At 67.6% G+C, this 197,923-nt stretch carries 142 protein-coding genes, 2 tRNA genes and 1 pseudogene (1 of these 145 cut by a window edge); 78 read left to right on the top strand and 67 right to left on the bottom strand.

Annotated elements, in window-relative coordinates:
* Nucleotides 1–148 precede the first annotated feature (148 nt).
* Nucleotides 149–856 (top strand): hypothetical protein, encoded by a 708-nt coding sequence (locus tag AAFU51_05875; protein ID MEO1570778.1) that lies wholly within the window; start codon nucleotides 149–151, stop codon nucleotides 854–856.
* A gap of 22 nt (nucleotides 857–878) precedes the next feature.
* Here AAFU51_05875 and AAFU51_05870 read toward each other — a convergent pair whose 3' ends face one another.
* The 18 genes from AAFU51_05870 to AAFU51_05785 form a co-directional block, all read right to left on the bottom strand.
* Entirely contained in the window at nucleotides 879–5,810 is a 4,932-nt protein-coding gene (locus tag AAFU51_05870) for a tetratricopeptide repeat protein (protein MEO1570777.1), read from the bottom strand.
* Nucleotides 5,811–5,847: 37 nt separating this feature from the next.
* Nucleotides 5,848–8,199, bottom strand: a complete 2,352-nt coding sequence (locus tag AAFU51_05865) for a CHASE2 domain-containing protein (protein MEO1570776.1) — start codon at nucleotides 8,197–8,199, stop codon at nucleotides 5,848–5,850.
* 3 nt (nucleotides 8,200–8,202) lie between these two features.
* Complete coding sequence (locus AAFU51_05860; GenBank protein MEO1570775.1) at nucleotides 8,203–9,246, bottom strand: hypothetical protein; 1,044 nt, start codon at nucleotides 9,244–9,246, stop codon at nucleotides 8,203–8,205.
* Between the two features lie 89 nt (nucleotides 9,247–9,335).
* The gene (locus tag AAFU51_05855) at nucleotides 9,336–10,010 is read right to left on the bottom strand and encodes a PhoU domain-containing protein (protein MEO1570774.1); all 675 of its coding nucleotides are present in this window, start codon (nucleotides 10,008–10,010) and stop codon (nucleotides 9,336–9,338) included.
* Between the two features lie 187 nt (nucleotides 10,011–10,197).
* The gene (locus AAFU51_05850) at nucleotides 10,198–10,521 is read right to left on the bottom strand and encodes a hypothetical protein (protein MEO1570773.1); all 324 of its coding nucleotides are present in this window, start codon (nucleotides 10,519–10,521) and stop codon (nucleotides 10,198–10,200) included.
* 183 nt (nucleotides 10,522–10,704) lie between these two features.
* Nucleotides 10,705–11,175: a cytochrome C oxidase subunit IV family protein gene (locus AAFU51_05845; protein ID MEO1570772.1), complete on the bottom strand. Its 471-nt coding sequence runs from the start codon at nucleotides 11,173–11,175 to the stop codon at nucleotides 10,705–10,707.
* 96 nt (nucleotides 11,176–11,271) lie between these two features.
* Nucleotides 11,272–12,000: a cytochrome c oxidase subunit 3 family protein gene (locus AAFU51_05840; protein MEO1570771.1), complete on the bottom strand. Its 729-nt coding sequence runs from the start codon at nucleotides 11,998–12,000 to the stop codon at nucleotides 11,272–11,274.
* A gap of 83 nt (nucleotides 12,001–12,083) precedes the next feature.
* On the bottom strand, nucleotides 12,084–13,760 hold the full coding sequence (ctaD, locus tag AAFU51_05835) for a cytochrome c oxidase subunit I (protein MEO1570770.1): 1,677 nt from the start codon (nucleotides 13,758–13,760) through the stop codon (nucleotides 12,084–12,086).
* A gap of 245 nt (nucleotides 13,761–14,005) precedes the next feature.
* Nucleotides 14,006–15,073 carry a cytochrome c oxidase subunit II gene (coxB, locus tag AAFU51_05830; GenBank protein ID MEO1570769.1) on the bottom strand — a complete coding sequence of 356 codons (1,068 nt, stop codon included), beginning with the start codon at nucleotides 15,071–15,073 and terminating at the stop codon, nucleotides 14,006–14,008.
* A gap of 30 nt (nucleotides 15,074–15,103) precedes the next feature.
* Nucleotides 15,104–16,066 (bottom strand): SCO family protein, encoded by a 963-nt coding sequence (locus tag AAFU51_05825; GenBank protein MEO1570768.1) that lies wholly within the window; start codon nucleotides 16,064–16,066, stop codon nucleotides 15,104–15,106.
* Nucleotides 16,067–16,080: 14 nt separating this feature from the next.
* Entirely contained in the window at nucleotides 16,081–16,683 is a 603-nt protein-coding gene (locus AAFU51_05820) for a hypothetical protein (protein ID MEO1570767.1), read from the bottom strand.
* A 143-nt stretch (nucleotides 16,684–16,826) separates the two neighbouring features.
* Nucleotides 16,827–18,227 (bottom strand): hypothetical protein, encoded by a 1,401-nt coding sequence (locus AAFU51_05815; GenBank protein ID MEO1570766.1) that lies wholly within the window; start codon nucleotides 18,225–18,227, stop codon nucleotides 16,827–16,829.
* A 73-nt stretch (nucleotides 18,228–18,300) separates the two neighbouring features.
* Complete coding sequence (locus tag AAFU51_05810) at nucleotides 18,301–18,972, bottom strand: cytochrome c (GenBank protein ID MEO1570765.1); 672 nt, start codon at nucleotides 18,970–18,972, stop codon at nucleotides 18,301–18,303.
* A gap of 59 nt (nucleotides 18,973–19,031) precedes the next feature.
* Nucleotides 19,032–19,655 carry a DUF3341 domain-containing protein gene (locus AAFU51_05805; protein ID MEO1570764.1) on the bottom strand — a complete coding sequence of 208 codons (624 nt, stop codon included), beginning with the start codon at nucleotides 19,653–19,655 and terminating at the stop codon, nucleotides 19,032–19,034.
* A 60-nt stretch (nucleotides 19,656–19,715) separates the two neighbouring features.
* Nucleotides 19,716–21,224, bottom strand: a complete 1,509-nt coding sequence (nrfD, locus tag AAFU51_05800) for an NrfD/PsrC family molybdoenzyme membrane anchor subunit (GenBank protein MEO1570763.1) — start codon at nucleotides 21,222–21,224, stop codon at nucleotides 19,716–19,718.
* Between the two features lie 73 nt (nucleotides 21,225–21,297).
* Nucleotides 21,298–24,597: a TAT-variant-translocated molybdopterin oxidoreductase gene (locus AAFU51_05795; GenBank protein ID MEO1570762.1), complete on the bottom strand. Its 3,300-nt coding sequence runs from the start codon at nucleotides 24,595–24,597 to the stop codon at nucleotides 21,298–21,300.
* A gap of 83 nt (nucleotides 24,598–24,680) precedes the next feature.
* The gene (locus AAFU51_05790) at nucleotides 24,681–25,352 is read right to left on the bottom strand and encodes a cytochrome c3 family protein (protein ID MEO1570761.1); all 672 of its coding nucleotides are present in this window, start codon (nucleotides 25,350–25,352) and stop codon (nucleotides 24,681–24,683) included.
* A 365-nt stretch (nucleotides 25,353–25,717) separates the two neighbouring features.
* Complete coding sequence (locus AAFU51_05785) at nucleotides 25,718–27,166, bottom strand: MATE family efflux transporter (GenBank protein ID MEO1570760.1); 1,449 nt, start codon at nucleotides 27,164–27,166, stop codon at nucleotides 25,718–25,720.
* Between the two features lie 190 nt (nucleotides 27,167–27,356).
* Between AAFU51_05785 and AAFU51_05780 the strand changes: the two genes are divergently transcribed.
* Nucleotides 27,357–29,489 carry a glycosyltransferase gene (locus AAFU51_05780; GenBank protein MEO1570759.1) on the top strand — a complete coding sequence of 711 codons (2,133 nt, stop codon included), beginning with the start codon at nucleotides 27,357–27,359 and terminating at the stop codon, nucleotides 29,487–29,489.
* Nucleotides 29,490–29,676: 187 nt separating this feature from the next.
* Nucleotides 29,677–30,654 carry an acetyl-CoA carboxylase carboxyltransferase subunit alpha gene (locus AAFU51_05775; protein MEO1570758.1) on the top strand — a complete coding sequence of 326 codons (978 nt, stop codon included), beginning with the start codon at nucleotides 29,677–29,679 and terminating at the stop codon, nucleotides 30,652–30,654.
* Nucleotides 30,655–30,919: 265 nt separating this feature from the next.
* Here AAFU51_05775 and AAFU51_05770 read toward each other — a convergent pair.
* From AAFU51_05770 to carA, 6 genes and pseudogenes are all read right to left on the bottom strand, one after another.
* A pseudogene (locus AAFU51_05770) lies at nucleotides 30,920–31,782 on the bottom strand (IS5 family transposase).
* Between the two features lie 31 nt (nucleotides 31,783–31,813).
* Nucleotides 31,814–32,056: a DUF5615 family PIN-like protein gene (locus AAFU51_05765; protein ID MEO1570757.1), complete on the bottom strand. Its 243-nt coding sequence runs from the start codon at nucleotides 32,054–32,056 to the stop codon at nucleotides 31,814–31,816.
* Between the two features lie 96 nt (nucleotides 32,057–32,152).
* On the bottom strand, nucleotides 32,153–32,377 hold the full coding sequence (locus AAFU51_05760) for a DUF433 domain-containing protein (GenBank protein MEO1570756.1): 225 nt from the start codon (nucleotides 32,375–32,377) through the stop codon (nucleotides 32,153–32,155).
* 29 nt (nucleotides 32,378–32,406) lie between these two features.
* Entirely contained in the window at nucleotides 32,407–35,253 is a 2,847-nt protein-coding gene (carB, locus tag AAFU51_05755) for a carbamoyl-phosphate synthase large subunit (protein ID MEO1570755.1), read from the bottom strand.
* Between the two features lie 182 nt (nucleotides 35,254–35,435).
* Nucleotides 35,436–35,660, bottom strand: coding sequence for a hypothetical protein (locus AAFU51_05750; GenBank protein ID MEO1570754.1), 225 nt, complete (start codon nucleotides 35,658–35,660; stop codon nucleotides 35,436–35,438).
* Nucleotides 35,661–35,753: 93 nt separating this feature from the next.
* Nucleotides 35,754–36,902 carry a glutamine-hydrolyzing carbamoyl-phosphate synthase small subunit gene (gene carA / locus AAFU51_05745; GenBank protein ID MEO1570753.1) on the bottom strand — a complete coding sequence of 383 codons (1,149 nt, stop codon included), beginning with the start codon at nucleotides 36,900–36,902 and terminating at the stop codon, nucleotides 35,754–35,756.
* A gap of 430 nt (nucleotides 36,903–37,332) precedes the next feature.
* On the opposite strand from carA, the gene AAFU51_05740 reads away from it, so the two are divergent.
* Complete coding sequence (locus AAFU51_05740; protein MEO1570752.1) at nucleotides 37,333–38,022, top strand: energy transducer TonB; 690 nt, start codon at nucleotides 37,333–37,335, stop codon at nucleotides 38,020–38,022.
* Between the two features lie 23 nt (nucleotides 38,023–38,045).
* Here the strand turns inward: AAFU51_05740 and AAFU51_05735 are convergent, their stop codons facing one another.
* Both AAFU51_05735 and AAFU51_05730 read right to left on the bottom strand, forming a co-directional pair.
* Nucleotides 38,046–39,299, bottom strand: a complete 1,254-nt coding sequence (locus AAFU51_05735; GenBank protein MEO1570751.1) for a class II D-tagatose-bisphosphate aldolase, non-catalytic subunit — start codon at nucleotides 39,297–39,299, stop codon at nucleotides 38,046–38,048.
* Between the two features lie 86 nt (nucleotides 39,300–39,385).
* Nucleotides 39,386–39,967, bottom strand: coding sequence for a biotin transporter BioY (locus AAFU51_05730; protein MEO1570750.1), 582 nt, complete (start codon nucleotides 39,965–39,967; stop codon nucleotides 39,386–39,388).
* Nucleotides 39,968–40,128: 161 nt separating this feature from the next.
* On the opposite strand from AAFU51_05730, the gene AAFU51_05725 reads away from it, so the two are divergent.
* Entirely contained in the window at nucleotides 40,129–40,377 is a 249-nt protein-coding gene (locus tag AAFU51_05725) for a hypothetical protein (protein ID MEO1570749.1), read from the top strand.
* Between the two features lie 15 nt (nucleotides 40,378–40,392).
* On the opposite strand, the gene AAFU51_05720 is transcribed toward AAFU51_05725, so the two are convergent.
* Nucleotides 40,393–41,184 carry a glucose 1-dehydrogenase gene (locus AAFU51_05720; protein ID MEO1570748.1) on the bottom strand — a complete coding sequence of 264 codons (792 nt, stop codon included), beginning with the start codon at nucleotides 41,182–41,184 and terminating at the stop codon, nucleotides 40,393–40,395.
* 180 nt (nucleotides 41,185–41,364) lie between these two features.
* Here AAFU51_05720 and AAFU51_05715 point away from each other — a divergent pair, with 180 nt between their 5' ends.
* Both AAFU51_05715 and AAFU51_05710 read left to right on the top strand, forming a co-directional pair.
* Nucleotides 41,365–42,474, top strand: a complete 1,110-nt coding sequence (locus AAFU51_05715; GenBank protein MEO1570747.1) for an efflux RND transporter periplasmic adaptor subunit — start codon at nucleotides 41,365–41,367, stop codon at nucleotides 42,472–42,474.
* A gap of 151 nt (nucleotides 42,475–42,625) precedes the next feature.
* Nucleotides 42,626–45,775: an efflux RND transporter permease subunit gene (locus AAFU51_05710; GenBank protein MEO1570746.1), complete on the top strand. Its 3,150-nt coding sequence runs from the start codon at nucleotides 42,626–42,628 to the stop codon at nucleotides 45,773–45,775.
* Between the two features lie 8 nt (nucleotides 45,776–45,783).
* Here AAFU51_05710 and AAFU51_05705 read toward each other — a convergent pair whose 3' ends face one another.
* Nucleotides 45,784–46,479, bottom strand: a complete 696-nt coding sequence (locus AAFU51_05705) for an outer membrane beta-barrel protein (GenBank protein MEO1570745.1) — start codon at nucleotides 46,477–46,479, stop codon at nucleotides 45,784–45,786.
* Nucleotides 46,480–46,930: 451 nt separating this feature from the next.
* Between AAFU51_05705 and AAFU51_05700 the strand changes: the two genes are divergently transcribed.
* Nucleotides 46,931–48,352, top strand: coding sequence for a sigma-54 dependent transcriptional regulator (locus tag AAFU51_05700; GenBank protein ID MEO1570744.1), 1,422 nt, complete (start codon nucleotides 46,931–46,933; stop codon nucleotides 48,350–48,352).
* A 51-nt stretch (nucleotides 48,353–48,403) separates the two neighbouring features.
* On the opposite strand, the gene AAFU51_05695 is transcribed toward AAFU51_05700, so the two are convergent.
* A complete protein-coding gene (locus AAFU51_05695; GenBank protein ID MEO1570743.1) occupies nucleotides 48,404–48,733 on the bottom strand; it encodes a DUF971 domain-containing protein in 330 nt (109 codons plus the stop codon).
* 326 nt (nucleotides 48,734–49,059) lie between these two features.
* Here AAFU51_05695 and AAFU51_05690 point away from each other — a divergent pair, with 326 nt between their 5' ends.
* Nucleotides 49,060–49,920 carry a glycerophosphodiester phosphodiesterase family protein gene (locus tag AAFU51_05690; protein MEO1570742.1) on the top strand — a complete coding sequence of 287 codons (861 nt, stop codon included), beginning with the start codon at nucleotides 49,060–49,062 and terminating at the stop codon, nucleotides 49,918–49,920.
* 141 nt (nucleotides 49,921–50,061) lie between these two features.
* Here the strand turns inward: AAFU51_05690 and AAFU51_05685 are convergent, their stop codons facing one another.
* Both AAFU51_05685 and AAFU51_05680 read right to left on the bottom strand, forming a co-directional pair.
* Nucleotides 50,062–52,599: a cation:proton antiporter gene (locus AAFU51_05685; GenBank protein ID MEO1570741.1), complete on the bottom strand. Its 2,538-nt coding sequence runs from the start codon at nucleotides 52,597–52,599 to the stop codon at nucleotides 50,062–50,064.
* Nucleotides 52,600–52,753: 154 nt separating this feature from the next.
* Entirely contained in the window at nucleotides 52,754–54,676 is a 1,923-nt protein-coding gene (locus AAFU51_05680) for a putative nucleotidyltransferase substrate binding domain-containing protein (protein ID MEO1570740.1), read from the bottom strand.
* Nucleotides 54,677–54,998: 322 nt separating this feature from the next.
* On the opposite strand from AAFU51_05680, the gene AAFU51_05675 reads away from it, so the two are divergent.
* From AAFU51_05675 to AAFU51_05655, 5 genes are all read left to right on the top strand, one after another.
* Nucleotides 54,999–55,763 carry an RDD family protein gene (locus AAFU51_05675; GenBank protein MEO1570739.1) on the top strand — a complete coding sequence of 255 codons (765 nt, stop codon included), beginning with the start codon at nucleotides 54,999–55,001 and terminating at the stop codon, nucleotides 55,761–55,763.
* Between the two features lie 295 nt (nucleotides 55,764–56,058).
* Nucleotides 56,059–57,201: a PorV/PorQ family protein gene (locus AAFU51_05670; GenBank protein ID MEO1570738.1), complete on the top strand. Its 1,143-nt coding sequence runs from the start codon at nucleotides 56,059–56,061 to the stop codon at nucleotides 57,199–57,201.
* A 35-nt stretch (nucleotides 57,202–57,236) separates the two neighbouring features.
* Nucleotides 57,237–57,617 (top strand): energy transducer TonB, encoded by a 381-nt coding sequence (locus tag AAFU51_05665; GenBank protein MEO1570737.1) that lies wholly within the window; start codon nucleotides 57,237–57,239, stop codon nucleotides 57,615–57,617.
* A 75-nt stretch (nucleotides 57,618–57,692) separates the two neighbouring features.
* The gene (locus tag AAFU51_05660) at nucleotides 57,693–58,415 is read left to right on the top strand and encodes a TonB family protein (GenBank protein MEO1570736.1); all 723 of its coding nucleotides are present in this window, start codon (nucleotides 57,693–57,695) and stop codon (nucleotides 58,413–58,415) included.
* A gap of 126 nt (nucleotides 58,416–58,541) precedes the next feature.
* Nucleotides 58,542–59,402 (top strand): phosphatase PAP2 family protein, encoded by an 861-nt coding sequence (locus AAFU51_05655; protein MEO1570735.1) that lies wholly within the window; start codon nucleotides 58,542–58,544, stop codon nucleotides 59,400–59,402.
* A gap of 21 nt (nucleotides 59,403–59,423) precedes the next feature.
* Here AAFU51_05655 and AAFU51_05650 read toward each other — a convergent pair whose 3' ends face one another.
* The 3 genes from AAFU51_05650 to AAFU51_05640 form a co-directional block, all read right to left on the bottom strand.
* A complete protein-coding gene (locus tag AAFU51_05650) occupies nucleotides 59,424–62,315 on the bottom strand; it encodes a serine/threonine-protein kinase (protein MEO1570734.1) in 2,892 nt (963 codons plus the stop codon).
* A 126-nt stretch (nucleotides 62,316–62,441) separates the two neighbouring features.
* Complete coding sequence (locus tag AAFU51_05645) at nucleotides 62,442–63,221, bottom strand: gamma-glutamyl-gamma-aminobutyrate hydrolase family protein (protein ID MEO1570733.1); 780 nt, start codon at nucleotides 63,219–63,221, stop codon at nucleotides 62,442–62,444.
* Between the two features lie 224 nt (nucleotides 63,222–63,445).
* On the bottom strand, nucleotides 63,446–64,513 hold the full coding sequence (locus tag AAFU51_05640; GenBank protein ID MEO1570732.1) for an ATP-binding protein: 1,068 nt from the start codon (nucleotides 64,511–64,513) through the stop codon (nucleotides 63,446–63,448).
* A gap of 174 nt (nucleotides 64,514–64,687) precedes the next feature.
* Here AAFU51_05640 and AAFU51_05635 point away from each other — a divergent pair, with 174 nt between their 5' ends.
* Nucleotides 64,688–66,463: a sodium:solute symporter family protein gene (locus AAFU51_05635; GenBank protein MEO1570731.1), complete on the top strand. Its 1,776-nt coding sequence runs from the start codon at nucleotides 64,688–64,690 to the stop codon at nucleotides 66,461–66,463.
* A gap of 133 nt (nucleotides 66,464–66,596) precedes the next feature.
* Here AAFU51_05635 and AAFU51_05630 read toward each other — a convergent pair whose 3' ends face one another.
* Complete coding sequence (locus AAFU51_05630; protein ID MEO1570730.1) at nucleotides 66,597–67,151, bottom strand: phosphoribosyl-AMP cyclohydrolase; 555 nt, start codon at nucleotides 67,149–67,151, stop codon at nucleotides 66,597–66,599.
* A 564-nt stretch (nucleotides 67,152–67,715) separates the two neighbouring features.
* Here AAFU51_05630 and AAFU51_05625 point away from each other — a divergent pair.
* Nucleotides 67,716–68,462, top strand: coding sequence for a carbonic anhydrase family protein (locus AAFU51_05625; protein ID MEO1570729.1), 747 nt, complete (start codon nucleotides 67,716–67,718; stop codon nucleotides 68,460–68,462).
* A 118-nt stretch (nucleotides 68,463–68,580) separates the two neighbouring features.
* Here the strand turns inward: AAFU51_05625 and AAFU51_05620 are convergent, their stop codons facing one another.
* On the bottom strand, nucleotides 68,581–68,886 hold the full coding sequence (locus AAFU51_05620; GenBank protein ID MEO1570728.1) for a DUF3240 family protein: 306 nt from the start codon (nucleotides 68,884–68,886) through the stop codon (nucleotides 68,581–68,583).
* 110 nt (nucleotides 68,887–68,996) lie between these two features.
* Entirely contained in the window at nucleotides 68,997–69,962 is a 966-nt protein-coding gene (locus AAFU51_05615; protein MEO1570727.1) for a sodium-dependent bicarbonate transport family permease, read from the bottom strand.
* Between the two features lie 137 nt (nucleotides 69,963–70,099).
* On the opposite strand from AAFU51_05615, the gene AAFU51_05610 reads away from it, so the two are divergent.
* Nucleotides 70,100–70,759: a DsbA family protein gene (locus AAFU51_05610; GenBank protein ID MEO1570726.1), complete on the top strand. Its 660-nt coding sequence runs from the start codon at nucleotides 70,100–70,102 to the stop codon at nucleotides 70,757–70,759.
* Between the two features lie 272 nt (nucleotides 70,760–71,031).
* On the opposite strand, the gene atpC is transcribed toward AAFU51_05610, so the two are convergent.
* From atpC to AAFU51_05585, 5 genes are all read right to left on the bottom strand, one after another.
* Nucleotides 71,032–71,436 carry an ATP synthase F1 subunit epsilon gene (gene atpC / locus AAFU51_05605; protein MEO1570725.1) on the bottom strand — a complete coding sequence of 135 codons (405 nt, stop codon included), beginning with the start codon at nucleotides 71,434–71,436 and terminating at the stop codon, nucleotides 71,032–71,034.
* 89 nt (nucleotides 71,437–71,525) lie between these two features.
* Nucleotides 71,526–73,013: a F0F1 ATP synthase subunit beta gene (gene atpD, locus AAFU51_05600; GenBank protein ID MEO1570724.1), complete on the bottom strand. Its 1,488-nt coding sequence runs from the start codon at nucleotides 73,011–73,013 to the stop codon at nucleotides 71,526–71,528.
* Nucleotides 73,014–73,265: 252 nt separating this feature from the next.
* On the bottom strand, nucleotides 73,266–75,191 hold the full coding sequence (locus AAFU51_05595; GenBank protein MEO1570723.1) for a TonB-dependent receptor: 1,926 nt from the start codon (nucleotides 75,189–75,191) through the stop codon (nucleotides 73,266–73,268).
* A 92-nt stretch (nucleotides 75,192–75,283) separates the two neighbouring features.
* Complete coding sequence (locus AAFU51_05590) at nucleotides 75,284–76,024, bottom strand: hypothetical protein (GenBank protein ID MEO1570722.1); 741 nt, start codon at nucleotides 76,022–76,024, stop codon at nucleotides 75,284–75,286.
* A gap of 37 nt (nucleotides 76,025–76,061) precedes the next feature.
* Nucleotides 76,062–77,372 (bottom strand): M48 family metalloprotease, encoded by a 1,311-nt coding sequence (locus AAFU51_05585; protein ID MEO1570721.1) that lies wholly within the window; start codon nucleotides 77,370–77,372, stop codon nucleotides 76,062–76,064.
* A 197-nt stretch (nucleotides 77,373–77,569) separates the two neighbouring features.
* Here AAFU51_05585 and udk point away from each other — a divergent pair, with 197 nt between their 5' ends.
* On the top strand, nucleotides 77,570–78,196 hold the full coding sequence (gene udk / locus AAFU51_05580) for a uridine kinase (protein MEO1570720.1): 627 nt from the start codon (nucleotides 77,570–77,572) through the stop codon (nucleotides 78,194–78,196).
* 7 nt (nucleotides 78,197–78,203) lie between these two features.
* Here udk and AAFU51_05575 read toward each other — a convergent pair whose 3' ends face one another.
* The 4 genes from AAFU51_05575 to AAFU51_05560 all read right to left on the bottom strand — a co-directional run bounded on the left by AAFU51_05575 (nucleotide 78,204) and on the right by AAFU51_05560 (nucleotide 84,987).
* Nucleotides 78,204–79,169, bottom strand: coding sequence for a hypothetical protein (locus AAFU51_05575; GenBank protein MEO1570719.1), 966 nt, complete (start codon nucleotides 79,167–79,169; stop codon nucleotides 78,204–78,206).
* 94 nt (nucleotides 79,170–79,263) lie between these two features.
* Complete coding sequence (locus tag AAFU51_05570; GenBank protein ID MEO1570718.1) at nucleotides 79,264–80,172, bottom strand: type III pantothenate kinase; 909 nt, start codon at nucleotides 80,170–80,172, stop codon at nucleotides 79,264–79,266.
* Between the two features lie 80 nt (nucleotides 80,173–80,252).
* Nucleotides 80,253–81,038 (bottom strand): biotin--[acetyl-CoA-carboxylase] ligase, encoded by a 786-nt coding sequence (locus tag AAFU51_05565; GenBank protein ID MEO1570717.1) that lies wholly within the window; start codon nucleotides 81,036–81,038, stop codon nucleotides 80,253–80,255.
* A gap of 70 nt (nucleotides 81,039–81,108) precedes the next feature.
* A complete protein-coding gene (locus AAFU51_05560) occupies nucleotides 81,109–84,987 on the bottom strand; it encodes a BamA/TamA family outer membrane protein (GenBank protein ID MEO1570716.1) in 3,879 nt (1,292 codons plus the stop codon).
* A 245-nt stretch (nucleotides 84,988–85,232) separates the two neighbouring features.
* Between AAFU51_05560 and AAFU51_05555 the strand changes: the two genes are divergently transcribed.
* From AAFU51_05555 to AAFU51_05515, 9 genes are all read left to right on the top strand, one after another.
* Nucleotides 85,233–86,618, top strand: coding sequence for an alpha-amylase family glycosyl hydrolase (locus AAFU51_05555; GenBank protein MEO1570715.1), 1,386 nt, complete (start codon nucleotides 85,233–85,235; stop codon nucleotides 86,616–86,618).
* A 135-nt stretch (nucleotides 86,619–86,753) separates the two neighbouring features.
* Complete coding sequence (locus AAFU51_05550; GenBank protein MEO1570714.1) at nucleotides 86,754–87,644, top strand: sugar phosphate isomerase/epimerase; 891 nt, start codon at nucleotides 86,754–86,756, stop codon at nucleotides 87,642–87,644.
* Between the two features lie 93 nt (nucleotides 87,645–87,737).
* Complete coding sequence (locus AAFU51_05545; GenBank protein ID MEO1570713.1) at nucleotides 87,738–88,913, top strand: Gfo/Idh/MocA family oxidoreductase; 1,176 nt, start codon at nucleotides 87,738–87,740, stop codon at nucleotides 88,911–88,913.
* A gap of 166 nt (nucleotides 88,914–89,079) precedes the next feature.
* Entirely contained in the window at nucleotides 89,080–91,146 is a 2,067-nt protein-coding gene (locus tag AAFU51_05540) for a glycoside hydrolase family 97 protein (protein MEO1570712.1), read from the top strand.
* Between the two features lie 181 nt (nucleotides 91,147–91,327).
* Nucleotides 91,328–92,341, top strand: a complete 1,014-nt coding sequence (locus AAFU51_05535; protein ID MEO1570711.1) for a sugar phosphate isomerase/epimerase — start codon at nucleotides 91,328–91,330, stop codon at nucleotides 92,339–92,341.
* Between the two features lie 569 nt (nucleotides 92,342–92,910).
* Complete coding sequence (locus tag AAFU51_05530; protein ID MEO1570710.1) at nucleotides 92,911–93,657, top strand: hypothetical protein; 747 nt, start codon at nucleotides 92,911–92,913, stop codon at nucleotides 93,655–93,657.
* 72 nt (nucleotides 93,658–93,729) lie between these two features.
* On the top strand, nucleotides 93,730–94,416 hold the full coding sequence (locus AAFU51_05525; protein ID MEO1570709.1) for a hypothetical protein: 687 nt from the start codon (nucleotides 93,730–93,732) through the stop codon (nucleotides 94,414–94,416).
* A 44-nt stretch (nucleotides 94,417–94,460) separates the two neighbouring features.
* Nucleotides 94,461–95,930: a hypothetical protein gene (locus tag AAFU51_05520; protein MEO1570708.1), complete on the top strand. Its 1,470-nt coding sequence runs from the start codon at nucleotides 94,461–94,463 to the stop codon at nucleotides 95,928–95,930.
* A 94-nt stretch (nucleotides 95,931–96,024) separates the two neighbouring features.
* A complete protein-coding gene (locus tag AAFU51_05515; GenBank protein MEO1570707.1) occupies nucleotides 96,025–96,675 on the top strand; it encodes an HAD-IA family hydrolase in 651 nt (216 codons plus the stop codon).
* An 80-nt stretch (nucleotides 96,676–96,755) separates the two neighbouring features.
* Here AAFU51_05515 and AAFU51_05510 read toward each other — a convergent pair.
* A tRNA-Ser gene (locus AAFU51_05510) sits at nucleotides 96,756–96,834 on the bottom strand.
* A gap of 313 nt (nucleotides 96,835–97,147) precedes the next feature.
* On the opposite strand from AAFU51_05510, the gene AAFU51_05505 reads away from it, so the two are divergent.
* From AAFU51_05505 to AAFU51_05460, 10 genes are all read left to right on the top strand, one after another.
* Nucleotides 97,148–97,537, top strand: coding sequence for a DUF2442 domain-containing protein (locus AAFU51_05505; GenBank protein ID MEO1570706.1), 390 nt, complete (start codon nucleotides 97,148–97,150; stop codon nucleotides 97,535–97,537).
* An 802-nt stretch (nucleotides 97,538–98,339) separates the two neighbouring features.
* Nucleotides 98,340–99,452: a site-specific DNA-methyltransferase gene (locus AAFU51_05500; protein MEO1570705.1), complete on the top strand. Its 1,113-nt coding sequence runs from the start codon at nucleotides 98,340–98,342 to the stop codon at nucleotides 99,450–99,452.
* Between the two features lie 110 nt (nucleotides 99,453–99,562).
* Entirely contained in the window at nucleotides 99,563–103,351 is a 3,789-nt protein-coding gene (locus AAFU51_05495) for an AAA domain-containing protein (protein ID MEO1570704.1), read from the top strand.
* A 30-nt stretch (nucleotides 103,352–103,381) separates the two neighbouring features.
* Complete coding sequence (locus AAFU51_05490) at nucleotides 103,382–103,975, top strand: C-terminal helicase domain-containing protein (GenBank protein MEO1570703.1); 594 nt, start codon at nucleotides 103,382–103,384, stop codon at nucleotides 103,973–103,975.
* Nucleotides 103,972–105,114 (top strand): DUF4062 domain-containing protein, encoded by a 1,143-nt coding sequence (locus AAFU51_05485; GenBank protein MEO1570702.1) that lies wholly within the window; start codon nucleotides 103,972–103,974, stop codon nucleotides 105,112–105,114. Before AAFU51_05490 ends, AAFU51_05485 begins: the two co-directional genes overlap by 4 nt.
* Before the next feature lie 110 nt (nucleotides 105,115–105,224).
* Nucleotides 105,225–105,452, top strand: a complete 228-nt coding sequence (locus AAFU51_05480) for a hypothetical protein (GenBank protein MEO1570701.1) — start codon at nucleotides 105,225–105,227, stop codon at nucleotides 105,450–105,452.
* Nucleotides 105,453–105,679: 227 nt separating this feature from the next.
* Complete coding sequence (locus AAFU51_05475) at nucleotides 105,680–106,315, top strand: type II toxin-antitoxin system antitoxin SocA domain-containing protein (GenBank protein ID MEO1570700.1); 636 nt, start codon at nucleotides 105,680–105,682, stop codon at nucleotides 106,313–106,315.
* A 4-nt stretch (nucleotides 106,316–106,319) separates the two neighbouring features.
* On the top strand, nucleotides 106,320–107,072 hold the full coding sequence (locus AAFU51_05470; GenBank protein MEO1570699.1) for a Fic family protein: 753 nt from the start codon (nucleotides 106,320–106,322) through the stop codon (nucleotides 107,070–107,072).
* 285 nt (nucleotides 107,073–107,357) lie between these two features.
* Nucleotides 107,358–110,564 (top strand): site-specific DNA-methyltransferase, encoded by a 3,207-nt coding sequence (locus tag AAFU51_05465; GenBank protein ID MEO1570698.1) that lies wholly within the window; start codon nucleotides 107,358–107,360, stop codon nucleotides 110,562–110,564.
* A gap of 4 nt (nucleotides 110,565–110,568) precedes the next feature.
* Nucleotides 110,569–113,763, top strand: a complete 3,195-nt coding sequence (locus AAFU51_05460) for a DEAD/DEAH box helicase family protein (protein ID MEO1570697.1) — start codon at nucleotides 110,569–110,571, stop codon at nucleotides 113,761–113,763.
* A gap of 1,206 nt (nucleotides 113,764–114,969) precedes the next feature.
* Here AAFU51_05460 and AAFU51_05455 read toward each other — a convergent pair.
* The 5 genes from AAFU51_05455 to AAFU51_05435 form a co-directional block, all read right to left on the bottom strand.
* A complete protein-coding gene (locus AAFU51_05455; protein MEO1570696.1) occupies nucleotides 114,970–116,241 on the bottom strand; it encodes a DUF3987 domain-containing protein in 1,272 nt (423 codons plus the stop codon).
* 705 nt (nucleotides 116,242–116,946) lie between these two features.
* Nucleotides 116,947–117,216, bottom strand: a complete 270-nt coding sequence (locus AAFU51_05450) for a hypothetical protein (protein ID MEO1570695.1) — start codon at nucleotides 117,214–117,216, stop codon at nucleotides 116,947–116,949.
* 205 nt (nucleotides 117,217–117,421) lie between these two features.
* On the bottom strand, nucleotides 117,422–118,303 hold the full coding sequence (locus tag AAFU51_05445) for a hypothetical protein (GenBank protein MEO1570694.1): 882 nt from the start codon (nucleotides 118,301–118,303) through the stop codon (nucleotides 117,422–117,424).
* Nucleotides 118,300–119,424, bottom strand: coding sequence for a tyrosine-type recombinase/integrase (locus tag AAFU51_05440; protein ID MEO1570693.1), 1,125 nt, complete (start codon nucleotides 119,422–119,424; stop codon nucleotides 118,300–118,302). Before AAFU51_05440 ends, AAFU51_05445 begins: the two co-directional genes overlap by 4 nt.
* A gap of 188 nt (nucleotides 119,425–119,612) precedes the next feature.
* A tRNA-Lys gene (locus AAFU51_05435) sits at nucleotides 119,613–119,689 on the bottom strand.
* Between the two features lie 164 nt (nucleotides 119,690–119,853).
* Here AAFU51_05435 and AAFU51_05430 point away from each other — a divergent pair.
* From AAFU51_05430 to AAFU51_05420, 3 genes are all read left to right on the top strand, one after another.
* Complete coding sequence (locus AAFU51_05430) at nucleotides 119,854–120,327, top strand: hypothetical protein (GenBank protein MEO1570692.1); 474 nt, start codon at nucleotides 119,854–119,856, stop codon at nucleotides 120,325–120,327.
* Nucleotides 120,328–120,406: 79 nt separating this feature from the next.
* Nucleotides 120,407–122,488: a S46 family peptidase gene (locus AAFU51_05425; protein MEO1570691.1), complete on the top strand. Its 2,082-nt coding sequence runs from the start codon at nucleotides 120,407–120,409 to the stop codon at nucleotides 122,486–122,488.
* A gap of 114 nt (nucleotides 122,489–122,602) precedes the next feature.
* Entirely contained in the window at nucleotides 122,603–123,985 is a 1,383-nt protein-coding gene (locus AAFU51_05420; protein ID MEO1570690.1) for an alkaline phosphatase D family protein, read from the top strand.
* Between the two features lie 2 nt (nucleotides 123,986–123,987).
* Here the strand turns inward: AAFU51_05420 and AAFU51_05415 are convergent, their stop codons facing one another.
* Nucleotides 123,988–126,255 (bottom strand): tetratricopeptide repeat protein, encoded by a 2,268-nt coding sequence (locus AAFU51_05415; GenBank protein MEO1570689.1) that lies wholly within the window; start codon nucleotides 126,253–126,255, stop codon nucleotides 123,988–123,990.
* Nucleotides 126,256–126,414: 159 nt separating this feature from the next.
* On the opposite strand from AAFU51_05415, the gene AAFU51_05410 reads away from it, so the two are divergent.
* From AAFU51_05410 to AAFU51_05355, 12 genes are all read left to right on the top strand, one after another.
* Nucleotides 126,415–127,167, top strand: a complete 753-nt coding sequence (locus AAFU51_05410) for a DUF1080 domain-containing protein (GenBank protein ID MEO1570688.1) — start codon at nucleotides 126,415–126,417, stop codon at nucleotides 127,165–127,167.
* A 224-nt stretch (nucleotides 127,168–127,391) separates the two neighbouring features.
* On the top strand, nucleotides 127,392–128,672 hold the full coding sequence (locus AAFU51_05405; GenBank protein MEO1570687.1) for an MFS transporter: 1,281 nt from the start codon (nucleotides 127,392–127,394) through the stop codon (nucleotides 128,670–128,672).
* A gap of 95 nt (nucleotides 128,673–128,767) precedes the next feature.
* The gene (locus AAFU51_05400; GenBank protein MEO1570686.1) at nucleotides 128,768–129,514 is read left to right on the top strand and encodes a gluconate 2-dehydrogenase subunit 3 family protein; all 747 of its coding nucleotides are present in this window, start codon (nucleotides 128,768–128,770) and stop codon (nucleotides 129,512–129,514) included.
* A gap of 99 nt (nucleotides 129,515–129,613) precedes the next feature.
* Nucleotides 129,614–131,383 (top strand): GMC family oxidoreductase, encoded by a 1,770-nt coding sequence (locus AAFU51_05395; protein MEO1570685.1) that lies wholly within the window; start codon nucleotides 129,614–129,616, stop codon nucleotides 131,381–131,383.
* 116 nt (nucleotides 131,384–131,499) lie between these two features.
* Nucleotides 131,500–132,963 carry a Gfo/Idh/MocA family oxidoreductase gene (locus AAFU51_05390; GenBank protein ID MEO1570684.1) on the top strand — a complete coding sequence of 488 codons (1,464 nt, stop codon included), beginning with the start codon at nucleotides 131,500–131,502 and terminating at the stop codon, nucleotides 132,961–132,963.
* Nucleotides 132,964–133,106: 143 nt separating this feature from the next.
* Nucleotides 133,107–134,003, top strand: coding sequence for a TIM barrel protein (locus AAFU51_05385; protein ID MEO1570683.1), 897 nt, complete (start codon nucleotides 133,107–133,109; stop codon nucleotides 134,001–134,003).
* A gap of 131 nt (nucleotides 134,004–134,134) precedes the next feature.
* Nucleotides 134,135–135,124, top strand: coding sequence for an AraC family transcriptional regulator ligand-binding domain-containing protein (locus AAFU51_05380; GenBank protein MEO1570682.1), 990 nt, complete (start codon nucleotides 134,135–134,137; stop codon nucleotides 135,122–135,124).
* Between the two features lie 144 nt (nucleotides 135,125–135,268).
* Nucleotides 135,269–135,955 carry an NAD(P)H-binding protein gene (locus AAFU51_05375; GenBank protein MEO1570681.1) on the top strand — a complete coding sequence of 229 codons (687 nt, stop codon included), beginning with the start codon at nucleotides 135,269–135,271 and terminating at the stop codon, nucleotides 135,953–135,955.
* A 264-nt stretch (nucleotides 135,956–136,219) separates the two neighbouring features.
* Nucleotides 136,220–137,053, top strand: a complete 834-nt coding sequence (locus AAFU51_05370; protein MEO1570680.1) for an oxidoreductase — start codon at nucleotides 136,220–136,222, stop codon at nucleotides 137,051–137,053.
* 112 nt (nucleotides 137,054–137,165) lie between these two features.
* Nucleotides 137,166–137,636 carry a YqhA family protein gene (locus AAFU51_05365; GenBank protein MEO1570679.1) on the top strand — a complete coding sequence of 157 codons (471 nt, stop codon included), beginning with the start codon at nucleotides 137,166–137,168 and terminating at the stop codon, nucleotides 137,634–137,636.
* A gap of 63 nt (nucleotides 137,637–137,699) precedes the next feature.
* On the top strand, nucleotides 137,700–138,935 hold the full coding sequence (locus AAFU51_05360; GenBank protein ID MEO1570678.1) for an MBL fold metallo-hydrolase: 1,236 nt from the start codon (nucleotides 137,700–137,702) through the stop codon (nucleotides 138,933–138,935).
* A 292-nt stretch (nucleotides 138,936–139,227) separates the two neighbouring features.
* Nucleotides 139,228–140,895, top strand: a complete 1,668-nt coding sequence (locus tag AAFU51_05355; GenBank protein MEO1570677.1) for a T9SS type A sorting domain-containing protein — start codon at nucleotides 139,228–139,230, stop codon at nucleotides 140,893–140,895.
* A 129-nt stretch (nucleotides 140,896–141,024) separates the two neighbouring features.
* Here the strand turns inward: AAFU51_05355 and AAFU51_05350 are convergent, their stop codons facing one another.
* Nucleotides 141,025–141,999, bottom strand: a complete 975-nt coding sequence (locus tag AAFU51_05350; protein MEO1570676.1) for an integron integrase — start codon at nucleotides 141,997–141,999, stop codon at nucleotides 141,025–141,027.
* A gap of 195 nt (nucleotides 142,000–142,194) precedes the next feature.
* Between AAFU51_05350 and AAFU51_05345 the strand changes: the two genes are divergently transcribed.
* The 4 genes from AAFU51_05345 to AAFU51_05330 all read left to right on the top strand — a co-directional run bounded on the left by AAFU51_05345 (nucleotide 142,195) and on the right by AAFU51_05330 (nucleotide 145,475).
* Entirely contained in the window at nucleotides 142,195–142,926 is a 732-nt protein-coding gene (locus AAFU51_05345; GenBank protein MEO1570675.1) for a hypothetical protein, read from the top strand.
* 153 nt (nucleotides 142,927–143,079) lie between these two features.
* Nucleotides 143,080–143,433: an elongation factor Tu gene (locus AAFU51_05340; protein MEO1570674.1), complete on the top strand. Its 354-nt coding sequence runs from the start codon at nucleotides 143,080–143,082 to the stop codon at nucleotides 143,431–143,433.
* 796 nt (nucleotides 143,434–144,229) lie between these two features.
* On the top strand, nucleotides 144,230–144,700 hold the full coding sequence (locus tag AAFU51_05335; protein MEO1570673.1) for a hypothetical protein: 471 nt from the start codon (nucleotides 144,230–144,232) through the stop codon (nucleotides 144,698–144,700).
* A 160-nt stretch (nucleotides 144,701–144,860) separates the two neighbouring features.
* Nucleotides 144,861–145,475 (top strand): DUF6624 domain-containing protein, encoded by a 615-nt coding sequence (locus AAFU51_05330; protein ID MEO1570672.1) that lies wholly within the window; start codon nucleotides 144,861–144,863, stop codon nucleotides 145,473–145,475.
* Nucleotides 145,476–145,735: 260 nt separating this feature from the next.
* Here AAFU51_05330 and AAFU51_05325 read toward each other — a convergent pair whose 3' ends face one another.
* Complete coding sequence (locus tag AAFU51_05325; GenBank protein MEO1570671.1) at nucleotides 145,736–146,125, bottom strand: hypothetical protein; 390 nt, start codon at nucleotides 146,123–146,125, stop codon at nucleotides 145,736–145,738.
* Between the two features lie 84 nt (nucleotides 146,126–146,209).
* On the opposite strand from AAFU51_05325, the gene AAFU51_05320 reads away from it, so the two are divergent.
* From AAFU51_05320 to AAFU51_05310, 3 genes are all read left to right on the top strand, one after another.
* On the top strand, nucleotides 146,210–146,992 hold the full coding sequence (locus AAFU51_05320; GenBank protein MEO1570670.1) for a helix-turn-helix domain-containing protein: 783 nt from the start codon (nucleotides 146,210–146,212) through the stop codon (nucleotides 146,990–146,992).
* A gap of 190 nt (nucleotides 146,993–147,182) precedes the next feature.
* Nucleotides 147,183–147,740, top strand: a complete 558-nt coding sequence (locus AAFU51_05315; protein ID MEO1570669.1) for a DUF4442 domain-containing protein — start codon at nucleotides 147,183–147,185, stop codon at nucleotides 147,738–147,740.
* 115 nt (nucleotides 147,741–147,855) lie between these two features.
* On the top strand, nucleotides 147,856–148,230 hold the full coding sequence (locus AAFU51_05310; GenBank protein ID MEO1570668.1) for a nuclear transport factor 2 family protein: 375 nt from the start codon (nucleotides 147,856–147,858) through the stop codon (nucleotides 148,228–148,230).
* A 92-nt stretch (nucleotides 148,231–148,322) separates the two neighbouring features.
* On the opposite strand, the gene AAFU51_05305 is transcribed toward AAFU51_05310, so the two are convergent.
* Entirely contained in the window at nucleotides 148,323–149,501 is a 1,179-nt protein-coding gene (locus AAFU51_05305) for a serine hydrolase domain-containing protein (GenBank protein ID MEO1570667.1), read from the bottom strand.
* A 221-nt stretch (nucleotides 149,502–149,722) separates the two neighbouring features.
* Here AAFU51_05305 and AAFU51_05300 point away from each other — a divergent pair, with 221 nt between their 5' ends.
* Nucleotides 149,723–150,100, top strand: a complete 378-nt coding sequence (locus AAFU51_05300) for a hypothetical protein (protein MEO1570666.1) — start codon at nucleotides 149,723–149,725, stop codon at nucleotides 150,098–150,100.
* A gap of 161 nt (nucleotides 150,101–150,261) precedes the next feature.
* Nucleotides 150,262–150,906, top strand: coding sequence for a hypothetical protein (locus AAFU51_05295; GenBank protein ID MEO1570665.1), 645 nt, complete (start codon nucleotides 150,262–150,264; stop codon nucleotides 150,904–150,906).
* Nucleotides 150,907–150,909: 3 nt separating this feature from the next.
* Here AAFU51_05295 and AAFU51_05290 read toward each other — a convergent pair whose 3' ends face one another.
* A complete protein-coding gene (locus AAFU51_05290) occupies nucleotides 150,910–151,644 on the bottom strand; it encodes a hypothetical protein (GenBank protein ID MEO1570664.1) in 735 nt (244 codons plus the stop codon).
* A gap of 247 nt (nucleotides 151,645–151,891) precedes the next feature.
* On the opposite strand from AAFU51_05290, the gene AAFU51_05285 reads away from it, so the two are divergent.
* From AAFU51_05285 to AAFU51_05270, 4 genes are all read left to right on the top strand, one after another.
* Nucleotides 151,892–152,395, top strand: a complete 504-nt coding sequence (locus AAFU51_05285) for a nuclear transport factor 2 family protein (GenBank protein ID MEO1570663.1) — start codon at nucleotides 151,892–151,894, stop codon at nucleotides 152,393–152,395.
* A 92-nt stretch (nucleotides 152,396–152,487) separates the two neighbouring features.
* Nucleotides 152,488–153,255, top strand: coding sequence for a VOC family protein (locus AAFU51_05280; GenBank protein ID MEO1570662.1), 768 nt, complete (start codon nucleotides 152,488–152,490; stop codon nucleotides 153,253–153,255).
* 214 nt (nucleotides 153,256–153,469) lie between these two features.
* Nucleotides 153,470–154,582: a glycosyl hydrolase gene (locus AAFU51_05275; GenBank protein MEO1570661.1), complete on the top strand. Its 1,113-nt coding sequence runs from the start codon at nucleotides 153,470–153,472 to the stop codon at nucleotides 154,580–154,582.
* Nucleotides 154,583–154,646: 64 nt separating this feature from the next.
* Complete coding sequence (locus AAFU51_05270; protein MEO1570660.1) at nucleotides 154,647–155,228, top strand: hypothetical protein; 582 nt, start codon at nucleotides 154,647–154,649, stop codon at nucleotides 155,226–155,228.
* A gap of 10 nt (nucleotides 155,229–155,238) precedes the next feature.
* Here the strand turns inward: AAFU51_05270 and AAFU51_05265 are convergent, their stop codons facing one another.
* A complete protein-coding gene (locus AAFU51_05265) occupies nucleotides 155,239–155,559 on the bottom strand; it encodes a DUF2834 domain-containing protein (GenBank protein ID MEO1570659.1) in 321 nt (106 codons plus the stop codon).
* A gap of 121 nt (nucleotides 155,560–155,680) precedes the next feature.
* Between AAFU51_05265 and AAFU51_05260 the strand changes: the two genes are divergently transcribed.
* Nucleotides 155,681–156,535: a helix-turn-helix domain-containing protein gene (locus AAFU51_05260; GenBank protein MEO1570658.1), complete on the top strand. Its 855-nt coding sequence runs from the start codon at nucleotides 155,681–155,683 to the stop codon at nucleotides 156,533–156,535.
* On the opposite strand, the gene AAFU51_05255 is transcribed toward AAFU51_05260, so the two are convergent.
* The 4 genes from AAFU51_05255 to AAFU51_05240 form a co-directional block, all read right to left on the bottom strand.
* Nucleotides 156,513–156,995, bottom strand: a complete 483-nt coding sequence (locus AAFU51_05255; GenBank protein ID MEO1570657.1) for a peptidylprolyl isomerase — start codon at nucleotides 156,993–156,995, stop codon at nucleotides 156,513–156,515. The genes AAFU51_05260 and AAFU51_05255 overlap by 23 nt on opposite strands.
* Before the next feature lie 119 nt (nucleotides 156,996–157,114).
* Nucleotides 157,115–159,025 (bottom strand): 1,4-alpha-glucan branching protein GlgB, encoded by a 1,911-nt coding sequence (gene glgB / locus AAFU51_05250; protein MEO1570656.1) that lies wholly within the window; start codon nucleotides 159,023–159,025, stop codon nucleotides 157,115–157,117.
* A gap of 536 nt (nucleotides 159,026–159,561) precedes the next feature.
* On the bottom strand, nucleotides 159,562–162,240 hold the full coding sequence (locus tag AAFU51_05245; protein ID MEO1570655.1) for a serine/threonine-protein kinase: 2,679 nt from the start codon (nucleotides 162,238–162,240) through the stop codon (nucleotides 159,562–159,564).
* Nucleotides 162,241–162,449: 209 nt separating this feature from the next.
* Nucleotides 162,450–163,013: an ECF-type sigma factor gene (locus AAFU51_05240; GenBank protein MEO1570654.1), complete on the bottom strand. Its 564-nt coding sequence runs from the start codon at nucleotides 163,011–163,013 to the stop codon at nucleotides 162,450–162,452.
* 352 nt (nucleotides 163,014–163,365) lie between these two features.
* Here AAFU51_05240 and AAFU51_05235 point away from each other — a divergent pair, with 352 nt between their 5' ends.
* The 10 genes from AAFU51_05235 to AAFU51_05190 all read left to right on the top strand — a co-directional run bounded on the left by AAFU51_05235 (nucleotide 163,366) and on the right by AAFU51_05190 (nucleotide 188,971).
* Nucleotides 163,366–166,971: a T9SS type A sorting domain-containing protein gene (locus tag AAFU51_05235; GenBank protein ID MEO1570653.1), complete on the top strand. Its 3,606-nt coding sequence runs from the start codon at nucleotides 163,366–163,368 to the stop codon at nucleotides 166,969–166,971.
* Nucleotides 166,972–167,179: 208 nt separating this feature from the next.
* Nucleotides 167,180–169,084 carry a S8 family serine peptidase gene (locus AAFU51_05230; GenBank protein ID MEO1570652.1) on the top strand — a complete coding sequence of 635 codons (1,905 nt, stop codon included), beginning with the start codon at nucleotides 167,180–167,182 and terminating at the stop codon, nucleotides 169,082–169,084.
* 120 nt (nucleotides 169,085–169,204) lie between these two features.
* Complete coding sequence (locus AAFU51_05225) at nucleotides 169,205–173,872, top strand: T9SS type A sorting domain-containing protein (protein MEO1570651.1); 4,668 nt, start codon at nucleotides 169,205–169,207, stop codon at nucleotides 173,870–173,872.
* A gap of 126 nt (nucleotides 173,873–173,998) precedes the next feature.
* Complete coding sequence (locus AAFU51_05220) at nucleotides 173,999–178,798, top strand: hypothetical protein (GenBank protein ID MEO1570650.1); 4,800 nt, start codon at nucleotides 173,999–174,001, stop codon at nucleotides 178,796–178,798.
* Nucleotides 178,799–178,963: 165 nt separating this feature from the next.
* Entirely contained in the window at nucleotides 178,964–181,132 is a 2,169-nt protein-coding gene (locus AAFU51_05215; GenBank protein MEO1570649.1) for a T9SS type A sorting domain-containing protein, read from the top strand.
* A 317-nt stretch (nucleotides 181,133–181,449) separates the two neighbouring features.
* Nucleotides 181,450–182,379, top strand: a complete 930-nt coding sequence (gene mdh / locus AAFU51_05210; protein ID MEO1570648.1) for a malate dehydrogenase — start codon at nucleotides 181,450–181,452, stop codon at nucleotides 182,377–182,379.
* A gap of 254 nt (nucleotides 182,380–182,633) precedes the next feature.
* Nucleotides 182,634–182,885: a hypothetical protein gene (locus tag AAFU51_05205; protein ID MEO1570647.1), complete on the top strand. Its 252-nt coding sequence runs from the start codon at nucleotides 182,634–182,636 to the stop codon at nucleotides 182,883–182,885.
* 44 nt (nucleotides 182,886–182,929) lie between these two features.
* Entirely contained in the window at nucleotides 182,930–184,984 is a 2,055-nt protein-coding gene (locus AAFU51_05200) for a lamin tail domain-containing protein (GenBank protein ID MEO1570646.1), read from the top strand.
* A 333-nt stretch (nucleotides 184,985–185,317) separates the two neighbouring features.
* Nucleotides 185,318–186,388: a recombinase RecA gene (gene recA / locus AAFU51_05195; GenBank protein MEO1570645.1), complete on the top strand. Its 1,071-nt coding sequence runs from the start codon at nucleotides 185,318–185,320 to the stop codon at nucleotides 186,386–186,388.
* 222 nt (nucleotides 186,389–186,610) lie between these two features.
* On the top strand, nucleotides 186,611–188,971 hold the full coding sequence (locus tag AAFU51_05190; protein ID MEO1570644.1) for an ATP-binding protein: 2,361 nt from the start codon (nucleotides 186,611–186,613) through the stop codon (nucleotides 188,969–188,971).
* On the opposite strand, the gene AAFU51_05185 is transcribed toward AAFU51_05190, so the two are convergent.
* From AAFU51_05185 to AAFU51_05165, 5 genes are all read right to left on the bottom strand, one after another.
* Nucleotides 188,936–189,421: a cyclic nucleotide-binding domain-containing protein gene (locus tag AAFU51_05185; protein MEO1570643.1), complete on the bottom strand. Its 486-nt coding sequence runs from the start codon at nucleotides 189,419–189,421 to the stop codon at nucleotides 188,936–188,938. The two genes, AAFU51_05190 and AAFU51_05185, sit on opposite strands and share 36 nt — an antisense overlap.
* The gene (locus tag AAFU51_05180; GenBank protein MEO1570642.1) at nucleotides 189,418–192,030 is read right to left on the bottom strand and encodes an ATP-binding protein; all 2,613 of its coding nucleotides are present in this window, start codon (nucleotides 192,028–192,030) and stop codon (nucleotides 189,418–189,420) included. Before AAFU51_05180 ends, AAFU51_05185 begins: the two co-directional genes overlap by 4 nt.
* Nucleotides 192,031–192,224: 194 nt before the next feature.
* Nucleotides 192,225–193,166, bottom strand: coding sequence for a right-handed parallel beta-helix repeat-containing protein (locus tag AAFU51_05175; protein ID MEO1570641.1), 942 nt, complete (start codon nucleotides 193,164–193,166; stop codon nucleotides 192,225–192,227).
* A 246-nt stretch (nucleotides 193,167–193,412) separates the two neighbouring features.
* On the bottom strand, nucleotides 193,413–194,018 hold the full coding sequence (locus tag AAFU51_05170) for a YceI family protein (protein ID MEO1570640.1): 606 nt from the start codon (nucleotides 194,016–194,018) through the stop codon (nucleotides 193,413–193,415).
* A 171-nt stretch (nucleotides 194,019–194,189) separates the two neighbouring features.
* Entirely contained in the window at nucleotides 194,190–195,125 is a 936-nt protein-coding gene (locus AAFU51_05165) for a histone deacetylase (GenBank protein MEO1570639.1), read from the bottom strand.
* Nucleotides 195,126–195,294: 169 nt separating this feature from the next.
* Between AAFU51_05165 and AAFU51_05160 the strand changes: the two genes are divergently transcribed.
* On the top strand, nucleotides 195,295–196,824 hold the full coding sequence (locus tag AAFU51_05160) for a transglycosylase SLT domain-containing protein (GenBank protein ID MEO1570638.1): 1,530 nt from the start codon (nucleotides 195,295–195,297) through the stop codon (nucleotides 196,822–196,824).
* Nucleotides 196,825–197,227: 403 nt separating this feature from the next.
* Nucleotides 197,228–197,923, top strand: partial view of a T9SS type A sorting domain-containing protein gene (locus AAFU51_05155; protein ID MEO1570637.1) — the 5' end (the start) only. It continues 1,734 nt past the right edge of the window; the window shows 696 of its 2,430 coding nt (coding positions 1–696); it begins with the start codon at nucleotides 197,228–197,230; its stop codon lies beyond the right edge, outside the window.

The raw sequence follows: 197,923 nt of genomic DNA, 5'->3' as shown, positions 1-197,923 counted from the left end.
CCGAGCATCTCTGCACCGAGCATCTCTGCACCGAGCATCTCTGCACCGAGCATCTCTGCACCGAGCATCTCTGCACCGAGCATCTCTGCACCGGGGCCGCTACTTTTCGTCTCACTCGTGCCCCTGCTCTCTTCTGCATGCCTGCCCCATGCGTGCTGCCGTCCTTCTCCCCCTACTCGTTGCTCTCGCCGCCTGCACGAACGGCGACACCCCCGCCGATCCCACCGTCGCCGATTCGGTCGCGGCCTCGCCGAACGCCCCGCTGCCACCGCTCCGCCTCGCCGACCTCGCTGCCGCGTGTGAGGGCCACGCCGTCCCACGCGCCGCAACCTACTCGGCCACGCCCTCCGAGCCGCCGCGCCTCTTCGTCCTCGTCCGCGACTCGCTCGGCGCCCCGTACCGTTCCTCTACCAGCGAGGTCTTCTTTCGCTCGTGGGGCGTCTACAACTCCAGCGACTACCCCGCCACCGAGGTCGCAGCCTGCCTCACCGGCTTCGCGGGCGAGTTCCTGCGCACCTGCGCGTTCGAGAGTAGCCTCTCCGACAGCACCTACACCCTCGACCTCTACACGGCGTCCTACAACGTCCGCCTCCGCGCAGCCCAGACCGGCGCGCTGCTCGGCGAGTTCGGCCTCGACGCGACCTCCGACTCGTGCCCGCTCTTCCACACGTTCGCAGACAACGGCGAGCAAGAGCGTAGCCTCGTCACCCCGCCCATGCAGGACCTGAAAGACGCCGTGCTCGCCCGCCTTGCGCCCGACTACGACGTCCGCCGTGAGTTCATGGACGACGACGAGATCCGCACGCTCGACAGCATGGACGCCGTCGTCGACTCGCTGCGGCGCCTCAACTCGTAGGCTATCCGGCTCGTGGAACCCGCTACTCGGTGGCGCCGGCGAGCACGAACGCGGCCCACCAGTAGGGGTGCGCCCACCGCTCCTCGGCCCGCACGACCGCGGCGGCCTCGCGGAGCGCCTCGGCCTTGGTGCGCCCGTCGTTGAGCGCGCCGTAGAACGCCGCCATGAGCGCGGCCGTCGCGGCGTCGGGCACCTTCCAGAGGCTCATCACCACCGTCTCGGCTCCGGCCACCTCGAACGCGCGCCGCAGCCCCAGCACGCCCTCGCCCGCCTCGATCTCGCCCAGCCCCGTCTCACAGGCGGAGAGCACAACGAGGTCCGTACCGCGGAGGTCCAGGCTAGCGAGTTCGTAGGCCGTCGCGATGCCGTCGGTCGTCGCGTCCGGGTCATCGGCGACACGGTCCGTACCGATGCGGTTGGCGCCGGCGAGGGCGAGGCCAGACCGGAGCAACGGATCGGCGAACTGTTCCTCGTCCACCGGGCTGCCCTCCCCTGCTCCGCCGCTGCCCAGGCTGCCACTCAGCGTCCCGCTACGCGCACCCGTGATCGTTTCCAGCGCCGCCGCGTCGTTCAGGAAGAAGCCGTGGGTGGCAATGTGCAGCCGCCCAGGCGTATCGAGGGCGAGGAGGCGTTCCTCTGTCGCCTCGGCGCCGAGGAACGACCGCACCGGCAGTCCGAGCGTGGCGAGCATCGTGGCTTCCGCCTCGGTGCCCAGCAGCGCCGCGAAGCCGCCGCCTCGTTGCGCCGGAGACTGTCCCCCTGCATCGGCGAGGCCGCTCGGGTTAGCAGCGTCGTCTGCCCCTGTCCTGATTCCCGTAGCAGGCGCGTCGTAGTCCACCGCCGCGAAAACGACGAGAGAGTCGTTTGGCATCGAAGCCGCATGCGGGCGCGCGAGCGTGCGGCTGCTGGTGAGGTAGCTCACCCGGCGCGTATCGGTCACGAACGCCCCGTCGCCATCGCGCAGCGCCTCGAACGGAAGCGTGTGGAGCGCTCCGTCAGGGGCGATGCGGAGCGCCGCCGCCGCGTCCAGGCCGAGCGGGGCGAGGAGGCGCGCGTAGAGGGCGTTGGCCGTCGCGTCGAACGCGCGGCGGGCGCGGCGCTGCCGTGCCAGCCCCATCCGCTGCGGCGCGACGACCTGCATCCGGAACTGCGCGACGAGGCTGTCGATCTCGGTCGCCACGCCGAGGTCCACGAGGCGCACGGGCGCCGCTCTACCCGTCACGAACGCGACGTAGCGAGCGTCCTGCCAGCGCGGGTCTTCGCTCGCAGCCCCGAATTCGTACGGGCGCAAGCGGACGTACTCCACCAGGTGTTCGCCTTCGGGCACCGCAGCAGCGACCGCATCGGCGTCCGCCAGACCGGGACGTGCGAGGACATCGGCGCTGGCCCGCGCGAACTGGTTTTCGAGCACCACCCGGCGGGCGCGTAGCGTGTCGAGGCGTGCACGGTACGCTTCGGGGCCTTCCGCTCCCGGTCCGGCGAACGTCTCCTGCGCGAGCCGCTGTCCGACGGCTTGCAACTTGCCGAGCAGTTGGACCGCAGTGGTGTCCGCTCCCTGCGCGGCGCGGATGGTACGCAGCCGGGCGGTCTGCACGTCGAGGCGGAGACTCTTACGCTGCAGGAGGTGCGCAAACGCCGTCGCGGTGCGTGCTTCCTGCGTCTCGCCGTCCGCAATCAGCGCTGCCCCGGTGACGAGCCCGATGGGCAGGCGCGTCCTCAGGAATGCCTGCTGCTCGCGCTCCGTGGCGTGGGGCAGCAGGTCGTCGATCACGGCCTGCTCGACGGCGAGTGCCTCCCGAAACCGCGCGTCGGCGTCGGCCAGCCGCCCCTCCGCCATGTCCAGATCAATGAGCGTGGTGAGCGTGAGCGCGACGACGGGATGGGTCGATCCGAGCACACGTCGCCGCACGTCCAGGGCCGCCTCGGCAAGCGAGCGTGCCTCGTCCGAACGCCCCTGCTCGCGGAGTTCGTCGGCGAGGTTGTGCTGCGCGAGCGCAACGTCGGGGTGCTCGCTCCCAAAGGTCGCCGTAGCGATGGCGAGGGAACGGCGGAGCAGCGCCTCGGCCTCCGCCGCGTCCTCAACGTACACAGCGAGGTTGTTCAAACTCGTCGCCACGTTGGGGTGGTCGTCGCCGAGCGTTGCCTCACGGAGGGCCAGCGCCTGCCGTTCGCGTTCCTCCGCCGAAGCGAGGTCGCCGCGGCGCGCGTCGAGCGTGGCGAGGTTACTCAGGCTCAGCGCCACGTCGGGATGCTCCGCGCCGAACGCGGCTGTCCTGATGGCGAGAGCCTCCTCAACCAGCGGCACGGCCTCGGCGAGCCGCCCGGCTTCGGCGTACAGCGCCGCCAGGTTGCCTGCCCCCGTCGCCGTGTCGGGGTGATCGGGCCCGAGCGTCGCCTCGTACACCGCCCGCGCGCGTTCGAGCCGGATCTCGGCCTCGGCATAGCGGCCCTGCGCCTGGTAAAACGCGCCTAGGTTGCCGAGCGCCACGGCCACGTCGGGGTACGCCTCACCACGCGACGCTTCGAATGCGGCGAGCGCAGCCAGGAGCAGCGGCTCGGCCTCAGCATAGCGCCCGGCAGCGGCGTAGAGCGTACCGAGATTGCCTTGCCCCTGCGCTACAGCGGGATGTGACGTCCCGAAGGTCGCCTCGCGCAAGGCGAGCGCCCGTGTGTAGCGTTCCTCCGCCTCAGCGAAACGCCCTGTCTGCTCGTAGAGGCCTGCTAGGTTGTTCAGGCCCACCGCCACGTCGGGGTGATCGGGGCCGAGCGCCGCCTCGTAGGTGGCTTGCGCTGCCACGAAGAGCGACTCGGCCTCGGCGTAGCGCCCCGTCGCCTGCAGCAGCGCGGCCAGGTTGCCCTGCGCCGTGGCTACGTTCGGGTGCGGCCGGTCGTAGGCTCGCTCGAAGCGGGCGAGCGCGTCCCGATAGCGCGTCTCCGCGTCGGCGAAGTTGGCGCGTCCGCGCTGGAAGGCCGCCAGGTTGTTGAGCGCGATGAGCGTGTTGGGGTGGTCCGGGCCGAGGGTCCGCTCGGCGATGGCTAGCGCCTGCGCATAGAGCGGAGCCGCCTCGGCAGTCTGCCCCGTGGCGTCCAGCACCCCCGCGAGGTTGCCCAGGCTCATCGCCACATCCGGGTGGTCGTCGCCGAACGCCGTGCGGTGCAGCGCCAGCGCTCGCTGGTGCGTGGCCTCAGCACGACCATAGTCCGCGAGGTCGGCATAGATCGAGGCGAGAGTATTGAGGCTCGTTCCAAGTTCGGGAGCCTCCGGGCCGAAGGCTGCTTCCAGGACCGCGACGGCTTGCTCCGCGTAAGCCTGAGCCTCCTCGAAGCGTGCCTGCGCCCCCCGCAGCGCGGCGAGGTTGCTGAGCGTACTCGCCAGCCGCTGCTGCGCGCCCGTATCGTCGGGAGCCCCTTCGGCGAGCGATTCCCGGAGCGCCAACGCCCGCAGGTGCAGCGGCTCGGCCTCGTCCAGCCGCCCCACCGCCACGAGAGCGACGGCCGTGTTGTTCAGGGCGAGCGCTAGATCGAACGCCGCGTCAGGTCCAGGCTCGGCGGGTGTGTTCGCCTCCTGGATCGCGAGAGCACGCTGCATATGCGAGGCCGCCTCCCTGTAGCGTCCGCGCTCCTGCAGTAGGATCGCGTGGTTGCCCAGCGTCACCGCCACGTCAGGGTGCTCCGGGCCAAGCTCTGCCTCCGACATCGCGAGCGCACGGCGGTAGAGCGCATCCGCCTGGTCGTGCTGACCGAGTTCGGCATGGCGCAGGGCGAGGTTGTTGAGGTGCGTCGCCAAGAGAGGATGCGACGCTCCGAGCGCAGCCTCCCGCGCCGCGACCGCCTCGGTGTCGAGGGCGAGGGCGACCTCGGGGCGACCGAGCCCGTCCTGCGCCTGAGCTGCCAGCACGAGCGAGTCCGCCCGCGCCGCTGCCACCGCTCGGGCCTGCAGTGCACGCGCCACGTCCGGCGCGAGCGTGCGATGACCAACGTCAAACGTACCCGTCTCGCCGGACGCGTAGCTCCACACCGTGAACTGCCACGTCCCGACCTCGCTCTGGTCCACCATCACGCGGGCCGTGTCGCGCTGGCCCAGCCAGTCGTCGTTCGTGTAGACCGCCTGCGACGGCGCCACCGCGAGCAGCAGCGGGTCGAAGTCCTGCGCGGACACCGCGACCGTGAACGGGACAGGAGCGTCGACGTCGAGCGTGAACGTGGCATAGTGGGACCCCGCTTCGTTGCGCGGGTGGTTGGCCGTGAGCGCGGCCGACTGCGTCGCATCGGGCTCCAGTGCGACGGGCAGGTACGCCTGCGCAGCGTCGGCATCGGCTCCCGCGCTGTTCAGCGCCGCCATGACGAACACCTGACCAGACTGGATCGCCATCGCGAGCGGCGGCGCGGTGTTGGGCGCAGCGGCGTCCGGTGAGGCCCCGGCGTCGAGCAGTACCCCGACCAGGCCGATCTGCCCCGCCACTACTGCCCATTGCAGCGGCGTCCACCCGCGCAGCGCGGCCTGGTGTGGGTCCCAGCTGAGCGCGTCTACGTCGGCGCCGCCCTCCGTGATGAGATACTGCGCCGCGGCCTCGTGCCCACCCATCGCCGCGGCATGGAGCGGGCCGCTGAGGTAGAAGCCCGTGGCCTCGTCGAGCCAGAGAAACCCGCGCGGCTCGTCGACCGGTGCCCCGGCCTCTACGAGTGCTCGCACGATCCCCAGGTGCCCGCCGTAGGCTGCGCGGAGGAGGGCCGAGCCGTCGTTGGCGTCCGCCGCCACAGCCGTCCCGCCTGCGTCGAGCGCCGCCGTGAGCGCCGTGAGGTCGCCCCGCTGCGCGGCATCCAGGACGGCCGCGTCCGCACTGTCCACGGAGGCCTGCGCGCCTTTCGGGCTCGACGCCGGCTTTTGAGCAGCGCCCGGGAGGCTGCCGCCCACCACAACCAGCAGCACGGCGAGCAAACGAAGCGACGGCATCAGCATGGCAGCATTGAACGAGGTTCTCGGGGCGAGATCACCGGGGCGAGGTTGGGAGCACGCAGCACGCGAGCGCGAGGGTCGGTTCGCGCTCCATGAGCGGGCACCGCGCCTGCTCAAAGGCCGCCGCAACCTCGTGCGACTGGACAGCGCGACGCGTCTGGACGGCCGTGTAGAAGCGGCGCCAGAAGGCCCCGCGGGCAGTGTCGGCGATGGAGGCTGGCAGCACCACGACGGGCACACCGAGTGCGGCGGTGAGTTCTGCGGCGAGGCACCGCGCGGCGGTGTCAGTGGGGTCGGCACCGGGTTGCACGCTGTCGAGCGCGAGCACACCGAGCACGCCGCGCTCCCGCAGCCGATTAGCGACCACTTGGACGGATGCGAGCCGGTCGGGGCTGAGCATCCACGCGGGCTGACCGTCTCTCTCTGCGCTATGGCCGAGCAGGTGAACGGCGTGGGCCCTACCAGGCTCTGCCTCTTCGAACGGGCGCACGAGGAGCCCCGGCACGGCTCGCAACGCGGCATCGAGCCGGGCACGGTCGTAGTCGGCACGGGCAACCGGTTGCCATTGGTGCAGCGTCTCGAAGGGGCTCGTCGTCGTCGCGTCTGTGTCCGGCGTTGCCTCGATATGCAACACGACGCGCACACCCGGCAGAGCCGCAAGGGTGGCGCCGGCCTCGGTGTCGAATGCCGCCGCCCAGGGCACGGCCGCCAGGGCAGGGTCGGCGATGTTGAGATCGAGGTGCAGCGGACGCCGGACGCCCAGCCGCCGTGTCGCCTGCCTATGCGCCGCGCGGTAGACTTGCGCCACTGCCTCGGGAAGGAGCGCGCCGAAGAGTATGGCACCGACCGCGTGCCGAGCCCCGTTGTCTGTTGCACCGCGCTGTACAAGGCACAGCCCGTCGCGGAGCGCCATCGTCTCCGTAGCTGGCTTCGCCTCGGCGCCCTGGCTGCGCTCGATCCGCACCGCCTGATCAGGATCGAGGCGCGAGAGCGTAGTAGGTTGCTTCGGGCCGGGCGCGTCGTGCACGCTCACGCGGAACCCGGCTCCCAGTGCCCAAGGCCCAGCCTCCACGGGCGTGAGCCGCAGCGCAAGCCGGACGGGGTCGCCCTCGCGGCACACCCGCTTGACGACCCAGTTGCGATGGGCGAGGTGGAGGCCTGCGACGCCGCCGACGAGCGGCCAGGCAAGCGGGAGCAGCCGATCCATGACGACGAACAGGCCGAAGTGTAGGAGCAGGTAGGCTGCGGCCGTGCCCACCGCCACGCCGACGGCGGCCCTCGGCGGCAACATCCACACCAGCCCCATGGCCCCGAGCGCCGCGAGAAGCGCCGCCGCCACGCCCAGCCCCCACCCGCTCTGGCGAACCGGTCGCTCGGCCAGCACGCTGTGCAGCGTTGCCGCGTGGACGAGCACCCCGCGCCTCGCGCCAAACGGCGTCGTAAACGTGTCCGTTTCGAGCGGGTAGGTCGAGCCGATGACGACGAGGCGGTCGTGCAGCAGGCCGCGCAGCACTGGCGGCGGCAGGGTGCCACGCAGCAGGTCCTCGGAGCCGAGCACGCCGTCGCTGCCCGCTTTGAAATGGTCGCGGTGGTTGATGCCGTATTCGCCGCTCACGTCCAACCCGTGTGCCGCGAGCGCAGCCTCCCAGCCACCCGCTCCGTCGGAGGCGCGATCCTCGGCCAGCAGTTCGCCCACGGCCTGCCACGTCTCCAGGGGCAACGCGGCAGCACCGCTGTCCGCGCTCGCAGTCACGAAAGCCTGCGCCTCGCCGACGACCTCCGGGAAGGTCCACGCCGCGAGCGCCGACAGCGCCAGCGAGGGCGCGACTTCGCCGCTACCCAGTCGCGTCCCGAGTCGCTGTTCGAGTACGGGGTCACCCTGGAGGTCCGCATAGCCGGTGAGCACGTGACGCCGGAGCGGTGCTGGCGGCACGTCGAGGAGCAACGGTCCGCCAGTGCGCGGCAGCAGACGCGTTGGAAAGACGAACTGGACGGTAGCGGGCGCCTCGGCGACAGCCCGCACCAGGGCGTCGAAACCGGGCGCGGCGCGGTCGGCGTCGGTGAACCAGTAGTCGAGCACGACCACGCGCGGCTCCTGCGCCGCGACGGTGCCGATCACGTCGGCGAGGTAGGCCTTGGGCGTCTCCTCGGGATAGTCGTAGTGCTCGGCGAAGACCTCGTCGAGGGCCACCACGGCCAGTTCGGAGGCAGGCGCGGCCTCGATGACCCCAGCCGCCGTAAGTTGCTGACGCGCTTCGAACCACAGCGACAGCAGCGATGTCCCGGCGATCCAAGCGACGGCCAGCCACACGGGCAGCAGCAGCGCAAAGACGGCGTCGTACTTCTTCCGCAGACCACCAACGAGGTCGAAGAACGTGCCAGCCATGCGCTATTCGTGGTCGTTCGAGGCAGCGCGAGCCTCGTCCAGCAACGCATCGACGAGTGCGGGCGGCCCGGCGTCCTCGTAGATGTAGGTCCGCAGCCGCCGCACGGACGCCAGCCCCGGCTGTGCGGCCTCAACGGCGTCGAGCACGGCGAGCGCGTCGGCGTAGAACGCCTGGTCGAAGAGCACGGCCGCGTAGAGCAGGTGGGCCGTCACGTCGGGCGCCGGTGCGTCTGGGGTCGCGCCCTCCCTGCCCTCAGCGTCGACCGGCGGGTACTGCTCCCCGAGGCTGCGGCGTAGTGCGGTGAGCGTCGTCCGCGTCGAGTCAGTGGCGACGGTGAAGCAGTCCCACACGTCGTCGCTGGGCGCCTGACCCTCAGCATCGAGCGCGTGCACCTCCACGTAGTAGTCGCCCCCCGGTGCCAGCGGCGGGAGGCTGGACGGATAGACCAGCACCGTGTCGGCCGTCGTGTGCGTCCAGACGACGTCATCCGTCGCGGGGCCGTCGAAGCAGGGTTCGGTGCCGCGGTCATGCGTCACACGCACGCGGTAGGCGACGGGCTGCCCCGCTATCGAACTGGGCTGAGCGGTCAGCCATTGGATGGTAGGCGTTGGGTCGAGGACGTAGCCGAAGCGAGGCCGTTCGAGTACGGGCGGCACGGTGCCCGTAGGTGGCCGCGCCGCGCCGGTGGCCGAGGCCGAAGAGCGGCCCACAGCGCGGTTCCACGCTCCTCGTGCGAGCGACGCCACGGTGCTGCCCACCTCGCCCGACGGAGCATCGTCCAGGGCGCCCACCTCGTAGGTGTCGCCGCTGCTCAGCGTGACGCGCTCGGCGTTAGCAAGGACCACCGTCGCTCGGGAGAGACGGCCCGTGCGCACCACGTCGCCGGCGAACAGCGCCACGGCATCAGCAGGGGCCCACGTGTCGGTGCCAGCGCGCTGCATGGTCACATCGCCCGTCGTCTGTGTGATCCAGGCAACGGGGTCCTGGGCTGCAACCGCAGAAGCGCTGCCGAGCAGCAGGACAAGCAGACCCAGTCGAGTTCGCATGGCGCCGAGAGAGCAGTCGGGGGGAAACAGCCGCACGTGCGTGTGATGACTGCATGGTAGCGCACGGCGCAGTCTCCGGCAAGACGCGCCTATGCTCCGGTGTCGTCCCACGTCGGCGCGTTGCGGACCTGGTCGAAGGGCAGCACGACGCTCGACGCGATGTTGGAGAGGTGCGAGCTTACCCGCCCGATCATGCGCGCGGCGATGGCGAGCACGACCGCGCGATTTGTGTCGGCAATCTCGCCCTCAGCGATGAGCGCCAGGAAGTCGGCGACCTCCACCTTGACGGAGGTATGCGCCTCCATGACCCGCCTTGCGGCGCGGGCGTCCGCCTGAATGAAGCCCAGACGCACATCGGGGAATAGTCCCTGCACGCGGTCTCGGACGCGGCGTAGTGGGTGGACCGACTGCCCCACGCGCGGCGCTGTGGCCAGTTCTGCCGCCTTCGCTAGTGACTTCGAGAGGTCGCCGATCCGTTCGGCCTCCTGCACGATGATGAGCAATGTCAGGCTCAGCAGCAGGTCGCGCTGCGGGTCGATGGTAACGTGGTGCAGCATCGCCCGGCGGATCGACTGCTCGCGGTCGTTGACGGTCTCGTCGAGGGCGCGGAGGTCGAGGTCGAGGGGTTCGTTGTCGAGCAGCGTGGCAGTGGCCGCGCGAAACATGCGCTCGGTGGTGTCCACCATGCCGCGCATCTCGTCGAGGCATTGCCGCACGAGCGGGGACGACGGAGCGTCGGAACCAAAGCTGTCCAGGAGAGCCATAGGGCACGCGGTGGGAGGACGCGCAACATACGGCCCCCGACTCTCCGCTGTCAGCCCTCAGTGCCCCGTTGCCCTACGTTCCGCTGCTGGCGTGCGCGAGGCACGTTCTATTCTGGTGCCTGTGTGCTCAGTTTCGCCGTGCTCAGTTTCGCCGTGCCCAGTTTCGCCGTGCCCAGTTTCGCCGTGCTCAGTTTCGCCGTGCCCAGAGGTCGTCGAGCCAGGGCTCGGGGAGCCCGTCTGAGCCATGATCATGGGCGAAGTCGTAGGGCAGCGCGAGGGTATTCGCTTGACGACGTAGGTCCTCGCGGATCTCGCGGACGCCTACCTTGGTGGCCTCGCCACGCGCACGGGCTGCCTGTCGCTCCGTGTAGGGATCCACCATAAACGGCAGGGGCCGCTCCGGATAGCAGATACGGAACGCCATCACCATCGCCCACACCATCATCAGCACGATCGCGGGGACGGCAACGAGGACGAAGGCGCTGAAGAGTGCGCCGGGCACCGGAGACATGGCGGGTAGGCGGAGGCCGCTAGGACGTAAAGGAAGGGTGGGGCCGACGAGAGGATGTTAAGATATGGAGAACGCTGTCATGCGTTCCACTCTCACAAAAAAACCGGGGCATTTCCCACTGGCTCTTCGCAGCAGGCTCTGCCCCGGTCCTGTCGGATCGGTCGGAACGAGGATCTCAGGATCCTACTGCCCCAAGACCAGCGAATCGGTTGGGATGAGAACAGGCTGTGCCTCGAACTGGGTGCGGATGGCGTCCTGCTGCATGCGCGCGCGCTGCTCCTCGGCCTCAATGAGGTCAATGGGCACGGCGATGCGGTCTTCGAGCGTGCCACGGAAGCCCGTGTCGAGGTAGGTGAACGTGATGAACACCACCAGGAACACGATGCTGAGCACGAACGCGATGGCGTTGGTGCCGCCGTCGTGCTTGAGCCCCATGAAGAAGAGCGCGACCAGCGTGGCCTTGGCTCCGGCGATGGCGAGCGCGACGGGCACGCTCAGCGGGCCGAGCGGGAGGATGTGCGAGCGCTCCATAAACGCCAGCACAACGGTGACGATGGTCAGGAAGACGAGGCCGCCGAAGACGCTGAAGAGCATCTTCTTGCCCAGCACGTGGTGCGAGTGGTCGCCGTGACCGTTGTGGGAATCGTGAGCCATAGTTGGGTCGTGTGTCGAGGGTCTAGTGTCCTGGGTCTGTGCAGGCCAAGAGCGTGCCCCCGTGGGACCCACGACCCTTGACCCATCGACCCTCGACTAGATCAGATACATCAGAGGGAAAAGGAAAATCCAGATGATGTCGACCACGTGCCAGTAGAGGCCGACGTTCTCGACGGGGGTGTACCACGCGCTGGTGTACTTGCCCTGCCGCGCCTTCCAGGCGAGGATCGAGATGGCCACCATGCCGATGAGTACGTGGAAGCCGTGGATGCCCGTCATCACGTAGTAGATCGAGAAGAACACGCCCGCGCGCGGGTGCGCGAAGATGCCCTCGGTCGGGTTGACGACGTCCGAGGTCGGGTTGAAGGCCGCGCCTGGAAAGATGCCTAGGTCGAACTTGTGGGTGTACTCGAAGTACTTGATCACCATGAACACGCCGGCGAGCGCAACGGTCGCAACGAGGTTCCAGAAGAGCACCTTCTGGTTGTCGGTCTGCGCGCCGCGGATGGCGAAGGCCACGGTGAACGAGCTGAGCAGCAGCACGAGCGTGTTGGTCGCGCCCATCACCGTGTCGAGCTGCGTGCTCGCCTCGGCGAAAAGCTCGGGGTACCACGCGCGGAAGATGCCGTAGGCCACGAACATGCCGCCGAAGAGCAGGATCTCCGTGACGAGGAAGAGCCACATCCCAAGTTTCGCCGCCTCGAACTGCTGCTCGGAGGTGACGAAGTAGTGCTTCAGGTGGGGCGGGTGGTCGTGCCCGTGGTGGTCGTCGTGCCCGTGCGCGTCGTGCGCGGGGGCTGCGACCGTGGCAGTGGAGGAAGCCATAGTGTGAAAGTGACTCAGTGTCTCAGTGGTTCAGGGCCTAGAGTAGGCACCCGGAATCACTGAGACCCTGAAATACGGAAGAACTACGCCTGTCTTGTGCCGAGGTCGATCTGCTTGTCGAACTCCTGCGGGGCGCCTTCGGTGATGACGGGAACGGGAGCGGGCCGGTTGGCGCCGTCGCCCATGCCATCACCCATGGCCCCATCGCCGGCGCCGTTGAAGACCGTGTAGTAATCGTACGGGCCGTGGGTCACGAGCGGGGTGCGCGAGAAGTTGTGCGGGTCCGGCGGGCTGGTGGTGTGGGTCCACTCCAGCGACGCGCCGCCCCATGGGTTGCCCGGAGCGGGCTTGCCCTTGAACAGCGACCAGATGCCGTTGAAGAGTACGAGCAGCAGCCCAAGGCCCAGCACGTACGAGCCGATGGTCGAGAACTGGTGCAGCGGCTCCAGCCACGGGAGGTCTGGGTAGTCGGCGTAGCGACGCGGCATACCCTGGCTGCCCATCACGAACTGGATGAAGAACGTCATGTTGAAGCCGATGAAGACCAGCACGGCCGAGGCGACGCCCATGCCCTCGTGGTAGAGCTTGCCCGTGAACTTGGGCCACCAGTAGAAGAGGCCGCCTAGCATCGCGATCACCGTGCCGCCCATCATCACGTAGTGGAAGTGCGCCACGACGAAGTAGGTGTCGTGCAGGTGGATGTCCACCGCGAGCGCGCCGACCATGATGCCGGTCAGGCCGCCAATCGTGAAGAGGAACAGGAAGCTGATGGCGTAGAGCATCGGCGTGACGAGCCACACCGAGCCGCGGTACATCGTCGCGATCCAGTTGAAGATCTTGATGCCCGACGGGATGCCGATCAGGAACGTGATCATCGAGAAGACGATCGAGGAGACGATCGACTGGCCGCTCGTGAACATGTGGTGGCCCCACACGAGGAAGCCGAGTAGCGCGATCGCCACCGACGAGAGCGCGATCGCAGTATAGCCGTAGACCTTCTGGCGGCTGAACGTAGTCACGAGTTCCGAGATCACGCCGAACGCCGGGAGGATCATGATGTAGACCGCCGGGTGGCTGTAGAACCAGAAGAAGTGCTGGAAGAGCACCGGGTCCCCACCGAGGGCCGGGTCGAAGATGCCGATGCCGAGCGTGCGCTCCAGCACCAAGAGCAGCATCGTGATGCCGATGACCGGCGTGGCGAGCACCTGCACGATCGACGTCGCGTAGAGGCCCCAGCAGAAGAGTGGCATGCGGTTCCAGGTCAGCCCCGGCGCCCGCATCTTGTGGATCGTGACGATGAAGTTGATGCCGGTCAGGATCGAGGCAAAGCCCGCGACAAAGACGCCCATGCCCATCGCTATGACTGCGGTGCCCGTCTCCGCCGAATACGGCGTGTAGAACGTCCAGCCCGTGTCCACGCCACCTGTGCGGAGGGAGAGGATCGCCAGGAAGGCACCCGCGACGTAGAGATAGAAGCTCATCAGGTTGAGCTTCGGGAAGGCCACGTCCTTCGCGCCGAGTTGGATCGGCATGATGATGTTGCCGAGCGACGCTGGGATGGACGGCACGATGAACAAGAACACCATCACGACGCCGTGCATCGTGAACACCCGGTTGTAGGTGTCGGCGTCCATGATCGTGTCGCCGAGCATGGCTAGCTCCGTTCGGACGAGCAGCGCTAGGATGCCGCCCAGCGCGAAGAACGTGCTGATGGCAACGAGATACATGATCCCGATGCGCTTGTGGTCCACCGACGTCATCCACTCCCAGACGTGCCGGCCGAAGCTCTTCGGCTTGCCGTAGTTGTGGTGGTCGTCCTTCGAGTCCTCGATGAGGTAGTGGAAGCGCGGCTCGTGGCCGGGCGGGAAGGCTGCACGGTCGGCGTGCTCCGCCGTCTGGTGCGTCTGGGGCCGTAGAGACGGCGGGGTCTTGACTGCCGTTGCCATTTGTGGTGCTAGGCTAGGTGGTCGGGGTGCTTACAGTCTGGGAATCGGGTTGGGCGCGCTTATTCAGCAGCAGGCGCGTCGGCCGCAGCATCGTCGGCCGCATCGGCGCCACCCGCGTCGCCGTCGCCTCCGAAGCCGCCTTCGGCGAACGTGGCGGGGACATCGGCGCCGTTGATGCTCTTGATGTACTGGATGAGCGCGTACACCTCGCCATCGGAGAGCTGCCCCTGGTAGCTCGGCATCACAGGCTGGTAGTCCTCGACGATGTGCGCGGCCGGATACAGGATGGACTCGCGTGTGTAGTCCTCGTCCATCACGGCGCTGCCGCCGTCGACGAAGTTGCGCGTCTCACCCCAGTGGCCGAGGAAGCTCGGGCCCACCTTCGACGAACCGTCGATGGAGTGGCAGGTGTTGCAGACGTTTTTGGTGTAGAGGGCCTCGCCCAGTTCGACGGGGCTGTCGCCAGGCTGGATGCCCTTGCCGCCGCCGCTCGCGACCCACTCGTTCCACTCTTGCGCGCCGAGCGCGATCACCTTCGCGCCCATGACCGAGTGACCCGTGCCGCAGTATTCGGTGCAGAGGATCTGGAAGGTGTCCGCGCGGACCGCCTCGAACCAGACGGTCGAGTAGCGGTTGGGCAGCACATCATGCTTGATGCGGAATTCGGGGACGTAGAAGCTGTGCAGCACGTCCACCGAGTTCATGATGAGCTTCACCGGGCGGTTGGCTGGGACGACGAGTTCGTTGGTCGTCGTGATGCCCTCGTTGTAGTTGAACTGCCAGAGCCACTTCTTGCCCTGCACGTTCACCTCGTAGGCATCGGCGGGTGCGACGACCGTGTCGACGTGCGCTTTGAAGCCCCAGAAGAACACGATGAAGACGAGGATCGTCGGAATCACGATCCAGGACATCTCCAGGAGGTGGTTCTCCTTCACCGGGTAGGGCACGTCGGCCGAGCTACGGCGGCGGTACTTCCACGGGAGGTAGAACAGGTAGAACGTCACCCCGATGAGCATGATGGTGCTTGCAATCAGGATGAACATGAACGGCGCGTCGATGACGTGGGCCGTCGTCGATGCCTGTTCGGGGAGCCAGAAGCTCCGGATGGCCTCGTAAATCTGCGACATAATGCAGCGTTTGCGTGAGGGTGGGATTCGCTAAGAGGTCGGGGCGGGCGAGCCTTGCGAGGCGTGGCCCTGGTGCAGGGCTTCTGCCCAGCGGTCATCGGTAGTGCCGCGGCGCTCGCGCAACCAGTAGAAAGCAAGCAATGTGCCGAGCAGTCCCAAGGTTAGCAAGCCACCAATTTTCATGACGTTGAGCGCATGGAGCACGTACGAATTGGCGGCCGGATCGTACACAAAGCAGTAGAGCAGGATCCGGTCGAGCGTGCTCCCCACGGTACCTTCACTCGCCTCCAAAACGGCCTTGCGAAAGTCAGGCGGCGGGTACTCGATGCCGTAGAGGTAGCGGGTGATCGTGCCGTCGGGACTCACGAAAATCAGCGCGGCGTTGTGGACATATTCCTGCTGGCGCTGGTCCCACTTGAAGCCGAAGCCCGTCGCGCGGGTAAGTCGGCCGATGGCCTCCTCACTGGCTGTCAGGAAGTGCCAGCCATCCTCGAGCCCGACTTGGTCGGTCTGGGCGAGGTACTTCGAGCGGGCTGCTGCTGCGTCTGCGGGCGTGTCGCGCTTATCGAACGAGACAGCGATCACCTCGTAGTCGGTGCCGGGCACGAGGTCGGTGCCTTCGATCGACGCGGAGAGGCCGTCCAGCACGAGGCTGCACAGCATCGGGCAGGAGTGATAGACGTAGGCGAGCACCACCGGCTTGCCTGTGCCGAGGTAGTCGCGCAGCACCGTCGTCTCCCCCGCCGCGTTGACGAGCGGGATGTCGAGCGGGACGGCTTCGCCAAGGCGCTCCGTGATGCCAACGTCCTCGAAGGCGTCGGGCATCGTCTCTGCTGAGGCCGGGCGGTTCTGTCCGAGCGGTGCAGCAGCGGCACCTTGAGTGACTTGTGGGATGCGCTGCGCCCGAGCCTCTGTGCTCCCAACACCGAACCCACTCACGACCAGCAGGGTCGCGATCAGCAGCGGAGTCCAATGGGAAAGCGCACGGGTCATGCAGCAACTATGTTCTACGGCGTTCCGTCGGGTCCTGTCAGTGCATCTGGGCCGAGCGGCGTCACACCCGCGTTGATGTCAGGCGTAGCGACGGGCGGCGTGGTGCTGGCAGCAACAGTCTGGGGCGCAGCGGACGCCACTTCTACCTCGTCGATCAGGTCTTGGGTGCTCCAGAACTCAGGCGGCTGCACGAGCCCAGCTACGCCTACCTGACGCTCTTCGTAGCGCACCGTCATCGCGGTCATGGCCTCGGCGATCGGCATCTGATAGATGGCGTCTTCGGCAGAAAGCAGCTTCCAGTCGGTGAGCTTCTCCGCGGCAGCCGACCGGATGTCAGCCAGTTCCGCGTACTCCTCGACGTCTTCGGAGACACCCGAAGCTACGTTGATGCCCTGGGTCGTGACCCAAATGCCCGTGACCACCAAGACGGCAACGACCAGCAGCGTAGCCGTGACGATGGCGCCGATCTGGCTTGCTTCGATGCCTTCGGTCTCGACGCCTTGCTGCCACGCTTGCATGAGCGCGTCCTCGTCGTCGAAGATCTCGGCGTGCACCTCGGCTGCTGCGCCCGCGGCAAGCCCAGCAACGGGGCCGAGGGGCTCGTTCTCGTGCGGCATTTGTGGAGTCTGAGGCTGATCGCTCATAACTGGGTTCCTCGTTGGGAAGGCATGAACAGGGCTCCAATCCGGTTGTTTTCAATTTGGATTGAAACCTAAATGAAAGGCGCGAGGCGTGTCAAGCGCGAGACACAGGAGGCATGCTAGACGTTCTCGAACTTGAGCGAGTCCTGGAAATAGGGGTCGTTGTACGGCGTGACCGCGTGGCGGCTGTTGCGCCAGAGGATCGCGCCGAGCCAAAGCCCGGCCATCCCGATCCACGCGGCGACGTCGGTCAGGGCAAACTTCGCGTGCGGGTTATGGCTACCGATGCCCCCGCCGTGCCCCTCGCCGCCCTCGGCGGCCACAGCACCGAGGCCCGCGATCATGTCGCTCCCGGCCTGGACGGCTGCGTAGGCATCGCCGCCGGAGAGATACTGCGTCGGCAGCGCGAGCCACATGTGGTCGAACCAGTGCATGACGAGCATCCAGACGCACATCGTCGCGAGAATCGGCCAGGTTCGCTTCGAGAAGCGTGGCAGCAGCACGAAGAACGGGACGATGAAGTGGGCGATCAGCAACGCAAAGCTGAAGTACTCCCAGCCGTTCATCAGGCGCTTCTGGTACCAGACGACCTCCTCGGGGATGTTGGCATACCAGATCAGGAAGTACTGGCTGAAGCCGATGTACGTCCAGAAGACCGTGAAGCCGAACATGAGCTTGCCGACGTCCTGGACGTGCTCCTTCGTGACCTCGTGCGTGAGGACGCCATTCTTGTTGTACGCCATCGCCAGGAAGGCGAGCAGCGAGAGGAAGGAGAGCCAGCCGCCTGCGAAGAAGTAGACCCCGAAGATGGTCGAGAACCAGTGCGGGTCGAGGCTCATCAGGTAGTCGAAGCTCGCGAAGGCGGTGAAGACCGCCGAGGCCGGGATGCCCCACGCGCTGTGGAAGACCATCTTGCGGGTGTTCTCGGCGCTCGGCTCCGTGTCGTTCTGGATCGAGAGCGTGTAGAGCTTCCGGCTGAGGAAGATGAACACGCCGAAGTAGACGAAGTAGCGCAGCGCGAAGAAGATGGGCGGCCCCGACGTGGGGTCGACCGGGCCGTAGAAGTAGCCCGCCTTGGTCGCGACCACCTTGTCGAAGTGCGAGTCGGCCGGATCGTAGAGGGTCGGGTCGGCCCAGTGGTAGAGGTCGTAGGAGATGAACGGGCTCAGGATGATCGGGAGGCCCGCCACGAACAGGATCGGGAAGCTCGCCGCCACCGACTCGGCGATGCGCCTCAGCACGATCATCCAACGCGCCTTGACGACGTGGTTGATCATGACGAAGAAGAGCCCGCCAACGGAGATCGAGAGGCACCACGTCCAGCCGATGAGGTAGCTGTACATGAACCGCTGCTGGTCGCCCGTGACGCCGAGCACAAGTGCGATGATGAGCAGCGCCGCGCCGATGCCGAGGGGCGCGAGGTAGGCCCGGCTGTCGCGCGGGAACTGGTACTTGCGGGCGATGCGGTCGCGGTCGTCGTCGACCGGATCGAGTAGCCAGCGCGTGAGGGGGTTCGCCATGGTTGGGGTCTCGGGGTGGTCGGGGTTGGGGCGAGGACGTGCTTAGAGCCTCCGCCCCGCACTCACCAGCACGCTAGTTCGACGGGTTGACGTTCGGGTTGTAGGTCGCGAGGCGCTCGCGGACGGGCACGGGGACGTCCTCGGCGGAGGCGTACTGCGAGAGCTGCAGCGCGCGGATGTACGACACGATGGCCCAGCGGTCGGCGGGGCTGATCTGGTGCGCGTAGCCCGCCATCGAGCGGACGCCGTTGGTGATGACGCTGTAGAGGTAACCGTCCTCGATGCCGCGCAGGCGGGCGTCGTGGTAGGTCGGGGCGGGCGTGTAGCCATAGCCCTGGCCGCCGTTGCCCTTCATGATGATGCCGGCGCCGTCGCCCGCTTGTCCGTGGCAGGGCGTGCAGTAGACGTTGTAGCGCTCTTGCCCCCGCTCCAGCACCTCCGCGTTAATGGCAAGCGGGCTCGTCTCCACGAAGGAGCCGTCCTGGTTGAGGCCGTAGTAGTAGGGCGCGTTATCGCTCGTGCGGAGGTAGCCGCGGGCGATCGTGCCCTCGACGGGCTGGCGCATCGCCGCGCCGTCGGCGAAGAAGGGATTGGCCTCCTGCTCCTCGAAGCGCTGCGTGAAGTCCATGTTCAGGTTAGGGTGGATCGGCGTCTTTTCAGAGCGCCACCCCCGGCAGCCGCTGAGCACGACGCTGCCGAGCAGCACCGCAGCGAGCAAGAGGAAGGTTGTCGGTCGGGTCGTCATGGGACTCTCAGATTCAGGGGGCGCTGATTCAGGGGGCGCAGAAGCGCGCGCGTGCAGGGCTAAGCGTTAACGACGGGCTCGGGGACCTCGATGGACTCGGCCTGGCCGCCGCGGGCGATGTCGCGGGTGCCCTCGTGGCCGACGACCTCGACGCTCATCGCGCCGATTTCGTAGAGGAGCTCCGCCGTGGCCATCTCGTCGTACTTCCCGTCGACGGCCTCGACCTGCAGGAAGAAGGCGTCGTCGGTGACGCGGGCGAAGCGCTTCGAGAAGAAGAGCGGGTTGTAGGGGCGCGGCAGGCCATTGAGCGCCAGCATGCCGCCGACGGCGGTGAGCGCGCTGAAAAGCACCGTCAGTTCAAACGCCACCGGCACACTTGGCTCGAAGGCGAAGAGCGGCTTGTTCGAGATGTTGATTGGGTAGTCGACCGCGTTCATCCACCACTGCATCAGGAACGCGAGCGAGCACCCCGTGATGGCGCCGATGAAGACGAGGTAGCCGAGCTTGGAGTAGCTCAGGCCCATCGCCTTGTCCATGCCGTGGATCGGGAACGGGCTGTAGGCCTCGATGCGGGTGTAGCCGCGCTTGCGGATCTCCTTGACGGCGTCGTAGAGCGTGCCAGGGTTCGAGAACTGCGCGAGCAGGCCTACGTTGGCGTCCGGGCGGCCAGAGAGGAGGCTCATGGGATCAGATTCGGAAAAGTCGGGGGACGCGGTGCGTGCGGGTCGGGAGACGCGAGAGACTTAATGCGCGGCGGGGGGCGGCGTGGCCGTGACGGTGACTCCACCATCGCCGCCGTGGCCGCCAGCGTGACCAGGGCCGCCGTCGCCCTCGTGGTGGTAGAAGTGCGGGTCGGCCTGCGGCATCACCGCCTTCACCTCTGCGATGGCCACCATCGGCGCGTAGCGGAGGAAGAGCAGGAACAGGAACGAGAACCAGCCGAAGGTGCCCACATAGAGCGTCACGTCCCAGATCGTCGGGGAGTAGTAGTCCCACGAGGAGATTAGGAAGTCGCGGTGCAGCGAGGTCACCGTGATCACGAAGCGCTCGAACCACATGCCGATGTTCACTACGATCGAGAGCGCGAACATGATCGGGATCGACCGGCGAAACTTCTTAACCCAGAAGACCTGCGGCGAGATCAGGTTGCACGTCATCATCGCCCAGTAGGCCCAGGCATAGGGGCCAAACATGCGGTTGATGAAGGCATATTGCTCGAATATGACGCCCGAGTACCACGCGATGAAGAACTCCGTGATGTAGGCGAAGCCGACGATCGTGCCCGTCACCAGGATGATGATGTTGCACTTCTCCAGCACCCCCATCGTGATGATGTTCTCCATGTTGTAGACCTTCCTGATGAGCACCATCAGGGTCACCACCATCGCGAAGCCAGAGAAGATGGCCCCCGCGACGAAGTAGGGCGGGAAGATCGTGGTGTGCCAGCCGGGCACGTTGGACACGGCGAAGTCGAAGGAGACGACCGTGTGCACCGAGAGGACGAGCGGCGTGGCGAGGCCGGCCAGGAGCAGGTAGGCGCGCTCGTAGTGGCGCCAGTGGCGGTTCGCGCCGGTCCAGCCGAGCGAGAGGAGGGCGTAGACCTTCTGGCGGATCTTGTCGCGCATGGTCGCCTTGTCGCCCGTCGGAACGCGGTCGCGGATGGTGGCGAGGTCGGGGATGAGGCCGACGTACCAGAAGAGGAGCGACACCGAACCGTAGATCGACACCGCGAACACGTCCCAGAGCAGCGGGCTCTTGAAGTTGGGCCACATCAGCATCGAGTTCGGGATCGGCAGCAGGTAGTAGACCAGCCACACGCGCCCGACGTGGAACGTGGGGAAGATCAACGCACAGGCCACCGCGAAGAGCGTCATCGCCTCCGCCGCGCGGTTGATCGAGGTGCGCCACTTCTGGCGGAAGAGGAAGAGAATCGCCGAGATGAGCGTCCCGGCGTGGCCGATGCCGACCCACCACACGAAGTTGACGATGGCCCAGCCCCAGCCAACGGGGTTGTTGAGGCCCCAGGTCCCGGTGCCGTTCCAGACCTGGAAGGCCAGCGAGAACCACATCATCGAGAGGAGGAGACACGCGCCGGTGAAGGCGAGGTACCACGCCGTCGGGATCCTCTTCTCGACGTGGCCCGCCACGGCCTCGGTGACGTCGTGGAAGTTGAGGCCGCCCTGGACGAGGGCCTCTTCTTCGAGGATGATCCGCTGCGGTTCGTGAGCGGCGGTTGCGGTTGGGGTACTCATCAGTCCCAGGTCAGGGGTCAGGGAAATGCAGGCGGGGAAGCGCTCAGGAGGCTGTCGCTTATGAAGCGGACACCTAGGAAGCAGGGGCGTCGCCGGGGACGGCCCCTTCGGCGTGGTCACTGCTGTGGCCGCCGTCGCCGTCGCCTCCATAGCCATCGCCGCCGTGTTCGTCATAGCCGCCCCGGATCTCGACCGGTCCAGCGAGCGCCGGGTTCGGATTGGTGATGCGCGCCTGGTAGGTCACGCGCGGCTTCACATTGAGGTAGCCGAGGACGGCGTAGTTGCGGTCGCTGCGACGCGCGGCGCTGATGGCGCTATCTGGGTCCTTGATGTCGCCGAACGTGATCGCCTGGGAGGCGCAGACCTGCTGGCAGGCTGTGAGCGGCTCCATCGGGCGGTCTTCGATGTGGGCGATGCCCTGCGCGTAGCGGATGCGCTGAATGCAGAACGAGCACTTCTCCATCACGCCTCGGAAGCGGACAGTGACGTTCGGGTTCTGGGCCATCTGGACTTCGAGCGGGAGCGACTGCGTCCAGTTGTAGAAGTTGTAACGCCGGACCTTGTAGGGGCAGTTGTTGGCGCAGTAGCGCGTGCCGACGCAGCGGTTGTAGATCATCGCGTTAGTTCCATCCGGGGAGTGGACGGTTGCGTTGACCGGGCAGACCTGCTCACACGGGGCGTACTCGCAGTGCTGGCACATCATCGGCATGGACACCATCTCGGGGTTGTCCATGTCGCCCATGTAGTAGCGGTCCATGCGCATCCAGCTCATCTCGCGGCCACGCGAGACCTGGTCTTTACCGACGACCTGGATGTTGTTCTCGCTCTGGCAGGCGATCACGCAGGCGTTGCAGCCGGTGCACGTGTTGAGGTCCACCGAGAGCGCCCACTGATTCTCGGCATACATCGCCTCGCCAATGCGCGGGTCGGACGCCGCGTCGCGCTCCTCGCCCCAGATGGGCGGATAGTCCTGCCACGGCACATCCTCAATGAGCGGGACGGGGTCGTAGGCCGCGTTGTCGCCCTGGGCGTAGGCGGCGAGCGTCGTTTGGCGGATGATGCCGCGGTCTTCGACGGCCGTGGTAGCGTTTTCGACGTTGAGGCCACCGTGGTCCTGCGTCGTGGCGATGAGGTAGTCCTCGTCAACGATGGACGGGCGCTCCTCCAGGACGGCGACGCGGCCACCGAGCGGACGCAGCGGCGCCACGTTGGCGCCGATGCCGTTGGCGAGGGGGCCGTCGTCGTAGATGTCGTTGTCGAAGTACCCGAGCTTGAAGCGCTGGAAGATGGGTTTCGGCGGCGGGATGCGGTCCGAGGCCAGGTCGCGACCATAGCCTGCGACGACGGTGACCGAGTTGTCGGGGTGGCCGGGCTGGACCCATGCAGGGATCTCGATGGTCTCGCCCCCCGCCTTCAAGCTGACGACACTCACGTACTGCTTGCCTTTGCGCAGGACCGAGTTGACGCCGAGTGCCTCAGCCGTGCCATGGCTCATGATCGCCACGTTGTCCCAGGTGATCTTGGTCACCGTCTCGGACGCCTCTTGCATCCACGCGTTGTTGGCGTAGCTGCCGTCGTAGACCTTGCCCGAGAGGCGCACCACGAGTTCCATCGCGTCGGGCGCGAGGACGGGCAAGCCGCTCAGATCAGGCGTGGCTACGTTGGCCGGCTGGACAACTGGGTAGGCCGTGTCGCGCAGCATCCCGTCGTGCAGGACGGTGCGCCAGCCGTCCTCGAACGCGCCCGTGATTTGGCTGCGCCAGGTCGTCCGGACGAGATCGTAGCCACTCGCGTCGCGGCCCGTGGTGAGGACGTTGACGATTTCAAGGTCGGAGTGCGCGTCCTCGTAGAGCGGTGCGATGGTCGGCTGGATGGGCGAGAGCGTACCGTCGTAGGCGCGTCCGTCGCCCCACTGCTCCAGGTAGTGCGCGAGCGGCACGTGCCACGTCGCGCGCTGCGCCGTCTCGTCGATGTGCAACCCGGCATGGATCGTGACGGGTACGTTGGCCATCGCGTCGGCAAAGCCGAGGGCGGCGGGGGCGCTGTAGACGGGATTGGTTCCGAGGCAGACGAGCGCACCAACGGCCCCAGCGTTCATGTCCGTGACAAGTGCCTGGAGCGCCTCGTCTTGCGAGGTGACGGTGCCCTCCCCGGTGTCGTAGTAGCGAACAACCTCCTGGCCGTACTCCGCGTTGAGCGCGGCCACGAGCGCGTGGACCTCGGGGGGCAGCGTGCCGCCTGCCGAGAAGACCACGCGGCCCTGCGCGGCTTGCACGTCTTCGATGAGCGCTTCCAGGATCGGTGCGGCGTGCGCGTCGGCGGTCATGAGAGCCGTACCGGTTGCCGTAGCGCTGCCCACGCCGAGGCGCGCCGCGACGGCGCTGGCAAGGTGCGGGATATCGGCGGCTCGCATCCGGACGCGGTGGTCGGCCATGCCCGCCATTGGCGACATCTGGCTCTCGACCAGGTAGATCCGGCTCATCGTGCTACGACGGCCCTCGGTGATGCGGCGGCTGGCTGCGATCCCACGCTGGTTCGCGATCGTGCCGAGGTGCTCCGCGCCCATCTCGTCGCTGTCGAAGCTTACGATGATGTCGGCGTTGGCGTAGTCGTAGTTGGGACGGAGCGGACGGCCGAGCGCCTGCTGGGTGCCGAGGGCGCCCGTGTCGTCGCCGAGGGCACGGTAGGTGATCCAGCGCAGGCCAGGGTAGGCAGCCTCCATCTCGCCACGCAAACGGGCGAGCGTCGGCGAGTCGTTGGGCTCCGCGAGGACGGCCACATTGCCCTGCACCCCGCCATCGCGCATCTGGCGAGCGAAGGCCACGAAGTCGCGCCAGGACGAAGACGCTTCCCCTGCGCGCCGCACGACGCGGGAGCGATCGGGGTCGTAGAGGTTGAGCACCGACGCCTGGGCAAAAACGTCCGTAGCGCCCTGGTTGTAGGGGTGGGCGGCATTGCCCTCCACCTTCGTAGGGCGCCCCTCGTTGGCACGGATCAGAATGCCTTGGACGGGGCCCCCAAGCGGCATCGAGGTCGCATAGTAGTTCGGGACGCCAGGAATAACCTGTTCAGGCTTGCGAGCGTAGGGCAGGATCTCCTCCGCCGGACGACGGCAGCCGGTCAGGCCGGCAAACGCCATCGACGCCCCCATGATCTTCATGAAGGACCGGCGGGACGTGCCGCTGGCGAAGTCGTCTCCAGCGCGGTCGTCGAGTTTGAAGGCGTCCTCCCCTGTAAAGGCGTCTGGGTGGAATTCGCTTTGCTGGAGCGCGCGAGACTCGGCCGTACGTGCCTTGTCGGCAGGACTGCGCCAGGCGCGAGGCTGCCCGTCGAGGGTCACGTCTGCTTTCGAGAGAATGTCGAGTTCGATCATGGGTGCAGCGGTGCAGCAGTGTTGCGGTGCGGCGGTTCGAGGAGGCGCACGGCCCCACCGCTTCACCGCTTCACCGCAAGACTCTAGTAGTGGCAGGCGGAGCAGTTCTGGGGAGGCTTGATGCCCTCAGCCTCGATGCGTGCGAGGTTGGCCGCGATGTAGGCCTGGTAGGTGTCCTCGTCGGCGCGCACCATCTCGCTGTAGCCCATCGTGGTGACCTCTTCCACAGGCCGGAGGTATTCCTCGGGAGCACGGTGGCACTCCAGACACCAGCCCATCGAGAGCGGCTCGGCCTGGTAGACGACCTCCATCTGATCGATGCGCCCGTGGCAGGTTTCACACCCGACGCCCACGTTGGTGTGGACGGCGTGCGAGAAGTGCGCGTAGTCCGCGAGGTGGTGCACGCGCACCCACTCGACGGGCTCGCCGGTGGCCCAGCTCTCACGCACCGGCAGCAGTTCGAGCGACTGCGCCTTGATGAGCGTGTGGCAGTTCATACACGTCTGCGTGGCCGGCACGTTGGAGTGCTCGCTCGCCATGACGTGGTTGTGGCAGTAGGTGCAATCCATGCCGAACTCGCCCGCGTGGAGGCGGTGGCTGTAGGGCACGGGCTGGTCGGGCATGTAGCCTACTTCGTAGAACTCGGGGGAGAAGTAGTACCACACCGCGCCGATCACGAAGACGGCACCGAAGAGCAGCCCGACGAGGCTGAGGGCCGGAAGCTTGTTGGCACCGCGCTGGAAAATCTGGGGCATAACCGCAGTCGAGGTGAAGGGTCACCGGCCCGCTAGCGAGACGCGGCGTATGTGTGGGCGTCTCTGTCTGAACGTGCCGAAGGGGATCGGACCGAAAGTAGGAGGTACCCTTTCGAGGGGGGTCGAAGAACAATTGAAAAGACCTCGTCGGCCAGGACTCTGCAGACTCTGCGAGGCCTGACGGTGAGGACCGATCAGCGTGCACGTGCCCGGCACGGAAGCGCTTCGTGGACACGGGCACGCAGCTGTCATTCCCGCTTGCGCTGGCCTCGTGCAGAGCACTTGGTTCTGGGCTCAAGGGTAGGAACCCGCGTGCGCCAATGCAAATGCCGAACCCAGCCCTTTCAGCGAAAAATGAAAGTTCGTCAAGGGTCCATATCGACCGCGTCGTCCACCCTGGCCTGTCCATATTCCGTGGCGCGTCCGTGGCGCACGCGCGCCTGGAATCGGATCGCGAGCGCCACGGCGGCGGCAGCGAGGCCTGCCGTCAGCCCCCACCATACGCCGGGAGCGCCCCACGCCTCGATCTCGCCCCACCCGAATCCGAGCACCGCGGCCAGCGTCAGCCCGATGCCCCAGTAGGTCGCCAGCGCGATCCACATGGGCCCTTTTGTATCCTTGAGGCCACGCAGCGCCCCATTCATCGTCACCTGGATGCCGTCGACGAGTTGGAACACGGCGGCGATGCCAAGCAACCCGACGGCTTGCGTGATCACATCGATCATCTCCGGGTCGGCCAAGCTCACGTAGGCGGCGACCACCCAACGAGGGCGCAGCCAGAACAGGATAGCGGCCGCTAGCATGAACCCGGCCCCCAAGAGCGTGGCAGCCCACCCGGCCCGCTTTGCCCCTTCGACGTTGTTGCGCCCGATGGCCTGGCCTACACGCGCGGTGGCCGCCAGCCCTAACCCGAGCGGCACCATGAACGAGATGGAGGCGGCGTTGAGGGCAATCTGGTGGGCGGCGAGCGCCGTCTGGGCCGCCGCGTCGTCCCCCATCCGCCCCACGAGCAGGGTCGAGAGCATGAACAGCCCCGCCTCGATGCCGAGCGTGATGCCGATCGGCCAGCCGATCCGCACGAGGTCGCGGAGCATGGCCGGGTCGGGCCGGCGCACTTCGGCGAGGACACGGTAGCGCTTCGTGAGCGCCCCACGATGCACATAGATCGCTAGGGCGGCAAACATCGACCAAAACACCAGGGTGCTGGACCATCCGCACCCTGCCAGTCCGAGGGCAGGGAAGCCCCAGGCGCCGATCATGAGCGCATAATTCCCCGCGACGTTGAGCGCGACCGCTCCCAGCGTAATCAGCATGATGACGCGTGGTCGACCGAGTCCTTCGAGGAGGCCGCGCAGGGCCGCAAACCACAGGTTGGGCAATGTCCCCCACAGGATCGCTCGGAGATATCCACCCGCCAGTGCCGAGGTCGATTCCGGCTGCCCGGCCAGGAGCAGCAGCGTCTCGGCATTCCCGAGGAGCACCATCAGCGGCACCGCTAGGAGCGTCGCCAGCCAGAGCCCCTGCCGGGCCGCTCGCCCGATGTCGTCTTCGGTCCCCTCTCCGATCTCCGCCGCACCGAACGCCTGCGCCACCGTCGGCCCGACAGCGATCACGAAGCCGATTCCAACCACCGTCGTCGTGAAGAACACGGTGGAGCCCAACACGCCCGCCGCCAGCGCTTCGGGGCCGAGCCACCGCCCGATCATGAGCGTATCCACAAAGCTCGTCGCGATCTGGGCGAGCTGCGCGAGGATGAGCGGCCCTGCCAGTCGCAGCGTCGCGCTAAGTTCGCGGCGGAAGGGATGGGAGAGCACGGATCTGCTGAAGCTTGACGGCACGGGAGCTTGTAGGATCGGTCGTGCTACGTCGCTTGCGCTGCGGAGAATCTAGGGAGACAGCGACGGCCCGGACCCGCGCCGCGGCATCCCACGTGGAGACGCCCTCAGCAAGCGCGTCTGTTTCCCCCTTGTGGCAATGTCCTCAACGCGGGCTATCTTGCGGCTTATGACCTCAACCGCTACGGTCTCCCCCACCGCGCCTCCCCCACCGCAAGCCACCACTGGCTCAGGTGCGGCAGCGGTGCACCCGGCCGACACGCTCGACGTGTCGGTGGTGATCGTCAACTACAACGTGCGGGGTTTTCTGGAGCAGGCCCTCTCGTCGGTCCACCGCGCGGTGCGCAGCCTACGCGCCGAGGTCTTCGTCGTGGACAACAACTCCGTAGACGGCTCCGTGGCGATGGTCCGCGAGCGCTTCCCGGACGTGCGCGCCATCGCCAACCGCGAAAACGTGGGCTTTGCACGGGCCAACAACCAGGCAATCCGCGAGGCGCGTGGGCGCTACCTCTTCATCCTCAACCCGGACACGCTCGTCCAGGAGGACACGCTCGACCGGATGGTCGCGTTCATGGACGCGCACCCGGACGCCGGGGCCGTCGGCTGCCGCATCCTCAACCCCGACGGCACGTTCGCGCCGGAGAGCCGCCGCGCCTTCCCGACGCCGTCGGTGGCGTTCTACCGGATGACAGGCCTCGCCCGCCTCTTCCCGCACAGTCCTACGTTCGGTCGCTACAACCTGACCTACCTCCCGAAGGACGAGGTCTGCGAGGTCGACGCCCTCTCCGGGTCGTGCATGCTCGTCCGCGCCGAGGCCTTGCGCGCGGTGGGTCCTCACGTCGAAGACCCGGACCGGACGGAGGGCGCCGGGCTGTTCGACGAGTCGTTCTTCATGTATGGCGAGGACCTCGACTGGTGCTACCGCATCCAGGAGGCCGGGTGGCGGATCTACTACACGCCCGACACGCAGATCATCCACTACAAGGGCGAGTGCACCAAGAAGGGCGAGCTCCGCTACGTGCGCCTCTTCTATGGGGCGATGATCAGGTTCTCGGAGAAGCACTTCTCTGGCGACGCGGCGCTCAAGCCCCGCGCCCGGCTCTCGGGCGCCGTCCTCCGGTGGGCGATCCGGCTGGCCGTGACGCTGCGGGCGGCCCTAAGCCTGTCCATCCGGGGGTTCCACGCGGTCACCGCACCTGCCTTCGAGTTTGCGCTGGCCTGGGGCGCGATGGCCGCCGTGACTCGCCTATGGAGCGCGGCTCGCGGCGTCCCTTTCGACGCCGCCTTCTACCTGTCCGTGCTCCCGCTCTACGCGCTCGGCGCCACCGCTGCCATCGGGCTCGCCCGCGGCTACGGGCGAGGACGGCACCGGCTGCGGCCCTTGCTCACGGGCATGGGCAGCGCGTTTGTGGCCGTGGCGACCGTGTCGTTCTTCCTGCCAGCGATCCAGTTCTCGCGCGGCGCGGTGCTCTTCGGCTTTGCCGCCGCCGCCGCTATTCTCCTGGCTCAGCGGCTGGCGCTCCACTTCCGCGCCCGCGAGGCCCGCAGCGTGCTCCTCGTAGGCGACGCTGCGGAGGCCACCCGCCTGCACCGCATGCTGACGGGCCGGCCGCGCTCCCGGCTGAAGCTCCTCGGCTTCGTCGCCAATGAAGCGAACAAGCTCCCCACGGCGCCGGAGGTGGTGGCCCACCTCGGTGCGCTGCACCACCTCCGTGACCTCGTGCGCCTGCGCGGCGTCCACGAGGTCGTCTTTGCCGCTGACAGCCTCACCAACACGGGCATCCTGCGGCTGATGCGCGACCTACGCGACCTGCCGGTGCAGTTCAAGATCCTCGTCCACAACCACGACCGCCTCATCGGCAAGGCCTCCGTGGACGACTTCTCGATGCCGCTGCTGGACGCCGAGCGGACCGTGGCGCCGCTCCGGTCGGGCAGCCGCCGCCTACTCCTGGACGTGCCGGTGGCACTCGTGGGCACGGCGATGCACCCGCTTTGCCGCCTCCTCGCCCGCCTCCGCCCCACCGCGCGGATGCGCAGCCTCGCCTGCGCCACGGCGATGATGCCGTCGGTGCTGGCTGGCCGCCGCGCGCTCGTCGGCTACGACACCCGCATCGCGACGCGCCCGCCTGAGGCGTGGGCGCTCCAACCCGGCCTCGTCTCCATCCTCGACACCCTGCCGACCCGGCCCGCAGGCATCGTGGAGGTGCACCGCGCCTACTGGTTCTACGCGCGCCACCAGTCACTCTGGCTCGATCTGGAGATCCTCGCCCGCGCCCTCGTCCGCAACCCGAAGGACTGCTGACGCTCTGGTTTGAGCCCCGGCCCTCGTGCAGCGGTTGCACGGCCGCACCCGGGAAAAGCGGAGGCTAGGAAAGTCTGAGGCCAGGAATCTAGGGCCTCCCCCCAGCGTATCCGGTCGGCGGCGTATCTTTGCGATCCGCCATTCCCTGCGAGTCTCCTCGGTTTCCACCTCTTTGGCGCTGTCCACCATGCAACTCCTCGACTTCGAAAAGCCGGTCGCCGACCTAGAGCAGAAGCTCGACGAACTGCGCCGCTATGACGCCGAGGACGCCGAGGTCGACCTCACCGCGCAGATCGCGGCGCTCGAACGGCGCGTGGAGCAGCTCAAGCAGCAGGTCTACACTGGCCTCACGCGCTGGCAGCGCGTCCAACTCGCCCGCCACCCCGACCGCCCCTACACGCTCGACTACGTGCAGGCGCTCACCCGGGGCTTCGTGGAACTCCACGGCGACCGCCTCTTCGGCGACGACCGGGCGATGATCGCGGGCCTCGGCACCTTCGAAGGCCGCCGCTTCGGCGGACGCGACCAGACCGTCGCCCTCATCGGCCACCAGAAAGGACGCGACACCAACCAGCGGAAGTACCGCAATTTCGGGATGCCCAACCCGGAGGGCTACCGCAAGGCGCTGCGTGTGATGAAGTTCGCCGCTAAGTTCGGCAAGCCCGTCGTGGCGCTCCTCGACACGCCCGGTGCCTTTCCTGGCCTCGAAGCCGAGGAGCGTGGTCAGGCCGAGGCGATCGCGCGCAACATCCTGGAGATGACGCGGCTGCCCGTACCCATCGTGGTCGTCATCGTCGGCGAGGGCGCGTCCGGCGGCGCGCTCGGCATCGGCGTGGGCGACAGGCTGCTGATGCTGGAGAACGCGTGGTACTCCGTGATCTCGCCCGAGAGTTGCTCCTCGATCCTGTGGCGCTCGTGGGACTACAAGGAGGAAGCGGCGCGCGCCCTTCGACTCACCGCACCCGACCTCATCGAGCAGGGCATCGTGGACGAAATCGTGCCGGAGCCGCTCGGCGGCGCCCACCGCGATCCCGAGTCCACCTTCGACGCCGTCGGGCATGCCATCGCCCGGACCCTCGGCTCGCTCACGGCGATGACCCACGACGAGCGCTTCGCCGCCCGCATGGCCAAATTCGACAGCATCGGCGCGTTTGAGGAAGCTTAGGGCTTTCTTCTTCAGGTCTGATTCAACAACCACGTGACTATGTTTCTCACGAGTGAATCAAAGGTGAGAAACGTACGCGGGATTAGCGAGGCTGAGCGTCGACGAATCGAGGACTTCCTTCAGGGAGCTGTCTACTGCTGGTGTAAGAACCGAAAAGATGAGTGGTTCGCGCTGCGAGACCTTATGGGCGGAGACAACTTTGACTGGAGCGGCACCCCTTTGATGACTCTCTACCGGAAACACAAGAACCAAAGCGTAGATCCGATTAGGCTCTGTCTGGATATTCGCGCAGGTAGCGCTCCACGATCGCCAACTGCACCATCGCCCGATAGCTCTCCGCCAACTTCTCGTGCCGCGTCCCGATTCTCCGATGCTCCTTCAGGTGACCCAGCGTCCGCTCGACCACGTTGCGTTCCCGGTAGAGCGCGCGGTCATGGCGACGCGGACGCTTCCGGTTACGCTTCGACGGAATCACCGCCGCGATGCCCTTGCGGCGCAGCCAAGCTCGGATACGGTCCACATCGTACCCCCGGTCGGCCAAGACACACCTGGGGCGACATCGGATCTGCCCGGAGCGCTGGCGCACGCCCACAGCGTTGAGTGCTTGCTCGAACTGAGTCGAGTCATGCCGTTGCCCCGGCGTCAGCACGACCGCCAGCGGCAAACCCCGCCGATCCGTCACGAGGTGAAGCTTGGTCGTAAAGCCGCCACGCGACCGCCCCAGCGCATGATCCTCCGGCTCGCGATCCGACGGCTCGCTCGCGAGGGCGGTGCCCCCCTTTTTCGGGCTCCCGCCGCAGAACGCGAGGCCCGAACGCTTGTCGAGTCGATGCAGAAGGCCGACCAGTCGATGAGGCCGTCTCGGTCGAGGTCGCGCTGGAGGTGGGCCACGACCCGGTCAAGAAGGCCAGCCTGGCGCCAGCGTCGGAAGCGGTCATATGCGCTCTTCCAAGGGCCGAAGCGCTCCGGGAGGTCTCGCCACTGGGCTCCGGTCTTCATGATCCAGAGAGCGGCGTCGAGCATGAGGCGGGCGGGTCGTCCGGGGCGTCCTCGTGCGGAAGTCGGCTCGAAGAGGTGGGCGATGCGGGCCCACTGGGCGTCGGTGAGGGCGTGTCGCTTGGGTGGCATCGGCGTGGTTTGGAAAAGCGCCGAAGTTACCTCACATTTTCCAGACAGAGCCTAGTACAACTGAGGGCTTCGTCTCGCGTCGCTGGGCGAGGAGCGTCCCGAAGTCCGTGTCTGCCGAGACGACGATGCGATCCTCGTCCGCCGCGCGTTGGAAGATCACGAGGTCGTCGGCCGCTTGCAGTCCGTAGGCGCGGACATGAACGGCGTCGAATCCCCCAGCGAGCAGGCCGTCGGCGACGGAAGGTGAGAGCGCGTTGTCGATCAGTAGCTTCATGCGAATACATCAGGTGGCGGGTGTATTCGCGATGATAACGTCACACAGAGAAGGTTCAATCGCCCTCGGATGTGGACAAGTTGTGGGTAAATCTGGCTAGATTACCAGAGGGAGCGACCGCTCGCTCACGGCCTCGGCAGCGAAGCGCAGCGCCTCGCGGAGATCGGCGGCTTCGAGGTCGGGATAGGCCTCCAACACCTCGGCTTCGGTCATGCCATCGGCGAGCATCCCAACGACCGTTGCCACGGGGATGCGCAGGCCGCGGATGCACGGCACGCCGCCCATCTGTGCGGGGTCTACGGTGATGCGGTCGTACTTCATGAGCGTCGCGATTGGCTGCCCCTGCTAACTCATCGCTTGAGGTAGAGATTCCGCATCTCGAAGGGGCGGGTGAAGTGCTCGTCGGTGAGCGCGTCCACGAAGGCGATGGCCTCGCCGGTCGACTTCATCTCGGGGCCGAGCTCCTTCGACACCTCGGGGAATTTCTCCCACGAGAAGACCGGCTCCTTGAGCGCATAGCCGCTCGTGAGTTGGCTCTCCAGTTCGCCGCGGTCGCGGAAGTCCTTCAGCTTCGCGCCGAGCATCACCTTCGCCGCGATGCCCGCGATGGGCACGCCGGTCGCCTTGGCCACGAACGGGACGGTCCGGCTCGCGCGCGGGTTCGCCTCGATCACGTAGACGACCTCGCGCTCGCCATCGCTCTGGACGGCCAACTGCACGTTGATGAGGCCGACGACTTCGAGCCGCCGCGCGATCTCGGTGACGTACTGCCGGATCGTCGCCTGGACTTCTTCTGACAGCGAGTAGGGCGGCAGCACGGCCGTCGAGTCGCCCGAGTGGACGCCCGCGGGCTCGATGTGCTGCATAATGCCGGTGACGTGCACCTCGTCGCCGTCGGCGATGGCGTCGCAGTCGATCTCGGTGGCGTTTTCGAGGAAGCGGTCGAGCAGGATATCGTTGCCCGGAAACATCTGCAGGACGGCCTCGACGTACTCCGCGACCTCCTCCTTGTTGATCGCGATGCGCATGCCCTGGCCGCCGAGGACGTAGCTCGGGCGGATGAGGATGGGGTAGCCGATCTCCTCGGCGACGGTGACGGCCTCGCGGACCGAGCGCGCCATGCCGTAGGGCGGGAACGGGATTTCGAGCTCCTTGAGCACGCCCGAGAACCGGCCTCGATTCTCTGCGAGGTCCATCAACTCGTAGGGCGTCCCGAAGAGCTTGACGCCCGCTGCCTTGAGCCGCCGCGCGAGCTTGAGCGCGGTCTGGCCGCCGAGTTGCACCATCACGCCCTCCGGTTGCTCGTGGTCGAGCACGTCCTTGACGCGTTCCCAGAAGACCGGCTCGAAGTAGAGCTTGTCGGCGATGTCGAAGTCGGTGGAGACCGTCTCGGGGTTGCAGTTGATCATCAGCGCCTCGTAGCCCATCTCGCGCGCGCCGAGGACGCCGTGGACGCACGAGTAGTCGAACTCGATGCCCTGCCCGATGCGGTTGGGGCCGCTGCCGAGGATGACGACCTTCTTGCGGTCGCTGCGGATCGACTCGTTGTCGCCCTGATCGTAGGTCGAGTAGAAGTAGGGCGTCTCCGCCTCGAACTCGCCCGCGCAGGTGTCGACGACGCGGTAGGTCGGCTCCAGGCCCAGCGCGAGGCGGTACTCGCGCACGTCGCTGTCGGTGACCTCGTCCTTGAGCAGGTACGCGATCTGCTGGTCGGAGAAGCCCGCTTGCTTGACGCGGAGGAGGAGGTCGCGCCCGAGGCCGCTCAACGTGAGGTCGCCCAGCGCATCCTCAAGGGCGACGAGGTCCTGGACTTGGTAGAGGAACCACGGGTCCATCTTCGTGATGTCGGCGATCTCGGCGACAGACGCGCCCAGGCGGAACGCGCTGCGGACGTGGAGCAGCCGGTCCCAGTAGGGCCGCCGCAGCCGCTCGCGAACGGTCGTGCGGTCGGGCTCGTCGCGGTCGGCCCCCAGCCCCGCGTAGCCGATCTCCAGCGACTGCCACGCCTTCTGCAGGCTCTCCTGGAACGTGCGCCCAATCGCCATCACCTCGCCGACGGCCTTCATCTGCGTGGTCAGCTCTTCGTCCGAGCCCTCGAACTTGTCGAAGTTGAAGCGCGGCACCTTCGTCACGACGTAGTCGAGCGCGGGCTCGAAGCAGGCCGACGTGGTGCCCGTGATCTCGTTGGGGAGTTCGTCGAGCGTGTAGCCGACCGCGAGGCGGGCGGCAACTTTGGCAATGGGGTAGCCTGTCGCCTTCGAGGCGAGCGCCGAGGAGCGGCTGACGCGCGGGTTGATCTCGATCACGATCATGCGCCCGTCGGCGGGGTTGACCGCGAACTGGATGTTGCAGCCGCCCGCGAACGTCCCGATGGAGCGCATCGCGCGCAGCGCCGCGTCGCGCATGGCCTGGAACTGCTTGTCGGTCAGCGTCTGCTGCGGCGCGACGGTCACGCTGTCGCCGGTGTGGACGCCCATCGGGTCCACGTTCTCGATGGAGCAGATGATCACGACGTTGTCGTTGGCGTCGCGGAGCAGCTCGAGCTCGTACTCCTTCCACCCGAAGAGGCATTCTTCGATGAGCACCTCGTGGATGGGCGAGAGTTCGAGGCCGCGCGCCACCTTGCGGTCGAACTCGTCCGCCTCCCAGACGATGCCGCCGCCCGCGCCGCCCATCGTGTAGGACGGCCGGATCACGATCGGCGTGCCGCCCAATTCCTGCGCGATCTCTTTGGCTTCGAGCAGCGACTTCGCCACGCGGCTGCGCGCCTGGTCGAGCCCGATGCGCTCCATGAGGTCGCGGAACTGCTGGCGGTCCTCCGTGATCTTGATCGCGTCGATGTCGACGCCGATGACGTGGATGCCCTGCTCCTCCCAGTAGCCCTGCTCGTGGAGCTTCTGCGCGAGGTTGAGCGCCGTCTGCCCGCCCATCGTCGGGAGCACCGCGTCGGGCTTTTCCTTCGCGACGATCTCGCGGATGGAAGCCGGCGTGAGTTCCTGGAGGTAGACTGCGTCTGCCATCGACGGGTCGGTCATGATCGTCGCCGGGTTGGGGTTGACCAGGGCGACGGAGTAGCCCTCGGCGCGGAGCGCGCGGCAGGCCTGGGAGCCGGAGTAGTCGAACTCGCACGCCTGCCCGATGACAATCGGCCCGGAGCCGATGAGCAGGATCTTGTGGATGTCGGTGCGCTTGGGCATCGGCGGAAGGTTGAAGTGGGAAGTTCGAAGGGAGACGTGAAGTGCGTGCTCGGCTTGGCTCCCCCCGCCCCGCTCCTCTGCGAGGAGTCGCGGGGCTGTCCCCCTCACGCGTGAGGGGGACAGTTCGAAGAGCGGAGCGTCGCCAGACGCGGAGGCGATGCGAACGGGGGGAGCCGTATCAGCTACCCGCCGAACCCGCTCACGTTGAAGTCTGTCTCGCGCTCCAGGATGACGAGGGCGGCGAAGTGGGGGCCGTCGCCGATCTGGTCATCGCCGCCGCCGCCCATGGCGGTCGTGGCGAGGGGCAGCCAGCCGTCGGCGAGGTGCTGGTTGAGGGTGTCGAGGCTCGCGCCGTCGCCCGAGTGCGGGTCGAAGCGGACGATGAGGGCCTTTCGTTCTTTAGACATAGTTGTCGGTCCTTAGTCAGTGGTTGTTGTCGGATTTGCTATCCCCTAGGCCCTATCCCCTATTTCCTCTGCTAGTCGCCATTCGCTAGTCGCTCACGCCTCGACCTCCCGCCCCTCCTCGATCAACCCGAGAAAGTCATCGAAGAGGTACTGGCTGTCGTGCGGGCCGGGGCTGGCCTCGGGGTGGTACTGCACGCTCATCCCGGCGAAGCGCGCGAAGCGGACGCCCTCGACGGTCTGGTCGTTGAGGTTGCGGTGCGTGAGCGTGGCGACCTCGTCGGTGATCGACTCAGGAGCAACCGCGAAGCCGTGGTTCTGCGTCGTGATCTCGACGCGGCGCGTGCCGAGGTGCTGCACGGGGTGGTTCGCGCCCCGGTGGCCGACCTTCATTTTGTAGACCTCCAGCCCTTCGGCGAGGGCGAGGAGTTGGTGGCCGAGGCAGATGCCAAAGAGCGGCGTGCCCGAGGCGATGGCGGCCTTCGTCGTCGCGATGGCGTCGGGCATGGCGCGCGGGTCGCCGGGGCCGTTCGAAAGGAAGATCCCGTCGGGCTGCCAGGCGAGTACGTCGGCGAGTGGAGCGTCGCCGGGGAAGACGCGGACGGCGCAGCCGCGCGCCATGAAGCTGCGCAGGATGTTGCGCTTGACGCCGAAGTCGTAGACCGCGATACGCTTCCCAGTGACGCCCTTTTCAGTGCGCGCGTCGCAGTAGTCGTAGGCCGTCTGCGTGCCCACGCGGCTCGCGAGTTCGAGGCCCGCCATCGACGGATGTGCCTGGGCCTTGGCGACGAGGCTCGCGTCGTCGAGATCCACGGCGGAGATGACCGCGTTCATCACCCCTTTCGAGCGGATGTGCCGGACGAGCCGCCGCGTGTCCACGCCGGTGATGCCGACCAACTCGTGCCGCTTCATGAAGGCGTCGAGCGTCTCCTCGCTCTCCGAGTTCGACGGCCGCGCGTTGTGCTCGCGCACCACGAAGCCCGCCACCATCGGACGGTCGGCCTCCATCGCCGCGCGCATCGCGCCGTAGTTGCCGATGTGCGGATACGTCATCATCATGAGCTGGCCGACGTAGCTGGGGTCCGTCAGGATCTCCTGGTAGCCGCTCATCGATGTGTTGAAGCACAGCTCGCCGGCCGTCTCGCCGGGGTGTCCGAAGGCGGTGCCAGTGACGATGGTGCCGTCGGCGAGCGCGAGCTTGGCCGGAACGACGAGCGCGGGCGAATCAGGGCGCGTCTGGATCATCGCAGGTGGGAGTGGGAGCGCGGTAGCGGTCGGCGCGGGCAAAAAAAAACCTCCCCGATCAACGGGAAGGTCAACAGCGGACAGCGTCGAGCGACGGCTCGAACAGCGCAGCAGGTCCGTGGTCGAAGGGAAGGCCGGGCATGGCCAGCGAGGAGCGGTGGGATGGCGGTTCGGCAAGCTACGGGAGGAGGTGGCGGCTGTTCCGCATCCGCCCGGAGCCTTTGCGGGATCTTCCCGCTGCCCGCGAACCAGCGCAACCTACCGCCGCGGCTCGGGTTCACGCCCGCTGACTTATCCACACCTGCCGGATACCCGCTCGCAGCAGGCTCCGAACCGCTGACGCCGACGGTGGCGCGGCTCAAGGCGTTGGCGCCAGAAACCGCAGGGGTGCCTTCCTACGTTCTCGTACCTACCTCTGTCCTGCGCGTCCGTGTCCATCAACCACGATCCTGTCGCCTATCGCATCCGGGGCCTCGCGGCGCTCGCGGCGAGCCTGGCGCTGGTGTGCGCGGTGTTCACGCTCTGGCCGCACGACCTGCTCGCCCCCGCCGAGGCCGCGGTGTACGACGCCGCGGCACCCGAGGTGATCGTCCTGGAGGAGATCGCGCAGACAGTGCAGGCCCCGCCGCCTCCGCCCCCGCCGCCGACGCTGCTCCCACCGGTGGAGGTGCCCGACGAGATCGAGATCCCAGACGAGGAGCTCGACTTCGAGGAGCCGACGCTCGACCTGCCCACGGAGATCGCCATTCCCGATGCGCCAGCCCTTGAGGTGACGCCTGTTCCAGCTCCCGCCGCCCCGGCTTTCGTCGAGCGCCCGCAGCGTAGCCCCGTCCACCTCACGCTGAGCACGCCGACCTATCCCGAGGAAGCCCGACGGGCTGGCATCCGCGCCCGCGTGCGCGTGAAGGTGCTCGTGAACGAGAGCGGACAGGTCGCCGAGGCGGAGGTCGTGGAGCGCCTGCTGCTGCGGGGCAGCGAGGAACGCATGGTGGACGCCATCGGCTACGGCGTCGAGGCTGCCGCGCTGGATGCGGCTCGCCGCGAGCGTTTCCGCCCGGCCCGCCACGACGGCTCGCGCGTCCGCGCCTACACGACGACGACATACAGCTTCGGCGTGTAGCCGTCGAGGTTTGCTGGACACGGCTATGTGATCTGCTCGATGCGCTCGCACACGCCACGCAGGTTGAAGGCGTCGGCATAGCGCTCGATGACCGCCTCGATCCGCGCGCCGACGACGGCTTCCGGGTCGAGATCGGCGACGAAGTCGTAGAGGGCACTACGCGCGTCGGCGACCTCGGGCTGCGTCCACACATAGCGCGCGCTGGTCGCAACGAACCACGTTTGTTGATCAGGGTCGAGGTCGGCGAACGCAGCGTCCCGCTGGCCAGGGCCGAGCCACGTGCGCCAGTGCCCATCGGCGACCACGGCCTCGCGGAGGACGCGCTCGATCTCGGGGCGGTGTCCACGCGCGCAAGCCTGGTCGGCGAGGTCGCACAGCGCGGCGTACTCGGCGGCGGTGCACTCCGGGCCGATGTTGGCGCCGCCCATGCCGCTCGCGGGGTAGGCGTCCGGCTGCGCCACGAAGTCGGTGTCATGCCCCTTCACGAGCGCCCCGAAACGCCGCGCCTGGCGGGTCAGTGTCGCGGCTTTCTCCGCGTCGAAGCGGTCCGTGGTGAGCAGCGTTCCGACTTGGCCGACGACGAAGCACGGCGCTGCGTGCAGCAGGTCACGCGCCCACAGTCCGGCGTGGAGGTCATCGAGGAACTGCACGAACGCCGCCTCGTCGGCAAGGCCGCCTGCAATCTCTTCGGTGCCGACCTCGTAGGCTACCGGCGGTAGGCGCTGCGCGGTACGGTGGGCCTCCGCATGCGCGAGCAGGTCGAGCGTCCGCGCAACGACGGTGACGGGCAAGGCAGGTGACCCACCAGGGCCGGTCGTCGCGTCGAGGTGGAGGAGCGCATAGCCCGCGTCGAGGCAGGCGCTGAGCGAGCGCTTGGCCGCCGCCATCGCCCCCGTTTCGTCGAGGCCGTCGTGGACGGCGGTGCGCCAGGGGCCGCCGTGGTCGAGACCGAGACCAATGGGCACCGTGACGCCCAGGCGTTCGGCGTCGTCTGTGACGAATCGGGCAAACGACGCAGGCGTCCAGCCGGTGTAGCCTCCGCCCATGATCGCGTCGACCTGGTTGAGCGTCGCCGCGAACAGCGCCGGCATCCCGGTGCGTTCGGCGACACGCAGCGTGGCGCGCGTGACCGCTTCCGAGTTAGGGCAGACCGCCAGCAGCGTCGTGTCGGGCAGCCGCCCGTCGATCATCGCCCGGACGAGAGCCGCGAGGAACGGCGTGCCGTCGGCTTCGAGACGGTCCACGAGACGGCGAGCCGATGGCGAGGGCGCGAGCATGGGGCAGCAGGGAGGAGGGGCCTCAACCTAGCCTCGTCGCGCCGCGCCCTCTGTAGTCCGATCCCTGAAAGGCTGTGGGAGTTGCCCTACTTGCGCAGGACCCGACGGGTGCCGGAGTAGAGCAGCGCCACAAGCGCGATCTTCGTCAGGTCCCAGACGATGAAGCTCAGCCAGCCCTTCTGGATCGACTCGGCCCAAGTGGCGTGCCCGGCGGCGAAGTGCAGCCATGTGACGCCGCACGTGAAGAGCACCGCCGACCCGGCGAACACGGCGAGGCCGCTACCGGGCAGGCTGTTCCAGCGCCGCGAGAGCGCGCCGATGGTAGCCGCCGCGAGCGGGTAGCCGAGGAGGTAGCCACCTGTCGCGCCCGCGAAGTAGGCCGGGCCGTAGGCGTCGCCTGCGAAGACCGGGAGCACGAGGCCGAGCGCGAGGTAGAGCAGCATCGCGAGGGTGCCGTTGCGGCTGCCGAGCACAAGGCCGCTGCCGTAGACGGCGAGCGTCTGGAGCGTGATCGGCACCTCCCAGAGGTAGATCCGCATCTGCGCGCCCGCTGCCGCCAGCAGCGCGAACGTCACGATGCCCGCGACCTGGATGGCCGCAGAGGCCTGGTCGCTACGAAGCCGGTCGAGGGCCGAGGTGCGGGGCGAGTGGAGCGAGAGCGTAGCCATCGGGGGAGCACTGGGTGGTTAAGACGAGCATCGAAAAGATACGACGCCGCGCCGTAGCCAGAACCTCGCCGGTGGGAAGTCGCAGGACGCGTCTGACTTAAGTGCGGACCCAGGCAGTCGATCCTCTATCTGATCCTAACGTTATTGCCTAGTCAGAGTCCATGCAGGTTCTCACGCGCACCTTCTTCGTCTTCGCGCTGCTAGCCGCCGCCACAATCGTCGTCTCGCAGGGGGCCGTCACGATTCATCTGCATGGCCGGGCCGTGTGCAGCGACGAAGGGGGCGTTGCGACGGTAACCTCTGATGCGCGCCACAACCCCGGCGGTACGCGGGTCACGTGCCAGTCGGGCTCGTCGGTAGGAAATGACGCCACCGCCTTCGACCGCGCGCTCTACCACCTCGTCTTCTAACACCGCAGCACTCCTCTACATCCCCGGCGTGCCGACGAGTTGCCCGCCGTCGATGCGGAGGTGCGCGCCGGTCATGAACCGCGACGCATCGGACGCGAGGTAGATGGCTAGCGGGACGAGCTCCTCGGGCTGCGCCATGCGCCGCTGGGGGATGAGTTGGAGAATCTGCTGGTGCATCGCCTCGTTCTCCCAGAGCACGCGCGAGAAGTCCGTTTTGATGAAGCCCGGCACGAGCGCGTTGACGCGGATGCCGCTCGATGCCAGTTCGGCCGCGAGGACGTCAGTGAGCATGAGGACGGCGGCCTTCGAGACGCAGTAGACGCCCATGCCCGGCTGCGGACGCTCGCCCGCCACGGACGCCACGTTGAGAATGCTCCCGCCACCGCGTGCTTTCATCGAGGGCGCGCAGGCCTGGATGAGCCGGACATAGCCCTTCACGTTCACGTCGTAGGTCTTGTCCCACTGCGACATCTCGCTCGTCAGGAGCGGCCCGAAGTGCGGGTTTGTCGCCGCGTTGTTGACGAGGATGTCGACGCCGCCAAACGCCGCCGTGGCCTGCTGGACGAGCGCGGCTACGGTCTCGTCACTACCGGTGTGTGTGGCGATGGCGAGCGCGGTGCCGCCTGCCTCGGTGATCGCCCGTGCGACCTCGTCCAGCTTCTCCTGCGTGCGGCTCGCGAGCACGACCTGCGCCCCTGCGGCAGCAAATCCCTCGGCGATGGCCCGCCCGATCCCGCGGCTGGCTCCAGTGACGACGGCGACCTTACCATCAAGACGTAGCGCGTGGGTAGCGGTGGAGGCAGACATAGCGTGTGAACGGTCAAACAAACGCAGCGTGAAGGTCCACGATACGCACCACGCAGCACGGACCATGTGCTGGGACGCCGAACGCGCACGTCCGGCACCGCGACCACACCCCCGGGAGCTTTGCGGCGACGGCCTCGTTTCACTGGGCCCTTCTCGTCCCTTGCTCTTCTCCTTTGGGCCATGCCCGCTTGGCAAAAACGCCTCCTCGTCGGCGCGATCGCGCTCGTCGTCCTCGGTCTGCTCGCCTGGCCGAAGGTGCAGCCGCTCCTCGCCAACGACGGCTCTGATTCCGGTGCGGGGCCACCGCGTGGCGGCGGTGCGCCCTCCAACGTCGTCGGCTACGTCGCGGAGCCGCGGCTCATGCGCGACCGCATCCGCGCCACGGGCAGCCTGATCGCCGACGAAGCCGTCGATCTCGCTGCCGAAGTGTCGGGCCGCGTGACGGCGATCCGCTTCCAGGAAGGCCGCGCCGTCCGCGCTGGGCAGGTGCTCATCCAGGTCAACGACGCGGTACTTCAAGCCGAGCGCGAGCAGCTTCGAACGCGCATTGACCTCGCTGAGACGCGGGAGGCGCGCCAGCGCCAACTCCTCGAATCGGGAGCCGTGAGCCAAGACACCTACGACGGGGCGCTCGCCGAACTGAACGTGCTCCAGGCCGAACTCGATCTCGTGGAGGCGCGACTCGCTCAGACGCAGGTCCGCGCGCCGTTCAGCGGCGTGATCGGGCTGCGTTATATCAGCGAGGGCGCCATCGTGACGCCGCAGACGCGCATCGCGACGCTGCAGCGGCTCAGCCCGATGAAGCTGGAGTTCGCCCTACCGGAGCGTTACACCGCGCAGGTCACCCTCGGCGACGCCGTCCGCTTCTCCGTCGCCGGAGCCGCCGACGTAGCAACTGGGACCGTCTATGCCATCGAGCCGCGCGTGGAGCGCGACACGCGGACGCTGCTCGTCCGTGCCCGCGTCCCCAACCCCGACGGCGCGCTTCTGCCGGGCGCGTTCGCCGACATCGAGGTGCTCGTCGACGAGATCGCCGACGCGCTGCCCGTGCCCGCCATCGCGGTGGTGTCGGAATTGGGCGGTAGGCGTGTGTGGACGGTGCAAGACGGGCAGGCACAGCAACGCCGCGTGGAGACGGGCATCCGCACCGAGGCCGCCGTGCAGATCACCAGCGGCCTCGCGCCGGGCGATACGGTGATCACGAGCGGCCTGCAGTCGCTCCGCGCCGGGCAGCCCGTCCGCGTTGCCGACCTGGACGCGTCGCTCGGCGAAAGTGGAGAGGTGGAGTGATGGTGTGGCTCCCCCCGTCCTGCGTCGTCTCCGCGCTCACGCGCTCCGCTCCTCGGACTGTCCCCCTCAGGGATGAGGGGGACAGCTTCGCGACCCTTCAGGGGGAGCGGAGCGGGGGGAGCTGCACCGCCGCCCAGCCGACCGCGACGCCATGACCCTCTACACCCTTTCGATCCGGCGGCCGGTCCTCGCGACGGTCTTCTCGCTCGTCATCGTCCTCTTCGGGACGCTGGCGTATGTCAACCTCGGCGTGCGCGAGTACCCCGCCGTCGATCCGCCGATCATCTCCGTATCCACGAGCTACCGGGGAGCCAACGCCGAGGTCATCGCGGCGCAGATCACCGAGCCGCTGGAGGAGCGCATCAACGGCGTCGAGGGCATCCGCACGCTCACCTCGATCTCGCGCGACGGGCGCTCCACTATCACCGTCGAGTTCGCACTCGGAGCCGACCTCGAACGCGCGGCCAACGACGTGCGCGACCGCGTCAGCCAGGCGGTCGGCGCGCTGCCGCCGGACGCCGACCCGCCGCGCGTCTCGAAGGCCGACGCCGACGGCGACCCCATCGTCTTTCTGAACATCGCCAGCGACGAGCGCGAGTTGCTCGAACTGTCCGCCATTGCCGAGGACCTGTTCAAGGAGCGCCTGCAGACGATTGCGGGCGTGGCGCGGGTGGATATCTGGGGCGACAAGCGCTACGCGATGCGCCTCTGGCTCGACCCCGCCAAGCTGGCCGCCTACCAGCTCACGCCGCTCGACGTGCAGCGTGCGCTCACGACGCAGAACGTGGAACTGCCGACGGGCCGCATCGAGGGCGACAACGTAGAGCTGACCGTGCGGATGATGGGGCAGGTGCAGACGCCCGAGGCGTTTGAGGACCTCATCGTCAAGCGCACCGGCGACCAACTCGTGCGGCTCGGCGACGTTGGGCGTGCGGAGTTGGGCGCGGAGAACGAGCGGACGGTGCTCATGCGCGACGGCACGCCGATGGTCGGCGTGGTGCTGCGCCCGCTGCCCGGCGCGAACTACATCGCCATCGTGGACGAGTTCTACGCCCGCGTGGAGACCATCCGCCCCGACCTCCCGCCCGACCTCCGGCTCGGCATCGGCTTCGACCAGACGACGCAGATCCGCGACTCCGTCGCCGAGGTGCGGCAGACCATCTTCCTCGCGCTCGCGCTCGTCCTGCTCGTCATCTTCCTCTTCCTGCGCGACTGGCGCAGCACCGTCGTTCCCATCGTCGTCATCCCGATTGCGCTCATCGGAGCATTCGGCGTGATGGCGCTCTTCGGCTTCTCGATCAACGTGCTCACGCTGCTCGCGCTCGTGCTCGCCATCGGGCTCGTCGTGGACGACGCGATCGTGGTGCTGGAGAACATCTATGCGAAGATCGAGGAAGGCTACGACCCAATCCAGGCGGGCATTCGCGGCACGAAAGAGATCTTCTTCGCCGTCGTCGCGACGACGCTCGCGCTGGTGTCGGTGCTCTTGCCCATCGTCTTCCTGCCGGGGCTGACGGGCCGCCTCTTCCGCGAGTTCGGCCTCGTGCTGATGGGCGCGGTCGTGATTTCGAGCTTCGTCGCGCTCACGCTCACGCCGATGCTGGCGACGAAGCTGCTCAAGAAGCGCGACGTGCAGCCGTGGTTCTACCGCAAGACGGAGCCGTTCTTCGAGCGGCTGACCGACGGCTACCGGCGGCTCCTCGACGGCTTTGTCGCCCGCCGCTGGGCCGCGCCCGTGACGATGGCGCTTGCGCTGGGCCTGACCGTCCTCTTTTTCCAGACGCTGCCGTCCGAACTCGCTCCGCTCGAAGACCGCAGTAACCTCCGCGCCTTCGCGACCGCACCCGAGGGTGCCACGTTCGAGTACATGGAGCGCTACGTCGGCGACCTGATCGACGTGGTCGAGCGCGAAGTGCCGGAGGTCGACGCGCTGATCACCGTGACCTCGCCCGGTTTCGGCGGCGGGTCGTCGGTCAACTCGGCGTTCGCGCGCATCCGACTCGTCCCGCCCAGCGAGCGCGAGCGCAGCCAACAGGAAATCGCCTCGGCGCTGTCGAGCGCGGTGCGCAGCCTCCCGGCGGCGCGGACGTTCATCTCGCAGGAGCAGACGATCTCCGTCGGGCGCGGCGGCGGGCAGCCGGTGCAGTACGTCCTCCAAGCTCCCAACCTCGCCAAGCTCGAAGCGGTCCTCCCCGCGTTCATGGAGCGGGCGCAGCAGGACCCGGCGTTCGCGTTCGTGAACGTGAACCTCAAGTTCACCAAGCCCGAGTTGCGCGTCGAGATCGACCGGGCGCGGGCGGAGAAGGTCGGCGTGTCGGTGCTCGACGTGGCGCAGACGCTGCAGTATGCGCTGAGCGAGTCGCGGCTGGGCTACTTCGTGGCGAACGGGCAGCAGTATCAGGTGATCGCGCAGGTGGACCGCGCCGACCGCGACGAGACCGTGGACCTGACGAGCCTGTCGGTCCGCGCGTCAAACGGCGACCCCATCCCGCTTGATGGATTGGTGACCGTGAGCGAGGCGAGCACGCCGCCGCAGCTCTTCCGCACCGACCGCTTCCTCTCGGCGACCGTCAGCGCCTCACTCGCGGACGGCGTTCCGCTGGCCGACGGCCTCGCCGCGATGGACGCCATCGCCGCCGACGTGCTCGACGCCTCGTTCTCGACTACGCTCTCGGGGCAGAGCCGCGACCTCGCCGAGAGCTCGGGCGGCATCGCGTTCGTGTTCGTGCTGGCGCTGCTGCTGATCTACCTCGTGCTCGCCGCGCAGTTCGAGAGCTTCCGCGACCCGTTCACGATCCTGCTGACGGTCCCGCTCGCGCTCGCAGGCGCGCTCCTGGCACTGTGGTACTTCAACCAGTCGCTCAACCTGTTCAGTCAGATCGGGCTCGTGATGCTGATCGGGCTCGTGACGAAGAACGCGATCCTGATCGTCGAATTCGCCAACCAGCGCCGCGCGGCCGGGCGCACGATCCACGAGGCCGCGCTGGACGCCGCTGCCGCGCGCTTCCGTCCCATCCTGATGACCGCCGCCTCGACGGTCCTCGGCGTGCTGCCGATCGCGCTGGCGCTCGGGGCCGGGGCGGAGAGCCGTATGCCGATGGGCATCGCGATCATCGGCGGGCTGCTGATCGGCACCGCGCTGACGCTGTTCGTGATCCCGGCGGTCTACCCGGCGCTCACGCGCAAGACGCTCGCGCCCGCCATCGAAGAGGCCGTGCACCTCAACGAACGCGGCGGCCCGGCAGGCGACGGGCTGGATGCCCCCATGCCTGACGTAGCCGCCGCGGAGTCGTCGCGCTGACGGGTGTGCTAGAATCGGAAGATGACGCCGATCTGCGGGATCAGGAGGTCCGTGCGCGAGCGGTCGACTTCGCTGAAGTCGATGGAGCCGTCCGGGTTGAAGTCGTCGTCCTGGAGGTACTCGGCCTCGCCGCCGAGGAGGTAGCGCACGCGTAGGTCGAGGAGCAGCGAGCCCGAAAAGGACTGGTGGAGCCGGATGCCGATGCCGCCCGAGAAGCCGTAGCTGAAGGCGAAGTCGTCGAAGTTCACCGAGTCGAAGACGGGCTCGTCGTCGCCGAAGTCGTCGTCCTCGACGCGGCTCTGGGTCCAGAAGTAGCTGAAGCCGAGGAGCGCATCCGCGTAGGGTGTAATCGGGCCCGGCAGCGGCGGGAGGAGCCGTAGCACGAGGTGGCCCTGGGCGATGTTGTTGTCGGTGACCACGTCCACACGCACGTTGCCGAGCGGCCCGGAGCCGAGCGGGACGTTGAAGCGTTCGCGGCCATAGATCATGAACGTGCCTTCCACGCCGAGCGCGATGGGCGTGAGCGGAAACTGATAGAGCGCCATGCCGGAGGCGCCGAACCCAACGTTGTCCGTCGCATCGCCAAATTCGCCCTGCGGGATGCCGAGGATGAGCCCGCCCCCGACGAGCCCTTGGGCGGTGGCGGCGGTCGGAGCGAACAAGCCGAACGCGATGAGGGTGAGGAAAAGAAGGGTAGCACGCATGGGATGAAGGGGAAGCGAGGCTGCACAAAAATGGGGAGGCGAACGGGCGGGTCTGTCGCAATGAGCGCCGCTCGGCCGCACAGACGAGGGGCTGCGCTGAAGGTTACACGCGCAGAGGGTCAGCGCAGCGTGTCACGAGTCGCAGTGGTAGGGCTACCCAGGAAGCCGCCGCGACCTCGTTGAAAGTAGCACGCACGGGAGCAGGACTACGCGTCTCGCAGGCTGAGCCGCCCTGTGGCGCGTTTCGTTCGTCTACCGCCGCATAGCACTCCGTACTTGTCAAAATCAAACATGAAACGGCCAGGTTGGTCAATTGTGCGACAGGCTAAGCTGCTGAAAGGTGTTTCATTCCTGCATATGTGTACGATAACACGTCATTTATCGTGAGACTTGATTTCGTGGCACAGCCCTTGCTCTTGTCGTCGGTGCTTATTCATGGTTCACTCCTGCTATGCCTCTTCGTATCGCCCTCATTGATGACGATCCCGACTACGCCCGGCTGCTCGCGCACCGGCTCAGCAGCGTGGCAGGCGTCCAGACTCAACACTACGCGTCGGGCGTGACAGCCGTCGCCGCGCTTCGCGAGCGGGGCGCCGCCTTTGCCGACCTCGTCTTCCTCGACCTCGTCATGCCCGACCAGAACGGGCTGGAGACGCTGCAGAAGGTGAACGCGCTCGCGCCGGACCTCCCCGTGGTCATGGTGTCGGCGCAGTCCGAGGTGCGCACCGCCGTTGAGGCGGTGCGGCTGGGTGCCTACGACTACCTCACGAAGGGGCAGGACGACCTCGTGCGCATCACGGGCATCGCGGAGCGCGTGGCCGAGCGTGTCGCCCTCCACCGCGAGGTCGAGACGCTCCGGCAGCGCGTCAGCACCCCGGCGGGCTTCCCCGAACTGCTCGGCGAGAGTGGCGCGATGTCGCACGTCTACCGCATGGTCAAGAAGGCGACGCGCGGCGACATCAACGTGGCGATCCAGGGCGAGAGCGGCACCGGCAAGGAACTCGTCGCCGAGGCCATCCACCACAACTCCGCCCGTGCCGACGAGCCGTTCGTGATCGTCAACTGCGCCGCGATCCCGCGTGAGCTGATGGAGTCGGAGTTCTTCGGCCATGAGAAAGGCTCCTTCACCGGCGCGTTCGAGCGCAAGATCGGGACCTTCGAGCGCGCCGACGGCGGGACGCTCTTCCTCGACGAGATCGGCGAACTCGACCTCGACCTGCAGGCGAAGCTGCTGCGCGTGCTCCAGAACGGCCGCCTCACCCGCGTGGGCGGCAACGAGACGATCGAGGTGGACGTCCGCGTCATCTCGGCGACCAACCGCGACATCCTGGAGATGGTGCGCGAGGGGACGTTCCGCGAGGACCTCTACTACCGCCTCTTCTCGTTCCCCATCCACCTCCCGCCGCTGCGCGACCGCGACCAGGACGCGCTCCTGCTCGCCAACCACTTCCTCGCCCGCTTCCAAGAGCGCCACGAAGCCTTCGACGAGAAGTACCTCACCTCGACGGTCCAACGCGCCATCCTGCGCTATGCCTGGCCGGGCAATGTGCGCGAGCTAAAGAACGCCGTCGAGCGCGCGGCCCTTGTCTCCGACGAGAACGGGATCACGACCGAAGACCTGATGCTCGCCCAACAGCCGCTCTCGGGCGACACCGAGGTGCTCACGGCTGAGCCCGAGACGCCGCGCGGCAAGCTCTTCGCCGCCGAGAACCCCGACGAGATCCTCCCCATCGAAGAGCTGAAGCGCCTCGCCGTGGAGCACGCGCTCCAGGTGTGCGGCGGCAACATCGAGCGGACCGCGCAGAAGCTCGGCGTCACGCGCTCGACGATCTACCGGCTGATGAAGAAGTTCGACATCGAGCAGGTGGCGTAGCCGAGGTCGATCGGGCTGTCCTGATCGTCGCAACGTGGTTCGTTCTGCGTGTCAGGCGTCCCGCAGCGCGGGGTCGACCTCGCGAAGGAAGCTCCACTGATAGATGCCCGTGCTGTGGCCGTCGCCCCAGCGGATCTGGAGGCCGTAGTTGCCCGCCGGGCGCAGTTCCTCGATGGTGTGCGTCTGCAGCGACGGCAGCACGAAGAGCATCGGGTCGATGGGCTCGTGCATCTTGCCGTGACCGCCTCGGCACGACACGCACGGGCACACCCGCCGCAGCCCGTCAAACGAGAGCACAGAGGTGTGGTCGTCGCTCCAGACGATGGTGAGCTCTTGCGCGGTGTGATCGGCGGCGAGGCGTACGGGGTGCGGCGTGGACATGATCAAGGCGATGGAGCACGTGCAATGCAAGTGTGCTAGCAACGTCGCAGGCGCTGTCGCGGTCCGTCCGACATGAAGGACAAATGACCAAGGACGAAGCCCACCGAACTCGGTGACAAATACCAAGTGGCAAGTAGCAAGGAGGTGCCAGGACATCGACCGTACTACGTTTGCTTGCTACTTGATACGTGCCTTTTGCTACTTGCCCGAGCACTGAGGGCGCCGAATAAACACAGCGATAACGTAGGCGTAGTGCTGGCATCATCTGGCGGTCGTACTCACACGTCTGATCCTGGCCGGTCCTCTTCACCCTCGCCCCTGGACTCGTGACCCAACCTCGCTCCTCCATCTCGTCGCCTCCGCGGCGCCCGTCCGGCTTCGACCTGCAAGGTCACCGCGGCGCCCGCGGCCTCCGTCCCGAGAACACGCTGCCCGCGTTCGACCTGGCGCTCGACCTCGGCGTGACCACGCTCGAACTCGACACGGTCATTTCGCAGGACGAGGAGGTCGTGGTGAGCCACGAGCCGTGGATGAACCACGCTACCGCGTCGCACCCGGACGGGCGGCCCGTCGCGCCGGACGAGGCGCGGAGCCTCAATCTGTTCCGGATGCCCTACGCCGAGATCGCGCGCTACGATGTGGGGCAGCGTGGCAACCCGCGCTTCCCGGAGCAGCAGGCGATGGCCGTGGCCAAGCCGCGCTTGCGTGATATGATCGCGCGTGCCGAGGCGAAGGCCGCCGAGGACGGACGCCCAGCCCCGTTCTACAACATCGAGACGAAGTGTACCGAGGCAACGGACGACCTCTTCCACCCGAGCCCCGAGCGCTTCACCGCGCTCCTCTGGCACGTCCTCGACGCCACGGGCATCGCTGCACGCGCCACGCTGCAGTCGTTCGACGTGCGAACGCTGCACGAGGCGCACCACCGCGCGCTGCCGATCCGGCTCGCGCTCCTCGTGGCATACGAGAGCGAGCACAGCGTCACGGGCCACCTCGCCCGCCTCGGCTTCGTCCCGCACATCTACAGCCCCGACCACCGCCTCGTGGACGCCGACTTGATGACGGCTGCAGCGTCCGTCGGCATGGACGTGATTCCGTGGACCGTCAACGACCCCGAAGATGGGCAGCGCCTCCGCGACCTCGGCGTCGCCGGACTGATCACCGACTACCCGGACCGCGTTCGGTGAGAGCGTGCGGCCGTGTTGCGGTGATTCAGCCGTGTTGCGGTGATTCAGCCGTGTTGCGGTGATTCAGCCGTGTTGCGGTGATTCAGTGGGCTGGTGAACAGCGAGTTTCTGAAGTCCCGACCTGCTGAACCGCCGAAGCACTCACCCGACTACCGCTTCGGCAAGGTGTTGTCGGAGCAGGGCGCGCGCCTCGGCGGGCGTATTCACGTCACGGACGGCCTCGACGTGCTCGGGCGTGTGGATGAGGTGCGCCACGACGGAGAGCCGCCGTAGGTAGGTCGTCGAATCGACATCCATCGGGACGAGGAGGACGAGAACGGCATGGACGGGGCTGCCGGTGTGCTCGAATAGGAGGCCATTGTTGTTGAGCCCGAGGAAGAGCTGCATCTGCCGCACCTCGGGCGTGTGGAGGTGGTAGAACACCACGCCGGGGAGCAGTTCGGGCGCGTAGGTGCCGTCGGCCATGGGGTCGGCCTCGCTCGGCAGCATGCCATCGGTTGTGCCTTGGGCTAGGATTCGCGCGAGCCGGAAGGGGAGTTCGGGACGGTCCGCGAACGCCTGGCAGAGCAACTGCTGGAGGGCATATTCGGCGCTGCCCGGTCTCAGCGCTGTGAGAATGTGCTGCGGCGGCAGCGCGTCTAGCACGGCCGTCACGCCCTCGGGGTCGTTTGCGTCGGTGGTGAGCGCGGTGCGGTCGGGCTCGGCGAGGTAGATCGTGAGAAACGAGACGGTGTCGAAGCGCGCCGCGAGCACGCGGGGAAGGCGGTCGAGCGCGGGCCGCCACGCGAGCGTACCCTGCCGGACGCTCACCAGCACGATCATGTCATTGGCGACCACCACGCGGTCGAGCGAGGCCGGGAGGTCGGCCCAGGCGTCGAGCGTGGCGACCTCGAACGGGGCGGCGGGCTTCGTGCGCTCGGCCAGCGACCGCAGCGGTGCCACCGACTCGGACGTCGTCAGAAACAGGAGCGAGGCCCCCTTCTGGTCGGCGAGCACCTTCAGCGCGCGGAGCGCCACGGGGAAGCCGGCCTCGCGCTCGGCCAGCGGCGGCACCGCCACGAGCAGCCGCGCCGTCGTGTTGACCGGCGCCTCCAGCTTGCTCACGACGGTCATCGTGCGTGTCTCTTCGAGCACCTGGTCGAGGATGCTCCCGAAGACGAACGCGGTGGCCGTGCTGCGCCCGTTCCACCCGACGACGACCGTCGAGATGCGCTCCTCGCGGACGGCGCGGATGATGCCCGACGCCGGGTTGAGGTCGATGCGCGTCAGCGGCGTGCACGGCACGTCGGCGGCGGCGGCATGGACGACGGCCGTTTCGAGCAGCTTCTCGCTCGCCGGGACATCGTCCTCGCGGCGGGCGATGGTGAGTGGGTAGATCGGCTGGCGGCTCGTCGGGCTGTGGAGCAGGAGCGCGAGGTCGACCAACTCTTCAGCGGTGTCGGGGTTGGCGAGCGGGACGAGGATGCGTTGCGGGCGCTCCGTCGGCGAGGCCGCCTCGGCTTCGGCGAGGGCCACCGCGCGCCCGAAGCGCTCCACCAGCCACGGCCCCGCGAGGCACGTCATCAGGATCACCACGACGACGGCGTTGACCATCGCTGCCTCGAAGAAGCCCAGGTCGAAGCCGATGAGCGTCACCGCGAGCGTGGCCGCCGCCTGCGGAAACGTCAGCCCCGCGATCGTCGCGATCTCCTCGCGCCGCAGCCGGAAGCCCAGCCCGATGCCCCCTGCCGCAATCGTCTTACCGACGAACACGAGGCTCGCCACCACGAGCGCCTTCGCCCACACGTCGAGCTGCGTGAGCACGCTCACATCGACGAGGAGGCCCACCGAGAGCAGGAAGAACGGGATGAAGACCGCGTTGCCAACGAAGCGGATGCGTGTCATGAGCGGGCTCTGCGGCGGCACGAGCCGGTTGAGCACGAGGCCCGCCGCGAACGCGCCGATGATGGCTGCAAGCCCGGCGAGGTCGGCCAGCCACGCCGTCGCGAAGAAGGCAAACATCAGGAAGACGAACTCGACATCGGGCTGCTTGCGCACGGTGCGGAAGAACCATTGCCCGAGGCGCGGCAGCACCACCAGCACGGCCACCAGCCACAGCGCCACGCGCGCCGCGAAGCCACCCCAGAAGAGCATATTGGCGTCGCCCGTTTGCAGTGCCACCACGACCGCGAGCACGACAAGCGAGAGCACGTCCGTCACCATCGTCCCGCCCGTCGCCATGATGACCGCCGGGTTCTTAGCGATGCCGAGCCGCTGTGCCACAGGGAGCGCCAGCAGCGTGTGTGAGCCGACGATCGAGCCGAGCAGGAACGACGTCGGCAGGTCCAGCCCCAGCAGTGCCGGGCCGACGAGCAGCGACAGTCCCATGGGCGTCCCGAACGACACGAGCCCGAAGACGAGGCTTTGCGTTCGCTGCCGCGCGAACTGGTTCAGGTCGAGCGTCACGCCCGCCACGAACATCAGATAGAGCAGCCCGACCGTCCCGAGCAGCTCGAACGTGGCGTCGCGCTCCAGCAGCCCCAGCACGCTCGGCCCCACCAGCGCCCCCGCCACGATCAGCCCCACGATGCCGGGCAGCCGCAGTCGCCGAAACAGCATCGGCGCGAGCAGGATCAGCCCCATCGCCAGGGCGACGATCAGGACCGGATCGGTGATGGGCAGCGGAAGGATGGGCGGCATAGAGGCGAGGTGCAGGAACTTCCTACGACCGGCTCCCCAGGCAGTTCGGCGATTCGGTGGACGGTGCGTCGCGGCCCGTTTCAGCTACGGGGCGTGCACCAGCGATCTGCCTCGCGCATCATCGTGCCGGGTAGCGTGCCGATGACATACCGGCTCACCGGAGGTTGTACCGCTGCCGGAGCGACTCCTGGACCTCGCCCATCGTGCGGAAGGCCTCCTTGAGCAGGTTCTGCTGCGAGCGCGAGAGCGCCTCGGGGTCCACCCAGTCGGTGGCCTTCTCGCCGACCTCGACGGCGCGCATCTGGGTGCTCACGTGCAGGTCCACGAGGGTCGTGAATGCGTGCGTGAGGCTGCGTGCCTCCGCAGCGATGTCCGACACCTCGTCGGCGACGAAGCGCAGGCGCCCGAAGGTGCTCGTGCGGCGCGTCTGCTGGAGGTCGAGCGCCAGCGCGCGGGCCATGCCCACGATCGGGCGCAGGCCGCGCTCCCGGAGGTTGAGGCCTTCCTCGCCGTTCTCTGCTTTCTCGCGGACGAGGCGGCGGCCGAACATCGTGAACGGCGGCTTCAGGCTGGTTGCCTCGTCCAGGAGGAGCCGGACGATGCCCGGCCGGGGCGCGGCGTCGGTCCCGGCGAGTGCCTGACGGATGGTGTCGCGGAGCGTGTCGGCCAGCGCCGTGTGGCCGTAGAGGGCGCGGAAGTCGAAGCAGGGCGCGGCGCGCCGTGTGGCCGTGGCCTCCGTGCCGCTGGCCCACTGCCGGTAGGCGGCCTGCCAAGCTGAGAGCGGCTGCCGGAACGGCTCGGCGAACGCAACGATGCCCTCCTCGCTGCTGACGAAGCCGCAGGCCTCGAAGGCGTCCTCGATCTTCTGGGCGAGGAGCGCGAACCACGCCGCGGCGCGCTCAGCCTCGGCGGCGTCCGAGGGGTTGTCGTAGACGAGGCCGTTGGACTGCCAGGTCGTGAGGGCACACTCGCGGCGGCCCGGCGTCCCGAAGGCGAGCCACACCCACGGCAGCGCCGAGGCCGCGTCGGGCTCGACCTGGTGGAGGTCGCGCTCCACGAGGAAGAAGAGCCGGGCCTTGAGCTGGTCGTCCAGTTCGGTGATGACGTCGAGCAGGTCCTGCGCGTGGACGCCCTGCTGGTAGAGCCGCAGCAGCCGCCGCGTGGACTCGCTGCGGATGGCGGCCAACTCCTCGACGGATTGGGCTTTCTCGGTGCGCTCGACCGTGGCGACGGGGTCGAGGCCGCGGAAGTGGCTCACGTCCTGGGCCGTGATGACGCCCGCGAGTGCCCGTTCGCCGTCGCGGTTCTCCTGGCTCATCACCATCACGCGACGGATGCGGTGCTGCATCATGACCTGGATGCCCTCGAAGAGACGTGCCTCCGTGTTCAGCGCGACGGGGGGGCGGGTGATGAGGTCGGTCACGGGGTCCTCGGCCGAGCGTCCTGCGGCCACCACGCGCGTGGCGATGTCGCCCTCGGTGACGAGGCCCATCGGCAGGCCCTCCTTCATGATCACGACGGTCTCCGTCTCGTAGTCCCGCATGGCGCGCGCGACCGTGCGGATCGACGCGTTCGGCGGGCAGGTTACGGGGGGCTGGTGGAGCAGCTCGCCCAACGTGGTGTCGAAGAGGAGGTAGGCCCCGGCCGCGTCGCGGTCCGTCTCGCGCGTGCGCACGAAGCGCTTCAGGTTCTCGTCGAAGAACGCCTTGAAGTCTGCGTTTTGCTTGAGCAGCGCCCAGAACCGCTCCGCGTCGACGAGGGCGCACACCGTCGCCTCGACGGCACGCGCCTCGTACGGGAGGATGCCGCCCGCCGTAAGCCCGTAGGCGCCGAAGTGCGTGTTCTCGCCGCACATCTCGATGAGCCGTTGCTGCTGCGCGTCCAGGAGCCGGACAAGGCCGGACTCGACGATGTAGAGCGCCTTGTGCGTGTCGACGCCTTGCTCCAGGATGACCGCGCCCTCTGCGTAGATGCGCGTGGAAACGAACGGCACCGTCGCGGCCCGCTGCTCCTCGGTGAGCAGGTTGAAGGGCTCGGTGGCAGCGAGCAGCGCTTCGATGCGCTCGGTGATGGACATGGAGGGCCAGGATTCGGGTGCGGTCGCACAGCCATGTCGGCCCCGTGCGTGACGGCGAGGGCAACGGCAAGGCGGGGGCGAACGTTGGGTGAGCCTGGAAGAACGGCCTCACACCCGGCGCGGGGCAAGTCTCCTCGTTCGATCGCACAGGTAGGAATAGGCAGACGATCCCAGTCCGCCCATCAAGCAGCGTACACCAGGTCAAGCAGCATACACCAGGGAGCGGAGCGTCTCCAGGCCAGCGGCAGGCTCGGTCGTGACTACCTTGCGCGGTGCCGCCACAGGCCCTTGGTCTCTCGCCCCATCCACGCTGATCCGTCTCGTGCCCGCCATCCCGATCCCGACCGCGCTCAACGTTCCGCTGAGCTACCCGGCGGCCGGCCTCGGTCCGCGCCTGCTTGCGTGGCTCCTCGACTCGGTCATCGCGTTCGGCTACGTCCTGCTGGTCATGCGCGCGCTGGACGCCGTGTCGCTCTGGTCCGTCTTCGGGCGGGGCACCGCGGTCTTCTTGGTGGTCGTCTATCTCCCCGTCGTGCTCTACCACCTCGTCTGCGAGATCGTGCTCAGCGGGCAGAGCATCGGGAAGAAGGCCCTCGGCCTCCGCGTCGTTCGCATCGACGGCACCGCACCCGGGCTGGGGGACTACCTCCTACGCTGGCTGCTGCGCATCGTCGAGATCCTGTTCCTCTCGGGCATCCCCGCCATCGTGTCGATCGCGGTCACGAAGCGCGGCCAGCGCCTCGGGGACCTCGCCGCGGGCACGACGGTCGTGCAGACTCGCCAGCAGACGCACCTCACCGATACGATCTACAGCCGCCTCGGCGAGCAACACGTGCCAACCTACCCGGACGTAGAGTTTCTCACCGACACCGATGTCCAAACCGTCCGCGACGTGCTCAAGCGGCTCCGCACCGAAGGACGGACGCCGCATGCCGAGAAGCTGGCGCGGCGGGCCAAGACCGCCATCGAGCGCAAGTTGGGGCTCGCGCCGGTGCAGGAGCCGCCCGCCGTGTTCCTCCAGCGGATCGTAAAGGACTACAACGCGGTGCTGGACACCTACACGCTGCCGACACGACGCGGGGCGTAGATCCGGCGTAGGTCAGGAGGCCCGTTCGCGGGTAAGCGCCCTGATACTGTGGGGCGGTGTTGCGGCCTGGCTTGACGCCCGGAAATCGGACGCGGCGGCTTTTCCACCTTCGACCCCATCGAACTGCCCTTGTCCTGGGCGGCGGATTGTGCGAGTTTAGCCGCCCGCCTAGCCTGCTGAGTTTGGCCTACTTCTTGACGCCGATCGGACCTCTGGTACGCCCCGTTTTCGTTCCCCGCACCGCCGCTGCTCGCGTGAGCGCGCTTCGCGTGCCTCGAACCTAGCTCGCACCGCCATGCGTCGCCACCTGTCCATCGTCTGCCTCACGCTCGCGCTCGGCCTCGCTGGCCTATCGCCCAACACCGCGCAGGCCCAAACCGTCGTGAAGTACGGAGCCGAGTTCCTCGCTGGTGGCGTCGGCGCTCGGGCGCTCGGCATGGGCGGTGCCTACGTGGGGCTGGCCGACGACGTGACGGCGGGCTATTGGAATCCCGCCGGTCTGGATGCCCTCGCCTACCCCCAGGGGGCCTACATGCACGCGGAGCGGTTCAGCGGCATCGTCTCGTTCGACTATGGCGCGGTGGCGTGGCCCGTCACCAACCGCTCCACGCTGGGGGTCTCCTTCTTCCGCAGCGGCGTGGACGACATCGCCAACACGCTAGAGGCGTTCAACCCCGACACCGGCCTGCCGCTGCCGAACGCGGAGAACAACGTCACCTACTTCTCGGCCGTCGACTACGCCTTCTTCGTCTCCTACGCTCGCCGCCTCTCGGACAACCTCCGGCTCGGCGTCACCGGCAAGGTCATCCGCCGCTCCATCGGCGACTTTGCGAACGCCTGGGGCTACTCCGCCGACATCGCGGCGCAGTACCAGATCGGTCGCTTCGCGCTCGGCCTCAACATCCAGGATGTGACCGGCATGCTTCAGGCATGGACGGTCAACGACACAGCCTTCGAGGATCTGTATCAGGACCCGGACACCGGCGATTTTCTTGGTTTCGCCGACGTGTTTGGCCAGGACGCGCCCGTCGGGCTGACCGAACTCGTGCTGCCGGTGGCCCGGCTGGGCTCGGCCTACGCGCTGCCGCTCACCGAGGACATCGGCCTCAACCTGGGCTTCGACCTCGACCTCGCCTTCGACGGGCAGCAGACCTACGTGCTCAACGCGGGCGACCTCAGCTTCCGGCCCCGCTTCGGTACCGAGGTGACCTACCGCGGCCTCGTCGCCCTCCGCGCCGGTATCGCCGACGTGACGACCTCCGAGCGTTACGGCACGCAGCTCACGCCGACGCTCGGCGCAGGCCTCGCCCTCGACCAGATCAACGTCGACTACGGCTTCGGCGACTTCGGCGGCCTGCAGTCCGAACTCGGCTCGACGCACCGCATCTCGGTAATGCTGACGTTGGAGCAGCCCCGCTTCGCCCGCGCGGACCGGTGAGGGGGTGTGGGTGGTTGAGGGTATGGGGGAGTCTAGTGTGGCTCCTCGCCACACCGTGCGTCCTCGCCCAAGAGCCGGTTCCGGCGGACTCCACGAGGGAGATCATTGATCCGGTTCTTGCTCAGGTCAGATTGATCGGCGACCTCGACTCGCTGATCGCGCTTGGCCAGTACCCGGATGTTGAGGAGGATGTCACCGGGGTTGTGTTCGTTGTGCTTGATCTCGACGCTGATGGGACAATTGTAGACACGGAGATCATGCGCAGTCTCGGCGACCCCTTCGATGCCGAGGCCTTGAGGGTTGCCCGCCTGGCTCGATTCGAGATGCCCCTTGACCTTCCTCGTGCACGGTACAGCATTCCCGTCCGCTTCGATGGCGTCGAGTGCCGACAGGACCGCCCCGCAGTCTGCCGGTAGCGAAACGATGCAGGCACGCCTCCGCGGCTTGTGCACGTTCATACCTTCACACGTCCTCACGTTCCCACCAGACTCATGCGTCCCGAAGACCGGAAGGGCCTGCTCGCCACCGTCGCGTTCCACATGGTGCTGCTCGCGGTGCTGTTTGTCTCGACGTACACCGTGACGATCCCGCAACTCGGCTTCGTGGAGGTCGACTTCGGACCGATCCAGGAGGCGCGGCCCGCCCAGCAGGCGTCGGTGCCGACGCCGGAGCCGCCGCAGCCCGAGCCCCAGGCGGAGACGACGCCCGCCACGGCCACGCAGCCCGTCGATCTACCCGAGACGCCGCCGGAGCCAGACCCCGACGTGATCGCAACGCCGGAGACGGAGCAGCGCGATCCGGAGCCGCAGGGCGAGGCCGCCGCCGACGAGCGCGAGCCCCGTCCCGAAACGCCCGACGCGCCGGAGACGACCGGAGGAAGCCCCGACGCCGACACGGGCCAGACGAGTGATCAGGACGGCACCGGCAGCGCTGACCGCACCACGTCGCCGTTCTCCCTCGAAGGGCTCGACCGCTCGCCCGTCGCGACGCCGCTGCCGCCCAACCCCGGCGCGCGGGGCACCGTGGCGATCCGCGTGACGGTCGATCCGAGCGGCCGCGTGGTGCAGGCGCTCCCCGCCCGACGCGGCGGTGACCCTCGCCTCGACCGTGCTGCCCTCCAGGCACTCCGCTCGTGGCGCTTCGACGCGCTCCCGCCCGACGTGCCGCAGGAGCTTCAGAGCGGCGTCGTCACGTTCGTCTTCCGTCTAGACTAGCGGCCTCGCTGCGTGCACCGTGGGGGAAATCGTTCTGGACTGGTTGTTGCAAGTCTCTGGAGTGTGTATGGTTTGGCCGTCCTCGATCGCCCTGGCCTCCCCCTCGATCACTCGTCACCCGTAGGCATGCCCTCTTCCGTTCTGACGCGCGGCTGCGCGTTGCTGCTGCTCTTCGCGATTGCTGACGCCGGCATGGCTCAGCAGGCGTTCGTCGCCGACGAGTTCGAGGCCGCTCCTGGCCTGGCGCTCACTGCACAGGACGGTCCTGGCGTCGAGCGCTTTCTGCGATGGGCAGGGCAGGACGCGCTCGCCTTCGCCCGCGCAACCGGCGCCACGCTGCCGGTGATCGCCCTGGCGGGCAGTGCACTCGTTCCGACGGCGACGAACCTCGACGCGCCCATCGGAGACGGGCTGCGCGGTGAACCAGAGGGGGCGCTCGGCGTGTTTCTGGAAGTCGGCGACCGGCTCGGCGAGCGCAAGATGGCCGTGCCCGTCGTCGCGCTCTTCGGGGCGTCGCTCCTGACGAGCAACGAGCGCTTCCAGGACGCCGCGTTCACCTCGATGCAGTCGGCGCTCTACGCCTCCGGCGTGACGATGGGGCTGAAGTCGCTCGTCGGGCGCGCACGGCCCTACACCGACGATGGCTCGTTCAACTTTGCCCCGCTCTCGCCCTCGCGCGACTACTACTCGTTTCCGTCGGGGCACACCACACTGTCGTTTGCGGTGGTGACGCCGTGGGTGATGTACTACCCTGGCCCGGTCACCTACAGCCTGCTCGCTGTCAGTGCAGGCACCGCCGTCGCGCGCATCTCCAAGGACGAGCACTGGGCGACGGACGTACTCGCGGGTGCGGCTATCGGCGCGTTCACGGGCGTCTTCCTGGCCCGCCGCCACCTCCGCGAGGCCGAAGCGCGAGCCGCCTTCCAGGTGCAGCCCCTCGTGAGTACGGACCACATCGGCGCCAGCGTCACGATCCCGATTCGCTAGGCGCGCGTCGAAGAGCGAGGGCTACCGCTTCGGTACGGCGACCGCCAGCGCGGCCTCGGCACGCTGGACGAACGAGTGCTGCGATCCGAGCAGCGCGCGGAGCGGCGGTAGATACTCGACCAGAATCGCCTGGCCCTCACGCTGCTTGGCCGCGTCGTCCTGCGCCACGAGCAGCAGCCCGAGCGTCGCGTGTGCGTCGATGACGGCCTGGTGGTCGGGTTCGAGGGAGCGGGTCATGCCGTCGAGAGCAGCGCGGCAGAGGGCTTCGGCCTCGGCGTGTTCGCCGCGCAGGTGCGCCACCGACGCCCGCTTCATGAGCAGGTCCGCGTGGCGAGGGTGGTCTGGGGTGTAGGTCGCCTCGAACACCGGCTCGACGGCATCGAGCAGCGCCTCGGCCTCGTCGGGCTGCTGCTGCGCGATGAGCAAGGTGGCCAGGCGCACACGGTCGCCCGCCACATACGGGTGGTCGTTGCCGAACGCGGCGAGGTCGAGGCGGAGCGCCTCGCGGTAGGCGGCCTCGGCCTCGGCATAGCGCTCCTGCGCGAAATGCAGCGCACCAAGGTTGAGCACGGTCGAGGAGAGATCCGGGTGGCCGTCGCCGAAGAGCGCGCGCTGGATCTGCAGGGCTTCCTCGTAGGCGGCTTCGGACTCGTCGTAGCGGCCTTGATCGACGAGCACGAGGCCAAGTTGGTTGTAGTCAAGTGCGGCGGAGGCGCTCTCGGGACCGAAGAGCTGGATGCTGAGCGCGAGCGACTCACGGAAGAGCGGCTCGGCCTCGTCGAGGCGGCCCGTCGTCCAGTAGAGCTGGGCGAGGTGGTAGAGCGTCGTCGCGGTTTCGGGGTGGTCGGCGCCGAGGTGCTCGCGCTGCAGGGCGAGCGCACGCTGGAGGATCGGCTCGGCCTCGTCGTAGGTGCCAGCGTCGGAGCGCAGCAGGCCGAGGCTACTCAGCGTCGCAGCGAAATCCTGCGGCGGCGCTTGCTCTTCGCGCACGGCCAGCGACGCCTGGAACAGCGAGTCGGCGCGGACGAGGTCGCCCGACTCGTGGACGAGCATGCCCAGGAGGTGTCTTGTTCGGGCGAGGGCGAGCGCGTCCGGCGAGGTCTCGCGGAGCCGCAGGGTGAGCGCGCGCTCCAGGTGGGCCATCGCCTCGTCAAACACACCTTGCTCGTAGCGTAGCAGGCCGAGGCGTTCGAGGTTCTCAGCGAGCGCGTCCCCGGCGAGCGGATCGCCGTTGGCCATGAGCGCCTCGTGCTGGTCGACCGCCGCCGTCAGCAGCGAGTCCGCCTGGTCGTAGAGCCCGAGGTTAGTGTAGACGCGCCCAACGACGCCCTGCACCTCGGCCTGCACGAGCGGCGCGTCGGCCAACTCGGTGCGGAGCCGCTGCGCGCCCTGATCGAGGAGCTCCTGTGCCGTCACGCTCGCGCCGCGCGACTCCGAGGGGTCGGCCACCTGGAAGACGCCGACGAGAAACTCGGTCACGGCCTCGGTCCGGCTCGCCTCGCGCTCCACGCGGTCCCGCTCGGCAGCGAGCAGTTGGTTGTGCCGCACTACCACGCCCGCGAACACCGTCGCCACGAGGGCGAGCCCGGCCACGAGCACCGCCGCGACGGCCCACGCGGGGTTGCGCCGTACCCACTTCACGAGTCGGTAGCGCTTGGTGGCCGGCCGTGCCGCGATGGGCTGCCCGGCTAGGTGCCGCCGCAGGTCGGTCGCGAGTGCCTCCGCCGAGGCGTAGCGCCGCGCCGGGTCCTTGGCGAGCGCCTTCAGCACGATCGTGTCGAGGTCGCCGCGGAGGCGTCGGCGGAGGCGCGTGGTGTCAAGGGGAAGGGGCGGCGAGTCGTCGTCCAGACGTACGACGGCGGTGGAGGGGCGAAGCGGCTCCGTCTCGCAGATCACCCGCTCGATCTCGCCTGCGGAGGTGCGCGCGAAGTGGTAGGCGCGGCGGCCCGTGAGCAGCTCGTAGAGAATCAGGCCGAGTGCGTAGACGTCGGTGGCCGTCGTCACGGCCTCGCCGCGCACCTGCTCGGGGGCGGCATACTGCGGCGTGTAGACGCGGCTCCCCGTCGCGGTCAGTGGAGCGTCGTCGTTCAGGTCGCTGGGGCCGTCGGGCGTGAGGAGCTTGGCGATGCCGAAGTCGAGCAGCTTCGCCCGGCCGCGCCTCGCCCTCGCGGTGTCCGCCCCAGCGGTGGGCGCGACGAGGATATTCGACGGCTTGAGGTCGCGGTGGACGACGAGGTTCTGGTGGGCGTAGGCGACGGCGTCGCAGGCTTGGAGAAAGAGGTCGAGGCGGTCGCGCACGCCGAGCTGGGCCGTGGCGACGTGCTCCGTGATTGGCTCCCCGTCCACGACTTCGAGCGCGAAGAAGGGCGTCCCGACGAGGTCGCCGCTCTCGGGCCCGGCGACGCCGCCGTCGAGCAGCCGCGCGATGCCGGGGTGCTGGAGGCGCGCCAGCGTCTGCCGCTCGGCGAGGAACCGCTGCCGCAGCGTCGGATGGGGCGCCGCGATGAGCTTAAGCGCCACCGACTGCTCGAAGCCGCGTCCGTCCTCCACGATGCGCTCGGCGAGGTAGACCGCGCCCATGCCGCCGCGGCCGAGCTCGCGCACGAGCCGATACGGCCCCACGCGCCGCCCGACGAGCGCCGCAAGCGCATCGGCCCCGTCGCCGCCCATGGTCGTGTCGAGCAGTCCGTCGTCCACCTCGTCGATCGCGCGGCGGGCGAGAAACGTCTCGGCGGCATCGTCGGCGGCTAGCAGTGCCTCCGCCTCGGCACGGAGCGCGGGATCGTCGCCGCAGGCCCCGTCCAGGTATGCCGCGCGGGCCTCGTCGTCGAGGTCGAAGGCCACGTCGAGGAGGGCGTCGAGGCGCGCCCACTGCTCGGGTGTGAGGCGCTCAGGGGGAGAGGGGTCGGACATCGCGTGGTGGCTAGCGTCATCCGGAAAGGTCGCCGCGGGGACGGGCAGCGTCACGTCCGGGCGCTAACATACTGTTTGCACATCCCTAGCGCCAAGCGCCGAACACCTCGCCTACGCCCCTGGACCTCAGGCGGCTACCGAGGTGAGTCGGGGTCGCTGCGCCCAGGCGCGAGCCTCGCCGACGAAGCCCTCGAAGAGCCGCCGCGTTCCGGTGTCGGTGTCCACGAGCATCTCCGGATGCCACTGCGCACCAACCGCGAACCCGTGCAGGCGCTCGATGCCTTCGATCAGGCCATCCGGCGCCCACGCCGTCGCCACGAGGTCGTGCCCCAGTCGGTCGACGCCCTGGTGGTGCATGCTGTTGATGGCGACGGTCTCCGCGCCGAAGGCCGCATGGAGGTGGCTGCCCGGCGCGACGCGCAGGTCGTGGGCGAGGTGGTCGCGCGCGTAGCCCTGCGTGGGGAAGTAGTCGTGCTTGATGGCGTCCGGGAAGAACGCGGTCGTGTCCTGGTGGAGCGTGCCGCCGCAGGCCACGTTGAGGATCTGCATGCCGCGGCAGATGCCGAAGAACGGCATGCCGTCGGCGAGCGCCCAGCGCGTCATGAGTAGCTCGACGGCGTCGCGCGCGAGGTCGGTGCGCCCAGTGAGCGGATCTAGCGCGGCGCCGTAGCTGAACGGGTGGACATCCACGCCGCCCGCCACGAAGAGGCCGTCGAGGCGGTCGTAGATCGAGCGCAGCGTGGCCTCGTCCTGGTCGAGGAGGGGGATCATCACCGGGGCCGCGCCGGTCGAGGCGAGGGCGACGAAGTAGCGGTGGTTCATCACCCACGAGTGCGGGAGCGCCTCGGGGATGCCGTCGATGGCCTGGAGCGTCTGCGCAGGGACGCCGATGAGGGGACGGACCATGAAAAGAAGCGGGTGGGGTGGGAGGGCGGGCTGGGAAGCAACGATCCCGCCAGGGGGCACGAACAATGAGAATAGCGCCGACGATACCAAAAACAGGACCGTCTCCGCCACCCACGTAGGCAAACCTCCTCGGATTTTGAGGCGGGAAGGGCTTTTCTCTGACGAACCTTGCTCTGCCCCGTTCCTCTGCACCAGCGCCGCTCTTGGGAGCAATGACGCCTGTGTCAGGCGGCAGCCTCGGTGACGGATACGGTGTCGGGCAGGGCCTCCACGGTCTCGGCGCGCAGCCGGAAGGAGAACGACGACCCATAGCCCGGCGCGCTCTCCACGGACAGCTGCGTCTGGTGGGCCTCCAGGATGTGCTTCACGATGGCGAGGCCCAGGCCCGTGCCGCCCTGCGCCCGCGAGCGGCTGCGGTCCACCCGGTAGAAGCGCTCCGTCAGGCGCGGGATCTCGTCCTGCGGGATGCCGATGCCGTCGTCCACCACGGCCACGCGGACGCGGCCCGACGGGAGCGCGCGCGCCATCACCTCCACGTTGCCGCCTGGCTGGTTGTACTTGATCGCGTTCTCGACCAGGTTTTCGAGCACCTGGCTGAGCCGCTCGTGGTCGCCGAGCACGCGCGGGAGGCCCGGCGTGCACTCCGCGTACAGCGTTACCTGGGCGTCCACGGCGGCCACTTCGAGGCGTTCCAGAATCTCTGCGACTAGATCCGGAAGCGCTATCGGCTCTAGGGTCATCGTCAGTTCGCCCGTTTCGAGGCGGCTGATCTCCGTGAGGTCTCGGGTAAGCGCGGCCAGCCGGTCAGCGTTGCGGTGGATTTTCTCGATGAACGTGCGGTTGACGCGCTCGTCGTCCAGCGCGCCGTCGAGCAGCGACTCGGCGAAGCCCGAGATGGCGAAGATGGGCGTCTTGAGCTCGTGCGACACGTCGCCGAGGAACTCGCGGCGGTAGTTCTCCAGCTTGGTCAGCCGCTCGATCTCTTGCTGGAGCGCGCGCCCGGCGCGGTAGACCTGCTCGATGAGCGCGTCGAGTTCGTCGCGCTCGTCGCCGTGCTGCAACTGGGCGAGGGCCTCGAAGCGGCGCTTGCGGGCGGCGCGTAGCGTCTTGCGAGCCAACTCCATCCGCTTGGCAACGAGGAGGTAGGCGCTCAGGTATGCCGCGACGCCGCTCGCGAGCACGAGCGCCAGAACGAGCACGCCGCGCGGCACTGCGAGCGGGGCGACCAGCAGCCCGGCTAGCCCGCCGATCCCGGCAGCGATAAGCGCGATCCGAAACGCGAGGCGATTCATAAGACGATGGAAGAAAGACCGACCCCGCAAGCTACGGCGTCGATGGGGCGGCAATAGAACGCCGGTGTTGCGTGGAGGGCCAGCGTCAAAACAGCGCGGCGACGTGGTGCGCCCTACCTTCCTCGGTTCCCTCGTCCTCTGGGTCTCCGTCCCTCCGGCTCCACGCTCCGCCTCATGCAGTTTGCTCCGCTCGACTGGACCATCCTCGTCGCTTTCTTCGCCGTCTCGCTGGGCATCGGCGCCTACGCCTCGCGGCGGGCGAGCCAGGGCTTCGCAGCGTTCTTCCTCGGCGGACGCGCGATGCCGTGGTGGCTCCTCGGCGTCTCGATGGTCGCCACGACCTTCGCCACGGACACGCCCAACCTCGTGGCCGACATCGTGCGCTCGGACGGGGTCGTCGGTAACTGGGTCTGGTGGGCGTTCCTGCTGACGGGCATGCTGACCGTGTTCTTCTACGCGCGGCTCTGGCGGCGCTCGGAGGTGCTCACCGACATCGAGTTCTACGAGCTGCGCTACTCGGGCAAGCCCGCCGCCTTCCTGCGCGGCTTCCGGGCGGTCTACCTCGGCGTGGTGTTCAACGTGATCGTGATGGCGAACGTGACGCTGGCCGCGATCAAGATCGGAGGCGTGATGCTGGGCTGGTCGCCGCTTGAGACAGTGCTGCTGGCCGCTGGCGTGACGATGGTCTACAGCGCGCTCGGCGGCCTCACGGGCGTGTTGCTGACTGATTTTATCCAGTTCGCCCTCGCGCTTCTCGGGGCGATCGGTGCCGCGTGGTATGTGGTCAACCTCCCCGAGGTCGGCGGCCTCGCGGCGCTCACGAGCCACCCCAATGTCACCCCGGCGATGGCCTTCCTACCCGACTTCAGCATGATGGGCTGGGACGTGCTCGTGCCCATCTTCGTGGTGCCGCTGGCCGTGCAGTGGTGGGCGTCGTACTACCCCGGTGCAGAGCCGGGCGGCGGCGGCTACGTCGCCCAGCGCATGCTCGCGGCCAAAGACGAGCGCCACGCGACAGGCGCGGTGCTGCTCTTCAACACGCTGTTCATCGCGTTCCGCCCGTGGCCGTGGATCCTCGTCGCGCTCGCCTCGCTCGTCGTCTTCCCCGACCTCGCCTCAATCCAGGCGCAGTTCCCAGACGTCGAGAAGGTCGCCAACGACCTTGCGTATCCGGCGATGCTGACGTTTCTGCCAGCGGGCCTGCTCGGTGTGGTGGTGACCTCGCTCGCGGCGGCCTACATGTCCACGATGTCGTCGCAGGTCAACTGGGGTGCGTCGGTGCTTGTCAACGACGTCGTCCTGCGCTTCGTCGACGCGGAGGCGTCGGACCGGCGCCAAGTGTGGCTCGGGCGCATGTTCACCGTTGTGCTGATGGCGCTGGCGTGCGTGCTCGCGCTGGCGCTGGAGAGCGCGCTCCAGGGCTTCAACCTGTTGCTGCAGATCGGCGCGGGGACGGGCCTGCTGCTGCTCCTGCGGTGGTACTGGTGGCGCGTCAACGCCGCCGCCGAGATCACGGGCATGGTGGCGTCGTTCGCCATCGCATCGTTGCTGTTCCTCAACGACGGCTTCGGCCTACCCGGCTGGCAGCAGTTCCTGCTCATCGTCGCCGTGACGACGACAGCGTGGGTGCTCGTGATGCTCCTCACGACGCCGACAGACGCGGGCGTGCTGCGCTCGTTCTACGCGAAGGTGCGCCCCATCGGACCCGGCTGGCAGGCGGTGCGCCGTAGGGCCGACGCCGACGGAGTCGCCCTCCCACCACCGCCGAAGTCCGATGCCTCTGCCGCGTTGGCGTGCTTCCTGGCAAGCGTCATCGGCGTCTACACGCTGCTCTTCGCGACGGGCTTTTACCTCTACGGCGACATAGGCAAGGGCGCGGTCTGTGCAGGCCTGGCCGTAGCATCATGGGCCGTCGTGGCGCGCCTGTGGGGGCGCCTCGCGTTGGGCTAGCCAATCCTTCTCGTGTTAGTAGGAGGCTCAGCCAAATACAAAGGGCCGCCGTCTCGGTCGAGACAGCGGCCCTCGTGCTCAGTGCAGGGCGATGCTGGTTTGCTTCAGAGGCAGATCAGCATCGCCCGAGTCCTCACGGGGAGTACGGGAGCGAGCTGTGGTGAAGGACGATCTCCAGATCGCCATTCCGGTCCTTCGCGTAGGCAAACGTGTACTCGACCTTGACTTCGTTGCCTTCCGTGGTCGTGAAGAAGTAGTTGCCCATCGCGACGGCCATGCCGCCGTCCTCGGAGATGACGGTGCCTTCGTTCTCCCAGCGCACGTTGGTGTAGGGCGCGATGGCAAAGCCGCCGTCCTCGCTGCCCTCCGTCCCGACGAAGTAGCTCAGCGCTCCCCCGAAGTCACCGCGAAACTGGTCCTCGGCGGCAAGGGTCGGCTTGAAGAGGATGGTTTGGTTGGCGCCGTAGGCGTAGTGCTGCAGGATGTGATCCATGGCACGGGCCGTGTAGTCACCGCCGTTGGTGTAGACCTGTCCGATGGAGACGATGCCCTCGCCCCATGCCTGCTGGGCGGTCTCGACCTCAGTGGCAGTGATTGGCTCGTCCGGGTTCGAGGTCGCGTTGGCCTCGCTGCTCACGACGAGAGCGAGGAAGAGGAGGGGTAGGAGTAGGGTGTGGTAGATACGCATAGAAGTATGCATAGAAAAATGAGTTGTAGCCCTGGCAAGTTAAGATGGATTTGCGAGACTTTACACGTCGTAGAGTTCGGGGCAGGGCAGGGTCGATATGATAGAACTGTGACCAGCAAGAGGCGCTGGCGTCACAGGGGTTTCCACTCACGGAACGATGTGGGCGTTCCTGAAAATGATGTGCGGCTGCACCGGGTTCATGGTGTCTTCGCATCTTGATACGGGGTACATAAGCCTCATATCAGACGGGACCTTAGCGTAGTGTAAGACTCTTGGGTAAGGTGTGTAAGACAGGAGACTACACCGCAGTGACGAGGGCCTCGGCCCGCACGTTGGACAGGTATTGGGCTGACAACATCCTAGGAGAAGTGCCAGGTGCCATGTAGGGTGCCTGGGCAATAATGTCAGTCTTGGTCGGACGTAAAACAATGCATAAAATGAAATCATCTTCATAGTAGTAAAAATCGTATGACTGAAGGCAACCTATGACTGTTTCGGATGATTGCAAACGAAGCGTAGCCGAAGTACGGCTGCGTATTCGTACTTCTATACCCCCTTACCATCATGACGACGCTATTCACGCGCAGCGGCGCCATCCTGGTCTGCGCCCTGCTCCTCGCCCCGGTCTCCTCTGCGCAGGATGCCCCGATCACGCAGACCGCAGAAACCCAGGCGGCACTCACGCCTGCCGAGGCGCTGCAGATGCTCAAAGACGGCAACGAGCGCTTCCGCACGGGCAATGCCTTCGAGCGCGACTACTCTGCGCAGAAAGCCATCACCTCGGGCGGCCAGTATCCCTACGCCGCAGTCATCACCTGCCTCGACTCCCGCATTCCCGTTGAAGTCGTCTTTGACCAGGGCATCGGCGACATCTTCGTCGACCGTGTGGCTGGCAACTTCGTCGATACCGAGATGCTCGGCAGCCTTGAGTTCGCCACCGCAGCTGCGGGCGCGAAAGTGATCGTGGTCATGGGCCACACCGAGTGCGGGGCCGTCAAGGGTGCCTGCGACAACGTCGAACTCGGCAACCTCACCACCACGCTCAGCCACATCATGCCCGCCGTCTACATGACGACCGACGTCGAGGGCGAGCGTGCCTCCAGCAACCCGGAGTTCGTCCAGAAGGTCGCCGACGACAACGTCGACCTCAACGTCGAGAACATCGTCCAGCGCAGCGAGGTCATCGAAGGCCTCGTTGAGGAAGGCAGGGTCCTCGTGATCGGCGCGATGTACGACATCTCGAACGGCATGGTCACCTTCCACGACGCGAAGATGATCGACGCTGAGGACATGGCCGCTGTGGTGGAGTAAGCCACCCGGCTCTCATCCGCGGCGTCGCCCCCCGGCGATACCGAACACGACGAGACTGAATCCAACGAGGCCGAGGGCGACGTGCTCTCGGCCTCCGTTGTGTTTTGTCTGTGCGCGGCTACACGTACTTGTCGCCGCGCACGACCTCTACGGTCTGCACCCACGCGATGACGGCGTAGTGCTCGAAGTAGTAGGTCACGAGATGCTGGAACACGCGGTTGGCAACCTCCGCGCTGCACACAGCCTCGATGCGCACGTTGCGGCCTTCGTAGACGCCCGCCCGGTTGCCGCGCGGTCCCTGACCTTCCGCGTCCGTGACGGTGAAGCCCGTCACGCCGAGCTTGCCGATCTCTTTGACGAGCTTGTCGCGCAGCAGATACTCCGCGACCACGGTGACGAGCTTGAGCGAGACAGTCTTGGGCATAGGACTATTGATTGATGGTTTTCGATTTGTGATTTTGGACTAGGTAAAGCAAATAGTTGCCCTGCTACGATTAGAGCTAGATCTCAAATCGTATATCTGAAATCAAAAAATCACCCGAGGAAGTACTCAGCGGCGGCGAAGTAGAGCGGAATGCCGAGCGCGAGGTTGAACGGGAAGGTGATGCCGAGGGCCGCCGTGAGGTAGATCGTTGGGCTGGCCTGCGGGAGCGCGATGCGGACGGCCGCCGGGGCGGCGATGTACGACGCGCTCGACACCATCGCGCCGAGGACGGCCGCGCCCCCGATGCTCATCCCGACGAAGCCCGCCAGCCACACGGTCCCCACGCCGTGGATGATCGGCATGACGATGCTGAAGGCGACGAGGAACCACCCGGCCTGCTTGAGGTCGCGCAGCCGCCGCGCCGTCACGAGGCCGAGTTCGAGCAGGAAGAGCACGAGCGCCCCCTTGAAGCCAGCGACGAAGAACGGGGCCACGGGCTCTAGGCCCTCCGGCCCGGTGAGCAGCCCCATCGCGAGGCCGCCGCCCAGGAGCACGATGCTGCGCCCGGTGAGCACCTCGTGCAGCGCCGACTGCCACGTGGCTTCCTCGCCCATCGCGCCGCGCACGTTGGCGATCATCAGCGCCACGACGATGGCCGGAATCTCCAGGATCGCGACGAGTGCGGGCATGTAGCCCTCCGACTCGAAGCCCGTCATCGTCCCGAACGCCTGCGCGGCGATGAACGTCACGGCCGATACCGAGCCGAAGTGCGCCGCGAGCGCCGCCGCGTTCACCCGGTCCATCTTGCCGAGCTTGCGCAGCACGTTGTAGGACGTGATTGGCGTGATCACCCCTAGCGCAAACGTCAGCAGCATCGGGCCGACGACCTCGTCGAGGGGCGTCGCCCGGAGCGCCGCGCCCCCCTTGAGGCCGATGGCAAGCAGGAGGTAGATCGAGAGCGCCTGGTAGAGCGGCGCCGGAATCTCCAGGTCGCTCCGTGCTAGCGAGGCGAGGATACCCAGCGCGAATGCGAGAACGATGGGCGAGAGGAGGTTCGTCAGGAGGACGTCGAGCATCGCAAACGACTAGCGGGGTGGGAGGTGCAATGGAAAGTAGGAAGCAGGAGGTGAGAAGTGAGAAGTGGGCGTCGAGAAACGGGAACGAAGAGGCAGGCGTAGCCTTCCCCGTTTCCTCGTCTCTCCGGCTCGCCCTCATGTCCCGTCCCACACTGCTCTACGTCTACGACGCCCTCTGCGGGTGGTGCTACGGCTTCGGCCCCGTCATGCAGCGCGTCGCCGAGACCTACGCCGACACGTTCGACTTCGAGGTGCTCTCGGGCGGCATGGTGCGCGGCGACCGGATTGGTCCCATCGGCGAGGTGGCGGGCTACATTTCTCACGCCTACAAGCAGGTCGAGGAGCGCAGCGGCGTCACCTTTGGCGACGCATTCTTGAACGGCACCATGGCCGAGGGTACGGCGCTCTTCACCTCGATCCCGCCGAGCCGCGCGCTCACGGCCTTCAAGGCCACGCAGCCCGCCGATGCCGACGGCACCGAGCAGGTCGCCTTCGCTCACGCGCTCCAGCGGGCGGTCTACTACGACGGCCTACCGCCCGCCGAGCCGTCCACCTATGCGCAGGTCGCCACCGACTTCGGCCTCGACGGGGACGACTTCGCAGCCAAGCTCGACGATCCCGAAGTCGCCGCGCAGACCGAGGCTGAGTTCGCGCTTGCCAGCCGCCTCGGTGTGCAGGGCTTCCCGAACGTTTTCGTCACGACCGGCGGCCAACTCTTCCGCGTCGCGCCCGGCTACGTCCCCTTCGAGCAACTCGACGCCACGCTCCAGCGCGTGGTAGCGGATCTGGTGGCGTGAGTTCCCTTTCTGCGGGATGGAGGTCACTGTGCTTGTCTACGCTCCCCCCGCTTGTACGCCTGCGACGGCGCACAAGCTGTCCCCCTCAAACTTGAGGGGGACAGTTCGAAGAGCGGAGCGTCGGCAGACGCGGAGGCGATGAGAACGGGGGGAGCCGGGCAAAGCGCGATCAAAAAACGCCGAGGCACCCACGGTACCTCGGCGTTCGATTCAGGCTGAAAAGCCTGAGCAGTTGCCTACTTCAAACTTCTCCCTTCGTAATTCCGACCTCGCTAGACCTGTCCCATGCCTACCCGGAGGGCGTTGCGGGCCTTGTCCAGCTCGGCCTGGGCGGCTTCGCGCTCTTCGGCCGACGTGCTGGCGGCGAGACGCTCCTGCGCGGCCTGCTCGGCCGAGCGGGCGCGGTCCACGTCGATCTCGGAGGCGGGCTCGGCCGTCTCGGCGAGCATGATCACGTGGTTGTCGAGGACTTCCACGAAGCCGCCGCTGGTGGCGTAGACCACCTTCTCACCGCCCGCGAGGGTGATGTAGACGGGGCCGACGCCCGTGGCGGCCAGCATCGGCGCGTGGCCGGTCAGGATCTCGAACGCGCCCTCGACGCCCGGCGCGCGGAAGCGGTCAGCTTCGCCGCGAAACGCCGCGCCGTCTGGGGACACGATCTCTACGAGCAAACTCATCGGTTGCAGTGTGTCGGTGGTTCAGTACTCCAGTGTCTCAGTGGGTAGCCCTACCGAAACACTGAACCACTGCAAAACTGAAAGACTTCCTAGACTTCCGCGAGCATCTTCTCGCCGGCCTCGATGACCTCTTCGATCGCGCCCTTGTACATGAACGCGCCCTCGGGGTACTTGTCGAGCTCGCCGTCGAGGATCATGCGGAAGCCGCGGATGGTGTCCTCGATTTTGACGTAGATGCCCGGCGTGCCGGTGAACTGCTCGGCGACGAAGAACGGCTGGCTCATGTAGCGCTGCGCCTTGCGGGCGCGGTTCACGACCTGCTTGTCCTCGTCCGAGAGCTCGTCCATGCCGAGGATGGCGATGATGTCCTGGAGCTCCTTGTAGCGCTGGAGCAACTCCTTCACCTCCTGGGCGGTGTTGTAGTGCTCGTCGCCGAGGATGTTGGGGTCGAGGATGCGCGACGTGGAGTCGAGCGGGTCGATGGCCGGGTAGATGCCGAGCGACGAGATCTGGCGGGAGAGCACCGTCGTGGCGTCGAGGTGGGCGAAGGTGGTCGCCGGGGCCGGGTCGGTGAGGTCGTCGGCCGGGACGTAGACGGCCTGGAACGACGTGATCGAGCCCTTCTTGGTGGACGTGATGCGCTCCTGCATCTGGCCCATCTCCGTGGCGAGCGTCGGCTGGTAGCCCACGGCGCTCGGCATGCGGCCGAGCAGGGCCGACACCTCGGAGCCCGCCTGCGTGAAGCGGAAGATGTTGTCGATGAACATGAGCACGTCGCGCCCGCCGAGGTCGCGGAAGTACTCGGCGACCGTCAGGCCGGAGAGCGCCACGCGGGCGCGGGCGCCAGGCGGCTCGTTCATCTGTCCGAAGACCAGGGTCACCTGGCTCTCCTTGAGCTTCTCCATGTCTACCTTGTCGAGGTCCCAGTCGCCCTCCTCCATGGCGTGCATGAAGTCGTCGCCGTACTTGATGACGCCCGACTCTAGCATCTCGCGGAGGAGGTCGTTGCCCTCGCGCGTGCGCTCGCCGACGCCGGCGAACACCGAGAGGCCGTCGTGGGCCTTGGCGATGTTGTTGATGAGCTCCTGGATGAGGACCGTCTTGCCCACACCGGCACCACCGAAGAGGCCGACCTTACCACCACGGGCGATCGGCTGCACGAGGTCGACGACCTTGATGCCCGTCTCCAGCATGTTGATGCCCGTGGAGAGTTCGTCGTAGGCGGGCGGCTCGGCGTGGATGGGGCGGCGGCCGTCCTCGGCCGCGGGCTGCGGGAGGCCGTCGATGGCGGAGCCGACGACGTTGAAGAGGCGGCCGCGGATGCTCTGGCCCACAGGCATAGCGATGGCCTGGCCCGTGCCCACGACCGGGGTGCCCCGCGTGAGACCGTCGGTGGAGTCCATCGAGATGGCGCGCACGCGGCTCTCGCCGAGGTGCTGCTGCACTTCGAGGACGAGCGTGTCCGCGTCGGCGCGGTCCACGGTGAGGGCGTCGAGAATCTCGGGGACGGTGCTGTCCTGGAAGTCCACGTCCACGACGGGACCGATGACCTGGAGAACTTTGCCGGTCGTGCTCATGAGGCTGCGGGATGGAGGCAATCGAGGGGGAAAACGCGCGGCGCTTTTCGCAGGCCAGTACGCTGGAAAACGCCCATACAGTCAATGCTTCACAAAATAGACGCACCCGAAATCGCAGGCGTGCGCGCTCGCCGAAGCCGAGGCGAAGTTTCGGGGAAAAGGCGCCGTCTGTGGCTCCGCAAGCATGCAAGGGCAAGGGGCTACCGAGCGACGCGATCCGGCTCAGGGCCACGTAGCCGTGCTCCGATCGCCTCACATTCCAAGCCCGAGGCGCAGGCCGCCGAGCAGACGTCGGCGAGGCATCGGCGCGCCGAAGACCTCGGCGTAGCGCTCGTCGAACACGTTGTGCAGTTCCGCGAAGACGCCGAGACGCAGGCCCTCCGCCGCGAGCGGGAGCCGCCAGTCGTAGCCGCCCTTCAGGTGCGCCACCGCATACGTCTCCCCGTCGGGCCGCTCCTTCCAGAGCGCCTGCACGCCGAGCGACGCCCCGCCGAGCCGCACCGCGACCTGGCCGCGCACGTGGTGCCGCGCGTTCGTGAGTGCATACTTATACGTCGCGCCTGCCACCTCGCCGTCGAGCGCTGCGTCGATGAGGGTATAGCCGACGGCTCCGGTTACGAAGCCTGCACCGAGGTCGGAGCGTAGCGGACGGCGCACCTCAGCGTCTAGGTCGAGGCCGAGCGTGGTGACGGCGAGTACGTTCTGCGCGAGGAAGAACGTGGCGTCCGGCGTGAGCTTGGCGAAGTCGATGAGGTCGTCGGTGCGGCGCCAGAAGCCGGTCGCGCGGAGCGCCAGGCCGGGCAACGGCGCAAGGTCGACGCCGGCCTCGGCGTTCCAGGCGCGCTCGGCGCGCAGGTCGGGATTGCCGAGGTTGCCGTCGGGCCGCGGGCTGAGCGTGTTGAAGTAGCGCTCGACGTAGCTCGGCGCGCGGACGGCACGGGCCACAGCCCCACGCACGGTCACGAGCGAGGTCGGCGTCCAGGCCGCGCTCAGCGACGGCGTCGGCTCCCACCCGAAGCCTGCGTCGTAGTCGAGGCGCGCGGCGGCAGTGAGCGTGACGCTCGGAGCCGCGAGCCAGAGCGCCTGCGCGAAGACGCCCGCCGCGCCATCCCGGTGGTCGCCCTGGTTGTTGCTCTCGATGCCCCGCAGGTCGGCGTTCGCACCCGCTGTGAGGCGGAGCGCTGGCGTGAGGTCGCGCGCCGCGTAGACCGAGGCGAGGCCGCGATACGTGTCGTGCTCGTTCGGCGCGAGGCTGGGAAAGAAGGTGTAGGTGTCGCCGTGCAGCCGACCGGCGAGATGCGCGGTCCAGGTCGTGCGGCCGGTGCTACGGAGGCGGACGTGCGCCCAGGTTGTGCTCGTCGCCTCGCGGGCGGTGTCGCTGGCGAAGGGCGTGTAGAACTGGGTGGCCCCGAAGTCGCGGCGGTCGCCGCCGAGGCGGGCGTAGAGCGTGGTCGCCTCGCTGAGATCGAGGTGCATCGCGGCTGAGGCGGCGCGGCGGTCGAGGTCGGTGCGCACGGGCCCGTCCGACCCCACGATCGCGGTGCCGTCCGCGGCGAGCACGGCATCGCCGTCGGTGCGGGCGTCGTCCACGGCGAGGCTGAAGGTGGTCCGCTCCGTCGCGGTGCGCGCGCCGAGTTCGAGGAAGCGCGTGGCGTCGTCGCTGAACGAGCCGGAGGCGGCCTGCGCGTCGGCGCGGTCGCCGAGGCCGGTGTGCGTGAGCAGGTGGATCACGCCGCCGAGCGCGTCAGGGCCGTAGACGGCCGCGGCTGGGCCCCGCAGCACCTCCACGCGGGCGATCTCGGCGAGCGGCAGCGGGAGGTCGCTCAGGAAGTGCCCGGTCATCGGGTCGTTGAAGCGGACCCCATCAATCAAGAGCAGCGTGCCGCCGAACGTGGCTCCGCGCAGCGTGAAGTCGCTCTGGGCGCCGAAGCCGCCGCGCGTCTGCGTCTCCACGCCGCCCACGAAGCGCACCAGTTCGTCCACCGAGCGCACCGGCAGCGCTGCGATCTCGGCTGCGGTCACCACCTGCACGACGCGGCCCGTTTGCTGAGCCGAGACCGGCCCACGCGTGGCAGTCACCACGACGGAGTCAGGCAGCGTCGCCTGCAGGGTGGGTTGTGCGAGCGCGGCAGGCGCTCCGAGTAAGGCAACTAGAAGAGCGAGGCGCGCGAGGGGCATAGGACGGCGGGCGGAGTGGGGAAGGCCGCCGAAGCTACGCGATGGTCTCCTTACCCTGCCGGGGCCTCGCACTCTGCCGAGCCGCAAACGCCTTAGCGTCGGCTCGTACGATGGCGCACGCGCCCGTGGACGGGTTCGAGCAGCCGCATGCATAGCCGCTCGACCGACTCCACGTCGAGCGGGTTGTAGCCACTCTCGCTCTCCTTGTTGCGGTTGTAGAAGAGCACCTCCGTCGTGTTGGCGTCGACGATGGCGAGCTCCAGCAGGACGCCCTTGGTCTGCGAGCTGCCGACGGCCCCGAACAGGATTCCCGTCACGGCCGCGACGGCCACGTCACGCGCCACGGCCCCGCCGGACGATCCGTAGCCCGTGGCCCGGGCGAAGAGCAGGTAGTCCGTCTCGTTCTCCGCCATGTCGGCGAACATGCCGACCTCGGGGTTGAGTTGCAGGGTGAGCACCTTCTCCTTCGTGTCGCGGAGGCTGTCAGCGGCGGCCCCGAAGGCCTCGCGGGCGCGTGTCAGGTCGAGAGCCAACTCCTGGTCGGCGACGAGCATGCTGTCCGTCAGCACGACCGGGATGCCGAAGAAGCGCGTCTCTTCGAGGGCGCCGTTTAGCGCTTCGAGAACGACCACCGCAAACTCGGCGTCGAGTTCAGGGGCGGGCTCTGTGACGGTGGCGGTGCGCAGGAAGTAGGTGGCCTCGACGGGCATTGGGGCGACGAGGCGGATGTCTTCGCGCACGCTCTCGTAGCGCTCGCTGGTGCGAACCGTGGTGCCGCAGCCGGTCGAGACAACGACGAGGCTCAGCGCGGCGAGAAGGGTGAGAAAACGCATGGCGTGTGGTGGGTGAATCGGGAGGAGGGGAAAGCGGTCAGTCTTGTTCGTCGCCTGAAGACGAGGGCTCCGCTTCGCCGGGCGATGTCGTTGCGTCTGCAGGCGCAGTGGGGCGTAGCGTGTCGATGCGGTGCTGGATGAAGCGGCGGTCGCGGGGCCGCGAGGCCGTGGCGAGGTACTGCTCGTAGGCGTCGGCCGCGGCGTCGGTGTCGCCGCGCGCCTCGTAGAGCGCCCCCAGGCTCCGGTGCGCGATCGCCAGCGAGGGGTCGAGGTCGAGCGCGTAGCGGTAGTGCTCCTCTAGCTCGGTCGTCACGGAGTCGCTAGGGGCAGCGTCGCCGTAGGGCTGGCGGATGGCCTCGGCGCGCCAGTACCAGAGCGGCGCGTTGGCGTCGTCGAGGTCGAGGAGGCGGTCGGCCTGGTCGATGGCGCGGTCGTACTGCTCCGAGCGGATCCACAGCTCGACCTGGTCGGCGCGCACGCCGCGCATGAGGCGGGCATAGGCGGTGTCAGGGACGGCCGTCGCCGTCGAGTCGTCGGGAAGAGCGCAGGCCGTGCCACGAGCCTCCGCTTCCTCGGTGCTGTAGGCTTGGCGTTCCTTGAGGCGGGGGTGGCTCGCGTAGACAAAGGAAGCCACGGCGTCCGGGTCGTCGTACTCGCGCAGGAGCAGCGTAAACGTCTCGGCGCTGGCACACGGATCGTACCCCTCCGCAGCGATGCGACCAATGGCGCGTACGTCAGCCTCGCGCTCAGCCTCGCGGCTGTACCCACTCACGGCGATGCTGGCGGTCAGTCCAAGACTCAACTGCGAGGCCACGTTGAACAGCCCCGCCGCTGCAGTGCCCATGGAGCCGAATCCGATGGCCGCGGCCAGGCTGAGCACCTGCGTGGTCCCGACAACACTCTGCTGGTTGTCGTACTGCTTGACGGAGTGCCGTGCTTCCACGTGGACAACCTCGTGGGCAAGGACGTGCGCAAGTTGCGCTTCGCTCTCCAGCAGCGACAGGAGCCCGAGATGCACGTAGATCGTCCCGTCCGGGAAGGCGAAGGCGTTGGCCTCCGGGTCGAGCAGCACGTGAAACTCGTACGTGGCCGGACCGGGCTGGGCCGGGACCATCCGCTCGCCGAGGGCCTGCACGTAGGCCGTGACCTCGGGGTCTTGGTAGAGCAAGCCGGTGCGCTGGATAGCCTGCGTCTCGTGGCCGCTCATGCGCCAGAGCTTGGCCTCGGACTCGGTCAGGCCGGGCGGGACGGCGATCTCCGTGGGTTCGGTGAGGCGCTCAGAGCCCCTGCAGCCGAGGGAGAACATAAGGGCAAGGATGCAGCCGAAGCCGACAAGGCGCGCAGGCATACGAGGGGGCGAGGAGGGTGAAGGGAACCGCTCGAACAAGCTGACTGGGGCGCCCGTGTGGTGGAATCCCCTAGTCGTTACCAATAACGACGCCGAGGATAAGGGGCGCCGGCCTGGTTCTCCAAGCAAAGATTCGTGCGCGCGTGCCTCTTCGTCCGGGCTACCTTCCGGCCCCACCTCTGCCTCTAGCCTCGTCTATGTCTGTCGTCATCGGCATCGCGGGGGGCTCGGGGTCGGGCAAGACGACGGTGCAGCGCCGCATCGTGGAGGCCTTCGGGCCGCGCCGCATCGCCCTGCTCGACCACGACGCCTACTACCGCGACCTCAGTCACCTCCCGCCCGACGAGCGCGCCGCGTTCAACTTCGACCACCCCGACGCGCTCGAAACCGACCTCATGGTGCAGCACCTCGACCTGCTGCGCGCAGGCGAGACCATCGCCAAGCCGACCTACGACTTCACCGCACACACGCGCCGCGCCGAGACCGTGGGCGTGGAGCCGCTGCCGGTCATCATCGTCGAGGGCATCCTGGTGCTCGCCGAGCCCGACCTGCGCGCCCGCATGGACATCAAGATTTTCGTAGACGCCGAGGCCGACGTGCGGCTCATCCGCCGCCTCCGCCGCGACATGGCCGAGCGCGGGCGCTCCGTCGAGAGCGTGCTCGCGCAGTACACCCACTACGTCCGCCCGATGCACCGCGAGTTCGTGGAGCCCTCGAAGCGGCACGCCGACGTGATCATCCCGCGCGGCGGTCGGAATCAGGTCGCCATCGACATGATGGTGGCCCGCGTACAGACGCTGCTCGACGAAGACGCAGGTTCGTAGACGCGGGCTAGCGGTCGCGCTCGTCCGCGGTGGCGGGCTCGGCTTCGTCGCTGGAGGCGTCGTCCTCGCTAGGCCCGGCCGACTCTGCGGCCTCAGCGTCGAGCTGCGCATTCATCCGCGCAACGCGGTCGTAGGCGCCCTGGAGCGACACCCCGCGGGCTGCCCGTTCTTCTTCCGTCACACCGTCGTCGTCAAGGGGTTGGATGGTCCAGCGGCCGTCGTCGTCCTTCGTGGTTTGCGTGCCGTAGACCTGCGGCTGGTCGATGCTCCAGAGGTAGCGGTCGGTGGCGGCGGCGATCAGCCAGGAGGCCGTGCTGTGCGTGGGATCGAGTTCGAACGCGCGCTGTGCGAAGTCGCGGGCATTGCGGTAGTCCGTCGAGTCGCGCCCGTGCTGGAAGATCATCGCCGCGTGGAAGTAGTCGGCGGCGGCTACGATCTCGCCCGCCTCCGCCATCTCGTAGACCCGCGCCCGTCGGCGGTCGTCGTTGGGGCCGACCACGTCCCAGGTCAGCTCGCCGCGCATGAGGGCGTGCCGTTCGTTCTGGTCAGCGGCGTGCATCTCCATCAGCTCCCGATTAATCGTCGAGGCATAGGCCGCGAAGTTGGCCTCGGCTGCGGCGACGGCCTCGGTCCAGCGCGGGTCGTCGTGGAGCGTGTCGAGGTCGCTGTCGGCCAGCATTTTTTCGGTGTCGCGCCAGCCCGCATCGAGCGACTGCTGGAGGTAGACGAAGGCCTGCTCGGTGTCGCCCGCGAGCGCGAAGCAGCAGGCGGCATTGTAGGCAACGCCCTCGTTGACCACGCCAAGGTCGATGGCGGCGGCATAGCTCCGCGCACACGCCTCGTAGTTGCCGTCGTTGTAGGTGGCTCGGGCTTGCATCAGCGCGTCGCTCGGGTCCGTCGGGGTCTGGTCGTCGTCCTGTGCGAGGGCGGCGGCGGGAAGTAGGAGGGCCGCGAGGAGGAGTAATCGGTGCATGGCAGCGATGAGGAAGCAGCGATGAGGAAGCAGCGATAGAAAAGCAGCGATAGAAAAGCAGCGATGAGGAAGTGGCGATGGAAAGCGGCTCGAATCAAGACGAGGGGGCCGTCAGCAGGCGAACGCCCTGCAGGACGAGGTGCGGCGCGAGGACATCGATGCGATCGAGGTGGCGCGCGAGCAGCGGTGCGCTGCCGCCCGTGGCTATGACCACAGGAACACCTGTGACCACAGGAACACCTGTGACCACGGGGCTGCCTGCGACCACGGGGCTGCCTGCGACTACGGGGCCGCCCGCGCGTTCGCGGTCCAACTCGTCGGTCGCGCGGGCAAGCAGCCCGTCGAGTGCGCCGATCAGGCCGAGGACGATCCCGGCTTGCAGAGCCGTCGTGGTCGAGGTGCCGATGGCAGAAGGCGGCGCTACGGGGGGCACGGCGGGGAGTTGCGCCGTCCCGCGCGCGAGCGCCGAGCGCTGCAGCCGCAAGCCGGGCAGGATGGCCCCGCCGAGGTACGTCCCGGCGGCATCGACCACCTCCATGGTCACCGCCGTCCCGGCATCAATGACGAGGGTGGGCCGGGCGAGGCCTGCCTCGTCGCGGCCATGCAGGACGTGCGCGGCCGCTGCGGCTGCGATGCGGTCGGCCCCGAGCGTGTGCGGGGTTTCGTAGGCCATGCCGATCGGCAGCGGCGCGTCCGCACGCACGACCACCGGCGTCACGCCGCACACCGCCTCGACGGCCTCCGTGGCGCGCACCGTCTGCTTCGGCACCACCGAGCAGAGCCCCGCAGCACCGATGGCGTCGGGCGACACGTCGACGCGCGACAGGGCCGTTTCGAGCTTAGCTGCCGAGAGGCTCTTGAGCGAGAACGTGCACACCGGCTCTGCCTCGGGCAACGCGCCCGCGTCGAAGAGGCCGACTTTCGCCGACGAGTTGCCGAGGTCGAGCGCGAGGAACACAGGCGGTGAAGCGGTGAAGCGGTGAAGCGGTGAAGCGGTGAGCAAACCCGTCACGATAGGGCACGGCGAGGTTGGGCTCCGCGCGCGGCGGCGAATCCAGGTAAAGGTCGCTCCAGCGGCCCTGCTCAGTTGTTGCCCGCCAACGTAACCTCGCCCGCATGCACCACGACCTCGTCGGTGCCTGTGTCGAGCCGGAGGCCGCCGTCGGGGGCGAGACCGAGAATGTGCCCCGCGTGCAGCGTCGTGCCGTCGGGCGCGCGAACGGTTGCCTCTTCGCCGCGTCCGGTGAGCCGATGCTCGGCGGCGGCCAGCACCGCGTCGCTGTGGGTGTCGAGTGCGTCGAGGCGGGCTTCGAGGTGCCGCAGGAGCGTGGCGAGGAGCGCGCTCCGGTCGATCTCGCCGCCGTCGGTACCGCCAGCGAGGCGCAGCGAGGTCGCGCGCGCGGCGAGCGCGTCAGGAAACGCAGCTTCGTTCACGTTGACGCCGATCCCGAGGAGCGCCGCGTTGCCGCGGGCCTCGACGAGCACGCCAGCGAGCTTCAGACCGTCGAGCAGCACGTCGTTGGGCCACTTCAGCGCGAGGCGATCCGAGGTTTCCAGCAGATGCGCGGCGACGCCATCGAGCACGCCCAAGCCAGCGGCGATGGCGACCAGGCCCCACCGTCGCCGGGGGAGCGTTGGCCGCAGCACGAGCGTGAGGTGGAGGTTCGCTCCCGGCGTGCCGTGCCACCCGCGCCCGTGGCGTCCGCGCCCGGCGGTCTGCGCTTCGGCGGTCACAAGCGCGCCGTGTGGGGCGCCGTCTGCCACCCACGTCGCCGCCGCGTCCATCGTCGATCCGAGCGTCGCAAAGCCCTGCGCTACGTGCCCCAGTCGCCGCGTTCGGAGGTGGTCGCCGAGCCGATCTAAGACCATTGTCGATTTATGATTTTAGATTTCCCATTTGAAAAGCCAATCTAAAATCGAACATCCTAAATCGAACATCCTAGAACTTAAACCCGACGCCGACCTCGACGAGGGTTTCCTCCTCCGAGGCGCCGACGGAGCCGGAGACCACGAACTGGTCGTAGAAGCTCGCCCAGAGGCCGCCGCCGTAGCCCTGGTGGTAGCCCTCGAAGAGCGACTGCGAGATGCGATTCCCATCCGGGTCGGTCTGGGTGTCGTCGGCCTCGGTCCAGACGCGGCCGTTGTCCACGAAGCCGAGCACGCCGAGGTCGATGGCCGTCAGGTAGGTCTGGATGCGGAAGACGCGGGCGCGCAGCTCGGCGTTCTGGTAGAACGAGGTGCGTCCGGCGAAGCGCGTCCGGCGGTAGCCGCGCAGCGTCTCGCGGCTGCCGAGCGTGTTGGCGGCAAAGAACGGGAAGTCGCCGATGTTGTGCGCGCCGCCGACCCGCAGGGCCAGCACCACCCGCTGGGGCGCGAGGGGGAGGTAGAGCGCCAGCGCCGATTCGAGCTGGGCGTAGCTCTCCGTGTCGCCGTTCAGGCCGAGGTTGCCCGTGCCGTCAAGTGTCCACCGGAAGCCGCGCTGCGGGTTGGCGATGTTGTCGCGTGCGTCGAGGTCGGCGCGGGCGGCGAGGCCACCGAACCACTGCGCCTCGAACGTAGACGGCGCGATTCCGGCTTGGGTGACGAAGCGGTCGTCGTCCTCGCGCACATCGACGAAGGCGACGCGGGGCCCGAGCGAGAGCGACGCCCGCGAGGCGAGGCGCCACAGGAGCCGCGCCTCCACGTCGGCCTCGGTGAGTTGTGCCTGGTAGAACTCGCGCTGCTGGTCCGTGTTGGCGGTCTCGTTGCCGAGTCCGAAGAACGTGCGGACGTTGTTGGGCGTGGCGGCCTCGACGTCGAGCATGAGATCGAGCGCGCCGAACGTGTCGGTGAAGTGGCCGCGGTAGCTCGCGAAGAACGCGCCGGTAGCCGCGGCCACGGAGGCCGAGAGCCGGTGCTGGCTGGCGAAGGGAGCCCGGCGGAAGCCGTAGCGCGTGTGCGTCACGCCGCCGCCCACGAAGAGGCCGTCCTCCTCGTTGGCGCGGAACTCCAGGAGCGGCATGCTGCTGTTGAAGGTGTAGCGGCTCTGGTCGTAGTCGAGCACGCGCGGGTCGGCGGAGAGCCGCAGCCCGGTGTCGCGTCCGCGCTCGACGGTGGTGCCCTCGATGCTGTCGTAGACGAGCGTGCGCGCGCCCCAGCCGCCGGCCGTGGAGCCGTTGTCGACGTGGTCCTCGCCGGGCCCGCCGATGAGGCGCACCTTCATCGAGCCGCCGTCGCCGGAGAGGACGAAGCGGTCCTGCCCGCCGAGGCCGTAGAGCCGCACCTCGTCCGTCTCACGGTCGAAGAACGTGCGGCGGTAGACCTCCTCGACGACCTCGCCGTCCTTTTTCGTCTTGAAGACCGCGACCTCCACATCACCGTTCTCCTGGCGCGTGACCTCGAAGCGCTCGTGCTTGTCCGAGCCGACCACGTCCACCACGGCAGCCATGTCGGCATACACGTCGGCGGCGACTTCCGTCAGCAGGTCGCGGCGGGCGCGGAGGCGGTTGCCGATCTCCTCGCCGTGCAGCGCCACGATCTCCGGTGGCCACGACGCCACGATGGCGGCCTCGATGAGCGAATCTGGGACAGCGGCCTGCATCTCGCGGGCGGTGGCGAGCCAGTCCTCGCGGGTGAGGCGGTTGGTGTAGCGCCGGATCAGGCCGAGGCCGTTGCGGAGGCTGCCACGGACGTAGCCGTAGCCGAAGCCGAAGCCCTGATACTGCCGCGCGAAGAACTGCTTGGTGAACCACGGCCCGATGCCGTCCATGCGCATGAAGACGTAGTCGCGGTCGCGGGGGATCGGCTGGTAGACCTTGCCCTCAGTGCGGGCGTCGCCGGTGAGCGTGGAGTCGAGTTCGAACGGCTCGCGTTCGGCCCAGCGCCACTGGTCGTCGTGGCGGTCGTGGTCGCCGAGCCACAGGTCGAGCAGCCGCGCGCGGACGAACATCTGCTGGTCGACCACGTGGTCCACATCGCCCATGACCTCCTCCCACATGTTCGGGGTGGACGTCACCTCCTCGGCGAAGCCCATCGTGGCAACGTCGCTCATGTCCTCGTCCGGGCGCACTTCGAGGAGCGCGGGGCGGTTGGCCATATACGACCGGAAGCGGCCGAGGCGCGGGTCGTCGGGGATGTAGACGAGGCGCGGCTCGGTGTGATAGATGCCGATAGCCTTGGCAAGCGGCGGCACGAGCAGCGCCGCGAACGGGTGGAACGACGAGGTCTGGTCCTGGATAGCTGCCTCCGCGAAGCCGCCGCGCAGCTCGACGGGCCAGCGCCGGGCCGCTTCCTTGTCGATGGAGCGGAGCGCGTAGGTGCGGTCGTCGTCCTGCACCTCCACGAGCCGGAGGCCGAACGTCTGACCGCTTCCGCTGCGTTTAACGGGGGCCACGGCGGTCCCGGCGCGCCCGGCGGTGCCTAGGTCGAGGACGGGCAGCGTGACGGTGGTCGCCCAGGCCTCGCGCCAGTGGTTGCCAGCGAAGGCACGCCCGAAGCCGCCGAGGTTGTCGTAGGCGGCGTTGATGGCGACGCGCACCGTGGTGCCGGGCTCCGGCTCGGCGTCGTCGGGCATCACGTCGAGAGGTACCTCTGGCTCGTCCTCGCTGCCGGGCACGTAGTCGATGTCGGCGATGCGGATCTGGTAGCGCGCGAGCGGCTCGGCGGCGGTGCCCTGGGCGCGCAGCCACACGGCGCGGTCCTTGTAGAAGTCGAGCACCAGGTAGCCAGGCTGGGCGGTCGTGAACGCGGAGCCACCCCCGCCAGCGACGCGCTCGCCGCGCACCGCCGCGCCGCTCACGAGGGCGTGGCGGTTGAACTCGCCCGCGCTCAGCGGGAAGTGCTGGAGGCTGAAGTCGTGCGCGCCTGCGACGAGCACGTTCTCGTGCCCGCGGTAGAGGCGTTCCAGCGCGTCATTGAGCGCGGCATAGCGGGCTTCCGCGAGGTCCTGGTCGGTGCCGATGTAGGCGTGGTAGAGCGGGTAGGCCGAGCCGACGATGGGAAGTGGGAGGAGGTAGCCAAGCGGCCCGACGGCATTGCGCAGCGGGAAGACGTGGTCGGTGAGCGGGTAGGCCCCGCCGTAGCGCCCGTTCGAGCGCAGCGGGTGGTGGCCGACGATCAGGATGTCGTCGTCGTCGCGGTCTTCGAGGCGGTCTTCGAGTTCGGCGAGCATGTCGACCGGCTCCACGAGGTCGTAGTCGCCCGTGTCGCCGAGGGGACGCTCCTCGTCGGTGAGCCACCAGCCGGTGTTGAGCGGGAAGAGGCGGAGGCCATCGGCGAGCTTGATGTCGTCGGGGCCGGGGTAGCCGCCGTTGGGCCGGAACGTATTGTCCACGTCGGGGTCGTCGGCCTCGTCCTCCAGGATCTCGTGCAGGTGCTGCTCCACGAACGCCTCGGTCCGGCGCAGCGCCGAGAGGCCGCCCGTCCAGTCGCGGTCGCCAGCGAGCACCACCACGCGCCCCCGGAAGCCCGCGAGCGGCGCCAGTTGCCGACGCAAGTGCGCCTCCGCCTCGGCCCGCTCCGTCGATGACGAGTCCGGCAGCCCGCCCGGCATCACGTCGCCGAGGTAGACGACCGTGGTGGCCTCCTGGGCGTCTGCCGAGAGCGCCGCGAGTTCGCCGCCGAGTTGGGCCAGTACCGCGTCCGTCTCGGCCGTCGCGCCCGTGTTGCCGATCAGCACGACCCGGTGCGTGTGCGGGGCCGTTGGAGCAGAGGCGTCCGGCTGCGCGCCGGGCTGGGGGTCGAGCTGCGGGCGCGTGTGGGTGCAGGCACTCAGCGCGAGCCCGGCGCACAGGACGAGCCAGACCGTGATGAAGGATGAGGAGGCGAGAAGGCGACGCATCGGAGGCAATAGGTCATTGGGCGGGGTGCCCCACGATACGAAGCCCGCGTCGATGGCGGAGCAGGAGCGGACGCGTGGTATTTTCTGAAAAGCCCGATGCACCCCCTGATCTCGCGTTGCTCGATCTGTCCCCCTCGTGCACGAGGGGGACAGCTTTTCGATCCGGCCTGACGCTTGCGGCAGGCGAGGGAGAGAAGCAGGAGGTGTTCTGCCGACTCGAATCCTACGACTGCTGCCTCGATCCCATGCGCCTTCTTCTCTCACTCCTCGCCCTCCTCCTCATGCTGCCCGGCTGCCAGCCGGCTGACGACTCGGCCTCCGACGGCGAGGATACCGTCCCCGTGGAAGCCGTTACGTTCTCGCACGAGGAGACGGTGCTCTACGAGGTCTTCGTCCGCAATTTCTCCGAAGAGGGCACCTTCACCGCTGTCACGGCCCGCCTCGACTCGCTCCAGGCGCTCGGCGTGAACACGCTCTGGCTCATGCCCATCCACCCGATCAGCGAGGCCAACCGCAAGGGCACGCTCGGCTCGCCCTACGCCATCCAGGACTACAAGGCCGTCAACCCGCTCCTCGGCACCGAAGACGATTTCCGCGCGCTCGTCGACGGTGCGCATGCCCGCGGCATGAAGCTCATCATCGACTGGGTCGCGAACCACACGGGCTGGGACAACGCCTGGATCGAGACGAACCCCGACTACTACACCCAGAACGAGAACGGCGAGATCATCGTCCCGCGGGACAACGCCGGCAACCTCACCGACTGGACTGACACCGCCGACCTCAACTACGACAACCCCGCCACCCGCGCCGCCATGATCGACGCGCTCACCTACTGGGTGCGCGAGTTTGACATCGACGGCTACCGCTGCGACGTGGCTGGCATGGTGCCGAACGACTTCTGGGAAGCCGCCATCGACTCGCTGCAGGCGATCAAGCCGGTGTTCATGCTCGCCGAGTGGAGCACGGGCGAGGTCCACGCTGCCGGGTTCGACGCGAGCTACGGCTGGCCGCGCTACGCCCGCGTCAAGGAAGTCTGGAACGGCGACGCCACCGCGCAGAGCCTCGTCGACCTCGTGGCTGAAGAGGAGGCAACCTACCCCGAGGGCGCGCTGCGGATGAATTTCACCTCCAACCACGACGAGACCGCCTGGGATGCCACGCCGCTCGAACTCTTCGGCGGCGACGAGGGCGCCCGCGCTGCGGCTGCGGCGATGCTGCTCATGCCGGGCTTCCCGCTCGTCTACAACGGCCAGGAGCACGCCGACCCGCAGGAGATCCCGCTCTTCGAGAAGGTGTCCGTCAATCGGAGCGCGGAGGGAGCGGGTGCCATGCGCTCGTTCTACACCGACTTGCTCGCGTTCCGCGCCTCCAGCAATGCGTTCACGCACGGCACCGTCGGGACGGTCGCGCACGACCAGCCGGAGACGGTGATCGCCTACACCATGACGCGCGACGGCGCGACGATGCTCGTCGCCGTGAACACGCGCGCCGAGGCCGCCACGGTGGCGCTCGACGCGCCGCCCGCGGGTACTGAGGTCGTCTTCGGCGAGGCTGCGATGGAGGCTGGGACGCTCACGCTGCCGGGCTACGGCTACGTCGTGCTGCGCGCGGACGCCGTCGAGGCCTAAGCGCACCGTCGAGGCGTAGACGTCAGCGCGTAGCCGCAACGGAACGCCAGGAAGATCCCCGGGCTTTCGTACGTTGTGGAACCGCTTTCGCAAGGCCGTCCCTGCGTCGTCTCTTCCTCGTCACCGCTTCCCGTCATGGACCGTCGCTCCTTCCTCTCGTCGTCGGCTGCTGCGCTCGGTGGCCTCGCGCTCCTCGGACCGGCCGCCGCTGCCCGGGCGCGCCTCGGCATTCCCCCCGACGTGCCCGCCCAGATCGGTGTGCAGCTCTACACCGTCCGCAGCGTCTTCGAGGGCGACTTCGTGGGCGTGCTCGAAGCGATTCGGGGCCTCGGCTACGAGCAGGTCGAATTCGCCGACTATGCGACCGACCATGGCGGCTACGGCGGCTTCTACGACCGCGAGCCCAGCGTCGTCCGCGCCGTCCTCGATGACATCGGCCTGACGACGCCGTCCACGCACGTGGCCATCCAGCGGCTGCGCCAGGACGGCGGCCTCGACACCATCCTGGAGATGGCGCAGCTCGTCGGCTTCGAGTACGTCGTCGTGCCGTGGCTCGACCCGGAGGACCGCCCGACCAGCGTCGACGGCTGGCGCGCGCTCGGCGAGGAGCTCAACGGCTACGGCGCGCGCGCAGCGCAGGCTGGCGTCCGCCTCGGCTACCACAACCACGCCTTCGAGTTCGACACCTTCGGCGGCGACACGCCAGGCTACGACGGCCTCGTGGAAGGCACCGACCCCGCGGTCGTTGACCTGGAGATGGACCTGTATTGGGTCGTCCACGCTGGCTACGACCCGCTCGACTACTTCGCGCGCTACCCGGGTCGCTTCCCGCTCTTCCACGTCAAGGACCGCTCCGCCGACGGCGCGATGCAGCCCGTCGGCGAGGGCGCCATCGACTTCGCGGCCATCTTCGCGCAGGCCGAGCAGGCGGGGCTGCGCTATGCCTTCGTGGAGCACGACAACCCGACGGACGCGCTCGCCAGCATCGAGACGAGCATCGCGCACGTCGAGCGCCTGCGCGGCTAAGGTCGCAGGTCCTGGGTCAAAAGTCTCAGGTCTTTGCAGCCTCCGATCTCGACCCCCACGTCCACCTTCTCACTTCAACCCTCTCCCTTCTTGATGTTTAAGCCGCTTCGTTATGGCATGGTCGGGGGTGGCCCTGGTGCCTTCATCGGCGAGGTCCACCGCCGCGCCGCCCAGCTGGACGGTCTCGCGGTGCTCACCGCCGGGGCGCTTTCCTCGAACGCCGAGAAGTCGCAAAACTTCGGCGCGACGCTCGGCCTCGACCCGGATCGCGTTTATGGCTCCTACGCCGAGATGGCCGAGCGCGAGGCCGCCCTGCCTGCGGACGAACGCATCGACTTCGTGAGCGTGGTCACGCCCAACCACCTCCACCACCCCGTCGCGAAGGCGTTCATCGAGCGCGGCTTCCACGTCGTCTGCGACAAGCCGATGACGACGACGCTGGAGGACGCTGAGGACCTGTGCCGCCTCGTCGCCCAGCACGACGTCATCTTCGCGCTCACGCACAACTACGCGGGCTATCCGCTCGTGAAGCACGCCCGCGCGCTCGTGGCCGACGGCGCGCTCGGGACCGTCCGCAAGGTCGTCGCGGAGTATGCGCAGGGCTGGCTCGCCACGCCGCTGGAGCAGGGCGACGAGGGCGGCAGCAAGCAGGCGTCGTGGCGCACGAACCCGGCGCTCGCCGGCGCGGGAGCCCTCGGCGACATCGGCTCGCACGCCGAGCATCTCGCGCGCTACGTCACCGGCCTGGAGATCGAAGCGCTCTGCGCCGACGTGACCTCGTTCGTGGAGGGCCGCCGCGTGGACGACGACGCAACCCTCCTCCTGCGTTTCGAGGGCGGGGCCAAAGGCCTCCTCCACGCGACGCAGATCGCCGTCGGCGAGGAAAACCGGCTCACGCTGCGCATCTACGGCTCCGAGGCCTCCATCGAGTGGCACCAGGAAACCCCGACGCGCCTCCTCTTTCGCACCGTCGGCGGCGACGAGCGCGTCTACCGCCAGAGCGCTGGCGACCTCGGGCCCGCCGCACAGCATGCCACCCGTCTCCCACCCGGGCACCCCGAGGCCTTCTTCGAGGCGTTTGGCAACATCTACGCCAACGCGTGCCGCCTCATGCTGGCCCGCCGCGACGGCACCGACCCGGACCCACTCGACCTCGACATCACGACCGTGCAGGACGGTGCGCGCGGCGTCCACTTCATCGAGACGGCGCTGGCGAGCGGCCGCGCCGAGGGTTGGGTCGACGCGACGTACACACCGCCTGACGCCTGAGAGCGCTCTCGTGTGCTCAAAACAAGACGCACCCCCCGCTTTCCTCCCCATAAAGGGTCGGAAAGCTGTCCCCCCCGCGAGCGAGGGGGCCAGTTCGAGCACCGCGAGAAGAGGGGGTATCGGTCCGGCACGAACTCCCGTCCAACTTCTCACTTTCCGCCTTCCCATGCGTCTCCTCCTCCTTGCCTTCGTGCTCATGCCCCTCGCTAGCGCCGCCCAGACCTCCGCGACGGTGGCATCGCCCGACGGGCGGCTCGCGGTCACGGTGATGCTCGACGATGCCGGGCCCGTGGCCTACCAGATCGACCGCGACGGGGCGGCGCTGCTGCTGCCACAGCGCCTCGGCGTGGTCCTCGCAGGCGGTGACACGCTCGGCATCGGCATGCGGATCATGGACACCGTTACCAACAGTGTGGACGAGACGTGGACGCAGCCCTGGGGCGAGGTCGCCGAGGTCCGCGACCACCACAACGAACTGACGGTGATGCTCCAGGAAACGGGCGAGTTGGCACGGCGCATGGACATCGTTGTGCGCGTGTTCGACAATGGCGTCGGCCTCCGCTACGTCTGGCCAGAGCAGCCCAACCTCGGCGCGTTCGAGATCATGGAGGAGTTGACCGGCTTCCACCTCGTCGGCAACCCGCAGACGTGGTTCATCCGCGCCTACGAGGAGAATCGCTACGAGTACCTCTACGAGCAGATGCCGCTCCACCGCGCGGGCTACCTCATGCACACGCCCCTCACGATGGCCTACGGCGATGTAGAAGGCGAGGGCGGTGGTGGCCCGTTCGTCGCCATCCACGAGGCGGCGCTTGTGGACTATGCCGCGATGTCGCTCAGGCGCACGGGACCGCAGGCGTTCCAGGCGCATCTCGCCCCGTGGAGCACCGGTGTGGCTGTCTACGCCGAGGCCCCGCACGCCTCGCCCTGGCGTATGGTCCTCGTCGGCGACACCCCCGGCGACCTCGTCACCAACTACACGATGCTCAACCTCAACGAGCCCAACACGCTCGGCGATGTGGGCTGGGCCAAGCCCGGGAAGTACATCGGCATCTGGTGGGCGATGCACATCCAACAGTGGACATGGGGCAGCGGCGACCGTCACGGGGCTACCACCACGCACACCGAGCGCTACCTCGACTTCGCGGGCGAGCACGGCTTCGACGGGGTCCTCGTCGAGGGCTGGAACGTCGGCTGGGACGGCGACTGGACCGCCAACGGCGACGTGTTCAACTTCACCGAGGCCTATCCCGACTACGACCTGGAGTACCTCGCCGCCTACGCCCGCGAGCGCGGGACGCGGCTCATCGGCCACCACGAGACGAGCGGCAGCGCGCCCAACTACGAGCGCCAGATGGACGACGCCTTCGCCCTCATGGATCGCCTCGACATGCGCGCCGTCAAGACCGGCTACGTCGAGTGGGGCATGAACTTCCCCCGCACCGACGGGCCGGGCGTCGCGCCGGGCGACACGACGCGCGAGTGGAACTACGGCCAGTTCATGGTCAACCACTACCAGAAGTCCGTCGAGGTCGCGGCGAAGTACAACGTCGCAGTGAACATCCACGAGTCGGTGAAGGACACCGGGTTGCGGCGCACCTACCCGAACCTGATGACGCGCGAGGCGGCGCGCGGGCAGGAGTACAACTCCGCGTGGGGCGGTGGCAACGGCCCCGACCACATCCCAACGATTGTCTTCACACGGATGCTCGCCAGTCCGATGGACTTCACGCCCGGCATCTTCGCGCTCGACGCCTCGGAGACGGGCGAGGGCGGCAATGCCGTCCCGACGACGCTCGCGGGGCAGCTCGCGCTCTACGTCGTGCTCTACAGCCCGCTCCAGATGGCCGCCGACCTGCCCGAGAACTACGAAGCGCGCCCCGACGCCTTCCAGTTCATCAAAGACGTCCCCGCCGACTGGGCCGCCACGCGCGTCCTCGAAGCCAAGATCGGCGACTACGTGACCTTCGCCCGCAAGGACCGCAACTCCGACGATTGGTACCTCGGCGCGAAGAACGACGCCACCGCCCGCACCGTCGACGTGGCGCTCGACTTCCTCGACCCGGGCACGACCTACACCGCCACGCTCTACCGCGACGCGGACGACGCGGACTACGAGACGAACGCGACCGCCTACGTGATCGAGACGCGCGCCGTCACCGCCGCCGACCGCCTCACCGTCCCGCTCGCCCGTAGCGGTGGCCTCGCCGTACGCTTCGCGCCGGTGGGGTAAGCGGCACGACGGCTCCCCCCGTTCGTGTGGACAGTCGCTCCGCTCCTGCGTCTACACGAACTGTCCCCCTCACCCGTGAGGGGGACAGCTTTCCGACCCTTTAGGGGGAGGGAAGCGGGGGGAGCGTACCACGCTCGACCTCCACGTCCAACGTCCCCCGCCCACCTTCGCCCCTCGACTCATGCCTCGTCCCGTCACGCTCTTCACCGGCCAGTGGGCCGACATGCCCCTCGCCGAACTCGCGCCCAAGGCCGCCTCGTGGGGCTACGACGGCCTCGAACTCGCCACCTGGGGTGACCACTGCGACATCCACCAAGTGCTGGAGTCGGACGCATACCTCCGTGAGCACACGGCCCTACGCGAGGAGCACAGCCTGAGCCTGTTCGCGATCTCGTGTCACCTCGTTGGGCAGGCCGTCGCGGACAAGATCATCGACGGGCGGCACCAGGCCATCGTCCCGCCCCACGTCTGGGGCGACGGTGACCCCGAGGGCGTCCGCCAGCGCGCCGCCGCCGAGGTCGTCAAGACCGCCGAGGCCGCGAAGGCGCTCGGGCTGGAGGTGGTGACGGGCTTCACCGGCTCCCCGATCTGGCACCTCTTCTACTCCTGGCCGCCCAACCTCCCCGAAGACATCGAGGCAGGCTTCCAGGAGGTCGCCGAGCGCTGGACGCCGATCCTCGACCGCTTCCAGGAATTGGGGGTCCGCTTCGCGCTGGAGGTGCACCCGAGCGAGATCGCCTTCGACGGGCCGAGCTGGGAGCGGGCGCTCTCGGCGCTGGGCAATCATCCGGCCTTCGGTATCAACTTCGACCCGAGCCATTTCGGCTACCAGAACGCCGACTACGTCCGCTTCATCCGCGACCACGGCGAGCGCATCTTCCACGTCCACATGAAGGACGTCTGGTGGAGCGACGTGCGCACCGAGGCGGGCACGCTCGGCGGCCACACCGAGTTTGGCGACCCGCGCCGCTCGTGGGACTTCCGCAGCCTCGGACGCGGGCGCATCAACTTCGAGGACATCATCCGCGCGCTCAACGACGTGGGCTACGACGGCCCGCTCTCGGTCGAGTGGGAGGACATGAAGATGGACCGCGAGCACGGCGCCGCCGAGGCGGCCGCGTTCGTCAAGCGCATGGGCTTCCCGCCATCGGACATCATCTTCGACCAGCAATTCTCCAAGGCGAGCGAGGGGTAGCGGCGGTGCCCTGTCTAGGGACGTCGGTACAATATGCCTACCCGCTAGTCTATGGCCCGACGAGCCGCTGGTCATCAAACAGCCGACCGTCGAACAACCTACAGCGGCGGGCCCAGGGCAGCCCTCGTGTCGAGGTGGCTCCAGTCGGCATGGAGGTTCTGGTTGGGGCGTCCAGATTGGCATCATGGTCGCAGAGGTCGTGCAGAGCGTCCGGATTCAACCAGTTTTAGTTGAGGTCCATTCCGTCATGGGGGCTGCCAGGCTAGGACGCGTCTGGGCGGTAGAGGCGGGGGCAGAAGGGGCCGCCCCCGGTCGGCGTCAGCGCTGGATGGATGCGAGAACGGGGGAAAAGGCGACAGTCAGTGAGACTTGGCGATTTAGAAAAGGACGCTACGAGGCACGAGCAGACAGCGAGCGGTTTTATTATATAAACGTTAGGTTAACATAGTTCTCGCAGATGTCACGTTTTCCTTCTGGGTCTCACCAGTGATATCGATGTGAGACGAGTCGGAATGTGGTTGGCAACAGAGGATGGCGACAATGCCCCCTGTTTCCACGATTGGACGACAATGCCACAGACGCTTCTCGGACTGCTCGCACTCGCACTAGCTGGGCTGCTCACGCTCAACAACCAGCAGCACCAGATGGGGACCTACCAGGACCGCGTCGTGGAGGAGTACCGCCTTGCTGGCTCCGGGCTGGCTACCCACATCATGGAGATCATCGCGGCGCGGTCCTTCGACGAGGCGTCGACGCCGCTCGCGATCGAGGGCCGGGACGGGAGCGGGGGCAACCACATTCCCGACAGCTCCGCCTTCACGAGGCAGAACGGCTTCGGCGAACTCGCCGAGGCGTCGGACCGCGAGGTCAACAGCAACCCCGCCGTGCTGGAGCGCATCCTCGCTGGCCGGGGCAGCCACACAGGGTTCTCGCGTCGCTACGAAGGCTACACGGCTCGGTGCGACCTCCTCACGCACAGCCTCGCCTGCGACGATGTGGACGACCTCTCGGGGCTCCGCAACGAGCAGGTGTCGGTCGTCCTCTCCAACGGCGGCACCCTCGACTTCCTCGTGGATGTCGACGTGTTCTATGTACGCCAGGATGGGCCAGAGACCCCAGTGAATGTCCTGACCAGCCACAAGCGGGTCATCCTCAAGATCACCGCGCCCCGCATGCAGGGCTACGGCACGCTGGTCCAGCTCGAGCGCGTCATCGCCTACGACCCGATCAAGGCCGACCGCGACCACGAAAACTACTGTGGCCCGGTCGACGGGGTGCAGGACGTCACAGCCTGCTTGAACGGCTACGCCAGCTAGTCCACCGAGCGACGCACACCCAGCGCTCTAGCCTCGCCCAGGCGAGGTATTTCCACCTAGACGACCCCTCCCATGCAACTCATCCTCGATCACCTCTCGACGGTCATCATCGGGTCGATGGTGGCTCTGTCGCTGACCGCCTCGCAAGTCCGCATGACGCAGGGCCGCGTCGAGCAGGTCAGCGCCTACGTCGTCAAGACGAAGGCCCTGTCGCTCGCCGACTGGCTCGAACGCGACGTGGTCACGCTGGGGAAAAACCTCGGCCAGGACAACTACCGCTTCGAGTACCCGTCCTACAACGCCGAAGGCCAAACCTCCGAGTGGGTGTTCTGGAGCGACTCGACGCTGACCTCGACGGCGACTACGCGCTACTACACCCGCTACGAACTCACCCAGGTCGACTCCCTAGAGCTGGAGCCCGACGCCTTCGGCCAGCAGCGCTACCAGCCGCTCTACGAGGCCCGGCGGTATACCGCCGCCATGCCAGTCGTGGGGGGGACCGTGTCCTTCCCATCGACACGCGATTGGGTGGGGGACGGCCTCACCGTCCGCACGCTCTCCTCGTTCACCGTGCAGCTGCTCATGAACGACGGCACCGTCGCCGCCTCTTCTGAGCGCGACGAGGCGGACTTCATCCGGCTCCAGTTCGCCATGATCCCCGAGCTCGACCCTGAGCAGGCCTACCTGAGCGAGCTCTTCTGGACGACCACCCTCAAGGTGAGGCCCTTCTGGGAGCAGTACAAAACCACCACGATTTAGCGACGGCAAGCAGCCCCGCCCCTCTCCTACAGACAACCCCCAACATGGGACGCCTTTCTATCATTCTCGTCACCGCCATGGGCATTTTCCTCGCCCAAGGCTTCGCCAGTTCGGCAGAGACCTCCTACCAGACTGCCGTGAAGCAGGTGGACCACGAGGAGGGCACGCTCGCCCGCGAGATCGCCCGCACGGGGTTCAACATTGCCATGGGGGTGCTCCGCAGCCACGGAGACGATCTCCAGGCGGGCGTCGAGGCCGTCAATGGCAGCCAAGGGTACATCTCGGGGAGCTACCAGGGGGGCACCTATCGGGCATACGCGCGCTACACGAGCGGGCACTCCGTCGAGGTCGTCTCCACGGGCTACTACGGAGAGGGCTTCACGCGGACAAACAACGCTAGTGCCTACAGCACCACCTACCCCTGCGATTACTACGACGGCGCCTGCCATGTGATGGACGATGTCTACGAGTACACGCTGCCCACGCAGCCGCTCCACGTCAAGCAGCGCTCCGTCCTCGACGTCACCTTCCTCGACTCGATGGCAGGCTACTGCTCCGCGATCTACCTCGAGAAGTTCGACCCCGACGGCAACAGCCTGGGCGATCCGCAGATGGTTTTCCCCGCCGGGAAGAACCGCAACGGTGCCTCGCTCACGTTCTCGGATACGCTCGATGCTGGCACACAGATGAACTTCATGCTGGCCGTGGACAAGAACTGCTCGACCGGCCAGAGCTGGTCCAGCTTCACGCCACAGCCGTTCAACATCCATGACTATGACCACGTCCACTATGCCTTGGCTGGGACGGTGGGCAACCTCCTCGACATGGAGGAAACGGTGTGGTCGCTCATCGAGCAGCATCCGGACGACAACCAGCGCTGGCGCATCGGCTGGGAAGACCAGCACAAGACCAGTTGGGACAACGCCACCTCGACCAACCCCGCGAACAGCTTCCAGGCCCTGAAGGCGTTCGGCTACGACGGAAACGGGTGGCCTACCGTGGATTCCTGGGGCTATCGCACACTCCGGGACTATGGCAGCCGACCGGACTTCAGTGACCAGGTCATCGAGGTGCGGATGACGCCCGTGCCCACGGCTGCCCCCGCGCCCCCGCCTACGCCGCCCAGCACGCCGGCGCCCAGCGGTCCGTCCGCACCAGGTTCGCCCTCACTCCCGAGCCTACCGTCGGCGCCTGGCACGCCAGCGGGCGGCCCGCTTCCGACAAGCACGTCACCGGCGGCAACGCCCACCACGCCGTCGGAGTCGCCAGAGCCGTCAGAGTCGCCAGAGCCATCGGAGTCGCCAGAGCCGTCGGAGCCGGGCACGACGCCCACGCCTTCGACCATCCCCACGGCGTCGTGCCCGTGCACGGAGGGTCGGAAGACGGTCTACATCCGGCACTTCACCAACCGGCAGAACAATCCCTACCGAGACATCTGCATCGGTCCCCGGGCATTGTCGTCGCACCTCAGCAACCACAACGACTTCCTGATCTGCCGGACCGACGGGGGCTGAGCGGTGTGACGCAGGGCCTTGTTGGGTCTGCAGGAGCGTTCGACAGGGGCAGGTCGTAGACTCGACGCCCGTCGAATAGGCAACCGCGCCCACCATGACCCTTCGCTGTCAGGCCATCGTTTTCGACCTCGACGGGGTGCTCTGCGACTCCACCCCCATCGCCGAGCGGCATTGGCGGCGCTGGGCCGAGGCGCGCGGTGTAGACGTGGCTCCCATCCTCGCGGCGCACCACGGGCGACCGACGGTCGAGACGATCAGGCAGTTCGCTCCGCACCTCGACGCGGAGGTGGAGGCCCGGGCCAAGGAACGCGACGAGGCCGGCGACACGGACGGCCTGCGTGCCTTTGACGGGGCCGCGCGGCTCTTGACGACGATTCCGCAGGCACGCTGGGCCATCGCGACGAGTGGGCGGCGCCGTACGGCCACGAACCGGCTTCGGCACACCGGTTTGCCTATCCCGCCGGTCCTCGTCACCGCCGATGATGTGCAGCACGGCAAGCCCGCGCCGGACCCGTATCGCCAGGCCATCGCGGGCCTCGGCTTCGCTCCCGCCGACTGCCTCGTCTTCGAGGACGCGCCGGCCGGGATCGCGTCGGCGCAGGCGGCGGGGGCGGTTGCCGTCGGCATCGCCTCGGCGGGACACCCCGAGTGGTTGGCGGCCGCCGAGACCGTAATCGAGCGCCTCGCCGATGTACAGGTGATCGTCGAGAGCGACGGCCTAGTCGTGACGCTGCAGACGCGCTGAGGGGAGAACGACGTGACGACCACCTCGACGCAAAACAAAACGCGGGCGACACGTTGCTGTGTCGCCCGCGCCTTGCGGTGTGCCCCCACAGGGACTCGAACCTTGGACACCCTGATTAAGAGTCAAGTGTAAAGTTGCTTATTTGGGTCATATGGGAGCTGTTTCAGAAAAAGTGTTACATCTGATGTACCAACGCCTGGGCATGTGCGTGACCGCATAAGCAGCTTCGCCTGAGTCCGGCGAAGTGTAGACAAGCCGTCCAGAATCGACGTGCTGGACATCCCGGGAAGCATGGACCTCGCAGGCCATTTGTAGCTTGAGTCTGATCCACTCCTTCGGGTATTGTTCGGAGGCGAGTGGCGAGCTTTCTGGTTCCTGACTCGAAGTACGACCGGGTTTTCGGCTCGACAAAGCCTTCTCTTGAACGGACACGAAGACCTTCTCGTCGAACTCCAGCATAGCCGAACCCCTGATGAACGAAAAGCGGTCGGTCAAACGCTCCACGCATCCCGAAGCTGTTGAGGCGCAGGTGGGGCGTGATGCCGTCTGCGTTGAACTGTCAGACGGACGCATGCTGTCGTTCCCGCTTGCGTGGAGCCCTCGACTTCTCTACGCAGAGCGTGAAGAACGGGAAATCGTCGAAGTCTACCCAGGCGGTATGCATTGGCCGCTTCTCGACGAGGATCTGAGCGTTGCTGGACTGCTCGCGGGCGTGCCTAGTCAGGAATCAGGCGAAAGTCTGGAGCGGTGGAAGGCCTTGATGGACCGCCGTCGCGCTCAAAGGGCAGCAGATGGGGGCATAGAACCGCATGCTCCTGTCCGGGCGCTCCCTGATTGGTGGCACGACGACACGGCCATTTGAAGCAAATAGCCGGGATTTGCGGCCGGGTGCCCCGCCTCGACATCGGGTGCCCCGCCTCGGCAGGTCACCAACTGACCTTCGCTGTCGGCTTCTCCTCCGATGCGTCGAATCGGAAGTGAACGCTGCCAATCGGCTGGCCGCCGTGGCTGAGCAGTCCGCGATGCAACCGCCCGTCCCGCTGAGCGTCAGCCGCAGCAAAAGGCTGGGTCTCGAACATCAACTCGTTCGCGGACCATTCGTCATGATCATAGACTGAGAGGATGTACACACGCTCTAGATCGGCTACCTGCGCCTCTAGTGTGAACCAAAGCGGCAAACTGCCAGGACCGACATCTGACACAACAGGTTGTGTCGAGCGGGCAATCACGTTGTCCTGCGTGTCTCGAACCACAAGGAGGAGGTCTGGGCCCGTCAAAAGATCCCATGCTGCATCCCCATTGGGCAGTTGAAAGGGAAGCGCGCGAAGCAGCCGAGCCTGGGGTCTGTCTGAGATTCAATTTCTGGGCTGCACCTCGCCCCGAAGAGCGCCTGCTTCGTGCAGCTGTATCGCCGTAGCTCAGCTACAGCTGCTTCGCGGGCCTTGCAGACGCATTCTGGCTCGTCGGCCCGCTTTCATATCTCGAATCTCAGACAAGGCCTATTTCAGCGCGTCCTTTGGCAGATATTCCCGAGAAGGGGAGAAGAGTCTTCAAGAAAGCTGTCAACATGATCTTGGTCTGACACGCATGCGTCGCCCTCCCATTGATCAGGTCGGATTCGTTTCGTTACTTCAGCGCGAGGTGCCTTCTCCTTTTACAAGTCCATGACCTCCGACCGAAATGAGCTGCCCTCGTCCTGCTCTGATGGGGCAGTTGGAGCATTTCCTGATGCCCATCTTCCTGCGCAAGCGCCTGAGCGACACGAAGGTGATGCCCGCGACCTCTCATTTCTAGTTGCCGGAAGTGTAGACCTGATCGTTACGTCCCCACCCTATTGGAAGCGGCGCGACTACGGCCACGACGACCAACTCGGCCAGGAAGCCACCCCGAAAGCCTACGTCGAGGCTCTTGTCGACACTCTAAATGGGTGGGCTCGGTTGCTGAAGCCACACGGGTCAGTCTTCCTCAACATCGGCGACACGTACCGCGGCGGCTTTCTGGCAGGCGTGCCAGCTCGCTTCGAGGTGGCCGCGCGCGATGCCGGGTGGCGCGTCGCCAACCACGTCTCGTGGACAAAGGCGATTGGGATGCCCGAGCCTCGACCATACCGGCTGGCGAGCAGGCACGAGCCGGTCTTTCACCTCACGCGAGCGCGCAAGGCAAGCGACTACTTCTTCGACCTCTACGCACTGGCGAACGACCTGGGCCGGTCGGCGAACCCCGGCGATGCGTGGGACCTCCATCCCGCCCGGAGCCGAAGCGATCACCTCGCGCCTTTTCCGCCAGAGCTAGCGCGGCGGGCTATTCTGTTGGGCTGCCCTGAGCGGGTCTGCTCAAAATGCGGCTGCCCGTACACACGGGTCCTGGCACCAAGCGCCAAGCTCGACGAGCAACGACCCCAGGCACGACGTGCCATGGAGCTCTTCGAGCGGCACAAGCTGACGGACGCACACCTAGCAGCGATTCGTGCCGTTGGCATTTCGGACGCTGGGAAAGGCAAGCGTCTCCAGAACGGGTCGGGGCGCAATGCTCCACATGTGCAGACGTTAGCAGAGGAAGCAAAGCAGGCGCTGGGGGGCTACTTTAGGGAGTTCACCTTCGGGCCTAAACTTCATTTGGGCTGGGACCGCTGCGACTGCGGCGCTCCAACTACGCCAGGCACTGTGCTTGACCCGTTCATGGGAAGCGGGACGACGCTACTTGCTGCGGCAGCATTGGGGCGGAATGCCATCGGCGTGGACCTGGTGGTGCCCGACACTCTCAAGACTACGCACTGACCATGCCCTCCTTCGCTAAGAAGGCACTTTCTCTCTTCCTCCGTACGGGCTGTCGTCGGCAGTTGCTTCTGCAGCTTTACACCTCAAGGGCGGAACGCGCCGTACGAGGGATGCCCCAGCCCCAAACGGCCCGCGCAGGGCTCGGATTGACTGGGCGAGCTGGAATGGAATGGCAGGAGCAGAAGGTGAGCGAAGTTGAAGGCGTATTCGGCTCCCAGCGGGTCATAGCCAAGCGGCTACTTGACGGCAGGATCGGCCAGGTGCAACTCATCGATGTCCTCCACAAGATTAAGCCAGGGACGCTTATCGTAGAGGCGACCTTTGAAGCGCACACTGAGCACTTCCGCCGGGCGATCGGTATCGGCGAACTGAAGGACGCGAGAGAGGAGTCTGTGAGTGTCGGCGACGCACGCCCGGACCTGATCCAGGTGCTCGGTCCGGTGCAGAATCGCGCTGCTTGGGAGCGCCCCCCGGACACTACGGGTACCGACTGGCTAGGCCATGCGGTGCTACCGGACGGCCAGATGAGACGCATAGAGGCGCACGACGAACGCATGCGGCTTCGTGTGATCGATATCAAGCAGGCGGCGGAGCCGGGTGCGCACTATTTCGCTGAGGTGGTCTACTATTCGATGGCGCTCGCGGCGTGGCTAGAGGAGCATGGGCTGGCCGACCGCTTCGTGGTAACGGCAGCACCAGCGGTCTGGCCCGGCACCTACGAGGACTCCGCCGTGGTCAAGGCGAAGAAAGAGGCGGAGCAGCACGCCCGCAGCTTGACGCCTGTCGAGATGGATGCAGCCCTGGCCGAAGACCTCCAGATTGCCCCCGTAGACGCACTAGCGGCGCGGCTGGCGCGGTTCTTCCTGGAGGAGCTTCCCCAGGTGCTTTCCACACCGCTGGACGACCTCCCAGGCCACGTCAACTATCGGTGCCAGGGGTGCGAGTACCTCGGGTATCCGTGGCCCCCAGGAAAGGACGGCAAGCCTACCAACGAGGCACTTCACTGCTGGCCACAAGCCGAGCACAAGGGCCACCCATCACGCGTGGTAGGGCTCTCGCGCGGCGGCGCGCGTCTGCTGAGCGGTGCAGCGCGTACCGTAGGCGAGCTAGCCGCGCTGCCAGCCAGCCACGGCGCGTTCGACGCCAGCCAGACGCTTCGCGCCAAGCGGACGCTCTACCCGAACCGCGCGAAGTCGTTGGAGACGAGCGAGGCTTTCGTGGTGCCCAACTCCGGTGGCGACGCGCTCATGCCGAGCTACGCCGACCTGCGTCTCTACCTGTTCCTCGACTACGACCTCGCCAGCGCCATCACGGCGACCTTCAGCCTGCGGGGCTTCTGGAGCGAGCCGTTGCCGTACGGCTCCGACGAGGAACGCCAGCAGCGACGGTACGACCGGTTCAACGGGTTCCAAGAGACGTACGTTGTCGCGGAGCGGACGCCAGAGGCGGAGCGCAAGCAGCTGCTCGCGTTCCTGCGCGCGCTCAAGGGCGTCCTCGACGACGTACGGGAGGCGGACGAGGCCGACGTGGCTACTGGCCGCCGGAAGCTGGACTACGGCAATGACAAGCACCAAACGAGCACCTACCAGCTTTACCTCTGGGACGAGGCGCAGCGCAAGCAGCTTGCACGCGTCGTATCGCGGCACCTGCCCGCCATCCTGGCCGATCCGAAGCTCAGAGGCACAGCGTGGCTGTTCACGCCGCCAGAGTTACTCCAGCACCCCGAAGAGGCGTCGCACAAGTCGCCGTTTACGCTTGTCTCGAACGTGGTGCAGAACACCGTGGCTGCGCCGGTACCGCACCACTACACGCTCCTGGAGGTAGTCAAGAGCTTCAAGCCCGACGCCTACGTTGGCCCCGGCGAGGAGGCCGAGGAGGGAGCCTGGCGCGTGCCAGCAGTCCACCCGCTTTTCCGCGATCCGCTCTCTGACCTGATCCCGCCTGAGCGCCTGCACGAGATGTGGGAGCGGCGCGGCAACTGGACGCAGACGCTGCGGGTGATCGAGGAGACTACGCAGAAGAAGATGACCGCGCTGCGCCTCGTCGTCGCCCACCTGGAGACGCTACTGAAGCGGCAGCTCCAGACGCGAGCCCCACTGCTTGGCAAGACGCCCAGCCGAATGAAGAACGCTCCCGCTGAAGCCGTTGTCCTACACGAGTTCACGCGACTCGGGGGCGCTCTCGACGAGCTGGAGGCGCAGGCGGTGCGGGCGATGCCGCCGCACGAGCGGGTGACCCGGTTCAAGTCAGCGCTCTTGACTGAGCGGCTGGAAGGCCCGGATCGGGGCGAGGCGCTGGAGCAGCTGCGCGCGGCAACCGGCGAGGCACTTCCAGCAAGCGACGGGCTATGGGTCTATCGGCTATCGGACACGTCGCGGCAGTTCAACGTGCGGCCGCCCGCTCTAGGGTACGCTCTCGCACCCCGCGCGCACCCCGATCTGCTCAACAAATCGGCCTTTCCGCTACTCGATGAGTACGGGATCACCATCGACGGGAACCCACGAGGCAGTGTCTCCGAGGCGGGGCTGACTTCAGTGTCGGTGAAGGCCATCGACCGGGAGGCAGGGCTGATCGCGCTCAAGCCGTGGCACACGAACTGCGTACCGGACCTGGAAGCGTGTGGGGCCTACGACTTCGCGGGCGACGTGATGCTCGACCCGACGAGCAAGGACTACCTGGAGCGCAAGGTCCAGGAGACACTAGCGGGTCTCGGTAGGCCCGCCTCAGCGCGGCTTGATCCGCAGGCGGCGCTAGCGCTTGGCGTCGAGCCCGATTCGGCCCCCACCAACCCTGATCCCGAGACGCCGCTCTCGGAGTATCTGTGGAACGCGCAAGCCCTCTCCGAGCAGGCTGTGCCGCGTGACCTGGACACAGCCCGAGACGCGCTGGAGGCTGCTGGCTATGCGCTCAACGAATCGCAGTGGGCAGCGTGGGAGGCAGCGCTCACGCGCGGGCTGACGCTCGTCTGGGGGCCTCCTGGAACTGGGAAGAGCCGGACACTACGCGGCATCGTCGCTGCCGCTGCTGCCGAAGCACAGGCCTCTGGGCGTGGCCTCCGCGTGCTCATCGCGGCGCACTCGTACCGGGCGATGGACAACGTGCTGCTAGGGCTAGACGAGCTGCTGCCGCAGGTGCTCCCCGAGAAGCCGTACGAGCTGTATCGCGTGCAGAGCGGCTACAACCTGCTTAGCGACAAAAAGCAGAAGAAGCACCCTGGTGTCGTCGCCGTCACGCCGGGTTCGCTCTACGAGAGGGGGACGCCCGACGTGCTCGCGCTCAAGGATCGGTTGGACTCCGACGAGGGCATTGTGATCGTGGGCACAACGCCGCACCAGCTACACAACCTCGCCATGTCGACGAGCTTCAAGAGCTACCCCAGCGGCGGCACGAGAAAGCGCCTGCCGCACAGCCGGTGGTTCGACCTCGTGGTGATCGACGAGGCCTCGCAGCTTGACGTGGCGGCGAGCACGCTGCTGGTGAGCAAGCGCCGCGACGACGGAGCCATCGTGCTCGCTGGCGACGACCTTCAACTCGCCCCGATCCACAAAGCCGACGCACCGGCGGGGTTGGAGCACCTTGTGGGGTCGGTCTACGGGTTCGCGCGGCACCGACACGGCGTCGCACCGCAGGCGCTGCAGGTGAACTACCGCTCGAACGAGACGCTCGTCGCCTTCACGCGGCGCGCGGGCTACGACGCGGGCCTCCACGCCTTCCACCCCGACCTCCGACTCGCGCTCCTGCCGCGCGGACGCGCGGACGTACACGTCGCTCTCGATCTTCGTAATGACAGCCTGGAGGTCACTGGCTACGTGGGCCGTCTCCCCGACGAGCGCCCCGCCGACTGGCCCGACGCGCTCCACTGGACGCCCGGCTGGTCGGCGCTGCTCGACCCAGCCTAGCCTGCCGCGTGCTTCGTCTACGAAGACGAGGTGAGCAGCCAGGTCAACGCATTCGAGGCGCAGGCCGTGGCGTCGATGTTGTGGCTGCTTTACCGGCACGCGAGCGCACAGCTCTCGGGCGAGCTCACGCCGGGTGGCAGCGCCTTAGCGCCGTACACTCCCGAGAGTTTTTGGACGCGAGGCGTAGGCGTTGTAACGCCGCACAAAGCCCAGATGGGTCTGGTCGTGCAGGAGTTGATGCGCGCGTTCCCCGAACACGATCCGAAGCTGATCTGGTCAGCCGTCGACACCGTCGAGCGATTTCAGGGGCAAGAGCGCGACGTGATCGTGGCCTCCTTTGGGCTGGGCGACCCCGACTTGATCGAGGCCGAGGACGAGTTCCTCTACAGCCTCACCCGCTTCAACGTGATGGCCTCTCGGGCGCGCGCCAAGCTGATCGTGCTCACGACGCGGACGCTCGTAGACCACCTCTCCAACGACGCCGACGTGCTGAACGAGTCGCGGTTGCTTAAAGGCTTCGCCGAAGGCTTCTGCCGCGACCCGCGGCCACTCATGCTTGGCTACCTCGACGGCAGCACACTCGTAGAGCGGCCCGGTACCCTTCGAACCCGAGGAGCTGCATGAGCTCACCGAAAATCTTTGTCAGCTCCGTGATGAAAGGGTATGAACCGTTTCGTCAGGCAGCTCGCGCAGGTATCGAAGCGGCGGGCCGGAAGGCGGTGATGGCAGAAGACTGGCCTTCGCTCGGCGACTCATCGCGAACGGCTTGCCTCGACCTCGTGGCAGCGTCGGACGGACTGATCCTGATCGTCGGGGAACGTGGCGGGTGGACGGCCCCATCTGGGTTGCTGGTCGTCGAAGAGGAGCTACGCGAAGCACAGCAGCGGAAGCTGCCCGTGCGCGCATTCGTGCAAGATGGTGTTCGGCGCGACGCCGATGCCGAGCGGCTCGTCACTGCCGTAAGCGACTACACGACTGGCTTCTTCCGCCGCACCTTCACCGACGCAGCTTCGCTCGCCGCCGAGGTTGAGCGGGCCGTTGCCTCTATCGACCCTCTCCCTACCGACGCGATGCTCTTCAACGCCGACGCTCTTCGTGCTCTGGCACTCGACGTAGGTGCCGCCACGCCTCAACAGCAGCAGCGCGTTGAGCGGACGCTTCGCTTCGTGCTCGCGCCGGAACGCGCTGGCGAAGTCATAGACCCGAGGCGGCTCGACGAAGAGGCATTTCACCACGCTGTGATGGTAGCGGCGCAAAATCCCGCGCACCGGCTCGTCGCCTACGGGCAGCCGGTGCGGCCCCATGTCCGGGGCCAAGCGCTCGTCGTGGAGCGCGCAGAGCCGCTCCAAAACTGGCGAGACGAGCAGACAGGACGGATCGAGGTCCACGAAAACGGCTTGGTCGTCGTAGACATCCCGTTGGAGCCCACTTCAAGTCAGCGCGGCATGGGTGCCCTCTCCTATACCCTCGATGAAGCGTACGTCGAGGCCAAGCTGACTGCGGTGTTTCGTTTTGCCGGAGCGATGTATGCGCAGGAGGACCCCCACCTCCGTTATGAGCGCCTTCGATTCGATGTGGCTGTAGCGGGAGTCTCGCAGGGTGGTAGCTCCGTCCTTCCGCAGGCGTGGGGCCACCAGCAGCAATCGCCCACCCCGCTCACGCCGCTCCCTGCTCCGCGCACAGTGAGCCGTAGCGACCTCGGTAACCCCGACGACGAGGTCTCGCGCGTGCTGACCTACTTGCGCCGCAAGCTCGTGTCTTAGCACGCGAGTGGTGTTTATTGACGCCGCCTCCTCCGCAACGCGAGCGACGACCGTGTGATTGTGTGTTGATCCACCCTTAGAGTAGGAAGCCACTCGCAGACCTGACGGATGTGCTGCTGCCGATAGACACGACGCAGGCCGAACTGCGCGTCCCGACCAAGGACAACCCCAATACGAAGCTGCAAGAGTGGATCGACAGCTTCAAGGAGCGATACCGGAAGCTCAAACCGGGCATGTTCTACGTGCGCCTGCTGGCCGACTCTGGCACCGACGACGGCGCGCGTGTGCTGATCTGGAAAGTGTCCGGGCGAGACAACACGGAGGTGCCCAACCTGTAGGTAGATGGGCGAAGCACGCGGATTGCTCCTGCCCATCGCGTGTCCGAGCGGTTCGCTAGCGGTCTGCCAGGGGTCAACAAGGGCTGCGACGTACGCTGGCTGCCCCCGCATCCTATCTTGGCCCTGCCCCCGTGAAACATCGAGGGCGTCCGTGAAACATCGGAGAGCGCCGTATCCAACGGCCCGGCCGCGCGTTTACTCGCCTCTCGGTCACGACGACACCCACCGTGATCCCGCGCGCTATGAAGCACCTCTACCTCGCTCAGTATCTCGTCAACCGGTTCGGCCATGTGCCGGGCGGGGTGACGCCGCTGAAGCTCCAGAAGCTGCTCTACTACGTGAAAGCGTGGAGTCTCGTAGATGGCCGTGACCTCGTCGGCGTGCCGTTCGAGAAGTGGCAGCACGGGCCGGTCAACCGGGACGTCTACCAGTATTTCAAGCGGTTCGGACGCGCCCCGCTTCAGCCCGAAGCGCTGGCCCCGTCGCAGGAGCCGCAGGGAGCCACGCGGGAGTTCATCGACTTCGTAGGACACAGCTATGCCCGTTTCCCGGCGATCACGCTCTCGAAGATGACGCACGAGGAGGATCCGTGGCGGCTCACGCCGGACGACGCCGTGATCGCGGACACGCTCATTGCGCGCTACTACGCTGCTCAGCCGTTCGCGACCAACCTCCCGTTCGATCCGGTCGGCAAGCCCTACGTCCCCGTCCAGAGCCATATGGACCGGGCGGCCACGATGGACATGAGCGCCGCCGATGCCAAGCGGGCTTCGACGTATGCCTCGTACCAGGACTACCTCGCCCGGCTTGAGAGCGCAGGCTTCGTCTCGCGCGACGAGTGGCTGAGCCAGTTGCTCGCCTAAGCCGGTGGCACGGCCCCGCTCCGAACTCGCGACGCTCGCTGACCTCCTGCGCGACTTCGGCGCGGAGGGCTGGACCGAAGACGCCGCCGAGCGCGTTTTCGACCTTATCGCAGATCGCTCGCGGGCGCTCTTCAACTCATACGTCGAGATTGCGGAGGCTGTCGCCAAGGTGATCGAAGGAGGCGTGCTGACGCTTCCTCTCGTGCTGCGCAGACTGCTGCTGGGTGCCCATCTCACCCTCTTCAACGAGGTGTTTGTGAACGCGGGGCAAGTTCGGCAAGCAGGCGACCCCGGCGGGAGCCACGTCTACTTCGGAGGCCACCGCGGGCAGCGGCGCACGATGCGGTTTACCGGGCTGCCCGCCGATCAAATCGACGCGGCTCTCGATGCAGCCTTTGCGCGGCTTGAGGATTGGCGCGACGACACTTCCGGGAGCAGCGTAGGGGAGCGGGCGCGCGATGCGGCCATCCTCTTCTACGCCGACCTCTCGCGAATCCACCCGTTCTACGACGGCAACGGACGGACAGGCCGACTTATCGTCTCGGTCTACCTGCACCTCCACGGGTGGCTCGTGGACTGGGCGCAGATCGATGAGCGCGAGGGACGGTTCATGCGCAAGATCAACGACGTGAACGAGAAGAAGAGCGCCGCGACTGACTACGAGGCATTTTTGCTTCGCTTCTGGGCGAAGTACGTCGAACGGACGGACACCCTGGAGCCGCCCGCCGACCCAGCGCCACCCAACGACGACGCCTAGCCGTGCCGGGCACGCTGTCTGCCGTGCGCGGCTATTCTTGCATAGCGCGTCACCTCGCCAAGCGGAGCGCGGAGATCCCGCAGGGGTTGCGCTGCTCCAATGCCTGAAGGAGCCACCGATAGCGTGCCTCAGACCTGGTTTGAGAGCGGGATGACGTCAGCGGAGTGCGGAGGCGCACGGGGCGTGTCGTTCGGTATCCTAGCCGCCATGGTTCGCCCGGCTGACACGAGGCTGGCACCTGCGTCGCCTACGCTTCCCCCGTTTCTCCCACTGCTCTCCGCCCCCATGCCCGCCGACGCTCAGTCCCGGTTCCTCCGCCTGCTCAAGCAGGACATCCTCAAGCTCGACCTCGCCGACCTCGACTTCGGCGTGTACCGCATCCTCGCGCACCGGCGCGGCGAGATCGAGCGGTTCTTCGATGAGACGCTGCCCGCGGCGATCTCGGAAGCGCTGGCTTCGGGCGGGGCCGACCGGACGAAGCAGATCGACGAGCGGCTGGCGACGCTCCGCGACGAGTTGACCACGCAGGCGCAGGCGCTCGGCCTGGCGAGCGCGTTCGACGACGAGGGCCGCCTCGCTGAGGCGTTGCAGGCGTTCCCGAAAGGCAAGACGTACGTGGAACTGGCGGAGGAGAAGGCGGCAGCCGACGCCGGGGCGGGCTTCGAGGACACCGAGGAGGCGACCATCTTCGCCCACCTCTACGCCTTCTTCAGCCGCTATTACCGCGACGGCGACTTCCTCCCGCAGCCGCGCCGCGGGCGCAAGGCGCAGTTCTCCGTCCCCTACCAGGGCGAAGACGTCCACTTCTCGTGGCGGGGGCGCGGCAACCACTACATCAAGACCGCCGAGGAGCTCGCGCAGTACACCTTCACGGTCGCCGACACGCGCGTCCGCTTCGAACTCGTCCAGGCCGACCAGGAGGAGAACAACGTCAAGGGCACGACGCGCTACTTCCTCCCCCTGCCCGACCAGTGCCGCACCGAAGACCAGCACGCGGAGGCGCAGGACACCGAGGCGCAGCCCACCGAGGATGGGGCGCCGCCGCCGCTCTTCGTGGTCCCGTTCGCGTTCCGGCCGCTCACCGAGGCCGAGAGCAAGCGCTTCACCACGGCGAAGAAGAGCAAGGACGCCGACGCAGACACGCTCCAGCAGGCTGCGCTCGACGAGGCGACGCCCGCGCTCCTCGATGCGGCCCCGGACGCGCTGAAGACGAAGGAGGGGACCGCCGCCCTCCAGCGGCACCTCCGGCGCTACGCCAAGAAGAACCGCACCGACTACTTCGTGCACCCCGACCTCGGTGGCTTCCTCCGCGCCGAGCTGACGTATTTCCTCAAGAACGAAGTGCTGGACGCCGACGCCCTCCTCGCGGGCGACGCCGACGGGCTGGCAGGGCGGCTCGCGCAGGCCCGTGTGGTCCGCGACGTGGCCGAGCGCGTGATCGCGCTCCTGCATCAGGTGGAGGACGTGCAGGCGCGGCTCTTCGAGAAGCGCAAGCTCGTGCTCCAGGCCGACTACCTCGCGCCCGTCTTCGCGCTTCCCGAGGCGCTCCACGCCGACATCATCGCGAGCAACCGCCAGCGGGCAGCGTGGGCGGACCTCTTCGGCGTGGACCTGGGCGCGGACGACGTGGCAGAACTACGGCGGCGGCCTACGCTCGTCGTGGACACGGCGCACTTCGACGCCGACTTCAAGGCGCGGCTGCTGGCGTCGTTCGACGACCTGGACGAGGCGCTGGGCGGCGTGCTCGTGCACAGCGAGAACTACGCAGCGCTGCGGACGCTTGGGCCGGTCTACGAAGGGCGCGTCCAGACCATCTACATCGACCCGCCTTACAACACGGGCTCAGACGGCTTCCTCTACAAGGACGACTTCTCGCAGCACTCGACGTGGCTGACGATGATGGAGGAGCGCCTGCGCCTGGGGCGTGAATGGCTCGCGAACCCGGCACTCGTGTTCGTGTCCATTGACGACAACGAGTCTTTACGCTTAGGAGCCTTGCTCGAAGCAGTCTATGGAGTAGACAGCTTTATGGCTTCGATCATGTGGCAAAAGCGGTACGTATCGAACGCGACTGCCAAGTACATGTCCGATATGCATGACTATGTCTACGCATACGGCAGTGGCCTAGACTCCGTGGACATCGAGCTTTGGGACCGCACAGCCAAGCAGTTGAAGGCCTACGATAATTGGGATAATGACGACCGGGGACCGTGGCGTGCGCAGGACCTGTCCGCAAGTAAGCCGTACTCAGCGGGTCAGTTCGAGATCACGACGCCTACGGGGATGGTTGTTACTCCTCCTCCCGGTCGGTACTGGCGGTGTAGTCGCGAGAAATACGAAGAGTTGTTGGCGGACAACCGGATCACATTCGGAAAGTCTGGTGAGGGGCGGCCGATGTTGAAGGCATTCCTCTCCGAGTCTCAGGGTGGGGTCAAGCCACACACTTGGTGGACGCACAAGTTCGCTGGCCACAACAAGGAGGCGAAGTTGGAAACGAAAGCGTTGTTCGGTCAGGAGACGCCGTTTGGTACTCCGAAGCCTGTTAAGCTCATTAGGCGGCTGATCGAACTCCACACGTCCGGGCGTGAGATGGTGCTTGACTACTTCGCCGGTTCTGGAACGACCGGCCAAGCGGTAATCGCGAAGAACCGCGAGGACGGTGGCTCACGCTGTTTCCTGTTGGTGGAGCAGGGCGAGTATGCCGACACCGTACTTATGCCACGCATTCAGAAGGTGATGCACGCGCCGGACTGGAAGGACGGGGCACCCGGGGAGGCGGCTTGCTTCGATGGCCTCGGCACCGAGGGCGATCTCACGATGCTGCCCGACTGGGTCGGCCGCACGCCGCGGCTCGTGCAGGTCCTCCGCCTGGAGAGCTATGAGGGCAGCCTCAACGCGCTCGAAACCCCCGCCGAGCGCACCGCCCGCCAGCAGAAGCAGGCCGCCCTCTTCGGCGACGATTACCTCCTCCGCTACTTCCTCCCCCTGGAGACCGCCGACTCGGCCCCGCTGCTCAACCTCCAGGCGCTCGCGGACCCGTTCGCCTACCGCCTCCGCGTCCACACGCCCGACGGCGTGGCCGAGCAGCCCGTGGACCTCGTCGAGACGTTCCCGCTCGTGATGGGGCTGCGGCCCGTCCGCCGCTGGACCGAAACGCACGCGGGCGCGATGCCAGGCGGCGCAGACCGCCCGTACACCCTCATGGAGGCGAAGGGGCGCGACGATGGCCTCGTGCTCGTCGTCTGGCGGCCCGTCGCTGGCCTGGACCCGGCGGCGGAGAAGGCGTGGCTGGCCGAGCAACTCAGCGCGAAGGGGCAGACGTGGGACGCCTACGGGACCGTGTGGATGAACGCCCAGGGCGCGCTCCCGAAAGGCCGCGAACTGGACACTGAGTTCCGGCGCGCGCTGCTCGCCCGCGACCCGCACGTCCGCCGTGCGCTGCCTTCGGGCGACGGCCTGCCCACGGGCGAGATCGCCCAGCTGACCGCCTAGCCCAATGCCTAAGCTCCATGACCGCCTCGTCCTCTTCGACTACGTCACGTCGCTCCTCGGCGGCTCGCCTGGAAAGTCGAGGCAGGCCGCCGACGAACTCGGCATCGCCCTCCGCGACACCGACGAGGGCGCAGGTCCCGACGGTACCTCCCACTTCTACGGCGTCCTCGCGGCGCGCAACGGCCGAGTGAAGCTGGGGGGCGGCCAACTCGCGCGCTACGACGCGCACATCCTCACGCACGAGCGGGCGATCCGCCAGCACCGCCCAGGGTTTCGGCTGCGCTACTTCCAGTACCTCGCCGCGCTATACGCCGAGGTCGTGCTCGACCGGCTCGCCCGCGATCCGGGCGCGCTGCTCCGCGAGGCCGAGGCCCACCGCGCCGCGCACTTCCCCGATGTGCCGCCCTTCACGGCGCGCACGCTCCGCACGCTCGCCTTCTGGATGGCGACCGGGGCGGGGAAGACGCTGCTCATGCACGTCAACCTCCTCCAGGTCCGTCACTACTTCCGCGACCACTTCCAGAACACGCTCCTCCTCGTCCCGACCGAGACCCTCCGCGAGCAGCACCTCGAAGAACTTCGCCTCAGCGGCCTCGACGCCGCCTTCGCGCTCGACCCCGAGGCTGCGCGAGCGCGCGTGCAAGTCCTGGAGATCACGAAGCTCTACGTCGAAGGCCTCAGCGACACCAAGCCGCGCGGCAAGACCGCCGTGAGCGTCCCCACGAGCGAGTTCGAAGGCCCGACGCTCCTCCTCGTAGACGAGGGCCACAAGGGCACGCGGACGAGCACCGAGCGCAAGACCGAGCGGGCGTGGCGCGCCATCCGCGACGACCTCGCCGGGGCGGGCGGCCCCGCCGCTCAGGCCGGACTCACGCTCGAATACAGCGCGACGTTCGCCCAGGTGACCGAAGGGACGAGCGACGCCGCCAAAGACCTCCTCGACGACTACAGCCGCCAGACCCTTTACGAATACGCCTACCGCCGCTTCCACAAAGACGAGTTTGGCAAGGACTACCGCGCGATCAACGTCAAGCAGGACGACGACCTCTACGGCGACCGCCTCCTCCTGGGCGCGCTGCTGACGTTCTACGAGAAGCAGCGGTTCTTCGACGCCACGCCCGAGGCCGCGTCCACGTTTAACGAAGCGCCGCCGCTCATGACGTTCGTGAGCGCGCGCGTGACGGGCGGCCCCGAGCTGGTCGGCGTGCTCCAGTTCCTCGACCGCGTGCTCCAGGACGGCACGGGAGCCACGGAGGGCATCGCCGCGCTCCTGCGCGGCGAGAGCGGGCTGCCCGGCCCCGACGGGCGCGACGTGTTCAGCGTGGCGTTTCCCTACCTCCGCGGCCTCGGCCTCGCCGCAGCGGACGTCTACGCCGACCTCTGTGCCCGCCTGTTCTACGGGCACGGCCGCCTCGTTCTCGTTCCCCTCGCCGACGCGCCGGGCGAGATCGGCCTCCGCACGGCCGACGCGGCCAAAGACCGGTTCTTCGGCGTGATCAACGTGGGCGACCCAGGCAAGCTGGCGAAGAAGGTCGCGCAGGAAACCGCGATTTCAGTATCCGCCGAGACGCCGTTCACCGGGTCGCTCTTCGAGAGCGTCGGGGAGGATACTAGCCCGCTCCGCTTCCTGATCGGCTCGAAGAAGTTCACCGAGGGGTGGAGCACGCCGCGTGTGTCGGTGATGGGCCTGATGAGCGTTGGGTCGAGCGCGGGCGCGCAGGTCCTCCAGCTCTTCGGGCGCGGCGTCCGGCTCCGCGGCGTCGGCGGGCTCATGCGCCGGGCTGAACTGAGCGATCATCCCCCGACGCATCTCGACCGTCTGGAGACTCTCGACATCTTCGGCGTCAAGGCCAACTACCTCAAGGCCTTTCTCGACACGCTCCGCCGCGAGGGGGCCGAGGTGCCCGTGCTCCGCCTGCTCCCGCTCTTCGCGGACGCGGGGGCGTTCGAGCGCGCAGGCCTCCAGACGCTCGACGTAGAGGACGGCTATCGGTTCGCCGAGGCCGAAACCATCGACTTCAACCCCGACACGCTGGCGAAGTCCGTCTCGCTCGACCTCACGCCAAAGATGATCGTGGGCGGAAGTGCGGACGAAACCAAAACGGCCTCGACGGGCCAGGCCAAGCTCAAGTTGGGGGCAGACACGCTCGCCTGGCTCGACCTGGACGCTCTCTACTACCACGCGCTAGCCTACAAGCAGACGAAAGGCTGGGCCAACCTCCAGGTGCGGCGCGAAGCCGTAAAGCGCACGCTGACGACGAAAGCCCGCCTCGCCGCTCCGCCGGAAGTACTGGCTCCGACCCAGCCCGCGCACGCTGTGATGCTGGATGCGGCAGCCCGGACGCTCGTCGAGAAGGCGCTGACCGCGTTCTATCGAGCCGAACGCGAACGCGCCGAGAAGGCCAAGATGGTGACGTACCCGTTGACCATCGACGACCCGAACGTGCCAAAGCTCGCTGTCCGCGAGGCTGGAGGGCAGACGTTCCAGCGCGCCTACCAACTCAAGGTCCCAGAGTCGATGCTCGCCGACGTAGACGCGCTGCTCGCCGATGCCGAGGCGCTGCGGGAGGAGGCGCACGGGTTTCCGCTCCCACGGATGCACGTGGCGGCCCACCTCTACGCGCCGCTGCTCGTCGAAACCCCTGTGAGAGACGAGGCTGGCGTGCTGACCGTGCCCAAGATGCCCCCAGGCTCCCCACGCGTGCGCTCGACACCGGCCGGACTGGTTGACAGCGAGGTGCGCTTCCTCCACGACCTCCGCATGTTCTGGGACGACAGAGACGAAGACGAGTGGGGGACGACGCAGCTCTACGTTCTGCGCAACCTCCCACGCGCGGGTGTCGGGTTCTTCGAGACGGCCGGGTTCTACCCCGACTTCCTCGTGTGGTTGAAGGACGGCGACCGTCAAGCGCTTGCGTTCGTAGACCCCAAGGGCCTCGCGCGGTGGAACGAGGAGAAGGTCCGGCTGCTCCAGACGATCCGGTCGTTCTCGGACCGGGCGGGATTCCCGCTGTTTGGGTTCATCGTGTCGCCGACGGAAGCGGGTGCCCTGTCGATTCCCGACGTGGCCCCGGATGAGGTGGCGGCCTTCCTTCGGGAGCGCGACGTGCTGCTCCAGGACGACCCGGCCTATGTCGAGCGTCTGCTTAAGGTGGTCCGCGCAGCGCTTCAAGTCAAAGCCGCTGGGGTGAGCACCTGACAGAGACGGTATGCCCTTCCGAGCTATTCATGCCGAAACTCGCGTTGACCACATTCTCTGGGAGGCGACCTCGGACGAGACGGTAGACGCCTGGCGGAAGCTGGGTCAGCGGCAGCTCTTGCGCTGCCCGACGTGTGGCGGCGCAATGCGAGTCAGGGCTGGCAGTGTGTACACTAAGCACTTCGCTCACTTTCATCGCGTTGACTGCCCGGCAGACAACGATACGCCGGAGCTAAGGGCTGCGAGGATGGCGCTGTACCTGTGGCTTAGGCCCAAGGTGGAAGCACGCGGTGGGACGGCAACCATTGAGGACTGGGTGCCGGAGTCGGGTCTCCCTCGGCCCATCGACGTTCATGTTCGATTCGAAGACGGGAAGCCAGGGATCGCGGTATGGCTCCACGACCGTCAATTGGGACCGGAGAAACGAGAGCAACTAGAGCAGGTGATGAAGAGCTTGCACACGACTCCGCGGTGGGTGTTTACTGAGCGAATGCACCGCCCCGTGGAGAAGAAGAAGGACCGGGTCAACCTCTCGACGTTGGAGCGAGACCGAATGGAGGCGTCGCGCTTTGATGCACTCGGACCCGGCGAGGGCACGCTGCATTACCTCGTGGAAGGGAATGCGAAGATGAGGACCTATCGGGGCCTAAAGCTGATCCATGCTCCAGGAACGTTTAGCGGCTTGGTTCGCGAAGACCCTCTGGAAGATGTGTTGCTCACGCGAAAGGGTGCGCTGCTCCACCCCGGCGAGTTAGAAGCGCTCAAGGCATGGGAGACTGAGCGGGAGGCGCTGCGCATGGAAGCCGAAGCTCGTTCGAAGCGCGAGGCTGCTGAGCGGGCGCGGCGGTGGGAGAAGCTCAACCAGAAGCCCCTTAGTCACCGTGCGAGTGCAGGTCTGCCTCGGGTGAGCACGTTCGGTGCTCAGCAGTCGCCACGCTCGGCCTTCATCACATCCCCACAGCAAAAAGTAGGGCCTCGCCCAGGCGATGAGGCTGAGTGCTCCGTTTGCGGCCGTGTGCGACGGTGGGTAGCCCGCAATGGTGCGACAGGAGAGGTGAAGTGTCCCGACTGTGTAGGGAAGGTGCCACCTCGAAAGCGGGATTCTTAGCGAGCCGCGTTGCTACATCAGCTAAGTGGAAAGTGGAATTTGTGGAATAACGCCGCCTAGTTGGTGTCAATTTCCACATATTCCACTTTCCACTCGGCTCACACGCCCGTTTTCTCCTCAGCCCATGAGGGAAAGAAGGCGTGGTAGTTGACCGTGTGCGAAGCTGGATCGACTAGCCGCGTAAACGCCCCGTGGGTCGCATCCTCGGCCAAGCGCGCTTCGATCAGGCGCTCGATCACCTTGTAGGCAGCCGAGGTGCCAACCTGCCAGACCTCCTTCACGTCGGTGTAACCGAAGCTCTCGGAAAGGCTAAGCGCCAGCCGCTTGTCGCGGCTCATAGCCGCCCGTTCGAAGCCATACTTCTCATAGATGCGGGCTGTCTCGTAGCGCAGCCACGTCGCAAGGCGGCACGCGCGTACCATCGCGGTTAGCGATACCTCCGTGGGGCGCTCGCCAGCCTGCACCGCCTCAGCGACTGCAAAGACGAGCGCTAAGCGCGCTGCCATGGCCTCCAGCTTCATGAGCGCCGAGCGTAGCGGGCCATTGGGAAGATTGAAAGCGAGGCGGCGATTCTCGTCATAGAAGGCGACGAAAAAGTCCCGCGCGTGGGGATGCAGCGTGAGTACGTCTGTCTCGTCGCCGCAAGGGAATGCGTAGAGGCCATGGATAAGCTGCTTATAGCCTTCGGTCACCTCTGGGGCTACCGTTGCTTCTGTCCAGCGCTGGAGACGTGTGGGAGGCTCACAGAACAGCAAGCGCGCAGCAAAGCCGCTTGCAAAGTGCGCCTTGGACATCTGATCGCGGAGCACCTCCGGCTGGATCGTGCCAGAGACATTGACGCTCGGCCGATCAATGCGAATCACCGGGTTTCGACTCGATTTGCGGTCGATCACGGTAGGTTTTCCGCCGTGCATCTCGATCCAAGCTTGCAAATCGCCCGACCCGCTCGCGTAGCGGTCGAAACTCCCAAACCATCCGGCAAGCTCGTCCCGGGCGAGGAGTACCCCCCTGGAGTTGTCGCCGAGGACGGCACCGAGGCTCTCCACAGTCGTGTCGCCGACGCGGTAGCGTGTAAGTAGGGGAGGGGTCGGCTTCGAGGCGCGACGCTGCTCCTTTTTGGGGAGGGTCTGGAAGTCGGCGAGTTCGGCTTCGTAGGCTGTGAGTTCTGCTTCGTACTTCTCAAACGAGGCGCGTTCGAGGTCGAGGATAGGACGGAGTGCTGCATCCATCGACGGCGACTTGCCCGAACCGGAGGGGGCCACCACGACACCCCAAAGCGTGGACGCTTCGGTCCACGTGGGTTTGAGTTGGATGCGGAAGGCATTCCCGACCGCCGCCGCTAGAGCAGCGAGGGTCGGGATGGCAATCATCGCTTCGTCAACGCCGATGGCCGCTGCATGCGCCCGGACATGCTCGGCAGCCGCCGTTGGCAGTGTGTCTGTGGGAAAGGGGACCCACGAGAGCGGGGCACCCCTCTCAGTCGCGAGGTGCCCCGATTCATTAGACGGGTGCCCCGGTGGGTGCCCCGATTCATTAGACGGGTGCCCCGCCTTGGTTGGGGGGGACCCGGCTGTTCGTCGGGTCCCGTTGATACATGAGTGGATTCGTGAGGCGAAATACCGGGGGGCAGTGCTGATGGACTGCCGTCACCTCGGTGCGCATCACGTTTCCCGTCCATATGCGAGGGATCTCTCATGGGCCTCCTCGCCACCGGCAGCAGCGTGCGCACAGATAGGCACAGTCGTCGTGCGGCCCTGGGGCACCCTCGTTGAGGAGAAGGTAGAGGCCGATTCGGAGGATCTTTGAGAGGTGAGTATGGCGCGGAGCGTGAATCTCTCGGCGTACCGGGATCTTGCACGCCCCGCATTCCATGCAATAGATTCGCATGGCGATAAGAAATACGTTTGTGAGCGTAAGTCTGGCCTGCCTGGGCACAGTCGGTTGCAGCCGACTGTGCCCCTCCTTTTTCGCCCCCCGACGAACTGTGCACTCTTCTCAGAGGGCTCAGCGAGGCCGTGGAATCGGGTAAGGCGGGTGCCCCGTAGGGCGAGTGCTGCATAGGCTGAACTGCTTGGTTAGCGGTTGACGCGGAAGAGTCGCTCGACGACGCGGCGGTCGAAGTACTTGCGGCGCTTAGATCCGAAGCTCATGCTCGGGATAAAGCGGGGGTCATCGGGGTCCAGATTGCTCCAGTTCAGGATCGTCCGGGCGTCGAGGCCGACCATGCGGCCCACTTCTTTTGCACTGAGAGCCTTCCGGTCATCCGGGACAGCCTCGATCTTGGTGATGATGGCGTCGAGCTTGCCTTCGAGGCGCTCAATGTGGTCAAGCAGTTCGTCACTCATGGGAGTGGAGGGCTAGTGGGTTTTGAAAGCGGTTCGGTTGTCGCGACGGCTTGACATTACCATCCACTCCCTGGGTGAGGCGTTCTCCCCGTTCCAGATTCGTGGACAGGCGACCGCGCTAGGAAGGCAAAGTGTCCACGCTCTAGCGAAAAGGTGGATATATGGACGGTATGAGCCATTTGAGCGTGGACGAGATCGGAAGGAATTACTTCTCGTTGTCCACGCTACTTTGAGAGCAGCCTTCACGGTCTACGCCGAGTTTCTGCTCGCGGCGGTAGAAAGCGCTGTCGAGCGCCTTCTTGACCCGGCGCTCATCACCTTCACCGTAGCCGACGAAGGTGAACATTGCTAGGGCGATACGGACACGTTTAGCCCTAGGGCGGTGAGAATGATGCTCCATAACAAAGTCGGCTGCCACTGAGATTTCCTGGACACGGATCTGCGGTACTCTGTCCAGGACGTCGTGGTCGGCTAGGTACTTGTCGATGCTGTCTAGCGCGTCGAGGTGTGCCCGCTCACTACCTGCTTCGCGCAGCATTGAGTGCAGCGTAGCTAAGTCATTCACGTCTAGGCGTGGGATTGGAAGAGGTGGAAGGTCCTCAGGGTCCGGTGGAACGTCTGACGATATTTGCGACGTGTTGTGAAGTCCGCGGAATGCCGCCCCAGCGAGGACGGCGGCCTCTCTTTTCGGATACAGCGTTGCGACGAGATCGGGGCGGAAACTTCCCCAACTATCGATTGGCGCTTTATCGGCCCATAGCGACAAGCGTTGACCAAGCTCCGCAAGGATCTCAAAGCGTCGCTTTCGCCTCTTTTCACGGATACCTTCGAAGTAGTCTGCATTCTTGCCCAGATACTTCTCAGCGTGACTGATCAGCTGAGGGACGTAATCCCCATGTAAGGCCAGGTAATCCCTGCCGAGTTCGCTAATAGGAGTGGGATGGGCGAGCTCTCGTATGTCTTTAGAGGCACGGTTTTCGTCGATAAGCGACTCGTTGAATGGGCGATAGCCTTCGAGGTAATGCCCACTGCGCTGCAACCATGCAACTGTGACGATCCGAATGAAGATGCGTTGTTCGTGTGTCATAGTCCTGCCTCGTCCAGGCGATTTTGGATGTCCTGTGCCGAAATGTGGTTGTAGGGCTTCATCGTTTCACTGCTCTTGTGACCGTGGTACTTCATCGTGTACGTATCTCCAAGGCCACTGCGCAGCAGCTCCGTCACGCTGGTGTGCCGCAAGCCGTGTAGTGAGACGGTGTCTCTAACCCCTGCAGCGCGGACGTAGCGCTTGAACGTAGTCGTGACGTGGTTGTCGTTGAGTGGAAACGGTTGGCCGCGCACGCACTTGTAGTAGAAGACGGGACCAGAGGTCGGCCGACCTTGTGCTCGGTGCCATGCTGCAAGGACGGAAAGGAGCGCGGATCGGATCGGGACCGTCCGCTCGTCGCCCGACTTGGTAGCCGTGACGTAGAGCATCCGACCAGCGAAGTCCACATCCTTCCAGTCGAGTTGAATCAGTTCCTTCCGCCGTAACCCCGCGTAATACCCGGTCATTGCAAGCGGCTTGAACCAGCGGTGGAGGCCCCGAACATGGCCTGACTTGATCTTTGCCCGCTGCTCCTGTTTAAAGGCAACGAGGATCGCATGGAACTCCTCAGCGGTCATCACTTTGCCCGAGAGTCGTGTGTCCTTGCGGGGGTAAGCGATGCGCGAAGCAGGATCAGCCGTGGTGTAGCCCTCCTCCTTCATCCACTTGAAGAGCATCTTGCAGAAGCGGAGGTACGTGGTCTGTGTTGCTACCGAGTAGCGCGTCTTAAAAGCGTACCTCCGCAGATCATCTTCGTTGATCTGTCCGACAGGCATCGAGGCCCCGATCTGGTCGGACAGGCGACGGAGGTGATCCGCATAGTCCGTGCGTGTGCGTTCGCGGACGTGCGACCGGCTCTCCATGAAGGCTGCTCCAACGCCTTCGAGCGTGCGTCCAACTGAGCGCTTGCGCTTTGCTTCGAGTTCGGCCTTGGGCGTCCATCCCGCGAAGGGATCCATGTCCCCGAGACGGTAGCGTTCACCATACTCGACCTTGAGCTTGTCCGCCTCGCTCTTCTTCTTCGTGCCAAGGCTGAAGACCTTCTGTTCGAGCTTGCCGCTGGGCAACCGGCGAGAGAAGACGACGGAGTAGAAGCCGTTTCGCTTGCGCAGGCTCGCCATGAACGAGAGTAGGAGGGGTTGGAAGTCACCGTGACGCAGCGTGTGCTACATCATTTGTTACAACCAAGCTACTCTGGACGGTCTCTCAGGGGAAAGGAGGAGGGCGCGGGACCCGCGTTCCTTATCCACAAAAAAGCCCGAAATCGGCACGTAATGGCTGATTTCGGGCGGAAGTCGTGGAAAACTTCTGGTGCCCCCACAAGGACTCGAACCTTGGACACCCTGATTAAGAGTCAGGTGCTCTAACCAACTGAGCTATAGGGGCACCGCGTTAAACGCGCTTGCCTAGGCCGGTTCCGAACCCGGAAGGCTTCGTGTGCTCTTCAACGCGCCGCCCGATCTCTGTCGCCGCACGCCCGTGTGTGGCTTGCATTCCGGCCCGTCCCTTCCGATCCTTCGGCCCCTCGCACGTTCACCGCCTCGCTGTCTATGCGTACTGCTCTGCTGCGCCGCGTCCAAGCGCACCTCCTCGCCCGTCCCGACCGGCTTGACACCGCGCAGTGGGCGTGGTGCCGCAACCTCCGCGCGGTCCTCGACGAGGGCGCGGCTCCGGAAGGCTTCCGGTGCTGCCTCGCCGGGCACGTGCTGCTGCTCGACGGCGTCTACGACGAGCCGACGATGCTGCGCCTCTCCGTCGAGCGCGACTGCGGCTACCTCGGGCGCCAAGCACGCGAAGCGCTCGACGCCACGGAGGCGGAGCAGCGGCTGCTCTTCTATCCGAGCCAGTGGCCCAAGGCCTTCCGCGCGGCCTACTACACCGCGTCCCGCGCCGAGGAGGCCAGCGTCGTGGCGGCGTTCCTCGACCATGTGTTGCCCGCCGAGCTGACCCCGGCGCCCGACCGCCCCGCCATTGAGGCGGAGCGCGTGGCAAGCCCGGCCTGGCAGGGTGCGCGCGCACGCTAGGCCCTGCCGATCCGGCCGGTCGGGGCAACGGGGCGCCGCGTATCTTACGCGCCCTCATCCACACCCGCCCGCTGCCCTTATGCGCCGCCCGAATACCGTCGTCCTCGTTGCCCTTGCGGCACTGCTCGCGTTTGCTCCGTCGCTCTCCGCGCAGCCAGCCGGTGTCCCCGACACGCACCGCGCGGGACCGCTCGACAACGGCAAGATGTGGCTCTTCGAGCAGCCGCCGATCGCCTACCTCGACTCGACCTACGATTTCCGCCCCGACGCGGACTGGTTCGAGCGGGCCCGCCTCGGCGCGCTGCGCATCTCTGGGTGCTCGGCGGCGTTCGTCTCGCCGAACGGGCTTGTGGCGACCAACCACCACTGCGTGCGCAGCCAGATTGTGGAGGTGGCCGAGGAGGGCGAGTCGCTGTTGGACGACGGGTTCGTGGCGATGACGCTGGACGAGGAGCGCCCGGTGCCCGGCTTCTACGCTGACCAACTCATCGCCATCGCCGATGTGACGGCGGAGATCGAGGCCGAACTGGGCGACGGTGCGGGGGCGGTGACGCCCGAGCAGATCGAGGCGGCCACGGACGCCCTCGCCGAGCAGCTTGCGAACGCGCGCGGCGGCGAGGACGCGGGCATCCGCGTGGAGGTGGTCGCGCTCTACGAGGGCGGACGCTTCTCCGCCTACACCTTCCAGCGCTACGAGCACTTCCAACTCGTCATGGCGCCCGAGTACGCGCTCGGCAGCTTCGGCGGCGACGCGGACAACTTCACCTTCCCGCGCTACAGCCTCGACTTCGCCTTCCTCCGCGCCACTGACGCCGACGGCGGGCTCCTCACCGTCGAGCACTACTTCCCCCTCGCCCAGGACGGGGCCAGCGCAGGCGACCTCGTCTTCGTGATCGGCAACCCGGGCTCGACCTCGCGCCAGGCGACCGTCGCCCAGCTCCAGTTCCGCCGCGACCTCGCCGTGCCGACCGACCTCGCGTGGGTGACGAGCCGCACCGACGCGCTCGCCGCCTACCTCGCGCAGAACCCGAACGACGACACGCAGCGCGTGACGCTCTCCAGCCTGCTCAACTTCCAGAAGTCGCTGCTCGGCCAGCAGGACGCGCTCCGCAACGAGGTCGTGATGGCCCGGCGCGCCGACTCCGAGCGGCAGTTCCGTGAGGCGGGCGCAGGCGACCTCATCGACCAGATGGCGGCGGTGCAGTCAGACCGTCGGGCGCTCGGCGACGCGTTCCAGGCATTCTCGCGCTTCGGTAGCCAGCGCTTCTCGTCCGGCTTGATGCTGCGCGCGCTCATCGGGGCGCAGGGTGATGCGGAGCGGCTCGCCACCATCGAGAACCGGCCCGACCCGCTTGAACGGCTCTACTTCGAGGCCGACATCGCCACGCTGCGGCGCTACTATGCCAAGGCCGGCCTGCCCATGCCCGAGGTGCTGCGCGGCGCCTCCGACGCGGCCGTGGCCGCGAAGCTCCGCAGCAACACGGCCCTCACCGACGCCGCAAGCACGCAGACCGCGCTCGACAACGGCGGCCTCCCCACTGCTGACGTCCTCGTCCAGCTCGGCGGCGAGGTGCTTGGCGAACTCCGCCGGTTCTACCAGGCCAGCGGCGAACTCACGGAACGCGAGCAGGCCGTGGCCCGCGCCATCGGGCAGAAGCGCTTCGCCGTCTACGGCACCGCCGTCCCGCCCGACGCGACGTTCTCGCCGCGCATCACCGACGGCCTCGTGCGCGGCTACGAGTACAACGGCACCGTCGCCGCGCCCTTCACGACGTTCTTCGGCCTCTACGACCACTACAACTCCTACTGCGATCAGGACGACCCGTCGGACGACGCCGGGGCCGGAGCCGGAGCGTGCATGTGGGCGCTGCCGGAGCGCTGGCTCCCCGTCCCCGACGCGCTCGCGCTCGGCACGCCGGTCAACTTCTCGTCCACCGCCGACACCATCGGCGGCAACTCGGGCTCGCCGGTCGTGAACCGCGACCTCGAACTCGTCGGCATCAACTTCGACCGGACGATCGAAGGGCTGGCGCGCAACTACCTCTACTTCGCCGAGATCGGACGCAACGTGTCCGTGGACGCGCGCGGCATCCTGGAGTCGCTGCGGTCGGTCTACCAGCACGACCGCCTCGTCACTGAGCTGACGACGGGTGAACTCTAGGCCCGCACGAACGTGAGGACGCCTGAACGCGTGACCATGAAAGAGCGGCAGGCCCTCGAGCGAAATCACCTCCATACGTTCAAGCCTGCATACGTTCACACGTTGCTTGGTGCGGTGCTGCTCGTCCTCGTGGGGACTGGCTGCACCCGGACGGTCCGCCCGACAGCCTACGAGGGGCCGCTGGTGCGCTGGATGTGGTCGGGCGCGGTGACGCCGACCTCGGCGACGGTGGTGGCGCAGCTGCGGCAGCCGCAGGACTCGGTGCGCGTCGTGTTCAGCCGCACGCCCCGCTTCGAACTGGCCATTGCCTCAGCGTGGGTGCCGGCGCCACGCGGCACGCTGAGCAACGACGCGACGGTACGGCTGCCCGTGCGAGGCCTCGTGCCGGGGATGAGGTACTTCTACGCGGTCGAGACGCCGAGCCTCCGCGATACGGCCTTCGGGCGGCTGCGCACGCCACCGCGCGGGCCGCACTCGTTCACGTTCGCGGCCGGGGCGTGTGCCGCAACAGGGTCGCGCAGCAGCGTCTACGACTCGATCCGCACGCTCAACCCCGACTTCTTCTTCCACCTCGGCGACGCGCACTACGAGGACATTGAGCAGAACGACGTGGCCGTGTTTGGCGAGGCCTACGACGACATCCTGACCTCGCCCACGCAGTCGCTCCTCTACCAGAGCACGCCCATCGCCTACACCTGGGACGACCACGACTTCGGCCCCAACGACTCCGACGCGACCTCGCCGAGCCGGTCCGCCTCGCGCATCGCCTACCAGCGCTTCGTCCCGCACTACCCGCTCGCCGATCCGGACGCCGCGCCCGAAGACCGCGCGATCTACCAGACGTTCGTGCGGGGCCGCGTACGCTTCGTGGTCACCGACCTCCGCTCCGAACGCGACCCACACGACGTCCCGCTCCCGGAGCGCTCGATGCTGGGCGCGCAGCAGAAGGCCTGGTTCAAGCAGACGCTCCGCGACGCCACCGAGCCGCTCGTCATCTGGGTCAGCGGCGTGCCGTGGATCGCCGACCTCGACGAGGACGGCGACAACTGGAGCGGCTATGCCGCCGAGCGCGCGGAGCTGGTGGCCTTCTTCGAGGAGATCGACATCACAGGCCGCATGGTCATCCTCTCGGGCGACGCCCACATGCTCGCCGCCGACGACGGGACGCACAGCCCCGGCGGCATCCCTGTCTTGCAGGCGGCCCCGCTCGACCGGCGCGGCTCGGTCAAGGGCGGGCCGTACACGCACGGGCCTTTTGCGCCGCCGGTCTTCTCAATGACCAACACCTTCGACGGGCAGTTCGGTATCATCACGGTGGAGGACGAGGGCGGCAGCGAGCTCTGCCTCACGTTCAGCGGGCGCCGCCTCGATCGCAGCGACGACGAGGTCGAGGAGCTCCTGCGCCTCACGCGCTGCTTCCAGGTCCCCGACCGCCTCTTCGACGGCCCCATCTTTGAAGGCCCGCCGGTTCCTGACGATGGCGGCCAAGAGGAATAGGCCTACGCTTCTGCCGCGAGCGTCACGCGCACGACGCGCACGGGCTGGCCGGGTGTGCGCACATGGACGAGGTAGGACCCCGGTGGCACCGCCGCGCCGCGCTCCGAGCGAAGGTCCCAGGTCGGCACGCCGAGGCCGTCGCCGCGCACCGTGCGCAGCGGCACGCCACCGGTGGTGAAGACCGAGAGCGTCGAGCCCGGCGTGGTGCCTGCGATGCCGAGGCGGCCACCTCGGGGCGCGATGCTGCGCGCGAGCGGCAGCCCAAACACAGTGGCGTCCGCCCAGCCAGAGCGCAGTGATCCGTTGGGCGCGCGGACCACGAGGTCGGCGAGGAGCGCCGCGTTGGCGGGGTCGAGGCGGACAGCGTCGCGGAAGGCGGAGCGCGCGTCGTCGTCGTTGCCCTGTTCGAGGAGCACGAGGCCCTCGACTAGGGCAGCGGCGTGCCAGGACGGCCGCTCGGCGCGGGCGGCGCGGGCTTCGTCCAGCGCCTCGGTGCGGCGGCCCTGGCTGTGGAGGAATGCGGCCCGGCTCGTGCGCACGGTCGCGAGCGCAGGCTGGAGGTCGAGCGCCTGCACGTAGAGCGCGTCGATTTCGTTAGACGCTCCGGTGCTCTCGGCGAGCACCGCGTCAGTGCGGGCGCGGGCGAGCGCTTCGAGGCGCTGCGGCGTGGCCTCGGCATCCACGGCCGCCTCGAAGGCGGGGAGGGCAAACTCCAGTTTGCCGAGCTGGTGCGCGACTACGCCGAGGAGGAACTGTGCCTCCCCACGCTCTGCGCCATCGCCGACCGCGCGGAGGGCGTTCGTGAGCAGCGCCGCGCCCTCGGCCATCGTCTGCGGGTCGCCGATCTGCGTGCCGAAGATGGACGTCGCCATGCCCTCGTAGACCGCGCCCGACTCGGTGCCTGCGTCGCGCTCGTAGTAGGGCGCGAGCACGCCCGCCTCGCCGAGCGCCAGCGGCTCCGAGGCGACTGGGCGGCCGTCGTCTGGACGGCCGTCGTCTACGACGCGGATCAGGTGGTCCGTGAACGACGAGTGCGGCGCGTCGTCGGCCTCGACCTTGGGCATGTGGCAGCTGAAGCAGTTCGCCCCGTCGGCGTGCTGCGCCTGCAGTTCGGGCGTCGGCATCAGCGCTTGCAGCGCGCGCTGTTGGTCAGGGGTAGCCGCGTGGCACGACTGGCACGTCTGGTTGAAGTAGCCCGGCCCGGCCTCGCGGAAGCCCTCGTGGGGGTTGTGGCACGTCGTGCACTCCATCGGGGCCGCCGTGTTGAAGGTCGCCTGTTCTAGTGAGACAGTGAAGCAGGCACTCTGCCGCATCCGGTCGGCGTGCGAGACGACGGGGATCTGGTCGCCCGACATCTCCTCCGGCAGCGCGAAGAACGAGCGGTGCGCCGCGACGAGGCGGCCGGGGACGTAGCTGAACGCGTCCTCGTCCTCGCGCAGCACCGCCGTTGTGGCGTGGAGGTGGCACTGCTGGCACGTGTCGAGCCGCCGCTCCAGGTCGAGGTGCCCCGTGTTGACGATGGTCGGGTCGACCCAGTCGGGGTCGCCGCCGGAGGGCTCGGGGTCTTCGAGGCGGGCCGCGACGTGCGTCGCGCCGGGGCCGTGGCACGACTCGCAGCCGATGCCCATCGGCATGTCCGGGTACTTCCCCTCGACGAACGGCACCGTCTCAGGGTGTCCGTTGTGGCAGGCCGTGCAGCGGTCGGGGATGAGCCGGTCGAAGCGCCCGTTGGTGACCTCGTAGCCCGGCGAGAAGTCCCAGCGCCCCGCGCCGTCGTCGGCCTGGGTGTACCACGTCAGCGGGAGTTGGTAGAGGCGGTCGTTCTCCTCGAAGAAATACGTCCGCGCCGCCGAGCCGCTGCCCATCACGAAGTCCATCGGGCGGCGCAGCGTGTGGACAACGGCGCCCGACGGGTCGCGCAGCCGCTCCTCCTGAACGAGTCGGCCGTCGACGTCCAGGACGACGTATTCGTAGCCCGCGTTCACGTCGCGGATGGGCCTCGTCAGGACGCGCTCCACCTGCACGTCGGGCGACCACGCGTAGAACGAGTTCGCCATCCCGTGGCTTTGGTAGCTCGCATAGAGGTCCTCGTGGCACGTCGCGCAGGCCGCATCGCCGACGTATTCGACCCCATCGGCGATGGCCAGGAACGGGTGCACCGCGCTGTCGGCGACCTCGTCCGGCGAGGTGCCGCCGCAGCCCACGACGAGCGCGACAGCGAGGAAGAGGCAGCCGACGATGCCGGCCGTGAGGAGGCGGGGTGGAGTCATGAAGGGCGGGGGAGACAGGGCCAAAGTATACCGGGTGGACGCAGCGCGCGCAATGGGTAGGCTGGACGGTCTGGGTTGCACTGAAACCGCTTTCATCGCGCCGCGCTGCTCGATATATTGCCCGCGATTGTGAAGGCCCCGTAAACCGCCCGTTCCCCCGTGCATACCCAGCCCGCGCTCTCCTGCGTGCTCGCCCTGGTTGTCAGCCTCGCTGCCAGCGCGTGCGGCGGCGTGCCTAACACGGACGCGGACGACTCTGGTGGCGCCACGGTCGCGGCGGTCTCCGATACCGGTAGGGCCTGGGTCACGCTCTTCGACGGCACTAGCCTCGACGCCTGGCGCGGCTTCGCCGACGACGCCATCCCGCCCGGCTGGCAGATCGACGACGACAGCCTCCTCTACTTCGACCCGGCGCCTGAGGGAGGCGGCGACCTCGTCACGCGCGAGGCCTACGCCGACTTCGAACTGGAACTCGCCTGGAAGATCTCCGAGTGCGGCAACAGCGGCCTCTTCTACCGCGGCGTGCTCGGCGACACGTACGACTACATCTGGCAGACCGCGCCCGAGATGCAGGTCCTCGACGACGCCTGCCATCCCGACGCGCGCTACCCCTCGCACCGGGCTGGCTCGAACTACGACCTCTACGTGGCGACGCCCGGCGTGGTCAAGCCCGCGGGCGAGTGGAACGATGTCCGCATCGTGGCCCGAGGCGGGGCGGTCGAGCACTGGCTCAACGGCGAGCGCGTCGTGGCCTACGAGCAGGGCAGCGAGGCCTGGGCGGCCCGCGTCGCCGCGAGCAAGTTCCGTCGGATGCCGACCTACGGCGCGTTCATGAGCGGCGTGATCGGCCTGCAAGATCACGGCGACCCCGTGTGGTTCCGCGACATCCGCATCCGCCCCCTCGATGTGTGACTGGGCGACCCCTGCAGATTTCCCCTAGCATTCCGGACACCGAGAACCTTGCTGCTCTCTAGCTCCTCGACCACCAAACCGCCATCCCCGCGCACGCGGGGACCCATACGGTGTCGGCGACTGTAGCGAAGCATCGCATAGATCCTCGATCACGTCGGGGATGACGCAGGAACGGGGTGTCCGAACTGCGTGCTCCTTTTCTCCCCCACCAACTTCCTCCTCCCATGCAGCGAGGCCTGAGCGCGCGCCTAAGCGCGATGATGTTCCTGGAGTTCTTCGTCTGGGGCGCGTGGTACACCACCGTCGCGGTCTACATGGCCGCCGAGGGCCTAGGCGACCTCACGCACTGGCCCTACACGGTCAACCCCGTCGCGGCCATCGTCGCGCCGTTCTTCCTCGGGCTGATCGCCGACCGCTACTTCGCCGCGCAGAACGTCTTCGGCGTGCTCCACATCCTCGGCGGGGTGTTCATCCTCGCCGCGCCGAGCACCATCCAGAACCCGACGCTCTTCATCCTGCTGCTGCTCGCCTACAACCTGTGCTACATGCCCACGCTCGGGCTCTCTAACACCATCGCGTTTGAGCACCTCGACGACCAGGAGCGGCAGTTCCCGATCATCCGCGTCTTCGGAACGATCGGCTGGATCGTGGCGGGTCTGGCGATCTCGTTCGTGATGAGCCCGATCCTCGGGGTGACCGCCGAGGCGACGGCGTGGCCGCTCTACCTCACGGGCATCTTCTCGATCGTGCTCGGCTTCTTCGCCTTCACGCTGCCCAACACGCCTCCGGCGGCAGCGGGCGAGCCCGTCTCGGTGCGCAGCATCGCGGGCGTCGACGCCTTCAAGCAACTCGGCAGCAAGCCGTTCTACATCTTCCTCGCGGCGAGCTTCTTGCTCTGCATCCCGCTGGCGGCCTACTACAACTTCACGCAGCTCTTCCTCTCGGCGACCGGCTTCGAGAATATCGCCGCGACGCAGTCGCTCGGGCAGGTGTCCGAGATCCTGTTCATGCTGCTCATGCCGATGCTCTTCGTCCGCTGGGGTGTCAAGTGGATGCTGGCCGCGGGCATGGCCGCGTGGGTGCTGCGCTACGCCCTCTTTGCCCTCGCCGCGCCGGACGCCGTGATGTGGATGATCGTCGGGGGCGTGTTCTTGCACGGCATCTGCTACGACTTCTTCTTCGTGACGGGCCAGATCTACGTCGAGAAGAAGTCCACCCCGAAGGTGCGCGGCCAGGCGCAGGGGCTGCTCGTGCTCGTGACCTACGGCGTCGGCATGCTCATCGGCGCGCAGGTCGCGGGGCAGCTCTACAACCGCTTCCTCGGCGACCGCGAGGCGCTGCCGCTCGCCGAGTGGCCCGACTTCTGGTGGCTCCCGGCGGGCCTCGCCGCGGTGATCCTCGTCCTCTTCATCGCGCTCTTCAACGACAAGGTGGACAAGGAACCCGTCCCGTCGGACACCGCGTCTACCCCCGCGCCTGAGGCGGGCGTACCCGTCGTTTCCTGATTCAGCCCGTCGTTTCCTGATTCAGCCCGTCGTTTCCTGATTCAGCCCGTCGTTTCCTGATTCAGAACGCTTCCTGACCCCAACCTGACCCCATCATGCACGACCTCGTGAATCCCACGATCGACCGGCGGACGGCGCTGCGGCGGCTCTCGGGCCTCCTCGGCGGCATCGCCACGGCGCCGCTGGTCTCCAGCATGCTCGCTGGGTGCACGGCGCCCTCCGGCGAGGAGGCCGCGCGCTACACCTACGTCGCGCTCGATGAGGGCCAGCAGCGTACCCTCGCGGCGCTCGTCGACCAGATCATCCCCGCCACCGACACGCCCGGCGCGGCCGAGGCGGGCGTGCCGCAGTTCGTGGACAAGGTCCTCGCCGAGTGGTTCGACGCCGACGAGAAGGCCGACTTCCTCGCCGGGCTCACCGAGTTCGAGGCGCGCGCGACGACGCAGCACGGCACCGCCTTCGCCGACCTCGACGACGCCGCACAGCAGGCGATGGTCGAGGCGCTCGACGCCGCCACCTACCTCCCGCCCGGCGCTGCCGCCGAGGCGAGCGCGGCCCCGGACAGCGATGCCACCGCCGACACTGATCCCGACGGCGATACGGCCGAGAACGATGTCGCCGAGATGGGCGGCGGCGGCGGCGGCGACTCCAACGTCCAGACTCCCGGCACCATCCAGGTCAACCCCGACGCCCCGCCGTTCTTCCGCGCCATGAAAGAGCTCACCGTCGTGGGCTACTACACCTCCGAGATCGGCGCCACGCAGGAACTGCGCTGGAACCCCGCCCCCGGCCTCTGGCTGCCCAACGAACCCGTCACCGAAGATTACCGCGCCTGGGCCTAGCCGAGTAGCAAGTGGCAGGCGTCAAGTGGCAAGGTAGCCACGATGAATGCCTCGGCCCACTTGCTACCTGACACTTGCTACCTGACACTCACACTCCCCATGCCCCATCCCCGTGACGCCCACAGCACCTCGCTGATCGAAAAGATCTGCACGGTCAACGTCCAGACCTCCGAGCCCTTCGACGCCATCGTGGTGGGCTCGGGCATGTCGGGCGGCTGGGCCGCCAAAGAGCTGTGCGAGAAGGGCCTCAAGACGCTCGTGCTGGAACGCGGCCGCAGCGTCGAGCACGGCACCGACTACATCACCGAGCACAAGGCGCCCTGGGAGATGCCCTTCCGCGGGCGCGGCGACCGCCAAGCTGTGGAGGCGCGCCAGTTCCGCCAGTCGAAGGCGGGCCCGTTCAACGCCTACACGGCGCACTGGTACGTCGACGACGTGGACCACGCCTACGAGACGGCCCCCGACGGCGACCCCAACGAGGTCCTCTGGGTGCGCGGCTACCACCTCGGCGGGCGCTCGATCATGTGGGGCCGCCAGTCCTACCGCCTCGCGCCGATGGACTTCGAGGCCAACGCCCGCGAGGGCATCGGCACGCCCTGGCCCGTCGCCTACGACGAGATTGAGCCGTGGTACTCCTACGTCGAGCGCTTCGTCGGCATCTCGGGCGAGGCGCTCGGGCTGCGCCAGCTCCCCGACAGTGAGTTCCTCCCTGCGATGGCGCTCACCGGGCCGGAGGAGCACTGCCGCGACGTCATCGCCGAGCGGTTCGGCCGCACGCTCACCATCGGGCGCGCCGCCATCCTGACACAGCCGCACCTGGGCCGCGGCCCGTGCCACTACTGCGGCCCGTGCGACCGTGGCTGTACCGCCGGGGCCTACTTCTCCAGCCTCTCGTCCACGCTCCCGGCCGCCCAGGCCACGGGCAACCTCACCGTCCGCTCCGACTCTATCGTCCACAGCCTCATCTACGACGAGGAGCAGGACCGTGTCACCGGCGTGCGGGTCATCGACCAGGTCACGAAGGAGGCGATCGAGTTCTACGCCAACGTCGTCTTCCTCAACGCGAGCGCCCTGGGCTCGACGTCGATCCTGATGAATACCAAGACGCCGCGCTTCCCCGACGGGCTCGGCAACCAGTCCGGGCTGCTCGGCAAGGGCATCATGGATCACCACTTCAAGTGCGGCGCCGTCGGCGACATCCCCGGCTTCGACGATGTCGCCCCTTACGGCAATCGCCCCAACGGGATCTACATCCCGCGCTTCACCAACCTCCCCTGGGACTCGTCCTCGCGGCGCGACTTCGTACGGGGCTTCGGCTATCAGGGCGGTGCCGGGCGGCGCAACGGCTGGGGGCGCGGCGCGGGCATGCCGGGCGTCGGCGTAGCGCTCAAGGAAAACCTCCAGAAGCCGGGGGCCTGGGAGTTCGTCATGTTCCCCTTCGGCGAGATGCTGGCCTACGACGACAACTACATGGAGCTCACCGACGAGGTCGACCAGTGGGGCATCCCGATCCCGCGCGTCGTCGGCGGGCTGAAGGAGAACGAGCTCAAGATGCGCGAGGCGATGATCGCCGACGGCGTCGAGATGCTCGAAGCGGCGGGTGCGGAGAACATCCGCACCTTCGACCAGCCCTACCGCCTCGCCGAGGGCATCCACGAGATGGGCACTGCGCGCATGAGCGACAGCCCCGAGACAGGCTGCGTCGACCGCTGGAACCGCGTCCATGAGATCCCCAACCTCTACGTCACCGACGGGGCCTTCATGACCTCGGCGGGCTGCCAGAACCCGTCGCTCACCTACATGGCCTTCACCGCCCGCGCCGTCGACCACGCCGTCGAGTCCATGAAGCGCGGCGAACTGCGGGTGTAGACTGTCCATTCTTGTCATCCTGAACTCGTTTCAGGATCTCCACGCGATGTCTGAGATGCTGAACCACGTTCAGCATGACAGAGGTGGTGGTTCTGAGGCGAAGCAAACACCTACCCATGCGCCGTCGCGACTTTGTCCGCACCTCCGCTGCTGCCGCGACGGGCGCGGCGCTCAGCCCGATGATCCTGCCGCGCCACGTGCTCGGCGGCCCCGGCGTCCGCGCGCCGAGCGACCGGCTCCGGCTCGCCGCCATCGGGGCGGGCGGCATGGGCGCGCAGAACATGAGCCGCCTCACCACGGAGCACATCGTCGCGCTGGCCGACATCGACTTTGGCTACGTGGACGGCGGCATCGAGCGGCGGCTCACCAACCGCGACGGCTCGCGCAACGAACGGTGGCACACGCTCCAGGCGGCCTACGCCGAGGCGAACCGCTACGCCGACTTCCGCGAACTGCTCGACGCCGAGGAAGACCTCGACGGTGTCGTGATCTCGACGCCGGACCACGTCCACGCGCTCGCCGCGCTCATGGCGATGGAGCGCGGGTTGCACGTCTACGCCCAGAAGCCGCTCTGCTACTCCGTGGAAGAGTGCCGCCGCCTCGCGCACGCCGCTGAGTCGACGGGCCTCGTGACGCAGATGGGCAACCAGGGCCACTCCGGCGACGACGGGCGGCGCCTCGTCGAACTCGTTCGCAGCGGTCTGCTTGGCGAGATCCGCGAGATCCAGTGCTGGACCGACCGCCCCGCTGGGTGGTGGGGTCAGGGCATCGATCGCCCCGCGCCGCAGGACCCACCTGACGGCGTGGCGTGGGACCTCTTCCTCGGTCCGGCCCCCGAGCAGCCGTTCTACGAGGGCACGCATCCCTTTGGCTGGCGCGGCTGGGTCGACTTCGGCGTCGGCGCGCTCGGCGACATGGGCGCGCACATCCTCGACTTCCCCGTGTGGGCGCTCGGCCTCGGGCAGCCCCGCCAGATCCAGACGCGGCGCTCCCCGTGGGGCGGCGAGCGCGGCCAGCCGCCGGTGACCTACCCCGTCGCCTCGATGACGACCTACGTCTTCGACCGCGCCGATATCGGTCAAGGGGATGGCGGCGACCTCACCTTCACGTGGTACGACGGCGGTCTCCGGCCGCCCACGCCCGCCGGGGCTCCCGACGGTTTTGCGCTCAACCCCGATGGCGGGGGCATCTTCGTCGGCGAGCGGGGCAAGCTGGTCTACGACACCTACGGCCGCAACCCCCGCCTGCTGGCCGCCGACGGCAACTACGGCGCGCTCCAAGCCGAAGCCGAGGCCGTGCCGGTCTCGCTGCCGCGCATCGAGGGCAGCATGGGCGCGCACGAGCAGAACTGGGTGCGCGCGATCCACGGCGAGGAGCCCGTGTCGTGCCCCTTCAGCTACGCCGCGCCGCTCACCGAGACGATGCTGCTCGGCGTCGCCGCGATGTACGAAGAGAAGCCCGTGCTCTACGACGCCGACGCCATGCGCATCACCAACGCGCCCGCCGCCGACGCGCAGCTCCGCCGCACCTACCGCAGCGGCTGGGACCTGCCTGCCGAGAGTGTGTTCTCGCAGGGCTAGGGACCAGAGACTATGGACTGGCGAACAGGGACGAGTGGAGAGCGAGGAGGAAAGAGAAACCCAGCGCGTGCTCCCGCCATCCGAGTCGGTTTGCTTTCTCGACCCTCGACCCTCGACCCTCGACCCTCGACCCTCGACCCCCAATGCAACGACGCGACTTCGTCCGCACGGGCCTCGCAGCGGGGGCAGGCTTTACCCTCAGCCCAGGCGCCGAAGCGGCTTCCACGGCGGCGGCAGTGTCGCCCGAAGCGTCGATGCCGTTCCAGCACTCCGTCTGCCGGTGGTGCTACGGCGACCTCTCCGTCGACGAACTCGCGCGGGCGGCGAAGGCCATGGGTATCGCCTCGGTGGAACTGCTCGATCCCGAGGATTGGCCGACGGTGCAGGCACACGGGTTGACCTGCGCAATGCCGAACCCGCCGCGCCCGCCCGCCGACGTCACAGGCGGGCTGACCTACCTCGAATGGGGCTGGAACCGCCGCGCCCATCACGCCTGGCTCCTGCCCGCCTATGAAGCGCGCCTCGACGCCGTTGCGGCGGCGGGGCTGCCCAACCTGATCTGCTTCTCCGGCAACCGCGTCGGTCTCTCCGACGAGGAAGGCCTTGCTCATTGCGCTATCGGGCTGCGGCAACTCATGCCGACGGCCGAGCGCCTCGGCGTGACGGTGTGCATGGAGCTTTTCAACTCGAAAGTCGACCACCCCGACTACCAGGCCGACTCGACGCGGTGGGGCGCGGCGCTCGTGGACCTCGTCGGCAGCGACCGCTTCCGGCTGCTCTACGACGTCTACCACATGCAGATCATGGAGGGCGACGTGATCCGCACGCTCCGCGACTATGCGCCCTACATCGCGCACGTCCACACCGCAGGCGTGCCGGGGCGGAACGAGATCGACGAGACGCAGGAGCTGTTCTACCCCGCCATTGCCCGCACACTCGCCGAGATCGGCTTCGAGGGCTACCTCGCCCAGGAGTTCATCCCGACCGCCGCCGACCCGCTCGCCTCGCTCCGCGACGCCGTCGCGCGGTGTACCGTCTGAGGTCGGCGCCCGCGAGATGGGCCCGAAGCGATGGCGCGATGGGCGGGCCGATTGGCGCGAACGGCGAGTGAATATGCAGTCGCGCGTCGTATCGTGCGAAGCGATACGCTCCGCCCCTGTCTGCTGCTTCGATGGCCGTCTCCTACCGCCTGCCCACTGTCGTTGGTCTGTTCTTGCGCGAGGTCGGCCTCGTACCCGCGCATGTCCTCCGGCGCGCTGGGCTGGCGGCCGACCTGCTGGGGCGCGAGGCGCCGGCCGTCACCGGCGGGGAATACCATCGCCTGTGGACGGCGATTGGGGAGGAGGGCGGCGAGCGGCTCATCGGGCTCGATCTCGGGCGGCTTGCGGCACAGGAGGTACTGAGTCCTCCGCTGATCGCGGCGCTCGCCAGCCCGGACCTCGCGACGGCAGCGCAGCGGCTCGCGCAGTACAAGGCGCTCATCGGGCCGATCCGGTTGACGACAGACGCCGACGCGGACGGCCTGGCCCTGCGCATGTGCGGCGTCGGCTTCGGCCTGCCCCCGGCGCTAGCGCTCTTCGAGGTCGCCTACTGGGTCTACTTCGCGCGCCGCGCCACCCGCGAGCCCGTCGTGCCTCGGCGTATCGAACTGCTGGCTCGTCCCGCCGATGCCGTCGCCGTTGAGGAGGCGCTCGGCTGCCGGGTGCGGACGGGGCCGGACGTGCGCGTGACGTTCGCCGAGGTCGACGCGTGGCGACCGTTCCTCACCGCCGACGCCGAGGCGTGGCGGTTCTACGAGCCGGTCTTGCAGGAGCGCCTCGCTGACCTCGAACAGGGCGCAAGCCTCACCGAGCGGGTACACGCGACGCTCGTCGAGATGCTGCCGAGCGGGCGCGGCGCCGTCGACGAGGTGGCCCAGGCGCTGGCGCTCAGCCCGCGGAGCCTCCAGCGCCACCTCCGCCGCGAGGGCACGACGTTCCAGAAGACGCTCGCCCGCACCCGCGAGACGCTCGCGCTGCACTACCTCCGCGCGACCGAGATCACGACCACCGAGGTCGCCTTCCTGCTCGGCTACGACGACCCCAACTCGTTCTTCCGCGCCTTCCGCTCGTGGACCGGCACCACGCCCGAGCGCGCACGCCTCGCCTTCGCCACAGCCTGAAAGCGGCTGCGCAGCTACGTCCAGACTACGCTGCTCGCGTCCAGGCGCAACGCCCGCCCGAGCGTCTGAATCGGGAGCCTGTTGCCTGCGCAATACCGCGTCTGCTTCCGCCTTCGTACATCTGGCTTCTCACTTTCCCGCCGCATGACCGTCCTCCTCTTCGGTGCCACCGGCATGATCGGTCACGGCACCCTCAGCGCCGCGCTCGCCGACGACCGCGTGACGCGCGTGCTCTCGGTCGTCCGTCGTCCCTCGGGCCGTCGCCATGCCAAGCTGAACGAACTTGTCCACGCCGACATGATGGACCTCGCGCCCATCGCCGACACGCTTGCCGAGGCCGACGCGTGCCTGTTCTGCCTCGGCATCTCGTCGGCGGGCATGTCCGAGTTGGACTATCGGCAGATCACCTACGACCTCACGCTCGCTGTCGCCGAGACGCTCGCGGCGCGCAACCCGGCGATGACGTTCGTCTACGTCTCCGGGGCGGGCTCGAACGCGGCGAGCCGGACGATGTGGGCGCGCGTCAAGGGCGAGATCGAGCAGGCGTTGCAGGGCCTGCCGTTCGGCGCGGTGTACAACGCCCGCCCTGGCTTCATCCAGCCCGTCGGCGGCGCGACGAGCCGCACCACGCTCTACCGCGTCCTCTACGCCGTGATGGCCCCGCTCACGCCCATCCTGCGCCGCCTCGCGCCGAAGTCGCTGCTCGACTCCGATGAACTCGGCCGCGCGCTCGTGCAGGCCGGGCTCGCCGGGGCCGCCTCGTCGATCCTGGAAGTCCCCGCACTGCAAGACCTCGCCGTGCTGGCTGAGGCGTATGCTTCGGCGGCGTGATGCCCAATGCGCCCACAAGCTGCCGGTATTGTCATGCTGAACTGGTTTACTGCGTGAAGCTTCGCTTTCGGCATCTCAACAGAAATGCTGGAGATCCTGAATCGAGTTCAGGATGACACATAAGCATGTGTGCAAGCGTTCGTGGCGGGATTTGCGAGCAGGATGGCGGGATGGGCAAGTGGCGTGAGGAGAAGCCCGGGGCATCTTGGGAGCACAATCGCAGCATTGGGTCGACACGGCCCGCTCACCAACCATGTTTGCACCATGCCCACTCCGCCTCGTACTCAGGTCGTCCTCATCACCGGCGCGTCGTCCGGCATCGGCAAGGCGACGGCCGAGCGGCTGCTCGCCGACGGCCACATCGTCTACGTGGCTGCCCGCCGCGTTGAGAAGATGCAGGGCCTCACCGACCAGGGCGCGACGGCGCTCGCGATGGATGTCACCAAGACCGAGGACGCCGAGCGCGTCGTCGCGCAGATCATCGCCGAGCAGGGCCGCATCGACGCGCTGTTCAACAACGCGGGCTTCGGCCTCTACGGCGCCGTCGAGGACACCGCCATCGACGACGCGCGCTACCAGTTCGAGGTCAACCTCTTTGGTTTGGCGCGGCTGACGCAGCTCGTGCTGCCGCACATGCGCGCGCAGGGCTTCGGGACGATCCTCAACACGTCGTCCATCGGCGGCAAGATCTACACGCCGCTCGGCGCGTGGTACCACGCCACCAAGCACGCGCTCGAAGGCTGGAGCGACAGCCTCCGCCTGGAACTGGCGCCGCACGGCATCCGCGTGGTGATCGTGGAGCCCGGCATCATCCTCACCGAGTTCGGCGACGTGATGACGAAGCCGATGATGGAGCGCTCGGGCGACGGCCCCTACCGAGACCTAGCGCATGGCTTGGCGAAGGCAGCCGAGGCGAGCTACGCCAAGGGCGAGGGCTCCCCGCCGTCGGTGATCGCCGACGTGGTGGCCAAGGCCATCGGGGCCGCCACGCCGAAGACCCGCTACGCCGCCGGGCACATGGCGAAGCCGATTCTGGCGCTGCGCCGGTTTTTGCCCGACCGCTGGTTCGACCGCCTCATCCTCAGCCAGTCCACCTAGAGCCTGCGCCGACGATTCGGCGTCGTGAGGAACGTGGACGTGCCATCCGGCCGTAAGTGCGGGGGCTGCGTACTGTGCGCGGCCTCACGCACGTCTCACCCCCGCCTCTCTCATGAACACGCTCCTCAAGTATCTCGTCCGCGGCATCGGGTTGCTCGCCTCGCTGGGCCTACTGCTGCTCGCCATCGTCGTCATGGTCTACGCGGCCGTCGAGGGCGGCTTCGTCGTCGCCGAGACGCTGCAGTTCTCCAACTCGGAGTCGCGCGTGATCTACGACACGATGACCGTCGTGGACCTCTTTCTGCTGGGCTTCAGCGTTGTCATCGCGTCCGTCGGCATCTACGAATTGTTCGTCGGCTCGCTGTCGGGGATGCCCGAGTGGTTGCGGATCAACAACTTCGACACGCTCAAAGGCATCCTCATCAAGACTGCGATCGTGGTGATGGCCATCTCATTTATGGGCCGCGCCGTGACCTGGGACGGCGAGGAGAGCCTGCTCGAATATGGCGTGGCCATCGGCGCGGTGATTGCGGCGCTCGCGTTCTTTCTCAGCGTGAAGGAAGAGCAGAAATCGAAGGTATAGCGCGTCCCGTGGTCGTCGAGGCGTATCGCACGAAGACCGACCCTACACGCTGTCGCCCCTTCCATGACGACCTCGCCGACCCCGCCCTCGAAGCCGCGCCGTCGCTGGCGGCGTATCGTCGGGGGCCTGAGCCTCGCCGTTGTTCTCCTCCTCACCCTCCTCATGTTCGACGCCTGGAAAGCCCTTGGGACGAAGCCTGCCGGTGAGCGCCTCGTGCGCCTGGAAGCCTCGCCGCAGTACCGCGACGGCCGCTTCGTGAACGTCCTGCCGCAAGGCAACGCCGCCCCGTCGATGGGGACGATGCGGGAGTTCTTCTTCGGCGGCAGTGACCACCGGACGCCCGCCGCGCCGCCGCCGACCGTCGCGCGCACGGCCGCCGACTTCGCCGCGATGCCGGACGACCTGCGGGTGACCTGGCTCGGCCACTCGACGTTCCTCATCGAGCTCGACGGGGTGCGGCTGCTCATCGACCCGGTGTGGGGGGAGCGCGTCTCGCCGTCGTCGTTCATCGGGAGCCGCCGGTTCCACGCCCCGCCGCTGCCGCTCGACGCGCTGCCGCCCGTCGACGCGGTGCTGATCTCGCACGACCACTACGACCACCTCGACTTCCCGACCATCCGCACGCTCGCAAGTCCGGCGTTCCGTGACCGGGTGCCGCGCTTCCTCGTGCCGCTCGGCATCGGCGCGCACCTGGAGTACTGGGGCGTCGACCCGGCGCGCATCGAGGAGGTGGACTGGTGGGACGAGAAGGAGGTGGGCACCGGGACCAACACGGTGCGGCTCGTGAGCACGCCCGCGCGGCACTTCTCGGGGCGCTTCGTCAACGACCGCGACGCGACGCTCTGGACCGGCTGGGCCTTCCTCGGGGCCGAGCGGCGCGTGTTCTACTCCGGCGACACCGCGCTCACGCCGTCGTTCGCTGAGGTCGGCGAGCGGCTCGGGCCGTTCGACCTGACGCTGATCGAGGTTGGCGCTTACAACGAGGCGTGGAGCGACGTGCACCTCGGGCCGGAGCAGGCCGTGGCCGTCCACCGCATGGTGCGCGGCGAGGTCATGATGCCGGTGCACTGGTGCACGTTCGACCTATCGCTGCACGGCTGGACGGAGCCGGCCGAGCGTGTGCGGACCGCGGCGGACGCGTTGGGTATCCCGGTGGCGTTCCCGCGCCCCGGTGAGTACGTCACGCTGGACGCCGTCCCCACGGCGGCGTGGTGGCCTGCGCTCCCGTGGGACACGGCCGCCGAAGCCCCAGCGGTGTCGACCGGGCTGCCGGACGAGGTGCGCGCGCTGGTGCCGTAAGGCTACGTTCAGGCGGGGAGGGGTAGACGCAGGCCTGCGCAGACAGAGCGCCGAAGGCTGACGCCTGGCCATCCATGCGCTGGACTATCCATGCGCTGGACCTTTCATGCGCTGGACCTCGGCGGCCCAGGCACGGTGTCTTGGCACCGATCACGTCGGAGAGGGCACAGGGGAGCGCTATGAGAAGATCTGCGCCAGAGTCTCGTAGATGATAGGTGACCCCCGGTGCATGCCGTCCTCCGTACTCACTGTTGGCGCGTGCCCCGATGCACAGGAACTCAATCCACTTCCCATGACGCGATTTCTCTTCACCGTGCTGGCGGTGGTCCTCGCAGCCCCTGCCCTCGCCACGGATGATCCGCCCGACTCAACCTCGGAGGATCCACGTACAGCCGCGTTTGTTGCGGAGGCCGAGTCGCAAGGCCTCTCTGCTGCCGCTGCGCGCGCCCTCGGCGCACGTGCGGAGAACCAGATCCTTCGTGCCAGCAATATCCGCCAGGGGGCCGAGTTCGGGATCGCCCTGGCACTCGATGGCAACCGGGCTGTCGTGGGGGCCCCCTTCGATGGCGACGGTGATCTCAAGACATTGTTGAGAGGGTCCGCGTATGTCTTCGAGTTCGTGGGGGGCACCTGGACCGAGACCGCAGTCCTTCGAGGCAGCAACACAGAGGCGTTCGACGAATTCGGGGTGTCCGTCGCGCTCGACGGGGACCGAGCCCTCGTTGGGACCATCCGCGAGTCTGGCCCTGGCAACGCGACTCCCGGCGGGGGGGCCGTGTACGTCTTCGAGCTCTCGGGGGGCGCCTGGGTGGAGACGGCAGTCCTCCGCGCGAGCAATGCCGAATCTTCCGACTCCTTCGGAAGCGCGGTCGCGCTGGACGGCAACCGCGCGGTCATCGGCGCGGGCCTTGAAGATGGCCCCAACAATGCAATCCCCGAGTCTGGTGCTGCGTATGTCTTCGACGTATCGGAGGGCCAATGGGTGGAAACGGCGATTCTTCGGGCGAGCAACGCCGGTGAGGATGACATACTCGGTCAATCCATTGCGCTTGATGGCGACCGCGTTCTCCTCGGTGTGATCAGCGAAGCCGGCCCGTTCGATGCCACGTCTACGTCGGGGGCCGCGTACGTCTTTGAGCGTTCCGGCGAGACCTGGACGGCGACCGCGATTCTTCGCGCCAGCAACGCCCAGGAGCAAGACCGCTTCGGGCAATCCGTCGCGCTCGACGGCGACCGCGCGCTCATCGGCGCCCGTCTCGAAGACGGTCCCGGCAACGCGACCGCTGAGTCGGGCGCGGCCTATGTCTTCGAGTGGTCCGGCGACATGTGGATCGAGACGGCCATCCTCCGAGCCAGAGACGCCGGGGTCGACGACAATCTCGGGATCGCCGTCGCGCTCGACGGCGACCGGGCTCTGATCGGTGCAAGCGGCAAGGCGGGTCCCATAGTTGGCACGCCGGACGCGGGGGCCGCATACCTCTTCGAGTTGTCCGATGGGACGTGGACCGAGACGGTCTTCCTCCGCGCCAGCGCCCCAGCAACCTTCGATCAATTCGGGGCCCGCGTCGCGCTCGACGGTGACCGGGTGCTTGTCGGCGCGCCGTCACAGGATGGGCCCGGCAACGCTATACCCAATGCGGGTGCCGTCTATGCCTTCTCCGCGACGGCGACTACCATCGCTGCCGAGCCCGACGAGGCTACCCTCGCCCTGGGGTTCCCATGGCCCAATCCGGCCTCAGGTGCGGTACGCGTTCCGTATTCCCTCGCCGTCCCCGACGAAGTTCGGCTGACGGCCTACGACCTGCTGGGCCGCGAGGTGGCGCTCCTCGATTCGGGCGTGCGCCGTGCTGGCGAGCACGAAGCCATATTCAACGCGTCGGCACTGCCACCGGGCACGTACGTCGTGCGGTTGGTCGTCGGGACGCAATCCGCAGCGCGGCGCGTGGTTGTGGTGGAGTAGGTCACCAGCCGTCTCGCGCGCATGGCGTGGCGCCCGATGCTCCCACGGGACTCCTCCAGCGAGGCTCTGGCGATATCCTTCGGGCTGCTGGACGAGGTTCTGGAACTGGTACCGTAGCTGGCGGCCGCGTCAGGCGGCGAGCCGGTCGAGCGGGCTGGCCACGCCGAGCGTCCGCGTCGTGGCGACGTGGGTGTAGATCTGCGTGGTGGCGAGCTTCGCGTGGCCGAGCAACTCCTGAAGCGTGCGCAGGTCGAGGCCCTGTTCGAGCAGGTGGGTCGCGAAGGAGTGGCGCAGCGTGTGGCATGTGGCTCTCTTCTCGATGCCCGCCGCCTCGACGGCTCGCTTGAGGGCACGCTGCACGGACGACGGCGAACGATGATGCCGGTGGACCTGGCCCGTGCGGGGGTCCTCGGAACGCCGCGCCGAGGGGAAGGCGAACTGCCAGCCGAACTGGCGCGCGGCACCTGGGTGCTTTGCCGCGTAGGCGTGGGGAAGCTTGGCCTCGCCAAAGCCCTCCGCGAGGTCGCGGTGGTGAAGGGCGCGTACGTGGTCCAGGTGAATCCGCAGAGGGCCTGCTAGGGCGTCGGGGAAGAGCGTCACGCGGTCCTTCCGACCCTTGCCCTGACGCACCACGATCTGCCGCCGCTCGAAGTCGAGGTCTTTGACGCGGAGGCGTAGGCAGCCGCTCAGGCGCAGCCCGGCGCCGTAGAGGAGCCCGCCGATAAGCCGGTGCTCGCCGCGCAGTCGTTCGAGCAGCGCGGTCACCTCCGAGGGAGAGAGCACGACTGGAAGCCGGGCGGGCTTGCGAACGCGCACGAGGTCGAGGGTGTCGAGGGGCAGGGCGAGGACGGCGTCGTAGAGGAAGAGCAGCGCGGAGAGGGCCTGAGCTTGGGTGCTTGCGGCCACGTCACGTTCGTTGGCGAGGTAGTTCAGGAACGCCTCGACCTCAGGCTCGGCCATCGTCTTCGGGTGGCGCGGAACGCCCGCCGCGTCACGGTGGAAGTGGCAGAAGTGGCGGACCCAGCCGACGTAGGTCTGCTCGGTGCGGTAGCTAAGGTGGCGAAGGCGAGCGGCCTCGCGGACGTGCTGGAGGAGTCGGGACATGGAGCGGCGTGCGTCGTGTGCGCCCGATAGACACGCTGTGAACCGAGACGTAACCGACCGAATTGCGGCGTCGGTGGACAAGCCAGGGCCTGTACGTCTATTATCCAGTGCCACGCCGCGATTCGGTCGTCCAGTGTCCGGAAGGCTGCGTGCGTTCAACAGAAGTAGTAGTTATATGGCGCTACCTCCTTCAACATGATGAGAGTCGCTGCCGTCGTTTTCCTATTCGCCTTCGCGGCTGGCTGCGTCACCTCGGTCAGCGAACTCCGACATGAGGAGATCCATCAGTCGTCCGATTGGTGGCACTCCATAGTCACGCCTGAGCAAGCTGTCCAGATTGCCGAGGCGGAGGAAGCCGAGCGGCAACTGCAGGCGCGGGCGGATTCGTTGGGGCGCGACTGGTCGAGCCTGCCGCTGCAGTACGAGTACTTCCTTGACTATGACCAACTACGTGACCCACGGGCAGCGTTCGCCCTGTTGCTGAACACGCGCACCTTCGCGAGTAGTCACGTCGGGTTTGCGGGAATGCCGTCCGAGCAGTACGAGGCATTCAACACCCTCCTCCGCCGTCCCGATGCGCCGGAAGTGTTCCGGGCCCTGCTCCGTCGCGCCTACCCTGCTGGTCAGCTCTACGCGCTGAGTGGTCTCTACCTGACCGACCGGACCGCCTTCGACAGCGTCGTCGGTGACTACGAGGCATCGCAAGATTCCGTGTCTACTCAGATGGGCTGTGTCGGAGACCTCACGCCCGTAGCGGAGATCGTGCGCCATCCTAGGGGGATCAGGCTTGCTGAAGGGCAGTCGCTTGCCGAATGGTATGAGGCGAATCATGGGGACGGTTGGCGCACGATTGAGCCATCTGAGGTTTATGAGTACGACATCATCGGAGGTGCGTGGCCCCAGAGCTTGGACGCTCGGAACTACTAACCACCGCGCCATATAACCCGCGGCTGCACGCCGACGAAACGCTCCACGGTCTTGCCCCGTCCGGTTCTCATCACTGAACTTGCCTCGTGCAACCGGCTAGCCGCGTTTCGCTGGTGAGCCGCCCTCTGTTAGGCATACGAGTTCGGAGCTACCGTGAGAAACGCCTTGCCCCGAGACATCGAAGCACAGATCGTTTTCTTGCCGACCGAGCATGGCGGTCGGAAGTCCGCAGCGTCTAGCGGCTACAGAGCACAGTTCTACTATGAGGGAACGGACTGGGATGCGCGTTATGAGTATCCAGGCGTAGAGCAAGTCGCGCCTGGTGAGAAAGTCAGGGCGTTTTTGGGGTTCTTGTCCCCAGCAGAGCATTGGGGTCGCATCTATGTTGGAATGCCATTCCTGGTCCGCGAGGGAAATCGTGCAGTTGGGTTTGGCGCAGTCACTAAGATTGTTGACCTTGAAAACTCAGCGCGAAGAGCTAACGATGGTGCCACCCACGATGCCTAACTACATGCTGCAGCCGACGTTTGGAGCTGCCGCAGCTGCGGCTTCCGCCTCCGCCGCGTCATCTCCAAACGCACCTGAACTCGGACGTTCTACGGATCTGTGCCTGCTCGCTGCCTCGTCGTTTTCTCACTTCTAGCCCTGGCGTCGTCCGCCAGCGCTCAGTCCGACGTGAGCCAGACCGTTCGGTTGGATTCAGTGGTCTACACCAACCCCGACCCCGCACCGCCATACCCGTATGAAGCTCGACGCGACTCGCTGCGCGCTGCGCTCGTTGCCGGATGCGACTCTGCCCGCGCTGCAACCGACGCGGACTGGGTGCCGGAGTGCCACTTACCAACTCGCTTCTACGAGCCTCGCGTCTACATCAGTCTTGAGGGCGTAGTCGGAGGTTGGGAGGAGGCCCAGGCTGTGCTCGAACAGGAGCTACCCGTAGGCTTCCGCGCTCTTCTACAAGTCGAGGTCGCGTGGGACGGCAGCGTGCAAGAAGCGAGACTTCGGGTCTACCGTGGCGACCTGGGGAAGGCCAACTTGGCACTCCTGGTGCGTCGCCTCCGTTTCGACCTCACAAGCGACTTCGGCTTTCCCACGGTGGATCGGATACCGTATGGCGTAAGGATTGATGGCGCTTATGCTCGCAGGGTAGGAGATCCGTAGAACCCACCGCTGCAGGCCGACGCAACGCACGCGGTCCTCTGTGTCTCGTCCGAGCGCCGCGTATCCTGCGACTCGTTCACACCGCCAGTCGTGCGTTGCGCGGCTGAGCGGTCCACTGTTACACCGCCTCGAACCGCCAGCTATGGATTGGGAGCAGGCCAAGTCGGCGTTCGTGCGAGACGGTAGCCTCCGCGACCTTTACGTGCTCGATACCACGGTCGAGGACTGGCGCTCCCTCTTCGACTTCGTCCGAGGTAGCATGTACGGCCTCCGGTTCCGGCGCGGCGACGACTGGCGGCCCGTGCCGGCAGACCCGGACGGCTTCTTCGCCGGGCAGAGCGAGTGGACGACGCTCCTCTCGATCGACGTGGCCGGGGTCGCCGTCCACGCGCACTTCTTCGAGACCGACCAGATCGAGTTGGACATCGAACCGAGCGAGGTCCAGACTCCGGAGCGGGCGGCGGCGCTGTTTGAGTTCATGCGCGGCCTCGCGCGCTCGGTTGGCAAGCCAGTCCGCCTCACGCCTGAGAACTGTCGAGACTACGTCCTGATCGAATACGACCCCGCCAGCGACGAACTCCGCAAGGAGCACGACCACTGGACGGATCAGTGACCGGGCGGTGTAACCGGAGTCTGCAGGCTGACCCAGGGCTCCAGCGTTCTCAACCGGTCCGAACGCCGCCGCATCCATAGCTTTCGCCAGTCCATCGTGCCCTCAGCCCTGTGGGGCTGAGCCGCCACATGTTACACGGCCTCCCGCCATCTCCTGCCCGATGCGAACCCTCGCTCTTCTTTTCGCGCTCAGCCCTGCCCTCGCGCTGGCGCAGACTTCGTCCGAAGCTGACTCCCTCCTCGCCCGCCAACTCTCGCTCCGTGTTGAGGCAGACCAAGCGGCGCGCGGGCTGATTACGCTCGCGTTGAGGCAAGGCCGCCAGCCCGACGCCGCCGACGGCGCGTTCGCCTTGACCATCGACTCGCTCAACACGGCTTGGCTCAAAGGTGTCGTCGCCGAGCGAGGGTGGCCGAAAGCGAGCGAGGTCGGGGAGCAGGGGGCTAGCGACGCTTGGCTCCTCGCTCAGCACGCGGATCGGGACCGCGCCTTTCAACGGGAGGTTCTCGGCCTCATGGAGGCGGCCGTCGCTGAGGGAGAGGCGTCGGGGTCCGACTTCGCCTACCTCACCGACCGCGTTCGGCTGGCGGCGGGCGAGCCCCAGGTCTACGGCACGCAGTTGAAGGTCGTGGACGGCCAGCCGGTCCCGCGTGAGATCGAGGACGCCGACGGCGTAGACGCTCGGCGTGCGGCGGTCGGGTTGAACTCGCTCGAGGACTACATCGAGTCCTTCCGACGCAGAGTGCAGGGTGCTCCCGCGAATGAAGAGGCGCCGTAGGAAGTAACGGCCGTGTAGCCCGCGGCTGAGCCGCTATCTGTTCTGCCGCGCTCACCTCACAGCAGTCCGTGAGAGAAGCCGAGCCCAGCTCGCAGAGCTGATGAGGGAACCAACGCGAAAGCCCCTCTGTCCGCCCCAAGTTGTCCAGGCTCCGACATACAGGCGAAGGCCGCTGGCCCTGAATGACTGGCGGAGCGTCGACGGCGAGGAGTTCAGCGAGTGAACGAGGGCATGCAGCAAGCGATGCACAGCGACTGTGCCTATAGAACGCTCACGAAAGCGGCCGCCGTGGGAATAGCGGCTACGATGAATAGGATGGTTCGCCGAGGCGTTCCGTCGAGCACGTAGAGCAGGATGTCCAACCCTTGGCGAATGAGCAGGCTGAGCAGCCCCACCTGAAAGAGCACCTGGTCGCCGAGGATGAGCGCTCCCCAGAGACAAACGCCGGTCACGATCTGTCGAGCCCCCCAGCCGCGTACGTTCGGGGCCCGTACGACCTCCTTCGAATTGGTAGAGGTAAAGTCTTCCGTACGCAGCAGCAATGACCAGCCTGTTCTGGTGAAGAGGGCGATCGCGCCGGTGAGTAGGGTCGCGACCGCGAAGAGGCCCGTGATTATCAGCGCGAGGAGTGAGGGAGCAAAGGAATCCATAGGAGGGCAACCGAAGGCGTGGGACAAGGAGGTGCCCTATGGTATATTGAGCAGGGAATCATTACAATTCCCTGTAAAGGAATAATGGCTGGCCATCCTTTTGGCTCCGCGCTCAAGACTATTCGGCGAGACCTCGGCTTGTCGCAGGAGGCTCTCGCCGACGCCATCGGCACGACCCAACGGCATCTGTCATTCCTGGAGACAGGGCGCTCCGCCCCGACTAGGTCGATGATCGGACGAATCGTCACGGCGGTGCGCCTGTCGAGCGCGCACCGTGCGTCGCTGTTCGAGACCGCGGGCTTTCGAAGCCCCTATCCACAGCGTGAACTCGGCAGTCCCGATGTCCAGCACACCCTCGACCTGCTCTCGCGCCAGCTCCTTCGCCATTGGCCCTTCCCCGGATTCGTCGTGGACAACGACTGGAATTTCCTGAGGGCCAATCCTCCTGGGCAGCGCATGATCGAGCTGTTTGACCACGTCGAAAACATGCACGCCCTCTTCCTGTCTCGGAAGTTCCAGCCGCTCGTCACGAACTGGGAGGCCGCAAGCGCTAGCTTCTACACCCGCATCCAGGAAGTCGCCCTGCGCTCCGAGGTGGTTCGGGGTGCCCTAGATGCGGCGGTCGCCGCCGGCCGGTTCGAGCACGTGCCCCGGTTCCTGGCAGGTGCCAGCGACGTTCCGATTTATGTACCCATCGTCGTCCAGATGCCAGGGCAGCCTCCGCTGCGATTTACCTCGCTCCACGGCCGGTTGGTTTCGGTACACGATGCCATGGCCGAGAGCTTCGAGGTAGAGCTGATGGTCCCGCTCGACGAGGGCTCAGAGATGCCGATGCACGCATTGTTCGGGGACCACAGGGAGCGTTGACGCGGCCCTCCGGATGCATGCACGTGTGGCAGAACCTACGGCTGCAGGCGAACCTAAAGTGTCAGCCTTCTCGGCGTATCCTCCCCCACCTCAGCGTATCGCCACGCTGTGGGCGTCGGACGGCAGAGCACTCCCCTGTGTTCATGAGTCGTTCCGGCCTGCCGCGAAGCGACCCACCACGCCCCCCTGCATGTCGCTCTACCAGCAAATCGCGAAGATCGGCCCCCGATTTTTTAGCGACGCCACGCTCTTCAAATACGGGTTCAACCTGTCGCCGATGTACCGGCGCACGACGGCGCGGATCACCGCCGTCTCGGACGACCTGATGCGCGTCGCGATCAGGCTGCCGATCAGCTACAAGAACCGCAACTACGTCGGCAGCATCTTCGGCGGGAGCCTGTTCGCGTCCGTCGATCCGATCCCGATGGTCCAACTCATCAACATCCTCGACAGCGCCTACATCGTGTGGGACAAGGCGGCGGCCGTCCGGTTCAAGGCGCCCGCCCGCGAGGACCTCTACGCGGTGTTCGAGTACACCCCGTCCGAGATCGAGCAACTGATCGCCACCGTCGAGGCGGAGGGGGAGACCGAGATCGTGAAGACGACCCGCCTCACCAACCAGGACGGCTCGCAGGTCTTCTGCGAGGTCGACAAGACGATCTACGTGGCGACAAAGGCGTTCTTCAAGCAGAAGAAGCAGCGCCGGGCGGAGCCGTCGTCTCAAGCGATGGGGCAAGCGACGGGGTGAGGCCTGCCGCCGACGGGCACGTGGCTACTTTCGGGCTGCCGCGTCCAGCTTCCCAACAGACCCGCCCACGTAGGTCCTCGCACGTGGATTCTCATTCTGTGATGCCCTCCGGCACATGACCGACGATGCTGTCCTGGCCTGCGAGGACGCGCTCATCGCAGCGATGGCCTCCAACGATGTCGACGCGCTCGACGCCCTGCTCGACGATCGCCTCCTGTTCACGGGGCTGGGTGGCGTTGTGCTTCGCAAGGAAGATGATCTGAACGCGCACCGCGCCCGGCTGCTTCGATTGACGCGGGCCGAGGTGCGCGAGCGACACGTGGTCCGGTGCGGCGCCACGGCCGTCGTCAATGTCCACATCGAGATGGCGGGGACGTTCGCTGGCGAGCCGTTCGCTGGGACCTTCCGCTACACCCGCGTGTGGTGCAGCCAGGAAGACGGGTGGAGGCTGTTGGCCGGCCATATGAGTCCCGTCGAGAGCGAGCCCTGACGAGACGTGCAAGAACGATCGTCATGCGCTGCTCGGTCCCCCGTCTCCTTCGCGCGGCGATGCTCCCCGGCTCGCAGTCGGAAGCCCAGCGACTACGGCTCGCGCGACGAGCGGCTTGCGTACGCCTCGATAAACCCAGATGCGATGGCCTCGGCATCGATCTCCTTGTGGTCGTACCCATCCGAGTTGGCCAACAGCGCGATCACCACACCCTCGTCCGGGAACAGCATCAGCATCGACCGCGCACCGACGGAGGAGCCTCCGTGGTGCACCGTGTAGCGGCCGTACGGGGGAGACGCGCCCGGATCGTCGAGCCAGACCCGGAAGCCGAGTGCGTAGAACGCGGGCAGCGACTGGTCTCGGGTCGTCCGCGGCGTGAACAGGGTGCGAACGGTCTCCTGGTCTAGCCACAGCTCGCCCTCGGGGGTGCTCCTGCTGAGAAGCGCCGACCCGAAGCGCACCAGGTCGGTCGGGGTGGAGAGGAGGCCTCCAGACGGGGCCTTGTACGAATCGTCCACAAGGGGGGCGGTGCTCAGGCGCAGGAACCCCGGAGAGTAGAAGCGCGACCGTTCTGGAATCTCCACCGTTGGATCGTCGATGCCCGTGGCCTTCATTCCCAGCGGTTCGAGGATCTCCGTGTGGATCGCGTCGCCGTAGCTCATCCCGAGCGCCTGAGCCAGCACGGCGCCCGCCAGATTGAAGCTGTAGCTGGAGTAGCGGATGGCCGTGTGCGGCTCGAACAAGAGCGGGTCGTCTGCGAAGATCTGCAGTCCATCGCGCACGCTCGCGTAGTGGGTCGTATTCCGCGACTCGTCAGCTCGGTAGTGCCGGATGCCCGCTTGCATGGAGAGGAGATCCCGGAGCGTCAGGGTGTATCGTTTTTCCGGGAACGACGGGAGCGTCTCGCGGATGTCCGTGTCCAGCGACACGAGGCCGCGATCGAGGAGGCGACCGGCCAGGGCTGCGGTGATCGACTTGGACGTGCTCCCAATCCGAAAGCGTGTGTCGGTCGTGACAGGCGCACCCGTCGAGCGGTCGGCGACCCCCAGGCCCTCCGCCCACACGACCTCGCCGTCCACGGCGACGGCCACCGAGAATCCGGGCACGCCCTCCTCGATCCGCTGCATGAGCCGCAGGCGCCCTCGGTCGATGGCTTCTTCCCGTGTCTGAGCAGCGGGGCCATCCGCACGAGACGGAAGTTGAGAAGGCCCTCCACAGCCTGAGAGAAGAGCGAGGATGAGGGCCAGTCGAAACACGGGGGAGAAGGGCATGGCGCAAGATCGGGGGTGAAGCCAAAGGCGCGGAGACGCGTGTGCGGCCTCGAAGGTTACAGGCCGAGCGCTCCCCGATGCACGCCGGCTGCCTGCGGTGTGGTTGTCCACGGTGTGGTCGTCCACGGGGAGGCGCGGCGCTCCTCGTGTGCGATTCGCTCGCGCGCGAATGAGCGGGGTGCTGTCTCGGGAGGGTAGCTTGGCGAGGGAACACGGGACGTATGCCAGCGCACGCCATCGAAGTTCGGGACGTAGACACCTTGATCGACCTCGTCGAGCAGGGCCGGGTCGATGTGCGCTGGTCCGTCACGTCGGAGGGCGGGCCCGGGTGGATCGGGAGTGCTCGCGTGGTCTCGTTCCTCGTGGACGGCACGCCGGTCGTCGAGACGGCGCTGGTCCAACGCCTGGCCACGGCGCTCGTCGAGGCGCTCTCGATCCCGGCGTCGAGCCAGGACCACGTGATCTCGGGCGAGGGCACGGTGCGAAAGCGAGACCGCCTCATTGAGGTCGAGTACGAGTGGGATAAAACGAAACCATACGCTTGGCCTTCTGAGGCGGGCGGTGGTACGATTACGCTAGTCGCCCTCGAAGACAGGTAGTATGGCTGTGCATTTAGTATGGCTGTGCATTCTACCCGCTCGCAGACGGAGATTTGCCTGAGTCGGCGCACCCGGGTCGGCCCAGCTGAGGTCTTCCTGCGTTCCCGTTGACCGTTCACCTTCTACAGCCCCTTCTCCCTATGCGCGTCTGTCTATCCTGCTTGCTTCTCGTCCTTGCCGTCAACGTCCAGGCCCAGCCGGTCCCAGGGGCAAGTGCCACGGTGAAGCACGTCTACAACCTCGCCACTCCGACCGAAGACAGCGATACGCCCGTTGGTGCGCTGCAGCGTACCGAGTTCGAGACCTACGGGCCCAACGGGCGGCGGCTCCGCGTCGAGTGGCGCGCGCCCGACGGCTCGGTCTCGCTCGCCTTCATGGAGCTCTACGACGCCTCCGACCAGCCCTTCGGCGCCGTCTACTTCGAGGGGGCGGACCTCGACCCCACGCTGGAACGCTTCGAGTACCGCCCGGAAGAGGGCGGTCGCGTCGTGAGGACGGTAACATACCTCAACGGCGCGGGCGAGGTGACGGGTGTCAACGAGTTCGTGTCCGATGCAGACGGGCGCGAGGTCGAGCGGCGCTACGGCGTCTCTGCAGAGGGCGCTCGTGGGATGGACACGGTCACCTACGACGGTGCGAACGAGACGGGGTATGTGTATGAGAGGACGGACGGCTCGCGGCGCATCGAGAACGTGTTCCGTGTCGAGACGCTCGATGAGCGAGGCAACTGGACAAGCCGGACGGTGGTCCGCAACGGCGCGGCGTGGATCTTCGAGACGCGCGAGATCACGTACCGCGCGCCGTGAGCGCTAGAACCCGATGCCGGCGCCGAACGTGACGAAGGTGGCGCCGAGGTCGTCCGCGCTGTCGTCCGTGCCCAGTGTGTCCGTGACCCGCGCGATCGTGAGCGTCCCGATGCCCATGAAGCGCCCGATCGGGATGTAGGCGTCGGTGCGGAGCTTGATGACCCGCCCGGTCAGCCCGCCCTCGCCGCTGCCGTAGCTGTAGCCTACGCCGTAGGTCGCGAGCGAGAGGAGCGTCACGGGGCCGAGCTGTGCCCCGTAGGCGCCCTGCACGCCGGCCAGGCCGTAGGCGAAGGTGTCGGTGCCGCCCGCTACGCCCGCCGAGCCGAGGGTGACGCCCCCGCCAAGGCTGCCGACAGGCGTCGGGAAGAGCACCCCGCCCTCGGCGAGCGGGATCAGCAGACCTTCGAGATAGACCCAGCCGTCGTTGTCGGACTCGACCCCGTTGATCTCCTCGGTCAGCCCCGAGCAAGAGAGCGCGTAGCAGGCGACAAACGCCGCGCCGCCTGAGATGTCGAAGCGCCGGTAGAGCATGCGCGGGCCACTCCGGTCCAGCCGGTCCACCGAGAAGCCGGGCACGATCGACGACGCGCCGCTGGCTGTCACGTCGGAGCCGTAGTCCACGGACCCCGTCTGAACGACGAGCGGGATGGCAAGCGTGCGGACCTCGTTGGGTGGGGCGATCTGGGCGGTGGCGGAGCTGGCGACGAGAGCAAGTGCCAGGAGGAGGGGGCGTGGCATGAACGAGGAAGGGGACATAGGTGGGGGGACGCGAGCAAGCTAGAGCGACGAGGCGCGTCGCCCCATCCCCGGTTCTGGGGATATCCCGCCGCGCGGAGCAAACGATTAGACACGGCGGCCCTGCAACCCAGCAGGGGTCGCGCCGTCAACGCGGTCGCTTCCCTGCCCTCTTGCTCTCCCGCCTATGTGGTACTTCGACCCGTCCTCGTCTCGTTCAACCAAAACGGCCCGGCTCCTGCCCTGGTGCATGGCACTCGTGCTGCTGTGGGGCATACCTGTCCAGGCGCAGCCGTCGCCCGCCCCGGAGGCCGATGTTGGCACGTCGGGACCGCTCTATGACGAGTTGGCGCGGTTGGATAGCCTCATCTTCGACGCTTCGTTCGTCTCCTGCGACGCCGAGGCGATCATGAGGCTCTTCACGGACGACATCGAGTTCTACCACGACCTGACCGGGGCCTCATACGGGGACGAGGTGCGGGACGATTTCCGCCGGCTCACGTCGTCGTGCCCCCGCGAGAATGGGGTCACGCGCGAACTCATCGCTGGCAGTCTGGAGGTCTACCCGATGCAGGACTACGGGGCCGTCCAGCGAGGCGTCCACCGCTTCACCGAGCGCGGCGCGGCGACGCGCACCGTCGCTAAGTTCGTTCACCTGTGGCAGCGCCAGGACGACGGCACGTGGAAGATCAGCCACGTGCTAAGTTTCGACCACCGCCCCGAACCGATCCCCGCACCCGATGGCGATGGGTGAGCTAGCATCGCGGTCGCCCTCACGGAGCATCGCCCGGCCATGGGGACTGGCGAGGGGAGACCGCAGCGCCGACTGACACGCAAGAGCCTTCCATGATGCAAATCTCCCAGGTCCATGGCGCCGGCGGTGTGCTCAGCGCCGACATCGCGGTGCCCGAGCACGAGCGCGAACGCGCGTTCTACGTCGCCATCCTCACAACGGGAGACGCCCCACTGTGGCGCGACAACCTGACGAATAACCTCGGCACGCCAATTATCGGTCTCGGCGAGCGTACGCCCGAGCTCGCCGCTGTGCCGTTGCAATGGATGCCACACATCCAAGTCGCGGACGTAGCCGTCAGCGTCGCCCACGCACTTGCTTTGGGTGGCACCGAGCTGATGCATGGCAAGACCGAGGAGGGACAGAGCCAGTGGGCCGCGCTGGTCGATCCCGAAGGGGCGGCCTTCGGTGTGGTCCCCGCCGTGCCAGGCGACTCGGATGCTGCCGAACAGCAAGGACGCCAGGGCCGCATCGCCGGGCTTACCCTGGCCGTGTCCGATGTACGGGCGAGTCGGGACTTCTATCGGCAGGTGGTAGGGTGGACGGCAAAAGCCGTGGAGACACAGAACGGTAGCCTTCCCGACGCTCGGTTCGAGATGCAGGCTAGCAACGGGGCCACCGTCGCGCACGTCCGGCAGCGCCACGCTGAAGACGGCAGCGTCTCGGCAGCGTGGCTGCTGCATCTCCCCGTCGACGACCTCACTGAGAGCTTGCGGCGGGTCGTGGCGCACGGGGGCGAGGTCATGCGGGAGCCCGCCGGGGCCAGCGTTGCCCTGGTCCGCGACCCGGTCGGCGTCGTGCTGACGCTGCAGGCTGGCTAGAGGTCGCTGGTTCCAGGGTGCCGTCGGCAAAGTGGATGGTCCGTTCGTTCCATCGTGTGTGGTCGGAACGATCCCCATTCCCAAACGGCGGCCGTGGAAGGCGAGAGCTTGGAACGCCGAGTACGTCGATGCGTGACTGCAGAACGCCGCAGACACGGTCGTCCCGACGGGGTCAGTCCGGCGTGCCATCCTTCGTATCGGTTACCGAAGTTCCATGAGACGAACGCGCTTTGTTGCCCAGATCCTGTTGTTCGCTGTCGCGCTGGCGGCAGGGTGCGACTCGACCACGCCGACGGTCCTCACGTCGGTGCTGCCCGACCCGCAGCCCGAGCCGGATGTCGCCGCTATGGTCGCGCAGATCGACACGACGGCGGACGATCGCTTCGCCTACGCGTTCGAGCAGACGAGATTCGTTCCGCCGCCGGGGCAGACGCTGCTCATCATGGGACAGACGCTCCAGGCTGCGGACGCGTTCACGGCGAGCTTTCCGGACGCGCCGCCACCGGCCGGATGGGCGGCCTACTGGGGCATCCCGAGCGTGGAGGGCCTCGCCGCGCCGATGGTCAACGAGCACGGCGACATCCACCACCACCAGGCCCTCGCGGACCGCTTCCCGGACACGGTGCTCCAGAGCGCGCTCTGGATGGTCGGCACGTGGGACGTCGCCTACCGGACCGCGCAGGGCGAGTTCGACTCCGTGATTCGCGCGTTCAGCGCGTGGGCGAAATCGGTCGGGCGACCCATCTATCTGCGCATTGGCTACGAGTTCGACGGCATCCACAACGAACTCGACCCCGACGAGTACGTCGCCGCCTACCGCCGATTTGTCGACCTCACACGCGCCGAGGGCGTCGACAACGTGGCGTTCGTGTGGCACTCCTACGGGTCGCCGACCTACGAGGGGCATCCCCTCTCGGCGTGGTATCCGGGCGACGAGTACGTGGACTGGGTCGGCATCTCGCTCTTCGGCCACCTCTACGCGAGCCGTCTCAATGCTGAGGCCGACGCCGTGTTCGAGTTCGCGCGGACGCACAAGAAGCCCGTCATGATCGCCGAGACGAGCCCCGTGCACGGCATCCGTAGCGTCGACGCCTGGGACGACTGGTTCGTGCGCTTCTTCTCGCTGACCTACCGGAAGAATGTGAAGGCGATCAGCTTCATCAACGCGGACTGGTCCAACTATCCGATTGCCGCCGATCTAGGCTGGCAGGACGCGCGGCTGCAGAACAACCGCTTCGTGTCCGAGGCTTGGTTCACCGAGACGAGCAAAGAGCGCTATCTCAAGGCATCGCCCGAGCTGTTCGAGACGCTGGGCTACACGCCGTAGCGACTTGGTTGCTTAGGTCGGGTATGGTTGTTGGAAGGCGTGCCGCGAACCAACACCGCGCGCCATGCACGATCCAGAGAACCGGTCTCGAACTCGCATCAAGCGCGCCTTGGGCGTCGGCCTGGGCGTGCTGCTCGTCGTCGCGTGGCTCGTGTCCGGCGGCATCGGTCAGCTGGAGAAGCGTGGGTATGAGACCTTCGTTCACGCCCTCAATGAGAAGAGTGAACTGAAGATCTCTACCTACCCGGCCTGGTTTCCTCGCGAGGAGGTCGACATCCCCTTCGTCTACACGCGGCGCGTCTCCGCGGACAGCGTCTTTTTCCAGGTGTTCATCCGCGAAGCCGGGCGCACGGCGGGGCGCAACCCGCACATCGAGTTCGTCACGATCCACTCGTTCGCGTATCGCTTTGGCAACGGCCCACGCACGGAACTCCTCCGGGACTACGAGGACGGCTTCTGGATGCAGGGCGACGATCGGTACAGCGCGACGTCGCTCGGCGTGCCTGCCCTGCTCTACTTCAAGGAGACCCCGGTCACGGTCGAGATCGACCTCACGCTCAACGGGCAGACCTACACGGTCGAGGGCGAGATGCCATCCTACGAACGCGCGACGTTTTACCCGCGCGTCCTCGACCTGCTGCGGTGAACGCGATGCGTCACGCTGTCGTCTTACGAGTGACGAGGTAGAGCAACGGTCCGAACGAGCCGAGAAAGAGCGTGATCGCGATCCACGGCCACGGGTTGCGGCCGAGCGCCTTGGCGTCGTGCCACAGCCACACCAGAAAGAGCGCGCACGCGATCACGAGGTCGACGAGCACCTGGACGCCAGCCCACGTCGCAAACTGGTAGGTCAAGATGCCTGCATAGCCGTGGCCGATGACTGCGAGGATCGTGAGCACAGTGAAGGCCGCTGTTACGACGACGAGGAGCGTGCGCTGCCCGGAAGAGATTGGAGCGGGAATGGGCGTAGGCGTCATAGGACCGAAAACGTTCGTGGGTAGAGGTACGTCGATAGGCCCAGTTTAGCTGGGCGCTCGGCGCCGATCAATTACCTCGGAGGTAATAGCTGCCCTTACCGTGCCGCGCTATGTTCTCGCCATGACTCCCTTCGGCTCCTTCCTGCAAACGTGGCGCAAAACGCGTCGGTACAGCCAACTCCACCTCGCGGGCGAGGCGGGCGTGTCCGCGCGCCACCTGTCGTTTTTGGAGACGGGGCGTGCGCAGCCTAGTCGCGAGATGGTTGAGCGCCTCGGCGAGGCCCTCGCGCTGCCGCTCGGCGCGCGCAACCAGCTGCTGAGCTATGCCGGGTTCGCGGCACGCTACTCGGGCTACCCGTGGGACGCCGACGAGATGGCGCCCATCCGCGCTGCGGTGGCGTACATGCTCCACCGGCACGCGCCCTATCCAGCGCTCGCGCTCGACCGGCTCTGGACCGTCGTGCGCCTGAACGCCCCTGCCGAGGCGCTCTACGCGCACCTCGGCGTCGGGGTGGGCGACAGCCTGCTCGACCTGATGGTGTCCGAGATGATGCCGGAGCGCGTCGAGAACTGGCCGCAGGTCGCCCACCAGGCCGCGCACCAGCTGTGGAACGAGAGCGCGGCGCAGGGCGGCGTCCCCGACCTCGACCGCGCCGCCGCCCACCTTGCGCAGCAGGCCAGGCACTCGGTGGAGCTGGGGGAGGCGGGCCTCGGCCCGGTCACGCCGACGATCTACCGCTACGGCGACCTACGCCTCTCGCTCTTCTCCACGCTGTCGCACTTCAGCACCCCGCGCGACGCGATGCTGGAGGACTTCAAGCTGGAACTCTACTTCCCCGCCGATGCGGGCACGAAAGAGGCCCTGCACGCCTTCGCAGCGGCAGGGCCCGGGGTCGAGTCCGAGACAGAGCAAGACTGCAGACAGGGTAAGACTGGAGGCAGGGGCGAGAGGCTTACGCCGCCTTCTCAGCCGTGACCTTCTCCATCACGTCGCCCTGGCGGATCGCGTCGACGACCTCCGCGCCTTCGATCACCTTGCCGAAGACCGTGTGCCGGTTGTCGAGGTGCGGCTGGGGCTTGTGGGTGATGAAGAACTGGCTGCCGTTGGTGCCGGGGCCAGCGTTCGCCATCGAGATCACCTTGGCTTCGTGACGCAGTGGGTTGCCGTCGAACTCGTCCCTGAACCGATAGCCAGGGCCGCCGCGTCCCGTGCCGGTCGGGTCGCCGCCCTGGACCATGAAGTTCGAGATCACGCGGTGGAACACGACGCCGTCGTAGAAGCCCTCGCCCGCGAGGAAGACGAAGTTGTTGACGGTCAGCGGCGCGTACTCGGGGTAGAGCTCAAGGACGATGGTGCCTTTGTTCGTCTCGATGGTCGCCGTGTAGTGGCTGTCCGTGTCGATGGTGAGCGCGGGGGGCGCAGAGTATTGGGCCATGTTTGCCATGTGCGATGTAGGGTGTTCGATTTTTGATTTAGGAGACGTGGGTCTGGTCAAGCTGGAAGGTGCCATCTTCGATCAATCGAACATCGTCAATCGAAAAGGACCCATCTCCGCTAGCCTTCCCACTCGAACACGGTCACGCCGAGGGGCGGGAGCGTGAGCACGAGCGAGTTGGGCAGGCCGTGGGACGGGATCGGGACGGCCTCGACGCCGCCCGCGTTGCCAAGGTTGCTGCCGCCGTACTGTTCGGAGTCGGAGTTGATGACCTCGCGCCAGCGGCCGGCGAGCGGGATGCCGACGCGGTAGTTCTCGCGCGGGACGGGCGTGAAGTTGAACACGAAGAGCAGCCGCTTGGGCTCCTCGGCGTCTTCCCCGTCAGCAACGCTCTCGACCGCGCTCGTGCGGGTGTAGGCGAGGACGCTGTTGGCGTTGTCGTCCGTGACGATGCCGTAGAAGCCCGAGCCGTCGTCGTTCCAGAGGGCGGGGTGCTCGCGGTAGAGGTGGAAGAGGTCCTCGGTCCAGCGCTGGACGCCCGCGTGGAGCGGCTCGTCGGCCTGCTCCCAGCTGAGCGGGTTGTCGTGGCTCCACTCGCCCCGCTGGCCCCACTCCTGGCCCATGAAGAGCAGCTTCTTGCCGGGGTGGCCGACCATGTGCCCGTAGAGCAGCCGCATGTTGGCCGCCTTCTGCCAGGGGTCGCCGGGCATCTTGCCCCAGATGGAGCCCTTGCCGTGGACCACCTCGTCGTGCGAGAGCGGAAGGGCATAGCGCTCGCTGAACGCGTAGACGAACGGGAAGGTGAGGTTGTGGTGGTCGTACTGCCGGTAGACCGGGTCTTTGGACGCGTACGTCAGCGTGTCGTGCATCCAGCCCATGTTCCACTTGTAGAGGAAGCCGAGGCCGCCCTCGAACGTGGGGCGCGAGACGCCCGGCCACGCCGTCGACTCCTCCGCGACCATGATCGCCGTCGGGAATTCCGCGTAGACCGTCTCGTTGATCTGCTTGAGCGTGTCGATGGCTTCGAGGTTCTCGCGCCCGCCGAACATGTTGGGCGTCCAGCGGTTGCCGCGCGAGTAGTCGCGGTAGAGCATGCTCGCCACGGCGTCGAAGCGGAGGCCGTCGATGTGGTATTTGTCGAACCAGAAGCAGGCGTTGGAGACGAGGAAGTTCTTGACGCCGGGCTTGTGGTAGTCGAAGACGTAGGTGCCCCAGTCCGGGTGGATGCGCATGATGGGGTCCTCGTACTCGTAGAGCGGGCTCCCGTCGAAGTAGCCGAGGCCTTGCGGGTCCGTGGCGAAGTGCGCGGGCACCCAGTCGAGCAGCACGCCGATGCCGCGCCGGTGCATCGTGTCGACGAAGTACATGAAGTCCTCCGGCGAGCCGTAGCGGTGCGTCGGCGCGAAGTAGCCGACGACCTGGTAGCCCCACGAGCCGTAGTACGGGTGCTCCTGCACCGGCATCAGCTCGACGTGCGTGAAGCCGAGCTTCTCGACGTGGTCGGCGAGCGGCTCGGCGATCTCGCGGTACGACATCGACTGCGAGTGCTGCTTGTGCATCCACGAGCCGAGGTGCACCTCGTAGATCGAGAGGGGCTTGCCGAGCGTCTCTGGGCCCTTGCGGTTGGCCATCCAGTCGGCATCCTGCCAGGCATAGCCGTCGATCTCGGTGACGATCGACGAGAGGCCGCGGATGGGGTGCCCGTCGGGGTCGGGCGCTTCGAGCGCGAAGGCGTAGGGGTCGGTCTTCTCGAACGTCGCGCCGCGGTTGCCGATGTGATACTTGTAGGCGTCGCCTGGCTTCGCGCCGCGCACGAAGCCTTCCCAGAGCCCGGCGTCGGTCTTCTTCAGCGGGTTTTCGGACGTGCTCCAGCCGTTGAACGACCCGACGACGGCGACATAGTCGGCGTTGGGCGCCCAGACGGCGAACCAGGTGCCTCCACGTTGCGGGTGCGCGCCGAGCTTCTCGTAGGCGCGAGTGTGGCTGCCCTGGTTCCAGAAGTAGAAGTCGTCCTTGGTCAGATGCGGCATCGGCGGGGTGGAGCGATGTGAGGGAGACGGAGTCGCTTAAAAGTAGAACCGCCGTACGGGTTTTCGCAGCGCGTGATTTCTCGTAGCTACGTGGACGAGATTGGGCTCCGTTGAAACTCGACAGCGTGCCGGCTCGGATGCCTGGAGTCCACCCGCAACGCGGAGGTATGACGGATAGGGAAGGCGGTGCCTTCTGGCATCCAAACGCTCGTGAAGAGACGTAGCGCTGCGGACGTCAGAGAAGCCTCGTGGGTCCCCGCGTGCGCGGGGATGACTGTGTAGGAAGTGGGAGAGCATGCGGCAAGAACGCGTATCTCCCTACCCATGCGCCAGACGCGCTCAGAGCTCGTCCGCTGCACGTTCGCTATCAGCTGCAGCGCCTCCACCGAGCTAGCGTCGCAAGCGTAGCAGTCGCAGAGCGTACGCAGACGCTCGGCGGCCTCCTGCGTGCGCACGCTCTCGGCCGAGCACCGAGTCGGTGCCGCCGCGGTAGGCATCGAGGTCGCAGCGCTCGTGCTGTGCAGGAGCGCTGGCGGTCAGCCTTCGAGCGCAGCGCGCGAGGCGGCGGTGCAGTCGTGGGCGTCGCAGAAGGCGCGGAGGTGGTTGGCGGCCTGCTGGGTGCGGCTGTCGTCGGGTCCTGCCGCCCTGCGCAACGACGCGTAGCCTGCGCGGAGGAGGTCCTCGGCCTCGGCGGGCGTGCCGTGCTGGGCTAGGAGCGCGCCCAGGACGCTGGCGCTCTCCGCCGTGTCGGGGTGGTCCTCGGGGAGCGCCACGCGGCGGATGCGATACGCCTCGCGGAGCGCCGCTTCCGCCGCGACGGCCGCCCCCCGGTCGGCGTGCATCTCGCCCATCGTCATCAGGCCGAGCGCAATGGCCGGATGGTCGTCCGGGAGCGCGGCTTGCCAGATGGCCGTGGCGCGCTCGGCGTGGGGCACCCCCTCGGCCAGCCGCCCTTCGAGGTAGATGAGGCGGCCGAGGCGCAGGTGGGCCCCAGCGGTGCGCGGGTGGTCTTCGCCGAGCGTGGCCTGGTAGATGCCGAGGGACTCGCGGAACGCCGTCTCTGCCTCCTCCGCCCGGCCTACGAGCGTGAACGCCGAGCCGAGGTTGCCGAGGGCCCAGCCGCGCTCGGTGTTGTCGGCTCCGAGCACGCGGGTGGAGATGTCCACGGCCTCGGTCAGGACCGCCACGGCCTCGGGGCCCAGGGCGCGGTCGTAGTAGACCGAGCCCAGGTTGGCCAGCGCGCGCGCGAGCCGGCTGTTGTCTGGGCCGAGGTGCGTGCGGTAGATCTCGACCTGGCGCTCCAGGATCGGCGTCGCTTCTTCGAGTTGGCCCAGGTCGGAGAGCACGATGGCGACGTTGCCCAGCGCGGACGCGATCTCGATCTCCTCCCGCGGTGTCTGCGCTTCGAGGAGGCGCACGGCCTCGCGGTGGGCCTCCTCCGAGCCGGCATAGTCCCCGAGCACGTAGCGGGCGTAGCCGAGGTTGCTGTAGAGGTTGGCACGGGCCGCGTCGCCGGGTGCGTGGCGCGTCGCCTGGAGGGCATCGGTGAGGAGGGAGTCGGCGTACGCATACGCCCCCTGGAGCACGGCCAGCCGTCCCAGCCGGGACTGGGTCTCGATGGCCTGCGGATGCTGAGGGCCATGCGCCTGGCGAAGCAGGGCCAGGGCGCGTTCCAGCAGCGTGGTCGCTTCGTCGTAGAGCCCCAGTTCGGTGTAGACCACGCCGAGGGTGGCGCGCAGGTCGGCCTCCACGAGCGGCTGGTCGGCGAAGCTGCTGTCGAGGTCGGCCGCCGCGCGGTCGAGCAGAGCGGCCACGCGCACGTCGCGGCCTTCCTCGGTAGGGTCGGCCGCGGCGAGCATGCCGACGAGGAAGTCGTTGACGGCCGTGGCCTTGGCGGCCTCCGTCTGGGCGAGCTGGGCCTGCCAGAGCGTCCCGCCGAGCCCCAGCAGCAGCGCCGCCGCGAGCGCCACGCTCGCCGCCACGCCCGCTCGGTGCCGCGTCGCAAACTTGCGGACACGGTAGCCCGGCGTATCCGGGCGGGCCGTGACGGGGAGGCCTTCGGCGTGGCGGCGGAGGTCGTCGGCGAGGTCGGCGGCGGAGCGGTAGCGGCGCTCGGGCTCCTTGCGCAACGCCTTCAGGACGATCGTGTCGAGGTCGCCCCGCAGCCGCCGGGCCAGCCGCGTAGGGTCGGCGGCGAGCGCGGGCGGCGAGGCGGCCCGGAGCGCCGTGCTGGGCTTCGTCGGCTCGGCCTCCAGCACGGCGCGCTCGACGGCCGTCGCCGAGCGGTCCTCGATGGCATACGGCCGGTGTCCGACGAGCAGTTCGTAGAGCACCACGCCGAGCGCGTAGACGTCCGTGGCCGTGGTGATGGCCTCGCCGCGCACCTGCTCCGGCGCGGCGTACTCCGGCGTCATGAGCGCCTGCCCCGTCCGCGTCACCGGCGTGGAGGCGTCGAGCGTCTCCTCGTCGGTGAGCAGCTTCGCGATGCCGAAATCGAGGAGCTTCACCGTGGGCTTGTCGGGGCCGGGCGTCCCGTCAGCATCGTTGGCAACGAAGATGTTGGAGGGCTTGAGGTCGCGGTGGACGACGAGGTTCTGGTGCGCGTAGGCGACCGTCTCGCAGACGGTCCGGAAGAGGGCGAGGCGGTCGGCGAGCGGGAGGGCGCGCTCGCGGCAGTAGGTCGTGATTGGGACGCCCTCGACGTACTCCATCACGAGGTAGGGCTGTCCCACGCCCACGCCCGGCATCGGGGCCGTCATGCCGCCGTCGAGGAGGCGGGCGATGTGCGGGTGGTCAAGCCGGGCGAGGATGCGCCGCTCGGCACCGAACCGGCGGTGCTGGTCTTCCGAGACAACGCCCGCGCGCATGAGCTTCACGGCCACGCGCTGCTCGAAGAGGCCGTCGGCGCGCTCGGCGAGCCACACCGTGCCCATGCCGCCGCGCCCGATCTCGCGGACGAGCCGGTAGGGGCCGATGTCGGGGAGCGGGGCCGCTTCCGCGAGCGCCGCCGGGGCGAGGTCGAACACGCCGCTCGCGAACCGCTGCGACGACTCTGCGGCCTGGTGCGCCGTGAGCAAGCGCTCCACCTCCGCGACGAGCGTCGGGTCGTCGGCGCACGCCTCGCGCAGGTAGGCCGCCCGCTCGGCGCCCGCCCGCTCGAGGGCGTCGCCGAGGAGGTTGGTGAGGCGCGCCCAGCGCTCGGGGGTCGGGGTCATCGTCGGCACAGCAGGGGTGTTTCCTGAGAGCTACGCAGAAGTGGGAGCCATCTCGTCAGTCGCAGACCGCTGGAGGCTCACGGTGCATGTCTGGACCATCGTCATCGTGATCGAAGCGGGTTGCGTATTCCGTGTCGCGTATTGGATCGGGGCCGACATGCACCACGTCCTGCGCTATTCCGCTCCCGGTGTCGAATGCGTTCACACCATCACCCCTCGCCGAGCGCCTGCTGGAGCCAGGCTTGCGCGGCGGCCCAGTCGCGCCACGCCGTCGCCGCGGAGATGCCGAGCAGGTCGGCTACCTCGGGCAGCGTGAACCCGGCGAAGTAGCGCAGTTCGACCACCTGCGCCTGCCGCTCGCTCAGCTGAGCGAGGTGGACGAGCGCCTCGTCGAGGGCGACGATCTCCTCTGAGCGGGCGTCGGGCGCGAAGCCGCCGTCCTCGAACGTCGCGGCGCCCACGCCGCCGCCGCGCTTGACGGCCAGCCGCCGCCGCGCATAGTCCACAAGGATCTGCCGCATGGCCTGCGCCGCGATGCGGAAGAAGTGGCTGCGGTTGGCGTACTGCCCGTCGGCGTGGGCGAGCTTCTCGTAGGCCTCGTGCAGCAGCGCCGTCGTGTTGAGGGTGGCTGGGCCGCGCTGGCGCTGGCGCTGGCGATGGGCGAGCGCGTGCAGCTCCGTGTAGAGCAGCGGCAGCAGTGCGTCCAGGGCCGCGTCGTCGCCGTCGTTGGCGGCGGCGAGCAGGCGGGTGACCTCGTGCGGAGGCAGAGACATGAGGCGGTACGCTGAGAGGGTGGGGCAGGTAGCGCTTCTCCGGGGTGTGAGGGGCGAAGATACCCCGGGCCGACGGTTGGGCTATCCAGTCCGAACGACATCGGCTTGCCGCGAGCGGCCGCGGGCCCCAAGTCCGGTGTCGGGCAGACTGACTGCGTGGGCGGGGACATGTGGAGGACATGGAGGAGCCCGCTTTCCGGGATCGATTCCATGAAAACGTTTGCAAGCCACCGCGCGAAGCGTCATATTCCTTGGGAGAAAGCGCTTTCTTATGGCCTTTCTCCCTACCCGTCTCCGTCGCGCGCCGTGCGCCGCGACCGGTTCACCCTTGTCCCCCTCCTCCTCCTTGACTATGACCCGAGCCCTACTCCTTGCCTGTTGTCTGCTTGCGGCCCCGCTCGCGAGCGCGCAGGTCACCCTCCCGATCACGTTCGAGGAGGACATCGACTACGAACTCGTTGACTTCGGCGAAGCCATGTCGATGCTCGTCGTCGACCCCGAAGACGCGGCCAACACCGTGGTTCAGACGGACCGCCCTGCCAACGCAGCCTGCTTTGCGGGCACGACCGTCGCCAACATGATGGGCTTCGCCTCGCCGCTGCCGTTCGCCGACGGCGCGACCACGATGTCGATCCGCGTGTGGACGCCCTTCGCGGGCACGACCGTCCGCTTCAAGGTCGAGAACGTCAGCGATCCCACCCAGAGCGTCGAGACGCAGGTCGCCACGACCGTCGGCGGCGCGTGGGAGACGCTCGTCTTCGACTTCGCCAACCAGGTGCCTGGCACGGCCCCGGTCAACTTCGGCTTCGCCTACACGAAGGGCTCCATCTTCTTCAACTTCCAGTGCCCGAGTGAAGTCCCGGTCGCGGCCGAGACCTACTACTGGGACGACGTCAGCTTCGGTGGCACGCCCACCTTCACGAGCATTGCCGCTGCGCGTGCGCTCGGCGACGGCGCCGAGGTGACGGTCGTCGGCACGGTCACCCGCTCGAAGAATGACTTCACCTACATCCAGGACATCACCGGCGGCCTCACGATCCGCCAGACGAGCGGCATGTTCGCCGACCAGGTCGCCGACGGCACCGTCGCGCCGGGCACCAACGTCGTCCTCACGGGCACGCTCTCGTCGTTCAACAACCTCACGCAGATCAACGGCGGCGGGCTCTCGAGCTACACCGTCGGCGGCGACGGCGGCTCGCCCGCGCCCACGGTGATCTCGGTGCAGCAGCTCCTCGACAACGGCGAGAACTACGAGGGTGAAGTCGTCTCGGTCTTCGGCCTGACGACGATGGCCATGGGCACCTTCGAGGCCAGCACCAACTACGACGTCACCGACGGCGGCGGCACGGGCACGCTCCGCGTGGTAGGCGCCGACGACTCCGACGTGGACGGCCTCCCCATCCCGACCGGCTCCTTCGACTTCACGGGCGTCGTCGGGCAGTTCTCCGAGATGGACCCGTTCGGGGGCTACCAGCTCCTCGCCATCAACGAGAGCGACATCACCGTCCCCAACGCAGGCATCCCGCTCCCGATCACCTTCGAGGACGAGATCGACTACGAGCTGGCCGACTTCGGCAATGCCATGTCGATGATCGTCGCCGACCCTGAGGACGCGGCGAACACCGTCGTGCAGACGTTCCGCCCGATGGGCGACGCCTGCTTCGCGGGCACCACCGTTGCGGAGTTCTCCGGCTTTGCCGAGGCGCTCCCATTCGCCGAGGGTGCGACCACAATGTCGGTACGCGTCTGGTCGCCGGAGGCGGGCATTCCTGTGCTGCTCAAGGTCGAGAACGTCAACAACGCCGGTGAGAGCGTCGAGACGATCGCGGTGACGACGGTGGCGATGGGCTGGGACACGCTCGTGTTCGACTTCGCCAACGAGGACGCGGGCACCGCCCCGATCAACTTTGCCTTCAGCTACACGAAGGCGTCGATCTTCTTCGACTTCTGGTGCCGCTCGGGCGGTCCGCGCCCCGGCATGATGGACGCGACCTACTACTGGGACGACGTTGTCTTCGGCGGCGCGCCGTCCGATCCGATCGCCCTCCCGGTCACGTTCGAGGAGGAGATCAACTACGAGTTGGCCGACTTCGGCAACGCGGCCTCGATGATCGTGGCCGACCCCGAGGACGCCGAGAACACGGTCGTGGAGACGTTCCGCCCGATGGGCGAGACCTGCTTCGCGGGCACCACCGTCGCCGACATGAACGGCTTCACCGCGCCGATTCCGTTCACGATGGACGAGACCACGATGTCGCTGCGGGTGTGGTCGCCAGAGGTGGGCATCCCCGTGCTCCTCAAGGTCGAGAACGTCAACAACGGCGGCGAGAGCGTCGAGACGGTCGCGACGACGACGGAGGCGATGGCGTGGCACACGCTCGTGTTCGACTTCGCCAACGAGGACACGGGCACCGCCCCGCTGAACCTCGACTTCGACTACACGAAGGCGTCGGTCTTCTTCGACTTCTGGTGCCGTTCGGGCGGCCCGCGCCCGGGTATGATGAACGCGACCTACTACTGGGACGACCTCGCCTTTGGCAGCGGTGACATGGGGAGCACCACCATCGCTGACGCCCGCGCCCTGGGCGACGGCAACGAGGTGACCATCACGGGCATCGTCACGCGCGCCCGCGGCGACTTCGCCTACATCCAGGACGCCACGGCGGGCCTCACGATCCGTCAGACCGAAGGCATGTTCTTCGACCAGGTCGCCGACGGCACCATCGCGCCGGGCACCGTCCTGACGCTCACGGGCACCCTCTCGACGTTCCGCGGCCTCCAGCAAATCAACGAGGACGACCTCGCCTCGTATATGGTCGGCAAGACGGCGGGCGTCCCGGCGCCGGTCGCCATCACCGTGGAGCAACTCAACGCCAACGGGGAGGCCTACGAGGCCGAGCTCGTCCAGCTCACCCTCACCACAGCCGAGATGGGCACCTTCGCCGAGCGGACCAACTACGAGGTCACCGACGGCACCGGCACCGGCGTCCTCCGCGTGGGCAACGCCGACGACTCGGACATCGACGGCACGGAGATCCCGGGCGGCCCGTTCATCTTCACGGGCGTCGTGGGGCAGTTCACGTTCGACGATCCGGCGACGAACGGCTACCAACTCCTCGCTATTGACTTGGCCGACGTCAACGCGCTGCCGCCGCCGGTCGCGCTCCCGGTCACGTTCGAGGAGGAGGTCGACTACCAACTCGTCGACTTCGGCAACGCCATGTCGATGATTGTCGAGGATCCGGAAGACGCAGCCAACACCGTCGTGGAGACGTTCCGCCCGATGGGCGAGACCTGCTTCGCGGGCACCACCGTCGGTGAGGTGACCGGTTTCACCGCCCCGATTCCGTTTACGACGGACGCGACGATCATGACAGCGCGCGTCTGGTCGCCGGAGGTCGGCATCCCGGTGCTCCTCAAGGTGGAGAACGTCAACAACGCCGGTGAGAGCGTCGAGACGGTGGCCACGACGACGGAGGCGATGGCGTGGCACACGCTTGTCTTCGACTTCGCCAACGAGGACATGGGCACCGCCCCGCTGAACCTCGACTTCGACTACACGAAGGCGTCGATCTTCTTCGACTTCTGGTGTCGTTCGGGCGGCCCGCGTCCGGGTATGGTCGACGCGACCTACTACTGGGACGACCTTGCCTTTGGCAACCCCGTCTCGAACGAAGACGAGGCCGGGCTGCCGACCGAGCTGACGCTCGCGCCGAACTACCCGAACCCGTTCAACCGCAGCACGACCGTCGACTTCGCGCTGCCGACGCAGGAGCGCGTGGTGATCCACGTCTACAACGTGCTCGGGCAGCAGGTGGCCACGCTGGCCAACGATGAGATGGAAGCTGGGCGGCACTCGCTGGCCTTCGACGCCTCCACGCTGGCGGCGGGGACCTACTTCCTCCGCCTGCGGGCGGGTGCGGAGACGCTCACCCGCTCGATGATCGTGTCGCGCTAAACGCGTCCGGCGAAGAGCAACGCCACGGCGCCTCCCTGTTCGCAGGGGGGCGCCTGTTGTTCTAGGGTTGCTGGTCATGAGGGTTGCTGGTCATGAGGGTTGCTGGTCATGAGGGCGGCGTCCGGTCGGCGTGGGCGCAGTGATGAGATCCGCACGCAGAGGCCGTAGCTGAGAGTAGACCGCCCGCTCTCACCTGCCCCCGACTGTCATGCGTTACCTCCTCGCCGCGCTTCTGCTCCTCCTCGCACCGCGCGTCCACGCCGACGAGCGCGTCCGCGCCGAGACCCGGGTGCAGGACGTGCGCGAGCAATACGGCCTCACCGGCGAGGGCGTCCTCGTCGCCGTCTTCGACCGGGGCATCGACCCGACGCACCGCGACTTCCGCAACGCCGACGGCACCACGCGCCTCCTCGCGATCTACGACCTCATCGACGACGCGGGGGCGGGGGACGCGGACAACCCGACCAGCTTCGGGACGGTCTACACCCGCGCCGAGATCGACGCCGCACTCTCTGCCGGGACACCGCTCGGGCACCGCGATGCCGTCGGGCACGGGGTGGCGACAGCCGGGATCGCCGGGGGCAACGGGGCCGCCTCCGACGGGCGCTACGCTGGCATGGCTCCCGACGTCGAGTTCGTCATCGTCAAGTTCACTAGCGAGGGCGCGCCCGCGCACGGCTCCGAGCCAGCCGAGGCGCCGTTCTACCGTCCCGACCTGCTCCCCGTCGCGCTCGACTACGTGATCGGGCTCGCCGAGGCCGAGGGCAAGCCGCTCGTGGTGCTCGCCAACTTCGGGTCGAGCGGGGGGCCGATGGACGGCACGAGTGCCCGCGCCCGCGACATCGACGCGCGGTTTGGGCCCGGCTTCCCCGGCCGCGTGTTCATCACCGGGTCGAGCGACGACGGCGGCGTCGACAACCATGCCGCTGGTACCGTTAACGCTGCGCAGACCGTCGATCTGGAAATCGAGAAGGCGAGCACGTTCCTACGGCTCGACCTGTGGTACGCCGGCAGCGACCGGCTTGCCGTCGAGGTCGTCGCGCCGGACGGGACGGTGAACGGGCCGTATGTGCCGCCCGGCAACGGCGCGCGTGCTAGCGCGAGCGGCCCCGGCTTCACGCTCTTCCACAACGGCGTGGGCACGGATTTCTGGGGCGCGACGAGCGGCCGCCGCGAGCTGCTCATCGACTTCAACAGCGCCACGACGGGCACCTACACGGTGCGCCTCACCGGCACGAGCGTGGGCGACGGTGGCTTCCAGGCGTCGCTCAATCCCTCGAACATCATCGGGGCCCCGCCGAACCGATTCGCGTCGTTCGTCACGTCGGGCTACACCGTCTGGGACTGGGCGTCGGCGCAGCAGAACCTCGGCCTCAACTCGTATGTCCTCCGCGACACCTGGACCGACGTGGACGGCATCGCGCGCAGCTACCCCGGCAACGACGTGGGGCCGGGCGCGCTCTGGACCGGCAGCGGGGTCGGCCCGACCTACGACGGGCGGCGCGGGATCTCCGTGAGCGTCCCCGGCAACTCCAACATCGCGGCGTTCGGGGCTCGGTCCTATTTCAACACGTTCCGCTTCAACGTCGTGGACGATGGCCTGGACCCCTACGGCATCCTCGGGGCCGTGAGCGGTGCCGCGCCCGTGCTCACCGGCATCGTCGCGCTGATGCTCGAGGCCGACCCGACGCTCGACGCCGCGGAGGTGCGCGCGATTCTGGAGCAGACGGCCCGCGCCGACGCCTTCACAGGGACCGTCCCGAACCCGCAGTGGGGCTACGGCAAGGTCGACGCGTTAGCCGCGGTGGAGGAGGTGCTGCGGGGTACGAACGCCGAAGATGTAGGCGCGCCGCAGACTGCCACGTTGTCGGCGTACCCGAACCCGACGTCTGCCTCCGCCACCGTAGCGGTGACGCTGTCCGAGGCCGCCGACGTGTGCGCCGAGGTGTTCGACCTGCTCGGCCGCCGCGTGGCGACGCTGCACGATGGCCTACTCGACGCGGGGACGCACGCGCTGGCGTTCGACGGCGCTCGGCTTCCGGCTGGCGTCTACGTCGTCCGTGCTGCGACGACCAACGTCACGCTCACGCGGAGGGTCACCGTCGTGCGTTGACGCTACGCGGGCACCAACCAGACGCGACGAAAAAAAGCGAGCGGCGATGATGAGATCGTTCCCCGCTTTGCGTGATTCACTACAGGCACCGTGCTCCTGTATCCCCTGGTTTCCTCGTCCATGCGTCTCCTTCTCCTGGCCCTCGCTCTGCTCGCCGCACTCCCCGCCGACGCCCAATACATCCAGATCGACAACTTCACGGTCACCGACATCAACAGCACCGCCTCGACGCTGATCGGGCGGGCGCGGGATGGCAGTGCGTCGCTCGACCCATCGCGTTGGGAAGCCGGGACGGTGTCGGCGCTCGTCGGCATTCCCGACTCGATCACGTTCTCACCGCAGGCCATCTCCGGCGGCGGAGCGATCATCGTCGGGACGGACTTCTCGCGGACGCCGGATGTCGTGGGTACGCTGATCGGCAACGGGTTCACGGTCATTAGCCCGCCGGGCGTAGACGATTTCCGCGTCGAAACCATTTCCACCGACGGGAGCCTCGTCGCAGGGTCCTACGAGCGCGAGGTGGCAGGCACCACGAACCGGCCTCCGCAGGCGGCGGTGCTCAGCCTCGAGACGGGCGTGATCACGGTCTTGGCGATGCCCGACGGGCACAACCGCGCGGATCGCTCGGCCGTCTTCGCGACCAGCCTCGACGGTAGGGTTCGGGCAGGCTTCCGACGCGCTCCCGGGGTCAACACGGTGGCGATGCGGTGGGACGTCGGCACCCCCTCCGAGCCGCCCTTGGCGAAGATCGACGGGCGCGAACCCTTCAACGCCCAGGCCGTCGCAGTCTCCGCCGACGGCACCGTGGTGCTCGGCTTCAACAACCGCTCCATCGCCGGGTCCAGCAGCCTCGCCGAGGAGGTGTGGCTCTGGTCCGGCTCGACGGTCACCCAACTGCCCACCTACCCCGGCTACGACGCCTCCGCTCCGGGCGGTCAGTGGGAGCCCTATGCGCTTTCCGCCGACGGCACCGTGGTGCTCGCCCGCTGCGGCGGCGGGAGCGCGGCCCCGTGCCTCTGGGACGCCCAGAACGGCTGGCGCTTCATCGACGCCCTCATCGAGGAGACGGGAGCATCTACGAGTTCGTTCAGCTTTGGGGATGCGTACCTGTCGCAGGACGGCCAGGTCGTCGTGGGGACCGCCCGCAATCGCGACACGGGCGTCAACTTATCCTACCGCTACGGCGTCACCGACACGCGCATCCGCGTCACCACCAACGGCGACCAGGCCGACCCGTCGCCGAACGACGACGAGTGCGACGTGAGCGCGATGGCGGGCGTCCAGTGCACGCTGCGGGCGGCCATCCAGACCGCCAACGCCCGCACCGGCCCCGACGAAATCCTGTTCGAGATCGAGGGCAACAGCCCGCACACGATCACCGTCCGCTCGGCGCTCCCTTCGCTCACCGCGCCGACCATCTTCGACGGCACCACGCAGCCCGGCTACACCGACCGACCGCTCGTGGTCGTGCGTGGCACCGGCGTCTCAGGCGATGGTCTCGTCCTTGATCAAGCCGAAAGCGCCGTCCTGGGCCTCGCCGTAGGCGGCTTCGGCGGGGCAGGCATCCGGCTCACGGGCGCAGGCGGCAGCCGCGTCGAGGGGAGCTACGTCGGTGTCGGCGCGGACGGGGCGACGGCGCTCGCCAACGGCCTCGGCATCGTCGTGGATGGCTCGCCCAACCACACCGTCGGCGGCGACGAGGCAGGGCAGGGCAACGTGATCGCGGGCAACGCCGGGCCTGGCATCCTCGTGACCGGCCCGGCGTCCACCGGCATCGTCCTCGCGGGCAACCGCATCGGCATGAATGCGGCGGGGACCGCGGCTGTGCCCAACGAAGCCGAAGGCGTCCGTATCGAGCGTGCACCGGGCGTGCGGGTCGGCGGCTCTGACGAGGCGGCGCGTAACCTCATCGGCGGCAACGCCACGCATGGCGTCTATGTGGTCGGCGCCGAGGCCGACGGGGTGCAGGTGCTCGGCAACTGGATCGGCGTCGGCGCGGACGGCTCGATGGCGCTCCCCAACGGCACCGACGCTACGGCGCGCGACGGCCACCACGGCGTCGCCCTCATCTCCGTCCCCAACGCCGTCGTCGGTGGCGAGACGGGCAGCCCGGGGGCCGCTCCCGGCAACGTGATCGCCGCGAGCGCTGCGCACGGTGTCTATGTCACCGGCACGCCCGACGCCCCCGCGAGCGGCGCGCAGGTGCTCGGCAACCTCGTCGGCACCGACCGAGCGGGCAGCACCGCACTCGTCGGCGGCGAAGTCGCGGTCTACGTGGCGGCGTCCGCCCCCGATGCGCAGATCGGCCGCGCCGGGGCGGGCAACGTCATCGTGGCCGGTCGCGAGGGCGACGGTGGGCAGAAGAGCGGCGTCTGGCTCATCGACCTCGGGGCGGCGGGGGCCCCCGACGGCGGGACGGTTGCTGCGAACACTGTCGGCCTCGACGCCACCGGCAACACGGTGCTCGGCAACCTCGCGACGGGCATTGGGGTGCTCACGGAGCAGAACGACGGCGGCGTCGAGCGCGTCGTGGTGGGCGGGGACGACGCTGCGGCTGGCAACCGCGTCGCCGGGCCGGGCTTCGCGATCGGCGTGTTCGGACCGGGCTCCAGCGGCACCGTCATCGCTAGCAACGTCGCCGGGCTGCGGGCCAACGGGCAACTCGCCCTCTCCGAGCGCCCGGTCGCGGGCATCTGGGTGTCGGGCGCCAACGGCACGCAGGTCGTCAGCAACACGGTCGGGGGCTACGTCTTCGGTCTGCTCGCGGAGGCCGATGAGGTCGGCGTGTTCGGCAACCGCATCGGGACCAACCCGGCGGGGACCCAGGCGCGGCCTAACACGGTCGGGGTCTACGTCCCCGGCGAGGTCCCCGACGGGCCGGAGGTAGGCAACGGCGTGGTGATTGGGGCCGAGGGAGCGGGCAACGTACTCTCCGGCAACGAGCGTGGCGGCGTTTGGATCGGCGGAGTAGGCCTCGCCATTGGCCAGGACGGTGGGCTCCGGCAGCCTGGCGCCGCGCTTCACGGTGCTCCTGACTTGCGTCCTGCGGCCCAACGGCTTGCCGCGACCGCGCCCGTGCGTGACGCCCTGTTTACCGATACCTTCGACGCGTCGGCACACCGCTTCGCGGGCAGCGCGAACCCCGACGGCGTCGTCGTCGCCTACAACCGCGTGGGCGTAGACCAGTCCGGCCGTAGCGAGTTGGGCAACGGCCGCAGCGGCAACGAAGAAGAAGCGTTCCCGGGCATCTGGGTGCGCGACGGCCGCGACGCGCGCCTGCTCGCCAACGTCGTTTCTGGCAACGGCATCGGCGTGTTGATCCTCGGGTACGTCGAAGACGAGGAGCCTGTCGGCAACCCGCGCGCCGTCACCATCGCGGGGTCGGGCATTGGCGTCGGCTCCGACTTTGCCACGGCAATCCCAAACCAGTTTGCAGGCGTGGCCGCCCTCGGCTCCGCGAGCAACCGCCTCGTCGCGGCCCCGCTCGCCGATGGCGGCCAGGCGGTCGGCAACGTCGTCGCGTTCAACGGCGGGCGCGGCGTGCTCATCCGCCCGTTCGAGAGCGAGCGCGGCAACCAGGTGCGCGCAACGGCCTTCCTCCGCAACCAAGGCCCGTCGATCGAGCTGCTCAACGGCGAACTCGAATACCCAGCCGTCGCCCCGCAGCCGCCGACGATCTACACCGCGTTCCGCAACCCGTCCGACGCGGGCGTGACGATCCGCGCCGCCGTGGGCGCGAGCGGCGAGGCCGACGTGTTCCTCTCGACGCGGTGCTCCAACGGCGAGGCTGAGGGCTCCGTCATCTCAACGCTGCCCGTGAGCGCGGGGGCCGTGACGGTGCCGCTGGAGGCCCTGCCCGACGACGTCTCGCTCTTCGAGTGGTATCTCGCTCTCAACGTCACGGAAGCCGGAGCCACGGGGACGACGAGCGCGCTCAGCCGCTGCACACGCGTAGCGCTTGCCGACAACACCGCTGAGGTGCCCATCGCCCCCGGCGAGACGGGGCCTGTGTTCGACGACGACGGCTTGCAACTGGACGTGACCTCGAACACGAGCAGCCTGGTGGCCCAGAGCTTGACCGTCACAGACAGCGATGGGACAACCGAGAGCGCAAAGATCGACGGTGCCCAGGCCGATGGCGGGACGCTCTACGTGTCGGCCTATGGCGAGGGCGTTCTGCCACCGCTCAGCCCCGTCGAAGGCAGCGCCGTATCGCCATCGGGCATGACCGTGACGCCGTCGGGCGTGAGCACCAACCGCCACTGGACGCTCGTAGCCGACGGCCTGGAGCGCATCACCTACAACGCGTGCCTCAACGTGACCGGCCTCCGCGGCGTGACGGACCCGACGCAACTCGTGGTCGTGCAACGGCCAGACGCCCGCACCCCCTGGACGCCGTTCCCCACGACGCTGGAGGGGACGCGGCTGTGCGCCGAGGGCTTCACCGCCTGGGGCGACCTCGGCGTCGGAGCAGACACGCTCATCAACCCCGTGTCGAACGAGGACCGCCTGACACAGACGCTGCCCGACGCGTTCGCGCTCGGCGCCTACCCGAACCCCTCAGCCGGTCGCACCACCATCGAGGTGGCGCTGCCCCAGGCTGCGGAGGTCCGTGCGGAGGTGGTCGACCTGCTCGGCCGCCGCGTGGTGACGCTCCACGACGGGCCGCTCGCGGCGGGCACGCACGCACTCCGGCTCGACGCGGCACGGCTGCCTGCGGGCGTCTACGTGGTGCGGGCTGCCACACCTACCGCTTCGCTCACGCGGCGGCTCACCGTCGTGCGCTAACCTGAACCGTTTGGGCCCCCAGCCTGCGCACGAGAGGGTGTCCCGCTCTCCCGCCACGGCCCCCATCGTCCATCAGAGCAGCGCGATGAGATCGTAGCCCATCATTGCCATTACACGGTCCTGACCATGCCACGCTTCGTTCTGTTGCTCGCCGCGCTGGCGGTGGCTGCCGCTGCCAGTCCCACCAGTGCCCAGACCTTCGAACTCCTCAGCGACAACACCCAAACGCCGGAGTTCGCCTTCGATATCTCCGGGGACGGCCGTGTGGTCATCGGGCGCGGGAGAGGGGGCGGGGCCGGGGCCGCAGAGACGTGGCGTTGGGAAGGCGGCACGCTCACGTACCTCGACCGGTTCATGGAGCAAGACGTGTCGCCAGGGGGCCTCTCTGGCGACGGCAGCATCATCGTGGGCTCGGCAGGGCTGTTCAACCCGTTTGCCGTCATCTGGAACGACGGGACCTACGCATCGCTTCCGCTGCCAGAGGGCGCGCTCTCTGTTTCGGTAAGCGGGGTATCCAACGATGGACGCGTGGCGGCGGGCAGCTACCGGATCGACCCGGACGGGGATGGCTCCGACGACGTCCGTGCGATGAAGTGGGTCGAGGGCGACCTGACGCTGCTGTCGCCGCTTCCAGGTGACAACGTAGCGTTTACCACCGGGGTCTCCGGGGATGGGAGCGTGATCGCGGGAGATAGCGACGCGCCCACTCAAGCCACGGTGTCTGTTGTCTGGAGGGATTCAGCAGTCCCGGAACAGATCCCTGTGCCAGGATGGACGAGAGGCGACGGGCTGACGCGAATCTCCGCGGACGGGCGTGCCCTCCTCGGACGAGCGGAGCGCCTGTCTGGTGTTTCGGGCGTCGATGTCCTCGCCTTCCTCTCGATCGACGGCACCATCATCGAACTCGGCACCTGGCTGGACAACTCCGACCCGACGCTGGACACCTACCCTCGCTACACCCTGAGCGACCTCTCCGCAGATGGGTCCATCGTCGTAGGCGTCCGCGAAAACGGGCCGCCGAGCTTCGACGCGACCCAGGTGATCTGGGACGCCGTGAACGGCTGGCGGCAGCTCGAAACGGTCTTTCGGGAGGCCGGGATGGACCTCCAGGGACGGACGTTGTGGCCCGGCAGCTTCGTGAGGATTTCGGACGACGGAACCGTAATCGCGGGCAACGCGCGAGAAGGAGACGCGGGCCGACTAGAGCCCTACCGCGCGGTCCTCGTCCCCACCGAGAACGATCTCACCGTCAACGACGCCAGCGACGACGCCGACGCCGACCTGAACGACGATGTCTGCGATGTGGACGTGTCGCAGCCCGGCAACCAGTGCACGCTCCGCGCCGCCATCGCGACCTCCAACCGGCGCTCCGGCCCCCGCAATGCCATCACGTTCGACCTCGACGGCCCCGGTCCGCACACCATCGCGGTGGCCTCCCAGTTCGAGGAGATCATCGTGCCCATCGTGCTGGACGCTACCACCCAGCCAGGCTACACGGGCACGCCGGTCGTCAGCCTCAGGGGCGGCGGGACGCTCGGCCTCGTGGTCGGCGCCGGCAACTCGGTCGTTCGGGGGCTCTCCATCGGCGGCTTCACGGCGGGCCTGTTCTTCGGCGGCCAGGGCGGCAATGTGGTGGAAGCGTGCCACATCGGCGTGGACGCGAGCGGGACGATGGTGGTCCCCAACGACATCGGCGTTGTGATCAACCAGACGCCGAACCACCGCGTGGGCGGCGAGCAGCCCGCGCAGCGCAACGTGATCTCGGGCAATACACAGGTAGCCTTTCAGATCCTCGGCGCGGCCTCGGCGGGCACCGTCATCGAAGGCAACTACATCGGGACGAACGCCGCTGGGACGGCAGCCCTCCCGAACAGCGGTGGGGGTCTGGTCGTGGATGGCACCACGGGCGTGACCATCGGCGGTGCCACGCCGGGCGCGCGCAACGTGATCGCCGGCAACGGAGCCGCAGGCGTGACCGTCATCGGCGCGAGCACGTCGGGGTTGGTGATCTCCGCGAACACCATCGGCCTGAATGCGGCCGGGACGGATGCCCTGCCCAACAACGGCGAGGGCGTCCGCGTCCTCAACGCGCCGAGCGTCCGCATCGGCGGGGCGACGGCGGGCGAGCGCAACCTCATCAGCGGCAACGCTACGCACGGTGTCCATGTGGCCGGGCCGGAGTCCTCGGGCGTCGCCGTCGCGGGCAACTGGATCGGCCTTGCCGCCAACGGCACGACGGCGGTCCCCAACGGCACCGACGACACCCGCCAGTCGGGCCACCACGGCGTGTTCGTCGTCAACGCGCCCGGCGTGACCATCGGCGGGGCCAGCGCGGCGCCGGGCGCGGCGCCGGGCAACGTGATCGCGGGCAACGCGGCGCACGAGGTCTACGTGACCGCCGCACCGGACCAGCCCGCGACGGGCGTGCAGATCCTGGGCAGCCTCCTCGGCACGGATGCATCCGGCAGCGCGGCGGTCGTCGCCGGGCAGGAGGCGGTGGTTGTCACCGGGGCCGTGCCTGGCATGCAGGTTGGCGCAGCGGGGGCGGGCAACGTCGTGGTGGCGGGCACGGAGGGCGAGGGCGGCAGTCGAGGCGGTGTGTTCCTGGTCGACCTCGGTCCCGGAGGCGCACCCGATGGGGCGACCGTCGCGGGCAACCTCGTCGGGCTGAACGCGGCGGGGAGCGCTCCGCTGGGGCAGGTCGGGACGGGCATCGCCGTCACGACCGACGTGGACAACGGCGGCGTGGAGAACGTGACCATCGGCGGCGACGTCGGCGGTGGCGCGGGCAACCGCGTCGCGGGCGTGCTCGGCATCGTCGTGGAGTTTCCCCGATCGTCCGGGGCCGTCGTGGAGGGCAACACCGTCGGGCTGCTCGCCAGCGGGGCGCTCGCGCGGGCTGAACCCGACGGGATCGGGCTTGTGATCCTGGGGGCGAACGAGGTCCAGGTCGTCGACAACACCATTGGCGGGCAGGCCATCGGCCTCGCCCTCGCGAGCGACGACAGCGCCGTGCTCGGCAACCGCATCGGGACGGACCCGGCGGGCGGCGAGGCGCGGCCCAACACCGTCGGCTTTGTCGTGTACGGTAGGGTCGAGGGTGGGCTCGCCGTGGGCGACCGCAACCAGGTCGGCGCAGCGGGTGCCGGCAACGTGATCTCCGGCAACGAGAACGGCGGGCTCCGGCTCGGCGGCGTCTTGGAGGTCGGCCCGGCGCTCACGGCTACGGCGTGGGCCCGGATACGAGCGAAGCAGGGTGGAGACGAAGCGGTAGCGCGGTTGGGGAATCAGAGCCCCGACGAGAACACCATTGCCTTCAACCGCATCGGGACCGACGCCGGAGGCACCCGCGCCCTGGGCAACGGCCGCGCCCCAACGGCCGAGGAGGCGTTCCCTGGCGTCTGGGTGCGCGACGGACGCGCCAACCAACTCGTCGGCAACGTGATCTCTGGCAACGGCGCGGGCGTGCTGGTGAGCTTCGACGAGGAGACCGGCGGCAGCCCGCGCGAGACGCTCATCGGCGGCAACGTGGTCGGCGGCTCGCTCAACCGGACGGCGTCGATCCCGAACCAGTACGGCGGCGTGATCCTCGTCGCCTCGCCCGACAATCGGCTCGCCGCCGTGGCGCTGGAAGAGGGCGGCGAGCCGGTGCCCAACCTCATACGCGGCAACGGCTCGCGCGGCGTGCGCGTCGTCACGCTGGAGGGCGAGACGGGCAACCAGATCCGCGGGACGAGCTTTTTCCGCAACGATGGCCCCTCCATCGAACTGAACGACGCGGACAACGGCTACCCCGCTGTGGCCGCGCCCGTGCCGCAGGTCTTCTGGGCGACCTCGGCCGACGAGGGGGGCGCCACGCTCCGGCTCCGTACCGACGCGGCGGGCGAGGTGGACGTGTTCGCATCCACGCGCTGCCCAAGCGGCAACGCCGAGGGTAGCATCCTCGGCTTCTCCGAGGTGGCCGGGGGGGCGACGAGCGTCACGGTCCCGGACCTCCTGCCCGACACTTCACCGCTGGTCCAGTTCCTCGCGGTCACCCTCACGCCGCCCGGCCCGGTCGCCACAACCAGTGCGTTCAGCGACTGCGTTCGCATCGCGCGGCCTGAGGATGTCGTGGAAGCCGTCGTGGACGATGGCGAAACCGGCATGGTCGTGGATGACGCGGACATCGAGGTGGAGATCACGGACAACGCCGCGCCCCGGACCCGAGGCCGACTTGCCTCTCTGAATACAGAGGTCGACGCCCGGGCCGGAGGAACGCTCTACGTATCGCGCTTCGGGGAGCGCATCGTGCCTGAGCCCTCGCCCATCGACGGCAGCGCGCTCGCCCCCGACGGCTCGACGGTGACGCCGAACGCGGTCTCCCTGAACCGCCACTGGACGCTGCGGACCGAAGGCCTCGGCGGGGTGACCTACACCGCCTGCCTCGACACCGAAGGCGTAAACGGGATCATAGTGCCCGGGCAACTCCTCGTCCTGCACCGCCCCGACGCGGGGACGCCCTGGACGCCGTTCCCGTCCTCGCTCGACGACACGCGGCTGTGCGCCACGGGGCTGACGGCCTGGGGCGACCTCGGTATCGGGGCGGATACGCTCGTCAACCCAGTGCCGAACGAGCCCGGTCCGGGTGAGGCCCCCGAGGCGTTGCCGACGGCCTTCGGCGTGCAGGTGTGGCCCAACCCCAGCATGCACATAGCCACGGTCGAGATCGCCCTGCCCGAGGCGGCCAAGACGCGCACGGACGTCTATGACGTGCTTGGTCGCCGCATGGCGATGCTGCACGAGGGGCCGCTCGCGGCGGGCACGCACGCCCTCGCGCTCGACGCGGCACGGTTGCCTGCGGGCACCTACATCGTGCGCACGGTCATCGTGCGCACGGTGACGCCCATGGCCACGCTCACGCGGCGGTTCACCGTCGTGCGGTGAACAGACCCACCCTAGGGACCTCGAAGTCCAGCGAGCCGCCGCCGCTGGTCGGTCGAGAAACTCGCAGTGTGGATGAGGGGATCAGTGTGTCAATCCCGTTTATGCAAGTAGGGCCCTCCGCTCAACCGGGCCTGCCGCTCACCTCCCTGCCAGCTACCACCGGTCATGCGCGCACTCCGTTCGCTTCTTGCCCCGTCGCTCTGTCTACTACTGTTCGGCGGCGTGCTCGCCGTTCCGCTTCAGGCGCAGGTGCTCACCTCGCTCTATTCCGCCCGAAGCCCAAACAGCCAGAACGACGGCTTCTTCGGTTCGGTCGTGGTTGCGGCAGGAGATGTCGATGACGACGGGGTCCCCGACTTTGTCGTGGGGGCGCCCGACGAGCAGGGGGCCCGAGGCCGGGTATACCTCTTGAGCGGAGTCAACGGGAGCGTGATCCGAACTGTCGCCTCGCGCACGAACGCGTCGAATAGCTTCTTCGGTCGCTCGCTAGCGGTCACAGGCGACATGAACACCGACGGCGTGCCGGATCTCATCGTCGGTAGCAACGACCCCGCAGCCGGGCAGGCCATCGCCGGTGTGGTCTACCTCGTGAGCGGGAGCGACGGGTCCACGCTTCGCACGCTCACCTCGCCGAACGCCCAGGCAAACGGCTTCTTCGGGTTTGCCGTGGCGGCCCCAGGCGATCTCAACGGCGACGGCTTCGAAGACCACGTCGTTGCCGCCAGCGACGAAGATCTGACCATCGGTGGGACGCCGCGTGAGGACATCGGCGCGCTCTATGCCTTCAGCGGAGCCGACGGGGCCCTGCTCTGGACCTCCACGGCCGACCTCGACCAAGCGTTCACCTATCTGAGCCGCGTCGAGGCGGCCGCCGACCTAACGGGTGACGGCGTTCCCGACCTCCTCGCCAGTGCGCCCAATGCCGACGTGGGCAGCATAACCGACGCCGGTCGGGCGTTCGTGATCGACGGTGCCGACGGCGCGGTGGTGCACACCTTGACGTCCGGCAACGCCCAGGCAGACGGTGTCTTCGGTATCAGCCTCGCCGCGCTGGGCGACGTGACGGGTGATGGCGTGCCCGATGTGGCCGTGGGCGCCCCGTTCGAGGGCGTCAACGGCAGCATCCGCGACGGGACGGTCTCGTTCTTCAACGGCGCGACCGGCGCACGCATCGGTACTTACGCTGAGGAGGAGCGGCAGGCCGAGCGCTTCTACGGCTGGGACATCCAGAACGTCGGCGACTACGACGATGACGGTGTCGACGATGTCGGGATTTCGGCGCTCCGGCAGTTCAACCGCTTCGAGTTTCTCCCGCCGCCGCTGACGGCGCCGTTCTCGGGCGCGGTCTTCATCACCAGCGGCGCCACCATCGGCCAGGACTTCGCGACGGACCTCGCCGAAGTCTATCCGAGCCTTCCCGACTTCCCCACGACGTTCGAGTGGCGCTTCGGCCAGTCCTTCGCGACCCTGGGCGACATCAACGGAGACGGCCTCAACGAGATCGCGGTTGGAGCCCCTACGCAAGGCGCCAACATCGGGTTTGTCGGGGTGCTGGACGGGGCGCGCGTTCAGGCGTTGACGGGGGAGGGCGCCGAGGCGAAGGCCGAGACAGTGGTTGGCAACGATGGCACCTATTCGTTCGATGGGACGGCGGTCACGCTCGTGCTGGACCTCGTCGCGGCGGAACCGGAGGGCGGCGAACGGACAGCGGGAGGTGGGGCGAACGTCGTCGTGACGCGCTATCGCACCGCACCGCTCGATGCCGCGGAGATTCCAGAGCAGGAGGTCGCGCCGTACCGCTGGACGATCATTCCCGAGCGCGACCTGCGCCTTGTGGCTGCGGCGAGCGAGGTGCGCTTCAACGTCGATGACATCCCCATGCCGGGCATCGTCGACCCCGCAGGCATTGTCGTCTACCGCCGCCAATACGTTGGGGGCGGCGACTTCGAGCCGCTGACGACGACCTACGACGCGGACGCGGGCGAGATCGTAGCGACGGGCTTCACCCGACTCGGCGAGTTCGTGTTTGCGAGCGACACCAATCCGTTGCCCACCGAGGGCGCGCCCAACGAGGCTGCGCTCGACGTGCAGGTCTACCCGAACCCGGCCGCCGCCGCGACTACGGTGGCTGTGACGTTGCCAGAGGCCGCGGACGTGCACACCGCCATCCATGACCTGCTCGGCCGCCGCGTGGCGACGCTCCATGACGGCCTCCTCGCCGCAGGGACGCATCCGCTCGCGCTCGATGCGGCGCGGTTGCCTGCTGGGGTCTACCTTGTCCGCTCGGTCACACCCACGGTCACGCTAGCGCGGAGGTTCACGGTCGTGCGATGATCCACTTCCGTGCGCGATGGCGCTATGGGTAGCGATAGGGCCGTTTGTGGTGGAACGGCCCTCCCGCACGCCTGGCCTGGACTTCCAGGTCGGGCGTGCTCTCTTTCGTGTGGGGACGCCGTTCACGTGGTGACTTCGCTCGTGGCGTAAGGCTGCCAATTTTCGGTGCGTTCAAGGTAGGGGCCCGCTGACGGCTTCACCGGGATGCACAGACCGGCTATACTGCATCCATACCCATTCCGAAGCGCTTCCGTCGGGCTCGGTCCGGCAGGGTTCGGCGCTTCGCCGTTCTCATACCAACCACACCCCCAACAGCTATGAAGCTCACCGTTGTAGGCGCGGGCAACGTCGGCGCGACCGTCGCCGAGTGCGTCGCGCGCATGGACATCGTCAACGAGATCGCCCTCATCGACATCCGCGACGGCGTCGCCAAGGGCAAGGCGCTCGACCTCTGGGAGTCGGCCCCCATCCACGGCTTCGACACCAAGCTGGTCGGCGGCGACGACTACGCGCTCACCGCGGGCTCGGACATCACCGTCATCACCGCCGGCCTCCCGCGCAAGCCGGGCATGAGCCGCGACGACCTCCTCGCTAAGAACGCCGAGATCGTCTCCAGCGTCACCGAGCAGATCGTCGCCCAGAGCCCCAACACAATCCTCATCATCGTCTCGAACCCGCTCGACGCGATGGTCTACGCCGCCTATCAGACGTCCGGCTTCGAGCCGTCCCGCGTGATGGGCATGGCCGGCGTCCTCGACACGGCGCGCTACCGCAGCTTCCTCGCCATGGAGATCGGCGTCTCCGTGCGCGACATCCAGGCGATGCTCCTCGGCGGCCACGGCGACACGATGGTGCCGCTCCCGCGCTTCACCAACGTCGCGGGCACGCCGATCACGAAGTTCCTCTCGGCCGAGCGCCTCGAAGAGATCGTCGAGCGCACGAAGAAGGGCGGCGGCGAGATCGTCGGCCTCATGGGCACCTCGGCGTGGTACGCGCCCGGTGCAGCGGCCGCCGAGATGGTCGAGGCCATCGTCAAGGACTCGGGCCGCGTGCTGCCAGGCGCAGGCTACTGCAACGGCGAGTACGGCCTCACCGACATGTTCATCGGCGTGCCGCTCAAGCTCGGCGCGGGTGGCGTTAAGGAGGTCGTCGAACTCGATCTCGACGCCGACGAGCAGGCGCTCATGCAGGAGTCGGCGGACCACGTGCAGGTCAACCTCGACAAGCTGAAGGCGCTCATAGGCTAAGCGTCCGTGCACGACGGCCAACACGAGCACCCCGGCGGCGGCTGGGGTGCTCGTTGTCGTTTGAGGCCTGCCTCGCAGATGCGCGCCGGGCGCCGCACCAGGCGCCGCACCAGGCGCCGCGCCGGATGAAGCAAACGCCGAAGAAATGAGGGGACATCATGTGTCGCACAATCAAACGTCGTATAATGGAGCTAGCTGCTCTGCATGTGACCTGCGGGCAGCGCCCCCTCCTTTCGCACACACCTTTCTTAGCTATGGTTACGCCTCGAATGGCCCTGGTGGCAGGGCTAGTCGCCGCTGTCTCGTGGATTCCTAACACTCAGGCTCAGTCGCTTCCGGACTGGGCGGCCCCCTCCGATGCCGCCTCCAGCGCGCCGCAGGTCGAGCCTCCGATGGATGAGAGCACGCCCAACCCTCCGGAAGTCCCGATCGACGGGGGACTGGGCCTTCTCGCCCTCGCCGGTGCGGGGTATGCGGCTCGCCGCCTCCGCCGGCACGACCAGTAAGCGTCCTCTTGGGACCCCTTCATGCACACAACCCAGAGGCTACTGTGATCCGACTCTGTACCGTCCTTTTTCTGCTCTATGCGGCCACCAACGCCGCTGTGGGGCAAGCCAGCTTGAATGGCATCATCTTCAACGAAGTCCTTCCTAAACCCAATATCTCATCAACGTCGGGGTTCGATACCGACGGCGACGGCGTCTTCGAGCGCGACGACGAGTTCATCGAGTTCGTCAACAACGGGACGGCCAACGTGGACCTCAACGGCTACGAGATCTACGACGCTGCCGGGCTGAAACTGACCATCCCCGGAAGCCTCGTGGTCGCGCCGGGCGAGTTCATCGTCATCATCTTTGACTACGACGGCACAGTGCCGGCGGGCTACTTCGACATCAGCGACGGCTCGTCGATCTCCGTCATCAACGACGGGTCCGAAGGACTCTATCTCTGCAACCCAGCCTCGGGCGAGTACATCGGACTCGTCTATGGCGGACGGACGGTTACCAACCCAACCGTGTGTACGACAAACCTCGGTGTCGAGGACTTTGGTTCGCCGACCGAAGGCCTGTCGATCCAGCGCGTGCAGCGTGGCACCACGACCGAGGTCATCACGCCGACGCCGCTCGCCACGAACGGACAGGCGGTCGTCGCCACCTCCACGGCAGAGGGCTGGCGCCTGCTCTCGGCTCCCCTCGACGGCTTGACCGTGAGCGATGTGCTCCCGCTCAACCTGGTCCGGGGTGTAGGCACGGAGTACCCGACCGACCCGCCCAACCTCTTCCTGAGCTACGATGGCAATCAGACGCCCGGCGGCAACGATGGCTACGCCCCGGCAACGGCCCTCACCGACGTGCTCGAACCGGGCGCAGGCTTCTGGTGGTACTTCTTCGACGCAGCGAGCCCGCCTACGCTCACAGGCGGCGGCACGAGCGTCGTCGAGCAGCTTCCCATCGCGCTGACTACCCCGGGGACCGCACTTGCCGCCAATAAAACCGTCCGGTTTGTGGGCCGCGACCCCAACGACGGGTTCTACATCGCGGGCAACCCCTTCACGGAGAGCTTCAACCTGAGCGGGGTGTCGGTAGCGCCGGTCACCGGCGTCGACCCGCTCGTTATTCAGGATGTCGTCTCCATCTGGGATGCCGCCGCCAATGCCGGAGTGGGCGGCTACGTCTCCTACTCGCGGACCGGGGCCGGCGGCAACCCGCAGGTGGTCGCCCCGTGGCAGGGCTACTGGATCGAGGTGCTAGTCGCTGGGCTGCTCACGCCGCCAGTCGGCATCGCGATCGACGTGACGTACGATGTCGCCCAGCAGACTACGGGAGGCAGCTTCGTCGGGCGCCAGGCAGCCCTCGAAGAGCGCTACATCCGCTTCGAGCTCGCCACCGCAGCCGAGGACGGGCGGCCCATTGCCAACCCGATCACCCTACTCTTCACAGACGGGGCAAGCGAGGGATGGGACGTGTTCGATGCCTCGTCGCTCGGGTCGTTCGCCGTCCCGTATGCCTTCGCGGCGTTCCTGGGCGACCGCGCCGGGGAGACGCGCTGGAAGGTGCAGGAGTCGCTCCCGCTCAATCCGGGCAAGGTCGTGTCGATCCCGCTCGCCTATGCGTCGTTCGGAACGGCGTCGTCCTTCGAGCTGCGCTGGCCCGTCCTCGAAAACGTGCCCGAGGTGTGGCGCGTCGAACTCGTGGACACCGTGACCGGCGCGCGCGTCGACGTGCGCACCGCGTCGCGCTACGCCTTCGAACAGGCCGAGGGTGAGCCCGCCGAGCGCTTCGTGATCGAGGTAGATGCCACGGCCAACCCCGTGGCTGCCGAGGGTCCTACGCTGCCCAACCAGCTTGAACTCAGCGCCGTGCACCCCAACCCCACGACGGCCCAGGCCAGCGTGCGGCTCTCTACCCCGACGGCTGAGCCCGTGCAGGCGACGGTCTACGACGTCCTCGGGCGTACCGTTCGTGTGGTCTTCGACGGTCAAACAGGACCGGGCACGCCGACGCAGGTGTCCTTCGCCACGAACGACCTGCCTGCGGGGACCTACGTCCTCCAGGTCGTCGGCCAGACCTTCAGCGAGGCCCGCCGGTTCATGGTGGTGCGGTGACCTGACGCAACGGCGTCTCCTGAGGGAGACTGCAACGGGCACCTCGGCGATAGCTGGGGTGCCCGTTTGTACGGTACGGGATCGCCGCTGGAGCTAGTTGGGCGAAAACACGGCGGGCTGGCACCCGTAGACGAGAGGTCAGGTTACATTCCAGCATCGCTTGTGTCTGAAGAGGCAGATCGACCGCAGCGAGCCTGTGACATAGGGCTGACACGTGCCTGGCGCTAGCTTGCTGCTGCATTCGTTGTAATGCGCTGCCCACCCGACACGGCGACCCCATCAAACTGCCGACGTGGCGCGCGTCCCCCATCCATCTTGTCATCTTTGAGGAACATGGCTGATCCCAACGTCAACGACGCCGCCCGCCAGAAGGCGCTCGGTCTGGCAATGAAGCAGATCGAGAAGCAGTATGGCAAAGGCGCCATCATGAAGCTCGGCGAGGCCCCCAAGGTCCGCATCGAGGCCATCTCGACCGGCTCGCTCATGCTCGACCACGGCCTGGGCATCGGCGGCGTGCCGCGCGGGCGCATCGTCGAGATCTACGGCCCGGAATCGTCGGGCAAGACGACGCTCGCCACCCACATCATCGCCGAGGCCCAGAAGGTAGGCGGCACCTGCGCCTTCATCGACGCCGAGCATGCCTTCGACTCGTCCTATGCTGAGAAGCTGGGCGTCGACACGGACGACCTCCTCGTCTCGCAGCCGGACACGGGCGAGCAGGCGCTGGAGATCTGCGACGTGCTCGTCCGCTCCGGCGCGCTCGATGTGGTCGTGATCGACTCGGTCGCGGCGCTCGTGCCCAAGTCCGAGATCGAGGGCGACATGGGTGACTCGCACGTGGGCCTTCAGGCCCGCCTGATGAGCCAGGCGCTGCGCAAGCTCACCGGCACCATCAATCGCACGAAGACGTGCCTCATCTTCATCAACCAGATCCGCGAGAAGATCGGCGTCTCCTGGGGCAGCCCCGAGACCACGACCGGCGGCCGCGCGCTCAAGTTCTACTCGTCCGTCCGCATGGACATCCGCCGCATCGGCGCGATCAAGGACGGCAGCGACGTGATCGGCAACCGCACGCGCGTGAAGGTGGTCAAGAACAAGGTCGCCCCGCCGTTTAAGATGGTCGAGTTCGACATCATCTACGGCGAGGGTATCTCGTCCACGGGTGAGCTGATCGATCTCGCTGTGGAGGCCGACGTGATCCAGAAGTCGGGCTCGTGGTACAGCTACGGCGACGTCAAGATCGGCCAGGGACGCGAGGCGACGAAGCAGTGGCTCCTCGATGAGCCTGGCTACCGCGAGGAGATTAGGCACACCGTCCGCCGCGAGCTCGGCATGCTGCCCGCCGACGAGATGGAAGGTGATAGCGTGGCCGAAGAGCCAGAGCTGGCCGTCAACGGCAAGTAAGGCCGTCGGCATCCTGCATACACAGTGCGCCGCTCGACATCGGTCGGGCGGCGCGCTGCATTGGGACCAACCGTGTAGGTAACGGTGGCGTAGGGGTGCGGGTTTTCCTGGGTGCTGCCTGGCTGTGGTGGCGTCAGGTAGCTTCCCTGGGCACAGTTGTTGCCGATCTGGGCGAGAGGCCGCAAGTCCGCGTCCCGCCGTTTCGCTTCGCCCCTCGCCCGGATGGATCACCCGACTGCTCGTGAACTCCGCCGCACGCTCCTGCTCACGCAGCTCATCCTGGCTGCGCTCGTCCTGCTGACGTTGGTGCTGGCGCATGCCTGGGACTCACTCGCAGCGAAGCTGGCCGTGGTGACGCTGCTGTTGAGCAGCTATGCGCTCCTGGTAGTGCGTCCCCTCGGGAAGAGCATCGAACAGGCGGTCGGCGCCGCCCTTCGACGCGCCGAAGGTCTCCAGCACGACGTTGAACGGCTGGAGGAGGCGCACGCCCACGCCGAGGCGAACGTGCAGGCTAAGAGCGCCTTCCTCGCCGCGATGAGTCACGAGATCCGCACGCCCATGAACGGCGTCATCGGGATGGCGAGCCTCCTCGATGAGAGCCGCCTCGACGGCGCCCAGCGCGACTTCGTGAGCACGATCCGCTCCTCCGGCGACGTGCTGCTCACGCTCATCAACGACGTGCTCGACCTCTCGAAGATCGAGGCGGGGGAGGTGAAGCTGGACCCCCGGCCGGTAGCGTTGCGCCCGCTGGTCGAGGCCGCGTTCGACCTCGTGGCGTCGCAGGCTGCAGGCAAGGGCCTCGACCTGGTCTATGCGCCCGCACCCAGCATCCCAGAGCAGATCGAGACGGACCCGACACGGCTTCGGCAGATCCTAGTCAACCTCCTGGCCAACGCCGTGCGCCACACGGCCGAGGGCGAGGTTGTGGTCGCTGTGCGGCCCGAGCAGCCCGGCTCCGACCGACTCGTCTTCGAGGTGCGCGACACCGGCGAAGGCATCCCGCAGGGCGTGCTTGGACAGCTTTTCCGTCCCTACCAGCAGGCCGAGCGCCAGCGGGAGGGTACGGGGCTCGGCCTCCACATTTGCAAGCGCCTCGCCCGCTTGCTCGGAGGGAGCATCACCGCGCACAGCATTGTCGGGGTGGGCTCGACCTTCACGGTGACGATCGAGGCACCGGCCATAGCCGACGACGTGCAGGAGGTAAGCGTGCTGACCAGCTTTGCCGTGGGCGTGACGGTGCCGAACCGGGCGCTCCGTGAAGCTCTCGTCGTACGCCTGCGTGCATGGGGGCTCGATGCCACGCCCTACACCGCGCTCGACGACGTGGAAGTAGCGTTGGAGAACGGGTACCGGTGTCACGTACTATTGCTGGACCTGACTGCGGACGAGGCGAGCGCGGCGCGTGTGGAGCGCTTGCACACCCAGCACCCGGCCCTGCCCGTCGTGGGGCTTGCAAGCCTCCAGCAGCCCGTCATTGGCCTGCCTCTGGCCGCGCGGCTCACGAAGCCCGTGAAGGACGCCGCGCTGCACGAGACCCTGCACGCGATCCTAGTGCCCGCTCACACGACGCACGCGAAGAAGTCCACGCGGACGGCGACGGACGGAGCAGGTCTGCGTGTGCTGATCGTCGAAGACCACGCGACCAACCAGAAGGTGGCGCTACGTCTCCTCGAACGCCTCGGCGTCGATGCCGACCTGGCGATTCACGGGCGCGAAGCGGTGGAGGCGGTGCAGCGCACCCCCTACGACCTCGTGCTGATGGACGTACAGATGCCCGTCATGGACGGAGTGGCTGCCACGCATGCCATCCGTGCGCTGGATCTCGACGTGCAGCCGCGCATCGTGGCACTGACCGCTGAGGCCATGGACGGGGATCGGGACGCGTTCTTGGAGGCGGGCATGGACGCCTATCTCGCGAAGCCGTTCAGTCTCGACGCTCTTGCTGAGATCTTGGACGAGGCGCGACTCCTGCCACAGGACGACGCCGACCGCGCGGCCAGTCCGACGGACGCCGCAGACACAGTGGAGAGACCTGGGCGCGCGGAGCCGATCGTGGAAGCGCCATCTCACCAGGCGGCCGCCCAGTTCTACCGAACGCTGCGAGCACGCCTGGCGCAGCTCATCGACGACGACGACCCGGTGTTCGTCCACGAGATGCTGACCAGCTTCCTGGCGGGCGGACCGCTGCTGCTGGGCGAGATCTACGACGCGCTCTACCGCGGCGACCAGGATACGGCGCGCAGGGCGGCCCAGACGCTGCGCTCGAGCGCCGCGCTGCTCGGCGCCGAGGCGCTCGCCGATGCGTGCCAGCAGCTCGAACAGGTGCTGCTCGCCGGAGACGTGTCGACGCACAGGCCCGACGTGAATGCGGTCCAGGACGCCTACCGAGCGCTAAGGACGCGCCTTCAGGCAGCACTTGCCGAGGAGTCTATCGCCGAGAATATCGTCGTAGGAGAGAGACTCGCTGAGGGGCGGCATCCGGGCAGGAGCGGCCCGGAGCACGAAGACGCTGTGCGCACCCAGGATCGTACGGGGCCCGTCGTTGCCTCAGCGCGGCGTGCTACGCTGGCGGAGTTGAGCTAGCTCTTCGCTCACGTCGATCAGCCGCTGGCCGGTAGCTTGGGCGACGGACCACAGCAACTTCGCGGCCAGCCGGGGGCGCTGGTCGACGAGCTTGCGCAGCATCGGCTGGGCGAGGACGGCCATGTGCGTGTCGCTCTTCGCGCGGACGGTAGCGGAGCGGACCGCCTCGTGGAGCAACGCGATCTCGCCGAAGCAGTCCCCTGTGCGGAGGGTGTGCACGATCCGGTCGTCGGGTTCGGTGACGACGACGGCCTCGCCCTCACGCAGGACGAACAGGCCGAGCCCAGGGTCGCCCTTGCGGAAGATGGTCGCGCCTGCCATGTAGTAGCGCTCGTGCATCGCGCGGTGAAGCTGGCTGCGTTCCCGATCCGAGAGCGCCGCAAAGAGCGGGCTGCGGTGCAGGTAGGCCGTGTCGGGATCCGAGCCCATGAGGGTCGACCAGAGGCTCATGGCACAGACGCGGGGGACGACGAGAGTGGAACGGTCGGGTCGGTGGGCAGCGTAAGCACGAAGGCCGCACCCGTGGAAGCGTGAACGTCGCTGCGGCGGTCCTCAAACGTAAGACTCCCGCCGTGACTCTGCGCGATGTCGTGGCTGATGGAGAGGCCCAAGCCGGTCCCTTCGCCGGTTGGCTTGGTGGTGAAGAACGGCTCGAAGAGACGCGCCTGCGCCTCGTGCGGCACGCCCGGGCCGTTGTCGGCAACAGTGATCGTCACGCGGTCTAAGGTGCGACGCGTGCGCACGGTGACGGTGGGGCGGTAGCCTGCGGGGGCGCTCGGCGCGACGCTGTCGCCGGAGGCAGGTTGGGCATAGCCGCGGACGGCCTCGAAGGCATTGGAGAGCAGGTTGAGCAGCACCCGGCCGAGGTCCTGCGGCAGTACCTCAACGGCGCCAGCGTCGGGATCGAAGTCGCGCTCCAGCGTGACCTGGCAGCTGGGGTGCCGAGCGCGCATCCCGTGGTAGGCTAGGCTCAGGAACTCCTCGGCGAGGGCGTTCACCTCAACGGTCCGGCGCTCGCCTTCGCCGCCCCGCGCGTGCGCTAGCATGCCGCGCACAATGCTGTCGGCGCGCCGCCCGTGCTCCTCGATCTTGGCGACGTTCGTGCTGAGGTCGGCGAGGAGCTCACCCACCTCGGCGCGACCGTCATCGGAGAGCGAGGTGGGGTCCCGGCGCAGGAGGTCTGCGAGGTCGTCCACGTAGTCCGCCGAGAGCGCGGCGAAGTTGGTGACGAAGTTGAGCGGGTTCTTGATCTCGTGCGCGATGCCCGCAGTGAGCCGCCCCAGCGACGCCAGCTTCTCGGACTGGACGAGCTGCGACTGCATCGCTCGCTCGCGGTCGAGGGCGGCCTGCAGCGTCGCCGTGCGCTCCTCGACGCGCTCTTCGAGCGTCTCGGCGTACGCCTTGAGTTGCTGGTTGGCCTCGGCCACGGCGTCGGCCATCTCGTTGAAGCCTGTGGCGAGCGCGCCTAGTTCGTCGGACGAGCGGATTTCGACCCGCGCGTCGCGCTCACCGCGCCCGATGCGCTGCACACCAGCGAGCAGGTGCGCGAGCGGCTGCAGCAGGCTCGCCCGGAAGAACAGCGGCAGCGCGCCCAGCACGAAGAGCGTGGCGAAGAAGACGAGGCGCGCGAGCGGTCCGACCTTCGCGTGGGCCCGCGGCCGGTAGCGCGCGGCGAAGTCCTCGACGAGGCCCTGGCCGGGCTCGACGAGCAGCGCCTCGCCGCCGAGGCCCACGGGCAGCGCCATGCTGGGACCTCCTTGCCACAGGCCGCGCAGCCCGAACGTCGGCGCGATCGGCGGGCCTTCATAGCCGAGGTCCACGGAGCCGTCGGTCCGCAGCGTTGTACGGAGGGTGACGGGGACGCCCCGCGAAAACTCGTACTCGTGCCGCCAGGTGAACGTCACGGCGTCGTCCTGCGCGTAGACGAAGGTGCGTGCTTCCGCCCAACTCGACGTGCACGGGGCGAGAAGCGCCGCGATGAGAGGCCCCTCGGTGTTGAGAAACGGCACCGCGAGATCCACTGGCTGGTCGAAGTGGAGCGCGCCGTAGGGGTTGGGGTAGACCGTCGCGAACGCGGCATCGAACAGCGGGAACGCGAAGGGGAGGGCGAGCCCGCCTGCGAGGTCGGTGTCGGCGAGCGCCTGCCCGAGTGGCGGCGCCGTCGGCTCGGCCTCGGGTGGGAGCGTGGCGACTTTGTAGCCGCCCTCGTCGAGGGGCGTGAGGCGGATCGTCTGGAGACGCGGCAGCGCGTTGCCAGCCTCGCGCGCGATGTCCGTCGGGTTGAAAAGGCGCACGCCGGCCAGCCCGAGGAACGCCAGCACCGTCGCCAGCACCAGCCCGACGAGCTTGCCCTGCACCATCGTCGGCTCCCGCGCGTGGTTGATGAAGACGACCACGTAGCCGAGGGACACGGCCAGCCCGCACAGAAGCGCGATGTACTGGAAGGTGCGCAGCCCGATGATGTCGAGCGAGACGAGAAAGTTGGCGAGGCCGATCGCGCCAAAGACGTCGGTCAGGAAGCCGAACGCGAGGTGGCCGCGTGCGTCGCGGGTGGGCGACCACCACCCGCGCCCAGCCGCACGCTGGAAGCGGCGATACTGCCGCCCGTGTACCACCCCTGCCCATACGATGCCCACGAGGAGCAGGACGCCGTAGGCTACAAAGAGCTGTTCCAGCACGACGAGCGAGGGGCGCACCGCAATCCAGATGCTCACGCCTGCCAGCACGGCGAGCACCACCGCGGACAAGGCACGCACGGCGCGGCGCTCGCGCGGGACGGGGTCGTCGAGGAAGGTGTACGCGAACTGCACCAAGGCCGCGATGGTCGCCGCGACGAAGAAGTAGAGCCCGAGGGTGGCGTAGAGGCCCGTCACGGAGGTCACGGGCACCGCCGAGGAGAGCAAGAAGCAGCCGGCATAGCCCGCCAGCATCACCATCGCGCTGGCGAGCCAGCGCGTCGAGGGCACGCGGCTGCGCAGCGCGAGCAGGTACGCCGCCGTGAGCCCGGCCAGCAGCGTCTGGCAGAGCAGTGGGATCGAGGCCGGAGTGAGCGTGAACATGGGAAGCGGGCGAAGCCAGCGGCAAGGTAGCATCCAGCGCCCGTTGACCTCCGTGGCACTGAGGCCGCTCCGCGCAGAACGGCGGCCTGTCCCCACAACGAAGGCGCGCCCGCGAGTCGTCCCCGCAGGCGCGCCAAGAGCGCTAGAAGCTGTGCGATGGAGCGTCCAGGACGACGCCCCTGAATGCAGCCGCTCTAGAGCGTGACCGGGCCGCGCGCGCCGTCGCCGATCTGGAACGTTTCGTTCGTGTCGTCGAACACGTTCGTGCCGTTGGCGTCCTCGTAGGGCGACTCCAGATAGCCGATCAGGTTCTCGACGAAGCGGTTCTCGGCGGACCCGGCGCTGACCTGGATCCCGACGCCGAAGCCGATGAGTGCGTTGCCCGCGACGAGGTCGCGCTGCGGACCGGCCGGGTCCTCGGTGTCCGGCGCGGGGTTGTAGCAGATGCCGAGCAGGCCAAACTCGCCCGCCTCGGCGCGGTTGCCGATGATGCGGTTGCGGAAGCTGCCGCCGCCGCGGACGAAGATGCCGAGGTTGGTGTCGTTGGCTACGTTGCCGAGCACGCGGTTGCGCGAGCTGTTGACGAGCAGGAAGCCGATCTGCGGCGCGACGCCGTTCGGCGGGTCCGCGAACTCGTCGCCGCCCTCTACGGTCACGCCCACGACGGCCGTGCGGTCGGTGCCAAGCCACTGCACGCCGATGCCGAACGTCTCGACGGTGCCGTTGGTGACGAGCACGCGCGTGACACCGTCGAGCACGATGCCGCGCCCGGCCTTGTTGCCCGGGCCGGTGATGGTGTAGCCGCCGAGGTCGAGGAACACGTTGTCAGCCTGGATGACGATGCCGTCGCCCTCGGTGGCGAAGCCGTTCATGAGGGTGTAGAAGCCGGGCTCGGTGATGGTCGTCGGGCCGCTGATCGCCTCGACGCCCGTGGAGGCGTCCGCCGCGACGGCCGCGGCCGTGCGCATCGTTTCGGGGGTGGCCGTGTCGATCTCGGCCGCGACGGTGGCTTCGATGGAGGTCGGGGCTACGGTGACCGGCGACTCGGCGCCGGTGAGGTCGCCCGCGTCGCAGGCGGCGAGGAGGAGCGGGAGGACGAGCGCTGCGAGGAGCGAGCGCGAAGGAGAGCGAAGCATGAGAGGAGGAGGTTGGAGAAGCCTGCCCGCGTGGGACGATCCCGGCCGGGCAACGATCTGGCTCCAATCTGCCCTGTCGCCTCCTACCGCCGCCTCACGCGCGGGTCATCCTTTCTCAAATCGACGCTACACGAACGTCACACGACGATCACGGCGAGGTCTGAAGTGAGGAGATCGAAGTGCGTGCAGGGCGCGCGTGACGCCATGCCCGGAAGCGCCCTATCGGTGAAGCGGAGCACCCCCGACCTAGCCCGCCACAAACACCGCGTGGAAGGTGATCGTGTCTGCAATGGCCTGGTCCTTGACCTGATCGAGCAGACTCGGGCCGTAGTGGAGGTTCCAGCGGGCGCGCTCAATGGTGAGCGTGGCTTCACCAGCGACGGTGCCGGACGTAGCATGCGGACGGACGCGCACCGGGAACGTGACGGCCTGCGATTGCCCCCGGACGCGGAGGTCGCCGGTGACCTCAAACAGGAGAAAGCCCTCGGCGTCGGCGGGGCCGAGGCGGTGAGCGTGCTGGATGAGCAGGTGCCCGCGCGGGTGGTGCGCTGTGTCGAAGAGCCGCTCGTGCATCACCTCCATGACCTCGTCGAGTTCGCGGCCGGTCGCGTTGGAGCAGGTGGCAGCGTTGATGTCGAAGAGGAGGTGCCCGGCGAGCGTCGAGTCGGACACGTCGAGGCGGGCGGCGGCCAGGCTCACGAGGCCGTGGTAGTCCTTGCCCACCTTCGAGACGGTCCACTCGACGCGGCTCGCGCGGAGATCGAGCGGTAGGGGCGCGGTGGGCCTCCACGGTGCTGCTGCGCCCATCGTGACGAGGGCGGCGAGCGCGAGTAGGAGCGAGCGCAGCGGCATGGGAGGGCGAGCGAACAGGGCCGATGACCGAGAAACAGGGCCGATGCCATAGCCAAGTGCCTCAAGCCTCAGTCGAAAGCAGCACCAACTCGCCGCGCCGTTGCAATACGGCGGCAAGAAGCAGGCGAACCGTGGACACGTAGGCCTGCTAAACCATAGAAAACGTCTAGGTCACGACGCGGCGGGCACCGCCGTCTCAAAGGCCCGCACGGCCTCGCGGTACATCGTCGCGTGGAGGTCGGCGGTGGCGGCGGGCGTCTCGGCGTAGCCGCCCGAGAGCAGCAGGCACAGCGGGAGTTCGGCGGCGCGTACGGTTTCGCAGACGTAGCGGTCGCGGCGGGCGAGGCCGTCGCGGGTGAGGGCGAGCCGCCCGAAGCGGTCCCCGTCGAGCACGTCCACGCCGCCGAGGTAGACGACCAGATCGGGGGCGGCCTCGGCGAGCACCTCCGGGAGGTGGTGGCGCAGCGTGTCGAGGTAGGCGGCGTCGTCGGTGCCGTCGGGGAGGGGCACGTCGCAGGACGAGGGCGGCTTGCGGAAGGGGTAGTTCTTCGCGCCGTGCACCGAGAAGGTGTAGACGCTCGGGTCGTCGGCGAAGAACGCCGCGTTGCCGTTGCCCTGGTGCACGTCGAGGTCGACGACGAGCGCGCGGCGGATCCAGCCGGAGCGCTTGGCGACGCGCAGCGCCACGGCCACGTCGTTGAGCACGCAGAAGCCCTCGGCATGGCCCGGCATCGCGTGGTGCGTGCCGCCCGCGAGGTTGCCCGCGACGCCGTCGTGCAGCGCCATCAGCGCCGCGTTGATCGTGCCCTGCACGGCGAGGCGGCTCCGGCGCACGAGCGCGGGCGACCACGGGAGCCCCATCCGTCGCTCCTCCTGCTTCGACTGCTGCCCGGCCGCGAGCGCGTCGAGGTAGGACTGCGTGTGGACGAGCAGCAGGTCCGACCAATCGGCCTCGCGCGGCGCAATCACGTCGGCGGGGGCGATGAGGCCCTCGCGGAGGACGATCTCATGCAACGCCGGGAATTTCGCCATCGGGAAGGGGTGGCGCGGCCGGAGCGGGACGAAGTAGTCGGGGTGGTAGGAGACGCGCACGTGGGCGAGGGGCACGTGAGTGGGGGCACTCAGGTGAAGCAGGTGAAGGGAGCGTAGAGGCTAGAGAAAAGCCGCTAGGATATGCGGGGGCTGGGCCTGTGCCGAGGACCCTGCCACGCCCGTCCCCCGTCCAAGGTGCCCAAGAAATCGTGCAAACAAGAATTCGTCCGGCGAAGAGTCGTCCATGCTGTCGTCTATCCGCAAGCGCTATGTCGCGGTCCTGCTCGTGCCCCTCTTCCTCTGGGTGGTCGTGCTGGCGTCCAGCGAGCCGAATGCCGCCGACGCGCCGCCCGCCAGTCTGCCGCTTCCTGATCCCATCGAGCGCGACCTCGACGCGATCCGCGCGGGCGACACGCTGACCGTGCTCACGACCTACAACTCGACGTCGTACTTCCTCTACCGTGGCCAGCCGATGGGCTACGAGTACGACCTCCTGCGCCGCTTCGCCGAGGACGAGGGGCTGACGCTCCAGATGCGCCTCGTGCCGCGCGACAGCCTGCTCGTGCACCTGCTGCGCGGCGAGGGCGACATCGCGGCGGGGCGCCTCATCCCCGACGCGGCCGACTCGGCGTTCGTGCGCTACAGCCGCGCGCTCTACGAGACCCAGCCCGTCCTCGTCCAGCGCGACGGGCCGCCCGATGCCGACGCCGGTGGCCCGGTCGTCGACGCGCTCGACAGCCTCGCGCTCGCCACGTTGGCAGACTCGCTCGCAGACGCCTACCCACCGGACTCCGTCGAACTGCGCGCGCGGCTCGTGCAGGCCCCGCGGGAACTGGCCAACGAGGAGGTCGCCGTCCCCGAGGCCTCGCCGTTCGTGGACGACCTCGTGGAACTCGCCGACACGATCTCGGGCGACATCGAGGTCGTGGAGGTGGACACCTCGACCGAGGAGCTGATCCGCCGCGTGGCCGCCGCGCGCCTCGACTTCGCCGTGAGCCCGGAGAACGTCGGGCGGCTCTCGGAGAGCAAGTACGCCAACCTCGTCGTGCGTCCGTCGCTGGGCGAGCCGCACGCCGTGGCCTGGGGCGTCCGCGCCAACGCGCCCGCCCTCCGCGCGGCGCTCGACGCCTGGATCGTCGGCGAGCGCGCCTCGGCGTTCTGGAACACAACCTACCGCCGCTACTTCGTCGACCGGCGCGGCTACCGCGAGCGCATCGCCAGTACCTACCTCACCGGCGAGACGGGCACGCTCTCGGACTACGACGCGCTCTTCCAGACGCACGCCGACACGATCGGCTGGGACTGGCGGCTCTTGGCGGCGCAGGCCTACCAGGAGTCGCGCTTTCGTCCGAACGCCCGCTCGTGGGCGGGGGCGCAGGGGCTGCTCCAACTCATGCCCGCGACCGGCCGGGAGTTCGGCGTCACGGACCCCAACGACCCCGCCGACAACGTGGCCGCCGCCGTGCGCTTCCTCGCGTGGCTGCAAACCTACTGGGACGGCGAGATTGCCGACCCGCAGGAGCGGCTGAAGTTCGTGCTCGCGTCGTACAACACCGGGCACGGGCACGTGGAGGACGCCCGCCGCCTCGCCGTCAAGCACGGCGACGACCCCGACCGCTGGGAGGACGTGGCCTACTGGCTGCTCCAGAAGTCGAAGCGCGCCGTCTACACGGACCCGGTGGTGAAGTACGGCTTCGCGCGCGGCCTCGAACCCGTCACCTACGTGGCGCACATCCTGGAGCGCTGGACGCACTACCAGCAGTTCGTCGGCTAGGGGAGCCGGGTCCTCGCACGTTGCACTGAGGGATACGCGGGCGACCGAAAAGACGAGAGCACACTGGTGGTAGCACGTGAAAACAGGCGACGATGAATGATTAGGACGTTATGTATCTATTGTTACTAATTGTGTAGAAATTGGATATCGACCAGGCCTTCTATACTCTGAAGTAACCCCATTCAATTCGTCTTCTTTCTCGTTACTCTGAAGTCTGCTATGGGTTTACGTCCCTCTCTCTCTAAGACTTAGACTGGTGCATGGCTCTTTAGTCGCTGCATGCCTGATCGCATGTTTCTGGCCTGCGGGCAATGCTTCAGCACAATGGCCCAGTAAGATCTGCGGGGGTAGTGTCAACTTCACGGACATCGAGATTGCCTTCAAGAACGAGTCCACCGACCAAGTGTCCATCCGCGTCACGTCTGCGGCTGTCGATTCGAACGGCCAGAACGTGGGTACCTACGGCCCCTACATCAACACCACGGACGGCTATGGTGACTGTGAGGTCCGTTTCCAAGTTGGAGACCAATGTTTCGATGCGAATGCAGACTTTCCATTCTCGAACAGCGGACCCTATCTGATCGAGTTCGTGCAGGGCGCATTCGATCTGTCTGGAAACTTCGTAACCCAGAGTGGAAGCGGTACGATCGCCGAGTTTACCTACGCGACTGGATGCCAGGATGGTTTCTGGGACCAAAACGCGCAGCAGGACACCCTAGCCATGGCGGATGGCTATTTTGTCTACCAGGCCGCAAACGGCTCGACGCCTGCCCGCGTCCACCATCTGCCTACAACCTATCCAAAGCTCTTCAACCAGGCGTTCGGCACCAAGGCGTCCATCAGCGATCTGCTCGGCGACGATTGGGTGCTACCCTACGACACGCCTACGCTGTGTGCGCTCTTGGCAAGCAACGGGGCAACGGATACCTGCGCCCAGAGTATCTACTTCATCTCGACGGGTCGAGGGTATCCCTTCGGTGGGCGATATACATTCGCTGGCGATGTTGTTAACCCCGTAGGGTTCAACTGGGACTTCAAGTTCCCACTGCATAGCTCCGTGCCGACGCCCACCACATCGCCGGTCCTGGCTTTTCAGCCA

The sequence above is a fragment of the Bacteroidota bacterium genome (assembly GCA_039821555.1).
Lineage (GTDB): Bacteria > Bacteroidota > Rhodothermia > Rhodothermales > Rubricoccaceae > JBCBEX01.
Note: the sequence above shows the minus strand (reverse complement) of the source record. Positions and strands in the feature narration are given on the sequence as shown.

Coding starts and splice junctions, on each gene's coding strand:
- AAFU51_05280 (MEO1570662.1), top strand. CDS start 152,488: ATGATGCAAATCTCCCAGGTCCATGGCGCCGGCGGTGTGCTCAGCGCC.
- glgB (MEO1570656.1), bottom strand. CDS start 159,025: ATGCCGCATCTGACCAAGGACGACTTCTACTTCTGGAACCAGGGCAGC.
- AAFU51_05405 (MEO1570687.1), top strand. CDS start 127,392: ATGCAGCGAGGCCTGAGCGCGCGCCTAAGCGCGATGATGTTCCTGGAG.
- AAFU51_05500 (MEO1570705.1), top strand. CDS start 98,340: ATGACCTCCGACCGAAATGAGCTGCCCTCGTCCTGCTCTGATGGGGCA.
- AAFU51_05365 (MEO1570679.1), top strand. CDS start 137,166: ATGAACACGCTCCTCAAGTATCTCGTCCGCGGCATCGGGTTGCTCGCC.
- AAFU51_05550 (MEO1570714.1), top strand. CDS start 86,754: ATGGACCGTCGCTCCTTCCTCTCGTCGTCGGCTGCTGCGCTCGGTGGC.
- AAFU51_05870 (MEO1570777.1), bottom strand. CDS start 5,810: ATGCCGTCGCTTCGTTTGCTCGCCGTGCTGCTGGTTGTGGTGGGCGGC.
- AAFU51_05520 (MEO1570708.1), top strand. CDS start 94,461: ATGGGACGCCTTTCTATCATTCTCGTCACCGCCATGGGCATTTTCCTC.
- AAFU51_05485 (MEO1570702.1), top strand. CDS start 103,972: ATGAGCTCACCGAAAATCTTTGTCAGCTCCGTGATGAAAGGGTATGAA.
- AAFU51_05705 (MEO1570745.1), bottom strand. CDS start 46,479: ATGCGTGCTACCCTTCTTTTCCTCACCCTCATCGCGTTCGGCTTGTTC.
- carB (MEO1570755.1), bottom strand. CDS start 35,253: ATGCCCAAGCGCACCGACATCCACAAGATCCTGCTCATCGGCTCCGGG.
- AAFU51_05240 (MEO1570654.1), bottom strand. CDS start 163,013: ATGTCTCTGCCTCCGCACGAGGTCACCCGCCTGCTCGCCGCCGCCAAC.
- AAFU51_05875 (MEO1570778.1), top strand. CDS start 149: ATGCGTGCTGCCGTCCTTCTCCCCCTACTCGTTGCTCTCGCCGCCTGC.
- AAFU51_05560 (MEO1570716.1), bottom strand. CDS start 84,987: ATGCGTCGCCTTCTCGCCTCCTCATCCTTCATCACGGTCTGGCTCGTC.
- AAFU51_05590 (MEO1570722.1), bottom strand. CDS start 76,024: ATGCGTTTTCTCACCCTTCTCGCCGCGCTGAGCCTCGTCGTTGTCTCG.
- AAFU51_05220 (MEO1570650.1), top strand. CDS start 173,999: ATGCCACGCTTCGTTCTGTTGCTCGCCGCGCTGGCGGTGGCTGCCGCT.
- AAFU51_05795 (MEO1570762.1), bottom strand. CDS start 24,597: ATGATCGAACTCGACATTCTCTCGAAAGCAGACGTGACCCTCGACGGG.
- AAFU51_05715 (MEO1570747.1), top strand. CDS start 41,365: ATGCCCGCTTGGCAAAAACGCCTCCTCGTCGGCGCGATCGCGCTCGTC.
- AAFU51_05385 (MEO1570683.1), top strand. CDS start 133,107: ATGCAACGACGCGACTTCGTCCGCACGGGCCTCGCAGCGGGGGCAGGC.
- AAFU51_05815 (MEO1570766.1), bottom strand. CDS start 18,227: ATGGCGAACCCCCTCACGCGCTGGCTACTCGATCCGGTCGACGACGAC.
- AAFU51_05300 (MEO1570666.1), top strand. CDS start 149,723: ATGCCAGCGCACGCCATCGAAGTTCGGGACGTAGACACCTTGATCGAC.
- AAFU51_05540 (MEO1570712.1), top strand. CDS start 89,080: ATGCGTCTCCTCCTCCTTGCCTTCGTGCTCATGCCCCTCGCTAGCGCC.
- AAFU51_05285 (MEO1570663.1), top strand. CDS start 151,892: ATGGCACTCGTGCTGCTGTGGGGCATACCTGTCCAGGCGCAGCCGTCG.
- AAFU51_05370 (MEO1570680.1), top strand. CDS start 136,220: ATGCCCACTCCGCCTCGTACTCAGGTCGTCCTCATCACCGGCGCGTCG.
- AAFU51_05515 (MEO1570707.1), top strand. CDS start 96,025: ATGACCCTTCGCTGTCAGGCCATCGTTTTCGACCTCGACGGGGTGCTC.
- AAFU51_05530 (MEO1570710.1), top strand. CDS start 92,911: ATGCCACAGACGCTTCTCGGACTGCTCGCACTCGCACTAGCTGGGCTG.
- AAFU51_05790 (MEO1570761.1), bottom strand. CDS start 25,352: ATGCCCCAGATTTTCCAGCGCGGTGCCAACAAGCTTCCGGCCCTCAGC.
- AAFU51_05360 (MEO1570678.1), top strand. CDS start 137,700: ATGACGACCTCGCCGACCCCGCCCTCGAAGCCGCGCCGTCGCTGGCGG.
- AAFU51_05255 (MEO1570657.1), bottom strand. CDS start 156,995: ATGGCCCAATACTCTGCGCCCCCCGCGCTCACCATCGACACGGACAGC.
- AAFU51_05735 (MEO1570751.1), bottom strand. CDS start 39,299: ATGCTCGCGCCCTCGCCATCGGCTCGCCGTCTCGTGGACCGTCTCGAA.
- AAFU51_05595 (MEO1570723.1), bottom strand. CDS start 75,191: ATGCCCCTCGCGCGCCTCGCTCTTCTAGTTGCCTTACTCGGAGCGCCT.
- AAFU51_05465 (MEO1570698.1), top strand. CDS start 107,358: ATGCCCGCCGACGCTCAGTCCCGGTTCCTCCGCCTGCTCAAGCAGGAC.
- AAFU51_05585 (MEO1570721.1), bottom strand. CDS start 77,372: ATGCCTGCGCGCCTTGTCGGCTTCGGCTGCATCCTTGCCCTTATGTTC.
- AAFU51_05380 (MEO1570682.1), top strand. CDS start 134,135: ATGGCCGTCTCCTACCGCCTGCCCACTGTCGTTGGTCTGTTCTTGCGC.
- udk (MEO1570720.1), top strand. CDS start 77,570: ATGTCTGTCGTCATCGGCATCGCGGGGGGCTCGGGGTCGGGCAAGACG.
- AAFU51_05160 (MEO1570638.1), top strand. CDS start 195,295: ATGCTGTCGTCTATCCGCAAGCGCTATGTCGCGGTCCTGCTCGTGCCC.
- AAFU51_05390 (MEO1570684.1), top strand. CDS start 131,500: ATGCGCCGTCGCGACTTTGTCCGCACCTCCGCTGCTGCCGCGACGGGC.
- AAFU51_05205 (MEO1570647.1), top strand. CDS start 182,634: ATGGTTACGCCTCGAATGGCCCTGGTGGCAGGGCTAGTCGCCGCTGTC.
- AAFU51_05175 (MEO1570641.1), bottom strand. CDS start 193,166: ATGCTTCGCTCTCCTTCGCGCTCGCTCCTCGCAGCGCTCGTCCTCCCG.
- AAFU51_05455 (MEO1570696.1), bottom strand. CDS start 116,241: ATGATTGCCATCCCGACCCTCGCTGCTCTAGCGGCGGCGGTCGGGAAT.
- AAFU51_05400 (MEO1570686.1), top strand. CDS start 128,768: ATGCACGACCTCGTGAATCCCACGATCGACCGGCGGACGGCGCTGCGG.
- AAFU51_05730 (MEO1570750.1), bottom strand. CDS start 39,967: ATGGCTACGCTCTCGCTCCACTCGCCCCGCACCTCGGCCCTCGACCGG.
- AAFU51_05230 (MEO1570652.1), top strand. CDS start 167,180: ATGCGTTACCTCCTCGCCGCGCTTCTGCTCCTCCTCGCACCGCGCGTC.
- AAFU51_05190 (MEO1570644.1), top strand. CDS start 186,611: ATGGATCACCCGACTGCTCGTGAACTCCGCCGCACGCTCCTGCTCACG.
- AAFU51_05655 (MEO1570735.1), top strand. CDS start 58,542: ATGCCCTCTTCCGTTCTGACGCGCGGCTGCGCGTTGCTGCTGCTCTTC.
- AAFU51_05860 (MEO1570775.1), bottom strand. CDS start 9,246: ATGCGAACTCGACTGGGTCTGCTTGTCCTGCTGCTCGGCAGCGCTTCT.
- coxB (MEO1570769.1), bottom strand. CDS start 15,073: ATGTCGCAGATTTACGAGGCCATCCGGAGCTTCTGGCTCCCCGAACAG.
- AAFU51_05415 (MEO1570689.1), bottom strand. CDS start 126,255: ATGACTCCACCCCGCCTCCTCACGGCCGGCATCGTCGGCTGCCTCTTC.
- AAFU51_05225 (MEO1570651.1), top strand. CDS start 169,205: ATGCGTCTCCTTCTCCTGGCCCTCGCTCTGCTCGCCGCACTCCCCGCC.
- AAFU51_05325 (MEO1570671.1), bottom strand. CDS start 146,125: ATGGATTCCTTTGCTCCCTCACTCCTCGCGCTGATAATCACGGGCCTC.
- AAFU51_05395 (MEO1570685.1), top strand. CDS start 129,614: ATGCCCCATCCCCGTGACGCCCACAGCACCTCGCTGATCGAAAAGATC.
- carA (MEO1570753.1), bottom strand. CDS start 36,902: ATGATCCAGACGCGCCCTGATTCGCCCGCGCTCGTCGTTCCGGCCAAG.
- AAFU51_05765 (MEO1570757.1), bottom strand. CDS start 32,056: ATGAAGCTACTGATCGACAACGCGCTCTCACCTTCCGTCGCCGACGGC.
- AAFU51_05375 (MEO1570681.1), top strand. CDS start 135,269: ATGACCGTCCTCCTCTTCGGTGCCACCGGCATGATCGGTCACGGCACC.
- AAFU51_05445 (MEO1570694.1), bottom strand. CDS start 118,303: ATGACACACGAACAACGCATCTTCATTCGGATCGTCACAGTTGCATGG.
- AAFU51_05630 (MEO1570730.1), bottom strand. CDS start 67,151: ATGCGTATCTACCACACCCTACTCCTACCCCTCCTCTTCCTCGCTCTC.
- AAFU51_05610 (MEO1570726.1), top strand. CDS start 70,100: ATGTCCCGTCCCACACTGCTCTACGTCTACGACGCCCTCTGCGGGTGG.
- AAFU51_05810 (MEO1570765.1), bottom strand. CDS start 18,972: ATGACGACCCGACCGACAACCTTCCTCTTGCTCGCTGCGGTGCTGCTC.
- AAFU51_05345 (MEO1570675.1), top strand. CDS start 142,195: ATGATGAGAGTCGCTGCCGTCGTTTTCCTATTCGCCTTCGCGGCTGGC.
- AAFU51_05425 (MEO1570691.1), top strand. CDS start 120,407: ATGCGCCGCCCGAATACCGTCGTCCTCGTTGCCCTTGCGGCACTGCTC.
- ctaD (MEO1570770.1), bottom strand. CDS start 13,760: ATGACGTCGGTGGACCACAAGCGCATCGGGATCATGTATCTCGTTGCC.
- nrfD (MEO1570763.1), bottom strand. CDS start 21,224: ATGAGTACCCCAACCGCAACCGCCGCTCACGAACCGCAGCGGATCATC.
- AAFU51_05270 (MEO1570660.1), top strand. CDS start 154,647: ATGCACGATCCAGAGAACCGGTCTCGAACTCGCATCAAGCGCGCCTTG.
- AAFU51_05305 (MEO1570667.1), bottom strand. CDS start 149,501: ATGCCCTTCTCCCCCGTGTTTCGACTGGCCCTCATCCTCGCTCTTCTC.
- recA (MEO1570645.1), top strand. CDS start 185,318: ATGGCTGATCCCAACGTCAACGACGCCGCCCGCCAGAAGGCGCTCGGT.
- AAFU51_05710 (MEO1570746.1), top strand. CDS start 42,626: ATGACCCTCTACACCCTTTCGATCCGGCGGCCGGTCCTCGCGACGGTC.
- AAFU51_05565 (MEO1570717.1), bottom strand. CDS start 81,038: ATGGTCTTAGATCGGCTCGGCGACCACCTCCGAACGCGGCGACTGGGG.
- AAFU51_05670 (MEO1570738.1), top strand. CDS start 56,059: ATGCGTCGCCACCTGTCCATCGTCTGCCTCACGCTCGCGCTCGGCCTC.
- AAFU51_05720 (MEO1570748.1), bottom strand. CDS start 41,184: ATGTCTGCCTCCACCGCTACCCACGCGCTACGTCTTGATGGTAAGGTC.
- AAFU51_05460 (MEO1570697.1), top strand. CDS start 110,569: ATGCCTAAGCTCCATGACCGCCTCGTCCTCTTCGACTACGTCACGTCG.
- AAFU51_05855 (MEO1570774.1), bottom strand. CDS start 10,010: ATGGCTCTCCTGGACAGCTTTGGTTCCGACGCTCCGTCGTCCCCGCTC.
- AAFU51_05780 (MEO1570759.1), top strand. CDS start 27,357: ATGACCTCAACCGCTACGGTCTCCCCCACCGCGCCTCCCCCACCGCAA.
- AAFU51_05505 (MEO1570706.1), top strand. CDS start 97,148: ATGAACGAAAAGCGGTCGGTCAAACGCTCCACGCATCCCGAAGCTGTT.
- AAFU51_05245 (MEO1570655.1), bottom strand. CDS start 162,240: ATGACCCCGACCCCCGAGCGCTGGGCGCGCCTCACCAACCTCCTCGGC.
- AAFU51_05700 (MEO1570744.1), top strand. CDS start 46,931: ATGCCTCTTCGTATCGCCCTCATTGATGACGATCCCGACTACGCCCGG.
- atpC (MEO1570725.1), bottom strand. CDS start 71,436: ATGAGTTTGCTCGTAGAGATCGTGTCCCCAGACGGCGCGGCGTTTCGC.
- AAFU51_05660 (MEO1570736.1), top strand. CDS start 57,693: ATGCGTCCCGAAGACCGGAAGGGCCTGCTCGCCACCGTCGCGTTCCAC.
- AAFU51_05440 (MEO1570693.1), bottom strand. CDS start 119,424: ATGGCGAGCCTGCGCAAGCGAAACGGCTTCTACTCCGTCGTCTTCTCT.
- AAFU51_05845 (MEO1570772.1), bottom strand. CDS start 11,175: ATGGCTCACGATTCCCACAACGGTCACGGCGACCACTCGCACCACGTG.
- AAFU51_05695 (MEO1570743.1), bottom strand. CDS start 48,733: ATGTCCACGCCGCACCCCGTACGCCTCGCCGCCGATCACACCGCGCAA.
- mdh (MEO1570648.1), top strand. CDS start 181,450: ATGAAGCTCACCGTTGTAGGCGCGGGCAACGTCGGCGCGACCGTCGCC.
- AAFU51_05805 (MEO1570764.1), bottom strand. CDS start 19,655: ATGAGCCTCCTCTCTGGCCGCCCGGACGCCAACGTAGGCCTGCTCGCG.
- AAFU51_05315 (MEO1570669.1), top strand. CDS start 147,183: ATGTCGCTCTACCAGCAAATCGCGAAGATCGGCCCCCGATTTTTTAGC.
- AAFU51_05430 (MEO1570692.1), top strand. CDS start 119,854: ATGCGTACTGCTCTGCTGCGCCGCGTCCAAGCGCACCTCCTCGCCCGT.
- AAFU51_05555 (MEO1570715.1), top strand. CDS start 85,233: ATGCGCCTTCTTCTCTCACTCCTCGCCCTCCTCCTCATGCTGCCCGGC.
- AAFU51_05330 (MEO1570672.1), top strand. CDS start 144,861: ATGCGAACCCTCGCTCTTCTTTTCGCGCTCAGCCCTGCCCTCGCGCTG.
- AAFU51_05545 (MEO1570713.1), top strand. CDS start 87,738: ATGTTTAAGCCGCTTCGTTATGGCATGGTCGGGGGTGGCCCTGGTGCC.
- AAFU51_05215 (MEO1570649.1), top strand. CDS start 178,964: ATGCGCGCACTCCGTTCGCTTCTTGCCCCGTCGCTCTGTCTACTACTG.
- AAFU51_05775 (MEO1570758.1), top strand. CDS start 29,677: ATGCAACTCCTCGACTTCGAAAAGCCGGTCGCCGACCTAGAGCAGAAG.
- AAFU51_05275 (MEO1570661.1), top strand. CDS start 153,470: ATGAGACGAACGCGCTTTGTTGCCCAGATCCTGTTGTTCGCTGTCGCG.
- AAFU51_05355 (MEO1570677.1), top strand. CDS start 139,228: ATGACGCGATTTCTCTTCACCGTGCTGGCGGTGGTCCTCGCAGCCCCT.
- AAFU51_05235 (MEO1570653.1), top strand. CDS start 163,366: ATGACCCGAGCCCTACTCCTTGCCTGTTGTCTGCTTGCGGCCCCGCTC.
- AAFU51_05685 (MEO1570741.1), bottom strand. CDS start 52,599: ATGCCGCCCATCCTTCCGCTGCCCATCACCGATCCGGTCCTGATCGTC.
- AAFU51_05750 (MEO1570754.1), bottom strand. CDS start 35,660: ATGTCTAAAGAACGAAAGGCCCTCATCGTCCGCTTCGACCCGCACTCG.
- AAFU51_05615 (MEO1570727.1), bottom strand. CDS start 69,962: ATGCTCGACGTCCTCCTGACGAACCTCCTCTCGCCCATCGTTCTCGCA.
- AAFU51_05180 (MEO1570642.1), bottom strand. CDS start 192,030: ATGTTCACGCTCACTCCGGCCTCGATCCCACTGCTCTGCCAGACGCTG.
- AAFU51_05620 (MEO1570728.1), bottom strand. CDS start 68,886: ATGCCCAAGACTGTCTCGCTCAAGCTCGTCACCGTGGTCGCGGAGTAT.
- AAFU51_05760 (MEO1570756.1), bottom strand. CDS start 32,377: ATGAAGTACGACCGCATCACCGTAGACCCCGCACAGATGGGCGGCGTG.
- AAFU51_05290 (MEO1570664.1), bottom strand. CDS start 151,644: ATGCCACGCCCCCTCCTCCTGGCACTTGCTCTCGTCGCCAGCTCCGCC.
- AAFU51_05645 (MEO1570733.1), bottom strand. CDS start 63,221: ATGGTCCGTCCCCTCATCGGCGTCCCTGCGCAGACGCTCCAGGCCATC.
- AAFU51_05335 (MEO1570673.1), top strand. CDS start 144,230: ATGGATTGGGAGCAGGCCAAGTCGGCGTTCGTGCGAGACGGTAGCCTC.
- AAFU51_05680 (MEO1570740.1), bottom strand. CDS start 54,676: ATGTCCATCACCGAGCGCATCGAAGCGCTGCTCGCTGCCACCGAGCCC.
- AAFU51_05350 (MEO1570676.1), bottom strand. CDS start 141,999: ATGTCCCGACTCCTCCAGCACGTCCGCGAGGCCGCTCGCCTTCGCCAC.
- AAFU51_05495 (MEO1570704.1), top strand. CDS start 99,563: ATGCCCCAGCCCCAAACGGCCCGCGCAGGGCTCGGATTGACTGGGCGA.
- AAFU51_05260 (MEO1570658.1), top strand. CDS start 155,681: ATGACTCCCTTCGGCTCCTTCCTGCAAACGTGGCGCAAAACGCGTCGG.
- AAFU51_05825 (MEO1570768.1), bottom strand. CDS start 16,066: ATGACCCGTGCGCTTTCCCATTGGACTCCGCTGCTGATCGCGACCCTG.
- AAFU51_05525 (MEO1570709.1), top strand. CDS start 93,730: ATGCAACTCATCCTCGATCACCTCTCGACGGTCATCATCGGGTCGATG.
- AAFU51_05650 (MEO1570734.1), bottom strand. CDS start 62,315: ATGTCCGACCCCTCTCCCCCTGAGCGCCTCACACCCGAGCAGTGGGCG.
- AAFU51_05320 (MEO1570670.1), top strand. CDS start 146,210: ATGGCTGGCCATCCTTTTGGCTCCGCGCTCAAGACTATTCGGCGAGAC.
- AAFU51_05820 (MEO1570767.1), bottom strand. CDS start 16,683: ATGCCGCACGAGAACGAGCCCCTCGGCCCCGTTGCTGGGCTTGCCGCG.
- AAFU51_05185 (MEO1570643.1), bottom strand. CDS start 189,421: ATGAGCCTCTGGTCGACCCTCATGGGCTCGGATCCCGACACGGCCTAC.
- AAFU51_05865 (MEO1570776.1), bottom strand. CDS start 8,199: ATGGCTGGCACGTTCTTCGACCTCGTTGGTGGTCTGCGGAAGAAGTAC.
- AAFU51_05640 (MEO1570732.1), bottom strand. CDS start 64,513: ATGAATCGCCTCGCGTTTCGGATCGCGCTTATCGCTGCCGGGATCGGC.
- AAFU51_05575 (MEO1570719.1), bottom strand. CDS start 79,169: ATGCACCGATTACTCCTCCTCGCGGCCCTCCTACTTCCCGCCGCCGCC.
- AAFU51_05635 (MEO1570731.1), top strand. CDS start 64,688: ATGCAGTTTGCTCCGCTCGACTGGACCATCCTCGTCGCTTTCTTCGCC.
- AAFU51_05725 (MEO1570749.1), top strand. CDS start 40,129: ATGCAGGTTCTCACGCGCACCTTCTTCGTCTTCGCGCTGCTAGCCGCC.
- AAFU51_05535 (MEO1570711.1), top strand. CDS start 91,328: ATGCCTCGTCCCGTCACGCTCTTCACCGGCCAGTGGGCCGACATGCCC.
- AAFU51_05170 (MEO1570640.1), bottom strand. CDS start 194,018: ATGCCGCTGCGCTCGCTCCTACTCGCGCTCGCCGCCCTCGTCACGATG.
- AAFU51_05450 (MEO1570695.1), bottom strand. CDS start 117,216: ATGAGTGACGAACTGCTTGACCACATTGAGCGCCTCGAAGGCAAGCTC.
- AAFU51_05265 (MEO1570659.1), bottom strand. CDS start 155,559: ATGACGCCTACGCCCATTCCCGCTCCAATCTCTTCCGGGCAGCGCACG.
- AAFU51_05850 (MEO1570773.1), bottom strand. CDS start 10,521: ATGTCTCCGGTGCCCGGCGCACTCTTCAGCGCCTTCGTCCTCGTTGCC.
- atpD (MEO1570724.1), bottom strand. CDS start 73,013: ATGAGCACGACCGGCAAAGTTCTCCAGGTCATCGGTCCCGTCGTGGAC.
- AAFU51_05310 (MEO1570668.1), top strand. CDS start 147,856: ATGACCGACGATGCTGTCCTGGCCTGCGAGGACGCGCTCATCGCAGCG.
- AAFU51_05840 (MEO1570771.1), bottom strand. CDS start 12,000: ATGGCTTCCTCCACTGCCACGGTCGCAGCCCCCGCGCACGACGCGCAC.
- AAFU51_05625 (MEO1570729.1), top strand. CDS start 67,716: ATGACGACGCTATTCACGCGCAGCGGCGCCATCCTGGTCTGCGCCCTG.